The sequence below is a fragment of the Pseudomonas sp. HN8-3 genome (assembly GCF_020790195.1).
Taxonomy (GTDB): Bacteria; Pseudomonadota; Gammaproteobacteria; order Pseudomonadales; family Pseudomonadaceae; genus Aquipseudomonas; species Aquipseudomonas synxantha_A.
Map to the genome: position 1 here is coordinate 974,475 of NZ_CP086206.1, position 229,900 is coordinate 1,204,374.

204 protein-coding genes, 1 other RNA gene, 2 pseudogenes and 1 riboswitch (2 of these 208 only partly in view) are annotated in these 229,900 nt (G+C 60.4%); of the genes and pseudogenes, 112 read left to right on the plus strand and 95 right to left on the minus strand.

Annotated elements, in window-relative coordinates; all coding sequences use genetic code 11:
* The 4 genes from rng to tldD all read left to right on the plus strand — a co-directional run.
* Window positions 1–240: the 3' portion of a ribonuclease G gene (rng, locus tag LJX92_RS04295; RefSeq protein ID WP_003188562.1), read on the plus strand. It extends 1,218 nt beyond the left edge of the window; 240 of the gene's 1,458 nt are visible here — the last part of the coding sequence; its start codon lies beyond the left edge, outside the window; it ends in the stop codon at window positions 238–240.
* A gap of 78 nt (window positions 241–318) precedes the next feature.
* Window positions 319–4,134 carry a YhdP family protein gene (locus LJX92_RS04300; protein WP_103734628.1) on the plus strand — a complete coding sequence of 1,272 codons (3,816 nt, stop codon included), beginning with the start codon at window positions 319–321 and terminating at the stop codon, window positions 4,132–4,134.
* 48 nt (window positions 4,135–4,182) lie between these two features.
* Entirely contained in the window at window positions 4,183–5,031 is an 849-nt protein-coding gene (locus LJX92_RS04305) for a carbon-nitrogen hydrolase family protein (RefSeq protein WP_032877791.1), read from the plus strand.
* A gap of 16 nt (window positions 5,032–5,047) precedes the next feature.
* Window positions 5,048–6,490 carry a metalloprotease TldD gene (tldD, locus tag LJX92_RS04310; protein WP_228309345.1) on the plus strand — a complete coding sequence of 481 codons (1,443 nt, stop codon included), beginning with the start codon at window positions 5,048–5,050 and terminating at the stop codon, window positions 6,488–6,490.
* A gap of 44 nt (window positions 6,491–6,534) precedes the next feature.
* Here tldD and yjgA read toward each other — a convergent pair whose 3' ends face one another.
* Entirely contained in the window at window positions 6,535–7,056 is a 522-nt protein-coding gene (gene yjgA, locus LJX92_RS04315) for a ribosome biogenesis factor YjgA (RefSeq protein ID WP_005784816.1), read from the minus strand.
* A gap of 108 nt (window positions 7,057–7,164) precedes the next feature.
* On the opposite strand from yjgA, the gene pmbA reads away from it, so the two are divergent.
* The 6 genes and pseudogenes from pmbA to LJX92_RS04345 form a co-directional block, all read left to right on the plus strand.
* A complete protein-coding gene (gene pmbA, locus LJX92_RS04320; RefSeq protein ID WP_005784818.1) occupies window positions 7,165–8,511 on the plus strand; it encodes a metalloprotease PmbA in 1,347 nt (448 codons plus the stop codon).
* Window positions 8,512–8,658: 147 nt separating this feature from the next.
* Window positions 8,659–9,054, plus strand: coding sequence for a FagA protein (locus LJX92_RS04325; protein ID WP_228309346.1), 396 nt, complete (start codon window positions 8,659–8,661; stop codon window positions 9,052–9,054).
* The gene (locus tag LJX92_RS04330; protein ID WP_078820293.1) at window positions 9,047–10,423 is read left to right on the plus strand and encodes a class II fumarate hydratase; all 1,377 of its coding nucleotides are present in this window, start codon (window positions 9,047–9,049) and stop codon (window positions 10,421–10,423) included. The genes LJX92_RS04325 and LJX92_RS04330 overlap by 8 nt, the downstream gene beginning before the upstream one ends.
* 27 nt (window positions 10,424–10,450) lie before the next feature.
* A complete protein-coding gene (locus LJX92_RS04335; protein WP_005784824.1) occupies window positions 10,451–10,879 on the plus strand; it encodes a hypothetical protein in 429 nt (142 codons plus the stop codon).
* A 1-nt stretch (window position 10,880) separates the two neighbouring features.
* Window positions 10,881–11,492, plus strand: coding sequence for a superoxide dismutase (locus LJX92_RS04340; RefSeq protein WP_032877788.1), 612 nt, complete (start codon window positions 10,881–10,883; stop codon window positions 11,490–11,492).
* A gap of 32 nt (window positions 11,493–11,524) precedes the next feature.
* Window positions 11,525–12,415 (plus strand): annotated as a pseudogene (locus LJX92_RS04345) (ZIP family metal transporter); the annotation flags it as partial.
* A gap of 24 nt (window positions 12,416–12,439) precedes the next feature.
* Here LJX92_RS04345 and LJX92_RS04350 read toward each other — a convergent pair.
* From LJX92_RS04350 to LJX92_RS04395, 10 genes are all read right to left on the minus strand, one after another.
* The gene (locus LJX92_RS04350; protein WP_032877786.1) at window positions 12,440–12,712 is read right to left on the minus strand and encodes an HPr family phosphocarrier protein; all 273 of its coding nucleotides are present in this window, start codon (window positions 12,710–12,712) and stop codon (window positions 12,440–12,442) included.
* A gap of 16 nt (window positions 12,713–12,728) precedes the next feature.
* Window positions 12,729–13,586 (minus strand): RNase adapter RapZ, encoded by an 858-nt coding sequence (gene rapZ / locus LJX92_RS04355; RefSeq protein WP_005784834.1) that lies wholly within the window; start codon window positions 13,584–13,586, stop codon window positions 12,729–12,731.
* A gap of 2 nt (window positions 13,587–13,588) precedes the next feature.
* Window positions 13,589–14,053, minus strand: coding sequence for a PTS IIA-like nitrogen regulatory protein PtsN (ptsN, locus tag LJX92_RS04360; RefSeq protein WP_032877784.1), 465 nt, complete (start codon window positions 14,051–14,053; stop codon window positions 13,589–13,591).
* 9 nt (window positions 14,054–14,062) lie between these two features.
* Window positions 14,063–14,368: a ribosome hibernation-promoting factor, HPF/YfiA family gene (gene hpf / locus LJX92_RS04365; RefSeq protein ID WP_003171804.1), complete on the minus strand. Its 306-nt coding sequence runs from the start codon at window positions 14,366–14,368 to the stop codon at window positions 14,063–14,065.
* A gap of 75 nt (window positions 14,369–14,443) precedes the next feature.
* Complete coding sequence (locus tag LJX92_RS04370; RefSeq protein WP_005784839.1) at window positions 14,444–15,937, minus strand: RNA polymerase factor sigma-54; 1,494 nt, start codon at window positions 15,935–15,937, stop codon at window positions 14,444–14,446.
* Window positions 15,938–16,120: 183 nt separating this feature from the next.
* On the minus strand, window positions 16,121–16,846 hold the full coding sequence (lptB, locus tag LJX92_RS04375; RefSeq protein ID WP_005784841.1) for an LPS export ABC transporter ATP-binding protein: 726 nt from the start codon (window positions 16,844–16,846) through the stop codon (window positions 16,121–16,123).
* Window positions 16,846–17,379, minus strand: a complete 534-nt coding sequence (gene lptA / locus LJX92_RS04380) for a lipopolysaccharide transport periplasmic protein LptA (RefSeq protein ID WP_032877782.1) — start codon at window positions 17,377–17,379, stop codon at window positions 16,846–16,848. The genes lptB and lptA overlap by 1 nt, the downstream gene beginning before the upstream one ends.
* A complete protein-coding gene (gene lptC / locus LJX92_RS04385) occupies window positions 17,366–17,938 on the minus strand; it encodes an LPS export ABC transporter periplasmic protein LptC (protein ID WP_228309347.1) in 573 nt (190 codons plus the stop codon). Before lptC ends, lptA begins: the two co-directional genes overlap by 14 nt.
* An 8-nt stretch (window positions 17,939–17,946) precedes the next feature.
* Window positions 17,947–18,471, minus strand: coding sequence for a KdsC family phosphatase (locus tag LJX92_RS04390; RefSeq protein WP_005784847.1), 525 nt, complete (start codon window positions 18,469–18,471; stop codon window positions 17,947–17,949).
* The gene (locus tag LJX92_RS04395) at window positions 18,472–19,446 is read right to left on the minus strand and encodes a KpsF/GutQ family sugar-phosphate isomerase (RefSeq protein WP_032877777.1); all 975 of its coding nucleotides are present in this window, start codon (window positions 19,444–19,446) and stop codon (window positions 18,472–18,474) included. It lies immediately after the preceding gene.
* A gap of 298 nt (window positions 19,447–19,744) precedes the next feature.
* Between LJX92_RS04395 and LJX92_RS04400 the strand changes: the two genes are divergently transcribed.
* The 10 genes from LJX92_RS04400 to hisC all read left to right on the plus strand — a co-directional run bounded on the left by LJX92_RS04400 (window position 19,745) and on the right by hisC (window position 27,699).
* Window positions 19,745–20,554 (plus strand): ATP-binding cassette domain-containing protein, encoded by an 810-nt coding sequence (locus LJX92_RS04400; RefSeq protein ID WP_228309348.1) that lies wholly within the window; start codon window positions 19,745–19,747, stop codon window positions 20,552–20,554.
* A complete protein-coding gene (mlaE, locus tag LJX92_RS04405) occupies window positions 20,554–21,351 on the plus strand; it encodes a lipid asymmetry maintenance ABC transporter permease subunit MlaE (RefSeq protein ID WP_005784853.1) in 798 nt (265 codons plus the stop codon). Before LJX92_RS04400 ends, mlaE begins: the two co-directional genes overlap by 1 nt.
* Window positions 21,351–21,818: an outer membrane lipid asymmetry maintenance protein MlaD gene (mlaD, locus tag LJX92_RS04410; RefSeq protein WP_005784855.1), complete on the plus strand. Its 468-nt coding sequence runs from the start codon at window positions 21,351–21,353 to the stop codon at window positions 21,816–21,818. Before mlaE ends, mlaD begins: the two co-directional genes overlap by 1 nt.
* An 11-nt stretch (window positions 21,819–21,829) precedes the next feature.
* Window positions 21,830–22,477 (plus strand): MlaC/ttg2D family ABC transporter substrate-binding protein, encoded by a 648-nt coding sequence (locus LJX92_RS04415; RefSeq protein WP_032877773.1) that lies wholly within the window; start codon window positions 21,830–21,832, stop codon window positions 22,475–22,477.
* Window positions 22,474–22,779 (plus strand): STAS domain-containing protein, encoded by a 306-nt coding sequence (locus LJX92_RS04420; protein WP_005784859.1) that lies wholly within the window; start codon window positions 22,474–22,476, stop codon window positions 22,777–22,779. The genes LJX92_RS04415 and LJX92_RS04420 overlap by 4 nt, the downstream gene beginning before the upstream one ends.
* 116 nt (window positions 22,780–22,895) lie before the next feature.
* Entirely contained in the window at window positions 22,896–23,135 is a 240-nt protein-coding gene (locus LJX92_RS04425; RefSeq protein WP_003188597.1) for a BolA family protein, read from the plus strand.
* A gap of 23 nt (window positions 23,136–23,158) precedes the next feature.
* Complete coding sequence (gene murA / locus LJX92_RS04430; protein ID WP_032877771.1) at window positions 23,159–24,424, plus strand: UDP-N-acetylglucosamine 1-carboxyvinyltransferase; 1,266 nt, start codon at window positions 23,159–23,161, stop codon at window positions 24,422–24,424.
* A gap of 138 nt (window positions 24,425–24,562) precedes the next feature.
* Window positions 24,563–25,198: an ATP phosphoribosyltransferase gene (gene hisG, locus LJX92_RS04435; protein ID WP_003188599.1), complete on the plus strand. Its 636-nt coding sequence runs from the start codon at window positions 24,563–24,565 to the stop codon at window positions 25,196–25,198.
* A gap of 128 nt (window positions 25,199–25,326) precedes the next feature.
* Window positions 25,327–26,643 (plus strand): histidinol dehydrogenase, encoded by a 1,317-nt coding sequence (gene hisD / locus LJX92_RS04440; RefSeq protein ID WP_003188601.1) that lies wholly within the window; start codon window positions 25,327–25,329, stop codon window positions 26,641–26,643.
* A 3-nt stretch (window positions 26,644–26,646) separates the two neighbouring features.
* Window positions 26,647–27,699 (plus strand): histidinol-phosphate transaminase, encoded by a 1,053-nt coding sequence (gene hisC / locus LJX92_RS04445; protein WP_228309349.1) that lies wholly within the window; start codon window positions 26,647–26,649, stop codon window positions 27,697–27,699.
* Between the two features lie 130 nt (window positions 27,700–27,829).
* On the opposite strand, the gene LJX92_RS04450 is transcribed toward hisC, so the two are convergent.
* Window positions 27,830–29,104, minus strand: coding sequence for a uracil-xanthine permease family protein (locus LJX92_RS04450; protein WP_032877767.1), 1,275 nt, complete (start codon window positions 29,102–29,104; stop codon window positions 27,830–27,832).
* A gap of 2 nt (window positions 29,105–29,106) precedes the next feature.
* Window positions 29,107–29,745: a uracil phosphoribosyltransferase gene (upp, locus tag LJX92_RS04455; protein ID WP_003188608.1), complete on the minus strand. Its 639-nt coding sequence runs from the start codon at window positions 29,743–29,745 to the stop codon at window positions 29,107–29,109.
* Window positions 29,746–29,909: 164 nt separating this feature from the next.
* Between upp and LJX92_RS04460 the strand changes: the two genes are divergently transcribed.
* From LJX92_RS04460 to LJX92_RS04470, 3 genes are all read left to right on the plus strand, one after another.
* Window positions 29,910–30,467, plus strand: coding sequence for a hypoxanthine-guanine phosphoribosyltransferase (locus LJX92_RS04460; protein ID WP_005784869.1), 558 nt, complete (start codon window positions 29,910–29,912; stop codon window positions 30,465–30,467).
* Between the two features lie 3 nt (window positions 30,468–30,470).
* On the plus strand, window positions 30,471–30,938 hold the full coding sequence (locus LJX92_RS04465) for a WbuC family cupin fold metalloprotein (protein WP_032877765.1): 468 nt from the start codon (window positions 30,471–30,473) through the stop codon (window positions 30,936–30,938).
* Window positions 30,939–31,010: 72 nt separating this feature from the next.
* Entirely contained in the window at window positions 31,011–31,298 is a 288-nt protein-coding gene (locus tag LJX92_RS04470) for a PA4642 family protein (RefSeq protein WP_005784873.1), read from the plus strand.
* 53 nt (window positions 31,299–31,351) lie between these two features.
* On the opposite strand, the gene mqo is transcribed toward LJX92_RS04470, so the two are convergent.
* Window positions 31,352–32,860, minus strand: a complete 1,509-nt coding sequence (mqo, locus tag LJX92_RS04475) for a malate dehydrogenase (quinone) (RefSeq protein ID WP_005784875.1) — start codon at window positions 32,858–32,860, stop codon at window positions 31,352–31,354.
* Window positions 32,861–33,586: 726 nt separating this feature from the next.
* Window positions 33,587–33,820 carry a hypothetical protein gene (locus LJX92_RS04480; RefSeq protein WP_032877761.1) on the minus strand — a complete coding sequence of 78 codons (234 nt, stop codon included), beginning with the start codon at window positions 33,818–33,820 and terminating at the stop codon, window positions 33,587–33,589.
* Window positions 33,821–34,002: 182 nt separating this feature from the next.
* On the opposite strand from LJX92_RS04480, the gene LJX92_RS04485 reads away from it, so the two are divergent.
* A complete protein-coding gene (locus LJX92_RS04485; protein ID WP_032877759.1) occupies window positions 34,003–34,587 on the plus strand; it encodes a YajG family lipoprotein in 585 nt (194 codons plus the stop codon).
* A 59-nt stretch (window positions 34,588–34,646) separates the two neighbouring features.
* Here LJX92_RS04485 and LJX92_RS04490 read toward each other — a convergent pair whose 3' ends face one another.
* Window positions 34,647–34,856 carry a hypothetical protein gene (locus LJX92_RS04490; protein ID WP_005784881.1) on the minus strand — a complete coding sequence of 70 codons (210 nt, stop codon included), beginning with the start codon at window positions 34,854–34,856 and terminating at the stop codon, window positions 34,647–34,649.
* Window positions 34,857–35,037: 181 nt separating this feature from the next.
* Between LJX92_RS04490 and LJX92_RS04495 the strand changes: the two genes are divergently transcribed.
* A complete protein-coding gene (locus LJX92_RS04495; RefSeq protein ID WP_032877757.1) occupies window positions 35,038–35,286 on the plus strand; it encodes a hypothetical protein in 249 nt (82 codons plus the stop codon).
* Window positions 35,287–35,452: 166 nt separating this feature from the next.
* Here LJX92_RS04495 and LJX92_RS04500 read toward each other — a convergent pair whose 3' ends face one another.
* Window positions 35,453–36,616 carry a 1-acyl-sn-glycerol-3-phosphate acyltransferase gene (locus LJX92_RS04500; protein ID WP_177464492.1) on the minus strand — a complete coding sequence of 388 codons (1,164 nt, stop codon included), beginning with the start codon at window positions 36,614–36,616 and terminating at the stop codon, window positions 35,453–35,455.
* A 132-nt stretch (window positions 36,617–36,748) separates the two neighbouring features.
* Here LJX92_RS04500 and LJX92_RS04505 point away from each other — a divergent pair, with 132 nt between their 5' ends.
* The 4 genes from LJX92_RS04505 to LJX92_RS04520 all read left to right on the plus strand — a co-directional run bounded on the left by LJX92_RS04505 (window position 36,749) and on the right by LJX92_RS04520 (window position 38,809).
* Window positions 36,749–36,931 (plus strand): CPXCG motif-containing cysteine-rich protein, encoded by a 183-nt coding sequence (locus LJX92_RS04505; protein WP_032877753.1) that lies wholly within the window; start codon window positions 36,749–36,751, stop codon window positions 36,929–36,931.
* Between the two features lie 31 nt (window positions 36,932–36,962).
* Window positions 36,963–37,223: a putative signal transducing protein gene (locus tag LJX92_RS04510; protein ID WP_032877751.1), complete on the plus strand. Its 261-nt coding sequence runs from the start codon at window positions 36,963–36,965 to the stop codon at window positions 37,221–37,223.
* Between the two features lie 37 nt (window positions 37,224–37,260).
* The gene (locus LJX92_RS04515) at window positions 37,261–37,881 is read left to right on the plus strand and encodes an SOS response-associated peptidase (RefSeq protein WP_005784892.1); all 621 of its coding nucleotides are present in this window, start codon (window positions 37,261–37,263) and stop codon (window positions 37,879–37,881) included.
* Window positions 37,882–37,990: 109 nt separating this feature from the next.
* Entirely contained in the window at window positions 37,991–38,809 is an 819-nt protein-coding gene (locus tag LJX92_RS04520) for a M48 family metallopeptidase (RefSeq protein WP_005784894.1), read from the plus strand.
* A 66-nt stretch (window positions 38,810–38,875) separates the two neighbouring features.
* Here the strand turns inward: LJX92_RS04520 and LJX92_RS04525 are convergent, their stop codons facing one another.
* The 3 genes from LJX92_RS04525 to LJX92_RS04535 all read right to left on the minus strand — a co-directional run bounded on the left by LJX92_RS04525 (window position 38,876) and on the right by LJX92_RS04535 (window position 41,710).
* Entirely contained in the window at window positions 38,876–39,460 is a 585-nt protein-coding gene (locus tag LJX92_RS04525; RefSeq protein ID WP_005784895.1) for a TMEM165/GDT1 family protein, read from the minus strand.
* A gap of 88 nt (window positions 39,461–39,548) precedes the next feature.
* A riboswitch (yybP-ykoY riboswitch) is annotated at window positions 39,549–39,667 on the minus strand.
* Window positions 39,668–39,718: 51 nt separating this feature from the next.
* Window positions 39,719–40,717, minus strand: a complete 999-nt coding sequence (locus tag LJX92_RS04530; protein ID WP_228309350.1) for a class I SAM-dependent methyltransferase — start codon at window positions 40,715–40,717, stop codon at window positions 39,719–39,721.
* 30 nt (window positions 40,718–40,747) lie between these two features.
* Window positions 40,748–41,710, minus strand: a complete 963-nt coding sequence (locus LJX92_RS04535) for a 2-hydroxyacid dehydrogenase (RefSeq protein ID WP_416309132.1) — start codon at window positions 41,708–41,710, stop codon at window positions 40,748–40,750.
* Between the two features lie 87 nt (window positions 41,711–41,797).
* Here LJX92_RS04535 and LJX92_RS04540 point away from each other — a divergent pair, with 87 nt between their 5' ends.
* The 5 genes from LJX92_RS04540 (at window position 41,798) to LJX92_RS04560 (ending at window position 50,878) form a co-directional block, all read left to right on the plus strand.
* Window positions 41,798–42,430: a LysE family translocator gene (locus LJX92_RS04540; RefSeq protein WP_078820303.1), complete on the plus strand. Its 633-nt coding sequence runs from the start codon at window positions 41,798–41,800 to the stop codon at window positions 42,428–42,430.
* Between the two features lie 183 nt (window positions 42,431–42,613).
* Window positions 42,614–44,296 (plus strand): fatty acid--CoA ligase, encoded by a 1,683-nt coding sequence (locus tag LJX92_RS04545; RefSeq protein ID WP_005784903.1) that lies wholly within the window; start codon window positions 42,614–42,616, stop codon window positions 44,294–44,296.
* 332 nt (window positions 44,297–44,628) lie between these two features.
* Window positions 44,629–46,488, plus strand: coding sequence for a DUF1302 domain-containing protein (locus LJX92_RS04550; protein WP_032877744.1), 1,860 nt, complete (start codon window positions 44,629–44,631; stop codon window positions 46,486–46,488).
* 42 nt (window positions 46,489–46,530) lie between these two features.
* Entirely contained in the window at window positions 46,531–47,895 is a 1,365-nt protein-coding gene (locus tag LJX92_RS04555; RefSeq protein WP_005784906.1) for a DUF1329 domain-containing protein, read from the plus strand.
* Between the two features lie 250 nt (window positions 47,896–48,145).
* On the plus strand, window positions 48,146–50,878 hold the full coding sequence (locus LJX92_RS04560; protein ID WP_228309351.1) for a LuxR C-terminal-related transcriptional regulator: 2,733 nt from the start codon (window positions 48,146–48,148) through the stop codon (window positions 50,876–50,878).
* 12 nt (window positions 50,879–50,890) lie between these two features.
* On the opposite strand, the gene LJX92_RS04565 is transcribed toward LJX92_RS04560, so the two are convergent.
* From LJX92_RS04565 to LJX92_RS04580, 4 genes are read right to left on the minus strand one after another with little or no spacing between them, the layout of a single operon-like run.
* Window positions 50,891–51,448, minus strand: coding sequence for a PqiC family protein (locus tag LJX92_RS04565; protein ID WP_032877738.1), 558 nt, complete (start codon window positions 51,446–51,448; stop codon window positions 50,891–50,893).
* Between the two features lie 14 nt (window positions 51,449–51,462).
* Window positions 51,463–53,112, minus strand: a complete 1,650-nt coding sequence (locus tag LJX92_RS04570) for an intermembrane transport protein PqiB (RefSeq protein WP_032877736.1) — start codon at window positions 53,110–53,112, stop codon at window positions 51,463–51,465.
* Window positions 53,093–53,737 carry a paraquat-inducible protein A gene (locus LJX92_RS04575; protein WP_032877734.1) on the minus strand — a complete coding sequence of 215 codons (645 nt, stop codon included), beginning with the start codon at window positions 53,735–53,737 and terminating at the stop codon, window positions 53,093–53,095. The genes LJX92_RS04570 and LJX92_RS04575 overlap by 20 nt, the downstream gene beginning before the upstream one ends.
* Window positions 53,734–54,324 carry a paraquat-inducible protein A gene (locus LJX92_RS04580; RefSeq protein ID WP_005784917.1) on the minus strand — a complete coding sequence of 197 codons (591 nt, stop codon included), beginning with the start codon at window positions 54,322–54,324 and terminating at the stop codon, window positions 53,734–53,736. Before LJX92_RS04580 ends, LJX92_RS04575 begins: the two co-directional genes overlap by 4 nt.
* A gap of 149 nt (window positions 54,325–54,473) precedes the next feature.
* Between LJX92_RS04580 and LJX92_RS04585 the strand changes: the two genes are divergently transcribed.
* A complete protein-coding gene (locus tag LJX92_RS04585) occupies window positions 54,474–55,118 on the plus strand; it encodes an MBL fold metallo-hydrolase (protein ID WP_032877732.1) in 645 nt (214 codons plus the stop codon).
* 177 nt (window positions 55,119–55,295) lie between these two features.
* Entirely contained in the window at window positions 55,296–56,075 is a 780-nt protein-coding gene (locus LJX92_RS04590) for an OmpA family protein (protein ID WP_228309352.1), read from the plus strand.
* A 335-nt stretch (window positions 56,076–56,410) separates the two neighbouring features.
* On the opposite strand, the gene LJX92_RS04595 is transcribed toward LJX92_RS04590, so the two are convergent.
* The 4 genes from LJX92_RS04595 to LJX92_RS04610 form a co-directional block, all read right to left on the minus strand.
* Window positions 56,411–56,992, minus strand: coding sequence for a BON domain-containing protein (locus tag LJX92_RS04595; RefSeq protein ID WP_005784922.1), 582 nt, complete (start codon window positions 56,990–56,992; stop codon window positions 56,411–56,413).
* Complete coding sequence (locus tag LJX92_RS04600; RefSeq protein WP_007904374.1) at window positions 56,989–57,582, minus strand: phosphoheptose isomerase; 594 nt, start codon at window positions 57,580–57,582, stop codon at window positions 56,989–56,991. The genes LJX92_RS04595 and LJX92_RS04600 overlap by 4 nt, the downstream gene beginning before the upstream one ends.
* Before the next feature lie 93 nt (window positions 57,583–57,675).
* Window positions 57,676–58,047 (minus strand): YraN family protein, encoded by a 372-nt coding sequence (locus LJX92_RS04605; RefSeq protein WP_005784926.1) that lies wholly within the window; start codon window positions 58,045–58,047, stop codon window positions 57,676–57,678.
* Window positions 58,047–59,858, minus strand: coding sequence for a penicillin-binding protein activator (locus LJX92_RS04610; RefSeq protein WP_078820309.1), 1,812 nt, complete (start codon window positions 59,856–59,858; stop codon window positions 58,047–58,049). The genes LJX92_RS04605 and LJX92_RS04610 overlap by 1 nt, the downstream gene beginning before the upstream one ends.
* A 176-nt stretch (window positions 59,859–60,034) precedes the next feature.
* On the opposite strand from LJX92_RS04610, the gene rsmI reads away from it, so the two are divergent.
* The 18 genes from rsmI to lpxC all read left to right on the plus strand — a co-directional run bounded on the left by rsmI (window position 60,035) and on the right by lpxC (window position 79,567).
* Window positions 60,035–60,940: a 16S rRNA (cytidine(1402)-2'-O)-methyltransferase gene (rsmI, locus tag LJX92_RS04615; protein WP_164699512.1), complete on the plus strand. Its 906-nt coding sequence runs from the start codon at window positions 60,035–60,037 to the stop codon at window positions 60,938–60,940.
* Between the two features lie 95 nt (window positions 60,941–61,035).
* An RNA gene (gene rnpB, locus LJX92_RS04620) (RNase P RNA component class A) lies at window positions 61,036–61,389 on the plus strand.
* A gap of 355 nt (window positions 61,390–61,744) precedes the next feature.
* Window positions 61,745–62,200 (plus strand): division/cell wall cluster transcriptional repressor MraZ, encoded by a 456-nt coding sequence (gene mraZ, locus LJX92_RS04625; protein ID WP_003171868.1) that lies wholly within the window; start codon window positions 61,745–61,747, stop codon window positions 62,198–62,200.
* Window positions 62,197–63,144, plus strand: coding sequence for a 16S rRNA (cytosine(1402)-N(4))-methyltransferase RsmH (rsmH, locus tag LJX92_RS04630; protein WP_005784932.1), 948 nt, complete (start codon window positions 62,197–62,199; stop codon window positions 63,142–63,144). Before mraZ ends, rsmH begins: the two co-directional genes overlap by 4 nt.
* A complete protein-coding gene (gene ftsL / locus LJX92_RS04635; protein WP_003188663.1) occupies window positions 63,141–63,434 on the plus strand; it encodes a cell division protein FtsL in 294 nt (97 codons plus the stop codon). The genes rsmH and ftsL overlap by 4 nt, the downstream gene beginning before the upstream one ends.
* Complete coding sequence (locus tag LJX92_RS04640; RefSeq protein ID WP_164699553.1) at window positions 63,434–65,176, plus strand: peptidoglycan D,D-transpeptidase FtsI family protein; 1,743 nt, start codon at window positions 63,434–63,436, stop codon at window positions 65,174–65,176. Before ftsL ends, LJX92_RS04640 begins: the two co-directional genes overlap by 1 nt.
* On the plus strand, window positions 65,176–66,639 hold the full coding sequence (locus LJX92_RS04645; protein ID WP_005784935.1) for a UDP-N-acetylmuramoyl-L-alanyl-D-glutamate--2,6-diaminopimelate ligase: 1,464 nt from the start codon (window positions 65,176–65,178) through the stop codon (window positions 66,637–66,639). The genes LJX92_RS04640 and LJX92_RS04645 overlap by 1 nt, the downstream gene beginning before the upstream one ends.
* Complete coding sequence (locus tag LJX92_RS04650) at window positions 66,632–68,002, plus strand: UDP-N-acetylmuramoyl-tripeptide--D-alanyl-D-alanine ligase (protein WP_228309353.1); 1,371 nt, start codon at window positions 66,632–66,634, stop codon at window positions 68,000–68,002. Before LJX92_RS04645 ends, LJX92_RS04650 begins: the two co-directional genes overlap by 8 nt.
* Window positions 68,002–69,084 carry a phospho-N-acetylmuramoyl-pentapeptide-transferase gene (mraY, locus tag LJX92_RS04655; protein ID WP_005784939.1) on the plus strand — a complete coding sequence of 361 codons (1,083 nt, stop codon included), beginning with the start codon at window positions 68,002–68,004 and terminating at the stop codon, window positions 69,082–69,084. Before LJX92_RS04650 ends, mraY begins: the two co-directional genes overlap by 1 nt.
* Window positions 69,085–69,090: 6 nt before the next feature.
* Window positions 69,091–70,437 (plus strand): UDP-N-acetylmuramoyl-L-alanine--D-glutamate ligase, encoded by a 1,347-nt coding sequence (gene murD / locus LJX92_RS04660; RefSeq protein ID WP_032877724.1) that lies wholly within the window; start codon window positions 69,091–69,093, stop codon window positions 70,435–70,437.
* Entirely contained in the window at window positions 70,434–71,657 is a 1,224-nt protein-coding gene (gene ftsW / locus LJX92_RS04665; protein WP_005784942.1) for a putative lipid II flippase FtsW, read from the plus strand. Before murD ends, ftsW begins: the two co-directional genes overlap by 4 nt.
* Window positions 71,647–72,717, plus strand: a complete 1,071-nt coding sequence (gene murG / locus LJX92_RS04670; RefSeq protein WP_228309354.1) for an undecaprenyldiphospho-muramoylpentapeptide beta-N-acetylglucosaminyltransferase — start codon at window positions 71,647–71,649, stop codon at window positions 72,715–72,717. The genes ftsW and murG overlap by 11 nt, the downstream gene beginning before the upstream one ends.
* The gene (gene murC, locus LJX92_RS04675; RefSeq protein WP_005784945.1) at window positions 72,710–74,158 is read left to right on the plus strand and encodes a UDP-N-acetylmuramate--L-alanine ligase; all 1,449 of its coding nucleotides are present in this window, start codon (window positions 72,710–72,712) and stop codon (window positions 74,156–74,158) included. The genes murG and murC overlap by 8 nt, the downstream gene beginning before the upstream one ends.
* The gene (locus tag LJX92_RS04680; RefSeq protein ID WP_228309355.1) at window positions 74,155–75,111 is read left to right on the plus strand and encodes a D-alanine--D-alanine ligase; all 957 of its coding nucleotides are present in this window, start codon (window positions 74,155–74,157) and stop codon (window positions 75,109–75,111) included. The genes murC and LJX92_RS04680 overlap by 4 nt, the downstream gene beginning before the upstream one ends.
* Before the next feature lie 3 nt (window positions 75,112–75,114).
* Window positions 75,115–75,984, plus strand: coding sequence for a cell division protein FtsQ/DivIB (locus LJX92_RS04685; protein ID WP_032803262.1), 870 nt, complete (start codon window positions 75,115–75,117; stop codon window positions 75,982–75,984).
* A 15-nt stretch (window positions 75,985–75,999) separates the two neighbouring features.
* Window positions 76,000–77,262 (plus strand): cell division protein FtsA, encoded by a 1,263-nt coding sequence (gene ftsA / locus LJX92_RS04690; protein WP_003188682.1) that lies wholly within the window; start codon window positions 76,000–76,002, stop codon window positions 77,260–77,262.
* A gap of 75 nt (window positions 77,263–77,337) precedes the next feature.
* Window positions 77,338–78,543 carry a cell division protein FtsZ gene (gene ftsZ / locus LJX92_RS04695; protein ID WP_005784951.1) on the plus strand — a complete coding sequence of 402 codons (1,206 nt, stop codon included), beginning with the start codon at window positions 77,338–77,340 and terminating at the stop codon, window positions 78,541–78,543.
* A gap of 112 nt (window positions 78,544–78,655) precedes the next feature.
* A complete protein-coding gene (lpxC, locus tag LJX92_RS04700) occupies window positions 78,656–79,567 on the plus strand; it encodes a UDP-3-O-acyl-N-acetylglucosamine deacetylase (protein WP_003171886.1) in 912 nt (303 codons plus the stop codon).
* A gap of 62 nt (window positions 79,568–79,629) precedes the next feature.
* Here the strand turns inward: lpxC and LJX92_RS04705 are convergent, their stop codons facing one another.
* The 6 genes from LJX92_RS04705 to LJX92_RS04730 all read right to left on the minus strand — a co-directional run bounded on the left by LJX92_RS04705 (window position 79,630) and on the right by LJX92_RS04730 (window position 89,222).
* Window positions 79,630–81,114, minus strand: a complete 1,485-nt coding sequence (locus LJX92_RS04705) for a sensor domain-containing diguanylate cyclase (protein WP_103734617.1) — start codon at window positions 81,112–81,114, stop codon at window positions 79,630–79,632.
* A gap of 105 nt (window positions 81,115–81,219) precedes the next feature.
* Window positions 81,220–82,542, minus strand: coding sequence for an OprD family porin (locus LJX92_RS04710; protein ID WP_032877718.1), 1,323 nt, complete (start codon window positions 82,540–82,542; stop codon window positions 81,220–81,222).
* Window positions 82,543–82,924: 382 nt separating this feature from the next.
* The gene (locus tag LJX92_RS04715) at window positions 82,925–84,289 is read right to left on the minus strand and encodes a heavy metal sensor histidine kinase (protein ID WP_148853472.1); all 1,365 of its coding nucleotides are present in this window, start codon (window positions 84,287–84,289) and stop codon (window positions 82,925–82,927) included.
* Window positions 84,279–84,956, minus strand: coding sequence for a heavy metal response regulator transcription factor (locus LJX92_RS04720; RefSeq protein ID WP_005784958.1), 678 nt, complete (start codon window positions 84,954–84,956; stop codon window positions 84,279–84,281). Before LJX92_RS04720 ends, LJX92_RS04715 begins: the two co-directional genes overlap by 11 nt.
* A gap of 7 nt (window positions 84,957–84,963) precedes the next feature.
* Window positions 84,964–88,059: a multidrug efflux RND transporter permease subunit gene (locus tag LJX92_RS04725; RefSeq protein ID WP_228309356.1), complete on the minus strand. Its 3,096-nt coding sequence runs from the start codon at window positions 88,057–88,059 to the stop codon at window positions 84,964–84,966.
* A complete protein-coding gene (locus LJX92_RS04730) occupies window positions 88,056–89,222 on the minus strand; it encodes an efflux RND transporter periplasmic adaptor subunit (protein WP_228309357.1) in 1,167 nt (388 codons plus the stop codon). Before LJX92_RS04730 ends, LJX92_RS04725 begins: the two co-directional genes overlap by 4 nt.
* 193 nt (window positions 89,223–89,415) lie before the next feature.
* Here LJX92_RS04730 and LJX92_RS04735 point away from each other — a divergent pair, with 193 nt between their 5' ends.
* Complete coding sequence (locus LJX92_RS04735; protein WP_005784964.1) at window positions 89,416–89,649, plus strand: hypothetical protein; 234 nt, start codon at window positions 89,416–89,418, stop codon at window positions 89,647–89,649.
* A gap of 162 nt (window positions 89,650–89,811) precedes the next feature.
* Entirely contained in the window at window positions 89,812–90,594 is a 783-nt protein-coding gene (locus LJX92_RS04740; RefSeq protein WP_078820316.1) for a transporter substrate-binding domain-containing protein, read from the plus strand.
* A gap of 51 nt (window positions 90,595–90,645) precedes the next feature.
* Here the strand turns inward: LJX92_RS04740 and LJX92_RS04745 are convergent, their stop codons facing one another.
* The 4 genes from LJX92_RS04745 to LJX92_RS04760 form a co-directional block, all read right to left on the minus strand.
* Complete coding sequence (locus LJX92_RS04745; RefSeq protein ID WP_103734610.1) at window positions 90,646–91,389, minus strand: YkgJ family cysteine cluster protein; 744 nt, start codon at window positions 91,387–91,389, stop codon at window positions 90,646–90,648.
* Between the two features lie 108 nt (window positions 91,390–91,497).
* The gene (locus LJX92_RS04750) at window positions 91,498–91,980 is read right to left on the minus strand and encodes a GNAT family N-acetyltransferase (RefSeq protein ID WP_032877712.1); all 483 of its coding nucleotides are present in this window, start codon (window positions 91,978–91,980) and stop codon (window positions 91,498–91,500) included.
* Between the two features lie 3 nt (window positions 91,981–91,983).
* Window positions 91,984–92,886 carry a chemotaxis protein CheV gene (locus LJX92_RS04755; RefSeq protein WP_005784972.1) on the minus strand — a complete coding sequence of 301 codons (903 nt, stop codon included), beginning with the start codon at window positions 92,884–92,886 and terminating at the stop codon, window positions 91,984–91,986.
* A gap of 198 nt (window positions 92,887–93,084) precedes the next feature.
* Window positions 93,085–94,059 (minus strand): 2-hydroxyacid dehydrogenase, encoded by a 975-nt coding sequence (locus LJX92_RS04760; protein ID WP_228309358.1) that lies wholly within the window; start codon window positions 94,057–94,059, stop codon window positions 93,085–93,087.
* Between the two features lie 211 nt (window positions 94,060–94,270).
* Here LJX92_RS04760 and LJX92_RS04765 point away from each other — a divergent pair, with 211 nt between their 5' ends.
* Window positions 94,271–94,663 carry a hypothetical protein gene (locus LJX92_RS04765; protein ID WP_103734608.1) on the plus strand — a complete coding sequence of 131 codons (393 nt, stop codon included), beginning with the start codon at window positions 94,271–94,273 and terminating at the stop codon, window positions 94,661–94,663.
* Window positions 94,664–94,719: 56 nt separating this feature from the next.
* On the opposite strand, the gene LJX92_RS04770 is transcribed toward LJX92_RS04765, so the two are convergent.
* The gene (locus LJX92_RS04770) at window positions 94,720–95,688 is read right to left on the minus strand and encodes a LysR family transcriptional regulator (RefSeq protein WP_032877708.1); all 969 of its coding nucleotides are present in this window, start codon (window positions 95,686–95,688) and stop codon (window positions 94,720–94,722) included.
* Window positions 95,689–95,869: 181 nt separating this feature from the next.
* On the opposite strand from LJX92_RS04770, the gene LJX92_RS04775 reads away from it, so the two are divergent.
* From LJX92_RS04775 to LJX92_RS04790, 4 genes are read left to right on the plus strand one after another with little or no spacing between them, the layout of a single operon-like run.
* On the plus strand, window positions 95,870–97,381 hold the full coding sequence (locus LJX92_RS04775) for an efflux transporter outer membrane subunit (protein ID WP_228309359.1): 1,512 nt from the start codon (window positions 95,870–95,872) through the stop codon (window positions 97,379–97,381).
* Between the two features lie 10 nt (window positions 97,382–97,391).
* Complete coding sequence (locus LJX92_RS04780) at window positions 97,392–99,569, plus strand: FUSC family protein (protein ID WP_032877705.1); 2,178 nt, start codon at window positions 97,392–97,394, stop codon at window positions 99,567–99,569.
* The gene (locus LJX92_RS04785; RefSeq protein ID WP_046070983.1) at window positions 99,559–99,759 is read left to right on the plus strand and encodes a DUF1656 domain-containing protein; all 201 of its coding nucleotides are present in this window, start codon (window positions 99,559–99,561) and stop codon (window positions 99,757–99,759) included. Before LJX92_RS04780 ends, LJX92_RS04785 begins: the two co-directional genes overlap by 11 nt.
* Before the next feature lie 10 nt (window positions 99,760–99,769).
* Window positions 99,770–100,630, plus strand: a complete 861-nt coding sequence (locus LJX92_RS04790) for an HlyD family secretion protein (RefSeq protein ID WP_032877703.1) — start codon at window positions 99,770–99,772, stop codon at window positions 100,628–100,630.
* A gap of 509 nt (window positions 100,631–101,139) precedes the next feature.
* On the opposite strand, the gene LJX92_RS04795 is transcribed toward LJX92_RS04790, so the two are convergent.
* Both LJX92_RS04795 and LJX92_RS04800 read right to left on the minus strand, forming a co-directional pair.
* On the minus strand, window positions 101,140–101,541 hold the full coding sequence (locus LJX92_RS04795) for a nuclear transport factor 2 family protein (protein WP_103733347.1): 402 nt from the start codon (window positions 101,539–101,541) through the stop codon (window positions 101,140–101,142).
* A complete protein-coding gene (locus LJX92_RS04800) occupies window positions 101,534–102,721 on the minus strand; it encodes an MFS transporter (RefSeq protein ID WP_228309360.1) in 1,188 nt (395 codons plus the stop codon). Before LJX92_RS04800 ends, LJX92_RS04795 begins: the two co-directional genes overlap by 8 nt.
* Window positions 102,722–102,832: 111 nt before the next feature.
* Between LJX92_RS04800 and LJX92_RS04805 the strand changes: the two genes are divergently transcribed.
* Window positions 102,833–103,690, plus strand: coding sequence for a LysR family transcriptional regulator (locus LJX92_RS04805; RefSeq protein WP_032877699.1), 858 nt, complete (start codon window positions 102,833–102,835; stop codon window positions 103,688–103,690).
* Here the strand turns inward: LJX92_RS04805 and LJX92_RS04810 are convergent.
* From LJX92_RS04810 to LJX92_RS04820, 3 genes are all read right to left on the minus strand, one after another.
* Entirely contained in the window at window positions 103,687–104,499 is an 813-nt protein-coding gene (locus tag LJX92_RS04810; RefSeq protein WP_032877698.1) for an SDR family oxidoreductase, read from the minus strand. The two genes, LJX92_RS04805 and LJX92_RS04810, sit on opposite strands and share 4 nt — an antisense overlap.
* A 14-nt stretch (window positions 104,500–104,513) precedes the next feature.
* Window positions 104,514–104,978, minus strand: a complete 465-nt coding sequence (locus LJX92_RS04815) for a hypothetical protein (protein ID WP_005784995.1) — start codon at window positions 104,976–104,978, stop codon at window positions 104,514–104,516.
* Between the two features lie 167 nt (window positions 104,979–105,145).
* Window positions 105,146–105,358 carry a DUF3077 domain-containing protein gene (locus tag LJX92_RS04820; RefSeq protein WP_228309892.1) on the minus strand — a complete coding sequence of 71 codons (213 nt, stop codon included), beginning with the start codon at window positions 105,356–105,358 and terminating at the stop codon, window positions 105,146–105,148.
* A gap of 193 nt (window positions 105,359–105,551) precedes the next feature.
* On the opposite strand from LJX92_RS04820, the gene LJX92_RS04825 reads away from it, so the two are divergent.
* Window positions 105,552–109,280: a dermonecrotic toxin domain-containing protein gene (locus LJX92_RS04825; RefSeq protein ID WP_228309361.1), complete on the plus strand. Its 3,729-nt coding sequence runs from the start codon at window positions 105,552–105,554 to the stop codon at window positions 109,278–109,280.
* A 140-nt stretch (window positions 109,281–109,420) separates the two neighbouring features.
* Here LJX92_RS04825 and LJX92_RS04830 read toward each other — a convergent pair whose 3' ends face one another.
* The 13 genes from LJX92_RS04830 to yaaA all read right to left on the minus strand — a co-directional run bounded on the left by LJX92_RS04830 (window position 109,421) and on the right by yaaA (window position 127,514).
* Entirely contained in the window at window positions 109,421–110,872 is a 1,452-nt protein-coding gene (locus tag LJX92_RS04830; RefSeq protein ID WP_032877695.1) for a mannose-1-phosphate guanylyltransferase/mannose-6-phosphate isomerase, read from the minus strand.
* 187 nt (window positions 110,873–111,059) lie between these two features.
* A complete protein-coding gene (locus tag LJX92_RS04835; protein WP_005785001.1) occupies window positions 111,060–111,716 on the minus strand; it encodes an alginate O-acetyltransferase AlgF in 657 nt (218 codons plus the stop codon).
* Between the two features lie 16 nt (window positions 111,717–111,732).
* The gene (locus LJX92_RS04840) at window positions 111,733–112,905 is read right to left on the minus strand and encodes an alginate O-acetyltransferase (RefSeq protein ID WP_032877694.1); all 1,173 of its coding nucleotides are present in this window, start codon (window positions 112,903–112,905) and stop codon (window positions 111,733–111,735) included.
* An 11-nt stretch (window positions 112,906–112,916) separates the two neighbouring features.
* Window positions 112,917–114,449: an MBOAT family O-acyltransferase gene (locus tag LJX92_RS04845; protein ID WP_032877692.1), complete on the minus strand. Its 1,533-nt coding sequence runs from the start codon at window positions 114,447–114,449 to the stop codon at window positions 112,917–112,919.
* Window positions 114,450–114,677: 228 nt separating this feature from the next.
* Complete coding sequence (locus LJX92_RS04850) at window positions 114,678–115,787, minus strand: mannuronate-specific alginate lyase (protein WP_005785006.1); 1,110 nt, start codon at window positions 115,785–115,787, stop codon at window positions 114,678–114,680.
* An 8-nt stretch (window positions 115,788–115,795) separates the two neighbouring features.
* Entirely contained in the window at window positions 115,796–117,244 is a 1,449-nt protein-coding gene (locus LJX92_RS04855) for an alginate O-acetyltransferase (RefSeq protein ID WP_228309362.1), read from the minus strand.
* A gap of 11 nt (window positions 117,245–117,255) precedes the next feature.
* Window positions 117,256–118,824: a mannuronan 5-epimerase AlgG gene (gene algG, locus LJX92_RS04860; RefSeq protein ID WP_005785009.1), complete on the minus strand. Its 1,569-nt coding sequence runs from the start codon at window positions 118,822–118,824 to the stop codon at window positions 117,256–117,258.
* Window positions 118,824–120,311, minus strand: coding sequence for an alginate export family protein (locus tag LJX92_RS04865; RefSeq protein ID WP_032877688.1), 1,488 nt, complete (start codon window positions 120,309–120,311; stop codon window positions 118,824–118,826). The genes algG and LJX92_RS04865 overlap by 1 nt, the downstream gene beginning before the upstream one ends.
* Window positions 120,308–121,729 carry an alginate biosynthesis TPR repeat lipoprotein AlgK gene (gene algK, locus LJX92_RS04870; RefSeq protein WP_216092225.1) on the minus strand — a complete coding sequence of 474 codons (1,422 nt, stop codon included), beginning with the start codon at window positions 121,727–121,729 and terminating at the stop codon, window positions 120,308–120,310. The genes LJX92_RS04865 and algK overlap by 4 nt, the downstream gene beginning before the upstream one ends.
* Window positions 121,730–121,839: 110 nt before the next feature.
* Window positions 121,840–123,006 carry an alginate biosynthesis protein Alg44 gene (locus tag LJX92_RS04875; RefSeq protein ID WP_005785015.1) on the minus strand — a complete coding sequence of 389 codons (1,167 nt, stop codon included), beginning with the start codon at window positions 123,004–123,006 and terminating at the stop codon, window positions 121,840–121,842.
* A gap of 37 nt (window positions 123,007–123,043) precedes the next feature.
* Window positions 123,044–124,525, minus strand: coding sequence for a mannuronan synthase (gene alg8 / locus LJX92_RS04880; protein ID WP_164699511.1), 1,482 nt, complete (start codon window positions 124,523–124,525; stop codon window positions 123,044–123,046).
* 81 nt (window positions 124,526–124,606) lie between these two features.
* A complete protein-coding gene (locus LJX92_RS04885; RefSeq protein ID WP_014717010.1) occupies window positions 124,607–125,923 on the minus strand; it encodes a nucleotide sugar dehydrogenase in 1,317 nt (438 codons plus the stop codon).
* Window positions 125,924–126,734: 811 nt separating this feature from the next.
* A complete protein-coding gene (yaaA, locus tag LJX92_RS04890; RefSeq protein ID WP_032877684.1) occupies window positions 126,735–127,514 on the minus strand; it encodes a peroxide stress protein YaaA in 780 nt (259 codons plus the stop codon).
* A 120-nt stretch (window positions 127,515–127,634) separates the two neighbouring features.
* Here yaaA and LJX92_RS04895 point away from each other — a divergent pair, with 120 nt between their 5' ends.
* The 8 genes from LJX92_RS04895 to LJX92_RS04930 all read left to right on the plus strand — a co-directional run bounded on the left by LJX92_RS04895 (window position 127,635) and on the right by LJX92_RS04930 (window position 142,722).
* Window positions 127,635–128,759, plus strand: coding sequence for a polysaccharide deacetylase family protein (locus LJX92_RS04895; RefSeq protein ID WP_078820329.1), 1,125 nt, complete (start codon window positions 127,635–127,637; stop codon window positions 128,757–128,759).
* 340 nt (window positions 128,760–129,099) lie between these two features.
* The gene (locus tag LJX92_RS04900; RefSeq protein ID WP_032877681.1) at window positions 129,100–130,494 is read left to right on the plus strand and encodes a PhoH family protein; all 1,395 of its coding nucleotides are present in this window, start codon (window positions 129,100–129,102) and stop codon (window positions 130,492–130,494) included.
* Between the two features lie 299 nt (window positions 130,495–130,793).
* Window positions 130,794–134,522, plus strand: coding sequence for an autotransporter domain-containing protein (locus LJX92_RS04905; protein ID WP_228309363.1), 3,729 nt, complete (start codon window positions 130,794–130,796; stop codon window positions 134,520–134,522).
* A 124-nt stretch (window positions 134,523–134,646) separates the two neighbouring features.
* On the plus strand, window positions 134,647–135,120 hold the full coding sequence (moaC, locus tag LJX92_RS04910; RefSeq protein ID WP_032877677.1) for a cyclic pyranopterin monophosphate synthase MoaC: 474 nt from the start codon (window positions 134,647–134,649) through the stop codon (window positions 135,118–135,120).
* Window positions 135,117–135,359 (plus strand): molybdopterin converting factor subunit 1, encoded by a 243-nt coding sequence (gene moaD / locus LJX92_RS04915; RefSeq protein ID WP_032877676.1) that lies wholly within the window; start codon window positions 135,117–135,119, stop codon window positions 135,357–135,359. The genes moaC and moaD overlap by 4 nt, the downstream gene beginning before the upstream one ends.
* Window positions 135,360–135,361: 2 nt before the next feature.
* On the plus strand, window positions 135,362–135,814 hold the full coding sequence (gene moaE / locus LJX92_RS04920) for a molybdopterin synthase catalytic subunit MoaE (RefSeq protein WP_228309364.1): 453 nt from the start codon (window positions 135,362–135,364) through the stop codon (window positions 135,812–135,814).
* A gap of 129 nt (window positions 135,815–135,943) precedes the next feature.
* Window positions 135,944–137,959: a hypothetical protein gene (locus LJX92_RS04925; RefSeq protein ID WP_228309365.1), complete on the plus strand. Its 2,016-nt coding sequence runs from the start codon at window positions 135,944–135,946 to the stop codon at window positions 137,957–137,959.
* Between the two features lie 35 nt (window positions 137,960–137,994).
* Window positions 137,995–142,722: an RHS repeat domain-containing protein gene (locus tag LJX92_RS04930; protein WP_228309366.1), complete on the plus strand. Its 4,728-nt coding sequence runs from the start codon at window positions 137,995–137,997 to the stop codon at window positions 142,720–142,722.
* Window positions 142,723–142,787: 65 nt separating this feature from the next.
* Here LJX92_RS04930 and rhlB read toward each other — a convergent pair whose 3' ends face one another.
* A complete protein-coding gene (gene rhlB / locus LJX92_RS04935; protein ID WP_103733357.1) occupies window positions 142,788–144,254 on the minus strand; it encodes an ATP-dependent RNA helicase RhlB in 1,467 nt (488 codons plus the stop codon).
* 95 nt (window positions 144,255–144,349) lie between these two features.
* Entirely contained in the window at window positions 144,350–145,006 is a 657-nt protein-coding gene (locus tag LJX92_RS04940) for an alpha/beta hydrolase (protein ID WP_228309367.1), read from the minus strand.
* A gap of 346 nt (window positions 145,007–145,352) precedes the next feature.
* Here LJX92_RS04940 and LJX92_RS04945 point away from each other — a divergent pair, with 346 nt between their 5' ends.
* The 6 genes and pseudogenes from LJX92_RS04945 to LJX92_RS04970 all read left to right on the plus strand — a co-directional run bounded on the left by LJX92_RS04945 (window position 145,353) and on the right by LJX92_RS04970 (window position 151,118).
* Window positions 145,353–146,384 carry an amino acid ABC transporter substrate-binding protein gene (locus LJX92_RS04945; protein ID WP_032877669.1) on the plus strand — a complete coding sequence of 344 codons (1,032 nt, stop codon included), beginning with the start codon at window positions 145,353–145,355 and terminating at the stop codon, window positions 146,382–146,384.
* Between the two features lie 72 nt (window positions 146,385–146,456).
* Window positions 146,457–147,638: an amino acid ABC transporter permease gene (locus LJX92_RS04950; protein ID WP_228309368.1), complete on the plus strand. Its 1,182-nt coding sequence runs from the start codon at window positions 146,457–146,459 to the stop codon at window positions 147,636–147,638.
* A 10-nt stretch (window positions 147,639–147,648) separates the two neighbouring features.
* Window positions 147,649–148,746: an amino acid ABC transporter permease gene (locus LJX92_RS04955; protein ID WP_228309369.1), complete on the plus strand. Its 1,098-nt coding sequence runs from the start codon at window positions 147,649–147,651 to the stop codon at window positions 148,744–148,746.
* An 11-nt stretch (window positions 148,747–148,757) separates the two neighbouring features.
* The gene (locus LJX92_RS04960) at window positions 148,758–149,522 is read left to right on the plus strand and encodes an amino acid ABC transporter ATP-binding protein (RefSeq protein ID WP_005785051.1); all 765 of its coding nucleotides are present in this window, start codon (window positions 148,758–148,760) and stop codon (window positions 149,520–149,522) included.
* A 185-nt stretch (window positions 149,523–149,707) separates the two neighbouring features.
* Window positions 149,708–149,863 (plus strand): annotated as a pseudogene (locus LJX92_RS04965) (GntR family transcriptional regulator); the annotation flags it as partial.
* A complete protein-coding gene (locus LJX92_RS04970; RefSeq protein ID WP_148853487.1) occupies window positions 149,853–151,118 on the plus strand; it encodes a CynX/NimT family MFS transporter in 1,266 nt (421 codons plus the stop codon). The pseudogene LJX92_RS04965 and the gene LJX92_RS04970, both read left to right, overlap by 11 nt.
* On the opposite strand, the gene LJX92_RS04975 is transcribed toward LJX92_RS04970, so the two are convergent.
* The 9 genes from LJX92_RS04975 to LJX92_RS05015 form a co-directional block, all read right to left on the minus strand.
* On the minus strand, window positions 151,115–151,759 hold the full coding sequence (locus LJX92_RS04975) for a DUF1120 domain-containing protein (protein ID WP_103733360.1): 645 nt from the start codon (window positions 151,757–151,759) through the stop codon (window positions 151,115–151,117). The genes LJX92_RS04970 and LJX92_RS04975 overlap by 4 nt on opposite strands.
* Before the next feature lie 25 nt (window positions 151,760–151,784).
* On the minus strand, window positions 151,785–152,924 hold the full coding sequence (locus tag LJX92_RS04980) for a DUF1120 domain-containing protein (protein ID WP_216090776.1): 1,140 nt from the start codon (window positions 152,922–152,924) through the stop codon (window positions 151,785–151,787).
* 11 nt (window positions 152,925–152,935) lie between these two features.
* Window positions 152,936–155,359 (minus strand): fimbria/pilus outer membrane usher protein, encoded by a 2,424-nt coding sequence (locus LJX92_RS04985; RefSeq protein WP_416309142.1) that lies wholly within the window; start codon window positions 155,357–155,359, stop codon window positions 152,936–152,938.
* 132 nt (window positions 155,360–155,491) lie between these two features.
* On the minus strand, window positions 155,492–156,196 hold the full coding sequence (locus LJX92_RS04990; RefSeq protein WP_032877660.1) for a fimbria/pilus chaperone family protein: 705 nt from the start codon (window positions 156,194–156,196) through the stop codon (window positions 155,492–155,494).
* 32 nt (window positions 156,197–156,228) lie between these two features.
* Complete coding sequence (locus LJX92_RS04995) at window positions 156,229–156,912, minus strand: DUF1120 domain-containing protein (RefSeq protein ID WP_223017612.1); 684 nt, start codon at window positions 156,910–156,912, stop codon at window positions 156,229–156,231.
* 3 nt (window positions 156,913–156,915) lie between these two features.
* Entirely contained in the window at window positions 156,916–157,536 is a 621-nt protein-coding gene (locus LJX92_RS05000) for a DUF1120 domain-containing protein (RefSeq protein WP_032877658.1), read from the minus strand.
* Between the two features lie 15 nt (window positions 157,537–157,551).
* Window positions 157,552–158,172 (minus strand): DUF1120 domain-containing protein, encoded by a 621-nt coding sequence (locus LJX92_RS05005; RefSeq protein WP_032877657.1) that lies wholly within the window; start codon window positions 158,170–158,172, stop codon window positions 157,552–157,554.
* Window positions 158,173–158,205: 33 nt separating this feature from the next.
* Window positions 158,206–158,823, minus strand: coding sequence for a DUF1120 domain-containing protein (locus LJX92_RS05010; RefSeq protein ID WP_032877656.1), 618 nt, complete (start codon window positions 158,821–158,823; stop codon window positions 158,206–158,208).
* A gap of 15 nt (window positions 158,824–158,838) precedes the next feature.
* Complete coding sequence (locus tag LJX92_RS05015; RefSeq protein WP_032877655.1) at window positions 158,839–159,462, minus strand: DUF1120 domain-containing protein; 624 nt, start codon at window positions 159,460–159,462, stop codon at window positions 158,839–158,841.
* 382 nt (window positions 159,463–159,844) lie between these two features.
* Here LJX92_RS05015 and LJX92_RS05020 point away from each other — a divergent pair, with 382 nt between their 5' ends.
* The 6 genes from LJX92_RS05020 to dacB all read left to right on the plus strand — a co-directional run bounded on the left by LJX92_RS05020 (window position 159,845) and on the right by dacB (window position 166,521).
* Window positions 159,845–160,663, plus strand: coding sequence for a response regulator (locus LJX92_RS05020; RefSeq protein ID WP_032877654.1), 819 nt, complete (start codon window positions 159,845–159,847; stop codon window positions 160,661–160,663).
* Window positions 160,664–160,863: 200 nt separating this feature from the next.
* Entirely contained in the window at window positions 160,864–161,499 is a 636-nt protein-coding gene (locus LJX92_RS05025; protein ID WP_032877653.1) for a response regulator transcription factor, read from the plus strand.
* 91 nt (window positions 161,500–161,590) lie between these two features.
* Entirely contained in the window at window positions 161,591–162,061 is a 471-nt protein-coding gene (locus LJX92_RS05030; protein ID WP_032877651.1) for a nuclear transport factor 2 family protein, read from the plus strand.
* Between the two features lie 37 nt (window positions 162,062–162,098).
* Window positions 162,099–162,371, plus strand: coding sequence for a GIY-YIG nuclease family protein (locus LJX92_RS05035; RefSeq protein WP_032877650.1), 273 nt, complete (start codon window positions 162,099–162,101; stop codon window positions 162,369–162,371).
* 109 nt (window positions 162,372–162,480) lie between these two features.
* Complete coding sequence (locus tag LJX92_RS05040) at window positions 162,481–164,895, plus strand: TonB-dependent siderophore receptor (protein ID WP_032877649.1); 2,415 nt, start codon at window positions 162,481–162,483, stop codon at window positions 164,893–164,895.
* Window positions 164,896–165,063: 168 nt separating this feature from the next.
* Window positions 165,064–166,521 (plus strand): D-alanyl-D-alanine carboxypeptidase/D-alanyl-D-alanine-endopeptidase, encoded by a 1,458-nt coding sequence (dacB, locus tag LJX92_RS05045; protein WP_228309371.1) that lies wholly within the window; start codon window positions 165,064–165,066, stop codon window positions 166,519–166,521.
* Between the two features lies 1 nt (window position 166,522).
* Here dacB and LJX92_RS05050 read toward each other — a convergent pair whose 3' ends face one another.
* Window positions 166,523–167,302: an IclR family transcriptional regulator gene (locus LJX92_RS05050; protein ID WP_032877646.1), complete on the minus strand. Its 780-nt coding sequence runs from the start codon at window positions 167,300–167,302 to the stop codon at window positions 166,523–166,525.
* 120 nt (window positions 167,303–167,422) lie between these two features.
* Between LJX92_RS05050 and hmgA the strand changes: the two genes are divergently transcribed.
* From hmgA to LJX92_RS05070, 4 genes are all read left to right on the plus strand, one after another.
* Window positions 167,423–168,706 (plus strand): homogentisate 1,2-dioxygenase, encoded by a 1,284-nt coding sequence (hmgA, locus tag LJX92_RS05055; protein WP_103733368.1) that lies wholly within the window; start codon window positions 167,423–167,425, stop codon window positions 168,704–168,706.
* Between the two features lie 3 nt (window positions 168,707–168,709).
* The gene (fahA, locus tag LJX92_RS05060) at window positions 168,710–169,996 is read left to right on the plus strand and encodes a fumarylacetoacetase (RefSeq protein ID WP_228309372.1); all 1,287 of its coding nucleotides are present in this window, start codon (window positions 168,710–168,712) and stop codon (window positions 169,994–169,996) included.
* A 12-nt stretch (window positions 169,997–170,008) separates the two neighbouring features.
* Window positions 170,009–170,644, plus strand: a complete 636-nt coding sequence (maiA, locus tag LJX92_RS05065; RefSeq protein WP_032877642.1) for a maleylacetoacetate isomerase — start codon at window positions 170,009–170,011, stop codon at window positions 170,642–170,644.
* 89 nt (window positions 170,645–170,733) lie between these two features.
* Entirely contained in the window at window positions 170,734–172,095 is a 1,362-nt protein-coding gene (locus LJX92_RS05070) for an MFS transporter (protein WP_103733371.1), read from the plus strand.
* 269 nt (window positions 172,096–172,364) lie between these two features.
* On the opposite strand, the gene LJX92_RS05075 is transcribed toward LJX92_RS05070, so the two are convergent.
* Window positions 172,365–173,168, minus strand: a complete 804-nt coding sequence (locus tag LJX92_RS05075) for a SirB1 family protein (protein WP_032877640.1) — start codon at window positions 173,166–173,168, stop codon at window positions 172,365–172,367.
* A 186-nt stretch (window positions 173,169–173,354) separates the two neighbouring features.
* Between LJX92_RS05075 and LJX92_RS05080 the strand changes: the two genes are divergently transcribed.
* Complete coding sequence (locus LJX92_RS05080; protein WP_005785098.1) at window positions 173,355–174,374, plus strand: Glu/Leu/Phe/Val dehydrogenase family protein; 1,020 nt, start codon at window positions 173,355–173,357, stop codon at window positions 174,372–174,374.
* 55 nt (window positions 174,375–174,429) lie between these two features.
* Here LJX92_RS05080 and LJX92_RS05085 read toward each other — a convergent pair whose 3' ends face one another.
* Entirely contained in the window at window positions 174,430–174,690 is a 261-nt protein-coding gene (locus LJX92_RS05085) for a YebG family protein (protein WP_003188807.1), read from the minus strand.
* Window positions 174,691–174,984: 294 nt separating this feature from the next.
* Here LJX92_RS05085 and LJX92_RS05090 point away from each other — a divergent pair, with 294 nt between their 5' ends.
* Window positions 174,985–175,473, plus strand: coding sequence for a phosphate-starvation-inducible protein PsiE (locus tag LJX92_RS05090; protein WP_003188808.1), 489 nt, complete (start codon window positions 174,985–174,987; stop codon window positions 175,471–175,473).
* On the opposite strand, the gene LJX92_RS05095 is transcribed toward LJX92_RS05090, so the two are convergent.
* From LJX92_RS05095 to LJX92_RS05105, 3 genes are all read right to left on the minus strand, one after another.
* A complete protein-coding gene (locus LJX92_RS05095) occupies window positions 175,470–175,787 on the minus strand; it encodes a DUF3509 domain-containing protein (protein WP_032877639.1) in 318 nt (105 codons plus the stop codon). The two genes, LJX92_RS05090 and LJX92_RS05095, sit on opposite strands and share 4 nt — an antisense overlap.
* Before the next feature lie 267 nt (window positions 175,788–176,054).
* On the minus strand, window positions 176,055–177,341 hold the full coding sequence (locus LJX92_RS05100; protein ID WP_148853394.1) for a serine/threonine transporter: 1,287 nt from the start codon (window positions 177,339–177,341) through the stop codon (window positions 176,055–176,057).
* Window positions 177,342–177,402: 61 nt separating this feature from the next.
* Complete coding sequence (locus LJX92_RS05105) at window positions 177,403–178,779, minus strand: L-serine ammonia-lyase (protein WP_032877637.1); 1,377 nt, start codon at window positions 178,777–178,779, stop codon at window positions 177,403–177,405.
* Between the two features lie 137 nt (window positions 178,780–178,916).
* On the opposite strand from LJX92_RS05105, the gene LJX92_RS05110 reads away from it, so the two are divergent.
* Window positions 178,917–179,864 (plus strand): LysR substrate-binding domain-containing protein, encoded by a 948-nt coding sequence (locus LJX92_RS05110; protein WP_005785109.1) that lies wholly within the window; start codon window positions 178,917–178,919, stop codon window positions 179,862–179,864.
* A 213-nt stretch (window positions 179,865–180,077) separates the two neighbouring features.
* Complete coding sequence (locus tag LJX92_RS05115) at window positions 180,078–180,488, plus strand: HPF/RaiA family ribosome-associated protein (RefSeq protein WP_032877636.1); 411 nt, start codon at window positions 180,078–180,080, stop codon at window positions 180,486–180,488.
* Window positions 180,489–180,542: 54 nt separating this feature from the next.
* Here LJX92_RS05115 and LJX92_RS05120 read toward each other — a convergent pair whose 3' ends face one another.
* Window positions 180,543–182,054: an MFS transporter gene (locus LJX92_RS05120; protein ID WP_148853393.1), complete on the minus strand. Its 1,512-nt coding sequence runs from the start codon at window positions 182,052–182,054 to the stop codon at window positions 180,543–180,545.
* A 106-nt stretch (window positions 182,055–182,160) separates the two neighbouring features.
* Between LJX92_RS05120 and LJX92_RS05125 the strand changes: the two genes are divergently transcribed.
* Window positions 182,161–183,033 carry a LysR family transcriptional regulator gene (locus LJX92_RS05125; protein ID WP_032877634.1) on the plus strand — a complete coding sequence of 291 codons (873 nt, stop codon included), beginning with the start codon at window positions 182,161–182,163 and terminating at the stop codon, window positions 183,031–183,033.
* 140 nt (window positions 183,034–183,173) lie between these two features.
* Here LJX92_RS05125 and fecA read toward each other — a convergent pair whose 3' ends face one another.
* From fecA to LJX92_RS05140, 3 genes are all read right to left on the minus strand, one after another.
* Window positions 183,174–185,510 (minus strand): TonB-dependent Fe(3+) dicitrate receptor FecA, encoded by a 2,337-nt coding sequence (gene fecA / locus LJX92_RS05130; protein WP_228309373.1) that lies wholly within the window; start codon window positions 185,508–185,510, stop codon window positions 183,174–183,176.
* A 90-nt stretch (window positions 185,511–185,600) separates the two neighbouring features.
* Window positions 185,601–186,542 carry a FecR domain-containing protein gene (locus LJX92_RS05135; RefSeq protein ID WP_103733378.1) on the minus strand — a complete coding sequence of 314 codons (942 nt, stop codon included), beginning with the start codon at window positions 186,540–186,542 and terminating at the stop codon, window positions 185,601–185,603.
* The gene (locus LJX92_RS05140; protein WP_228309374.1) at window positions 186,539–187,027 is read right to left on the minus strand and encodes a sigma-70 family RNA polymerase sigma factor; all 489 of its coding nucleotides are present in this window, start codon (window positions 187,025–187,027) and stop codon (window positions 186,539–186,541) included. Before LJX92_RS05140 ends, LJX92_RS05135 begins: the two co-directional genes overlap by 4 nt.
* A gap of 170 nt (window positions 187,028–187,197) precedes the next feature.
* Between LJX92_RS05140 and LJX92_RS05145 the strand changes: the two genes are divergently transcribed.
* The 6 genes from LJX92_RS05145 (at window position 187,198) to LJX92_RS05170 (ending at window position 193,347) form a co-directional block, all read left to right on the plus strand.
* On the plus strand, window positions 187,198–187,500 hold the full coding sequence (locus LJX92_RS05145) for a DUF3649 domain-containing protein (protein ID WP_032877631.1): 303 nt from the start codon (window positions 187,198–187,200) through the stop codon (window positions 187,498–187,500).
* Window positions 187,497–189,071, plus strand: a complete 1,575-nt coding sequence (locus LJX92_RS05150; RefSeq protein WP_216090787.1) for a PepSY-associated TM helix domain-containing protein — start codon at window positions 187,497–187,499, stop codon at window positions 189,069–189,071. The genes LJX92_RS05145 and LJX92_RS05150 overlap by 4 nt, the downstream gene beginning before the upstream one ends.
* Window positions 189,071–189,397 carry a DUF3325 domain-containing protein gene (locus LJX92_RS05155; RefSeq protein WP_032877629.1) on the plus strand — a complete coding sequence of 109 codons (327 nt, stop codon included), beginning with the start codon at window positions 189,071–189,073 and terminating at the stop codon, window positions 189,395–189,397. Before LJX92_RS05150 ends, LJX92_RS05155 begins: the two co-directional genes overlap by 1 nt.
* A 7-nt stretch (window positions 189,398–189,404) precedes the next feature.
* Entirely contained in the window at window positions 189,405–189,983 is a 579-nt protein-coding gene (locus tag LJX92_RS05160; protein ID WP_032877628.1) for an RNA polymerase sigma factor, read from the plus strand.
* Window positions 189,980–190,957 (plus strand): FecR family protein, encoded by a 978-nt coding sequence (locus tag LJX92_RS05165; RefSeq protein ID WP_078820358.1) that lies wholly within the window; start codon window positions 189,980–189,982, stop codon window positions 190,955–190,957. The genes LJX92_RS05160 and LJX92_RS05165 overlap by 4 nt, the downstream gene beginning before the upstream one ends.
* A gap of 149 nt (window positions 190,958–191,106) precedes the next feature.
* The gene (locus LJX92_RS05170; RefSeq protein WP_228309375.1) at window positions 191,107–193,347 is read left to right on the plus strand and encodes a TonB-dependent receptor; all 2,241 of its coding nucleotides are present in this window, start codon (window positions 191,107–191,109) and stop codon (window positions 193,345–193,347) included.
* 135 nt (window positions 193,348–193,482) lie between these two features.
* On the opposite strand, the gene LJX92_RS05175 is transcribed toward LJX92_RS05170, so the two are convergent.
* Together LJX92_RS05175 and yejK are read right to left on the minus strand one after the other, a co-directional pair.
* Complete coding sequence (locus LJX92_RS05175) at window positions 193,483–193,833, minus strand: glutaredoxin family protein (protein WP_032877625.1); 351 nt, start codon at window positions 193,831–193,833, stop codon at window positions 193,483–193,485.
* Entirely contained in the window at window positions 193,833–194,837 is a 1,005-nt protein-coding gene (yejK, locus tag LJX92_RS05180; protein ID WP_003171997.1) for a nucleoid-associated protein YejK, read from the minus strand. Before yejK ends, LJX92_RS05175 begins: the two co-directional genes overlap by 1 nt.
* A gap of 397 nt (window positions 194,838–195,234) precedes the next feature.
* On the opposite strand from yejK, the gene LJX92_RS05185 reads away from it, so the two are divergent.
* Window positions 195,235–195,516 (plus strand): HU family DNA-binding protein, encoded by a 282-nt coding sequence (locus LJX92_RS05185; RefSeq protein WP_005785131.1) that lies wholly within the window; start codon window positions 195,235–195,237, stop codon window positions 195,514–195,516.
* Between the two features lie 78 nt (window positions 195,517–195,594).
* Here LJX92_RS05185 and rlmF read toward each other — a convergent pair whose 3' ends face one another.
* The 5 genes from rlmF to LJX92_RS05210 all read right to left on the minus strand — a co-directional run bounded on the left by rlmF (window position 195,595) and on the right by LJX92_RS05210 (window position 202,231).
* Entirely contained in the window at window positions 195,595–196,614 is a 1,020-nt protein-coding gene (rlmF, locus tag LJX92_RS05190; RefSeq protein WP_005785132.1) for a 23S rRNA (adenine(1618)-N(6))-methyltransferase RlmF, read from the minus strand.
* A gap of 204 nt (window positions 196,615–196,818) precedes the next feature.
* Complete coding sequence (locus LJX92_RS05195; RefSeq protein WP_228309376.1) at window positions 196,819–199,665, minus strand: valine--tRNA ligase; 2,847 nt, start codon at window positions 199,663–199,665, stop codon at window positions 196,819–196,821.
* Window positions 199,666–199,877: 212 nt separating this feature from the next.
* Window positions 199,878–200,252 carry a hypothetical protein gene (locus LJX92_RS05200; protein WP_005785135.1) on the minus strand — a complete coding sequence of 125 codons (375 nt, stop codon included), beginning with the start codon at window positions 200,250–200,252 and terminating at the stop codon, window positions 199,878–199,880.
* An 8-nt stretch (window positions 200,253–200,260) separates the two neighbouring features.
* Complete coding sequence (locus LJX92_RS05205) at window positions 200,261–200,689, minus strand: DNA polymerase III subunit chi (protein WP_005785137.1); 429 nt, start codon at window positions 200,687–200,689, stop codon at window positions 200,261–200,263.
* 51 nt (window positions 200,690–200,740) lie between these two features.
* Window positions 200,741–202,231: a leucyl aminopeptidase gene (locus LJX92_RS05210; RefSeq protein ID WP_032877622.1), complete on the minus strand. Its 1,491-nt coding sequence runs from the start codon at window positions 202,229–202,231 to the stop codon at window positions 200,741–200,743.
* A gap of 284 nt (window positions 202,232–202,515) precedes the next feature.
* Between LJX92_RS05210 and lptF the strand changes: the two genes are divergently transcribed.
* The 10 genes from lptF (at window position 202,516) to tadA (ending at window position 213,025) form a co-directional block, all read left to right on the plus strand.
* Window positions 202,516–203,634: an LPS export ABC transporter permease LptF gene (gene lptF / locus LJX92_RS05215; protein WP_032877621.1), complete on the plus strand. Its 1,119-nt coding sequence runs from the start codon at window positions 202,516–202,518 to the stop codon at window positions 203,632–203,634.
* Entirely contained in the window at window positions 203,627–204,706 is a 1,080-nt protein-coding gene (gene lptG, locus LJX92_RS05220; protein ID WP_032877620.1) for an LPS export ABC transporter permease LptG, read from the plus strand. The genes lptF and lptG overlap by 8 nt, the downstream gene beginning before the upstream one ends.
* Window positions 204,707–204,857: 151 nt before the next feature.
* Window positions 204,858–206,657 (plus strand): translation elongation factor 4, encoded by a 1,800-nt coding sequence (gene lepA / locus LJX92_RS05225; RefSeq protein WP_032877619.1) that lies wholly within the window; start codon window positions 204,858–204,860, stop codon window positions 206,655–206,657.
* A 5-nt stretch (window positions 206,658–206,662) separates the two neighbouring features.
* Window positions 206,663–207,517, plus strand: coding sequence for a signal peptidase I (gene lepB, locus LJX92_RS05230; RefSeq protein WP_032877618.1), 855 nt, complete (start codon window positions 206,663–206,665; stop codon window positions 207,515–207,517).
* 152 nt (window positions 207,518–207,669) lie between these two features.
* A complete protein-coding gene (gene rnc / locus LJX92_RS05235) occupies window positions 207,670–208,359 on the plus strand; it encodes a ribonuclease III (protein WP_005785145.1) in 690 nt (229 codons plus the stop codon).
* The gene (gene era, locus LJX92_RS05240) at window positions 208,352–209,254 is read left to right on the plus strand and encodes a GTPase Era (RefSeq protein WP_005785147.1); all 903 of its coding nucleotides are present in this window, start codon (window positions 208,352–208,354) and stop codon (window positions 209,252–209,254) included. The genes rnc and era overlap by 8 nt, the downstream gene beginning before the upstream one ends.
* A 157-nt stretch (window positions 209,255–209,411) precedes the next feature.
* Window positions 209,412–210,101 carry a DNA repair protein RecO gene (gene recO, locus LJX92_RS05245; RefSeq protein ID WP_005785148.1) on the plus strand — a complete coding sequence of 230 codons (690 nt, stop codon included), beginning with the start codon at window positions 209,412–209,414 and terminating at the stop codon, window positions 210,099–210,101.
* Window positions 210,102–210,152: 51 nt separating this feature from the next.
* On the plus strand, window positions 210,153–210,896 hold the full coding sequence (gene pdxJ, locus LJX92_RS05250; RefSeq protein ID WP_032877617.1) for a pyridoxine 5'-phosphate synthase: 744 nt from the start codon (window positions 210,153–210,155) through the stop codon (window positions 210,894–210,896).
* A gap of 249 nt (window positions 210,897–211,145) precedes the next feature.
* Window positions 211,146–212,528, plus strand: a complete 1,383-nt coding sequence (locus tag LJX92_RS05255) for a multicopper oxidase family protein (RefSeq protein ID WP_032877616.1) — start codon at window positions 211,146–211,148, stop codon at window positions 212,526–212,528.
* The gene (gene tadA / locus LJX92_RS05260; protein WP_103733383.1) at window positions 212,528–213,025 is read left to right on the plus strand and encodes a tRNA adenosine(34) deaminase TadA; all 498 of its coding nucleotides are present in this window, start codon (window positions 212,528–212,530) and stop codon (window positions 213,023–213,025) included. Before LJX92_RS05255 ends, tadA begins: the two co-directional genes overlap by 1 nt.
* 141 nt (window positions 213,026–213,166) lie before the next feature.
* On the opposite strand, the gene cmoB is transcribed toward tadA, so the two are convergent.
* From cmoB to lon, 5 genes are all read right to left on the minus strand, one after another.
* Entirely contained in the window at window positions 213,167–214,123 is a 957-nt protein-coding gene (gene cmoB, locus LJX92_RS05265; RefSeq protein WP_032877614.1) for a tRNA 5-methoxyuridine(34)/uridine 5-oxyacetic acid(34) synthase CmoB, read from the minus strand.
* Entirely contained in the window at window positions 214,120–214,863 is a 744-nt protein-coding gene (cmoA, locus tag LJX92_RS05270; RefSeq protein ID WP_228309377.1) for a carboxy-S-adenosyl-L-methionine synthase CmoA, read from the minus strand. Before cmoA ends, cmoB begins: the two co-directional genes overlap by 4 nt.
* Window positions 214,864–214,898: 35 nt before the next feature.
* Window positions 214,899–215,555, minus strand: coding sequence for a lysoplasmalogenase (locus tag LJX92_RS05275; protein WP_078820364.1), 657 nt, complete (start codon window positions 215,553–215,555; stop codon window positions 214,899–214,901).
* Window position 215,556: 1 nt separating this feature from the next.
* Window positions 215,557–215,946, minus strand: coding sequence for a protease inhibitor I42 family protein (locus tag LJX92_RS05280; protein ID WP_078820365.1), 390 nt, complete (start codon window positions 215,944–215,946; stop codon window positions 215,557–215,559).
* Between the two features lie 200 nt (window positions 215,947–216,146).
* Window positions 216,147–218,567 (minus strand): endopeptidase La, encoded by a 2,421-nt coding sequence (lon, locus tag LJX92_RS05285; RefSeq protein WP_032877610.1) that lies wholly within the window; start codon window positions 218,565–218,567, stop codon window positions 216,147–216,149.
* A gap of 312 nt (window positions 218,568–218,879) precedes the next feature.
* Between lon and LJX92_RS05290 the strand changes: the two genes are divergently transcribed.
* Window positions 218,880–221,216: a putative bifunctional diguanylate cyclase/phosphodiesterase gene (locus LJX92_RS05290; RefSeq protein WP_228309893.1), complete on the plus strand. Its 2,337-nt coding sequence runs from the start codon at window positions 218,880–218,882 to the stop codon at window positions 221,214–221,216.
* A 35-nt stretch (window positions 221,217–221,251) separates the two neighbouring features.
* Here LJX92_RS05290 and LJX92_RS05295 read toward each other — a convergent pair whose 3' ends face one another.
* From LJX92_RS05295 to LJX92_RS05310, 4 genes are all read right to left on the minus strand, one after another.
* Complete coding sequence (locus LJX92_RS05295; protein ID WP_228309378.1) at window positions 221,252–222,676, minus strand: pyridoxal phosphate-dependent decarboxylase family protein; 1,425 nt, start codon at window positions 222,674–222,676, stop codon at window positions 221,252–221,254.
* Window positions 222,677–222,710: 34 nt separating this feature from the next.
* Complete coding sequence (locus LJX92_RS05300; RefSeq protein WP_032877604.1) at window positions 222,711–223,556, minus strand: 2OG-Fe(II) oxygenase; 846 nt, start codon at window positions 223,554–223,556, stop codon at window positions 222,711–222,713.
* Window positions 223,557–223,799: 243 nt separating this feature from the next.
* Complete coding sequence (locus tag LJX92_RS05305; protein ID WP_228309379.1) at window positions 223,800–226,217, minus strand: glucose/quinate/shikimate family membrane-bound PQQ-dependent dehydrogenase; 2,418 nt, start codon at window positions 226,215–226,217, stop codon at window positions 223,800–223,802.
* 372 nt (window positions 226,218–226,589) lie between these two features.
* Window positions 226,590–228,608, minus strand: coding sequence for a TonB-dependent receptor (locus LJX92_RS05310; protein ID WP_032877600.1), 2,019 nt, complete (start codon window positions 228,606–228,608; stop codon window positions 226,590–226,592).
* 171 nt (window positions 228,609–228,779) lie between these two features.
* Here LJX92_RS05310 and LJX92_RS05315 point away from each other — a divergent pair, with 171 nt between their 5' ends.
* Together LJX92_RS05315 and LJX92_RS05320 are read left to right on the plus strand one after the other, a co-directional pair.
* Window positions 228,780–229,013, plus strand: a complete 234-nt coding sequence (locus LJX92_RS05315) for a VF530 family DNA-binding protein (RefSeq protein ID WP_003188882.1) — start codon at window positions 228,780–228,782, stop codon at window positions 229,011–229,013.
* 4 nt (window positions 229,014–229,017) lie between these two features.
* Entirely contained in the window at window positions 229,018–229,641 is a 624-nt protein-coding gene (locus LJX92_RS05320; RefSeq protein WP_032877598.1) for a Pr6Pr family membrane protein, read from the plus strand.
* Window position 229,642: 1 nt separating this feature from the next.
* On the opposite strand, the gene LJX92_RS05325 is transcribed toward LJX92_RS05320, so the two are convergent.
* Window positions 229,643–229,900: the end of a siderophore-interacting protein gene (locus LJX92_RS05325; RefSeq protein WP_103733390.1), read on the minus strand. It continues 510 nt past the right edge of the window; only the last 258 of its 768 coding nucleotides appear in the window; the start codon falls outside the window, past its right edge; the stop codon is at window positions 229,643–229,645.

The window sequence follows — 229,900 nt, forward strand, 5'->3', positions numbered from 1 at the left end:
CGGGGTAAATTGAAAACCCCGGAAACCGTTTGCTACGAAATTTTCCGCGAAATCCTGCGTGAGGCACGTGCCTATCAGGCCGAGGGTTATAGAGTGCTTGCCAACCAGAAAGTGGTCGATCGCCTGCTGGACGAAGAGTCGGGGAACGTCGCGGAGCTGGAGAGCTTTATCGGTCGCACGATTCGCTTCCAGGTCGAAACCATGTATTCCCAGGAACAATACGACGTGGTGCTGCTCTGATCCCCAATTGCTTGCCTTATTCGAGACCGGCGGACCTTGATCTGCCGTCCGCCAACTGTTTTTTGAGGGTCGCCTGACATGGAGCGTCTGATACGCTTTTTTGCCGCTTTGACCCGCTGGGGCTTGGGCCTGTGTGCGTTGCTGCTGGTATTGGCGGCGGTGTACGTAAGCCTGGGGCGTGAATTGACCCCATTGGTCGCCGAATATCGCGCCGAAATCGAAGCCAAGGCCCAGGCTGCAGTGGATACACCGCTGCATATCGGCAGCCTTGAAGGCCGCTGGAGCGGGTTTGCTCCGGTATTGCTGGCTCACGATGTGATGGTCGGCGAGGGCAGCAGTGCCTTGCGCCTGGACCAGGTGGAAGTGGTACCGGATATGTGGGCCAGCCTGTTGGCCCGTGAAGTGCGCATCGCCCACCTTCAAGTCAGCGGCCTGCAATTGAGCGTCAAGGAAGACAAGGACGGCCGCTGGACGCTGCAAGGCTTGCCGGTTCAGGACGACCAGCCGCTGGACCCGCAACAGTTGCTGACGCGCATGCAAATGGTCAAGCGCGTGTCGGTGCTGGACAGTCAGGTTACCTTGCAGCCCTTCGATCAGGCGCCGGTGACCGTGACCTATGTAGGCCTGAGCCTGCATACCGGCATGAGCCATCAGCGTCTGGATGCACGGCTGACCTTGCCTGATGGCCAGCCGCTTGCTGTCAGCCTGCGTAGCCGTATTCGCGCCAGCCAGTGGAAGGACGCAGAGATCGACGCCTACCTGAGCCTGCCGCAAAGCGACTGGGCCAAATGGATTCCCGCCCGGCTAACCCAGCAATGGAAACTCACGCGGTTCAAAGCCGGCGGTGAGTTTTGGCTCAGTTGGGCCAAAGGCACCGTGCAAAGCGCTGCTGTTCGCCTCAACTCGCCGCAAGTGAAGGGCAGCTACGCCGACCGCAAGCCCGTGCATCTGGAGAATCTGGCGCTGACGGCCTACCTGCAACGCAGTGATAGTGGCCTTGAAGTGCTGTTCGATTCGCTGGCAATGAACATTGGCGACACCCGCTGGGAGTCGCGCATTCAATTGCAGCAAAACCTGGCGACCGATAAAGAACAGGAAGTGTGGAAATTGCAGGCCGATCGTCTTGACCTGACGCCGATCACGCCGCTGCTCAATGCCTTGGCGCCGTTGCCCGAAGGTTTCGCCAAGACCGTCGAGCATCTCAAGGCCACTGGCCTGTTGCGTAATGTGCTGGTGGATTTCCGCCCTCAGGACGCCACCGACCAGAAAGTCAGCTTTGCCGCGAACCTTGAGCGTGTCGGTTTCGACGCGTATTTCGGTGCGCCGGCCGCGCGTAATGTGTCCGGCAGCATCAGTGGCGACCTGGGCCATGGCGAACTGCGCATGGACAGCAAGGATTTTTCCCTGCATCTGTTCCCCATCTTCGCCAAGCCCTGGCAGTACATCCAGGCCAATGCACGCCTGACCTGGAAACTCGACAAACAGGGTTTCACCCTGATCGCCCCGTACATCAAGGTGCTGGGCGAAGAGGGCAAGGTCGCGGCGGACTTCCTGATTCGCCTGCATTTCGATCATAGCCAGGAAGACTACATGGACCTGCGGGTCGGCATGGTCGATGGCGATGGCCGTTTTACCCCCAAATACTTGCCGGCCGTGTTGAGCCCGGCGCTGGATGAGTGGCTGCGTACCGCGATTCTCAAAGGGGCAGTGGATGAAGGCTTTTTCCAGTACCAGGGGTCGCTGAGCCACAACGCCCTGCCGGCGTCGCGCAATATCAGCCTGTTCTTCAAGGTGCATGACGCCGAACTGGCCTTCCAGCCGGGTTGGCCCCATGTGAACAAGGTTAATGGTGAAGTGTTCGTCGAGGAAAGCGGCGTGCGCATCCTGGCGAGCAAGGGGCAGTTGCTCGACACCCGGGTCAAGGATGTGTACGTCAATATTCCTCACGCACCGGCCGGCAAGGACAGTCATCTGTTGCTCACCGGCGGGTTTTCCGGTGGCTTGGGTGATGGTCTGAAAATTCTTCAGGAAGCGCCCATCGGTACCGCGTCCACGTTCGCCGGCTGGAAAGGCGAGGGTGACCTGCAAGGTAGCCTGGACCTTGACGTTCCCCTGGCCAAGGGCACCGAGCCCAAGATCGTGGTGGACTTCAAGACCGACAAGGCACGCCTGCAATTGGCTGAACCGCCCTTGGACCTCACCCAGCTCAAGGGTGATTTTCGCTTCGATAGCGCCAAGGGCCTGAGCGGTCAGAACATCTCGGCCCAGGCATTCGAGCAACCTATCACTGCGCAGATCTTCGCCGAGGGCAAGCCGGGCAATATCAGCACTCGCGTGACTGCCAAGGGCCAGGTGGCGGTCAAGCGCCTGACGGATTGGCTGAACGTCAGTCAGCCGTTGCCGGTATCCGGCGATATTCCTTACCAGTTGCAGGTTATTCTGGACGGTGCGGACAGTCAGTTGATGGTCAACTCCAACCTCAAGGGTGTTGCGGTGGATCTACCGGCGCCGTTCGGCATGCCGGCCAGCCAGGGACGTGACAGCACCTTTCGCATGACGTTGCAGGGCGCTGAGCGACGTTACTGGTTTGATTACGGCGAGCTGGCGAATTTCACCTTTGCGGCACCGCCGGACAACTTCAATAACGGCCGTGGCGAATTGTTCCTGGGTGACGGTGACGCGCTGTTGCCCGGGGCCAAGGGCTTGCGCATTCGTGGCGTGCTGTCGGAACTGGATATCGATCCCTGGAAAAAGCTCGTGGACCGCTACGCGGGTAACGACCCAGGTGGCAATGCCAAGCAACTGCTAAGTGGCGCCGACTTCAGGGTAGGCAAGCTGACCGGATTTGGTACCCAGTTTGACCAGGTCAAGTTGCAGCTTGATCGCAAGCCGGCTGCCTGGGGCCTGCAGCTCGACAGCCAGCAAGCCAACGGCACGGTGAACCTGCCCGATGCCAAGGGCGCGCCGATTGCGATCAACCTCAAGTACGTCAAATTGCCCGCAGTGGACCCGACAGCCCAGGCCGACGAAAACGCACCGGACCCGCTGGCCGATATCGACCCCAAAAGCATCCCGGCACTGGACATCGCCATTGACCAGCTGTTCCAGGGCCCCGATCTGATAGGGGCATGGTCGCTGCGGATTCGTCCGACCGCCAAGGGCCTGGCCTTCAATAACCTGGACCTGGGCCTCAAGGGGATGCTGCTCAAGGGCGCCGGTGGCTGGGAGGGCGCGCCGGGCGCCAGCAGCAGTTGGTACAAGGGCCGCCTCGATGGCAGAAATATCGCCGATGTGCTCAAGGGCTGGGGTTTTGCGCCTACGGTGACCAGTGAGGATTTCCATCTGGACGTGGATGGCCGTTGGCCGGGCTCGCCGGCCTGGGTTGGGCCCAAGCGCTTTTCCGGCAGCCTGGATGCCGCATTCCGTAAAGGTCAGTTCGTTGAAGTGGAAGGGGGCGCCCAGGCATTGCGGGTGTTTGGCCTGCTTAACTTCAACTCCATTGGCCGGCGTTTGCGTTTGGACTTTTCCGACCTGTTTGGCAAAGGCTTGAGCTATGACCGAGTCAAGGGCTTGCTGGCTGCCAGTAATGGTGTGTTCGTGACCCGTGAGCCCATCACCATGACCGGGCCCTCGACCAATCTTGAGCTTAACGGCACCCTGGATCTGGTCGCCGATCGCGTCGACGCCAAGCTGCTGGTCACGTTGCCGGTGACCAACAACCTGCCCATCGCGGCGCTGATTGTCGGTGCGCCTGCCATTGGTGGTGCGTTGTTCCTGATCGACAAGCTGATCGGTGATCGGGTTTCGCGCTTTGCCAGTGTGCAGTACAAGGTGCAAGGCCCTTGGAAGGATCCGAAAATCACCTTCGACAAGCCATTTGAAAAGCCAAACTGAGAGCCTGTGGAGTAGCATGGCCCCATGCCCTGTCTGGAGTGTCGGCCCATGTCCTTTGCAGTAATCCAAATGGTCAGCCAGAGCGACGTGCTGGCCAACCTCGCCCAGGCACGCCGCCTGCTGGAGCAGGCGGCGGCAAACGGCGCGAAACTCGCGGTTTTGCCGGAGAACTTCGCCGCCATGGGACGCCGTGACGTGGCCGACATTGGCCGCGCCGAAGCATTCGGTGAAGGCCCGATCCTGCCATGGTTGAAACAGGCTGCCCGCGACCTCACCTTATGGATAGTGGCCGGCACGTTGCCGCTGCCGCCCAGGGACCATCCCCACGCCAAGGCCAACGCTTGCTCGCTGCTGATCAATGATCAGGGTGAAATCGTCGCTCGCTATGACAAGCTCCACTTGTTTGATGTGGACGTAGCGGATGCTCGCGGTCGCTACCGCGAATCCGACGACTATGCTTTTGGAAGCAATGTAGTGGTGGCGGATACGCCAGTGGGCCGCGTGGGGCTGACGGTGTGCTATGACTTGCGCTTTCCCGAGCTGTACAGCGAATTACGCGCTGCGGGGGCTGAATTGATTACCGCGCCCTCGGCCTTTACGGCGGTGACTGGGGCCGCCCATTGGGATGTGCTGATTCGGGCGCGGGCCATTGAAACCCAGTGCTACCTGCTGGCAGCGGCTCAAGGCGGTGTGCACCCAGGCCCACGGGAAACCTTTGGCCACGCGGCAATCATCGACCCTTGGGGGCGGGTGCTGGCGCAACAGGATCAAGGCGAAGCGGTGCTACTGGCCGAACGCGATAGCGGTGAACAAGCGTCGATACGGACGCGCATGCCGGTGGCGAACCACCGGCGCTTTTTCTCGCAGGGCGCGCAGCGGCCTGCTTCAGAACGATGAATTTAAGGCCAAACCTATGAGCGAGTTGTTGTCCTCAGTCAGTGAACACCTCCTGGCACCCGGTGGCGTGACCATCGAAAGTTTGCAAACCGTGCTGGGCGATCTCGCCGGGCCAGGCATTGACGCGGCTGACCTGTATTTCCAGGGGCAGATTTCCGAGTCCTGGGCCCTGGAAGACGGCATCGTCAAGGAAGGCAGTTTCAACCTCGACCAGGGAGTGGGCGTGCGTGCCCAGTCTGGTGAAAAAACGGGTTTTGCCTACAGCAATGCGATCACCCTGGAGGCGCTGGGCCTGGCAGCACGTGCTGCGCGCTCGATCTCCCGCGCTGGACAAAATGGCACGGTGCAGGCGTTCAGCACCCAGGACGTGGCTCAGTTGTATGCGCCGGATAACCCCCTGGAAGTGATCAGCCGTGCGGAAAAAGTCGAGCTGCTGAAACGTATCGACGCCGCTACTCGTGCCTTGGATCCCCGTATCCAGCAGGTTACCGTAAGCATGGCCGGTGTGTGGGAGCGCATCCTCGTTGCCTCCACCGACGGCGGGCTGGCGGCGGATCTACGGCCGCTGGTGCGTTTCAACGTGAGTGTGATCGTCGAGCAGAACGGTCGCCGCGAACGCGGTGGCCATGGCGGCGGCGGGCGTACCGACTACCGCTATTTCCTCACCGATGACCGTGCCATGGGTTATGCCCGTGAAGCGCTGCGCCAGGCGCTGGTCAACCTCGAAGCCATCCCTGCACCGGCGGGTACCTTGCCGGTGGTGCTGGGCTCGGGTTGGTCCGGCGTGTTGCTCCACGAAGCCGTCGGCCACGGGCTGGAAGGCGACTTCAACCGCAAGGGCAGTTCGGCCTACAGCGGGCGAATGGGCGAGATGGTTGCGTCCAAGCTGTGCACCATCGTGGACGACGGCACGCTGGCCGGGCGCCGTGGTTCGCTGAGCGTCGATGACGAAGGCACGCCGACCGAATGCACCACCCTGATCGAAAACGGCGTGCTCAAGGGCTATATGCAAGACAAGCTCAACGCTCGCCTGATGGGCGTGGCGCGCACCGGTAACGGCCGTCGTGAGTCCTACGCGCATTTGCCGATGCCACGCATGACCAATACCTACATGCTCGGTGGCGAAAGCGATCCGGCGGAAATCATCGCCTCGGTGAAACGCGGCATCTATTGCGCCAATCTGGGCGGTGGCCAGGTCGACATCACCAGCGGCAAGTTCGTGTTCTCCACCAGCGAGGCGTACCTGATCGAAGACGGCAAGATTACCGCGCCGGTCAAAGGGGCGACCTTGATTGGTAACGGGCCGGAGGCCATGAGCAAGGTGTCGATGGTCGGTAACGACCTGTCGCTGGACAGCGGCGTGGGCACATGCGGGAAGGATGGGCAGTCAGTGCCGGTAGGCGTGGGGCAGCCAACCCTGAAAATTGATGCGATCACCGTGGGTGGCACGGGGTCGTAAGGACGGAGCTTCGGGTGGCGAAGGCCGCCACCCGTGGAAGAGGATCAGCGCAGGCCGCGTTGAGTCTCGTCCAGCTCACGGATGTACTTGAAGATTTTACGGCTGGTGGCCGGCGCTTTGTTGTGCGCCTGCTCGTGCTGGGCCTGACGGATCAGGGAGCGCAATTGCTGGCGGTCCGCATCCGGGTAGTCCATCACGAATTTCTCCAGCACGGCGTCATCGCCCGCGATCAGGCGGTCACGCCAACGTTCCAGGTTATGGAAGCGTTCGTTGTACTGGCGAGTGGAGGCATCGGTTTGATCAAGCAAGGTCAGAATGGCGTCAATGTCCTGATCGCGCATCAGTTTGCCGATAAACGAGATGTGCCGTTTGCGCGCGATATTCGCGGTGTGCTTGGGCGCATCAGCCAGGGCCCGGCGCATTTCGTCGGTCAATGGCAGTTTGGCAATCAAATCTTTTTTGAGCGTTGTAAGGCGCTCGCCGAGGTCAACCAGAGCATGCAGCTCGCGTTTGACCTGGGTTTTGCTTTTCTCCCCATCGAGGGAGTCGTCGTAAGAATCAACCATGGTGGCAGTCCGCAAAGAAACGCCGCCATGATAACCAGTCGGGGGCCGCTTGTCCGGCCCGGTCGCTCGATGGCCTTAACCGAAAGCAGAATTTGAGTGGAGAAAACCATGAGTGCAGCCCAAAGCGTCGGTCCGCAAGCGTTACCGGCACTGCAGGAACAAGTCGAGCAGATCCTCGCCGAGGCCAAGCGCCAGGGGGCCAGCGCCTGTGAAGTGGCGGTGTCGCTGGAGCAGGGGCTGTCGACTTCGGTGCGCCAGCGGGAAGTGGAAACGGTCGAGTTCAACCGCGACCAGGGGTTCGGCATCACCTTGTACGCAGGCCAGCGCAAAGGCTCGGCCAGCACCTCGGCCAGCGGCCCGGAAGCGATTCGCGAGACCGTCGCCGCTGCGTTGGCGATTGCCAAGCACACCTCCGAGGATGAAAGCTCGGGGCTGGCCGACAAGGCGCTGATGGCCAGGGATGTGCAGGATTTCGACCTGTTCCACGCCTGGGACATCACCCCGGAGCAAGCCATTGAACAAGCGCTGATCTGCGAAGCGGCGGCTTTCGATACCGACCCTCGGATCAAGAATGCTGATGGCACCACGCTGAGCACTCACCAGGGCTGCCGTGTGTACGGCAACAGCCATGGTTTTATCGGCGGTTATGCGTCCACACGTCACAGCCTCAGTTGCGTGATGATCGCCGAAGCCAACGGCCAGATGCAGCGTGACTACTGGTACGACGTGAACCGCCAGGGTGATTTGTTGGCAGACCCCGTCAGCATTGGCCAACGGGCTGCACAGCGTGCCGCCAGTCGCCTGGGCGCGCGCCCGGTGCCGACGTGCGAAGTGCCGGTGCTGTTTTCTGCGGAACTGGCCGGTGGTTTGTTCGGTAGCTTCCTGGGGGCGATTTCCGGTGGCAACCTCTATCGAAAATCGTCATTCCTTGAAGGCGCAATCGGCCAAAAGCTGTTTCCTGAGTGGTTGACCATCGATGAGCGCCCGCATTTGATGCGTGCGATGGGCAGTTCGTCGTTCGACGGTGATGGCCTGGCGACCTATGCCAAGCCGTTTGTCGAAAATGGTGAGCTGGTCTCGTATGTGTTGGGTACCTATGCCGGTCGCAAGCTTGGCCTGCCGAGTACCGCCAACTCCGGTGGCGTGCATAACCTGTTCGTGACCCATGGTGACGAAGACCAGGCTGCATTGCTGCGACGCATGGGGCGTGGCTTGCTGGTGACTGAGTTGATGGGCCAGGGCCTGAATATGGTCACCGGTGATTACTCCCGGGGCGCGGCAGGTTTCTGGGTGGAAAATGGCGAAATTCAATTCGCCGTCCAGGAAGTGACGATCGCCGGCAACATGCGCGATATGTTCAAGCAAATTGTCGCTGTGGGTAATGATCTGGAGTTGCGCAGCAATATCCGCACGGGGTCTGTGCTGATCGAGCGGATGACGGTCGCCGGTAGCTAACCTCTCCGGTACTCAAGGAAAGGCGCGCCATCCCAAGGATGGCGCGCCTTTTTTATTGCCCATGTCACAGAGGTATTAATCGGGCACTCTTGTTTTGATTCTCAATATCATTTAATAATAAATATCATTACCGAATGAGTGTGGATCATGAGTTCTGTCCTGCATGAGGATCCGTATCTGGAAAGCTGGCGCTGGATGAGCCGCCAGATTCGCTGTGGCCTCGATCCCAATGAACCTCGCCTGATCGAACATTACCTCAATGAAGGTCGATACCTGGCCTGTTGCACCGCGACCCATCCGTGGACGATCGCCGAAACTTCATTCCGCCTGCTGATCGACACCGCCAGCGATATCGCGCTGCCCTGGCATTGGCGTTCGATGTGCCTGGACCAAGCGTGGCGCCCGCTGCGCGACCTGGAAAAACTCTCCCAGTGTGCCTGCCGCCTCAAGCGCTGGCAGACCTTTGCCTGGCAGTTGGCGACCTGTGAATTACTGCCTTCGATTTCCGTTTCTGACTTGGTGCAAGAATCTAATGATGAGTAATACCCGTATCGAACGCGACAGCATGGGCGAACTGCATGTGCCGCAAGACGCGTTGTATGGCGCGCAAACCCAGCGAGCGGTGAACAACTTCCCGATCAGCCATCAGCGTATGCCGGCGCAATTCATCCGCGCCCTGATCCTGGCCAAGACAGCCGCGGCCAAGGTCAACGTCGACCTCAAGCAGATCAGCGAAGGGCAGGGCAAGGCCATTGTCGATGCCGCCCAAGGCTTGCTCGAAGGTGACTACATGCAGCACTTCCCGGTGGATATCTTCCAGACCGGTTCCGGCACCAGCTCCAACATGAACGCCAATGAAGTGATTGCGACCCTTGCCAGTCGTTTGCTTGGCGAGGTGGTCAACCCTAACGATCACGTCAACTGTGGCCAAAGCAGCAACGACATTATCCCCACCACCATTCACGTCAGCGCCGCCTTGGTACTGCATGAGCAAACGCTGCCAGCCCTGCTGCACCTGGTGCAGGTGATCGAGCAGAAGGCTGAAGAGGTGCATCCGTTCATCAAGACCGGTCGTACCCACTTGATGGACGCCATGCCGGTGCGCATGAGCCAGGTGCTCCATGGCTGGGCGCAGCAGCTCAAGGCCAATATCGGGCACTTGCAGGACCTGCTTCCGGCCTTGCAGGCACTGGCCCAGGGCGGCACAGCGGTGGGCACCGGGATCAACGCGCATCCTGAATTTGCCGGGCGTTTCAGCCAGCAACTGAGCCATTTGACCGGGGTGAAGTTCACGCCCGGCAAGGACCTTTTTGCATTGATTGGCTCCCAGGACACTGCCGTCGCAGTTTCCGGCCAGTTGAAGGCCACGGCTGTATCGCTGATGAAGATTGCCAACGACCTGCGCTGGATGAACTCCGGCCCCTTGGCCGGCCTCGGTGAAATCGAGCTGGAGGGCTTGCAGCCGGGCTCGTCGATCATGCCCGGCAAAGTCAACCCTGTGATCCCGGAAGCCACGGCGATGGTCGCCGCGCAGGTCATCGGCAATGACACCGTCATCACAGTTGCGGGTCAATCGGGCAACTTCGAGCTGAACGTGATGTTGCCGATCATCGCCCAGAACCTGCTCAGCAGCCTTGAGTTGCTGGCCAACTCCAGTCGTTTGCTGGCGGACAAGGCCATTGCCAGCTTCAAGGTCAACGAAGCCAAGCTCAAAGAAGCACTGTCGCGCAACCCGATCCTGGTCACCGCCCTTAACCCGATCATTGGTTACCAGAAGGCCGCTGAAATTGCCAAGAAGGCTTACCAGCAAGGCCGCCCGGTCATCGATGTCGCCCTTGAGCACACCGACCTGCCGCGCAGCCAACTGGAAGTCCTGCTGGACCCGGAAAAGCTCACGGCTGGCGGCGTGTAATTAACCACCCTGCTTTGGAGGCTCACCATGGAGCACTGGAAACGTACGATCGAACGGGCCAATCGCTGCTTTATGGCGGGCGAGCTGGTGGATGCCCGCGAGGCCTATCTGCAAGCCCTGGCCCTGGCCCAAGTGTTGTTCGAACGCTGGGCGGATGCCGACGAAGCAGTGGCGGCCTGCGTCATTTCTCATCACAACCTGGCGGACCTGCACTTGCGCCTGAATCAACCTGAGGAAAGCGCGGAATACCTCTGCGCCATTCACCAGCGATTGTTGCAGACCATGCAGGACCCGCGCCTTAACCCGCAGTTGCGCGAGGCGGCGTTGCGCCAGAGCAGCAAGACCTACGTCGAGCTGTTGAATTTCATCAGCGATCACGGCGAGTACCCCCGCACCCACCGGTTGCTGGGCGATGCTGCGCCGCAGTCGACCTCGTCTCACTATGGAGCACATTGATATGACTTACACCCTGCCGGCCCTGCCTTACGCCTATGACGCCCTTGAGCCGCATATCGACGCGCAAACCATGGAGATTCACTACACCAAGCATCACCAGACTTACATCAATAATCTGAATGCTGCCGTGGAGGGCACGGAATTCGCCGGTTGGCCGGTGGAGAAGCTGGTGTCCAGCGTGCAGAAATTACCGGAGAAATTACGCGTTGCCGTGGTCAATCAAGGAGGCGGCCATGCAAACCATTCGTTGTTCTGGGCGGTCATGTCACCTACAGGGGGCGGTAAGCCCGAAGGCACGCTGGGCAAGGCTATCGATGAGCAATTGGGCGGTTTTGACAGTTTCAAAGAGGCATTCACCAAGGCTGCGCTGACCCGCTTCGGCAGTGGCTGGGCCTGGTTGAGTGTCACCCCGCAAAACACGCTGGTCGTGGAAAGCAGCGGCAACCAGGACAGCCCGCTGATGAGCGGCAACACGCCAATCCTCGGTCTGGACGTCTGGGAACATGCCTACTATTTGCGTTACCAGAACCGTCGCCCTGAATACATCAATGCGTTCTACAGCGTAATTAACTGGCCGGAAGTTGCTGCCCGCTACCAGGCCGCCTTGGCCTGACATTCACTCTAAAACAAGATCTAAGGGCGACTATGGGCACTGAAACACTGGCGATCAGCAGCGTGCGAATGTTCCGTTATGCGTTCGGTTCACTGCTGTTATTGGCAGGGACTGCGTTGCTGGTGGCCCATGGGCTGGCCTGGTTGGACCTTGAGCCGCGTATCCTGCGCGCGTTGCAGGGCGGCGCGATTTGCGCGCTCGGCACGGCGCTGGGCGCGGTGCCGGTCCTGGTGATACGGCGGATGCCGGTAGCGTTGAGCGACACCTTGCTGGGCTTCGGTGCAGGTGTGATGCTCGCAGCGACCGCTTTTTCCCTGGTCGTGCCGGGTATCGCCGCGGCTGAAGGCCTGGGCCTTTCGCCGTGGGGTGCGGGTGGGCTGATCAGCTTCGGCATCATGCTGGGCGCATTCGGGTTGTATCTGGTGGATCGCAAGGTCTCCGGCGCCAGCCCGGAGATGCTGGTGGGGACGCCGGATAAGCCGGTGATCCCGCCGCGCATCTGGCTGTTTGTATTCGCCATCATTGCGCACAACATTCCCGAAGGCATGGCAGTGGGCGTCTCCGCGGGAGGAGGGATGGCGGATGCTGACAGTCTCGCCATGGGCATTGCCTTGCAGGATGTACCCGAGGGCCTGGTGATCGCGCTGGTATTGGCTGGGGCGGGGATGTCGCGGATCAAGGCGTTCCTGATCGGCGCCGCATCAGGATTGGTTGAACCGGTATTTGCGGTGCTCTGCGCCTGGCTGGTGAGCCTGGCTGAGGTGTTGCTGCCGTTGGGGCTGGCGCTGGCCGCCGGTGCGATGTTGTTGGTAGTGACCCATGAAGTCATCCCCGAATCGCGTCGCAACGGTCACGAAAAGCTCGCCAGCCTGGGGTTGTGTATCGGGTTTTGCCTGATGATGGTGATGGATACGGCGTTGGGCAGAAGCCAGCTCTCGTATCGGCGGTTATTCGCCTTCATCGAATTTGTTGTTGATCAGCTCAACCAACGCCGCCATCGCTTCCTGCTCTTGCTCGCCTGCAGTGTGCAGATGAATCGTGGTGCCCTTGCCGGCTGCCAGCATCATCATCGCCATGATGCTCTTGCCATCGACCATGGACTCCGGTGTGCGCCCGGCGCGGATCTGGCAGGGAAACTTTCCGGCCACGCCGACGAACTTTGCCGACGCCCGGGCGTGCAGGCCCAGCTTGTTGATGATTTCAATTTCCAGAGCGGGCATCGCGCAGGTGTTCCTTTCAGCTTAGGTCGCGGTGGCGAACCTGGACATTCTTGAGGGTTTGTTGCAGCACCTGGCCCAGCCGCTCAGTCAGGTAAACCGAGCGGTGATGGCCACCCGTGCAGCCAATGGCAATGGTGACATACGCCCGATTGCTCGCGGCAAAACGCGGCAACCATTTAAGCAGGTAGCTGGAGATGTCCTGGAACATCTCTTCCACATCCGGCTGCGCGGCAAGGTAGTCGGCGACGGGCTGATCCAGCCCCGACTGATCGCGCAATTCCGGCTTCCAGTAAGGGTTGGGCAGGCAGCGCACATCGAACACCAGGTCGGCATCGACCGGCATGCCACGCTTGAAGCCAAACGACTCGACCAGGAACGCCGTGCCCGGCTCGGGCTGATTCAGCAGGCGCAACTTGATCGCGTCACGCAACTGGTACAGGTTCAGGCTGGTGGTGTTGATCTTCAGGTCGGCCAGATCAATGATCGGCCCCAGCAGTTTGGTCTCGTCTTCAATGGCTTCGGCCAGGGAGCGGTTGGCGCTGCTGAGCGGGTGGCGTCGACGGGTTTCGGAGAAACGCTTGAGCAGGGTTTCTTCATCGGCATCCAGGTACAGCACATCGCAATGAATGTGCTTGGCGCGCACTTCTTCGAGCAGTTCCGGGAACCGCGAGAGGTGGCTGGGCAGGTTGCGGGCGTCGATCGACACAGCGACCAGCGGCTGCGCCAGCTCGGTGTGGATAAGGGCGCGCTCCGCCAACTCCGGCAGCAGGCCGGCCGGCAGGTTGTCGATGCAATAGAAGCCGTTGTCCTCAAGCACATTGAGGGCGGTGCTTTTACCTGAGCCGGAGCGGCCGCTGACGATGATCAAACGCATGATTACTGCCCGTTTTGTTCATCCAGGACGACCTGATACAGCGCCTCGTTGCTGCTGGCACTGCGCAACTTGTCACGTACTTCCTTACGGTCGAGCATACTGGCTATCTGCCGGAGCAGTTCCAGGTGCGCATCGGTGGCGGCTTGCGGGACCAGCAGCACGAACAGCAGGTCAACCGGAGCACCGTCGATGGCGTCGAAGTCGATGGGTTTTTCCAGGTGTAGCAAGGCGCTGACCGGGGTCTGGCAGCCTTCGAGACGGCAGTGAGGAATAGCGATGCCGTTGCCAAAACCGGTGGAGCCGAGTTTTTCACGGGCAATCAGAGCCTCGAAAACATCTTGCATCTCCAGCTCAGGCACTTGGCTGCTGATCAGGTTGGCAATTTGTTCCAGGGCGCGCTTTTTACTGCCGCCCGGCACGTTCACAAGGGAACGGCCGGGGGTCAGGATGGTTTGAAGTTGGATCATGGGGGAGGGTTAACGACCTGTACCTTGCATCAGGTGCAGATTCTTTTCCTTATGCTTTATGAGTTGGCGGTCGAGCTTGTCGTAGAGCGAGTCAATCGCCGCGTACATGTCTTCGTGTTCCGCATTGGCGACGAGCTTGGCATTCGGTACGTGCAGGGTGGCCTCGATTTTCTGCTTGAGCTTATCGACCTCCATGATGACCTGCACGTTGGTGATCTTGTCAAAATGCCCCGCAAGCTTGTTCAGCTTGCTCTCGGTGTATTCACGCAGGGGCTTGGTGACTTCCAGCTGGTGTCCACTGATGTTGACTTGCATACAGCTTCTCCTTCGTTGCCAGTGCATAAAGCGGTGGGCAGGAATACCCACCACTGGAACGCTGTGGCCCGCCCGTCACATCAACCGCTTACGCTCGCTGGAAGGCGCGATCCCAAGGGACTCACGGTACTTGGCGACGGTTCGACGGGCGACCTGAATGCCTTGTGCCTCCAGTAAACCAGCGATCTTGCTGTCACTCAACGGCTTTTTCTGATTTTCCGCGGCAACCAGTTTTTTGATGATCGCGCGGATCGCCGTGGACGAGCATTCGCCGCCTTCGGAGGTGCTGACGTGGCTGGAGAAAAAGTATTTCAGCTCATAAATACCGCGCGGGGTATGCATGAATTTTTGCGTGGTTACCCGGGAAATTGTCGATTCATGCATGCCTACCGCTTCGGCGATATCGTGCAGCACCAGAGGCTTCATGGCTTCGTCCCCGTATTCCAGGAACCCGCGCTGGTGCTCGACGATCTGGGTGGCGACTTTCATCAGGGTTTCGTTGCGGCTTTGCAGGCTCTTGATGAACCATCGCGCTTCCTGCAACTGGTTGCGCATGAAGGTATTGTCGGCGCTGGTATCGGCGCGGCGCACAAAACCTGCGTATTGCGGGTTGACCCGCAGCCGTGGCACCGATTCCTGGTTCAACTCCACCAGCCAGCGCTCGTTGTCCTTGCGCACGATCACGTCGGGAACCACGTATTCGGCTTCGCTGGATTCAATCTGCGAACCGGGGCGCGGGTTGAGGCTTTGCACCAACTCGATGACCTGGCGCAAGTCGTCTTCCTTGAGCTTCATGCGGCGCATCAACTGGCTATAGTCGCGGCTACCCAGCAGATCGATGTAGTCGCTGACCAGGCGCTGGGCCTCGGCGAGCCATGGCGTCTTGGCAGGCAACTGGCGCAGTTGCAGCAACAGGCACTCGCTGAGCGTGCGGGCGCCGATGCCGGCGGGCTCGAATTGCTGGATGCGGTGCAGGACGGCTTCGATTTCGTCCAGCTCGATGTCCAGTTCCGGGTCGAAGGCTTCGAGGATCTCGTCGAGGGTTTCGTCCAGGTAACCCTGGTTATTGATGCAATCGATGAGCGTAACTGCGATCAGGCGATCAGTGTCCGACATCGGCGCCAGGTTGAGTTGCCACAGCAAGTGGCTCTGCAGGCTCTCGCCGGCCGAGGTGCGGGTGGTGAAGTCCCACTCGTCATCATCATTGCTCGGCAGGCTGCTGGCGCTGGTCTGGTAAACGTCTTCCCATGCGGTATCCACGGGAAGCTCGTTGGGAATGCGTTCGTTCCATTCGCCTTCTTCCAGGTTGTCCACCGTAGGGGCGGTTTCCTGGTAGGAGGGTTCCTGCACGTCGGGATTGGGTTTTTGCTCGATGTTGTCGGCCAGTGGGTCGGCATTGTCGAAGTCGTCGCCTTCTTCCTGGCGTTCGAGCATCGGATTGGACTCCAGGGCCTCCTGGATTTCCTGCTGCAGGTCCAGGGTCGACAATTGGAGCAGGCGGATGGCCTGTTGCAGCTGCGGTGTCATCGTCAGCTGCTGGCCCATTCTCAGGACTAGCGATGGTTTCATGGCAGGGGCTTAACACCTTATTCGCCGGCGCAATGCGCCATCCACGACAGGGCGCGTGAGCGCCAACATAAGCAAATTATATGCCTGATATCAGGGCCTTTGCCTAGAGCGCGGTAACAATAAAAAAACCAAGGTTTCTATTGACTCCTGCGCGCTCCGGCGAAAGGCGCGATACCACTCCGTCTACAGGCGGAACTCGTGACCCAGATAAACTTCCTTGACCAGTTCATTGGCCAGGATGGTCTCGGCGTCGCCTTCAGCAATCAACTGACCATCGTTGACGATATAGGCGGTTTCACAGATATCCAGCGTCTCACGGACGTTGTGGTCGGTGATCAGCACGCCAATACCCTTGGCCTTGAGGTGGTGAATGATCTGCTTGATATCGCCGACCGAAATCGGGTCAACGCCGGCAAACGGCTCATCCAGCAGGATGAACTTCGGTGCGGTGGCCAGGGCGCGGGCGATTTCCACGCGGCGGCGCTCACCACCGGACAGGCTCATGCCGAGGTTGTCGCGAATATGGTTGATGTGGAACTCCTGCAACAGGCTTTCCAGCTCTTTGCGGCGGCCGTCGCGGTCGAGTTCCTTGCGGGTCTCGAGGATCGCCATGATGTTGTCGGCTACCGACAGTTTGCGGAAGATCGACGCTTCCTGGGGCAGATAACCGATACCGGCGCGTGCACGACCGTGCATGGGCTGGTGGCTGACGTCCAGGTCGTCGATCAATACGCGACCCTGATCCGCCTGGACCAGCCCGACGATCATATAGAAGCAGGTGGTCTTGCCGGCACCGTTGGGGCCGAGCAAGCCGACGATCTGGCCGCTGTCGATCGACAGGCTGACATCACGTACCACCTGGCGGCTTTTATAGGCCTTGGCCAGATGCTGGGCTTTCAGGGTTGCCATTACTGGGCCTTCTTCTTCGGCTGGATAACCATGTCAATGCGCGGACGTGGCGCGGTGACCTTGGTGCCATTGGCGCGGCCAGCAGTGGCGACCTGCTTGACGGTGTCGTAGACGATTTTCTCGCCTTCGGTCGAGTTGCCGTCGCTGCTGATCACTTTGGCGCGGTCAGTCAGTACGATGCGGTTCTGCGGCGCGTGGTACTGGATGGTTACGCCGTAGCCTTTGATCGGGCCTGGATCGGCGGCGTTTTGCTTCTGTTCGAAATAGGCAAGGTTGCCCACCGAGGTCACGACGTCGATATCGCCGGCCGGGGTGCGGGTCAGGGTGACGGTATTGCCGGTAATCTTCATCGAACCTTGAGTGATGATTACGTCGCCCTTGTAGGTCGCGACACCTTGCTTGTCATCGAGCTGCGCATCGTCAGCCGAGATGTGGATCGGTTGCTGGCTATCGTTCGGCAGAGCCCAGGCGCTCACGCTTCCCAGTGCTGCGCCCAGACCGAGCAAAATAGGGAGGGTTTTAACGAGCCTCATACTGTCCTCTTACGTTCGATAGCAGGTGTATCCTGCTTTCTTTCAAATACGCTTTCATTCCCTTGCCAGTCGATACACCGCCAGCGCCGTCGATTCTAACGTCTTGCTCGGTCTGCGCATATTGCTTCTGTGGGAATACCGTCATGCGACTGCTGGTAATGATGGTGTCGCGGTTCTGCGCGTCTGTACGTGCGACGCGTACCGAGTCGATCAGTTCAACTTCGGTGCCGTCCGAGTTCACCTCGCCACGCTTGCTGGTCACGTGCCAGGGAAATTCGGTACCGCGATACAGATTCAGGTTCGGGTTGGTCAGCAGGCTGACATCGGCTACCTTCAAGTGCTCGACCTTGTCCGACGTCATTTCATACTGCACCTTGCCGTCTGGCAGGAACTGAATGCTGTAGGCGTTGGTGGCGTAATAGTCGATAACACCTTCGTCAACCTGCGCAACAGGCTTGTCGAGAAAGCGCTCCGGGCTGATATTCCAGTAGCCCACCGCCAGGAACAGCGCGGCAATGACCCCGAATAGCAGGAAGTTGCGAATCTTTTTGCTCAGCATATAACGCTCTATAGGTAGGCGGCGTGGGCCGCTTCAAGGCTGCCCTGGGCACGCAGGATCAACTCGCAGAACTCGCGGGCAGCACCTTCGCCGCCACGGGCGGTGGTGATGCCATGGGCGTGTTCGCGCACAAACGCCGCGGCATTCGCGACCGCCATGCCCAGGCCCACCCGGCGAATCACCGGCAGGTCGGGCAGGTCGTCACCCAGATAGGCGACTTGTTCATAGCTTAGGTTGAGTTGGCCAAGAAGCTCGTCCAGCACCACCAGTTTATCCTCGCGGCCCTGATACAGGTGAGCAATTCCGAGGTTTTGTGCGCGGCGTTCCACAACCGGCGTCTTTCGACCACTGATAATCGCCGTTTGCACACCCGCCGCCATCAACATCTTGATGCCCTGGCCATCGAGCGTATTGAATGTCTTGAATTCGCTGCCGTCTTCGAGAAAGTACAGGCGGCCGTCGGTCAGCACGCCGTCTACGTCGAAAATCGCCAGCTTGATGTTTTTACCGCGTTGCAACAGATCGCTGGTCATTTACATCACTCCTGCGCGCAGCAAGTCGCCAAGGTTAAGGGCTCCGATCGGTCGATCATCGTTATCGACGACGATCAGCGCGCCGATCCGGTGGTCTTCCATGATTTTCAGCGCTTCAGCCGCGAGCATTTCAGCGCGGGCGGTCTTGCCGTGGGGTGTCATCACCGCGTCGATGGTGGCGGTGTGAATATCAATGGTGCGGTCCAGGGTACGGCGCAGATCACCGTCGGTGAATATCCCGGCCAAGCGTCCGTCGGTCTCCAGGATTGCCGTCATGCCCAGGCCCTTGCGGGTCATTTCCATCAGCGCATCCCTGAGCAGGGTACCGCGTGGAACGCTTGGCAGTTCGGCGCCCGAATGCATGACATTTTCCACTTTCAGCAGCAAGCGACGGCCGAGGGCACCGCCTGGATGGGAAAATGCGAAGTCTTCTGCAGTAAACCCACGGGCCTCCAGCAGCGCCACCGCCAGGGCATCGCCCATGACCAGTGCGGCGGTGGTGGAGGAAGTCGGTGCCAGGTTCAACGGGCAGGCCTCATGGGCCACGTGCACGTTGAGGTTGACGTCGGCGGCCTTGGCCAGGGTCGATTCCGGGTTGCCCGTGAGGCTGATCATCTGGATGCCCAGGCGCTTGATCAACGGCAACAGGGTCACGATTTCGTTGGTGGTGCCGGAATTGGACAGCGCCAGAATCACGTCATCCTTGGTGATCATGCCCATGTCGCCGTGGCTGGCTTCGGCCGGATGCACGAAAAAAGCGGTGGTCCCGGTGCTTGCAAGGGTGGCGGCGATCTTGTTGCCGATGTGGCCGGATTTACCCATGCCGACCACGACAACGCGGCCCTTGCTGGCCAGGATCATCTCGCAGGCGCGCACGAAATCCGCGTTGATATGGGCCAGCAAGCCTTCTACGGCTTCAAGCTCTAGGCGGATAGTGCGTTGTGCGGATTGAACAAGTTCGCTGGATTGGCTCATGTCTGAAATCGTATAGCCTGACGAAAAGGCGGCGATTATAGCGGTAATGATCAATTCCCTCACGTAAGTTCGTCAGGCTTTGTGCGCGAAGTTCCAGCCAATCACCTTCGGTAACGGTTATTCCCTGTCCTAAATCTGAACGAGCGCTGTTCCGGCCTTGGGGGCGCCGCACCAGCGGTGATATAGTTCGCCGCCAGTTCGGTCCGCCCAACCCATGTGCCTAATTATTGCGCATCCGTTGCAAACCAAAGTCGCACACATGGTGTCTGAGTGAAAGGCTGCATCCCAAGGAGATTAGATGAGTGCCGATAACGCCTACGCGGTCGAGCTGAAGGGCCTTACCTTCAAGCGCGGTTCGCGCAGCATCTTCAATAACGTCGATATTCGCATTCCTCGCGGCAAGGTCACGGGCATCATGGGGCCTTCCGGTTGCGGCAAGACCACCCTGTTGCGCCTGATGGGCATGCAATTGCGCCCCAGTGCCGGCGAAGTGTGGGTCAACGGCCAGAACCTGCCGACGCTGTCGCGCAGCGATCTGTTCGATGCGCGCAAGCATATGGGCGTGCTGTTCCAGAGCGGTGCGCTGTTTACCGACCTCGATGTTTTCGAAAACGTAGCCTTCCCGCTGCGGGTGCATACCCAGCTGTCCGATGAAATGATTCGTGACATTGTGTTGCTGAAGCTGCAGGCCGTTGGCCTTCGCGGTGCCATCGACCTGATGCCGGACGAATTGTCCGGCGGTATGAAGCGCCGTGTCGCCCTGGCGCGGGCCATTGCCCTCGACCCGCAGATCCTTATGTACGACGAGCCATTCGTGGGTCAGGACCCGATCGCCATGGGTGTGCTGGTGCGCCTGATCCGCCTGCTCAATGATGCATTGGGAATCACCAGCATCGTGGTGTCTCACGATCTGGCCGAAACCGCGAGCATCGCCGACTACCTGTACGTAGTGGGTGATGGCCAGGTGCTGGGGCAGGGTACGCCTGAAGAGCTGATGAACGCCGATAACCCGCGTATCCGCCAATTCATGACCGGCGATCCCGATGGCCCGGTGCCTTTTCACTTTCCGGCAGCGGACTACCGCTCAGATCTTCTGAGGAAGCGCTGATGCGCAAGACATCTCTTATCGAAAAGGTTCGCCTTTTCGGTCGCTCGGGCATCGACATCATCGAAGTCCTGGGGCGTTCGACCATTTTCCTGTTCCACGCCTTGCTGGGCCGCGGCGGCATCGGCGGGGGCTTCGGCCTGCTGCTCAAGCAGCTGCACGCAGTGGGTGTGATGTCCCTGGTGATCATTGTGGTCTCCGGGGTGTTCATCGGCATGGTGCTGGCGCTGCAGGGCTTCAACATCCTGTCCAGCTACGGCTCGGAGCAGGCGGTAGGCCAGATGGTGGCCTTGACCCTGCTGCGTGAGCTCGGCCCGGTGGTCACTGCCTTGCTGTTCGCGGGGCGTGCAGGTTCGGCGCTGACCGCCGAAATCGGCAACATGAAGTCCACCGAGCAACTGTCCAGCCTGGAAATGATCGGTGTGGACCCGCTCAAGTACATTGTTGCCCCGCGCCTGTGGGCCGGCTTTATTTCCCTGCCATTGCTGGCGATGATTTTCAGCGTGGTGGGTATCTGGGGCGGTTCGTGGGTGGCGGTTGACTGGTTGGGCGTCTATGACGGTTCCTACTGGGCCAACATGCAAAACAGCGTGACCTTCACCGGTGACGTGCTCAACGGCATCATAAAGAGCATTGTCTTTGCCTTTGTGGTGACGTGGATTGCCGTATTCCAAGGCTATGACTGCGAGCCCACCTCAGAAGGGATCAGTCGTGCCACTACCAAGACCGTTGTGTACGCCTCGCTGGCGGTACTGGGCCTTGACTTCATTTTGACCGCCTTGATGTTTGGAGATTTCTGATGCAAAACCGCACTGTGGAGATCGGTGTCGGCCTTTTCTTGCTGGCTGGCATCCTGGCTTTACTGTTGTTGGCCCTGCGAGTCAGCGGCCTGTCGGCCAGCCCCACCGCCGATACCTATAAACTTTACGCGTATTTCGACAATATCGCCGGTTTGACGGTCAGAGCCAAAGTGACCATGGCCGGCGTTACCATCGGCAAGGTCACGGCAATCGATCTGGACCGCGACAGCTTCACCGGGCGAGTGACCATGCAGGTGGACAAGAAGGTAGATAACCTGCCGACCGACTCCACGGCATCTATCCTCACTGCGGGGCTACTGGGCGAGAAATACATCGGTGTCAGCGTGGGCGGGGAAACAGCCTTGCTCAAGGATGGCTCTACAATCCACGACACACAGTCGTCGTTGGTACTTGAAGACCTGATCGGTAAATTCCTGCTCAATACGGTCAATAAAGACGCTAAATGAGGAATCTGTTCATGATCTCTACCTTGCGACGTGGCCTGCTGGTACTGCTTGCAGCGTTGCCGCTGATGGCCAATGCGGCAGGTTCTGCGCACGATTTGGTGCAGGACACGACCAGCAGGATGCTGGCCGACCTGAAGGCCAACAAAGAGCAGTACAAGCAAGACCCTTCCAGGTTCTACGAAGCACTCAACACGATTGTTGGCCCGGTGGTCGATGCCGAAGGTATTTCCAAAAGCATCATGACGGTCAAGTATTCGCGCAAGGCAACCCCGGCGCAGATGCAGACGTTCCAGGAAAACTTCAAGCGTGGTCTGTTCCAGTTTTACGGCAACGCTCTGCTGGAATACAACAACCAGGGCATCGTCGTTGACCCTGCCAGGGAGGAGTCGGGCGACCGTGCCGAGGTCGGAATGAAAGTCTCGGGCAGCAATGGCGCGATCTATCCGGTGTCCTACACCCTGACGAAAATCAACGGTGAATGGAAGCTGCGCAACGTGGTCATCAACGGCATCAACATAGGCAAGCTGTTCCGTGACCAGTTCGCCGATGCGATGCAGCGCAATGGCAATAACCTGGACAAGACCATCAATGGTTGGGCCGGTGAAGTGGCCAAGGCCAAGGAAGAAACCGACAAAGCTGCCGGGAAGCCTGCGCAATGACCGAGGCGGCTGTTCGTATCGGCGACGCCGGCGAGCTGTTGCTCAGCGGCGTGCTCGATTACCGTACCGGGCCTGACCTGCGCAAGCAGGGCCAGGCACTGATCAAGGCCAGCAATGCGCCTGCGCTGGTGGTTGACTGTTCGGCGGTGACCAAGTCCAGCAGCGTCGGTCTGTCGTTGCTGCTGTGCTTCATGCGCGATGCCGAAGCAGCAAAAAAGCCGCTCAGTATCCGTGCCTTGCCTGAAGACATGCGCGAGATTGCCGAGGTTTCCGGCCTGACCGAGCTGTTGGCACACCCTTAATACACATTTATCAGAAAAGCCCCCCCGTCAGAGTCCTGCTATGCGGGGTTCGCAGGCGCGGGGCTTTTTTGTATGATGTGCGACCCGTGCGCACTGGGCGCCGATAGAGGTTGAGCATGCAGGCCCTAGAAGTTAAGAGCTTCCTTGAAGGAAAGCTGCCGGAAACGACTGTTGAAGTTGAAGGCGAAGGCTGCAATTTCCAGCTGAACGTGATTAGCGATGAACTGGCGGCATTGAGCCCGGTCAAGCGTCAGCAGCAGATCTATGCCCATTTGAACCCATGGATCACCGATGGCAGCATCCATGCGGTCACTATGAAATTTTTCAGCCGCGCGGCCTGGGCCGAGCGCACCTGAGCCCCCAAGGCGTCGAGATTCTTATGGATAAATTGATTATTACCGGCGGTGCCCGCCTTGATGGCGAGATCCGCATTTCCGGTGCGAAAAACTCCGCCTTGCCGATCCTGGCAGCGACCCTGCTGTGCGATGGCCCGGTGACTGTAGCCAACCTGCCGCACCTGCACGACATTACCACCATGATCGAGCTGTTCGGCCGCATGGGCATTGAGCCGGTGATCGACGAGAAGCTGGCCGTCGAAATCGACCCGCGCACCATCAAGACCCTGATCGCACCGTACGAACTGGTGAAAACCATGCGTGCGTCGATCCTGGTGCTGGGCCCGATGGTTGCTCGTTTCGGCGAAGCCGAAGTGGCCTTGCCTGGCGGTTGCGCCATTGGTTCGCGTCCGGTCGACCTGCACATCCGTGGCCTTGAGGCCATGGGCGCAGTCATCGACGTCGAAGGCGGCTACATCAAGGCCAAGGCGCCGGAAGGCGGCCTGCGTGGCGCGAACTTCTTCTTTGATACCGTCAGTGTGACCGGTACCGAAAACATCATGATGGCCGCTGCCTTGGCCAACGGCCGCAGCGTGCTGCAAAACGCTGCGCGTGAGCCGGAAGTGGTCGACCTGGCCAATTTCCTGAACGCCATGGGCGCGAAGGTTTCCGGTGCTGGCACTGACACCATCACTATTGATGGTGTAAAGCGTCTGCACACCGCCACCTACAAAGTCATGCCTGACCGCATCGAGACCGGTACCTACCTGGTTGCCGCTGCTGTGACCGGTGGCCGCGTGAAGGTCAAGGACACCGATCCGACCATCCTTGAAGCCGTCCTGGAAAAACTCAAGGAAGCCGGCGCAGAGATCACCACCGGCGAAGACTGGATCGAGCTGAACATGCACGGCAAGCGGCCAAAAGCCGTCAATGTGCGTACTGCTCCGTATCCGGCGTTCCCGACCGACATGCAAGCGCAGTTCATCTCCCTGAACGCCATTGCCGAAGGCACCGGTGCCGTGATCGAGACCATCTTCGAAAACCGCTTCATGCATGTGTATGAATTGCACCGCATGGGCGCCAAGATCCAGGTCGAAGGCAATACCGCCATCGTCACCGGCATCGACAAGCTCAAGGGCGCGCCAGTAATGGCTACCGACCTGCGTGCTTCCGCCAGCCTGGTAATCTCGGCACTGTGCGCCGAAGGCGACACCCTGATCGATCGCATCTACCACATAGACCGTGGCTACGAGTGTATCGAAGAAAAACTGCAGATGCTCGGCGCGAAGATCCGCCGCGTACCGGGCTAACCCCCACTGCCCTGTAGGGGTGAGCAAGCTCGCTCCTACACACTGGTTTGTTTCAAATCGAGGCTGTCATGGCCTCGATCTGTGTCTGGCACTGTTTGTGACCGGACAGCAATAGCCTGATGAAGGACTGACGTTCCCATGTTGACCATCGCACTGTCCAAGGGCCGCATCCTTGACGACACGTTGCCGCTTCTGGCTGAAGCGGGCATCGTGCCGACCGAGAATCCGGACAAGAGCCGCAAGCTGATCATCCCCACGACCCAGGACGACGTTCGCCTGCTGATCGTGCGGGCTACCGACGTGCCGACCTACGTTGAACATGGTGCCGCCGACCTCGGTGTCGCGGGTAAGGATGTGCTGATGGAATACGGTGGCCAGGGCTTGTATGAGCCACTGGACCTGCGTATCGCCCTGTGCAAGTTGATGACCGCTGGCCGTGTCGGTGATGTCGAGCCCAAGGGCCGCCTGCGGGTGGCGACCAAGTTCGTCAACGTCGCCAAGCGCTACTACGCCGAACAGGGCCGCCAGGTCGATATCATCAAGCTCTACGGCTCGATGGAGCTGGCACCGCTGATCGGCCTGGCCGACAAGATCATCGACGTGGTCGACACCGGCAACACCCTGCGCGCCAACGGTTTGGAGCCACAGGATTTCATCGCCGACATCAGCTCTCGCCTGATCGTCAACAAAGCTTCTATGAAGATGCAACACGCCCGTATCCAGGCGTTGATCGACACCCTGCGCAAGGCAGTGGAGTCTCGACACCGCGGTTGACTCACCCGCGTAGCCCAAAGGCTGCGCCCGTCTATCCGCCTCATAGCCAGAATTCTCAGGTGCCCAAGCGGAAACGACTGCTAGTTTAGGGCGCCTGAGTTTTTGCCAATTCTATTGAGGCCCTCGCTATGACCACGTCCACTGCAATTGCCCGACTCAACGCTGCCGACCCGGATTTCGCCCATCATCTGGATCATCTGCTGAGCTGGGAAAGCGTGTCCGACGATTCGGTCAACCAGCGGGTGCTCGACATTATCAAGGCCGTGCGCGAGCGCGGTGATGCGGCGCTGGTGGACTTCACCCGTCAGTTCGACGGCCTGGACGTCAAGTCGATGGCGGACCTGATCCTGCCCCGCGAGCGCCTTGAGCTGGCCCTGACGCGTATCACCGCGCCCCAGCGCGAAGCCCTGGAAGTCGCAGCGGCGCGGGTACGCAGCTACCACGAAAAGCAGAAGCAGGACTCCTGGAGCTACACCGAAGCCGATGGCACCGTACTGGGCCAGAAGGTCACGCCGTTGGACCGTGCCGGCCTTTACGTGCCGGGCGGTAAAGCCTCTTATCCGTCGTCCGTGTTAATGAACGCGATTCCGGCCAAAGTGGCGGGCGTCACTGAAGTGGTCATGGTGGTGCCGACCCCTCGTGGTGAAATCAACGAGCTGGTGCTGGCTGCCGCCTGCATCGCGGGTGTCGACCGCGTGTTCACCATCGGTGGCGCCCAGGCCGTCGCGGCCTTGGCCTATGGCACCGAAAGCGTGCCGAAGGTCGACAAGGTTGTTGGCCCAGGCAACATCTACGTCGCCACCGCCAAGCGCCATGTGTTCGGCCAGGTCGGCATCGACATGATCGCCGGCCCTTCGGAAATTCTGGTGGTGTGTGACGGCCAGACCGATCCGGACTGGATCGCCATGGACCTGTTCTCCCAGGCTGAGCACGACGAAGATGCCCAGGCGATCCTGGTCAGCCCCGATGCCGAGTTCCTCGACAAGGTCGCCGCCAGCATCAATAAGCTGCTGCCGACCATGGAGCGTGCCGAAATCATCGAGAAGTCGATCAATGGCCGCGGCGCCCTGATTCTGGTGCGTGATATGGAGCAAGCCATCGAAGTGGCCAACCGCATCGCGCCGGAACACCTGGAGCTGTCCGTAGCGGATCCACAGGCCTGGTTGCCGTCGATTCGTCACGCCGGTGCGATCTTCATGGGGCGTCACACCAGCGAAGCCCTGGGCGACTACTGCGCCGGGCCTAACCACGTGTTGCCGACCTCCGGCACTGCGCGTTTTTCATCGCCGCTGGGGGTGTATGACTTCCAGAAGCGTTCGTCGATTATCTTCTGCTCGCCACAAGGTGCTTCCGAGCTGGGCAAGACTGCCTCGGTGCTGGCCCGTGGTGAATCCCTCAGCGCTCACGCACGCAGCGCTGAATACCGCATCGTCAAGGGAGAGTAAGGCATGAGCAAATTCTGGAGCCCTTTCGTCAAGGACCTTGTGCCTTACGTACCCGGTGAGCAACCGAAGCTGACCAAGCTGGTCAAGCTCAACACCAACGAAAACCCATACGGCCCATCGCCCAAGGCATTGGCAGCGATGCAGGCCGAGTTGAACGACAACTTGCGCCTGTACCCGGACCCCAACAGCGACCTGCTTAAACAGGCAGTGGCCAGGTATTACGGAATCGACGCCGGGAAGGTATTCCTGGGCAACGGTTCCGATGAAGTCCTGGCGCACATCTTTCATGGCCTGTTCCAGCACGATCTGCCACTGCTGTTCCCGGATATCAGCTACAGCTTTTACCCCGTGTACTGTGGCCTCTACGGCATCAAGTACGACGCGCTGGCGTTGGACGAGCAGTTCCAGATTCGCGCATCTGACTATGCCAGGCCCAACGGCGGGATCATCTTCCCCAACCCTAACGCACCCACCGGCTGCGTACTGGCGCTGGATGCGGTGGAGCAGATCCTCAAGGCCAGCCCGGATTCGGTGGTGGTGGTCGACGAAGCCTACATCGACTTCGGTGGCGAAACCGCCATCAGCCTGGTGGACCGTTACCCGAACCTGCTGGTGACCCAGACCCTGTCCAAATCGCGCTCACTGGCCGGTTTGCGTGTGGGCCTGGCCGTGGGTCATCCGGACCTGATCGAGGCGCTGGAGCGGGTCAAGAACAGCTTCAACTCCTACCCGCTGGACAGATTGGCGATTGTTGGCGCGGCGGCGGCGTTCGAAGACCGTGAATACTTCGAGCAGACCTGCCAGATGGTGATCGACAGCCGCAACAAGGTGGTCGCGCAACTGGAAGGCAAAGGGTTTGAAGTGTTGCCCTCGGCGGCGAACTTCATCTTTGCGCGCCACCCACGGCATGACGCTGCTGGATTGGCAGCCAGGTTGCGTGAGCAGGGGGTTATCGTGCGGCACTTCAAGCAGGAGCGGATTGCCCAGTTCCTGCGGATCAGTATCGGTACGCCTGAGCAGAACCAGGCGCTGGTTGATGGCCTGGGCGAGCTCTAAGCCACACTGAAAATCAAAAAAATGTGGGAGGGGGCTTGCTCCCGATAGCGGTGGATCAGTCGATTAGATGTCGACTGGCACTCCGTCATCGGGGGCAAGCCCCCTCCCACATTCTATTTTGCGGCGTTAGTTAAAGAAGCGGCTCATCCGGCTTCTTGTTCTTCCAGCCATCATTGCCCGGCAGCAGCAGGTTCAAGCCAATCGCCACCACCGCACACAGGGCAATGCCCTTGAGGCCGAAATCGTCCGGGCCGGTGCCGGTGCCGACCAGCACACCGCCAATCCCGAATACCAGGGTTACCGACACAATCACCAGGTTGCGTGCTTCACCCAGGTCGATCCTGTGGCGAATCAGCGTGTTCATCCCCACCGCGGCAATCGAGCCGAACAGCAGGCACAGAATCCCGCCCATCACTGGCACGGGGATGCTCTGCAGCAGTGCGCCGAACTTGCCGATAAACGCCAGGCTGATGGCAAACACTGCCGCCCAGGTCATGATTTTCGGGTTGTAGTTCTTGGTCAGCATCACTGCGCCGGTCACCTCGGCGTAGGTGGTGTTCGGCGGGCCGCCAAACATGCCGGCAGCCGTAGTGGCGATACCGTCACCCAGCAAGGTGCGGTGCAGGCCGGGCTTTTTCAGGTAGTCGCGACCGGTCACGCTGCCCACCGCAATCACACCGCCGATATGTTCGATCGCCGGGGCCAGGGCCACCGGGACGATAAACAGGATCGCCTGCCAGTTGAACTCCGGCGCGGTAAAGTGGGGCAGGGCGAACCACGGCGCAGCCGCGATCTTTGCGGTGTCGACCACGCCAAAGTAGAACGACATGGCAAAGCCCACCAGCACGCCGGAGATGATCGGCACCAGGCGGAAAATGCCTTTGCCGAACACGGCCACGATCAAGGTGGTCAGCAGTGCGGGCATCGAGATCAGCATCGCCGTCTGGTAATGGATCAACTCGGCTCCGTCGCCGGACTTGCCCATGGCCATATTGGCGGCAATCGGCGCCATGGCCAGGCCGATCGAGATGATCACCGGGCCGATGACCACCGGTGGCAGCAGCCGATCGATAAAGCCGGTGCCCTTGACCTTCACGGCCAGGCCCAGGAACGTATAGACGAAACCGGCCGCCATCACCCCGCCCATGGTCGCCGCCAGGCCGAATTGGCCTTTGGCGAGGATGATCGGGGTGATAAACGCGAAGCTCGATGCCAAAAATACCGGCACCTGCCGCCCTGTCACCACCTGGAACAGCAATGTGCCCAGGCCGGCGGTGAACAGTGCGACGTTTGGATCAAGACCTGTGATCAGCGGCATCAACACCAGCGCGCCAAATGCTACGAAGAGCATCTGTGCGCCAGACAGGATCTGGCGCCAAAGCGGGTCGTTGAATTCATCCTGCATGTTCACGCGTCCTTCTGCTTGGTGCCGAAGATCTTGTCACCGGCATCGCCAAGGCCTGGGATGATGTAGCCGTGTTCATTCAAGCGCTCATCAATGGATGCGGTGTAGATCTGCACATCCGGATGGGCTTTCTCGACGGCGGCGATGCCTTCGGGCGCGGCCACCAGCACCATGGCACGGATGTCCCGGCAGCCGGCTTTTTTCAGCAGGTCGATGGTCGCGACCATGGAGCTACCGGTGGCGAGCATCGGGTCGATGATCATGGCCAGGCGCTCGTTGATTTCCGGAACGAGCTTCTCCAGGTAGGTGTGGGCCTGCAGTGTTTCTTCATTGCGGGCAACGCCCACGGCGCTGACCTTGGCGCCCGGGATCAGGCTGAGTACACCTTCGAGCATGCCGATACCGGCGCGCAGGATAGGGACGACGGTAATTTTCTTACCGGCGATTTTTTCCACTTGTACGGGACCGGCCCAACCGGGGATCTCGTAGGTTTCTAGGGGTAAATCCTTGGTGGCTTCGTAAGTCAGCAGCGCTCCGACTTCCTGAGCAAGCTCACGGAAATTCTTCGTGCTAATGTCGGCACGGCGCATAAGGCCGAGTTTGTGTCGGATCAGCGGGTGGCGGATCTCGCGAGTGGGCATGGGAAAGGCTCCGGCGGCGGGCAAAAAAACCGGCCTAGATTAATCTATCCGAGAGTGTTGTCCTATAGACATCAAGTACGTTAGTCCATAAAGGCTTGATTGGAGCGCACGAGAAGCGTACCTTCGCCCGCTTTTCTTGCCACAGCACCCCCTTGGAGAGCGCCATGTCTGCTGATCTCGAGCATATCCGTCAAATCATGCACGAGGCTGACTGCCTGTACACCGAAGCGCAGGTCGAAGCAGCAATCGCCAAGGTCGGCGAGCACATCACCCGCGAAATGGCCGACACCAACCCGGTGGTCTTTTGTGTGATGAACGGTGGCCTGATCTTCGCCGGTAAATTGCTCACCCACCTGCAATTCCCACTGGAAGCCTCTTACCTGCACGCCACCCGTTATCGCAACGAAACCAGCGGCGGCGATCTGTTCTGGAAGGCCAAGCCGGAAGTTTCGTTCATTGACCGCGATGTGCTGATCATCGATGACATCCTCGATGAAGGTCATACCCTGGGCGCGATCATCGATTTCTGCAAACATGCCGGCGCGCGCAAAGTGCATACCGCTGTGTTGATCGATAAAGACCACGACCGCAAGGCCCGCCCTGAATTGAAAGCCGATTTTGTTGGGCTGCCTTGCGTCGACCGCTATATCTTCGGGTATGGCATGGACTACAAAGGCTACTGGCGTAACGCCAATGGCATCTTTGCCGTTAAAGGAATGTAATCGATGGCCCGCTTTCTTGATCAGACCCTGTTTGCCGAATTGGCCGAGAAAGCGGCCGCCAGCCCTCGTGGCCGGTATCACCATAATTTCCATCAGATGGAAGAACCTTGCCATCGCTTGGCTGTGGCCCTGCAACCGAGCACATATGTACCGCCCCATCGTCACCTGAGTGCCGACAAGGCGGAGACCTTGCTGGTGCTTCAGGGGGCCCTGGGTCTACTGATATTCACCGAAACGGGTGAAGTGATTGCCAAGCGCGTGATGCAGGCGGGTGGTAAGTGCGCCGGTGTCGACTTGCCGCCGGGCGTATTCCATGGCCTGGTGGTGCTGGAGCCTGACACTGTGATGTTCGAATGCAAGGCCGGGCCTTATCGACCGGTGGGTGAGGGGGAGCTGGCTGATTGGGCGCCGCGAGAAGGTGATGCCGGTGTGGCTGACTACCAACGCTGGATGCTTGCCCAGTTCGATTGAGCCCCTCCCACATCCTGCGTCGCGCAGGTAGACTTCAAACCCCGTGTAAATGTCTGCAGGCTGGAGTCGGTAATGCGTAAAGATAAGAAACAGGTGATTGGCGACGAGATCGGTGACGACCAAATCAAGTTGTTCCTGGACTTCGAGCCGGTTGATGCGACTTCGCCGTCCCTGCACAAACTGATCAAGGCCTATCGCGGCCTGCGTATCGACGACTTCGAGCGTTTCCTGGGCTTTTTCCAAGAAGCAGGCCTGGACCTGGATGGCCAGGACGAGCATGGCCAGACCTTCGTTGACCTGATCAAGGACCAGCGCAACGCCGCTGAATACATCGAGCTGATCGACAAAGCACGCGGCTGATTATCCGAGCCACAAAAAAACGCCCCGAGGGGCGTTTTTTTTGCATTCAAACCTTAAGCGTAGCTTTGGGCTTCGTTGCTTTGCTCCACCAGCTCAAGGCTGATGTTGTTCTGCGTGTTGATCTTGCGATACAGCTCGGCATCCGTCTCCAGGACCTTTTCCCGCGCCGGGAAGATCTCGTGCAGCTTGCTCGCCCATTCACCGGCAGCCTTCTGCGGGAAGCAGCGTTCAATCAGCTCCAGCATGATCGATACGGTCACCGAGGCACCCGGAGACGCGCCCAGCAGCGCCGCGAGCGAACCGTCCTTGGCTGCCACCAGCTCGGTGCCAAATTGCAGCACGCCGCCTTTCTTCGGGTCTTTCTTGATGATCTGCACCCGCTGGCCGGCCACTTCCAGGCGCCAGTCTTCGGCTTTTGCCTCGGGGTAGAAGCGACGCAGGGATTCCAGGCGCTGCTCCATGGATTGGCGCACTTCGCTGACCAGGTACTTGGTCAGATCCATGTTGTCGCGGGCCACGGCCAGCATCGGGCCAATATTGCCAGCGCGAATCGACATCGGCAGGTCAAGGAACGAGCCGTGCTTGAGGAACTTGGTGGTAAAGCCTGCGTATGGCCCGAACAGCAGCGACTTCTTGCCATCCACCACGCGGGTGTCCAGGTGCGGCACGGACATGGGCGGCGAACCCACGGCAGCCTGGCTGTAGACCTTGGCCTGGTGCTGTTTGACCACTTCCGGGTTGTCGCAACGCAGCCACTGGCCACTGACCGGGAAACCGCCGAAGCCTTTGCTTTCTTCGATGCCCGAGGCTTGCAGCAGCGGCAGGGCCGCACCACCGGCGCCGAGGAACACGAACTTGGCGTCCACTTCGCGGCTGTTGCCGCTGTTGACGTCCTTGATGCTCACGGTCCAGCCGGCGCCGTTACGCTTGAGGCCGGTGACGCGCTTGCAGTATTTGACCTGGGCATCCGGCGAACTGGTCAGGTGGCTGAGCAACTGATTGGTCAGGGCGCCGAAGTTGACGTCGGTGCCGTTCATCACGCGGGTCGCGGCGATTTTTTCGTCAAGCGGGCGGCCCGGCATCATCAGCGGCATCCACTCGGCCATTTCGCTGCGGTCTTCGGTGTAGTGCATGTCCGAAAACGCGTGATGCTGGCTGAGGGTCTCAAAACGCTTCTTGAGGAAGGACACGCCTTTGTCGCCCTGCACGAAGCTCAGGTGCGGGACCGGGCTGATGAACGACTTGGACGAGCCGAAGGTGCCCTTCTTGGTCAGGTACGCCCAGAACTGTTTCGACACCTCGAACTGGGTGTTGATGTGCACGGCTTTCTTGATGTCGATGGAGCCATCGGCGGCCTGTGGCGTGTAGTTCAGCTCACACAGCCCGGCGTGGCCGGTACCGGCGTTGTTCCACGGGTTGGAACTCTCCGCGGCACCCGAATCCATCAGCTCAACGACTTCCAGCTTGAGGCCGGGGTCGAGCTCCTTGAGCAGTACGGCCAGGGTGGCACTCATGATGCCGGCCCCTACCAGAACTACGTCGACTGCTTCGTTATGCGCCATTTAACGCGTCTCCAAAATCTGCAGCACCAAATTGACGGCATGGCTGCCAGGAGTGACGGGGCGGTTCACGTGTTGCCCCAGGTTACCCATGGCCAGGATCGCCATGTCCGTTTCGCAATTCTTTGCAACTTCAGCACACGCTTCCTGCCGGGCTAATCTGCCTATGAACGCATTCATAGGCGCCTGTGGCAATTCGACTTATGGTCAAAGCGTGCGATTCGTGCAACCAATCCGTAGCGGACAGGCTCAAGCTCCGGTTTTTGAGGAAGGCTCGATCCTGTGTAATTGGGCTGCCCCAGACGCTGATGGTGCTTGTACAAACGCCAAACTATTCATTTGCTCGCCACACTCTTGTGAAGTTGTGAAAACCCGTTTTTTCACGCTCTTTTGAAGACGTGAACCTCAAAAAAGGGCTGCCCCAGCCTGGCACCTGGCCCGTAAACCTCTGCCGACATGCGGCAAAACGGGCAAACAACACAAGTGGCCGAGCGCAATGGCAGCTCTGGCAGATCCGATAAAGGCGGGGTGGTTTGCAAAGGAAACAGCAAGCACGCCAGCTTCACTTGATCTGTGTGGGCGGCTCTCTGTGGGCGATTTTGGGGTTAATGCCTGGGCATTAACGATGCTGCGGGGCCCGATCAGGAGACGTCCTTATAATCGGGGGGAGATTGTAGCGAAGAACGCCAGGGAAATGGGCGTGTTTTATGACTTTTATTCGGGTCCCGGTCAGGAGGCCAACGCTTGCCGGTGTTGTGCGCGAAAAACCTGCGGCTTGACCCTGGCGCTGGCCGGCAGAGGGCGGTGCATCCAGCCCAGATGAGTCTCGGTCACTTCTACCCAACCTTCACCGACGGGCGGCAGGCTGCATTGCTTGAATGCCTGGCAATGGCCCTGGGCGTCGAGCAGGGCGAAGTGGCGGTGACGGGCGTGTGACATGAACAGTGTCTTGAGAAGGCGCATGGCTGTGTACCTGGTGTGTTACATGCTTGAAGATTGCCAGTGTGGCATGACACTGCGGTGACCAATTTATGCGAATTTGTAATTTGCCCATGGCTTCAGCCACCGTTCAGGATTGCTGGTGAGTGGCGTGCGTGCACCGTTATACTGGCGACCTGTCTGCACCTAGTCCTGGAGAAATGAGTATGTTGCAACGCCTGTTGTTCGGTTTGATCACTGTGACCAGTTTGACCCTGGTTGGCTGCGCCAACAGCCCGCAACAACTCAGCCCGCAACCTAAAGTCACCGCGCCGTTGGCTGCGGTAGGTCATGGCCAGCCGGTGTCGGTACGTGTGGTCGACGGTCGTCCGTCGCCAACCCTGGGCTCGCGTGGCGGCCTGTATCCGGAGACTGCGCTGATTTCGGTGACCGGCCAGGATGTGCTGCCCAAGCTGCAGGCCCAGGCTGAAGCCGCTGTGCGCTTGCTGGGCTTTACACCGACCAACTCGCCAGGTGTGCCGCAACTGACCGTGACCCTGGCCGAGCTGAAGTACCAGTCGCCCAAAGAGGGGCTGTATGTGACCGAAGCCTCCATCGGTGCGACCTTCAAGTCTGACGTCAGCGCCGGTACCCGTCGCTACAGTGGCCGCTACGCCGCATCGCTGAATCAGCGCTTCGGCATGTCGCCCAACCAGGAAACCAACACCAAGCTGGTCAGCGATGTGCTCAGCGATGCACTGACCCGCCTGTTCAAGGACCCAAGCATCAGCCAGTTGCTCAGTTCGCAATAAACCGTGCACAAAAAACCGGGCTCAGTGATGAGCCCGGTTTTTTTATGCCCGTGGTTTGGTCATGCCGCCGTATCGACATAGAAGTCCAGCACACTCACGCCGGTGAGCAAATCCAGTTCCGGCAAGTCCGCATGTTGGTGGCCGCCGAGGGCGCAATACACCAGCCAGTGGCGATCCTGGACGTTGAACGCAAGGCTGCCGACCAGCGCCTCTTGCTCATCGTTTGGGGCGATCAGATACAGCCGATCCTGGTTTTGCGCGTGCAACATGACTAGCTCCTCAAGCGTCGAAGGGCAACAGAGTGGCTTGTTAAGGTGACGTTCAGGTGACGCTGTAAATTACTGGATACATTAGCCGTCAACGGAGAAGGAGCATTAAAGGCGCAGGAGCGACTATCGTTCAGGTTGGTATCTGGACTGATATCCGAATACTGATTCGCCGAGGTTTGCGATGGCGCTGCTCATCAATGCTGTTGCCCTGTTGGTTGCCTGCTCGGGCGCCTTGGTGCTGTTTATCACCCGCCTGCATGCGCAACGTGCGATGGCTGAACTCGCTATGCGTAGTGAAGAGCGTGCTATCGACCAGCCGATGCTTTTTCTGGATACGCACACCGAACGGGCGCATCGTCAGGCTTACCGTGTGGGGTTCGGCTGCCTTGGCTTGGCCCTGGCCGCCTCCTGGCTCAGCACCCATTTCTAATTCCACTGCAAAACCAAATGTGGGAGCGGGCTTGCCCGCGAAGGCGGTGTATCAGCCACTGAATCTTTAACTGAACCACCGCTATCGCAGGCGAGCCAGCTCCCACACTGGCCATGTACTGCCCGTAGAATCAGCGCCTGCCACATATCCCCTGTAGGGTCACATATTACAGGGGGATCCCGGCCTTGACTCGGTATTGATTGCGTACCGGCGTCGCATACTGCACCACCAGATAAGGCCGGTGTTCGGCCGGGCATTCGTTCAAGCGTCGCTCCCATTCTGCCTTGGCCTTGGCCAGCTCATCGGCGGGGAATACATCCGCCGCTTTAGGAACCTGCAACTGCGGATCGGCATCATCCCACTGTGCGTACGCCAGGTAATGCACCGGAAACAAGCGGTAGCCACCGAGGATCTGCCGGTCCATTTCCACTGCCAGCAGCTTGGTATCTTCGAAACGCTCGGTAATCGGCGGCGCAAAGTTCACATGTACGCGGCCCTTGTAGCCGGTGATACCCAGGGCGATGCTCACGTCGTCCTCGCCCGGTGCCTTGGTGTAGGTGCCGGTGGTGGCGCGGATATACAACTCGCGGGCCTTGGCGGCATCGCAAGGGTCGTACTCGTAGCTGATGGATACCGGCGTCAGGTTCAACGACTGGATGACCTCGGCAAACGGCTCGTCCTTGCGGCTGACGTGGAACATCTTGAGAATCGCCGATTCGGTACGGTCATCGCCATCCTTGGCCCGGCCTTCAGCCTGGGCGATCCAGATCGACTGGCAGTCGTTGCGGATCGAATGGTTGATATAGGCCGACAGCAGGTTGTAGGCCGCCATCTTCTCCTTTCGCCCGGTGATCGAACGGTGCACGATGAAGCTCTTGTTCAGGCGCATCAGGTCGCTGACAAACGGCTTTTGCAGCAGGTTGTCACCAATGGCGATGCGTGGCGTCGGCAGGCCGGCGTGATACACGGCATAGTTGACGAAGGCCGGGTCCATCACGATGTCGCGGTGGTTGGCCAGAAACAGGTAGGCGGTGCCGGATTTGAGCTGCTCGACGCCGGTGTAGGTTACGCCGTCGGTCGCCCGGTCAATCGTGTGGTCAACGTAGTATTCGACTTTGTCTTGCAGCGTCGCCACGGTGGTGACGCCGGCAAACTCACGGCGCAATTTGCGCGCGATCATCGGCTTGAGCAACCAGCCCAGGGCGCCGGCAAAGCGCGGGAAGCGAAAGTGGGTCAGGATGTCCAGAAAGGCCTTGTCACTGAACAGACGCGCCAGCACTGCCGGGACTTCGCTGTCGTTGTAAGGTCGGATGGTATCGAATTCGCCCATCATGCTCTCTTGTTAGAAACGGCTAGGGTAAGTAAAGGAAATAGCAGGGGCGGCGTGAGTAAACTGGCTCTGCCGGAAATAGCCCTGTAAATAGACCGGCGATTATACGCACAAGTCACCTTGGAGACTGCGATGCTGGAAACTGCGATGTACGATTGTCCTTATTGTGGCGAAGTGGTCGAGACAACAGTGGATTTGTCTGGCGGGGACCAGACCTATATAGAAGACTGCCAGGTGTGTTGCCGGCCGATCACGTTCAACCTGCAAGTGCATGGTGACGAGTGGATGCTCGAAACCCGCAGCGAAAATGAATGATGCGTAGCGAAAACGAATAACAGGTACGCCCATGCAGCGAATCTACGAGCCGGAAAACCTGATGGAAGGCGAGCTGTTGCAACAGATGCTGGCCAGTGAGGGCATCGAAGCGCACTTGATGGGCCGCCACTTGCTCGGTGGTACCGGCGAGTTGCCGATCTTCGGTTTGCTGGGGCTGGAGGTCGATAATGATCAGGCGGCGTACGCCCGCGAGCTGATCACGGCCTATATCGGCGCGCAACCCTTGCCCGGCGACGAACCCGACAGCTTCCCCGACGTATTGGTCTGTTAGGCTGTCGGTCGGTTTACCCCAAGAGTCGTGTTGCCCCATGTGTGGACGTTATGCCCTGTTTCGCTGGAACCCTGCCTTTGCTGCCTTGCCCGGCTTCCCCGCCGACCAGCAGGCCCAGTGGAACATTTCCCCCAATGATTCGGTGCTGATCCAGCGCCTGAGCGAAGGCCAGCTCACCCTGGCGCGTGCCCGTTGGGGGCTGACGCCGCCTTGGTTGACGGATCTTTCCCGTACTCCGGCCCATGCCCGCGCCGAAACGCTCGCCGAGCAACCGATGTTCCGCGAGGCATTCCGCCAGCGCCGCTGCCTGTTGCCAGCCAACGGTTTCTACGAATGGCGCGGTACCCAGCGCAAGCGCCCGTATTGGTTGACGCCGGGGGAGGGCTCCACCCTGTTTTTTGCTGCGATCTGGGAAGCGTATCCCGTGCAGGAGCAGGTGTGGCTGAGCACCGCCGTGGTCACCCAGGCAGCGCAAAGCCAACGTCGGCCGTTGATTCTTGATGCGGCGGGGCAAGCCGCCTGGCTCGACCCCGAGACGCCGCTGCACGTGTTGCAGGGGTTGCTGGCCGGTGAGCCCAGCGCTTTACGTGAGCGCGTGCTGGCCAATATGGTCAATGATCCCAAGCTCAATGGGCCGGAGTGCCTGACCCCGGCTTGAGCCTGCACTGTGGGATGTGTCCGAAATTCAGCGGTTAAATGTCTGATGTATCTGGCGCCAATACAAACGACCGCCTACGATACGCGCCATGTTTTCAGGGAGCGTGTTCATGAAGAAGTCATTGGCGGTAAGCGGTTTGGTTGCAGCGATGTTGCTGGCGGGTTGCCAGTCGGTCAACACGACCAGCGGCGGTGCTGTTGGGGTTGAGCGCAAGCAATACATGTTCAGCATGTTGTCGAGCCAGGAAGTCGACCAGATGTACGCCCAGTCTTACCAGCAGACCCTGGGTGAAGCCAGTGGCAAAGGCGTTCTGGACAAGACCAGCGCCAACGCCAAGCGTGTGCAGGCCATCGCCAAGCGCCTGATCGCCCAGGCGCCGACCTTTCGCGCAGATGCCGCCCAGTGGAACTGGGAAGTGAACCTGATCAAAAGCGACGAGATGAACGCCAACTGCGGGCCTGGCGGCAAGATCCTGGTGTACAGCGCGCTGATCGACAACCTCAAGCTCACCGATGACGAGTTGGCTGCGGTGATGGGCCATGAAATCGCCCACGCCCTGCGTGAGCACGGTCGTGAAGCGATGTCCAAGGCGTACGGTATTGAAATGGCCAAGCAGGGCGCTGGTGCAATATTCGGTCTCGGCCAGGACAGCCTGGCACTGGCCGATACCGTGGCCAACTATGGCATGACCTTGCCCAACAGCCGCAGCAACGAAAACGAAGCCGACCTGATCGGCCTGGAGCTTTCGGCGCGTGCCGGCTACAACCCGAACGCCGCGATCACCTTGTGGAACAAAATGGCCAAGGCTTCCGAAGGCGCGCCGCCGGAATTCATGAGTACTCACCCGGCTTCCGACAGCCGGATTGCTTCGTTGCAGGCAGCGATTCCGAAGGTAATGCCGCTGTACCAGCAGGCCAAGAAATCCTGAGGCTTGATGACGATCCAAATGTGGGAGGGGCGCACCGCCCCTCCCACAATAGATCGGGTTGCAGTCTTAGATCCAGCCGCTGCTTTGCATGGCTTTGTAGACCGCCACAATCGCCAGTACAAAGAACGCTGTGGCCGCCAATCGACGAATCAAGGTCAGCGGCAGTTTCTCCGCCGCGAAATTCCCCGCCAGAACCACCGGTACGTTGGCAATCAACATGCCCAGCGTGGTGCCGATAATCACCAGCCACAACTCCGGATACTGCGCTGCCAGCATCACCGTGGCGATCTGGGTCTTGTCACCGATTTCCGCAAGGAAGAACGCAATCAGCGTGGTCAGAAATGGCCCGAACTTGCGGGTGGTACTGGCTTCGTCATCATCGAGTTTGTCTGGCACCAGGGTCCAGAGTGCCGTGGCACAGAAGCTCGCCGCGAGGATCCAGTGCAGCACCGCATCCGAGAAGAAACTCCCGAACCAGGCGCCCACGGCACCGGCGGCCGCATGGTTGGCCAGGGTTGCGGCGACAATGCCGGCAATGATCGGCCAGGGTTTGCGAAAGCGGGCAGCAAGAATGAGCGCGAGCAGCTGCGTCTTGTCGCCGATTTCGGCCAAGGCAACGATTGCGGTAGGAACGAGTAGTGAATCCAGCATCAGGTAGTTTCCAGGGGCGGGTCGACACGGCTATGACACGTACAGCCTTCCCGCCCCGGGTAAGGTGTGCGTGTCATAGGTCTTGTCAAACCCCGGTCCGTCTGTGCGGGCTCCTGGGTCGCATACGCCATGGTCTGCTGACCAAGTATGTTGACGTATGCCGGACGAGCATGGGCTCGTGGGAGACTACTCCCCTAGGACGCTGCGGATTCTGCCTAGGCAAAATCCATTCGGCAAGCGTTCTTTTTCAAACGGCCGTCAGGGGCGCTTGGCGCGGTAGATGCGAAAACCATTGCCTTCGGCCTTGATTGCGCAGATACCCAGATGCTCTTCGATCAGCGGCTGATACTTCAGGAAGCTGTTGGCAACCAAGCGCAGTTCGCCACCTTTTGCCAGATGTTTGGCTGCTTTTCGCAGCAGATTTTCCGTGGCGAAGTAATCGGTATGCACCCCGACATGGAACGGCGGGTTGCTCAAAATCGCGTTTAGCCCCATTGGCGCGGCATCGATTCCATCCCCGGTCAGTACCTCGGCTTCCAGGCCGTTCGCCGCCAACGTCAGCCGACTGCTGGCAGCTGCGAAGGCATCCACATCCAGCATTGTCACGGTGTTATGCGGGTAGCGACGCTTGACCGCAGCCCCCAGTACCCCGGCGCCGCAACCGAAATCGAGCAGATGCCCGCTGGGCAGCTTGTCCAGGTGCTCCAGCAGCAACTCGGTGCCGCGGTCCAGGCGGCCATGGCTGAACACTCCCGGCAAGCTCACCACCTTCAGCGGGCCTTCGGCCAGTAGTACATCGAAGACCTGTGCCAGGCTCTCCAGTTCGACCGCTTGCGGGGCGTTGGCGACGGTGACTTGCCATAGCTGGCAATGCCGCGCGTTATCCAGCTTGCGCGGCTTGCCGAAGGGGGTCATCTGCTTGGCAGCGCTTTCGATACCGCCTTTTTTCTCACCCACCAGAAACAGCTCGGCGCCAGGCAGGCGAGCGGCCACGGCGTTGAGCAGGTAGTCGGTGAGGTCCTTGGACTTGGGCAGGAAGATCACCGCGGCATCGAAGGCACGCTCGGGCACATTCACCCCGAACTGGCTGCGCTCGGGAAACCGTGCATCAAGCGCGGCCTGGTCGCCGGCGTGCCAGCACCAGCCATGGGCGTTTGGCAAGCGCCCGAGCAAATCGTCGGCAGGCAAACCTGCCAGCAGCAGGTTGCCTTGAAAAAGTTCGGCCTGACGAAGCAGTACTTCACTGCGCGGATCCATGGTCTGCTCCTTGAAAAGGGGCGCAGTTTATCAACTGACGACGCGCAGCGGGGCACCGCTGAAAAAGCCTCGGGCGTTTTCCGTCAATTGGCCGACGATGCGTTGCCGCGCTTCGCGACTGCCCCAGGCATTGTGGGGCGTGACAATCAACCGAGGAATATCGCCGGCCAGCAGCGGGTTGCCATTGATCGGCGGCTCCACACTCAACACGTCGGTCGCCGCGCCGCCGAGATGACCACTGCGCAACGCGTCCGCCAAGGCCCGTTCGTTGATCAAGCCACCACGCGCGGTGTTGACGATAAACGCGCCGGGCTTGAGCAGCGCCAGTTCACGGGCGCCGATAAAGTCGCGGGTGTGTTCATTGAGCGGGCAATGCAAGGTCAGCGCATCGACCTGGGCCAGCAGTTGATCCAGTGGCATGCGGTCGGCGCGGGCAGGGCGCCCGGGAATCGCGCCGAGTACCACGCGCATGCCGAAGGCTTCGGCCAGGCGCGCCACCGCGCTGCCCAGTTCGCCATGGCCAAGCAGGCCGAGGGTTTTGCCTTCCAGTTCGACAATTGGATGGTCCAGCAGACAGAACTGCCTGGCCTGCTGCCATTTGCCGGCGGCCACATCCTGTTGGTAGTCCTTCAAGCGCGTGGCGAGGTTGAGCAGCAGCATGATCGTGTGCTGGGCCACCGACGGCGTGCCGTAACCCTGGCAGTTGCTCACGGTGATGCCGTGGGCGCGGGCGGCTTCAAGGTCGATATTGTTGGTGCCGGTGGCTGAAACCAGGATCAGCTTGAGCTCGGGGCACGCCGCCAGGGTTTGCGCGGTGAGCGGTATTTTGTTGCTGATCGCGACTTGAGCGCCCTGCAAGCGTTCCAGCACATTCTGTGGCGTAGTCTGCTCAAACAGCTGCAACTGGCTGAAGCAGTCGCGCAAACCGCTGAGGTCGAGGTCGCCCAAGTCCAGCGAAGGGTGGTCGAGGAAGACGGCGCGGCGATTGTTCATGATCAACTGTACCTTTTGCGACGAGGTTCGAAGGCGTAATCTTCCGAGCCTATCAGATGAAATAATCAGTTACTTAATGGAGTGAGCATGTACGTCGCCGAGTTTTTGACCGTAGCCTTGATTCACTTGTTGGCGGTGGCCAGCCCCGGCCCGGATTTCGCCGTGGTGGTCCGTGAGAGCGTGACCCACGGACGCCGCGCCGGCACCTGGACGGCCCTGGGCGTCGGCACGGCGATTTTCGTGCATGTGGGTTACTCGTTGCTGGGGATCGGTTTGATCGTGTCCCAGTCCATCGTGTTGTTCAATGCGCTCAAATGGGCCGCAGCGGCCTACCTGTTGTATATCGGTTTCAAGGCCTTGCGTGCGCAGCCGGCCAAGCCCGCCGCCGAGGGCGAGTTGCACCGCGAAGCGGGCGAGCGCACTCCACGCGGTGCGTTTACCGCAGGCTTTGTGACCAATGGCCTGAACCCCAAGGCGACGCTGTTCTTCCTCTCGCTGTTCACCGTGGTGATCAACCCGCATACGCCACTTGCGGTACAAGCGGGTTATGGCGTGTACCTGGCGGTGGCGACGGCGGTGTGGTTCTGCCTGGTGGCCATGTTGTTCAGCCAGCAGCGTGTACGCGCCGGCTTTGCGCGCATGGGGCATTGGTTTGATCGGACCATGGGCGCGGTGTTGATCGCCATTGGGGTTAAGTTGGCGTTTACCAGCATGAAGTAATCAATTTTCTCAAGGGTACACAGCTCAAATGTGGGAGGGGGCTTCCATAAGCTGCAGATACTGGCGCAAAGCTAGCATTTACTGAGTTCCGCAAATCATTCCTTTGGCTGATTTGGTTGAAACATAAGCCCTCTACAGTGCAGGTCTTCAAGTCAAGACCGTGCAGTCATTAAAGGGATTCGTATGTTGCAGACCCGTGTTATCCCGCCCGCCGAAGGTGCGTACCAATACCCGCTGCTGATCAAGCGCCTGTTGATGTCCGGGACTCGCTACGAGAAGACCCGGGAAATCATCTACCGCGACAAGCTGCGCTACACCTACCCGACGCTGATCGAGCGCGTTGCGCGCCTGGCCAATGTGCTGACCGAAGCCGGGGTCAAGGCTGGTGATACCGTGGCGGTGATGGATTGGGACAGCCACCGTTACCTGGAATGCATGTTCGCCATTCCGATGATCGGCGCGGTGATCCACACCATCAACGTGCGCCTGTCACCGGAACAGATTCTCTACACCATGAACCACGCTGAAGACCGCTTCGTGCTGGTCAACAGTGAGTTCGTGGGGCTCTATCAGGCGATTGCCGGGCAGCTCACCACCGTCGACAAGACCCTGTTGATTACCGATGGTGACACCCACACCGCCGAACTACCCAACCTGGTCGGTGAGTACGAAACCCTGCTGGCCGCCGCCAGCCCCCAGTACGACTTCCAGGACTTCGACGAAAACTCCGTCGCCACCACCTTCTACACCACCGGCACCACCGGTAACCCCAAAGGGGTGTATTTCACCCATCGCCAATTGGTGCTGCACACCATTGGCGTGGCGACCATCATGGGCAGCGTCGACAGCGTGCGTCTGTTGGGCACCAACGATGTGTACATGCCGATTACACCGATGTTCCACGTACACGCCTGGGGCCTGCCCTATGTGGCGACCATGCTCGGCTTGAAGCAGGTCTACCCCGGGCGCTACGACCCCGAATACCTGGTGCAGCTGTGGCGCAAGGAGAAGGTCACGTTCTCCCATTGCGTGCCGACCATCCTGCAAATGGTGCTCAACGCCAAGGCTGCCCAGGGCGTGGATTTTGGTGGGTGGAAAATCGTCATTGGTGGCAGCGCGCTCAACCGCTCGCTGTACGAAGCCGCCAAGGCCCGCGGCATTCAATTGACCGCCGCGTATGGCATGTCCGAGACCGGGCCGCTGGTGTCGTGCGCACACCTCAATGAAGAGCTGATGGCCGGCAGCGAAGACGAACGCACCACCTATCGCATCAAGGCCGGTGTGCCTGGGCCGTTGGTGGAGGCGGCAATCATGGACACCGACGGCAACTTTCTTCCCGCCGACGGCGAAACCCAGGGCGAACTGGTGCTGCGCGCGCCCTGGCTGACCGAGGGTTATTACAACGAACCGCAAAAGGGCGCCGAGCTGTGGGCCGGCGGCTGGATGCACACCGGCGACGTTGCCACACTGGACGCGTTTGGTGTGATCGATATCCGTGATCGTATCAAGGATGTGATCAAGACCGGTGGGGAATGGATCTCGTCCCTGGCCCTCGAAGACCTGGTCAGCCGCCACCCGGCGGTACGCGAGGTAGCGGTGGTGGGCATCGCCGATCCGCAATGGGGCGAGCGCCCCTTTGCCTTGCTGGTGGTGCATGAGGGCCAAGTGATTGGGGCGCGGGAGCTCAAGGAGCACCTCAAGCCTTACGTTGAACTGGGGCATTTGAGTAAGTGGGCGATTCCGAGCCAGATCGCCGTTGTTACTGAAATTCCCAAGACCAGCGTAGGTAAGCTCGACAAAAAACGTATCCGTATCGACATCATCGAATGGCAGGCCAACAACAGCACCTTCCTGTCTACGCTTTGACACCCCTCGCCGCGCCCTTTCGGGCGCGGCGCTGCTCTATCTCAAGCCTCTACTTGTGATTTGCCGAATTTCAGCCATCCTTCCCGCGTCGACCTTCGTCGGCGTGGCGAAAGGGTTGTGGCAGACAGGTTGGTGATGCAAATCACACTTTAGAGGGATCAAGCACTACCCCCCTCTGGCTATAGTCCCTTTCAGAGTTTTTCGCGGATGTTGCGCGTCGAGCCAGGGAGGCTCGGTTGCGGTTCGGCATTGGAATCGTTGTATCCCGGCCGTTACATCTGAAGAAAGGGCTCACTGCCATAACAATAAAATATGCACATGGAGTAGCGTCGATGACCCAAGTAAACCAGTTCTGGCGCCGGGCAAGACTGCCCCTGGCCGTCAGTCTCGCTTCTACGCTCGCCGGGCCTGCATTCGGCGTCAGTTTCAACATCGGTGAAATCGAAGGGAGCTTTGACTCCTCGCTTTCGGTGGGTGCGAGCTGGTCTACGGCCAAGCCCAATCGTGATCTGATCGGCGCCAACAATGGCGGCAAGGGCCTGTCCCAGACTTCCGATGACGGTCACCTGAACTTCAAGCGCGGCGAGACGTTCTCGAAGATCTTCAAGGGTATTCATGACCTGGAACTGAAGTACGGCGACACCGGCGTGTTTGTGCGCGGCAAGTACTGGTACGACTTTGAACTCAAGGACGAGAGCCGTCAGTTCAAGGACATCAGCGACAACAACCGCAAGGAAGGCGCCAAGTCTTCTGGCGGTCAGATTCTCGATGCGTTCGTCTACCACAACTACTCGATTGCCGATGCGCCGGGTTCCGTGCGTTTTGGTAAGCAGGTCGTGAGCTGGGGCGAAAGTACCTTCATCGGCGGCGGCATCAACTCCATCAACCCGATCGACGTGTCGGCGTTTCGTCGCCCGGGGGCCGAGATCAAGGAAGGCCTGATTCCGGTCAACATGTTCTACGTGTCCCAGACGCTCACCGACAACCTGTCGGCCGAAGCGTTCTATCAACTGGAATGGGACCAGACCGTCACTGATAACTGCGGCACTTTCTTCTCCCAGCCAGACGTGATCTCCGATGGTTGCAGCAATAACCTGCGGGTGTTGAACAAGCGCTCGACCATTCCCGCTGCGGCACTGCCGACCCTGGGTGCCCTGGGCGTGGACGTGAACAGCGAAGGCGTGCTGGTGCGCCGTGGGCCGGACCGTGATGCGCGTGACAGCGGCCAGTTCGGTGTGGCCATGCATTACAACTTCGAACCGCTGGACACCGAGTTCGGCGCCTACTTCATGAACTACCACAGCCGTGCGCCGATCTTTAGTGCGCAGGGTGCACCGTCTGCGGCCTACACCCGTCCACTGGGCCCGCTGGGGGCACTGCGTCCACTGATCGTGGCGGGCAGTTCGAACTACTTCGTCGAGTACCCGGAGGATATTCGTCTCTACGGCTTGAGCTTCTCCACCACGCTGCCTACCGGCACCGCCTGGAGTGGTGAATTGAGCTATCGGCCGAATGCGCCGGTGCAGTTGAGTACCACCGACATTCTGTTTGCCGGTGTCACGCCGATCCCTGGCTTTGGCAATGCTTCGGTGCTCAAGGGCTCGCCGGGCCAAGACCTGCATGGCTACAACCGCAAGGAAGTCACCCAGTTCCAGACCACCTTTACACACTTCTTCGACCAGGTGATGGGCGCCAGTCGCCTGACCACGGTCGGTGAAATCGGTGTGACCCATGTGGGTGGCCTGGAAAGCAAGTCCCAGGCTCGCTATGGTCGCGATCCGGTGTTCGGCCCAGGCACGCTGCCGGGTGGGTTCTGCAACGCGCTGAACAACTCCACCGCCAACGGCGCCGGGCTGCCCAACGCTGCCGGCCTGAACACCAACTGCAACAACGACGGCTACACCACTGCAACGTCCTGGGGCTACCGTGCCCGTGCCATCTGGGAATACCCGGACGTGTTCGCTGGCGTGAACCTCAAGCCCAACGTGGCCTGGTCCCATGACGTCAAAGGTTACTCGCCAGGTCCCGGCGGCAACTTTGAAGAGGGTCGCAAGGCGGTCAGCCTTGGCCTGGATGCCGAATACCAGAACACCTACACCGCGAGCCTGGCGTACACCAACTTCTTTGGTGGCAAGTTCAGCACCGTGGATGATCGCGACTTTGTCGCCTTGAGCTTCGGCGCCAACTTCTAAGCACACTCTTTTCAAGTGGCATGTATTCAGGAAGACCAGAGTATGAAAATAACTAAAAGTCTGTTGCACGTCGGTGTGCTTGGGCTGTCGATCCTGGCGAGCAACGTCATGGCGGCAGTCTCGGCGGATGAAGCTGCCAAGCTCGGTACTACCCTGACCCCGATGGGCGCCGAGATGGCGGGCAACGCGGCCGGCACCATCCCCAAATGGTCACCCTTGCCAACCAACGCCGGCGCCGTGGATGCCCGTGGCTTCCTGGCCAACCCATATGCCAGCGAACAACCGCAATTCACCATCACCGCGCAGAACGTCGAGCAGTACAAAGACAAACTGGCTCCAGGGCAGTACGCGATGTTCAAGCGTTACCCGGACAGCTTCAAGATGCCGGTCTACCCGACTCATCGCGGTGCCACGGTGCCGGCTGACGTGTTCGCTGCCATCAAGAAAAACGCCACCACTACCAACCTGGTGTCCGGCGGCAACGGTCTGGAAAACTTCGAGACCGCCGTGCCGTTCCCGATTCCCAAAACCGGCGTTGAAGTCATCTGGAACCACATCACCCGTTATCGCGGCGGCAGCGTAACCCGTCTGGTCACCCAGGCCACGCCGCAAACCAACGGTTCCTACAGCCTGGTGTACTTTCGCGATCAGTTTGTGTTCCGCGACAAGATGAAGGATTTCGATCCGAAAAACCCGGGCAACATCCTGTTCTACTTCAAGCAGCAAGTCACCGCGCCAGCGCGTCTGGCCGGTGGTGTACTGCTGGTGCACGAAACCCTGGACCAGGTCAAGGAACCGCGTTCGGCGTGGGTCTACAACGCCGGCCAGCGCCGTGTGCGCCGGGCCCCGCAAGTGTCCTATGACGGGCCGGGTACTGCTGCCGATGGCCTGCGCACCTCCGACAACCTCGACATGTACAACGGTGCGCCGGATCGCTACGACTGGAAGCTGGAAGGCAAGAAAGAAATCTACATCGCCTCCAACAGCTACAAGATCGACGATCCGAAGCTCAAGTACGCCGACATCATCAAGGCCGGCCACATCAACCAGGACCTGGCGCGCTATGAGCTGCGCCGCGTCTGGCACGTGGTCGCCACCTTGAAGGAAGGCCAGCGCCACATCTACGCCAAGCGTGACTTCTTCATCGACGAAGACACCTGGCAAGCGGCGGTGATCGACCACTACGACGGCCGTGGCCAACTGTGGCGCGTTGCCGAAGCCCATGCCGAGAACTACTACGACAAGCAAGTGCCGTGGTACGCCCTGGAAACCCTGTACGACCTGCAGTCCGGCCGCTACCTGGCCCTGGGCATGAAGAACGAAGAGAAACAGGCTTATGACTTCGGCTTCACCGCCACCACCAGCGACTTCACCCCAGCGGCCCTGCGCCAGGACGGTGTTCGCTAACCCACCCTAATGCACCCCTGTGGGAGGGGGCTCGCCCCGATGGCGGTCTGACAGTCGATTAAAATTCTGACTGATCCACTGCCATCGGGAGCAAGCCCCCTCCCACTTTTTGTGTGTGCTGTTTGTAGGGATATTTCTTGTCGCAGTTCTTTTTCAGCCAATTGTTGCAAAGATCTACAATCCCGCCGCTTTTACCGCTAGTCTGCGGACATCTGCAATGCCGACAACAGCCTTCTACAAGAGCCCGGCGATGACTGATCTGTCCCGAATCCAAGGGCCTGCCAGTGTGGTGATGCCAACCCTGGAAGGCCGCTTCTACAGGCCCCCATTGCCTGACGGCTACGTGCTGCGCCCGCGCCTGTGCCAACGGTTGAACGCGGGCCTGGACGGGCGATTGTTGCTGGTCTGCGCACCGGCGGGGTTCGGCAAGAGTTCGTTGGCGGTGGAGTTCTGCCAGGGCCTGCCGGCCCACTGGCAAAGTCTGTGGCTGGGCCTGAGCCCACGGGACAATGACCCCGGCCGCTTCCTGGAGCGATTGCTCGACGGCTTGCAGCACTATTTTCCGCAGTTGGGCGCCCAATCCCTGGGTTTGCTGAAAATGCGTCAGCGTCATCAACCCTTTGCCTTTGAAGAATGGCTGGATGGCCTGCTCGATGAGCTGGCGGAGCATCTGTCCACGCGCTCGCCGCTATTGCTGGTGCTGGATGACTACCACCTGGCCCAGGGCCCGGTGCTGGATCGTTGCCTGCAATTTTTCCTCAATCATTTGCCCGACGGTCTGTTGGTACTGGTCACCAGCCGGCAGCGTCCGGATTGGCACCTGGCGCGCTTGCGCTTGTCGCGGCATCTGCTGGAGCTGCATGAACAAGACCTGCGCCTGACTCACGACGAATCCCTGGCCGTGCTGGATGGGCACAGCAGCGCGTTAGGCGGAGAAGCGTTGGAAAACCTGATCCGCCGCAGCGAGGGCTGGGTCGCCGGCCTGCGCTTCTGGCTGTTGGCGGCGACCGAAGCCGGTGGCAATGAGGGGGCCTTACCCCAAAGCCTTCACGGTGGCGAAGGGCTGATTCGTGATTACCTGCTTGAAGAAGTCATCGACTGCCTGCCTGCCGACGTGCAAGCGTTCCTGTACGACACTGCTCCCCAGGAGCGTTTTTGCAGCGAGTTGTGCGACGCGGTCCGCGAAGCCCATGACAGCGCCGAAATCCTGAATTATTTGCAGGCCCATCAGGTTTTCCTGGTGCCGCTGGATGAACAGGGCCACTGGTACCGCTATCACCATTTGTTTTCCGACCTGCTGCGTACCCGCCGCGAGAAGAGCACCACATTGCCGCCTGCCAGCTTGCACTTGCGCGCCTGCCGCTGGTTCAACGCCCAGGGTTTGATCGACGAGGCAGTAGAGCAGGCGCTGCGGGCCGGCCATCTGGACGTGGCGGCGAACCTGGTCCAGAACCTGTCCGAAGAGCAACTGTTGGCAGAGCAGAATGTTGGCATGTTGCTGCGCTGGAAGATGGACTTGCCCGACAGCCTGCTGATCAGCACGCCGCGCTTGATCGTGCTCTACAGCTGGGCATTGGGGCTGGCGTGCCAATTGGACGCGGCCCAGGAGCTTTCCAGCTACCTCAGTCGCTTCCTGCCGGCACCCTCGGCGACCGCGCAAAGGTCCATGTTGGCCCAATGGCTGGCGTTGAGCGGGATCATCGCCCGTGGGCGCGGGGATCGCGAATTGACCCTGCGCTATTGCAACGAGGCACTGGAGAGCCTGCCGCAAAAGCGCTACGGCCAGCGCCTGATGTGCCTGTCGACCCTGTCCAACCTGGCAATTGTCGATGCCGACCTGTGGCGCGCCCGCGGTTTGAACCGCGAATCCCTGGAGCTGGCGCAGCGCGTCGGTAATCCGTTGTTTGAAGCCTTGGCCCATTACGACCGGGCGCGGGTGTTGCAGTCACGCGGCGAAATCCTGCGCTCCCTGGACGAAGTGCGCCAGGGCCTGGAACGCTTGCACGGCCTGGCGCCCCAGCGCCTGTATGCGGTGCGTGCGCGGTTGTCGCTCTACGAAGGTTACCTGCTGCTGGCGCGTTACCAGCCCGAAGCCGGCCTTGTGCGTTTGCGCGCCGGCCTGGCCGAAGCCCGTGCCTGCCGGGATATCAGCGTGCTGATCGGGCATTGCGTGATCGCCAACTTTGAAGGGCGGCGCGGCCAGTTTTCCAATGCCTTTGCCGAGCTGGCCGAGGCCGAGCGCTTGATGCACATCTGGGACGTACCGCCGATCTATTACCTGGCGATGATTACGTTGATCAAATGCGAGCTATGGCTGGCCCAGGGTCGTACCGAGCTGGCGGACGCCTGGCTGACCAGGCTGGGGCAGACCTACAACGGCGAGCACGCCGCTGCCGCGCCGGAGTTCCACCCACACCTGCCACAACATATCGAACTGCAACAAGCCGCGCTCGATGCCATACGCCATCAGCCCGACACCGCGTTGCAATGTCTGGAAGCATTGGCGCAACAGTCCCAGAACAGTGGGCGACAGATGATTGCCTTGATGGCGCTGACCCAGCAGGTGCAGCTTCTGTTGGCGGGCGGCCAGGAGGCCAAGGCCGGACAGGTATTGGCCCGTGCACTTGAAGCCGGCTCGGGCGGCGCGTTGCAGCCGTTCCAGCGGTTGCTGGAGGGCTACCCGGACTGGATGCGTGAGCAGTTGGGCAAAGATCCCCATGGTCTGCTGAACCAGAGCTTGCTGGCGCTGCTGCCCCAAGTCAGCGTGGTCCAGGCCCCAGCTCATCAAGAAACCCTGAGTACGCGAGAGCTGGCGGTGCTGCGACTGATTGCCCAAGGCTGTTCAAACCAGGAAATCAGCAACCAGCTGTTTATTTCCTTGCACACCGTCAAGACCCACGCCAGCCATATCAACAGCAAGCTCGGCGTGGAGCGCCGAACCCAGGCAGTGGCGCGAGCCAAGGCCATGGGCTTGCTGGTCTGAGCCCAGCGCAGTTTATGGCGCGGCAGGGCAGCCTTTGAGTGACGTGCCGATGGTTTGATTGATCAGTGCCGCGAACCGCTTGAGGTTGTTCTGATGCGCCACCACCAGATCGTCGATGCCTGGCCCCGCGGGTGACTGCAAGGTGCTGCGACAAGTCAGGGCTGGGCGGTCGCCATTGATCTGGCGCAGGCGCCAGCGCACGTCGAGCAGCGCGTACTGCCCGGGGACCGAGTCAAAGCGTTGCACTTCAAGGCGCAGGGCCACAGCGTGGCGTGGATCGCTATTGGCCAATTGATCCACCAACGCGCTCCTGAGTTCGTCAGCGAGGCTGGCGGCCCACCACTGGGTTTCAAGAATCGCCAACCCACTGTCACCCTGGCGCACCACTATCTGCGCGCGGTCGACCTGGGGCGGCACGCTGAGGCTTTCAATCCGTACACCACCGGCATCTGCGCGTGAGCTGTTGCTCGCATGTGCCGGGGTCAGGGTGTGGAAGGCGATGGGGTCACTGCGACAGGCCGCGAGCAACAGCATCGTAGTCAGCAGTGTGATCTTCAACGGCGACGTCATGGCGGCTCCAATGGTCATTTGCGGGGTGGCCCTTGCAGGTCGTTCGGCGCGGCGTTATCAGGACGACCGCGAATCAGCGACTCCGGATGCCGGCCCAGGTAATCGGACAGCTCGCGCAAGGAGCGCGACATGCGTGCCAGTTCATCCAGGGTCTGGGTCAGTTGTTCACGCTGGGGTGAGTCTTCTGCCAGGGTTGAGCTGGCCGATTGCAGGGTCTTGCTCACGTCGGCCAGTGTCGTCTGCACACCCGGCAGTGTCTTGGCGTTGAATTGCGCCAGGCCCTTGCGCAGTTCGACCAGGCTGGCGTCGAGGTTGCCGGCAATCCGCTCGACCGGCAGTTGGCTGAGCTTGTTGACGATACCTTCGAACTTCTCCTGCAGTTGTTCCAGGTTGCCCGGGATGGTGGGAATGCCCACGGGGCGCTGGTTCGGATCGAACGCCACTTTCTCGGCCTTGGGGTAGAAGTCCAGGGCGATGTACAACTGGCCGGTCAGCAGGTTACCGCTGCGGGCCTGGGCGCGCAGGCCGTTTTCAATGAAGCTGCCGATCAGGCGCACGCCGGCCGCCTCATCGTCAGGGTTGTTGTTCATGGCCTTGAGCAGCTTGGTATGGGCCGCGCCGAGCAGTTGCGGGTAGATCACGATGCCGACATTGACCGGGAAGCTGCGTTTCTTCGCATCGAAATCCAGATTGATCGACACCACCTTGCCGAACTCGACGCCGAGGAACTCAACCGGTGCGTCAACTTTCAGCCCACGCAGGGCCTGATCAAAGCGCAGGACCATGTATTGCCCTTTGCCATTGGGCGGTGCGAGGGCGCTTTGCTGGTCTTCGAACAATTCAAAGCCGCGATTTTCCTCGGCCGGCTTGTCGTTGGGGTTGTAGGGTGGGGCCTGGAAGGAGATCCCGCCCATCAGCATGGACGACACCGATTCGGTCTTCAGCGCAAAGCCATTGGCACCGACGCTCAGATCGACACCGCTGGCATTCCAGAACCGCGTGTTCTCGGTGACATACCCATCATTGGGCGCGTGTATGAAGACTTCGACGTTCACGCCCTTGCCTTCGCTGTCCAACTCATAAGCCACCACCTGGCCTACCGGGATTTTGCGGTAATAGACCGGCGAGCCGATGTCCAGGGAGCCCAGCGTCTGCGTGTGCAGGGTGAAACGCTTGCCAGGCTCGCCATAGGTGATGGGTGGCGGGTTTTCCAGGCCGGTGAAATGTTTGGCGCGGGTTTCGGACTGGCCGATATCCGCGCCGATGTAGTCGCCGGACAGCAGCGTGTCGATACCGGATACGCCGCCTGCGCCGATACGTGGGCGTACCACCCAGAATTTAGAGTCTTCGCGGGTGAAGCTTTCGGCCTGTTTGGACAGCTCGATGGTGGCGTTGACACTTTTCTGGTCACCGCTCAAGGCCACGGCGGTCACTTGGCCGATCACCACGTTGCGGTATTTGACCTCGGTCTTGTTGGCGACCAGCCCGCTGCCGGTCTTGAAGTTGAGGACGATGGTCGGCCCTTGTTGCATGACGCTGTGAATCACCAGCGAGATCCCCACCAGCACGGCGACAATCGGCACGATCCAGACCAGCGAGACACTGAAGCGACGCGTCTTGATCGCGGGTTGCCCCGCAGGGGTGTCAGCCTTGGATGCGCTCATCCGAGGTCTCCTCGTTATGTGGGTTTTCCCAGATTAGCCGGGGATCAAAACTCATGGCCGCGAGCATGGTAAATACCACCACCAAGCCAAAAAACAGAATGCCCAGGCGCGGTTCGATCGTGCCCAGGGCTTGAAACTTAACCAGCGCGGCCACCAGTGCGACCACGATGACGTCCAGCATCGACCAATAGCCGATCAGCTCGATAAACCGAAACAGCTTTGAGCGTTCCTTGCGCGCCCACTGGCTGTTGCGCTGCACGGTGATCAGCAGCAACCCCAGTGACAGGAACTTGATGCCCGGCACGGCAATGCTGGCGATGAAAATGATCAGGGCAATGTCCCAGGCGCCATGCTGCCAGAACTCCAGCACGCCGCTCATGATGGTGCTGTCTGCGCCGGACCCGAGCATGGTGGTGTTCATCACCGGCAGCAAATTGGCCGGTATGTAAAAGGCGAGGGCGGTGAGCATGTAGGCCCAGGTGCGTGTCAGCGATTGCGTTTTGCGCCGGTGCAAGGGCGCGCCGCAGCGCTCGCATTCAGTGGGCTCCAGGCGCATGTCGCAGGCCTGGCCGCAGGTATGGCACAGGCACAGGTTGAGCTCGCGGGCGGTGGGCGGTGAATTCATACGGTGTCCCACAGGTCGCGGACATCGCGCCCGGCAATGCGGATCAGCAACAGGCTGAGGGCGGCCAGGGCAAACAGGCCGGTACCGGGGATCACATCCAGCATACCCGCCAGCTTGAACACGGCAACCATGGCGCCCAGCAGGCAGACTTCCAGCATACTCCAGGGCCTGAGCGCTTCCAGCCAGCGCATGCACAGTTTGAACGCCGGCGAACGCTGGCCGGCCAAGGCAAAACTCAAAACCCAGATCAGCAAGACCAGCTGAAACACCGGCGCGATGATGATGGAGATCGCCGCCACCAACGCAATGAACGTGATCGGCCCCAGGCTCAGCGCCACCACCGAATCCCACAGCGTCGCACTGTTTTTCAAGCCCTGCAGGCTGATGCTCATCACCGGATAAAAGTTGGCAAAGGTCCACAGCACTGCTGCGGTCACCGTCAGCGCGAGGCGTTGTTGCACCGACAGGCCGTTATAGCGCTGCAGCACACCCGAGCACCGCACACACAGGGCTTTTTGATGTTTGGCGAGCGTGACCTTTTCGTACACGCAGTCGCAGTGCTCGCAGATGATCTGTTGATTCGCCATGGGTGTTGCTCCAAATGCGACGGACTGCAGCGGGGGATGGCGCTTGTGTAGCTTAGCAGTGGATACACCGCCGAATCGATCCCTTCCAGAGTGGGGGCAACCTCCACCATACTGCACTTGGAACGCGCCAGAGAGCTTGCAGGACACTCATGACTACCGAAAAACCACCACTGATTCGCGAAACCTTCCCCGTCGGCCCGTTGCAGTGCAACTGCACCATCATTGGCGACCCGATCACTAAAAAAGCCATCGTAGTCGACCCCGGCGGCAATCACGAATTGATCCTGTCGCGTCTTGATGCGTTGGGTCTGAAGGTGGTGAGCATTATCCACACTCATGCTCACCTGGATCACTTCCTGGCCTCTGGCCAATTGAAAGAAAAAACCGGAGCCACGCTGCACCTGCACAAAGATGATCAATTTCTATGGGATAACCTGGAAATGCAATGCCAGATGTTTCGCGTGCCCTATGTGCCAGTGCCGTCGCCGGATCGCTGGCTGGAACACGATGAAGAATTGGCCTGTGGATGCGGTGTTGCCTTGCACACCCCTGGGCATACGCCGGGTTCGATGAGCTTCTGGTTTGCCGATGCCAAGCTGCTGATTGCCGGTGACACCTTGTTCCGGCGCGGCGTTGGGCGCACGGATTTGTGGGGCGGCGACCAGGCGACGATCGTGCGGTCGATCAAGCAGCGCTTATACACGCTGGATGAGCGCGCGACAGTGGTGACAGGGCATGGGCCGGATACGTTGCTGGGCGATGAGATGCGAGAGAATCCTTTCGTGCGTGCGTGATGGGTTGTCGGCTCTGATACAAGTCGGTACAGACACGCAGGCACAGGCTCGAGCCAAAGACAGCTATGCTTTGAGCACGCCCCACGGAATTTTTGCCGCTTGTCGCGTTCCAAACTCGGCACAGGTCCATTGCCAATGTCCTCTGCATCACAGAATGCAAAAGTAGGAGCTCCCTTCATGTTTACTCCGCGTCGTCTGCTTGTTGTCGCTACCGCCGTAGCCCTGTTGTCTGGCTGTGCCTCACCTAATCCTTATGACGGCAGCCAGGGACAGGCCGGCAATGGTTCTGAAAGCGGTATGAGCAAGACCGCCAAGTACGGCGGCCTCGGCGCGCTGGCCGGTGCATTGGCCGGTGCGGCCATCGACCATAACAACCGTGGCAAGGGCGCGCTGATTGGCGCCGTCGTTGCGGGTGCCGGTGCTGCCGGCTATGGCTACTACGCCGACCAGCAAGAGAAAAAACTGCGTGAAAGCATGGCCAACACTGGTGTGGAAGTGCAGCGCCAGGGTGACCAGATCAAGCTGATCATGCCGGGCAACATCACCTTCGCCACCAACTCGGCCGCGATCGCCAGCAGCTTCTACCAGCCGCTCAATAACCTGGCCAACTCCCTCAAGCAATTCAACCAGAACACCATCCAGATCGTAGGCTACACCGACAGCACCGGTAGTCGCCAACTGAACATGGACCTGTCCCAGCGTCGTGCGCAGAGCGTGGCCGACTACCTGACTTCCCAGGGTGTGAGCGCTGCCAACCTGAGTGCTCGCGGTGCCGGCCCGGATAACCCGATTGCCAGCAACGCCGATGTGAATGGCCGTGCCCAGAACCGTCGTGTAGAAGTTAACCTCGGCCCGATCCCCGGCCAGCAATACGGCCAGCCTGGTCAACAGCAGCAACAACAGGCGCCGCAGCAGAACAACCAGTTCCAGGGCAACCCGTACCAGCAGTACCAGTAAACACTGGCCACTAAAAAGGGCGCCGTGCAGTCAATGCACGGCGCCCTTTTTTGTGGCTGTCGATCCAGGGGGCGTTCTCAATTAGTTTCCCCACCGCGCCGGGTCTGCTGCTGTGCAGGGCAAGGCGCGAGAAGCGTGGTTTGGTCATTCCAAATAAGCTTCGAGCAACGCAGCCCTGCACAGCAGCAGGCCCGGCCCTTCGGGTTGTGCCTTAAAGCGGGCCATGCTGCGTTGCAGGCCTTGGAAAGGGAACACCATTCCCAGCGGCCTGCGCCTTGCCTGGCCCGCTTTAAGGCGACAACGCGGTGGGGAAACTAACTGAGAACGCCCCTACATCAATCGATGTATTCGAACACCTTCACGATCTTCTGCACGCCGGACACGCCCTGTACCAGGTTCGCCGCGCGGGTCGCTTCGGCCTGGGTCAGCAGGCCCATCATGTAGACGATGCCATTATCGGTAACGATCTTGATGCGCGAGCCCGGCACCGCGCTGTCGGTGAGCATCTGCGCTTTGATCTTGGTGGTCAGCAGCGCATCGTTGCTGATGGCCAGCAGGGTGATCGGGTCCATGACCTGCAATTCGTTGTGGACCTTCTTGACTCGTTGCACGCCCGCAGCGGCTTGTTCAGCCTGGGCCTTGAGGTCGGCGCGCGGGGTTTGCCCTGCCAGCAGGACGACGCCGTTGAAGCTGGTCACCACGATGCGCGAGGCGCCGTTGCCCAGGTCTGTGGCGGCCTTGGCGACATTGACCTTGACCTTGGTTTCGATCAGCGAATCATCGATGGTGCTGCCGAAAGTACGTGTGCCACGGTCGTCCTGGATGGGGGTGTCCCGTGTAGCGGTGATTGCCGAGCTGCAGCCGCTGATGGCGAGGCACAGCGTAATGGCCAAAAGGCTGAGGCGGTTAACGGTCATTCTTCACTCCCGAACAGTTGGCTGTCGATCAGATCGCACAGGCAGTGGATCGCCAGCAGGTGGACTTCCTGAATGCGTGCAGTGACATTGGCCGGGACGCGAATCTCCACGTCCTCAGGCAGCAGTAGCGAAGCCATGCCGCCACCATCGCGACCGGTCAAGGCTACGACAATCATTTCACGATCATGTGCGGCCTGGATCGCTTGAATAATATTCGCCGAGTTGCCGCTGGTGGAAATCGCCAGCAACACATCGCCGGGCTGGCCGAGGGCGCGGATCTGCTTGGAGAAGATTTCGTTGTAGCTGTAGTCGTTGGCAATCGAAGTGATTGTCGACGAGTCGGTGGTCAAGGCAATGGCCGGCAGGCTCGGGCGCTCGCGCTCGAAGCGGTTGAGCAGCTCTGAAGAGAAATGCTGGGCATCGCCAGCCGAACCACCGTTGCCGCACGAAAGCATTTTGCCTTCGTTGAGCAAGGCGTTGACCATGACCTGACTGGCTTGCTCGATGTGCGGTGCAAGTACGTCCATCGCCTGTTGCTTGGTGTCGATGCTGGCCTGGAAAAGCTGGCGAATTCGGGATTGCATGTCCATCTGTGTGACCTTAAGTAGCGCGGCTGTTTGGCACAGGTAATGTGCAGCCCGCAATGCAAAGAGCAAAAGTGTGTGGTGAAGGTGCCGGGTGCGTCAGCTGTCGAAGGCATCTTTGAGCCAGTTCAGATCAGCAGGACCCGACGGTGTGCTTTCTATGGCGACCACATCGAAACGGCAGGGGCTGTCAGCCCAGCGATGCTCTTTTAGCAGAAAAAACTGCGCGGCGAGTATCAGTTTCTGACGCTTGCGCCCGTCGATACTGGCGAGCGCGCCACCCCATTGTGCGTGTTTTCTGTAGCGGACTTCGACGAATACTACTGTATCGCCGTCAAGCATGACCAGATCAAGCTCGCCGCGTTTACATAACCAGTTCTGCGCCAGAAGGCGCAGACCCTGTTGTTGCAGATATTTCAGCGCTTGAAGTTCGGCATCCTTGCCGCTTTGTGCGCTGGACCGCTCAGGCATCAGCGTGGGGTATCGGGCAGGCGCTGAATGGCGCCGCCGACGAACTTCGCCCATGGCATCTGGCGGTCAACGCGCTGGTTGGCGCTGATGCCCAGGTTGCCCGAGAGACCGTCGACACGGGTGTCCGGCAATGCCTTGAGTTGGCCAAGGCGCGGTGCCAGGCGGTAGGCGTCGACGCCCATCGCGTACAGGCGGCCCAGGCTGCCATTGGCTTGCGGCCATTGCGCGGCGACCTGGTTGCGCAGCGGGTCGGTGGTGTCAAGCAGCCAAGGGGTTTCGCAGAACATCACGTTGGTCATATCCAGGTACTGGTTGCGGTCGCCGCTGGCACTGAAGACATGGGACGTGGCGTAGACCGGCACATCGCCGGCGTACTGGAAGTTCAGGGTCGGCTTGATCTGCTGGGCCAGTTGCGGGGTGACCGCCAGGAAGATGAACTCGATGTCCTGGCGACGCGAAGGCTGGGCGGCAACGTCGGTGCCGACCGTGCTTTGCAGGCTCTTGGCGCGACCTTCACTTTTACGCAACTGGAACAGGTCGGCGATCTGCTGGGCCAGTGCCACTGGCTGATCGACATACTCGACGCCCATCACAGTGCCGCCATTGGCTTCCCAATCCTGGCGGAAGGCTTTGTAGACACGCTCGCCCCATTCGCCACGCGGCACCATGGCTGCGGCGCGATGCAGGCCATCGGCACGGGCGCGGCGCGACACTTCACGGGCTTCGTCTTCAGCGGCCAGGCCGAACTGGAACAGTTGCGCCGGGCCTTGGTCGGTCTCGCTGTAATTGAGTGCCAGGGTGGTGATCGGCAATTGCGGGCGTGCGCTGAGTTGTTTCACCAGTGGTTTTTCCAGCGGGCCGACCACCAGTTGCACGCCGGCAGCCTGGGCCTTGGCGTAGAAGTCATCGAGGGAGCTCAGGCGCGAGCTGTCGTAGAACTCGATGACCGGCGCCTTCTGCCCGGCCTGTTCGGCCTGGTAGTGAGCCGCCATGAAACCTTCTCGCAATGCCTTGCCGACCGAAGCCAATGGGCCTTCCTGCGGGAGCAGCACGGCGATCTTGTTCAGGGGCTGGCTGGCCAGTTCCTTGAGCCTGGTCAGCGGCGTGGGCAGTTGCACCGCTGCCGGGTGGCCAGGGTTCTGTGCGCGCCAGGTATCGATAGCAGCCTGTTGTTGCTCCAGGGTGCCGGCGCCCTTGACCGCCTGGGCCAGGGTCACCCAGCCATCGAGTGTCGGGTTGCCGGTGGCTTGCAACTGTTCGGCCGGCAGCGCGGCAATCAGCACCCAGATGGCTTCGTGGTTGCTTGCAGCGGCATCGCCGGTCAGCAGCGGCGCCATGGCAACCCGCTCGCGAGCGGCGGCCAGGGTCTGGCCGTCGGCTTCGTAAGCGCGGGCGTGCACGGTACCGGTGCGGATCTGCTGGTCTGCCGGCAGCTCCTTCAGGCTTTGCAGGCTGGGATGGTTCAGCGCCGCCAATGCCGCCTTGGGCTGGTTGCGAGTCATCGCCAGTTCTGCGGCCAGGGTGCTGGCAAATATCTGCGCGGCGGGTTTGAGGACGTCCAGGGGCACCTGCGCAAGGATCTGCGACGAGCGGCCGGCATTGTTCTGCTGATAGGCCAGGTCTGCCGCACTCAGGCGCAGCATGGCGGCCTTTTCTGGCGTGTTGGCGTTCGTTGCCTGTTCGAGCAGTTGCTCGATACTGGCATCCGGAGTCCGTGGCAGGTCGCCAAGGCTGGACGAGGGCGAGCTGGCACACGCGGCCAGCAAGGCAGCGAGGCAGAGGGCGGAGAGCAGCCGCAGGCAAGCGATCATGTAAGTGTTCCTGATACCGATCAAATTAGCGTGGAAGTGTACCCAAGCACTGGCCCAGGCGCGATGTTAGTGGCGTGAAACCGTGGATTTAGGTCGTGTAAATGTTGCGATTGGCAAAGGCTGGCTGAAACGGCATCCACCGTGATGGCATATTTTCAAGGCGTCTACGCGCTACAATGTGGCTTTTGCCAACCATCGAGGTGTGCGTTTTGACTGCTCCAGGTCCATTGAATTCCACTGCTGGCTCGCTTTTTGTGGTGGCGACGCCGATTGGCAACCTGGACGACATCAGTGCCCGGGCGCTGAAGGTGTTGCGCGAGGTTAAATTGATCGCGGCGGAAGACACGCGACACTCCCAACGGTTGATGCAGCATTTTGGAATCAGCACGCCACTGGCGGCGTGCCATGAGCACAATGAGCGTGAAGAAGGCAGCCGTTTCATCACCCGCTTGCTGGCCGGTGATGACGTGGCATTGATCTCCGATGCGGGTACGCCGTTGATTTCCGATCCGGGATACCACCTGGTCCGCCAGGCACGCGCCGCTGGTATCAATGTAGTGCCTGTTCCGGGAGCGTGCGCGCTGATTGCCGCATTATCTGCGGCAGGCTTGCCGTCGGATCGGTTTATTTTTGAAGGTTTCCTGCCGGCCAAGGCAGTCGGCCGTCGCGCACGCCTTCAGGCCCTGAAGGAAGAGCCGCGCACCCTGATCTTCTACGAAGCTCCGCACCGCATCCTTGAATGCCTGCAGGATATGGAACTGGTGTTCGGCGGCGAGCGGCTGGCATTGCTGGCGCGGGAGTTGACCAAGACCTTCGAAACCCTCAAAGGGCTGCCGCTGGAGGCGTTGCGGGCGTTTGTCGAGGGCGACAGCAATCAGCAGCGAGGCGAATGTGTGGTGCTGGTGGCGGGCTGGAGTGCGCCGGAGAATGAAGACGCCGTGGGCAGCGAAGCCATGCGCATCCTCGACTTGTTGCTCAAGGAGATGCCGCTCAAGCGTGCCGCTGCCCTTGCCGCAGAAATTACCGGGGTGCGTAAAAACGTGTTGTATCAAGTGGCGCTCGATAAACAGAAGGCTGAATAGTTCCGGGGTCGAATCTGTATTTCGTCTGAACACGATGGCACTGCCGCACTTTAATACTTGTCCTCAGACCTTCGTGCCGTTAACCTGCGCGGCGGAGAGTCGATTGGACAGTCGCTGCCCTCTATGAAAATTAGGGGGGGGAGGAAAGTCCGGGCTCCATAGGGCGAAGTGCCAGGTAATGCCTGGGAGGCGTGAGCCTACGGAAAGTGCCACAGAAAATAACCGCCTAAGCGCTTCGGTGCCGGTAAGGGTGAAAAGGTGCGGTAAGAGCGCACCGCACGACTGGCAACAGTTCGTGGCTAGGTAAACCCCACTTGGAGCAAGACCAAATAGGGTCCCAAGGCGTGGCCCGCGCTGGGACCGGGTAGGTTGCTAAAGATGTCCAGTGATGGCCATCGTAGACGAATGACTGTTCAAGACAGAACCCGGCTTACAGATCGACTCTCCACCTTTTTTCCTTGCGTTCGAATCTCGTGCGCAAACCCGGTAGTAACGCAAGAATCCCTCCCTGCCAAATCATTGGCAGATGCGTCTTCGTAATACCAAAAAAATCTTACTCTTAATAAATTACTTTAACTTTAAGTCGTAGCTCCATGAGCTATTTGCCGTTGTTGAGTCAAAAACATCGTCAAACTCTCGTTTCTCCTCCTCTTACCCTCCTAAATCTCCGTTCTGTAAGGCTTTTCCTTGAATCCGCGCCTTGACGGTGTGGTAGGCGCATTCCTATAGTGTGCGCAAGTGGCGGAAAGTGGCACAAAGTGGGTTTTTTGAACGTAAAACGCTAAAATTTGGAGAAACGCATCTGTGTTTCGCGGAGCTAACGCTATCAGTCTCGATGCAAAAGGCCGTCTCGCCATGCCGAGCCGGTATCGTGACGAGCTCATTTCGCGAAGTTCAGGGCAGTTAATCATCACGATTGACGCCGTTGACCCTTGTTTGTGTGTTTACCCCCTCGATGAGTGGGAGTTGATTGAAACCAAGTTGCGCGCGCTGCCTTCATTGCGTGAAGAAAACCGCCGCCTCCAGCGTTTGCTGATCGGCAATGCCGTTGACCTTGAACTCGATGGCAGCGGTCGTTTCCTGGTGCCGCCGCGTCTGCGCGAGTACGCCAAGCTCGACAAGCGCGCAATGCTGGTGGGCCAGCTGAACAAGTTCCAATTGTGGGACGAAGATGCCTGGGATGCTGTGTCTGCAGCTGACCTGGCTGCTATTCAACAACCGGGCGCCATGCCTGATGAACTGCGTGATTTGATCCTGTGACTATTGATAGCGGCTTTAACCACATCACCGTACTGCTTGACGAAGCCGTTGAGGCTCTCGCCGTACGCGCGGATGGCTGCTATTTGGATGGCACCTTCGGCAGGGGCGGGCACAGCCGTTTGATACTCAGCCAGCTCGGGCCCGACGGTAAGCTCCTCGGGTTCGACAAGGACCCTCAAGCGATTGCCACCGGGCAAGCGCTAGCGGCCGAAGACGGCCGCTTTGTCGTTGTGCAGCGCAGCTTTGCCGAGCTGGGTGCCGAAGTCGCCGAGCGCGGCATGGCAGGCAAGGTGGCCGGGGTTTTGCTCGACCTGGGCGTGTCTTCGCCGCAGCTCGACGACCCTGAGCGCGGCTTCAGCTTCATGAACGACGGCCCCCTGGATATGCGCATGGACCCCACCCGTGGGGTCAGCGCTGCCCAGTTCATCGCCACCGCACCGGTGGAAGAAATCGCCCGCGTATTCAAGGAATACGGCGAAGAACGCTTCGCCGGCCGGATGGCGCGTGCCGTGGTCGAGCGTCGGGAAATCCAGCCTTTCGAGCGTACCGCCGACCTGGCCGAAGTGTTGAAGGTCGCCAACCCGGCGTGGGAAAAGGGCAAGAACCCGGCAACTCGCGCGTTCCAGGGCCTGCGCATTCACGTCAACAACGAATTGGGCGATCTGGAAGCCGGCCTCGAAGCCGCTCTGGACGCTCTGGAAGTGGGCGGCCGCCTGGTGGTGATCAGTTTCCACTCCCTGGAAGACCGCATCGTCAAACTGTTCATGCGTCGTCTGGTCAAGGGCGAGTCCGACAACCTGCCGCGCAACCTGCCGGTACGTTTCGAAGCCTTTGTGCCGAAAATCAAAATCCATGGCAAAGCGCAGTTCGCTTCCGAAGCCGAACTCAAGGCCAACCCACGTTCCCGTAGCGCCGTCATGCGCGTCGCGGAGAAGCTGCGGTGAGCAAGCTTTTCGCCAAACCCCTGCCGGGCGGCAGCTTCTTTATGTTGCTGCTGTTTGTCGGCGTGCTGGTGTCCGCGATTGCGGTGTCCTACAGCGCCCACTGGAACCGTCAGTTGCTCAATACCCTGTATGGGGAGTTGAGCGTGCGTGACAAGGCGCAGGCGGAGTGGGGCCGGTTGATCCTCGAACAAAGTACCTGGACAGCCCACAGCCGTATCGAAGTGCTGGCCACCGAGCAGTTGAAGATGCACATTCCGGGCGCGGCCGAAGTTCGCATGGTGGCGCCATGATGAAGCTCGAAGGCGCACTCTACCCGTGGCGTTTCCGCCTGATGCTCGGCTTGCTGGCATTGATGGTGGGTGCCATCGTCTGGCGCATCTTCGACCTGCAGGTGGTCGACCGCGACTTCCTGATCGGCCAGGGTGACGCCCGCAGCCTGCGGCATATTCCAATTCCTGCGCACCGCGGCCTGATCACCGACCGTAATGGCGAGCCCTTGGCCGTCAGTACCCCGGTGACGACGCTGTGGGCCAACGCTAAAGAGCTGCAAGTTGCCAAGGACAAGTGGCCCGAGCTGGCCGCCGCCCTTGGTCAGGACCGCAAGGCCCTGACCGATCGCCTCGAAGCCCAGGCCAACAAGGAATTCATCTATCTGGTTCGCGGGCTCACCCCCGAGCAAGGCCAGCAGGTGCTCGACCTTAAAATCCCCGGTGTCTACGGCATCGAGGAGTTTCGTCGTTTCTACCCGGCCGGTGAAACCACCGCGCACATGGTCGGCTTTACCGATATCGATGATCATGGTCGCGAAGGCGTTGAGCTGGCGTACGACGAATGGCTGGCCGGAGTTCCGGGCAAGCGGCAGGTCATCAAGGATCGGCGCGGCAGGCTGATCAAGGATGTCCAGGTCACCAAAAACGCCAAGGCCGGCAAGCCTCTGGCGTTGTCGATCGACCTGCGCCTGCAATACCTGGCCAACCGCGAACTGCGTAACGCGATCATCGAGAACGGCGCCAAGGCCGGTAGCCTGGTGATCATGGACGTGAAGACCGGCGAGATCCTCGCCATGGTCAACCAGCCGACCTACAACCCCAACAACCGTCGCAACCTGCAGCCGGCGATGATGCGTAACCGCGCAATGATCGACGTGTTCGAGCCCGGTTCGACCATGAAAGCCATCTCCATGAGCGCTGCCCTGGAAACCGGGCGCTGGAAACCTACCGACAAGGTCGAGGTTTACCCAGGCACCTTGCAACTTGGCAAATACACCATTCGTGACGTATCCCGCAGCGAAGGTCCGGTGCTGGATCTGACAGGCATCCTGATCAATTCCAGTAACGTGGGCATGAGTAAGGTTGCCTTCGACATTGGCGGCGAAACGATCTATCACCTGGCGCAAAAAATCGGTCTGGGGCAACCCACCGGCCTCGATTTCCCGGGTGAGCGCGTGGGCAACCTGCCGAACTACCGCGAGTGGAGAAAGGCCGAGACTGCCACGCTGTCCTACGGCTACGGTCTGTCGGTCACTGCGATCCAGCTGGCCCACGCGTTTTCGGTGTTGGCCAATAACGGCCGCATGGTGCCGCTGAGCCTGATCCATGTGGACGAACCGCCGAAAGCCAACCAGGTCATTCCGGAAAAAGTCGCCAAGACCATCCAGGGCATGCTGCAACAAGTGATCGAAGCTCCACGCGGTGTATTCCGGGCTCAGGTGCCGGCTTATCACGTGGCAGGCAAGTCCGGTACTGCGCGTAAGACGTCCGTGGGCACCAAAGGCTACGCCGAAAATTCCTACCGCTCGCTGTTCGCTGGCTTCGGCCCGATGAGCGACCCGCGCTACGCCATCGTCGTGGTCATCGACGAACCGAGTAAAGCCGGCTACTTCGGTGGCCTGGTCTCGGCGCCGGTGTTCAGCAAAGTGATGTCCGGCACCCTGCGCCTGATGAACATCACGCCGGACAATCTGCCGCCGACCCAACAAGCCAACGCCGGACCACCGGCCGCCGCTGTCAAAGCCAATGGAGGGCGCGGCTGATGTCTCTGAGCCTCAACAAGATTTTTGCCCATGCCGGCCGCGATCTGCTGATTCGCGAATTGAGCCTGGACAGCCGCAACGTACGCGCCGGTGACCTGTTCCTGGCGGTGCCTGGCGGCAAGTTCGATGGTCGTGCGCATATCGCAGATGCCCTGCAACGTGGCGCGGCGGCTGTGGCCTATGAAGTGGAAGGCGCCACTGTGCTGCCGATCACCGACGTGCCGTTGATTCCAGTCAAGGGCCTGGCTGCGCAGCTCTCTGACATCGCCGGGCGTTTTTACGGCGACCCGAGCCGCCAGCTCAACCTGATCGGCGTGACCGGTACCAATGGCAAGACCAGCGTGACCCAGTTGGTCGCCCAGGCCCTTGACCTGTTGGGCCAGCACTGCGGCATCGTCGGCACCCTGGGCACTGGCTTTTATGGTGCGCTGCAAAGCGGCCTGCACACCACGCCGAACCCGATTGCCGTGCAAGCGACCCTGGCCGACCTGAAAAAGGCCGGCGCCAAGGCGGTTGCCATGGAAGTTTCCTCACATGGTCTGGATCAGGGGCGAGTGGCTGCCCTGGCCTTTGACGTTGCGGTGATGACCAACCTGTCCCGTGATCACCTCGACTACCACGGCACCATGGAGGCGTACGCCGCCGCCAAGGCCAAGCTGTTTGCCTGGAATGACCTGAAGTGCCGGGTGATCAACCTGGACGACGCATTTGGCCGTCAACTGGCTGGCGAAGAAAGCGAAGCACGCCTGATCAGTTATAGCCTGAAAGATTCCAGTGCCTACCTGTATTGCCGCGAAGCCCAGTTCAATGACGAGGGCGTACGCGCCACGTTGGTCACGCCCCAGGGCGAACACCACTTGCGCAGTACCTTGCTCGGCCGCTTCAACCTGAGCAACGTACTCGCTGCCATCGGCGCGCTGCTGGGTCTGGATTACGCCCTGGATGAAATCCTGCGCGTACTGCCCAAGCTTGAGGGCCCGGCTGGCCGTATGCAGCGCCTGGGTGGCGGCAAACAGCCGCTGGTGGTGGTCGATTACGCCCATACCCCGGATGCCCTGGAAAAAGTTCTCGAAGCCCTGCGCCCACATGCCAAGGGCAAATTGCTCTGCCTGTTCGGCTGCGGCGGTGATCGCGATCGCGGCAAGCGTCCGTTGATGGCTGAGATTGTCGAGCGTTTGGCCGACGGCGTACTCGTCACCGACGACAACCCGCGCAGTGAAGACCCAAGCCAGATTTTCGATGACATCCGTGTCGGCTTCAAAGATGCCTCCAAGGCCACCTTCGTTGCTGGTCGTGGTGCCGCCATTGCCCAACTGATTGCCAGCGCCAGCGCTGACGATGTGGTGGTGCTGGCGGGCAAGGGGCACGAGGACTACCAGGAAATCAACGGCGAGCGCCATGCCTTCTCCGATCTGGTCGAGGCTGATCACGCCTTGACTGCCTGGGAGGTCGCCCATGCTTAAAGTCATGCAGTTCAGCCAACTTACCCAGGCCCTGTCGGCCCGCGTAGTGTCGAGCGATTGCACCTTCAACGGCGTGAGTATCGACAGCCGCAACATTCAGCCTGGGCAGTTGTTTGTCGCCTTGGCAGGCCCGCGCTTCGATGGTCACGACTACCTGAACGAAGTCGCCGCCAAAGGTGCCGTCGGTGCCTTGGTACAGCGTGAAGTGCCCGACTCCACCTTGCCGCAATTGCTGGTGCCCGATACTCGCTTGGCCTTGGGTCAATTGGGTGCGCTCAACCGCGCTGCTTTTGACAAGCCGGTGGCGGCCATTACCGGCTCCAGCGGCAAGACCACGGTCAAGGAACTGCTTGCCGGTGTCCTGCGTACGCGCGGGCCGGTGCTTGCGACCCGTGGCAACCTCAACAATGATTTCGGCGCACCGCTGACCCTGCTTGAACTGGCCCCGGAGCACACGGCAGCCGTGATCGAGCTGGGGGCTTCGCGTATCGGCGAAATCGCCTACACCGTGGCGCTGACCAAGCCTCACGTGGCGATCATCAACAATGCCGGTACCGCCCATGTCGGCGAGTTCGGCGGCCCGGAAAAAATCGTCGAAGCCAAGGGTGAAATTCTTGAAGGGCTCGACGCCTCGGGCACCGCTGTGCTGAACCTGGACGACAAGGCTTTCGCGACCTGGCGTGTACGCGCCGCCGGTCGCAAGGTGCTGACGTTTGCGGTGCTCAATGCCGCGGCCGACTTCCATGCTTCAAATATCACCGTCGACGCCCGCGGTTGCCCGTCCTTCAGCTTGCATACCCCGCAAGGCAGCGAACACGTGCAGCTGAACCTGCTGGGCAACCATAACGTTGCCAACGCCCTGGCCGCCGCCGCCGCCGCCCATGCCCTGGGCGTGTCGCTGTTCGGTATCGCTACGGGCCTGGGCGCGGTGCAGCCGGTCAAGGGCCGCACTGTGGCGCAATTGGCTGCCAACGGCATGCGCGTGATTGATGACACCTACAACGCCAATCAGTCCTCGGTCTGCGCCGCCATAGATCTGCTCAAGGGTTTCGATGGCCGCAAAGTACTGGTGCTGGGCGATATCGCCGAGCTGGGCGACTGGGCCGAGCAGTCCCATCGGGAAGTAGGTGCCTACGCCAGCGGCAAGGTCGACGCGCTCTACGCGGTCGGCCCGCACATGACTCACGCCGTGAGCGCCTTCGGTCCCGGTGCGCGGCATTTTGCGACGCAAGCTGAATTGATCCAGGCGCTGACGGCGACTGAACACGACAAACACACAACCATTTTGATCAAGGGATCGCGCAGCGCGGTGATGGAAAACGTCGTCGCAGCCTTGTGTGGCTCAAGTACGGAGAAACATTAATGCTGCTGCTGCTGGCTGAGTATCTGCAACAGTTCCACAAAGGCTTCGCGGTCTTTCAGTACCTGACCCTGCGCGGGATCCTGGGTGTGCTGACCGCGCTGTCTTTGTCACTGTTTCTGGGGCCGTGGATGATCCGCACCCTGCAGAACCTGCAAATTGGTCAATCGGTTCGCAACGACGGCCCGCAGTCGCACCTGTCCAAGTCCGGTACGCCGACCATGGGCGGTGCGCTGATCCTGTCGTCCATCGGCGTCAGCACCTTGCTCTGGGCCGACCTGCATAACCGCTACGTGTGGGTGGTGCTGCTGGTGACCCTGCTGTTCGGTGCCATCGGCTGGGTGGATGACTACCGCAAAGTGATCGAGAAAAACTCCAAGGGGCTGCCAAGCCGCTGGAAGTATTTCTGGCAGTCGGTGTTCGGTCTCGCTGCGGCAGTCTTCCTGTACACCACTGCGCCAAGCGCCGTGGAAACCACCTTGATCATCCCGATGCTCAAGGATGTGAGCATTCCACTGGGTGTCGGCTTCGTGGTGCTGACCTATTTCGTGATCGTCGGCTCCAGCAACGCGGTGAACCTGACCGACGGCCTTGATGGCCTGGCGATCATGCCGACGGTGATGGTTGGCGGTGCACTCGGCATCTTCTGCTACCTGTCGGGTAACGTGAAATTCGCAGAATACCTGCTGATCCCTTACGTACCGGGCGCCGGTGAGCTGATCGTGTTCTGCGGCGCGCTGATCGGTGCCGGCCTGGGGTTCCTGTGGTTCAACACCTACCCGGCACAAGTCTTCATGGGTGACGTCGGCGCGCTGGCGCTGGGCGCTGCCCTGGGCACCATTGCGGTGATCGTTCGCCAGGAAATCGTGCTGTTCATCATGGGCGGTGTGTTCGTGATGGAAACCCTGTCGGTGGTCATCCAGGTGGCTTCCTTCAAATTGACCGGGCGTCGTGTGTTCCGCATGGCGCCGATCCACCACCACTTTGAGCTCAAGGGCTGGCCCGAGCCACGTGTGATTGTCCGTTTCTGGATCATCACCGTGATTCTGGTACTGGTCGGCCTTGCCACCCTGAAACTGAGGTAGAAACGAGTGTCCCTGATCGCTTCAGACCACTTCCGCATCGTTGTCGGCCTCGGCAAGAGCGGCATGTCCCTGGTTCGCTTCCTGGCGAACCGGGGCACGTCGTTTGCCGTGGCCGACACGCGGGAAAATCCACCGGAGCTGGTCACGCTGCGCCGTGACTACCCGCACGTGGAAGTGCGTTGTGGCGAGTTGGATGTCGAGTTTCTGTGCCGTGCCGATGAGCTCTACGTGAGCCCCGGCCTGGCGCTGGCTACACCCGCCCTGCAAGCTGCTGCAGCGCGTGGCGTCAAGTTGTCCGGCGATATCGATCTGTTTGCGCGTAACGCCAAGGCGCCGATCGTGGCCATCAGCGGTTCCAACGCGAAGAGCACCGTGACCACCCTGGTCGGCGAAATGGCGGCTGCGGCCGGCAAGCGCGTGGCCGTGGGCGGCAATCTCGGTGTGCCGGCGCTGGATTTGCTCAGCGACGACGTCGAGTTGTACGTAATGGAGTTGTCGAGCTTCCAGCTGGAAACCACCCACGATCTCGGTGCTGAAGTGGCCACCGTGCTGAACGTCAGCGAAGACCATATGGACCGCTACAGCGGCCTGCCGGCTTATCACCTGGCCAAGCACCGGATCTTCCGTGGCGCCAGGCAATTTGTAGTCAATCGCCAGGATGCCCTGAGCCGTCCGCTGATGGGCGAGGGCATGCCTTGCTGGACTTTCGGCCTGGGCAAACCCGATTTCAAAGGCTTCGGCATTCGCGAAGAGAACGGCGAGAAGTACCTGGCCTTCGAATTCCAGAACCTGATGCCGGTACGCGAGCTGAAGATCCGTGGCGCACATAACCAGTCCAATGCCCTGGCTGCACTGGCACTCGGTCATGCGGTTGGCCTGCCATTCGACGCGATGCTCGCCAGCCTGCGTACGTTCGCTGGCCTTGAGCATCGCTGCCAGTGGGTACGCGACCTCAATGGCGTGAGCTACTACAACGACTCCAAGGCCACCAACGTCGGTGCCGCCCTGGCTGCCATCGAGGGCCTGGGTGCCGATATCGACGGCAAGCTGGTGCTGATCGCGGGTGGTGATGGCAAGGGCGCCGACTTCAAGGACCTTGCAAATCCGGTCGCCGCCCATTGCCGCGCCGTGGTGCTGATGGGTCGCGATTCGGACCTGATCGCCGCCGCCCTCGGCGACGCGGTGCCGCAAGTACGCGCGACTTCGCTGGATGACGCCATTGCCCAATGCAAAGCCCTGGCCCAGCCGGGTGACGCGGTGCTGCTGTCGCCGGCCTGCGCCAGTTTCGACATGTTCAAGAATTACGAAGAGCGCGGTCAGCTGTTCGCCCGCGCCGTGGAGGCCTTGGCATGAGCCTCAACCTGAAAAACATCATCAAGCCGTACCCGTCGCCGATCATTACCGGGCGCGGCATCGACCTCGATTTCCCGATGCTCGCCGGGTGCCTCGCGCTGCTCGGCCTGGGCCTGGTGATGATCACTTCGGCATCCTCCGAAGTGGCTGCCGTGCAGTCGGGCAATACCCTTTACATGATGATCCGTCACCTGGTGTATCTGGTGATCGGCCTCGGCGCGTGCATCGTCACCATGATGATTCCTATCGCCACCTGGCAGCGTCTGGGCTGGCTGATGCTGATCGGCGCGTTCGGCTTGCTGGTGATGGTGATCGTGCCCGGCATCGGCCGCGAGGTGAACGGTTCGATGCGCTGGATCGGCTTCGGCGCGTTCAACGTGCAGCCCTCGGAGATCGCCAAAGTGTTCGTGGTGATCTACCTGGCCGGTTACCTGGTACGCCGTCAGAAAGAAGTGCGCGAAAGCTGGATGGGCTTCTTCAAACCCTTCATCGTGCTGCTGCCCATGGCCGGGCTATTGCTGATGGAACCCGACTTCGGTGCCACCGTGGTCATGATGGGGGCTGCGGCGGCCATGCTGTTCCTCGGCGGAGTCGGCCTGTTCCGCTTCACCTTGATGGTGGTATTGGCAGTCGCGGCGGTGACCATTCTGGTACAAGCGCAGCCTTACCGGATGGCGCGTCTGATTACCTTTACCGACCCCTGGTCCGATCAGTTCGGTTCCGGCTACCAGTTGACCCAGGCGCTGATTGCCTTCGGTCGCGGCGAGTGGCTGGGCGTGGGCCTGGGCAACAGCGTGCAGAAGCAGTTCTACCTGCCCGAAGCCCACACCGACTTCGTGTTCTCGGTACTGGCCGAAGAGCTGGGTGTCGTGGGTTCGCTGTGCACTGTCGGCCTGTTCGTATTCGTCTGTGTACGCGCCATGTACATCGGTCTGTGGGCCGAGAAGGCCAAGCAGTTCTTTGCCGCCTACGTTGCCTACGGGCTGGCGTTCCTGTGGATCGGCCAATTCCTGATCAACATCGGCGTGAACGTCGGCCTGTTGCCGACCAAGGGCCTGACCTTGCCGTTCCTCAGCTACGGTGGCAGTTCGTTGGTGATCTGCTGCGCCTGTCTTGGCTTGTTGCTGCGTATCGAGTGGGAGAGTCGAACCCACTTGGGCAGCGAAGAGATGGAGTTCAGCGAAAGCGACTTCGCCGAGGAGCCGACCCATGGGCGCTAACGTGTTGATCATGGCCGGCGGCACCGGGGGGCATGTGTTCCCGGCCCTGGCTTGCGCCCGTGAATTCCAGAACCGCGGCTATACCGTGCACTGGTTGGGTACGCCCCGTGGCATTGAAAACGAGGTGGTGCCCAATGCCGGTTTGCCCCTGCATTTGATCAACGTCACCGGCCTGCGTGGCAAGAGCAAGTTGTCCCTGCTCAAGGCGCCGTTCGTGTTGCTCAAGGCGGTCATGCAGGCACGCAGGATCATCCGCGAACTGAAGCCGGTGTGCGTGCTCGGTTTCGGTGGTTATGTGACCGGCCCTGGTGGCGTTGCGGCGAAGCTCGCTGGCGTACCGGTGATCGTGCACGAACAGAACGCCGTCGCCGGGACTGCCAACCGTCTGCTGGTGCCGTTGGCATCGCGGGTGTGTGAAGCCTTCCCGAAAACGTTCGCTGCCTCGGACAAGCTTCGCACCACCGGCAATCCGGTGCGTACCGAACTGTTCATGGCCATTGCGCGTGACGCCCTGGCCGGCCGCAAGGCACACCTGCTGATCCTGGGCGGAAGCCTGGGCGCCGAGCCACTGAACAAATTGCTGCCTGAGGCCGTTGCGCAACTCCCTGAGGATGTGCGCCCGGAGATCTTCCACCAGGCCGGCAAGCACCATGATGAAGTCACCGCCGCGCGTTATCGCGAGGCCGGTGTGGAGGCGAATGTACAGCCCTTCATCAAAGACATGGCCCAAGCCTATGGCTGGGCCGACCTGGTGGTCTGCCGCGCAGGTGCGCTGACCGTCAGTGAACTGGCCGCTGCCGGTCTGCCGTCGTTGCTGGTGCCTTTGCCCCATGCGATCGACGATCATCAGACCCGCAACGCCGAATATTTGGCCGGGGAGGGCGCTGCCTTCCTGCTGCCGCAAAGAACGACTGGCGCCGCCGATTTGGCCGCACGCCTGACCGAGGTTTTGATGCAACCGGAACGACTCAACAGCATGGCGAGCACCGCAAGCCGCCTGGCCAAACCTGACGCAACCCGCACCGTGGTCGATATCTGCCTGGAGGTGGCCCATGGTTGAGAATCAGAAAGCCATGCCGCAACCCGAGATGCGCCGCATCCGTCGCATTCACTTCGTCGGTATCGGTGGTGTGGGCATGTGCGGCATCGCCGAAGTACTGCTGAACCTGGGCTACCAGGTGTCCGGCTCGGACTTGAAAGAGTCGCCGGTCACCGAGCGTCTGAAGTCCTTCGGTGCGCAGATCTTTATCGGCCACCGTGCCGAGAACGCCGCCGAGGCCGACGTGCTGGTGGTGTCCAGTGCCGTGAACACGTCCAACCCGGAAGTGGCCACCGCCCTTGAACGCCGTATCCCGGTGGTGCCGCGTGCCGAGATGCTCGCCGAACTGATGCGCTATCGCCACGGCATCGCCGTCGCCGGTACCCATGGCAAGACCACCACGACGAGCCTGATCGCTTCGGTGTTCGCCGCCGGTGGCCTGGACCCGACGTTCGTCATCGGTGGCCGCCTGAATGCAGCCGGCACCAATGCCCAACTCGGCACCAGCCGCTATCTGATCGCCGAAGCCGATGAGAGCGATGCGAGCTTCCTGCACCTGCAACCGCTGGTCGCCGTCGTCACCAACATCGACGAAGACCACATGGCGACCTACGACGGTGACTTCAATAAACTGAAGAAAACCTTCGTCGACTTCCTGCACAACCTGCCGTTCTACGGTCTGGCGGTGGTGTGCCTGGACGATCCGGTGGTGCGTGAAATCCTGCCGCAGGTCAAGCGTCCGACCGTGACCTACGGCTTCAGCGAAGACGCCGATGTGCGCGCAATCAATGTACGCCAGGAAGGCATGCAAACCTTCTTCACCGTGCTGCGTCCCGACCGCGAACCGCTGGATGTCTCGGTGAACATGCCGGGCAACCACAACGTGCTGAACTCCCTGGCGACCATCTGCATCGCCACCGATGAGGGCGTCAGCGATGAAGCCATCGTCGAAGGGCTGTCGCGCTTTGCCGGTGTCGGCCGTCGCTTCCAGGTCTACGGCCAGTTGCCGGTTGAAGGCGGTGACGTGATGCTGGTGGACGACTACGGTCACCACCCGACCGAAGTTGCCGCTGTGATCAAGGCCGTGCGCGGCGGCTGGCCGGAGCGCCGCCTGGTGATGGTTTACCAGCCGCACCGCTACAGCCGTACCCGCGACCTGTACGACGATTTCGTCAATGTACTGGCTGATGCCAACGTGCTGCTGCTGATGGAGGTTTACCCGGCCGGTGAAGAACCGATCCCGGGCGCTGACAGCCGCAAGCTGTGCAACAGCATCCGCCAGCGTGGCCAACTGGACCCGATCTACATCGAGCGTGGCGTCGACCTGGCCCCTATCGTCAAGCCGTTGCTGCGCGCCGGCGACATCCTGCTGTGCCAGGGTGCCGGTGATATCGGTGGCCTTGCGCCCAAGTTGCTGGCGAGCCCGCTGTTTGCAGCCGTGGCAAAGGGGGCGTCGAAATGATCACTAACTACGGCTCCCTGTTTTCCACTGTCGCGCCTGCCGATTTCGGTCGCGTCGCTGTGCTGTTCGGCGGCAAGAGCGCTGAGCGCGAAGTGTCGCTCAAGTCCGGCAATGCCGTGCTCCAGGCGCTGCAAAGTGCCGGTGTGAACGCCTTTGGCATCGACGTCGGCGATGACTTCCTCGCCCGTCTGCAAGCCGAGAGGATCGACCGCGCCTTCATCATCCTCCATGGTCGTGGCGGTGAAGACGGCAGCATGCAAGGCCTGCTCGAATGTGCCGGCATCCCCTACACCGGTAGCGGTATCCTCGCTTCCGCGCTGGCGATGGACAAATTGCGCACCAAGCAGGTGTGGCACAGCCTGGGTATTCCGACCCCGCGTCACGCCGTGCTGTGCAGCGAAGACGATTGTATTTCTGCGGCCAAGGAACTGGGCCTGCCTTTGATCGTCAAACCAGCCCATGAAGGCTCCAGTATCGGCATGGCTAAAGTGAACTCGGCCGCCGAATTGATCGACGCATGGAAAGCGGCAAGTACCTACGATTCGCAAGTGTTGGTGGAACAGTGGATTTCCGGTCCCGAGTACACCATCGCCACCCTGCGTGGACAGGTATTGCCGCCCATCGCTTTGGGCACGCCCCACACCTTTTATGACTACGACGCCAAGTACCTGGCTTCCGATACCCAGTACCGGATCCCATGTGGCCTCGAAGCAACCAAGGAACAGCAATTGATGGACCTCACGGCGAAAGCCTGTGAGGCGTTGGGTATCGCCGGTTGGGCGCGGGCAGACGTGATGCAGGATGACCAAGGGAATTTCTGGTTCCTTGAAGTCAACACCGCACCGGGGATGACCGACCACAGCCTGGTGCCGATGGCCGCTCGCGCAGCCGGCCTGGATTTTCAGCAGTTGGTGCTGGCGATCCTGGCGGCAAGTATCGAGTCACGAGGCTAAGACATGAAAGGCGCATCGCTTCGTCATCAGCCCCCACAAGCACCGAGCCGCAAGCCGGTGCCACGGGGTGCCAGCCGCATGGTGGCCAAAGAGCCGATGTCGGCGCGCCTGCCCAAAGCCAACTTTGGTTTTATCAAGGCGCTGTTCTGGCCGGTATTGCTGGTGGTGCTGGGGTTCGGTACCTACGAAGGCGCGCAACGCCTGCTGCCGTATGCCGACCGGCCGATCACCAAGATCAGCGTGCAGGGCGACTTGAGCTACATCAGCCAGCAGGCGGTACAGCAGCGCATCGGCCCGTACCTGGCCGCGAGCTTCTTTACCATCGACCTGGCCGGTATGCGCTCGGAGCTGGAACAGATGCCGTGGATCGCACACGCCGAAGTGCGCCGTGTATGGCCCGACCAGGTCACGATCCGCCTGGAAGAACAACTGCCCGTGGCCCGTTGGGGTGATGAAGCGCTGTTGAACAACCAGGGCCAGGCGTTCACCCCGCGTGAGCTGGCCAACTATGAGCACCTGCCGCAGCTGTTCGGGCCGCAGCGGGCGCAGCAGCAAGTGATGCAGCAGTACCAGGCCTTGAGCCAGATGCTGCGGCCACTGGGCTTCTCCATTGCACGCCTGGAACTGCGTGAACGGGGCAGCTGGTTTTTGACAACCGGGGCAGGCAGTTCCGGCCCGGGCATCGAGTTGTTGCTGGGACGCGACCGCTTGGTGGAAAAGATGCGCCGCTTTATTGCCATCTATGAAAAAACCTTGAAAGAACAGATTACGAACATTGCGAGCGTCGACCTGCGTTACGCCAACGGCCTGGCCGTCGGCTGGCGTGCACCGGCCGCGCCCACGGCAGCACAACCCGCTGTCGCGAAGAATTAAGAAGAGGCAGGACCCATGGCAAACGTGCAAAGCGGCAAAATGATCGTCGGTCTCGATATCGGCACCTCCAAGGTGGTGGCGCTGGTGGGCGAGGTTGGGGAAGACGGCGCGATCGAAATCGTCGGTATTGGCACGCATCCGTCCCGGGGCCTGAAGAAGGGCGTGGTGGTGAACATCGAGTCCACCGTGCAATCGATCCAGCGCGCCATCGAAGAAGCGCAGCTGATGGCCGGTTGCCGGATTCACTCGGCGTTCGTCGGCGTGGCCGGCAACCATATCCGCAGCCTGAATTCCCATGGCATCGTGGCGATCCGCGACCGTGAAGTCAGCTCGGCCGACCTTGAGCGCGTCCTCGACGCCGCCCAGGCCGTGGCGATCCCGGCTGACCAGCGCGTGCTGCACACCCTGCCGCAGGACTACGTGATCGATAACCAGGAAGGCGTGCGCGAGCCCCTGGGCATGTCGGGCGTACGTCTGGAAGCCAAGGTCCACGTGGTGACCTGCGCCGTCAACGCCGCACAGAACATTGAAAAATGCGTGCGCCGTTGCGGCCTGGAAATCGACGACATCATTCTCGAGCAGTTGGCTTCGGCCTACTCGGTACTCACCGACGACGAAAAAGAGCTGGGCGTGTGCCTGGTGGACATCGGCGGCGGCACCACCGACATCGCGATCTTCACCGAGGGTGCGATCCGTCACACCGCGGTGATCCCGATTGCCGGCGACCAGGTCACCAACGACATCGCCATGGCGTTGCGTACACCGACCCAGTACGCCGAAGAAATCAAGATCCGCTACGCCTGCGCCCTGGCCAAACTGGCCGGTGCCGGCGAGACCATCAAGGTGCCAAGCGTGGGCGACCGTCCACCGCGCGAACTGTCGCGCCAGGCTCTGGCCGAAGTGGTCGAGCCGCGCTACGACGAACTGTTCACCCTGATCCAGGCCGAACTGCGTCGCAGCGGCTACGAAGATTTGATCCCGGCCGGCATCGTGCTGACCGGTGGCACCTCGAAAATGGAAGGCGCGGTCGAACTGGCCGAAGAGATCTTCCACATGCCTGTGCGCCTGGGCGTGCCCCATGGCGTGAAAGGCCTGGGCGACGTCGTGCGCAACCCGATTTATTCCACCGGTGTGGGCTTGCTGTTGTACGGGCTGCAAAAGCAGACCGATGGCATTTCCTTGTCGGGCCCGAGCATCCGCGACAGCTACCGCAGTGACGACGAAGCCAAAGCGCCGTTGTTCGAGCGGTTGCAGGCTTGGGTCAAAGGCAATTTCTAAAGATTTACCGCGACACCGCAGCACCCGCAGTAAGCAGTAGGCGAAAAAACTAGAGAAAACGAAAGGAGAGGGAACATGTTTGAACTCGTAGACAACATCCCCGCTAGCCCGGTTATCAAAGTAATCGGTGTCGGCGGTGGCGGCGGCAACGCTGTCAACCACATGGTCAAGAGCAACATTGAAGGCGTTGAATTCATCTGCGCCAACACTGATGCCCAGGCGCTGAAAAGCATCGGCGCGCGGACCATCCTGCAATTGGGCACAGCGGTGACCAAGGGCCTCGGCGCTGGCGCCAATCCGGAAGTCGGCCGTCAAGCCGCTCTGGAAGACCGCGAGCGTATTGCCGAAGTGCTGCAAGGCACCAACATGGTGTTCATCACCACCGGCATGGGCGGCGGTACCGGTACCGGTGCTGCTCCGATCATTGCCGAAGTAGCCAAGGAAATGGGGATTCTGACCGTTGCGGTCGTGACGCGTCCGTTCCCGTTCGAAGGCCGCAAGCGCATGCAGATCGCCGACGAAGGTATCCGTCTGCTGTCTGAAAGCGTCGACTCGTTGATCACTATCCCCAACGAGAAACTGCTGACCATCCTGGGCAAGGACGCAAGCCTGCTGTCTGCGTTCGCCAAGGCTGACGATGTACTGGCCGGTGCCGTTCGCGGTATCTCCGACATCATCAAGCGTCCGGGCATGATCAACGTCGACTTTGCCGACGTTCGTACCGTCATGAGCGAAATGGGCATGGCGATGATGGGCACTGGCTGCGCCAGCGGTCCTAACCGTGCACGCGAAGCGACCGAAGCGGCCATCCGCAACCCGTTGCTCGAAGACGTGAACCTGCAAGGTGCACGCGGCATCCTGGTGAACATCACCGCAGGTCCCGACCTGTCCCTGGGTGAGTACTCCGACGTGGGTAGCATCATCGAAGCCTTCGCGTCCGAGCACGCCATGGTCAAGGTGGGTACCGTTATCGATCCGGATATGCGTGATGAACTGCATGTAACCGTGGTTGCGACCGGCCTGGGTGCGAAAATCGAGAAGCCTGTAAAGGTCATCGACAACACCCTGCACAACAGCCAGGTCAGCCAGGCTAATCAGGCAGCGGCCGCTGCAGCACCTGCTCGCCAGGAACTGCCGTCGGTGAACTACCGTGATCTGGACCGTCCGACCGTGATGCGCAACCAGGCCCAGGCCGGTGCTGCTGCATCCCGTAGCCTGAATCCGCAAGATGATCTGGACTACCTGGACATCCCGGCATTCCTGCGTCGTCAGGCCGATTAATGGAATGTATCAGGGCTATGAAGGTGATTGGTGTTCAGCAAAGGTCTGGTCTGTTATTATCGCCAGCCTTTGTTGATACCAGTTCGCAATTTGCGCTGAAGCGGTCCAAGCCATGATTAAACAACGCACCCTGAAGAATATTATCCGTGCCACAGGTGTAGGTCTGCACTCCGGGGAGAAGGTATACCTGACCCTCAAGCCCGCACCTGTCGACACCGGCATCGTGTTTGTTCGTGCCGACCTGGACCCTGTGGTGCAGATTCCTGCTCGCGCGGAAAACGTTGGCGAAACCACGATGTCGACCACTCTGGTCAACGGTGACGTCAAAGTGGACACGGTGGAGCACTTGCTCTCTGCCATGGCTGGCCTGGGCATCGATAACGCCTACGTCGAGCTCTCCGCGTCCGAAGTCCCGATCATGGATGGCAGCGCTGGACCCTTCGTATTCTTGATTCAATCTGCCGGCCTGGAAGAACAGGACGCAGCCAAGAAGTTCATTCGCATTCTGCGGGAAGTGACAGTAGAAGACGGCGACAAGCGCGCCACCTTCGTCCCGTTCGAAGGCTTTAAAGTGAGCTTTGAGATCGATTTCGATCACCCGGTATTCCGTGACCGCACCCAAAGTGCAAGCGTGGATTTTTCCAGCACTTCGTTCGTAAAAGAAGTCAGCCGCGCCCGTACCTTTGGTTTCATGAGTGACATCGAGTACCTGCGCAAGCACAACCTCGCACTCGGCGGCAGCGTTGAAAACGCCATTGTGGTCGACGCGGATGGTGTACTGAACGAAGACGGCCTTCGCTACGAAGACGAATTCGTGAAGCACAAGATCCTCGATGCAATCGGTGACCTCTACCTGCTGGGCAATAGCCTGATAGGCGAGTTCAAAGGCTTCAAGTCGGGCCACGCCCTTAACAACCAGCTGCTGCGCAAGTTGATTGAGCAGACAGACGCTTGGGAAGTCGTGACCTTCGAAGATGCCAGCACCGCACCGATCTCTTACATGCGTCCCGTTGCGGCGGTGTAAGTAACAACTCTCTTTCTTTAGTTTTTAAAGGCTGCCTTCGGGTGGCCTTTTTTTATGGCGTTTTATATGGGAAGGGTTGCCGCATCCACAATGCGGTTACGCCCACTGTGCTTGGCCTCATACAACGCTTGGTCAGCCTTGAGCAGCAAGTCCTCAAGGGTGATACGGCTGTGCTTGTGCCAAGTACTCATGCCGATGCTCACCGTGATCGGCTGATCATCCCCGGCCACCTGCGGCAAATGCTGAACGCTCTGGCGGATACGCTCGGCGATCACCCAGGCGCCCTTGGCGTCGGTATGGGGCAGCACCGCGGCGAACTCTTCACCGCCATAACGCGCGGCCAGGTCGGCCGGGCGACGGATAGTGCTGTTGATTACCTGCGCGACTGCCCGCAACGCATCATCCCCACCCTGATGGCCGTGGCGGTCGTTGAAGGCCTTGAAGTGGTCCACGTCGATCATCAGCACAGTCAGCGGCTCGGTTGAGCGCTGCGCACGGTCCCATTCCATACGCAAACGCTCGTCCAGAGTACGACGGTTGGCCAGGCCGGTGAGGGCGTCGGTGGCTGCCAGTTCTGACAGCACTTGCTCAGCACGATGGCGACGGCGCAATTCCATGCACAGCGCCCAGGTCAGCCACAACAGACCCACGCATAACACCCCCGTCGCAAGGCTGACCAGCCACGCTGCGCGCCGCCAGGGCGCGAACACTTCATCACTGGAAAGGGCCACCGCAACGATCAATGGCAAATTGCCCACATTCGAGAAACTGTAAAGGCGTGCCTGATGGTCGACACTGGAGATGCTTTGGAAACTGCCGTCCCGTTCACGCAGCATACGTGCGACGTTGGGGCGTTGGCTCAGGTCCTTATTGATGATATCCGCTTCCAGCAAAGGCTCTTGCGCCAGCAGGATGCCTTGGTGGTTGAGCAGGTTGATCGTGCTGTTGCTGCCGATATTCAGGCTGGTGAACAGCTGGTGGAAGTACGACAGGCGCATGGACGCGACGGCGACTCCCAGGAAGCGCCCGTCCGGTGACGAAACGCGGCGGCTGAACGCGATGCGCCATTGGTCATCGCACACACAGCGGGCCATGAACGGACGGCTGATGTACAACCCCACGTCCGGATTCTGGCGGTGAACCTGAAAATAGTCCCGATCAGCGAAGTTGCCGGGCTTGATCGTGAGCAGTGACGAGTCGGCAATCACCTCGCCGGTGGGATCCAGCAACAGGACATCGCCCTTGTATGGCGCGGCGGCGGAGCGGTCGAACAGCACCAACTGACGGATACTCGCGGATACATCCTGCAGGTCAGTACGTTCGGTAGCGGTGATCAAACCCTTGAGGCCCACATCGTAGAGTTCGACATTGCGCAACACGTCGGCGTCGATCAATTGGGTGATGGTATTGGCGGTGCGCTTGGCCGTCTGCAAGGTATTGGCGTGTTCACGAATCAGCAGCGCCGTGACGACTCCCACGATCAGCAACACTGTCAGCGTGCTGCCCAGAATAAGCAGGCGCTCAGGGCGGGTAAGGCTTGGGCTCATCGGACGCACTTCTGCTTTGAGGATGCCAATAGCTTAGTAGCAACTCTGGAATAGGTCGCAGAACCCAAATGTGGGAGCAATCCCCCTCCCACATTTGGAACGTTGTCAGAAGATGTTGATGGGGTAATCCACAATCACACGGTACTCATCCACATCCCGATCCACTGCCGAGTAGCCATTGCTTCCTCGATTAGTCGCCCATTGCAGGCGCACGGCCAGGTCCTTGGCCTTGCCACCCTGCACCACATATTTCACGTCGATATCCCGTTCCCAATGCTTGGCGTCCTTGCCGTCGGCGCTGTACCAACTGCTGTAGCCACGACTGTTGGGGTCGACCTTGGTCAGGTCGGTCTTGCCGCTGATGTAGGACACGGCAGACGTCAGCCCCGGCACGCCGAGGCCGGCGAAGTCGTAGGCGTACTTGAGCTTCCAGGAGCGCTCGTTGGGGCCGTTGAAGTCCGAGTACTGCTGGGAGTTGTCCAGGTACACGCTGTCGCCCTGGGTGATGTAGTCGAACGGCGTGTTGCCGTTGACCCGCTGATAGGTGGCCGTGACGCTGTGGTTGCCCACGCCTACAGTGAAATGCAGGCTGTAGGTGTTGTTGTCGATATCACCCAGCAGCGATTGGCCGGTGTCCTGGGTGTGGTAGTAGTGCAGGCCGGGGGTCAGGCTGACCAGATCATTGAGGGCGTAGGTATATTCGAGGTCGTAGTAGTACTGGTGCCATACGTCCTTGAGTTCGGAGGCGTACAGGTTGCTGGTCAACCCGGCAATGCCGCTGAACGACACGCCGGCCCAGTCCAGGTGCTGGCTGTCGGCATTGGCCGGCAATGCACCGTAGCTGGTGCCGATGCGCCGATGGCCGCTCTGGTTGTAGAGCTTGGTAAAGCTGGCCTGGCCGCCTTCGATCATCCAGCCGTCAAAGCTGTGGTTGGTCAGGCTTACACCCCGGAACGTCTGCGGCAACATGCGCGTCATGCCGCCGGCGATCACCGGGTTGTTGAGGAACAGGTCGCCGGCTTTCAGTTCGGTATCGAAGGCACGCATTTTCAAGGTGCCGCCGGCGGTGGAAAACGAACCCGGTGCCTTGCCGTTGCCGCTGCCGTAGGGAAGGATGCTGGAGCCATCAGTGCCGCCGCCGCCGTCGAGCTTCAGGCCGAGCATGGCGTTGACGTCCAGGCCAAAGCCGACGGTGCCCTGGGTGTAGCCGGACTCGAAAGTGCCGATAAAGCCCTGGCCCCATTCCTTGCTGTCATCGGTATGGATGTCGCGACGGTCGCGGTTCATGTAGTAGTTGCGGGTGTTGACCGTGAGGTGCGAACCCTCGACGAAGCCTTCGTCGGGCGGGGCGTCCGCCGCGTGGGCAAGGGGGATGATCGTTGCTGCGATTGCGAGGAATAACGGGGTGAACGTCAGCGAGTTCTTCACCGGTGGAGCTCCTTTGGTCAATCATGAACGGCCAGTGTCGTGGGGTGTGCCCGGCCTTTTTTCACGGCAAAAAAAAGCCGCTGAAGTCAGCGGCTTTAAGACAGATTCCCAGTGTAGAGCCCTGGAAATAAGTCGAGGGAAATTCGGGTAAGCGGGTCAGCTGCCTTTGCCGTCGCGCTCATCGATGCGTCAAAGTAACGCAGGCGAGCGGTGCGATACAGAGTGTAACAAGATAATAACTATTGCCCAAATCGCAACAGTGTGGGCGATAGGATCTTCTGTGGGAGCTGGCTTGCCTGCGATGCAGACACCTCGGTATGCCAGGCGCACCGGGGTGATGCTATCGCAGGCAAGCCAGCTCCCACATTTTTGACCGAGTTGTTTAGACCGGAAGGGTGATACCAAAGGTATTGCCACCGCCTTCGCTGCGCACAAACACATCCCCGCCATGCATCAACGCAATCGCCTTGACGATCGCCAGCCCCAGCCCGTGATTGGCCCCGCTGTTGCTGCGTGATGCATCCACCCGGTAGAAACGTTCGAACAGGCGTGGCAAGTGTTCGCTGGCGATCGCCTCGCCCGGGTTGGTCACGCCGATCGCTACCTGTTGCCCCTGCACCTGGATGTGCACGTTGATAACCTGTCCGGGCGCGGTATGTTGCACGGCATTGCTCAGCAGGTTGATCAGCGCACGCCGCAGGTGGGCCTTTTCGATATGCACCCGGGCGTCGCCGTGCACCCGCACCCGCACCTGAGCGTCTTCGAGGATGAAGTCCAGATAGTCGAGGGTGGTGGCCACTTCATCGGCCAGTGAGCATTCGATCAGCTTGGTGGCTTTGCTGCCCTGGTCGGCGCTGGCGAGGAACAGCATGTCGTTGATGATCGAGCGCAGCCGTTCCAGCTCTTCCAGGTTCGATTGCAACACCTCGAAATAGTGCTCGGCCGAACGCCCGCGGGTCAGTGCGACTTGGGTCTGGCCGATCAGGTTGGTCAGCGGCGAGCGCAGTTCATGGGCCACGTCGGCGTTGAACGATTCCAGGCGCGAGTAGGCTTGTTCCACGCGGTCGAGAGTGGCATTGAACGAATTGACGAACAGGCTCAACTCCGGCGGCAGCGGTGACAATTGCAAGCGCCCCGAGAGTTTGGGCGGGGCGAGTTTGCGCGCTTCGTCGGAGAGCTTTTCCAGTGGCTTCAAGCCGATGCGCGCAACCCAGAAACCCAGCAGCGCGGCCATGACCACACCCACCATTGCCAGGCTGATCAACGCCACCAGCAAATGATGCTGGGTGGCGCGGAAGTTTTCGGTGTCGATGGCGATCATAAAGCGCAACGCCGGGCGCTGGTCCTTGGCCGCAAACTGGCTGACCAGCACCTTGAACGGATAAGCGTGGCCGGGCAGGCGCAGGTCGCGCTTGCCCGTCGGGCCCTGTGCAAAGGCGCGGATTTGCGCGTCCGGCTCGCCATATTCATAGCTCGGGTCGCTGCTGACCACCCAGAATCGAATGCGCTTGTCTTCTTCGCCCAGCAGCTTGAGCTTGGACTTTATCTTGACCCAATGCTCCGGCGTGCCGAAGCGGTTCACCGACGATTCCAGCACGCTGTAGCGCGCATCCAGTTCGGCGCCCGGCAACAACCCCAGGCCGCGATCCACCTGCTGGTACAGCGCGCCGCCGATCAACACGAAGATCAGCAGCGCCACCAGGGTAAACATGCCGCTCAGGCGCAGGGCGATGGAGTTAGCCGACACTGCGGTTCTCCAGCACATAGCCCATGCCACGAATGGTGTGCAGCAGCTTGTGTTCGAACGGCCCGTCGAGCTTGGCGCGCAGGCGCTTGATCGCCACTTCCACCACGTTGGCATCGCTGTCGAAATTGATGTCCCAGACCATCTCGGCAATCGCGGTCTTGGACAGGATTTCTCCCTGGCGACGCGCCAACACGCTGAGCAGCGAGAACTCCTTGGCGGTCAGGTCCAGGCGTACACCGTTGCGACTGGCCTTGCGGCTGATCAAGTCGATCCACAGGTCGGCGACGGTTACCTGCACCGGCTCATGGCCGCCGCTGCGGCGGGTGAGGGCTTGCAGGCGCGCCACCAGCTCAAGAAACGAAAACGGCTTGCCCAGGTAATCATCGGCGCCCTCACGCAGGCCGCGAATGCGGTCCTCCACGCGCTCGCGGGCGGTGAGCATGATCACCGGCGTCTGCTTGCGGGCGCGCAACGCCCGCAATACGCCAAAGCCGTCCAGGCCGGGGAGCATCACGTCGAGCACGATCACCGCGTACTCATTCTCCAGCGCCAGGTGCAGGCCCTCGACGCCTTCGCGTGCCACATCGACGGTGTAGCCTTGCTCTGTCAGGCCACGGTGCAGGTAGTCTGCGGTTTTCTCTTCATCTTCAATAATCAGGACGCGCATGACCGCCTCAGTGTGTGGTCGCCAGCGCCAGCGCTGGTTTGGGCCTGTGGAAAGTCCGTTCAAGGTACAAGTATATGACCGGAGTCGTGAACAGCGTCAGCGCCTGGCTCACCAGCAAGCCTCCCACCACCGCAATGCCCAGCGGTTGACGCAGTTCCGCCCCCGGGCCCGAGCCCAACATCAAGGGCACCGCGCCGAGCAGAGCGGCGAGGGTGGTCATGATGATCGGTCGGAACCGCGTGACGCAGGCTTCATAAATTGCATCCTCCGGCGTCAGCCCGCGCATGCGCTGGGCCTCCAGTGCAAAGTCGATCATCAAAATGCCGTTTTTCTTGACGATGCCGATCAGCAACACCAGGCCGATCAAGGCCATGATCGAAAAGTCCTGGCCCAGCAGCCACAGCATGATCAGCGCCCCCAGGCCCGCCGAGGGCAGGGTGGAAATGATCGTCAGCGGGTGCACGAAACTCTCGTACAGCACACCCAGGATGATGTACACCGCCACCAGCGCTGCGAGGATCAGCCACGGTTGGCTGGCCAGCGAACTCTGGAACGCCTGGGCCGCGCCCTGGAAGTTGCCGATGAGGGTGCTCGGCATACCGATGTCGCTCTTGGCCTGGTCGAGCATGATCACCGCGTCGCCCAGGGCCACGCCGGGCGCCAGGTTGAACGACAGGTTGGCGGCGGGGAACATGCCGTCATGGCTGATGGACAACGGCCCCACGCTGGGCGGCTCGACCCTGGCCAGTGCCGACAGCGGCACCATTTCGTTGGTCAGCGGCGAGCGCAGGTAAAAGTAGTTGAGGCTTTCGGCCTTGCCGCGTTGCTGGCTGCCCAGTTCGAGTATCACCTGGTACTGGTTGATCTCGGTCTGAAACTCGTTGATCTGGCGCTGGCCGAAGGCGTCGTACAGCGCCTGGTCGACATCGGTGGCGGTCAGGCCGAAGCGGGCCGCGGCCTGGCGGTCGATGTTGATGTGGGTAATGCTGCCGCCCAGTTGCAGGTCGTTGGACAGGTCACGAAACGCCGGGTTGCTGCGCAGTTTCTCGGTGAGGCGTTGGGTCCAGGTGTTGAGCGTCGGGCCGTCGTTGCTCTTGAGCACGTATTGGTACTGGGCGCGGCTGGGGCCGGAGCTCAAGTTGATGTCCTGGCCGGCGCGCAGGTACAGCACGATACCGGGCACCTTCGCCAGCTGCGGGCGCAGGCGGTCGATGAACTGGCTGGCGGACACGTCGCGATCACCGCGATCTTTCAAGGCAATCCAGAAGCGCCCGTTGGCGATGGTCTGGTTGCTGCCGGTGACGCCCACCGAGTGGGAAAACGCCTGCACCGCCGGGTCGGCCTTGACGATGTCCGCCAGGGCCTTGTGCTTGGCGACCATGTCTTTGTAGGACACATCGGCCGCCGCCTCGCTGGTGCCGAGCACGAAACCGGTGTCCTGCACCGGGAAGAAACCCTTGGGGATAAACACATAACCGACCACGGCCAGGGCCAGGGTCACCACGAAGATCGCCGCCATGCTGCGTTGGTGCGCCAGTGCCCGGCGCAGATTGCGTGCGTAGCCGGCCAGCAGGCGCTCGCTGAAGGAGGGTTTGGCGTGGGCAGGATGGCTCGGTGCGCGCATGAACAAGGCGGCCAGGGTAGGCGCCAATGTCAGCGAAACCACCACCGAAATCAGGATGGTCGAAGTGGCCGTCAGCGCGAATTCCTTGAACAACCGCCCGACCACACCGCCCATGAACAGCAGCGGAATAAACGCCGCCACCAGCGAGAAGCTGATGGACACCACGGTAAAGCCGATTTCGCCGGAGCCTTTGATCGCCGCTTCGCGCTGGCCCAGGCCGGCCTCCAGGTGCCGATGGATGTTCTCCACCACCACAATCGCATCGTCCACCACAAAGCCCACGGCGATCACGATAGCGACCAGGGTCAGGTTGTTCAGGCTGAACCCCATCACGTACATCAGGGCAAAACTGGCCACCAGCGATACACCCAGCACGGCCGACACTATCAGTGTCGCCGAGAGCTGGCGCAAAAACAGCGCCATCACCGCCACCACCAGCAGGATGGCGATCAGCAGGGTCATTTCCACTTCATGCAGGGAGGCGCGGATGGTCTTGGTGCGGTCGGTCAATACGCTGACCTGCACCGAGGCCGGCAACATGCCTTGCAGGCGCGGCAGTTCGGCCTGGATGCGGTCGACGGTTTCGACGATGTTGGCGCCGGGCTGACGCGAAATCACCAGGTTGACCCCTGGCGTATCGCCGGACCAGGCTTGCACGTAGGCGTTTTCCGAACCATTGATGACGTTGGCGATATCGCGCAGTTGCACCGGTGCGCCGTCTTTGTAGGAAACGATTAACTGGCCGTAGTCTTCGGGGTGAAACAGCTGGTCGTTGGTCGACAGAGTCGAGACGCTGTTCTCGCCATAGATCGCGCCCTTGGCCAAGTTGAGGCTCGACTGCTGAATGGCCAGGCGTATGTCGGCGAGGGTCAGCCCGATGGCCGCGAGTTTGTCGGGGGAGGCCTGCACGCGAATCGCCGGGCGTTGCTGGCCGGTGATGTTGATCTGGCCGACGCCGTCGATCTGGCTGATCTGGCGCGCCAGCAGGGTTTCCACATAATCACTCAGCTCGGTGCTGGGCATGCTGCCTGAACTGACGCTGAGGATCAGTACCGGGCTGTCCGCCGGGTTGACCTTTCTCCAGGTCGGCAAGTTCGGCATATCGCTGGGCAGCTTGCCGGAGGCGGTGTTGATCGCGGCCTGGACTTCCTGGGCGGCGGTGTCGATGCTTTTTTCCAGAGTGAACTGCAACGTCAAAAGGCTTGAGCCCAAGGCGCTGCTGGAGGTCATCTGGGTCACGCCGGGGATGGCACTGAATTGCACTTCCAGGGGCGTGGCCACTGATGAGGCCATGGTGTCCGGGCTGGCACCGGGCAGTTGCGCGGTGACCTGGATCGTCGGAAATTCCGCTTCCGGCAACGGGGCGATGGACAGGCGTGGGAAGGCGATGACCCCCAGCAGTACCAAGGCAAACGTCAACAACAGGGTGGCGACCGGGTGATCAACGCACCAGGCCGAGGGCGAAAGGCTGCCGCTCATGGTTGCACCGTGGCGTCAGCGGTCTGGATCACCTGTGGTGGCTCCTTGAGTACTTCCACCTGGGCGCCGGCCTTGAGCCGCGACTGACCGTCGCTGACCAGCACGTCCCCAGCCTGCACGCCTTTGATGATGTTGATCTCGCTGTCCTGATAGGCAACCTGTACCGGCACCACTTCTGCTTTATCACCGTTCACCCGGTACACGAAGTGCGAGTCCAGCCCACGCTGTACTACGGTCGGTGGTACCACTAGAACATGCTTGTCGAGGGCCGTCTGGATCTTGATGGTCACCAGTTGCCCCGGCCACAGCTTTTGCGCAGGGTTGTTGAACTCGGCCTTGGCCCGCAGGGTGCCAGTGGTGGAGCTGATCTGGTTGTCGATCAGGCTCAGGTGGCCTTCGCCGAGCAGGTGGCCGGTGTCGCCGTCGGTATTGGCGCCCAGGTAGGCGTCGACGCTGGCCGGGGTTGGCGCCGCGATCAGACCCTGCAGGGTCGGCAGCATCTGCTGCGGCAGGGAGAACTCAACGGCGATCGGGTCGAGCTGGGTGACGGAGAACAACCCCTGGGTGTCGCTCATGCGCAGGAAATTACCTTCATCCACACTGCGAATGCCCACGCGACCACTGACGGGGGAGCGAATCTGGGTGTAGGAAAGTTGTACCTGAGCAGCATCAATCGCAGCCTGATTGCCTTGCACGGTGGCCCTGAGCTGGTTCACCAATGCCTGCTGCTGGTCATAGGTCTGCTTTGATACGCCGTCGTCAATGCTCAGTGCCTTGTAGCGTTTGAGGTTGACCAGTGCCACTTGCAACTGCGCCTGGCTTTCACCCAGTTGCGCCTTGGCCTGGTCGAGGCTGGCGCGGATCGAGCGGTCATCGAGGGTCGCCAGCAGGTCACCGGCCTTCACCGACTGACCTTCTTTGACCAGCAATCGGGTGAGGATGCCGTCGATCTGCGGGCGAATCACCACATTGTGCAACGACAGCACCGAGCCGATGCCGCTGACAAACCGCGGAACATCTTGTTGCGTCACGCTCACCACCCGCACGGGAATGGCGGTAGGCGCCGCCAGCCGTGCTTTGACCGGCCGGGTCAATGCCCAGGCTGCGACAGCTAGTATCAGGAGGGCTCCCACTATCAGGGCCATGTTTCGTTTGATCTGCATAGGAGGGCGCCGGCGCAAACTGCACGTTGGAGTTTGGAAAGCTGCTTTATAGCGCTGTTTCACCGTCAGCACGGTGACGGCAAACTGACAGCCGTGACAGTTAGGCTGTGTGAGCCTGTCGCTTGAAGTTACTGCTGGCAGCCTCGGCCCCGTATACTCGCGTTTTTACACCTATAGCTGTGCCGGAGCCCCTATGACTTCCCCCACCCAACCCCCTGTTGAAGCGGCCGACCTCGTTGATTCGGCCACCGCCGACAGTGCTGAAAAAGCCGAGATCCCGGCGTTCAAGTTCCCCTTCAAGCCGGGTGAGCTGGCAGGCGCCAAAAACGCCAGCCAGCCCTGGTACAAAGGCGGCGCCAAGAACGGCCATACCAAGACCCCAGGCATGGCACCCCCAGGCACGCGCCGTTCGATGGGTAAACGTTAAGGCTAAATCGAAGCTCGCGTTATAGGCTGTTGCCTACGTCGCCTGTCGATATTTCTACTTGTAGGTCCGCGGTCGATTCTTGAAAGCTTGCACAGCGTTTGCTTCGTCTCGATGACGCTCCATCGGGACGAGTGAGTAAGCTTTCCGGAAAAGGACGTTCCCGTGGCCCTGATACACCTCTGTGCAGTGCTTGCCTTCTTGCTCTCGACGACTGCCGTTGCGGGCGACGTTCAACCGCGGCGCGAGATTCGTTTCGCCGTGGCCGCGCATTTTCCCCCCTTTCAGAGCCGCAACCCGCAAGGGCAATTGGTGGGGCTGAACATCGAACTGGGCAATGCCTTGTGCGAACAACTCAACGTGCGCTGTATCTGGGTTGACCAAGTCGTCATGGAAAATTTTCCGGCCCTCGAAGCCCGGCAGTTCGACGCGATCATGGGTATGGCGCCGACATGTCGGCGCCGACAACGGGTGAGTTTTACCGATGACCTCTACCCGATCACCACCCGCCTGGTGGGTCGTAAAGGCTCAGGCTTGATCCCTGGCCGGCGCTCGCTCAAGGGCAAGCGCGTGGGGGTGTTGGTCAGGAGTAATCGTGAAGCCTTTGCGCTCTCGCAGTGGGCACCGGCGGGGGTGATCATCAGAAGTTTCTGGCTCAACGATCAACTGATTCAGAGCCTGGTGTCGGGTGATATCGATGCGACCTTGCAAGGTGCCGTGGAGATCCGTGAGGCGCTGCTCGACACCGCCGACGGCCTGGACTTCGGTTTCCTGGGGCCTGTGGTGTCATCGGGCCTGCTGGGCAACAGCGTGGCTATCGCGGTACGCAAACCTGATACCGCGCTGCGCAATGAGCTGAACCATGCGCTTGAACAGCTGATGCAAAACGGCGAATACCAACGCATCCTCCAGCCCTATGGTCTGGATGTAGCGCCTGCCACTCCATGATCGCGATAGATCTCAATGCGGGAGCAGACTCAGTCAAATCCCCGTCGGCGGTCAGGCAGCCCGCAACGAGATAAACGCATAGTTGGCCGGCACTTCGGTGGCAATCTGCGCCCCGGCGTCCAGCAGTTGTTCGGCGATGTCCATACCGGATACATGGAACACCCATTCATTGGCCATGCTCGGCTGGACCACTGCCTGCTCGACAGCTTGGGCAAACGCCTGCATATCCGGCAGGTAGGCGGTAAAGCCGTCGCCCTTGAGTGCTGTGGTACGAATGCCGAGCAACGCACACACCGCTTCCTTGGTTTGTACATCATCACGGTCGGCCTGGCGCGAGCGGCCGATCAGTTCAGCCAGTTCCTTGTCCATTAACTCGCCACCGACGATCAAAGCCGGGCCCTGTTCCCAGGATTCTGGCGGGCAATCCTTGGCACTCGGGTTCAGCGGGATATGCGGGTTGATCTCCATCGGGTAGATCCGGCACACCAGTGGGCGTCGTTCATAGATGCGGCAAAGGTTGTCTTCGTCAAGATTCCGGCAGCGTCCGGCGTTATAGGCGGCAAAGGTGATTGCCACAAACGCCTCGGTAGTGCCGCTGGGCACCATCACCGATCGGCGCTCGGCGTGTTCACGTTGTTGCAGGGGCAGGCCCAGGCCGTTGCCGAGGAAACCCTCGACCAGGACGATGACGTTACCGCCGTCCGCCGCCCAGCTACGGGCTTCTGCGAGGGTCAGGGGGACGTGATGGTCGCTGCAGCATTTGCCGCAACCTACGCAAGAAAACTGAGTGTTCATGGCGGATCTGTCACCAGGCTAGGTCAGAGGGCACGCTTGAGGGGTGACGGGTTTTTTACCTCTATCGACCGCTCGGCACTCTGGAAGCAAGTTATGCGCCAGGGGTTGTCAGCCCTTGGGCACAGTGTCGCGCAGGACAAATCTCATATCGGCACTTTCATACAGTTGCCGGGCACGCAGGTTGCTTTCCAGCACCTTGAGGTCGACATAAGGTTCGCCGCGCTGCTTGAACACCTGAAAGCTGTGCAGCAACAAGGCGCGCCCCAGCCCCTGGCCCTGGGCGCAAGGATGTATCGCAAGGTTCTTGATGAAGGCGCTGGTCCAGCACTGGGCGACACCGAGAATGCCGTCGGCGTTAATGGCGACCAGGCACAACGTCGGGTCGCACTCGGCATCGGTCACGAACTGTCGGCGCCATTCATCCAGGCTGGCGACACGGCCTCCGCCCTGGTCTTGAGTCATGCGCAACACGGCATGGATCGCCGGGGCCAATTCATCCCGGTAATGATCCAGCCGCGTATTCGCTGGCCACTGCGGGGCGGGCAGGCTGCCCGTGAGGTCGCGACGCAGCAGCTGGAAATACTCGGCCACTGCTTACAGGCCCTTTTGTGCCACGGTTTGCGCGGCGATGACCAGGTACTTGGTCAGCTCCGGGGAGGAGAACTTGGTGAGCACCGCATCGGCACCGGCCAGGCGGGCTTTCTCGCTGTTCATCGCGCTGTCCAGGGAAGTGTGCAACAGCACGTATAGGTCCTTGAAATCCGGGGTTTCGCGCAGGGTGCGGGTAAGGGCGTAGCCGTCCATCTCGGACATCTCGATATCCGACACCACCACATTGATCTGCTCGCCCGTGCCTTGCAGTTCCAGCAACACATCGATGGCTTCCTTGGCGCTGCGCGCGGTGTGGCAGGTCAGGCCAAGGTTACGCAGGGTGTGTACCGACTGCTGCAAGGCCACTTGGCTGTCGTCCACCACCAGGATGCGGGCGTTGCCGAGCACTTCGGCTTCTTCCATGGTCAGGTCGGTCGGCGCCGTTTCAATCGGTGCCGGGGCGATGCCGTGGATGACTTTCTCGATATCCAGCACCTGTACCAGGCCACCTTCCACTTGGGTTACCCCAGTGATAAATGCACGGTTGCCCCCGGAGCCGTAGGGTGGCGGGCGGATGTCGGTGGTCAGGCAATGCACGATCTTGCTCACTGCCTGCACATGCAAACCCTGCTTGGAACGGCTGACGTCGGTGACGATCAGGCAGCCGCCGTCCGGGTCTTGCAAGGGCATTTCACCGAGGGCGCGGCTCAAGTCGATCACCGACAGCGAGGTGCCGCGCAAGGTGGCAATGCCTTTGACGTGCGGGTGGGACTCCGGCAGCTTGGTCAGCGGCGGGCAGGGAATGATTTCACTGACTTTCAACAGGTTGATGGCCATCAGCTTGCCGCTGCGCAGGGTAAAGAGCAGAAGCGAAAGTGAGTCTGCGCGGGCTTTGGTGGTGGACATAAAAACCTTCTGTGGATCAGGGATGACGATCATCTATGGAAGGTTATCGACTCGGCTGGCCTGGGCTTTAACCGGATTTTGTGTCGGGCACTGCTAATGTGGGAGGGGGCTTGCTCCCGATATCGGCGTGTCAGTCAGCAGATGTACAACTGATCCACCGCCATCGGGAGCAAGCCCCCTCCCACATTGGGTTATGTATCAGCCCTTCCAGACCTGCGGGTTCACCAGGTCCTGCGGGCGCTGGCCCAGCAGTGCGCTGCGCAGGTTATCCAAAGCACGATTGGCCATGGCTTCGCGGGTTTCACCGGTGGCCGAACCGACGTGCGGCAGGGTCACGGCATTGCTCAACTGGAACAGCGGCGATTCGGCCAGCGGTTCCTTTTCATACACATCCAGCCCGGCACCGCGAATTTTCTGGGTTTGCAGGGCTTCGACCAGCGCCGGTTCATCCACCACCGGCCCACGGGAAATATTGATCAGGATCGCGCTGGACTTCATCAGGCCTAATTCGCGCGTGCTGATCAGGTGACGGGTCTTGTCGCTCAATGGCACCACCAGGCAGACAAAATCCGCCTCGGCCAGCAACTGGTCCAGGCTACGGAACTGCGCGCCCAGTTCTTGCTCCAGCGCGGTCTTGCGGCTGTTGCCGCTGTACAGGATCGGCATGTTGAAACCCAGGCGCCCACGCCGGGCCACGGCCGCGCCGATATTGCCCAGGCCGACGATGCCCAGGGTCTTGCCGTGTACATCGCAGCCAAACAACGGCGCGCCGACGCTGGCTTTCCACTGACCGGCCTTGGTCCAGGCGTCCAGCTCGGCCACCCGGCGTGCGCTGCTCATCAGCAACGCAAAGGCCAGGTCGGCAGTGCTTTCGGTGAGTACATCAGGGGTGTTGGTCAGCATGATGCCGCGCTCGTTGAAGTACGGCACGTCGTAGTTGTCGTAGCCCACCGATACACTGGACACCACTTCAAGCTTGCTCGCGCCTTCAAGCTGTTCGCGGCCCAGCTTGCGGCCCACGCCGATCAAGCCGTGGGCATGGGGCAGGGCGTCGTTGAACTGCGCGTTGATATCACCCAGTTTGGGGTTGGGCACGATCACCTCGAAATCCTGTTGCAGGCGTTCGATCATCGGTGGGGTGATGCGGCTGAAGGCCAGGACAGTCTTTTTCATGGCAGGCGGGCTCGTCGACTACGGAAGAATGCCAAGCACGCTAACATTCCCGATAAGAATTTTGCAGGGTTTTGATCGGTCCTGCTTCTCTTCCATTGGTTTTAATACCTGTCAACTGTGAAAACTACGAGCTGTTCGGCCAATACGTGAGCGCCTATTCTCGTTTTTCAAGGCAGGGGTTGATGCCTTTGTTAAACAGGAGATCACTCTTATGAATATCGACGATGAGATAAAGCGAATCAGGGATTTTTTAGCCGCTGGTAAAACACGCAACGAGCCTGACGAGGCTTTGCCGCAGGCTCCCACAATCGAATTGATCGTCAATGGCGAGTTGTTCGTTGACCATGTACCTGGGACGGGGCTGAAGGTTGGGGTGGATTACGACACTATGCTGGAGGGTCAGGAGTTCGTTTTATATTTGTTCAGCAATACGCCTTCGGATGGCGACTATAACGAGACCGTTCCAGTGATAGAGGTGAAACCTTACGTTGTTACCGTACCCAAGGAAAAGATTGAAAAGTTGCATAAAAACGAGCTTGGTCTTTGTCTTTACTTCATCGATGGCAAAGAAACCTCTGAGTGGACGACCTTCACCGTCAGATGATGCGTCCTATCAAGGCATACGGTGACCTGTTCAAAACCAGTCACCGCATGCCTGGCTCAATTACTCAAGCGAGCACCACCTAAACCACCGCTCAATTCATACGCCACCAGCTCCGCCTGGTGCGCCGCCAGAATTTCCGGCAACGAACCACGCAGGTACTCCACCCAGGTCTTGATCTTCGCATCCAGGTATTGGCGCGAAGGGTAGATGGCGTACAGGTTCAGTTCCTGGGAGCGGTAGGTCGGCATCACCCGCACCAGTGTGCCGTTGCGCAGCCCTTCGATGGCGGCATACACCGGCAGCAGGCCTACGCCCATGCCGCTGGTAATTGCGGTTTTCATCGCGTCGGCCGAGTTGACCAGGAACGGCGAGCTGTTGATCGCCACGCTTTCCTGACCTTCAGGCCCGTTGAAGGTCCATTTGTCCAGTTGGATCACCGGGCTGACCAGGCGCAGGCACGCATGGTTGAGCAAATCCTGCGGCCGCTGTGCACAGCCCTTGGCCTTGACGTATTCCGGGGAAGCACAGGCAATGCTGTAGGTGATGCCCAGGCGCTGGGACACGAAACCCGAGTCCGGCAGTTCACTGGCCAGCACGATGGACACGTCGTAGCCCTCGTCGAGCAGGTCCGGTACGCGGTTGGCCAGGGTCAGGTCGAAGGTCACGTCGGGGTGGGTGCGGCGGTAACGGGCAATCGCGTCGATGACGAAATGCTGGCCGATCCCGGTCATGGTGTGCACTTTCAACTGCCCGGCAGGGCGGGCGTGGGCGTCGCTGGCCTCGGCCTCGGCTTCTTCGACGTAGGCGAGGATCTGCTCGCAACGCAGCAAATAACGTTTACCGGCCTCGGTCAGCGCGATACGCCGGGTGGTGCGGTTGAGTAAGCGGGTTTGCAGGTGGGCCTCAAGGTTGGAGACCGCGCGCGAGACATTGGCCGTGGTGGTGTCCAGTTGCACGGCGGCGGCGGTGAAGCTGCCGGCTTCGGCCACGCAACTGAAAGCGCGCATGTTTTGCAAAGTGTCCATGGAGTGTTCTCAAGGGAGATGACAAATTGTGACAGAAAGTTACGCCGACCAGTGATCCCTACCAACGGATTATCGCCTGAACGGTAACAAAGATTCACAGGAATGCCAGCTTATCGTCCTCCATGCCGCCGCCTAGAATTGCGCCACCTCTTGCGCAACACCTCTCAGGAATTCGCTTGCCGTGCCGCGTCGCATCAGCAGAGAGCTGAAGACTCTCAGTGTTTGGGCCTTATCGTTAGCCATCAGCGGTTGCATCGGAACCGGAGGAATTGCCCCCCAAGGCCAGGCCCTCAACGCCAATACCCTGGCCACCGATGAAGCCATTCAAGACGCCTCCCAGGACGCCCATTGGCCCACCGCCCAATGGTGGCAAGCCTACGGCGACCCGCAGCTCAACCGTTGGGTCGAACTCGCCACCCAGAACAGTCCCAGCCTGGCCGTGGCCGCCGCACGCGTGCGGCAAGCGCGGGCGCTGGCCGGGGTTGCGGAGTCGGCCGAGTCGTTGCAGATCAATAGCGATACCACCCTCAAGCGCCACAACTGGCCGAAAGATCAGTTCTACGGCCCCGGCGAATTGAGCGGCGCCAACACCTGGGACAACAACTCGTCCCTGGGCCTGAGTTACGCCCTCGACCTGTGGGGGCGGGAAAGCAACAGCACCGAACGTGCGGTCGACCTGGCGCACATGAGCGCTGCCGAAGCACGTCAGGCCCAGCTCGAACTGCAGAACAACGTGGTGCGCGCCTATATCCAGTTGTCGTTGCATTACGCCAACCGCGATATCGCCGCGGCCACCCTGGCCCAGCAACAGCAGATTCTCGACCTGGCCAACAAGCGCCTTAACGCCGGGATCGGCACCCACTTCGACGTCAGCCAGGCCGAAACCCCGCTGCCGGAAACCCATCGCCAACTGGATGCCCTGGACGAGGAAATCGCCCTGAGCCGTAACCAGTTGGCGGCGCTGGCCGGTAAAGGCCCGGGCGAGGGTGCGCAGTTGCAACGCCCGACCCTGGCCCTCGCCGCGCCATTGAAGTTGCCCTCAAGCCTGCCTGCGCAACTGCTCGGCCAACGCCCGGATGTGGTCGCCAGCCGCTGGCAGGTGGCGGCCCAGGCCCGTGGCATCGATGTGGCCCACGCCGGTTTCTACCCCAACGTCGACCTGGTCGGCAGCCTCGGCTACATGGCCACGGGCGGCGGTATGCTGGAGTTCCTGGCTGGCAAGAAATTCAACTACAACGTCGGTCCGGCGATCACCTTGCCGATCTTTGATGGCGGCCGCCTGCGTGCTCAATTGGGCGAAGCCAGTGCCGGCTATGACATCGCGGTCGCCCAGTACAACCAAACGCTGGTCAATGCGCTCAAGGGCATCAGCGACCAGTTGATCCGCCGCGAGTCCATGGACAAGCAGTCGGCTTTCGCCGCGCAGTCGGTGGCCTCGGCGCAGAAGACCTATGACATCGCCATGATCGCCTACCAGCGTGGCCTCACCGACTACCTCAATGTGCTCAACGCCCAGACCCTGCTGTTCCGTCAGCAACAGGTCGAGCAACAGGTGCAGGCGGCGCGCCTGAGTGCCCATGCCGAACTGGTAACGGCATTGGGCGGCGGCCTTGGTGCCGGCAACGATGTGCCCCAGGATGCCAAGACCCTTCCAAGCAAGACCCCGGCGGCACTTGCCGTGTTCGACCACTGAGTAGGATTCGATGACTTCCTTGCCTGCACCGCTGCGCTGGTTGCATTCCCTTGAGTGGCGCCGTGGCTTTTTCGACTGGGCACGCAGCGACGGCGTGACCTGGGTGTATATCTTCAAGGTACTGGTCGCCGCGTTCCTCACGCTGTGGCTGGCGATGCGCCTGGAACTGCCGCAACCGCGCACCGCGATGATCACCGTGTTTATCGTGATGCAGCCCCAGAGCGGCCAAGTGTTCGCCAAGAGTTTCTACCGTTTCCTCGGAACCTTGGCGGGCTCGGCGGTGATGGTGCTGTTGATCGCCTTGTTTGCACAGAACACCGAACTGTTCCTCGGCGCGCTGGCGATCTGGGTGGGCATTTGTACCGCTGGCGCTACGCGCAACCGCAACTTCCGCGCCTATGGGTTTGTGCTTGCCGGCTACACCGCCGCGATGGTCGGCCTGCCGGCGCTGGCTCACCCGGACGGCGCCTTTATGGCAGCGGTGTGGCGGGTGCTGGAAATCTCTCTGGGGATTCTGTGCTCGACAGTGGTCAGCGCCGCCATCCTGCCGCAGACCTCCAGCGCCGCCATGCGCAACGCGCTGTACCAGCGCTTTGGCGTGTTCGCGCTGTTCGTCACCGACGGCCTGCGCGGGCGCAGCCAACGCGAAGGGTTCGAGGCCAGTAACGTGCGCTTTATCGCCGAAGCCGTGGGCCTGGAAGGGCTGCGCAGCGTCACCGTGTTCGAAGACCCGCACATGCGCCGACGCAACGGGCGGCTCAGTCGCCTCAACAGCGAATTCATGAGCATCACCACGCGCTTCAACGCCTTGCACCAGTTGCTTGAACGCTTGCGTGCCGATGAGGCCGATCATGTGGTCGCAGCGATCAAACCCGGCCTGCAAGACCTGGCCGAAGTGCTCGACAGCTTCTCCGGTCGCGCCCTCACCAGTCCGGATGCCACGCGCCTGGTTAATCAACTGAGCGCCTACAAGGACGACCTGCCCGCCAAGGTGCGCAGCCTGCGGGCGAGCTTCCAGGACGGTAACCCGACCGAAGCCGAGCAGTTGGACTTTCATACCGCCTACGAGCTGCTGTACCGCTTCGTCGACGACCTGCACAACTACGCGCAAACCCACGCGTCCCTGGCTGACCACCGCCATGCGCGGGAAGACTGGCACGAAGCCTATACACCAAAAACCAACTGGCTGGCCTGCGCCGCCGCCGGGGTGCGGGCCTCGTTTATCCTGATCGTGCTGGGCAGTTACTGGGTAGCCACCGCCTGGCCCAGCGGCGCAACCATGACCTTGATCGCGGCGGCCACGGTGGGCCTCTCCGCTGCCACACCCAACCCCAAGCGCATGGCGTTCCAGATGGCCTGCGGCACCTTGATCGGCGCCTTGGTCGGCTTTGTCGAAATGTTCTTCGTGTTCCCCTGGATCGACGGCTTCCCGCTGCTGTGCGTGATGCTCGCACCGGTGATCATCTTCGGTGCTTTCCTTTCCTCCCGCCCGCAGTACGCCGGTGTCGGCGTGGGCCTGTTGATTTTCTTCAGCACCGGCTCGGTGCCGGACAACCTCACGGTCTACAACCCCTACACCTTTATCAACGACTACATCGCCATGGTCATCGGCATGTTGGTGTGCGCGGCGGCGGGGGCGATCATCCTGCCACCCAACAGCCGCTGGCTGTGGCGCCGCCTGGAGCAGGACCTGCGTGAGCAAGTGGTGTATGCGATCAGCGGCAAGCTCAAGGGCCTGGCGTCGAGTTTTGAAAGCCGTACCCGCGACCTGCTGCACCAGGCTTATGGCCTCGCGGCCGGCCAGCCGCAGGTGCAACGCGACCTGCTGCGCTGGATGTTCGTGGTGCTGGAGGTCGGCCACGCAATCATCGAGTTGCGCAAGGAGCAGGCGATCCTGCCGGTGCATCCGGCCTATGCCGAGTCCCAGCCGTGGCGCCAGGCAATCCGCGTGATGGGCCGTTCGCTGGTGCGCTTGTTCCTGCAACCCAGCGCCAGCAACCTGGAGCGCGGCTTGATCGCCGTCGACCATGCGATCAGCCGCGTGCAGGCCACCGACGAACCTTTCGCCCCGCACTTCGATACCTCGGCCCTGCGCCGGGTGAAGAGCTACCTGCACTTTATCCGCACTTCGCTGCTCGACCCGCAATCCCCACTGGCGGCCCTAAAAGGAGCCTCGAATGCCTCGTGAAATCGCATTTCATGGCATCTATATGCCGACCATGACCCTGATGTTCCTGATCGCCGCGGTGTTGGCCTGGGCGATTGATCGCTTCCTGGCCGGGTTCGACCTGTATCGGTTTTTCTGGCACCCGGCGTTGCTGCGCCTGAGCCTGTTCGCTTGCCTGTTCGGCGCCCTGGCGCTGAGCGTCTACCGTTGAGAATGCCCCGATGAAAAAGTTTTTCAGCCTGCTCGCGACCTTGCTGGTTCTGGCCTTGGCGATCTGGATTGGCCGCACGTTGTGGGTGCACTACATGCAAACGCCATGGACCCGCGACGGCCGCGTACGCGCCGACATCATCAACGTCGCGGCTGACGTGACCGGCGAGGTGGTGGACGTGCCGGTACGCGATAACCAGTTGGTAAAAAAAGGCGACCTGCTGATGCAGATCGACCCCGAGCACTACCGCATTGCCGTCAAGCAAGCTCAATCGCTGGTGGCCTCACGCAAGGCTACCTGGGAGATGCGCAAGCTCAACGCCCACCGCCGCGCTGACCTCGACGCCCTGGTAATCTCCAGGGAAAACCGCGACGACGCCAGTAATATCGCTGACTCGGCCCTGGCCGATTACCAGCACGCCCTGGCGCAACTGGAGGCCGCTGAACTCAACTTGAAACGTACCCGTGTGCTGGCGGCAGTGGATGGCTACGTCACCAACCTCAACGTGCATCGCGGCGACTATGCGCGTATCGGTGAAGCGAAGATGGCTGTGGTGGATATGAATTCGTTCTGGGTCTATGGCTTCTTTGAAGAAACCAAGCTGCCCCACGTCAACGTCGGTGATAAAGCCGATATGCAATTGATGAGTGGCGAGACACTCAAGGGTCACGTGGAAAGCATCTCCCGTGGCATCTACGACCGCGACAACCCCGAGAGCCGTGAGCTGATTGCCGATGTGAACCCGACGTTCAACTGGGTAAGGTTGGCGCAGCGTGTGCCGGTGCGGATTCACATTGATGAAGTGCCGGAGGGCGTGCTGTTGGCGGCCGGGATTACCTGCACTGTGATCGTCAACCCAACACAAAACTAAACTGTGGGAGGGGCATGAGTATCTACACAACTTTTCGGTATACCGCGGGCCCCTGTGGGAGGGGGCTTGCCCCCGATGGCGGCCTGACAGCCGACCAGGATGTTGGATCAGACCGAGTACATATCCGTTATTTAGGTAACGGCCACTATTGGTTCCGCTTTTACAGCGGGTCACTTTTGGAAAAGAGCCCCAAAAGTAACCAAAAGGGCTCTTGCCCCACCACTCGGCACCTCGCTTAGGCTCGGTGTGCCCGTAATCCGCCATGGATTTGGGGGGCCGCCGCCACGCGCCATCCATGGCGCGGGGCGGCTAAACCGGCATCCCTGCCGGTTTACCCCCCAAATCCCTGTCGAATTCCGGCCAGCGTGGTTTAACGGGGCGCCTAAGATCAAAAGCAGATCAAGAGCAAGAGCGGCTCGCTTCGCATCGTGGTTACCATTGGCGACTACAAAGTTGTGTAGATACCTATGCTCATCGGGGGCAAGCCCTCTCCCACATTCAGGCCCGCGTTAAGCTTTGATAAACGTCTCATGCAAGTGCCGCCAAAGCAGCGCACCACTGGCCTGCTTCTCGAACACCACCGTGGCGCGGCGATCTGTCTGGGTGCCACTGTCATCCACCTGATGCTCGCGATACGTCACCGTGGCTCCCCGCGCATGACGATCAATCCCGGTCATTTCGCTCAAGGTGATTTTCAACCCCGGCCGCATCCCTCCCAGGCGCGTGAACAATGCATTAACCCCGGCCCTGTTGACCCGCGTACCGGTGGCCGGCGCGACCATGCTGAACTCCGGTGAGAAGCGTGCCAGCAGGTTTTCCAGCGTGCCCTCAGGCGCAACCCCGGCAAACCATTGTTCGATCTCGACGTGAGTCTGGATCACTTCCTCAAAAAAATCGCTGTAGTCAATCATGCTTGGGCTCGCTGCAAGGGTGAAGCAGCGTGCGTATCCTGGAGGCATCCAGGCGCAACACTGCGAAAAGCGGCAACAGGGTCAGAGCTGCCGCTATCGTGAAGGTTATGGCGAAGGAATCCAAGGTCGACAGTACTGCACTGAGCAAGGCGGCGCCGACGCAGAAGCTCACTTGCCGGTTCATGTTCCACAACGCGCTGGCGTGGCCCATGCGCTCGGCGGGAATATCCAGAAAGGCCAGGGTTTGCGCGGTGCTGCTGCACAAGCTGCCGCCCAGGCCCATCAAGACGTAGGCCGCAATGATCAGCGCCGGCTCGTTGAGCAATAGGATGCCGCCGCATTGCAGCGCCATGCCGGCCAGTAACAAGGGTTTGGGGCCGCAGCGATTGAAGAGTTTTTTGCTCAAGTAAATCGCCACTGCCGAGGCCAGTGCCCACGGCAACATGAGCACGCCGGTCTGGGTGGCGTCATACCCCAGGTCACGCACGTAGAGGATGGCGATCAGGCTGGTGCCGATAAATATCCCCGGAATACACAGGTAAACCAGCATTGCCACACGCAGCATCGGGCTGGCGGCTTGTTTGAACATACTGCCCAGGTCCAGGGGCGGGCGTACGGTGGAAGGCACATCGGGTTTTATCCACAGCAGCGCCAGCAGCAGGGTCACCAGCGCCAGAGGCAGGTTGGCGTAGAAAATCCAGCGCCAGGACAGGCTGTCGACAATTACCCCACCCAGCGCCGGAGACAATGCCGGTACCAGCAATGCCACCGACATGACCCGCGCCGTCAACTGGCTGCGCTCGGCCGCGGGAAAGTGTCGGTAAGCCATGGCTTGCCCCACCGGAATCAACAAGCCGCCGCCGAGCCCCTGCACAGCGCGCCAGCCAATCAACGCGTCGATGGAGCCGGCCTGGCCGACCATCACCGATGCCCCGGCAAACAGCAGCAGGCTGGTGGCGATCAGGGTGCGCTCGCCCATGAGCGCCGCCAGCCACACACTCAAGGGAATGATCACCGTCAGCCCGAGCATGTAGGCATTGCTGATCCACGCCAGTTGCGTGACCGAGGCGTGCAGTTCGCGGGCGATGTCCGGGTAGGCGACGGTGGCGACAAACATGTTCACCAGGTCCAGGGCAAAACCCAGTAGAAAGATCCAGGCAATTTTCGAGCGGTAGGTCATGAACGCGATCCTGCGAATGAAGCGCGCAGGGTAGGCGGCAAGCAGGGTTTGGGATACGTCGGTTTGCCTGTTAGTTTGTCAAAAATATTTTGACAAACGGAGGGCGTGGCCATGGTCAGCCTGGATCGATTCGACACCTTCAAGGCCGTGGTCGAGGCCGGCTCGCTCACGGCCGCCGCGGATCTGCTCGGCCAGACCCGCGCCGTGGTCAGCTTCAACCTCAAGCGCCTGGAGGCGGAGCTGGGCGTCACCCTGCTGACCCGCAACACTCGCCAGCTGGCGCTCACCGATGCCGGCGAACGTTTCTACCTGCGCTGCACACGAATGCTCGAAGAGGCGCGCCTGGCGGTGGAAGAGGCCCGTTCCGAACATGCGCAGCTCAAAGGCACGCTGCGCATCACCACCACCGTCGAGTATGCCCTGGCCGTGGTCGCCCCGGCGGTGGAAGCGTTTCGCCGCCTGCACCCGGACCTGAATATCCACTTATCCACATCCTCCACCCACGCCGATTTGATCTCCGAGCGTTTTGACGTGGCTATTCGCCTGGGGCGCTTGCTGGACTCCAATCATCGAGCGGTGCGGTTGTCGACGTTTGAAGTGTTCGCCGTCGCTGCGCCAGCGTTTGCGGGCGTTCAGACCCTGGAGGAGTTGGAGCAGGTGCCCAGGCTGGGCCATGGCCGCTTGACGGAGTTGAGCGTGACCGACCCTGCCGGCGATGGGCATCAATACCGCGCAGGTCCGGCCGCCTTGGTGGCCGACAGTGCGGCGGTGCTCCAGGCGTTTGCGGTGCGTGGCCACGGTGTGGCGATCTTGCCACAGTGGCTTGTGCAGGAGGATTTGGAGGCGGGACGGCTGGTGCGTGTATTGGCGGACTATCGCTTCGCGCCCCAAGGGGTCTACGCGATGTATCCGGATACCCGGCATTTACCGCTTAAGGTGCGGGCGTTTATTGATTTTATGAAGGGTTAGAGTTTACCGCCCAACCCAAAGCGCTTCTTCAACACCTTCTCCAGCAACCCCTTGGGCAACAGCGCCGCCATCAATGGCAACGCCCGGCTGCCATTGCCCGACCTTAGCAGACGCGGTGGCTGCGCTTGCTGCACGGCCTTGAGCACATCCGCCGCAAATTCAGTGGCTGGGGTTGGCTTGTCCTGGGAGGCCTGGCTGCGCGCCCGAATGCCTTCGCGCAACGGCCACCAGGGCGATGTTTCGTTGATCAACAATTCGGCCTGGGCCCCGGCATTCTTCGCAAAATGGGTATTGATCGCACCGGGCTGCACTTCCATCACCCGCACGCCAAACGGTGCCAGTTCCATGCGCAGGGCATCGCTCAAGGCATGGACAGCGGCTTTGGATGCGCAGTAGGCGCCGGCGAACGGCGTCACCAATACCCCGGAAACGCTGCCGATATTCACCACCAGTCCTTTGCTGCGGCGCAACGCGGGGAACAGTGCCTGGGTGACGCCAACGATGGAAAACACATTGGTTTCGAATTGGCGTCGCATCGCCTCGGTGCCGCCATCGAGCAACGGGCCCATGGCGCCGTAGCCCGCGTTGTTGACCAGCACATTCAGTTCGCCCATTTGTTCGGCCAAGCGTTGCAAGGCGGCGCTGTCATTGACGTCCAACTGCACGGCATTGAAGCCAGCGGTAGCGAGGGCGGCGACGTCATCTGGCTGGCGGGCGCTGGCCCACACGTTGAAGCCTGCGGCTTTGAACGCGTCGGCGAGGGCGCGGCCGATGCCGCTGGAGCAACCGGTGATCAGTACGTTGGGCATGCATCATTCCTTTGTCAGTCCGAGAAACTGCCTTGCAGGTGCTCGGCGCGAAATTCCAGGGTTTGCGGGCGATAGCCGGGGCGCAGTGGCGGTGTGGGCAGGCAATCGTCCCAGGTGGCCCCGGCCTGCAACTCGCCGGGGCCTCGATAGCGTGGGGCGGCGTAGACGTTGTCGGCCAGGTTGACCGTGTCGCCCGGCGCGTAGGCGGCCACGCGCCAGCGCAGTTCGGTCAACGGCACGTCGTTGCCGTTGTTGAGGGTCAATTTCAGTGGGCGGTCGGCCGGGCAGTCCTGCGGGGCATAGCTGATGCGCAACTCAAGGCGTGCCAGTTGCGCGGCTTCGCGGTTGTCCAGCCACACCACCCAGACGGCGACGAAACCCAGGCCGACGGCAGCCGCCAGCGAAACCGGCAGCGCCTTCGCCGGGTAGCGCAGCAGCAGGATCAGCCAGGTGATGATCAGGAGAACGCCGAAGAACATGGAGACCACCTCGAATGGGGAACGAGCATCCTAACTTAAGCGTAGGTGGGATTGGTTAACTTGAGTGCTGTGGTGGCCGTGCGGGCCTCATCGGGAGCAAGCCCCCTCCCACCTTTGATTTGTGAACACATTCAAATGTGGGAGGGGGCTTGCTCCCGATGACTTACTTACTGAGCAGCAGCGTCCACCTGCAAACCTTCGATGTGGGCCTCGATCAAGGCCAAGCCGGTTTCGGCTAATTGCAAGCTGGCCCAATTCAGGTAGCTCTGGTGTTCGGTGTATAGGTCCTGAGCAGCCAGGGTGAGGACTCGAGTGGTGCCCAGTACATGACTGGCATGTTCCAGCGCATGTTCGAGGGGAAGGGGCTGTACGCCAGGCAGGTGTTTTTCACTTCAATCAATAGGACCGTACAGTGCCCTGGTACTTGGTCTTGCATTTTCAGCAGAGCTCACAGCGTTCTGCTACTTGAGCTTACATTCGGGACAGGAACCGGAGCGCATTGAACGTCCACTTATCTGACGACCTACAGGGAGGTAGCGGCGACGTTCAACTCTTCTATGTAAGGTTTATTCCATGTTTGCAGCGACCGAAAACTCGACCCACCTTTCCCCCCCACAAAGCGTTGTTGCCCCAAACGCATTGGCCACCCAAACCGATATTGCCGTTGAAACATCTGCGCAACCCCCTGTTCACCTGCCACCGGTATTGACCTACGCGCCGGACGGTATTCCTCTTCCCACCTCGGCCGGCATACCCCCGGTCGGGGTGGAATACCCACGGCTCATGCAGCAATTCAAGGTTACCAATCAGGAGGCGTTTGTCACCCAACACGCCCTTCAGTCCCGCGACATGCAGCGTTTGCACGGTGAGCAACCGAGCTTCCAGGACTTCCTGCGCCAGCAAGTGGACCAAATGTTTCCGTACATGTCGACCCTGAAGCCACAAGACCTGGTCTTCAAGCGCTGGGTCGAGCAGGACGATGGCTCTATCAAAACACTGTCGTCCGAGCCGGTGCTGGACGCCTTGAACAGGAAGGTTGCGACCTTGCTGGCCAATCCTGGCCAGCAGCCCGTCGTTGACGATGTTGAACAGTCCGGCATTTTTACCCCGGACACGGACACTAGCCCGGGCACCCTCGTCACGCCACAGTTGACACTGGATACGATTGCCCAGCGCATGGTCACGCAGTTTCCGATGGCCCTTCAAACCTTCTGGACAACCCCCCGCCCGACGTTGAAAGACCATCAGGTTCTGCAGGCCCCTCAAGACCAGTTGTTGACCTTGCACAAGCAACAACTGTCGACGCTGGCGGCATTGCGCGTGAGCGATGGAACACTGAGCGCGGCGAGCAAGCGGTTGATCGACGCAGCACTGCAATACCCCACGCTGGCTGAACGGGAAGCTGTCTTCCCCAATGGCGCACGCCCTGGTGTCTACCCGCTTACCGTTGATGACGGTAGCGAGCGGGGAGCCTTGATGGCGGGCTGCTTCCTAATCACCAGCACCGACGGTTCCGGGGCCACGCCCCCCGTCTGGACCAAAGGCCGGACCTTGGCACTCGATGAGACTAATGGGCCGGTCGTGCTGTACACCCCGGGTGAGGGGTTCGAGCAGTTTGCGACGCCAGCCCTGGCGCGCCAGGCGATTGCAGCGCGCCTTGATGAGGGGGGCGCCGACGCGGACCTACTGTTGCAAACACTGCCGTTGTCGTTACAAAACAAGTCGGAACCGCCTTCTGGCGACGATGTGATGTTGAGCGCCGAACCCTTGACGGGGGATGTGCTGGCCGAGGGCATCCCCTGGATGCTCAAGCGTCAGCAGGAGGAAGTCGTTGCGAATCTCGCCCGGGTATCGACAGAGCCGGGAGCACTCAAGCGCATGGATGATGCCGCTGACTGGTCGTACCTGCTCAGTGGCGAAAACGCCATGGCGGCGCGAGATGAACAACTGGCTGACAAGCTGGCCCCCGAGTGGCTGAAAAACCTGAGCCCGGCCCAGGAAGCGTTGTTTGATTACCTGGAACACTCCGAGGACCGCAGTGCAAATGCGCTGGCGTCATCGCTGGCAACTCTTCCTTCTCTGGGTAGCTTTTCCCGCGATCGGATGAACGAAGCGATCAAACGGCAGTTCCCCGCTGCGCAGGTCGATGCGGACAAGCTGATGGTGCGGGTGAAAACCAGGTCCAATCCTCACTCTGGCGGGCAAAGCAGCAGTCATACGCTCACCGTCAAGCAGCACCGCGTATCGCTGACTGATCTGGCGCTGAAAAACCCCAGTGAGTTTCCAGCCGTCCAGCACGGCCATTTCAGCCGGTCCACCTTCGAACTGCCGCTGACCGATACTCACGGCAACCCTCTGCTGGGCGACGATGGCAAGCAGGTCATCCTGGATACCGAGCAGCTCAAAGCGTTGGTCAACACTGCCGATGTGGGAGGCGCCTATACTGAGCTGCTTAAACAGGAGTTGGCCACGGATGCCGAGTCGGGTGCTGCCGGCGACGTCCGCAAAGCGTGGAAAATCCACCTGAGCGACATGCTGGATAAAGAGGCTTTTCTCGCAGCACTCAACCCCAATACCTACAACATAGACGCTACCCAAGACACCAGTACCAAACGAGGAGCGCAGTGGGTCGCGGCTGTTCTTGACTACCCGGACCCGGCTGACCGGCCTCTGGTGGATGGGAAAAAAATTGTCACCAGTGCCCTTATTCAGCGTGGGTTGCCGGTTCAGGGCGCGATGGTGATTGGCAATGACACAGACGCCTCGCTTGTACTGTGCACGCCGAATGCGCCCGACGGCGTGTGTTTTCGCGAATTGGCGGATGTGAATGCGCTGAACGCGTTGATGGAGAAAAAGGAGTGGAGGCTCTACACCGCGAGCAGAGCGTCGCCGGTCGATAAAAACGACGTGGTTAAAGCTGGCGAGGCGATCAAGGAGCGCGCATTCGATCCGACGAAGAGCCCATTGCGCACGCTGGATGCGCTCGTCACTGCATTCAAATTGACGAGCGCTCCGGTGACACTCAAACCCTTCGATGGCAATTTTCAGGATGAGCTGTACAAGCAGAAAGTGAAGTTGCTCATCGATCACGCGGACCACCAAAGCGTCAGCAGCGCAGAGGTTGCGTATCAATCGAGAATCAACAAGGTTCAGTTCGGCATTGAGGTGGCCTCCATCTTCCTCGACTTGTTGCCAGTGCTCGGAAAAGGCATCTCCATGGGGGTTCGCTTAGGAAAGGCTGGCGTGACGGCCTTGCGCGCCAATGCTCGAATCTTGCCGCGGCTGCTCAAAAGTCCGAGCGCGATGCGTGCGGTCTACTCGGATTTCACGATGGCCGCCTCTGGTATTCCCAATGTGAATGCCGTGCCGTTGCGGCCGGTGTTCAAAAGCCCGGTGGTGCCGCCAGCCCCTCCAGTCATCGCCAGAGCACCAACGGCCGGCACGAGTCCAAACCTTGATCTGAGCGCCTTCTCCGTGTCGGAAGATGTCATCAAAGGCCGCATTTTGAGGCCGGACGGTACCTATAACGTGGGCGATAATTTTTACGTGCGCTATACCGACAGTACCGGGGTCAACAAGGTGTATCAGATTGATTCGGCCTTCCACGCACGTGACGGGCGGGTCGCTATCGTGGATCCTCAGGCGCCATTGACGACGTCGAAGCTCTATAGGGTTCAAGCATTTCTGGGGTCTGCGGGTAACGGTGAGTGGCGATTGAGCCGATTGCCGGGCGGGGTTCCCACTGCTACGGGGACATCCCGGCCGAACAAGCGTCCGTTGGACCAAGGCAGCTTTTCAGGCAACGTCGACACGAATAACGCGACAAGTGCTCAACCGGCCAATAAGCAACCTAGAGTGGAGGGCGTCCCTGACGGTTTAAAGGCGCTGCTTGATCCACCGGTAAAAGGTCAGAATGTTTTTTATCACTACACCGGGAAAAATCCTCATCACGAAATCATGGGTGAGAAAGCCCTGACTTCTTCAGCGTCAGATTTTGATGGTCAACGTCTGCCCCAAGGTAAAGGCAGGCATTACTTTACGGACTTGGCGCCAGGAGATATGCCGACCAAAAAGATTTCCGAAACCATCTTTGGGAAGCGTAAATATCAAAATGCGTTGGATAAAATGTCGCACTACTATGAAATCAATACGTCGGGGTTGAACGTTATCCAAAGCTCTCATAACCCACATATTTTTTATGTGGAGACGAAGTTTGCAATTCCTTTGCAGTACCCAGCTGGTCCTGACCGTGTAATGGTCAATCGCGTTATTTCTCATGGGAAAACGCCAATTAAAATATAAGCCCATGGCGTTGGCCGGTATTGGGTAAGGGCCCATGATGGCTTTAAATTGACCACAAAGGCCCAAACAAAAAGCCCCCACCCAACCCACTGCGGATAGGGGACGCAATGGGTTGGGTGAGGGCTTCTTGTACGACTGTTTTATTGCGCGATAGTTTTCACCGAAACACCTCGTTCAACCGGTGTCGAGCGCCCGTAGATATCTTCGAACCGCTCGATATCGTCCTCACCCAGATAGCTGCCCGATTGCACTTCGATGATCTCCAACGGGATCTTGCCCGGGTTGCGCAGGCGGTGCACCGAGGCGATCGGGATATAGGTGGACTGGTTCTCGCAGAGCAGGAACACGTTGTCGTCACAGGTGACTTCGGCGGTGCCGCTGACCACGATCCAGTGTTCGGCGCGGTGGTGGTGCATTTGCAGCGACAGGCACGCGCCCGGCTTGACCGAGATGTGCTTGACCTGGAAGCGGCCGCCCATGTCCACCGAGTCGTAGGAGCCCCACGGACGGTAGACTTCGCAGTGGTTCTGGGTTTCGCTGCGGCCTTGCTCGTTGAGCGTGTTGACCATCTGCTTGACGCCCTGGACCTTGTCCTTGTGGGCAATCATCATCGCGTCCTTGGTTTCCACCACCACGATGTTGTCCAGGCCGATCACCGATACCAGTTTGCCGTTGCCATGCACCATGCAGTTGCGGCTGTCCTGGATCACCACGTCGCCTTTGCTCACGTTGCCGTTGGCGTCTTTATCATTGACCGCCCACAGCGAGGCCCAGCAACCCACGTCGCTCCAGCCGGCGCTCAATGGCACCACGCAGGCACGCTGGGTTTTTTCCATCACTGCGTAGTCGATGGAATTGTCCGGGCAGCAGGCGAAGGTGGCATCGTCGAAGGTCACGGTGTCATGGGTCTGCTCACTGCGCTCCAGGGTCAGTACGCAGGTGTCGTAGATGTCCGGATCGTGCTTTTTCAGCTCTTCGAGGAAGCGGCTGGCGCGGAACAGGAACATACCGCTGTTCCAGAAGTAACCACCGCTTTTGACGAACTCGATGGCGCGCTTTTCATCGGGCTTTTCCACGAACTGCTGCACGCGGCTCACGCCTTCGGGCAACAGCGAGTCGTTGGTGGACTTGATGTAGCCATAGCCGGTTTCCGGACGGGTCGCCGGTACGCCGAACAGCACCATCTCGCCACGCTCGGCCGCCACGGTGGCCAGGGCCAGGGCACGTTGCAGGGCTTTCTGGTCGTCGATCACGTGGTCGGCAGGCAGCACCAGCATCAGCTCGTCACGGCCTTCGTTGACCAGCATCATCGCGGTCAGGGCCACGGCCGGTGCGGTGTTGCGCCCAAAGGGCTCCATCAGGATGCGTTGGCATTCAAGCTTACGTGCGCTCAGTTGCTCGTTGACGATGAAGCGGTGGTCCTTGTTGCAGACCACGATCGGGGAGTCCATGCCTTCGAACACCAGGCGCTCCAGGGTTTGCTGGAACAGCGTGTGTTCGCCGGTCAGGGCCAGGAACTGCTTGGGGAACTGTTTACGCGAAAGCGGCCAAAGACGTGAGCCGCTACCACCGGAAAGGATTACTGGGATCATGGGTGTTTCTCCTTGAATCAGTTTGGGTCAGAGCTACGAAGGTTTGTCGTTTCACTCTTGTTTTTGTCTCGGTCCTGAGTTGAAAACCGGTCAGTGTGGGAGCTGGCTTGCCCGCGATGGCGCCTACAAGACCGCCATCGCAGGAAAGCCAGCTCCCACAAGGGGACGTGTCAACTCAGGGAAATAATCAGCGGGTCGACACCGGGCGTTTCACCCAGACTGGCGACAGGCTCGAACCCGAGCCGGTGACATACAGCACCGCTGCCTCACCGCGCTCCAGGGCCACCGGCTTCACATCGCCGACTTTCTTGTCACCGTCATACAACGCCAGGCTCACCTTCACCGGGTTGATCTCGCGCTCACCACGGCCCTTGGCGGCCACCGACTTGACCACATCGGTCTTGCCGTCGGCAGTTTTCAGGCTCAGGGCCTTGTCGCTGAGGTTCTGCACGCGTACCAGGGATTTCTGCTTGTTCTTGAATGGCGGTTCTTCGATCAATTGCGGCTGGCCGCTGCCGCTGTTGACCAGGGTGTAGTAGTGGTCGGCGGCGAGTTTGACCGGTACGGTCTGGCTGCCGACCTTGGCGCTGTAGTCACCGCCCGGCATGAAGCTGAAGTCGCTGCTGGCCAACGGTGCAACGTCGCTGAGGTTGGTGGCGCCGACGGTGGCGCTGACTTCCTGGTTGCTGGCGTTGTAGATGCGCACGAAGCTGGAGCCCTTCGGCGCGGTTGGGCCGTAGAGGGCGGCGTCACCACCGGCAAAGGCGGACATTGATACGAAGCTCAGGCCGGCAGCGATAGCCAGGGTCTTGGCGAGACGACGAGGAGTAGTAGTGAAAGTCATGTGAGTTACCTCTCTTTCAGTTTTGCGCCCGGTCGGGCGTCTCGGATTTAGATGTATTGATTGCCATGTTCTGTTGGCGCGAACCGGCTTGTTTAAGCTGCGCAACCCACGCTGGGTCGGCGTCACCGATTTCGTTATTCACGGGCAGATAGCGTTCGGGGAACTCCCAGATCAGCAGCTGGGGCGGGTTGTTCTTGAAATCGTCACTTTTGAGGTAGCTGAGCATCGGCAGGATCGGGCCGTGGCCGTCTTCGGCGTAGCTGACCACGTCGCTGTGCAAGGCTTGCTTGAGCGCGCCCACGAAGTTCCAGTTGGGGTTGGCGCTGTAGCTGGTGCCCACCAGGGCCACCGGGGTTTCGCTGTCGCTGAACAGCGCGTCATCACCTTTTTCTTCGGCCAGGTGCGTGACGCGTTTTTCCAGCGGCTCTTTAGGCGGCATCAGGTTTTCGAACAGCGGGTCCAGGGGCAGGAACAGACGCAGGTCGCCTTTGTGTGGCTCGATCTTTTCGGCCTCGGTGACAAAACGCTGCGGCTCGCCACTCAGCGGGGTCTTGTCGGCAATCGCCTTGGCCAGTTGCTTGGCGGCGATTTCCGCACCGTCCGGGGTCCAGTGAGTGTCGGTACGCAGAAACACCTGCTTGCCACCCAGCTTGGCCTGTTGCAGCGGGCCGAGCAGGTCGGGAGCCGGGATGTTGTCGGCGGCGACCCGGGCGTGGAAGTCCTGGTACAAGTTGGCGTGGATGCTCGCCGGCTTCACCTCACCCAGGTGTTCCGGGTACAGGCGCACCTTGGCCGGCACAATCGCCATCACCAGTTGGATGCCTTGGGCCTTGAGTTTCTGGCGCACGCCTTCGACCAGTGCGTAATTGCCTTCAAGGTTCTGGTCTTCGTTGACGGCGGGATTGAACTCCTCGTCGCTGTACAGCCAGTGGTCGCGGCCCAGCACTACGCCAGGGCGACCTTCATTGAACAGCTTGTAGTCCAGCGCAGCCCACAGGTTGGTGCCCAGGCGCTTGATCGGGAACTCCTCGTCATAGTGAGTCTCGACGGCTTTGGTCCAGCGACCGTTAAGCACCGTGGCATCAGCGTTGGTGCTGAAGCCAAAGAAGCTGCGCAGTGACCACGCCCCCAGTGCCAGCAGCAGCACCAGGAACAGGCCGATATAGAGGACGCGTAATGAACGGGTCATGGTCGGCTCCCTCAGAATTGGAAGTAAAGGAACGGCGAGAAACTCTGCGCCGACAGTTTCAGGATCGACGCCACGAACAGCAGCAGCACCGCAGCGCGCATGGCGTAGCGTGGCCAGTCAGCGGTCCAGTAGGCCGGTTGCACAGCGGCGTCACGGCCCACGCTGAAACCGGGCTCGTGAATGCTGCCTGGGTTGTCGCCCGGTACCGCCTTGATTAGGCTCGGATCGGCCGGCTTGGTCTTGTCGGCTGGGCGGTTGGTGTAGAAATCGCGCAGGCCGAAGAACGCCAGGGTTGCGTAGGCCACGACCAACGTTGCCACTTGCAGGCCGGTAAGGTTGGCGCGGTTGAGTTCCGACAGCGACCATTCGCTGAAGCTGAACATCGCACCGTACATGCGGCCTGCGACGTGCAGGTTTTCGGCGCGGAAGATCACCCAGCCCATCACCACCAGCAGGAAGGTGAAGGCCCAGCGCAACACGTTGAAGCTGCGCGGCGCAGTATTGAGGCCGATGGCTTTTTCAATCGCCAGCCACATGCCGTGCCAGGCGCCCCACACGATGTAGGTGATGTTGGCGCCGTGCCACAGGCCACCGAGCAGCATGGTCAGGAACAGATTGCGGTAGGTGGTCAGCGTGCCTTTGCGGTTGCCGCCCAGGGTGATGTACAGGTAATCACGCAGCCAGGTAGAGAGGCTGATGTGCCAGCGCCGCCAGAACTCGGTGATCGACTGGCTGATGTATGGCTGCTTGAAGTTTTCCATGAAGCGGAAACCCATCATCAAGCCCAGGCCGATGGCCATGTCGCTGTAGCCGGAGAAATCGAAGTACAGCTGCGCGGTGTAGGCCAGCGCGCCGAGCCAGGCGTCACCGGTGGTGGGATTTTGCAGGGCGAAGCAATGGTCGGCCACCACCGCCAGGGTGTCGGCAATAAATACCTTCTTGATGAAACCCTGCATGAACCGCGTGCAACCCTCGGAGAACTTGTCGAGGGTGTGGGTGCGGTTGTTGAACTGGTCGGCCAGGTCGCGAAAACGCAGCACGGGGCCGGCGATCAGGTGCGGGAAGATTGCCACGAACGCCGCGAAGTCGATCAGATTGCGGGTCGCCGGGGTATCGCCACGGTACACGTCGATGATGTAGCTGATGGACTCGAAGATGTAGAACGAGATCCCGATCGGCAACAGCACGTGGGTGAGAATGAACGGCTCCAGGCCCGCTGACTTCATCATTACATTGATGCTGTCGACGCCGAAGTTGGCGTACTTGAAGTAGCCGAGGATGCACAGGTCGACCGCCACGCCGAGCAGCAGCCAGCGCTGCGCCGGCTTGGTGCGCACGCCGGCGGCACCGACCTTGAGGCCGATCCAGTAATTCCACAGCGTGACGGCGGCGAACAGCGCCAGGAAGTCCACTCGCCACCAGGCGTAGAACACGTAGCTGGCAATCAGCAGCAGCAGATTGCGATAGCGTTGCCCGCTCAAGTAGTACAAGCCGAGAAAGATCGGCAAGAACAGAAACAGGAACACATTGGACGAGAAAACCATCCCGATCTCTCCATGTTTAACCAACAGTCAAGGGCCAGAGCCCCCCCAAACCCCCCCACGATTTCGGAGGAGGTTGTATTGCAATTTCACTGAAGGAACCGGGTTAACGGTGGGAGCTGGCTTGCCTGCGATGGCGGTGTATCAGTCGACATCAATGTTGAATGTCAGACCCCTATCGCAGGCAAGCCAGCTCCCACAGTTGGACCGAGTCCAACCGGGAGCTATGTATCAGCTGCCTTTGTTGCCTTTTTCGTGCGCCGGGTCGTACACCTTGGTCAGGTCGCCACCCAGGCGGAACGTCTTGAAGGGTTGCATCCCGTGCTTGCGCTCGATCACATCCGGCGCGCAGGTGTATAGGGTGCAGAAGGGTTCAAGCCAGGCGAATTTCATGTCCTGCTTCAAGTCCTTCATGTCCTGCTCTTTACCGTTCTTCTGCTCGAAGATGTCCGGATCTTTCACCCCGGCCAGCACCTTGTCGCCCAGGCGTTTGAGCGCGCTGTTGTTTTCCTGGCGCAGGTCCACACCGTTGACCAGGGCAAAACTGGCGATCATCGACAGCGGCGGCAGGGCGTAGTTGTGGTACGACAAGGCGCGTTGCTGACGCTTCAATTCGTTCGGCAAGAAGCCCTGGTCATCGACCTGGTTCACACCGACCTTGTATTCCTTGACGGCCCAATCGAACAGGTCGCGACGGTTGGTGGCGATGGAGGTTGCCATCACCGACCAGGCGGCCCAGTAGGAGTGGTTGTTGGTTTTTTCCAGCGGCAGGTTGTCCCAGTCGCTCACCACCTGATCGGCCAGCTTGTTGAACCAGGCTTCGATCTGCTGGGATTCCTGCTGGTGGTTGGCCAGCGGGTGCGACTCGGAGAACTTCAGGCGCACATAGGCCGAGGCCATGCTGCCCAGTGCCCATTTGCGCATGGACTTGCCGGTGTGGTTGAAGTCCTTGGACATCAGTGCGTCGGCCTTGGCCCACGAGACCAGCCAGTTCAGGGTGCATTCGAGCTGCTGCGGGCGACCGTCGCGCATGAACTGCATCACCCGTTTGCTGGTGTCTTTTTCCAGCTTGGTGATGTCGGCGGTGCTATCGCGGAAGGCTTTTTCCGACTGCACGTTCAGCGTGGAGCGCGCCTTGTCCGAACCTTCGTACTTGCTGCGAAACTGCAACGGCCCGGTGTAGGGCGTCGGCATGGTGTCGCAGTTTTCCTTGAAGTCGCCGGTCTTGAACGCTTCGATCGGTGCGAAATAGCCCTGGGGCGGGCGCAGCGGCGCGGCGGCGTTGGCTGCCCCGGCGAAGATCGCCAGGCCCAGTAACGATGGAATCAATAGCTTCTGCATAAGTAACCTCATTGCCCAGTTGAAGCGGTCTGCTGACCACCGCTTGGGAATACGTTGCGTGTGCAAATTTTCGCTTCGACCTTCTGCGCGGCAGCACCCTTTTCCGGGCCCTGTACTTCCACGGCCAGCAAGTTCTGCGAGGCCCAGTCTTCATCGGTGCGCAGTTCAAAGGCGAAACGCCCGTCTGTATCGGATGTCTCGGGTTTCTCGATCTTGATGTCCTCGTGGCGACCGTTCATGTACCAGAGGGTGGCTTGCAAGGTTTTTACCGATGGATCGGCGAAGCGGATATCGACCTGATGGTTGGCGTTGCGCAGGTCTTTGTTCGCGCTGTTGACCATCAGTTCGTTCTTGCCGGGCTTGAGGGTGGTGCTGGCGGACATCTGTGCAGGCTTGCCTTCGCAACCGTTATCCAGCAGCGCCATCATCTGGCGGTAGATGGTTTCCTGGTCAAGACGGTACAGCGGCGAGAATTCCCAGATCAGGATCTTCGGTGGGGTCTTCTGGAACTCGTCGCTGCCCAGGTACTGCAACATCGAGCCTTCCAGGCCACCGCCGGGGAAGGCGACGTTGAGGATGTCGGCACCGATTTCTTCTTCGAGGAAACCGGCGAAGTTGTAGTTCTTGCCGCTGTGGCTGGTGCCCACCAGGGTGATCTGCGGGTTGCCCGAATCACTGAACAGGTCACCGTCACCGGCTTCGCCCTTGGGCTCGGTGGTGAACTGGTCCATGTACTGGATCGCATAGCTGGTGCCGCACAGTTGCCCGGCCATGTTATGCAGGGTGCCGGTCTTGCCCATGCGGCCCGAGCGCTTGGTCTCGAATTCGCGCTTGGGAATCTCGGCGTACTCCGGCATCTGCTTGACCTTGGCGGCGACGATCTTCGCCGTGCGCTGGGCGCCGTAGGGGGTCCAGTGCTGGTCGCCGCGGAAGTAGAAGTCGTGAGCCGGCAGCTCGTCCGGCAACTGCTCGTTGGTCAGCGGTGACAGGTCCGGCACCACGTAGCCCATCTTGGCGAAACGCCCGAGCATGGTCTTGTAGTTGGTGAGGGCCTTGTCGAAATCGTACTTGGCCTTTTCCTCGGGGTTGAGCTTGTTGCGGTTCACCAGGCCACGGGTTGGCTGGTAGACCACGACCAGTTCCACGCCCTTGGCCTTGAACGCATCGTGCAACTGTTGCATGCGTTTGTAGCCGGCCGGGGTGGTGTCGAATTCGGTGCGCAGGTCTTCCTGGGTACGGAACAACCAATCGCCCTGGGCTTGTACCAGGGTGGTGAAGTTCTGCTGGTAGCGCGTGGTGTAGTTCTTCGCGTCATGGGCGGCCGGGCACAGGCTGCAGCACGGTTCGGCGGTGAAGGTCGGTGCTTTCACTTCATCGGCGCGCACGCCCTGGCTGGCTGCCAGCAGGCCGAGGGTCAGACCCGAGAGGCTCAACAGCTTGATCATGTGTGGGTGCATAAGGGTCATCCTCAGTCCTGCAATTCGGTCTGGCGTTCGACGGGGTCGATCAGCACGGCTTTCTGCTGGCGCACCAGCAGGTCGAGAATTTCTTCCTGGCGATCGCCCAGAATGCCGGAGAAGCTGATACCGCTGGATTTGGTCGGCGCCAGCATCGACACGCGATACAACTCGATACTCAACGGCGAATCGATGGACAGCGGCCCGCTGCCGTTACCCGCCAGCTCACCACCCACCACGATCAGCGAGACCTTGGCATCGAACGGGTCGAGGGCGATGTCGCGGTCGGTGTCGGTCAAGTCCTTGATGTGGCCGTACACGCCGGTCAGGCCGTTGGCCATCGAGGTGTTTTCGTAGAGCTTGATGTTCACGCTGTTACGCACGCGGATACCGTGGCGACGGTTGCTGATCACCTTGTTGCCCCACAGCAGGTTGTCACCGCTCTCATAGAGGGTGATGCCGTCGGTGTGGTTGCGGTAGATCTCGTTGTCGGCGATCAGGTTGTTGACGCTGTTACGGTCGATCACCAGGCCCGAAAGCTTGTTGTCGTAGCTTCGGTTATTGAAGATGAAGCTGTCGTTCACTTCACGGGAAATGATGATGCCGTGCTTCTTCTTGGTGCCGTACACAGTGTTGTCGGCGATGATCAGGCCATGGGAACGGTCGTGGGGGTCAATGCCGTAGACGATGTTGTCTTTGTAGGTATTGCCCTTGATCACAAAGCCCGTGGTCTCGTAGCAGTAGAAGCCGTACCACATGTCCGAGAACTCGGAATCGATGATCCAACCGGTCGGCTCAGGACGCTTGAGCACCTTGGCCATGTTCGGCGTGTACTGGGAAATACTCACCCCGTAGGACTTACTGTTGGCGTAGCCGAAGCTGGCCATCTTGGTCTTGGAGATATAGGTCTCAGTGCCGCCCCAGGCCAGCAGGAACGGGCGGAATTCCTTGGGCGACTTGAACAGGGCAGGGCCGTTGGTTTTTTCATCCCAGCCGGTGACCTTGGTGTCACGTACGAACAACTGGCCGTCGTTGATCAAAAACGAGCCGGCTTGCTGGGACAGGCGCAATTCCTGGGTGTTCTTGTCGATATCGAGGATGCCTTTGCGGCCCACCACAATCGGCAACTTGGCCAGGAACACTCCCGGCGAAGTCTCGCTGAAGTACTGCTTGGGCACCTTGCCCAGCAGGTCCTTGAGGTTCATGTAGCCGTCGTCGACAAAGATCGCCTGAGGAATGCCATGCTGGCGCACCACCCACTCGGCCATCTTGTTATCGCCACCGATAAAGTCCTTGAGCGCGTCTTCCTGCATCATGCGGCGGATGCTGATCTTGCCCGCCTTGGTCTTGATGATCTTCTTTTCCATGGCCGCGGCGGTGTAGCCCGACAGATCGGGCAGCGCCGGCTTGGCCATTTCCAGCGGCGCGGTGGGCGGGCTGGAAATGGTGTAGGTCTTGGCCTGTTGCAGTTCCTTGGCGATGATCGGCGCCTTGGCCGCCGTATCGGCAAACGCTGTGGCGCTGGCCATCAGCATTGCCGCGACGAGTAGGCTTTGAGCATTCATGGCGCAGGCTCCCATCAGAATTTCCAGACCACGTCGACAAACGCGCGGTGCATGTAGGAGTCGACCTGGCTGCCATAGGCGTCGCCCGGCTTGAACACGCCGGCACGCAAGCGCACCAGGGCCGATGGCTCGTCGATCGACTGGCTCAGCGCGGCGGGCAGCAAGCCTTTCTTGAAGTACTTGGTGACCACCAGGTCCATCTCCTGGCCGAGGTCCTTCTTGCCATCTTCCAGCGGCAGGGAGGTGCTGGAGAGGATCGCGCCGGTGACGTCATCGGTGTTGTTCTGCACCGCATCGATACCGTTGCTGCCCACCGGCTTGTTGCCGTCCACGCGCCAGAACTTGTGGTACACCAGGCTGGCGTCGTAGTCCTCGCGCAGCTGCCAGGAACCGAACAGGCTCATGGACTGCATGTTGTTCATCTCGCCGCGAAACGCTTCACCGAAGCGGTGTACGCGGGACTGGGTGCCGGTCCAGTTCGAACGGTTGCTTTGCAGGCCGTTCTGTTCGTATTCGGCGCTGGCACGGGAATAGGCCGCACCCACTTGCCACTGCGGGTCAAGGCGCAGGCGCACACCGATGTCGGTGGCCCAGCCGCTGAGGTCATCGCTGCGCTTGGCGCTGGTGGGGCGCGTGCCGTCGGCGTTCAAGGCGTTGACCTTGTCGCGGTCCCCGCGCATACCGGTGATGCTGGCCCAGTAGTTGACGGTGTTGGTATTGCGCCAGTTATAAGCATCGCTGTTGGCTTCGATGCCGAGCCAGGTCAGGTCGCCGTTTTCGCGCTTGTCCAACGGGTCACTGGCCACACCCGGTTCGGCGTAATCGAGCTTGCCGTCGTCATGAGTGTGGTGGCCGCGCAGGCCGATCCACTGGCCCGGCGTCCACTGGTAGGCGGCGTCGGCGTAGAAGTGCTGGCGGTCTTTGTCGACCGGCGAGAGTTCCTTGAGGTCGGTGCGGTATTCGCTGAAACGTTCGGCGGCGCCGACATTGGCCTTGAGCAAGGTGGTATCGAAGGTCCAGTTCAGCGCTTCGATGTTGGTGTCGCGCCATTGGCCGTCGTCATTGCGCAGGCGCTGGCGACCGAACTTGAGGATCTCGCCGGGGTAGGGCGTGAAGCCGCTGTAGCCGACCCAGAACTCGCGCAGGGCCAGGTAGTTTTTCTTGGCCTTGCGGTCGTCGTTGCTCGATTGTTCGGTGGTGTCATCGGCCGACTGTTGCAGGGTGTCGGTCTCGATGATGTCGCTGGACACGACCGCCTGGCCCATGGCATAGGCGCTCCACGCGCCGCTTTCGCCGTAGATCCAGGGGCGCAGGTCAAGGCCGATACCGTTGACGTCGCCGCCTTTCTGGGTGCCCAGGTCGCGGTCGTCTTCGGACTGCGCGGTGGCTTTGACTTCCAGGCCGAAGTTCTTGGCTTCGGTCAGCGCGGCCAGGGTCGGGCACGACCACAGCAGGGCGAAGGACAGGCCGATACCGGCCTTGACAAATGGGTTGAGCTTCATAGGGATTCCTCGCCGTCTTCTTCTTGCAGGGCGTGCAGTTGCAGCGTGCTTTGGGCCAGGGTGCCGCGGGCGGCCAGTTCCTGTTGCACCAGGCGTTGGCCCTCGGCGCGTTGCTCAGGGGTCAACGGCGCTTCGAGCTGGGTGGCCAGGTCATTGGCCTCTGGCGTGTCCTGGGCCTTGGCCAACTGGCTGAAGACATAGGCGTTCAATGGGTCGGGCTTGGTGCCCTTGCCTTGGGAAAACAGTTGGGCAATGGCAAAGTCGGCGCTGTTCTGGCCGTTGCGCGCAGCGGTCAGCAAGTGGTCCAGGGCCTTTTGCGGGTAGACCTTGCCCAGGTAGCCACGGCGGTAGATCTGGCCGAGGTAGTAATCGGCGGCCACTTCACGGCCCACGGCTTTTTCGAAATGCGCCTCGGCGGCCTTGGCGTCGGCTGGCACCCACTTGCCTTCGTAGTAGAGCTTGCCCAGCAGCAATTCGGCGCGCGGCTGGTCGGCGGCGCGGCCGTTGTCCAGGTACTTCATCATCTGCTCGACATCGCCCAGTTCGGGGAAGTCGTAGAGCAGCTGCGCCAGGCTGACCCAGGACGCCGGGTAGCCGGGGGCGATTTTTTCAAGCAATGCCTGAGCGGTTTTTTCGTCCGGCGTGCCGAGGCTGGCATCACCGAGTACGCGGGCGACGCTGTCGACGCGCTGGGCGGTGACTGTGCCACGGCTGTAGCCGGCTTCCATTTGCTTGAGCAGTTCGGCCTGTTGTTCTGGCTGGGCTTTTTTCTGGTAGACCGTGGCCAGCTCGACATAGCAGATATCGGTGGTGTTCAACGCGGCCTTGCAGATGCGCTCGATATCATCCAGGTGCTGGTCGTAAGTGTCTTGGGTGCGATACAGCAGCACCTGGGCCAGGCCGGCTTCCGGGTAACCGGCCGCTTGCCATTTGCTGATCTGCTGCTGGGCATTCACGTTGGGGAAGCTGTGCGGGTATTGCAGGTACAGCATCGCCAGCGGGATCAAGGTATTGCCTTCGCCATTGGCAAAGGCTTTTTTCAGCAGGCTTTCGGCTTCATGGTGCTCGGCCTCAGTGGCGCCAGGCTTGGCCGCCAGCAGGCGACCCAGGCGTGCCTGGGCACGCGGCGAGGTGTCTGCCGCTGCACGGTAAGTGGCTTCGGCCTGCTTGATTTGCGCCGGATCGCGGGTGCCTACCTGGATATCGGCCAGGCCCACCTGGGCCTCGCTGTAGCCCAGGTCTGCCAGTTGCTGGTAATTCTGCTGCGCGGTGACGGTGTCGCCGCGCTTGAGCGCTTCATTGGCCAGGCGTTGGTCGGGCAGGCCGGCGCAACCGGCCAGGCTCACGGCCAGTGCCAGCGCGCAGTACGCAGAGGCCAAGTGAAATCTGCTCTGCGTGGGAGCTGGCTTGCCTGCGATGGCATCGCTGCGGCGCAACTGATGCACCGAGTCGCCTGCATCGCGGGCAAGCCCGGCTCCCACAGAGGTCAGCGGTGTTGTTGGAATAGGGTTCACAGGCATGTCCTCGCTTACAGACCGTGAGCCATGGCTTTGTCGATCAGCCAGTTCAGCGATGGGCCACGGTCACTGGTGACTTCCACCGGGCGACCGGCATAGGTGCTGTCCAGCGGTGCGTCGGGCTTGATCTGCACACGGATGTCAGAGGACAGGTCGGCGCTGTTCAGGCTGGTGCTGCTGACGATGGTGCCGGTGCGAACCTGTTCTTCGTCGGCGACCTGGAAGCTCACCGGCGTACCTGGACGCACATCGCCAAACTGGCGGTAGGTGAAGCGGGCTTCGACGTTAGCCTGGCTGCCACGCGGCACCAGTTGGAAGATCACATCGCCCTTGCTGGCGTACTGGCCGTCGGCGACCAGTTGCTGGGCGACCACGCAATCGCATGGCGAGGTGAGGGTGCCGGTCATTTGCTTGCCGAACAGCTCTTCAACCTTGGCCGGTTGCAGTTGGTCTTCGTCCAGGTGGCCCTTGAGTACGTCGAGCATACTGGTGCTGAACGTCGCCAGTGGCGCGCCCTTGGCCGCTACCGAGTCACCTTTGAGCAGGCTCTGCACGGTGCCGTCACGCGGCATGGTCACGTTCATGCCCGGTACGCTCACAAGGCCGGCCTGGGCGTGGCTGACGAAGTACATGCCGTACAGCGATTTGAAGACAAAACCGAAGGCGGCCAGGCCAACCAGGAAAATCGCCAGGCTGAACGTCACCGCACGCAGGCGACCGAACGCGGTCATGCCACTGCCGCCGTCCTTGACCTTGCGCGCCTTGGTGAAGTTGTCGCGTTGCAGCGTCGCCAGCACGTCGCCCATGGTCACAATGTCGCCGGACAAGTGCGAGGTGATCAGGTGGCGCAGGGTGGAAATATCCTGGGCATCGAGGTTCTGGAACTGGCAGCCGGTGCGGCCGGTCTGGCGGTCGTAGGAGCGGATTTGCAGCTCCACGTCCATGGCCAGGCCGAGGTTGTCGATCACGAACTGCAGGCGGCCCTTGTGCACTTGGCCGACGGTGAGCGGCTGGGTGGCGGTAAAGGCCAGGCCACCGGCGGACAGGTCGATCACGCGTGCTTCAGTTGGCGTGCGGTCGCTGTTGAAGAAGCGCAGCTTGGCCGGGATTTTGACCCGGGCGTGCTGGCGCTGGGCTTCGGATTCGTGGACAACGTTGGCGTTTACTTGGCTGTTCATAGTATTCGATTTCCTAGTTAATTCAGGCTTGGCAGGGTCAGACCATCATCAGCAACACGGCAACGAAGATGCTGCCGGCGGAGAAGGTCATGGTCCGAGACGACCAGGTGTTGAACCAACGTTGAAAGCTGGCCAAATCGCGGGTCAGTTTGGTGTCCTGGCGGGTCCAGGACTGTTGATCAAGGCGGAAGAACACGTAGATCTTCACCAACGCGCCCATGATCTGGTTGTAATAGAGAATCAGCGGGTAGGCCGGGCCGATCTTGTGGCCCGAGCACGACAGCAACAGGGTCAGGATCAGGCGGGTGATACCGATCCACAGCAGGTACGCGAGGATGAACGCGCCGCCATACTTGAACGTGGCGATCATCGCCACGGTCAGGCCGAGCAGGGAGGTCCACATCGACACGCGCTGGTCGAACAGCACCACGCTGGTGAACAGGCCGAGGCGACGCACGCCCAGCCCGAGGGCACGGGAGTTCTGGCGCAGGTTGTTGCCGTACCAGCGGAACATCAGTTTGCGGCTGGCTTTGATAAAGCTCTTTTCCGGCGGGTGTTCCACGGTGTTGATCGCGGCGTCCGGTACGTAGAAGGTGTCGTAGCCCAGGCGCATCAGGCTGAACCAGCTGGACTTGTCATCGCCGGTGAGGAACTTGAAGCGCCCCAGGCGCCAGTGTTGCAGCGAGTCGCTTTCCACGTCGGCGATAAAGCCCGGGTCAGTCACTACGCTGGCGCGGAACACCGACATGCGCCCGGTCATGGTCAGCACGCGCTTGGACAGAGCCATGGAGCACATGTTGATGTGGCGCTGGGCGAAGCGCAGCTTGTGCCACTCGCTCATGATGTAGCCGCCGCGCACTTCGCAGAATTCGTTGGTGGTCAGGCCACCGACATTGCCGAACAGCTGGAACCAGGGGACGGTCTTGCGGACCACGCCTTCGGCGAGCACGGTGTCGCCATCGATCACAGCTACCACGGCACGGTCATCCGGCAGGTGGCGCGAGATGGCGCGAAAACCGAAGGCCAAACCGTCACGCTTGCCGGTACCGGCGATGCGCACGAAGTCGAGCTTGACGTGAGCCGGCGGGTTCATCTTTTCCCAGAGGCTTTTCACCAGCAGCTCATCGGACATTTCCACCAGCGAGCAGACCACGGTGGTCGGGAAGCCGCATTCGATGGCTTCGCGAATCACCGAGCTGTACACCTGGGCGGTGGTCAGCGCATCGATACGAAAACTGGTGACCATCAGGAACACGTGGGACGGGTCGGCGGCCTTGCCCAGCTTGCGCACTTTGCGGCGCAGGTGCGGGTACACCACGTAGAGAAACAGCATGCCGCGAAAGAAATGCGTCGCACCCATCGAGTAGCGCCAGATACCCACGGCGCCAATCAGGAAAATAAAATTCTTCGATTGCGAATCGAAAGTACTCGCCGGCAACAGCAGGGCGAGACCCATCAACAGGCTGAGGAATAACAGCCAGCCGGCCGATTGCAGAAATACATGTTTTAACTTGGACATAAGCGTCATCCGGAAGGGGAGGAGGCTTCAGGCTGCAAGTGCTGGGGTAAGCCACTGGCAGCCTGAAACTTGCCGTTGCTGTTACCAGCAAATACCTTCAGTACGGCCACTCACGCTGGTGGCCTTGGACATGAAGCCCACCAGGTCGACCACTTGCTTGCCTTCCGGAGCGTTATGCGCCAGGGCACGGAACTTCTCGTCACGGTTACCGAGGATGATCACGTCGGAGTTGTTGATCACATCATCGAAATCCGAGTTGAGCAGGGACGACACGTGCGGGATCTTGCCTTCGATGTAGTCCTTGTTCGCGCCGTGCACACGGGCGTACTCGACGTTGCTGTCGTAGATGCTCAGGTCGTAGCCCTTGCCGATCAGCATTTCCGCCAGTTCTACCAATGGGCTTTCACGCAGGTCATCGGTACCGGCCTTGAAGCTCAGGCCCAGCAGGGCGACTTTGCGCTTGTCGTGGCTGGAAACGATGTCGAAGGCGTTCTGTACCTGGGACTCGTTGCTGCGCATCAGCGAGTTGAGCAGTGGTGCTTCCACGTCCAGGGAACCGGCGCGGTAGGTCAGGGCACGCACGTCTTTTGGCAGGCACGAACCGCCGAAAGCGAAGCCTGGGCGCATATAGTACTGGGACAGGTTGAGGGTCTTGTCCTGGCAGACCACTTCCATCACTTCACGACCATCGACGCCGACGGCCTTGGCGATGTTGCCGATCTCGTTGGCGAAGGTGACCTTGGTGGCGTGCCACACGTTGCAGGTGTACTTGATCATTTCGGCGACGGCGATGTCCTTGCGGATGATCGGCGCGTCGAGTTCTTCGTACAGCGATTGCAGGACATCGCCGGAAGCTTTATCGAACTCGCCGATGACGGTCATCGGTGGCAGGTCGTAGTCGGCAATGGCGGTGGACTCACGCAGGAATTCCGGGTTGACCGCAACGCCGAAGTCGACGCCGGCTTTCTTGCCGGAGCAGTCTTCGAGGATTGGAATCACTACGTTGGCGACAGTGCCCGGGAGGACGGTACTGCGCACCACGATGGTGTGGCGGGTGGTCTTGTCACGCAGGACAAAACCGATCTCGCGGCATACCGACTCGATGTAGTTCAGTTCCAGGTCGCCGTTCTTCTTGCTGGGCGTGCCGACGCAAATCATCGACAGGTCGGTATCGCGAATCGCCTCGGCGAAGTTGGTAGTGCCACGCAGTCGGCCGGTCTGGATACCCTGGCTCAACAGCTCGCCCAGACCCGGCTCGACAATCGGCGATTTACCCGCATTGATCAGGTCGATCTTTTCCTTGGAGATGTCTACGCCGACCACTTCGTGGCCACGGGCAGACAGGCAACCGGCACACACGGCGCCAACGTAACCCAAACCAAATATGCTGATGCGCATCGCAATTACCTCTTTGTTTAATTCATGCCATTAAATGGCCGGAGTTCATGTTTGCAAGCGTCACTGATGCCGCGAAAGTTAGGCGAATAGACGCCGACTTACCGCGTGCAGGCATGTTGAATAACGAGTGACTAACTATTGCACTCAAGTTGTGCGCAACGAGGCCTTATTATTGGGGCTTGCCCTGAAATGCAGCCGTGCTTCCTTGGAGGAAGGCTCCGGCGCCGGTGCGGCAAGGTTTTGATGAAGGCAAAATGCCTTTTTTATCAATGCCTTGTGTGTGTACACGGGCTCATTTAGGTCAGCGCTGCCTTGGCCTGCGGGGGATAGCAATGCGTACTTATCGCCACCCTTAACTCGATCAGTTGATGTTATGACCATAGAACCAAAGTGTTTTATGACAACTTGGCTACTTCCGTTGGTCGTTATGTAAGTCATCTCTTACGTAAGCAGAGAATTTCGTTACCGGTGGTATGAGCGGTGCATCAGGACGAAGTTCCTGGCCGCTCATCCTGTTTCCGGAAATTTCTTGAAATATTAGAAAAGATGGCACTGGCACTATAGTGATAGCACTTGCTATTTAGGCCAGTAGTTATGGGGAGTTGGTACGCGTAGATAGTTTTGTGCCACTACTGATTAAAAAAAGTGGTGCCACTACGAAAAAAACCGACGAGTGTCGAGTGAATAAATCGTTAGGGTTATGTATGGATGTTTTTCTGGCGCCAAATAAATGACGATTTATGGTTTGGAATACAAAAAAAATGTGGGAGGGGGCTTGCTCCCACATTTGATCCGCAGTGTCTGTGCAGCCTTACTCCGGTGCGTGATCGCGCAAAAACACCAGGTTATCCGGCTTGGACTGCTCCGCATTGAAGCGATAGCCCTGCACATCGAACTGCTTGAGCTTGGCCGGATCGTTGATGCGTTCTTCAATCACAAAGCGGCTCATCATGCCCCGGGCCTTTTTCGCGTAGAAGCTGATGATCTTGTACTGGCCGTTCTTCAGGTCCTTGAACTCGGTGTTGATGATCCGCGCGTTCAGGGCCGTGCGCTTGACCGCCGAGAAGTACTCATTGGACGCCAGGTTGAGCAGCACATCGTCGCCTTGTGCGGCCAGGGCCTCATTCAACCATTCGCTGATGCGGGTGCCCCAGAACGCGTAAAGGTCCTTGCCCCGGGCGTTGGCCAGCTTGGTGCCCATCTCCAGGCGATACGGCATCATCAGGTCCAGCGGGCGCAGCAGGCCGTACAGGCCTGAGAGCATACGCAGGTGGTCCTGGGCATAGCTGAAATCGGCATCGCTGAAGGTCTCGGCGTTCAGGCCGGTATACACGTCGCCCTTGAAAGCCAGCAGCGCCTGCTTGGCGTTGGCCGAGGTGAAGGCGGGCGTCCAACTGCCGAAGCGGGCGGCGTTGAGGCCACCGATCTTGTCGGAGACGTGCATCAACTCGCTGATTTGCGCCGGACTCAGTTCGCGCAGCTGTTCTATAAGCTCCTGGGAATGGTCCAGGTATTGCGGTTGAGTAAAGCGCGCAGTGACCGGCTTGGACTCGAAATCGAGGGTTTTGGCGGGGGAAATCACCATCAGCATGAAGTTGGCTCCTGGAATCGTGGGCGAGATTCTAGGGGTTGGGGCGTTTGGACTCCACCTATGATGGCGATAGATGCGATCCGCTATGATGGGCGGTAACTCTGGAAAGGAAGACCCCGTGTGCGATTAGCGCTTTTATTGTCGGCTTGCCTGCTGTGCGTCACCGCCCAAGCGGCGCCGGTGGATGTCGCCAGCCTAGACCGTAGCACCTGGCCGGAAAAACTCAGCAGCCCGGCGCTGTTCGATGTGGCTTCGCGGGCAGAAATCCTGATGTTTGCCCACGGCCTGCTTGCCAGCGAAGCCTTGGACGAAAGCGCGCTCAAGCAACGCCTGGGGCTGAAGATCATCAACCTGGCGGCCATCGACGACCTGCGCCGCCAGCTCTGGCAACGGCTGTTGGAGAACTACAGCTTCGCCCAGCAAAGCTGCGAGGAAGATGCTTCGTTCTGCTACCTGGTGGAAAACATGGACGACCTGCGCGAGCAGGCCGGCAAGTTCGAGGTCAGTGACAACTCGTTCTATATAGGCTGGGCCGCACCCAGCCGGCACTTTCATGAGCGCTATCTGGATGAGCTGCTGCGCAAGGCTGCGCTGTTCCCGCAGATCAGCAGCGAAGTGGCGCGTTTCGGCGACCATGAGCGCAATGGCGACGAGCTCAACGATCGCATGTTCCTGCTGACCTTCGACGGCGGCCCGGCGTTGGTGGGCGGTAATACCGACTGGCTCACCGACTACCTGCGCAAGCAGAAGATGAACGCCACGTTCTTCGCCCTCGGCAGCAGTTTGCAAAGCCGTGTGGAGCGCAGTTCTGTCGCGGATGTGCAGGCGCTGTACCAAGGGCAGTGCGTAGGTATCCAGGGTTGGCAATACCGTTCCCATAGCCATTGGGTCGACTGGCAAAGCTCCATCACCCGCAGTGCCGCGCTGGTACAGAACCTGATGCCGGAAAACTATGTGCCGCTGTTCCGACCGCCTTATGGGCAGCGTCGTGCGGACAGCCAGGGGTTCTTCCAGCAGCAGGGTTTGCAGGTGGCGTTGTGGGACATCGATTCCCAGGACGATCCGGGCAAACTCAAGGCCGAGGAATCGGCGCAGCGGGTGCTGACGCTGATGCTGCTGTGGCGCAAAGGCGTAATTGCGTTTCACGACACCCAGGACAAGGCGCGGGTGGCAATACCGATAGTGTTGCAGGCAACGGCGCAGAGTGGTTTGGGTTGGCAGGAGTGTCGCGAGGCATTTCGCTGAAAATCCCCGGCCCCGTTGGGGATGAGGCATTTCTGGGGTGATTTGCTGCGACATTTCGATGCAGGCAGACTTCCGACTTTAACGGGGTGGCTGGCACTCGGCTAGTGCTATTCGTCATCCTGAAAAATAAACTTCAAAAAAGCGTCAAAGTGCTTTTTCCTGTCATGGGTTTTGCGGTATTACGAAGTCAGACCGCCGAACCCTGCAACACAGGTGGCGTCTTCCAAGACTCCTCATGTGGGCACTGCACTTGACGTCACTCAGGTGTGGTCGGTGGTCGAATCGAGGCGCAGCACCGCCCAGGTATTGCGTCGACTGGCTCCCACAAAGGTGACCGAGTATGGATGATCATGGACGTACCCCTTCTTCCGACCAGCCAATCCTTTACGTGCTTGATACCAACGTATTGATCCACGATCCAAACGCACTGCTTAACTTCGAAGAACACCACGTCGCCATCCCGATGATCGTGCTTGAGGAGCTCGACAAACTCAAAAGCGGCCACCACAGCGTCGCCGCCGAATGCCGCCAGGCCATCCGTCTGATCGACAAGACCCTGGGCGAAGCCTCGCCCGAGGACGTTGAGGTCGGTGTGCCGATCCAGCGTGGCAAAAGCGGGCCCAAGGGCTTGCTGTCGATCCTGATGAGCAAGCGCAGCGAGCCCAACAGCCTGCTGCCGGAAAACCTGAACGACAACAAAATCATCAACCAATTGATCGACCTGCACGCTCGCGACAAGGACCTGCGCGTAGTGCTGGTGACCAAAGACATCAATATGCGCCTCAAGGCACGAGCGTGTGGGATCGCTGCCGAGGACTACAGCACCGACCAGCTAGTCGACGACGTGTCGATGCTGTCGCGGGGTTATCACATGATGACCGGTTCGTTCTGGGACCGTGTCAGCAAGGTCGAGACCCGTCAGGACCATGGCCGCACCTGGCACCAAGTACAGCTGATCGACAACCTGCCGGCCGTGCATATCAATGAATTCATCGTCGACGAACAAGGCTTCGTGGGCTGGATCAAAGAGATCCAGGTCGACAAGCTGCTGATTCTCGACCTGCATCAGGAACCCCTGTTGCACCAGGAAGCCTGGGGCCTGAAACCGCGTGATATCTACCAAAGCCTGGCGCTGTACGCGCTGCTCGACCCGGACATCCACTTGGTCAACCTGACCGGCGCCGCAGGCTCGGGCAAAACCATCCTCGCCCTGGCCGCTGCCATCGAACAGACCATGGTGACCAAGCGCTACCGCCGCATCATCGCCACGCGCAGCGTGCAGGGCCTGGACCAGGAAATCGGCTTTTTGCCCGGCACCGAAGCGGAAAAAATGGAGCCGTGGCTGGGGGCGATCACCGACAACCTCGAAGCCTTGCACATGGATGACGAAAACACCCATGGCAGCGTCGATTACATCCTCAGCAAAGTGCCGTTGCAGTTCAAATCCCTCAACTACATCCGAGGTCGCAGCTTCCAGCAGAGCCTGATCCTGATCGATGAATGCCAGAACCTTACCCCGCACCAGATGAAAACCATCATCACCCGTGCCGGCGCCGGTTCCAAAGTGGTGTGCCTGGGCAACCTGGCACAGATCGACACCCCTTACCTGTCCGCGACCAGCTCCGGGCTGACCTACCTGACGGAACGTTTCAAAGACTTCCCCAACGGCGTGCATATCGCGCTGCAAGGGGTGCCTCGTTCGATTCTGGCTGAATACGCCGAGTCCCACCTGTAACTAACAAGTGGCTAAATGCCACGAACCGCCCCGGATGTTTCACGAAATCCGGGGTTTTTGTTGTGTGCGACATTTGCCTGCGATAACGCGCCCTGGGTGCTTGTGGTTTTTGTAATTATTTTGTTACATTTTTTCTCGCGGTAGAAATAATAAAAACACTCCACAACCCGTCGGAGCGCCACCTCCTTGATTCGACGAACCTTTTGAAGACCTATCTAGGGTTTTCACCGTGACCCTGCCTATTACAAAAGCCCGAAATATCGCTCATTGACGACGCACATATCCAAAGGGAAAGGAAAATGGACGTAGCAGGTAATGGCTTCACTTTGTCGCAACGCAAGCACGCCACTCGTTTAAAGCAGATACCCCTGACACCTATCGCGCTCGGTCTGGCCCTCTGGCTGGGCCAGGGCTCATTGGCCTGGGCGGACGACAATCCCTACACCTCCCAGGTACTGGAGTCGGCATTTCGCAAAGCCGTCGCCTCGTTCGGCCCCGACACTGAGGTGTACAAGAACCTGCGGTTTGCCTACGCGGATATCGTCGACCTGGCGGCCAAGGACTTCGCCGCCCAGTCCGGCAAGTTCGATTCGGCCCTCAAGCAAAACTACGAGCTGCAACCGGAAAACCTCACCATCGGCGCCATGCTCGGCGATACCCGGCGACCGCTGGACTACACCTCGCGCCTGGATTACTACCGCAGCCGGCTGTTCAGCAACAATGGTCGCTACACCACCAATATTCTCGATTTCTCCAAGGCCATCATCGCCAACCTGCCGGCCGCCAAGCCCTATACCTACGTAGAGCCGGGTGTGAGCAGCAATCTCACTGGGCAACTGAACGCCGGGCAATCCTGGGCTGGCGCAACCCGTGACTGGAGCGCCAACGCGCAAACCTGGAAAACCCCGGAAGCCCAGGTCAACTCCGGCCTGGACCGCACCAACGCGTATTACGCCTATGCCCTGGGCATCACCGGCAAGGGTGTGAATGTCGGCGTGCTCGACTCGGGCATCCTTACCCGGCACTTCGAGTTTCAGGGCAAGAATGCCCTGGGCCAGGACCGGGTACAGGCGGTGACATCCACTGGCGAGTACTACGCCACCCATCCGCGTTACCGTCTTGAAGTGCCCAGCGGCGAGTTCAAGCAGGGTGAGCATTTCAATATCTCCGGGGAATATGACCCGGCGTTCAACGATGGCCACGGGACGGAAATGTCCGGTGTGCTCGGCGCCAATCGCAACGGCACCGGTATGCACGGCATTGCCTTCGATGCGAATATCTTTGTCGCCAACACCGGCGGCAGCGACAACGATCGGTACCAAGGCTCCAACGACCTCGACTACAACGCGTTCATGGCCAGCTACAACGCCCTGGCGGCGAAGAACGTGTCGATCGTCAACCAGAGCTGGGGGCAAAGCTCGCGCGATGACGTGGAGAACCACTTTGGCAATGTCGGCGACAGCGCCGCGCAAAACCTGCGTGACATGACCGCCGCCTATCGCCCGTTCTGGGACAAGGCCCACGCCGGGCACAAAACCTGGATGGACGCCATGGCCGACGCGGCCCGCCAGAACACCTTTATCCAGATCATCTCGGCGGGCAACGACAGCCACGGTGCCAACCCGGACACCAACGCCAACCTGCCATTTTTCAAGCCGGATATCGAAGGCAAGTTCCTCGCGATCACCGGCTATGACGAGACCAGCGCCCAGGTCTACAACCGCTGCGGCACCTCGAAGTGGTGGTGTGTAATGGGCGTATCGGGCATCCCGTCTGCCGGGCCTGAGGGCGAAATCATCCCGAATGCCAATGGTACCTCCGCGGCGGCGCCGAGCGTTTCCGGAGCCTTGGCCTTGGTGATCCAGCGCTTTCCCTACATGACCGCCAGTCAGGCGCGGGATGTGTTGCTCACCACCTCCAGCCTGCAGGCGCCGGACGGTGCGGACACGCCCGTGGGCGAGCTGACGGGAGGGCGCACCTACGACAACCTGCAACCGGTGCATGATGCCGCGCCGGGAACGCCGCAAGTGCCGGGTGTGGTCAGCGGATGGGGTTTGCCCAATCTGCAAAAAGCGATGCAAGGGCCGGGGCAGTTCCTTGGCGCCGTGGCGGTGGCCTTGCCTACCGGTACCCGCGATATCTGGGCCAACCCGATTTCCGATGAAGCCATTCGTGCCCGCCGTGTGGAAGATGCTGCCGAGCAGGCCACCTGGGCGGCGACCAAGCAGCAGAAGGGCTGGCTCAATGGCCTGCCCACCAATGCCTCGGCCGATGATCAGTTCGAATACGAGATCGGCCATGCCCGGGAACAGGCGACGCTCACTCGTGGCCAGGACTTGCTCACCGGCGCCACTTACGTCGGTAGCCTGGTCAAGTCCGGTGACGGCGAGTTGGCGCTGGAAGGCCAGAACACCTATTCAGGCAGCACCTGGGTGCGCGGTGGCAAATTGTCGGTGGACGGTGCGTTGACCTCTGCCGTGACGGTGGATGGCAGTGCCGTGGGCACGCGTAATGCGGACAACGGCGTAGTGACCACAGTGGGCGGCACCCTGGCCGGCACCGGCACGGTGGGCGCCTTGACCGTCAACAATGGCGGGCGCGTGGCACCAGGGCATTCGATTGGCACGCTGCGTACCGGCGACGTGACCTTCAACCCTGGCTCGGTGTATGCCGTCGAAGTCGGTACCAGTGGCCGCAGCGACCAAATCCAGAGCAGCGGGGTTGCAACCCTCAATGGCGGTGTGGTGACCGTGTCTTTAGAGAACAGCCCCAACCTGCTGTCCGCCACTGAGGCGCGTAGCTTGTTGGGCCAGCAGTTCAACATTCTCAGCGCCAGCCAGGGTATCAATGGCCAGTTTGCGGCGTTCGCACCCAACTACCTGTTCATCGGCACGCAACTCGCTTACCAACCGAACCAACTGACCCTGGCGATAGCGCGCAACCAGACCACCTTCGCCAGCGTCGCGCAAACCCGCAACGAACGGGCTGTAGCGACAGCGGCGGAGAAGCTGGGCGCCGGCAACCCGGTTTACGAAAGCCTGTTGGCTTCCGACTCCGCTGCCCAGGCTCGGGATGCATTCAAGCAATTGTCGGGGCAGCTGCATTCTGATGTTGCGGCGGCGCAAATGGCCGACAGTCGATACCTTCGCGAAGCGGTCAATGCTCGTCTGCAACAGGCCCAGGCACTGGATTCCAGCGCGCAGATCGATAGCCGTGACAACGGCGGCTGGGTGCAGCTGCTCGGTGGGCGCAATAACGTCAGCGGTGACAACAACGCCAGTGGCTACTCTTCGTCCACCAGTGGGGTGTTGCTGGGGCTGGATACCGAGGTCAGCGACGGCTGGCGCGTGGGGGCGGCGACCGGTTATACCCAGAGCCACCTCAATGGCCAGTCGGCTTCGGCGGACAGCGACAACTATCACCTGTCGGTGTATGGCGGTAAGCGCTTCGAGGCGATCGCCTTACGCCTGGGCGGCGCTACCACCTGGCACCGTCTGGATACTTCGCGGCGGGTTGCTTACGCCAACCAGTCGGACTATGCCAAGGCCGATTACAATGCGCGCACCGACCAAGTGTTTGCCGAGATCGGCTACACCCAATGGAACCCATTCGAACCCTTCGCCAACCTCACGTACCTGAACTACCAGAGCGATTCGTTCAAGGAAAAAGGCGGCGCCGCTGCTTTGCACGCCAGCAAGCAAAGCCAGGACGCGACGCTATCTACGGTGGGCCTGCGTGCGCATACGCAGTTGCCGCTCAGCTCCACCTCGGCAGTGACGTTGCGCGGTGAGCTGGGTTGGGAGCATCAGTTCGGTGCTACCGATCGCGAAGCCTCGCTGAAGTTTGCCGGCAGCGACACTGCTTTTGCCGTTAATAGCGTGCCCGTCGCCCGGGACGGCGCGGTGATCAAGGCCAGTGCGGAAATGGCCTTGACCAAAGACACCCTGGTGTCGCTGAACTACAGCGGCTTGCTGTCCAGTCGCGGTAACAACAACGGGATCAACGCCGGGTTTACCTTCCGTTTCTAACCCGGCAGCGGTGTCCTGTGGCGAGGGAGCTTGCTCCCGCGCCACAGTCATCTATGGAATAAACAGCCCTGCGCAAATTTGACCCACAGGTTTACAATCGCTGCTCCTGATCAGGAGTATTGCTGTGCTGACTCATCTCGATTCCCAAGGTCGTGCCCATATGGTCGACGTCACCGACAAAGCCGTGACGTTCCGTGAGGCCGTGGCCGAAGCTCGGGTGCGCATGTTGCCCGAAACCCTGACAATGATTGTCGACGGCGCCCACCCCAAGGGCGACGTATTTGCGGTGGCCCGCATTGCCGGGATCCAGGCGGCGAAAAAAACCAGTGACTTGATCCCCCTGTGCCACCCGCTGATGCTCACCGGGGTCAAGGTCGAACTGCGCGCCGATGGCGTGGATGCCGTGCATATCCTGGCGCGCTGCAAACTCTCAGGCCAGACCGGCGTGGAGATGGAGGCATTGACTGCCGCCAGCGTCGCGGCACTGACGATCTACGACATGTGCAAGGCCGTGGACCGTGGCATGACCATCGAAAGCATTCGCCTGCTGGAAAAGCTTGGCGGTAAAAGCGGGCATTTCAAGGCGGACCCGGTATGAGCATCAACGTATTGTTTTTTGCCCGTTACGCCGAAGCGGTAGGCTTTGACTCTCTGGAGATGGAGGGTGATTTCGCTACCGTCGATGCTGTGCGCCTGGCGCTGGCCGCTGACCCGGAGTTTGCAGTGCTCAACGAGAGCAGCCTGATGTGCGCACGCAATGAAGAACTGTGCGGCCTTGATGAACCGGTGCAAGCGGGTGACGAAGTCGCATTTTTCCCGCCCGTAACCGGAGGCTGAGCATGACCATTCGTGTGCAGGTCGAAGCCTTTGATCCGGGCGCCGAAGTCAACGCCATGCACGCGGCCAATGTGGGCGTAGGCGCGGTGGTGAGTTTTGTCGGTTATGTGCGTGACTTCAATGACGGGCGCGAGGTGTCGGGGATGTTTCTTGAACACTACCCCGGCATGACCGAAAAAGCCCTGACCAAGATCGTCTTGGAAGCCGAGCAGCGTTGGCCGTTGCTCAAGTTGGAGGTGCTGCATCGCATCGGCACGCTGGAGCCGGGAGAGCCGATTGTGTTTGTCGCTGTGGCCAGTGCGCATCGGCAGGCGGCCTTTGATGCGTGTGCGTTTGTGATGGATTACCTGAAGACGCGGGCGCCGTTTTGGAAGAAGGAAAATACCCCGGACGGCCCGCGTTGGGTGGAAGGGCGGCACAGTGATCATGCGGCGGCGGATCGCTGGAAGCCATAGCTTATACAGGGCTGCTAACCGATAGCGATATTAAAAATGGATCTATCGAACTGTCAGATCTGACAGTTGTTTCGCCTCCCCTCTGCAGGTTCTGATGGTATCAGGGCTAACTTAATGAAGGGGTGGGACATGGTCGCGCAACCAAGCAAGTGCCGTTTGTCGAGGTTCAGCATCAGTCGTCCTGCCAATACGGAGGCGGCGAATGGGCTCTATGCCAACGGACGCCATCAGTGTGAAGTCCTCATTGACGTTATTAAAGAAGTCAGTGGCGCTGGCGACGAGTGGGTCCGTGTGCACTTAACTGATGAGGAGCGCGCCAGTGTCACCCTTGTTGAATGGTCAGAACATGGCAATCAAACGCTCGCTCCCGGGTGGAGCTGCGATGTAGAAAAAAATCAATTCACTCTTGGACTTTGGCGGGACAAATCACAGCAGCAGGAACCGATCAACGACTTGGTAGAGCGTGTTGAGCGTTCCTCAGAAGCTCCTATCAAGCGCTACTTGCGTTGCGACCCGGGCGCACCCATCGGGCCAGCAGTATTTATGGCGTGTGTGACGATTGAAAGTTGTATTTACACAACTTACAGCTTCAGAGATGAAGCTGCTCTTGAGTCTTTTGTCACCCTTAGCCCGGTCCGTCCCATGAGCTGGGATGCAGACGATATGGATCTCTATGTAGATTATCTTGCCTACTCCAGTGCACCGCCTTATCGCACGTCGGTGGATGTTTACTACTGGACACCTCCAGGCGGCTTGTGGGTGGTAAAAAACATGGGCTTTGATAGTCCGCTGAGTTTGCCTGGGGAGGGTAAGGATTTTCAGAGCGTTTTATCGTGGCATTCACCTCTTGATAACACTTCTTCAAGTAGGGTGGGAACATTTATAAATAAGGACGAGTTGGACTCGACACTTCATCTGCATGAGATTTATGCAGGGCTTCCTGCGCCATCGCCAAACCCCTTGATACCGTTTAACAAAAGACCGACTGTGCTGCGTGCGATCAGGTTGAAGTCTGCGCTGGTGCCTGCGAGTCGCGACACCAAGAGTTTTTGGCGGGTATTGGATAACTATGGCAATGAGCAAAAGTTTTTAGTGAAACAGATAGATTCAATGAACCTGCCTGGCGTTCCATTTTTTAAATTGACCGGTGAGATCGTTCGGACGCTGAGGGTCACTCATTTTAAAATCATGTTGCCCGGTGGCGGGACTTTTACCGATGAGCTGTATGCCAATAGTCGTCATCAATGCAAGGTGGTTGTTGAGGTTGCTATTGAACAGCGACAAACCGATGGGCATTGGCTGCCTGTCAGGCTTTCGGAAGCGGAGCGTAATGGCTTGACCGTTACGCTCTACTCGCCAAATGTCAATGAGCCGCTTCCAGAAGGTTGGAGCTGTGATAAGGAGAAAAACGTTTACGATACGGGTCTCTGGCGTACACGTATCGATGAGGTAAGGCCGGATCAAAAACCAGAGGCCGTGGCCGGGCACGCTCAGCGACAAGTCGAGATCGTAGATCGCTATTTACGTGTGGATCCGAGTGTGCCCATCGACGAGCGCAGATTCATGGCGTCTATCGAGATAAGTGGTGTGACTTACACGACTAACTACAGTGATGGTGATGTTGCATTTGACTCGTATGTGGTTGTTCGCCCGGTACGGCTTTATCAGTTGCGCGTAGAGAATCTGACTAGATACCATGATAAGGATGCCTATCATGATGAATATTACGATGTTGATGTTTACTACTGGTCTCCACCAGCAGGATTGCACTTTCTTGTGAACAAAGGCCTCGATGCGCCATTGTCAGTTATTAAGGAAGGTCTGAATTTTCAGACATCATATTTTAATAAGATGGGGGCTGGGTATTATTATAAAGGTGGGGTAGTGATCAATAAAGATATTATTGGTCCGGTGGTTGTGCTCGATGATATTGTTCTAGGTGCGCCTCATGGGAATGAAAAAGTTATTTGGTTTAATATGCGGCCTACCATAATGCGTGCTGTTGTAGCTCGCGTGACGGCGCCATCACCAGGGTCTGGTGATACGGAAAGTCAATGGCGCCTTTTGGATAATTATGGCTGTGAGCATGTTTTTAGATTACGGAAGTTTTGGGACGGGCTTGAACTTGAATTGGTGGACGGTTAGTTGAATGATATTCATGTTTGGTGATGAGGTTTTGTATGGATATTTATTCTCAGGCGTTCAATTTTGATACCCGTTTTGGCGCTGGAGTAGACCCACGCACCGGCCAATACTTTTGTCGAATTCAGTTGGCCACCTTATACCCGCAAGGCCCGCTGGAGGTCAGTAGAACGATCGCGCTGTCATTCTCCATGATGAACATCGAGTCGGGTGTTTATGGGACTGGCTGGCGGATCAGCAATACCGAGTTTGATAGCGCTCGTTCTATGCTCACGCTGCTTACCGGCGAGCAATTCAAAACCCAGAGCCTGCCCTCTGCGGGCGGAACACTGGTGATCAAGGATCGCAAGCTTGCCGACCTGGTGGTCCAGCGGCCCGATGCCACGACGCTTCATGTGATTTACAAGGACGGTACCGTCGAGATATTGAAGCGTACGGGCAGCACCACGCCCTATCGTATTGATGCTATCCAGTTTGAAAACGGTGAGCGTCTGAAATGGGAGTACGCGCCGGGTGGTTCTCTTGAGCGTATTCTGGATCATGATCAGCAAGTGCTGCTGTTGTTGACCTATTCCAATGGGCGCTTGGTACGCAGTGATACGCGAGTCGACGGAGGACGTTATGCGCGTATCACCTTCACCCAATCGAACGCTCGGCTGACCGGTTTTAGCGCCCCTTATGACAGTCGCGAATCGCCTCCCAGTGCAAGCTATATATTGGAGTGGCAAGCCTTTCGTAACGGCATGATTGCTATCAAGCGCGTGCGCTCACCGATGGGTGGTGACGAGTTGATCAACTACGCCGAAAACGGCCATCAGTATGCCAATGGTCAATACATCCCTCGCGTCACCAGTTGGGTCCATACACCCGCTGCCGGTCAGCCCGGCATGTCACGTACCTATAGTTACAGCCCAAGCAGGAATTTCACTGGCTATCCCTTTTCAGGCGGTTTTCGTGAGGGCGAAGACAACCTGTACCTGATAGGCAGTAAGTATGACTATTGGACGGAAGAGACCCGCATCGATAACACAACCCATGAGGCACCGCTGAGCGTTACGCGTACCACCTACAACAAATTCCACCTGCTGGCCGAGGAACAGGTCCTGCGCGAAGGCACCCTGACTACCAGGACCATTGAATATAACGTGAGCCCAGGGCTCTTCCCGGACCAGCCTCCCAACCTCCAGCTGCCAAAAATTCTCACCACGTGTTACGCGTTGGTGGCGGGTGGTGCGGAACGGGTGGTCAAGCTCGAGAGTGAGACTGACGACTACGGTAACGAGCTAAGCCGTACTGAGGCCTCCGGGGTTCGCATTGAATACAGCTATTACCCGATCAAAGGCGAGGCGGGTAAATGCCCGGCCGACCCTCATGATTTGTTTCAGCGTTACGTCAAGCAAGAGCGCCTTATCCCCGCGGAAGGCACGCCTGCCGCCCGACTCACCGAGTACACCCATACCCGTGTGCCACATATGGGTAGCAGCTACTTTGTCGTGCAGGAGTCGGTCACTCAGGCTGGTGTATTCAGCACACAGCAAACCTACTACGACACGCCAGCCGAGCTGGTTGGCCGGTTGAAAAGCACCACGTCTACCATTGATGGCCTGCAATTAGTCAGCAATTACGATTACACCGTCACCGGCGACACGCTGAGCGAAACTCGCCGGCTATTGGGGCGTGAGGGCCACTGGCTGGAGTCAGTGCGCACGCACTCTCTGGTCGACAGGCGCTTACTGTTGATGAGCCGGGACGGAGGGGCAACGCTGGTCACCGCGTACGATGTCGCAGGACGATTGACGGCGCAGACAGCCTCGCCAGGTGAGCCGCAGGAGGCCAGCCGTTGTTTTGTTTATCACTATGCAGCGTCAGGGAAACGCGCTCATTTGGTGATGACTGATGCGCAAGGCCGCAGTACCGTCACTTACTTCGACGGGGCAGGACGGCCAGTTGCCGAGGCATTGTTACTGGAGAATGGCGCAAAGGAGCAGCCCCTCGGGACCTGGCGCTACGATGCCCTTGGGCAAACGGTGGAACGGACTCATATTGATTATCTGCCGGATGGCGAGCGTGTATTGACCACCGGCTACGCTTATAACGCGTGGGGCAACGCCTGCCGTGTAAGCCGTGCCGATGGCAGCGTGGCGATCGATGAATATGACCCAAGGCTGCACCTGCGTGTAACGGGGGGCGAGGGCGGCGAGCTCCTGGAAACCTATCTGAATGCTCATCATCAGCCGTTTCTGGTAAACCGGGTGGACGCCCTGGGGCAGGTCACTGAAGTGGAGTCATCCCTCTATGACGGCCTGGGGCGCTGCCTGTCACGGGTGGACGTGGACAAGCATCGCACCGTTTACACCTATGACCTGTTCGACCGCGTGTTGACCACCCTCCACACGCCCTCGGATGGCAGCCCTGCGCGGCTGCGCACGGTGGCCTATGCGCATGGAACCAGCGAGTCGCTGCCCAGTTCAATCAGTATCGATGACAAGCAGGTGGGATCGCGCACCTACGACAGCCTGGGGCGTTTGACTGCTCAGTCCAGGGGCACGGCACCCGCCACCACTTGGCACTATGAGACAAACTGGACCGAACCTGTCGCCGTGGTCTCGGGCAGTGGGCACCGTCAGCAATGGACCTACGACAAGCAGTTGAGCACACCAGGCACGGTCAAAATGGCGGGGCACACGGATAGGCAGTACCGGCATGATCCGGTCAGTGGTCAGCCGACCTATTCAGAAAGCGGCGCGCTCAAACATGAGTTATTCCATGATGTGAACGGCTACCCGGAAAAAGAGATACAGACGGTCCTCGGTAGGCCGCAGACCACGCAGTATGGTTATTCAATCGGCGGGCGTATGTTGCAACACACCACGGATGATGGGCAGCGTAGCGACTTTGAATATGACTCCCTGGGCAGGGTTTTCACGATGACTGCTGGGACGGTAGTCATTGAACAGCGCTATGACATGTTTGCGCGACCAGATGTACTGACCACTCGCTACGCCGATACTGAGGTGGTCACACAGGTGAGTTACGACACCTTGGGGCGGGAGGCGCAGCGGCGCTTTTTGCACAATGGCGTGCTGCTACACGTCATGAGCAGCACTTATCATCCCAACAGCCTGCTGGCCAGTCGCATTGTGCGTGACGCAGCCTCTGAATTGGTGATGGGGGAGACCTTTACCTATGACGCCTTCCTGCGGCTCAAGGATTATGGCTGCGAGGGGCGTGAACATCCCCGGGATTGGCTGGGGCGCGACATCGTTGGGCAGCAATTCAGCTTCGACAGCCTGGATAACATCACAGGCGTCGTGACGACTTTCGCTGACGGCACGCAGGACATCAGCGAGCGGTTTTTCACCGACGCAGATCCCACGCGCCTGACCCGTGTGACCCACTCCAACCCTTTGCAGGATGATGCCCTGACCTATGATGCGGCGGGTAACTTGACCGGGGGGCCAGCAGGGCGAACGTACACCTATAACGGCTATGACCAGTTGACCTGCGTGCAGGAAGGTTCCCAGCAGTGCAGCTACCAGTACGATGCCGAGTCTCGACAAGTCGTGGCGACACGTGACAATGAATCACCGGTGGCCATGGTCTATGCGGCGGATCATCTGGATAGGTTGGTGCAGGGCAGTAGAAAACTGCGTTACTTCAATGTTGGGGGCCAAGTGCAGGCGCGTACCGGTGGCGTCGAGGGGCCGCAGCTGCATCTGAATGACGGTGCCGGTACCGTGCGCGGCGTGGTGGCGCCTGGGCAAGCGCCTGTACAGCGTCATTACGCTCCGTATGGCGAGGGCCAGGTTGTGCCGCAGGACGGCAATGTGCGATCGATGGCGGATCTGCAACTGCCGGCGTTTAACGGCGAGCGTCTGGATGCGGCGGTCGGCCTTTACCATTTGGGCGCGCGTGCCTATGACCCGCGCTTGATGGTATTTCTTTCGGCTGATCCATTGGCGCCTTTTGATGAGGGTGGGATTAACAGCTACGCCTACTGCGCTGGTAACCCGATCAACCTCATCGACCCGAGTGGGCTTTTTCCAAAGTGGCTGGCTTGGGTGCTGACCGGGGTTGCGCTGGCCTTATCGGTGGTGGCGTTCAAGGTTGCAGTGGTCGGGATGGCGGCGGCGCTCGCTAAAGGGGGGGTAAAGGCGGCAAATATTCTGGGCGTCATCGCTACGGGCTCTAGCTCGGTAGGCGGCACGCTGGGGATTACAGGGCTGAGTATCGAGGCCGTCGACAAGCAAATGGGGTGGGATCGTTCGCAGCACATCAAGAACCTTGGATGGGCGTCTTTCGGGTTCTCCAGTGTTGGCGTTGTTGCCAGTGTCGGCCTTTCTGTCACATTGGGGGCTAAAGCTTTTGCAGCCGCAGCGGGCAGGTCATCTGAAAAGACCATTGGATTCTTCTCCAGCCCCCTCGGCAGCGGGCTCGTTGCGGCAGGCAAAAACGCGACGGGGTTGTCTTACTCGCTCGCTGTCCCCGCCAAGATAACCACTGCCAGTCAACTTTTCGGCGGTGCCCGCTCGGTACTCAGATGGACTAACTTCGGTCGTGGCTTGGATGCGCGAATCAAGAGCCTGCAAGCTCAGCCATCGGCCGACGACGAGCAGTCACAGCGCCAGCAGCAGCCACAGCCGCGCCCCATAAGCCTGGGGCTGGCAGACATGCCGGGGAGCAGTTTTCAGTTCTATGGGGAATTTCGAAAAGAGACTATGCGTGTTCGTCAGCCTGTCTGGAGTGACCTGGGCGATAGTGACTGATCAGGACAAGACAGTGGGCGCATAAAAAATGCCAGTCAGGCTCGATGACTGGCATTGGTTCAACCTTACGGCCGTTTGCGTTCTACAGCTCGCAGCAAGTGCGTCGGCGGTGTCTCACAGCTGATCTTGCGCCCCAGCAGCGTCTCGATTGACGGCAACTGATACGAGTCATCCTCCCCGGCAAAGCTGATCGACACACCCGCCGCGCCCGCGCGCCCGGTACGCCCGATGCGGTGCACATAGTCGTCCGGCACTTCCGGCAAGGTGAAGTTGATCACGTGGCTGATGCCGTCGATATGAATACCGCGACCGGCTACATCGGTAGCCACCAACACGCGGATCTTGCCTTCGCGGAAGCCTTCCAGGGTCTTGATGCGCTTGTGCTGCGGCACGTCGCCCGACAGTTGCGCAGCATTGACGCCGTCGCGCACAAGGCGTTCTTCGATGCGGCGCACTTCGTCCTTGCGGTTGGCAAAGACCATCACGCGTTCCCAGCCATTGTCGTTGACCAGGTTGTAGAGCAGCTTGTACTTGTCGGCACCGGCCACGGCGTAGATGTGTTGCTCGACGTTTTCGCTGGCGACGTTCAGCGCCTCGATCTCGACGATGGACGGGTCGGTGGTCCACTGCTTGGCGAGGTTCATCACGTCTTCGGTGAAGGTTGCGGAGAACAGCAGGGTCTGGCGCTCGGTTTTCGGCGGAGTCTGGCGAATGATCTGGCGCACTTGCGGGATAAAGCCCATGTCGAGCATCCGGTCGGCTTCGTCCAGCACCATTACTTCGACCATATCCAGGTGTACGTCGCCGCGCTGGTTGAAGTCCAGCAGGCGGCCCGGGGTGGCAACCAAAATGTCGCAGTGGCGGGCTTCGAGGTGCTTGAGCTGTTTGTCGAAATCCATGCCACCGACGAACGTCATCACGTTGAGGCCGGTGTACTTGGTCAGGTCGGCGGCGTCCTTGGCGATCTGCACCACCAGCTCCCGGGTCGGGGCGATGATCAGCGCGCGCGGTTCACCCATGTAGCGCTCTTTGGGCGGCGGCGTTTGCAGCAGCTGGGTGATGATCGAGATCAGGAATGCGGCGGTCTTGCCGGTACCGGTCTGGGCGCGGCCGATGGCGTCTTTGCCCGCCAGGGTGAAGCCCAGCACCTGCGCCTGGATCGGCGTGCAGTACGGGAAGCCCAGGTCCTGGATGGCGTGCATCAGTTCTGGGGCCAGCTTGAAGTCGTGGAAGCGGGTTTTGCCTTCCTGGGGTTCGACGACGAAGTCTTCGAGTTTCCACGGGGTCACCGGCGGCTTGGGCGCGCGTTCGCGACGAGGTTTGGCCGCAGGTGCTGGGGCGGCCTCGGCAGGCGTTACCTGTTCAGGCGGCGTCACCGTGGGTTTTTTCGGTGAGGCGGCAGGCGCGGTCCGGCCAGGCTGTGGACCGTCATTGCGGTTGCCGGGCTTCGGGGCAGGAGCACTGGGAACAGGCGCGAGCGGCTCAGCCTCGCTTTTGCCGAACATCTTCTTGAGTGCTTTGAGCACGGTCATCTCATTAATTGGTTAAGGAATGTACGCCGGCCAGTGTAATGCAAGAATCGGGCGCGGCGTAGTGCGTCTGTCATACGGCTACATAAACGCGGGTTTCAGCGCAGGCGCTCAGCCAGCCAGGTGCCGATATCGCGTATCTCTTCGGGTAACACTTCGTGGCCCATTGGGTATTCCTGCCATGTCACGGTGACACCACGGCTCTTTAAATGCTCGTAGGCGCTACGACCCATGGCGTTCTGCACCACTTCATCGTACTGGCCGTGCAGGCAGAGGGCGGGAGTGCGTTGCTGGCTGGCGGACAACTCCAGCTCATCGTCAAAGGTCGGTGCATACGTGGAGAGGGCAATTACGCCACCCAATGGACCTTCCCAGTGTTTGAACGCCGTGTGGAAAACCACTGCGCCACCCTGGGAGAAACCCGCGAGAAAAATTCGCGAAGCGTCTATTCCGGTTCTCTTTTGTGCCTCGATCAAATCCGTGACCATGTTGGCCGAGGTTTCCAGTTCTTCCAGGCTGATCGAACGTGCCGGGCTCATGGCCTTGATGTCGTACCAGCTCGGCATCTCATAACCGCCGTTGATGGTCACCGGGCGCATCGGCGCCTGGGGCAAAACGAAGCGGGTGGTCAGCAAGCTTTCCTGCAGCGCCTCGGCCACCGGCAGGAAGTCGTAGCGATCGGCACCCAGGCCATGCAACCAGATAACGCAGGCGTCTGCGGGCTTGGCGGGCTGAAGAATCAAGGGGTCGGTCATGTCTGCTCCATATATGTGCGCACGCTTGGATTGGGGGCGTCGGGACGGTGCGCGACAGGTTGATCTGTTAAGAGAATGTCGCAAGGTTGAATCTTTTACCACTGAACAGGACGGGCAGCGACTCGGCCAGCACTCTGGTACGCGCCTTGCTATGTGTAGGTGGATGTCAGAACTCTCCCAGGGCGGTAACACTATCAGTGACTGCCGCCGGTGGGAAAGCAACTGGAATTACCGCAAAAACCTCATGCTGCTTGACCCCAAAAAAAGCTAACACGGGTCGATATCGCCTCATAAGGGTGCGCTGAGGTTGGAGCTTGGACACAACAAGAGCAACTGGAGGTATGTAATGAAGGTATTGAAGTCCACCCTGGCCATCGTCACAGCGGCGGCTGTACTGGGTGTCAGTGGTTTAGCCCAGGCGGGTGCCACCCTGGATGCCGTGCAGAAAAAAGGCTTTGTGCAATGCGGCGTAAGTGACGGCTTGCCGGGTTTCTCGGTGCCGGATGCCAGCGGCAAGATCCTCGGGATTGACGCTGACTACTGCCGTGCCGTGGCCGCTGCGGTTTTTGGTGACGCCACCAAGGTCAAGTTCAGCCAGTTGAACGCCAAGGAGCGTTTCACCGCGCTGCAATCGGGCGAAGTCGACATCCTGTCGCGCAACACCACCATGACCAGTTCCCGCGATGCGGGCATGGGCCTGAAATTCCCGGGCTTCATCACCTACTACGACGGCATCGGCTTTCTGGTCAACAACAAGCTCGGCGTGAAAAGTGCCAAGGAACTGGACGGTGCAACCATCTGCATCCAGGCGGGTACTACCACTGAGCTGAACGTTTCCGACTACTTCCGCGCCAACAACCTCAAGTACACCCCGATCACCTTCGACACGTCTGATGAAAGCGCCAAGTCGCTGGAGTCCGGGCGTTGCGACGTGCTGACTTCCGACAAGTCGCAACTGTTCGCCCAGCGCAGCAAGCTGGCGGCGCCGAAAGACTATGTGGTGCTGCCGGAAACCATTTCCAAGGAGCCACTGGGTCCGGTGGTGCGTAACGGTGACGACGAGTGGCTGGCTATCGTGCGCTGGGTGGGCTACGCCATGCTCAACGCCGAAGAGGCCGGTGTGACGTCGAAGAACGTTGAAGCTGAGGCCAAGTCCACCAAGAACCCCGACGTTGCGCGTCTGCTCGGTGCCGACGGCGAATACGGCAAAGACCTGAAAGTGAAGAAGGATTGGGTCGTACAGATCGTCAAGCAAGTGGGTAACTACGGCGAAATGTTCGAGCGCAACCTGGGCAAGAGCACCCCGCTGGAAATCGACCGTGGCCTGAACGCGCTGTGGAACAACGGCGGTATCCAGTACGCACCTCCTGTGCGCTGATCGCTGATGGTTCTATCACCCGGTGGGCCAACCGCCGGGTGATGTTCTGTTCCATTCCTTGCGGGGCATTCCATGCAAAATCTCATCGGCGCACCCAAGCAGAAGCTCAGCTTCAGCGATCCCAAAGTGCGCGCGTGGCTCTTCCAGATCATCACCATTGTGGCGGTGGTCTCGCTGGGCTGGTACCTGTTTCACAACACCCAGACCAACCTGCAACACCGGGGCATCACCTCCGGCTTCGACTTTCTTGAGCGCAGTGCCGGCTTTGGCATCGCGCAGCATTTGATCGACTACACCGAATCGGACAGCTACGCCCGGGTGTTTGTGATCGGCTTGCTCAATACCTTGCTGGTGACGGTCATTGGTGTGGTGCTGGCAACCCTGCTCGGTTTCATCATCGGCGTGGCGCGCCTGTCGCCCAACTGGATGATCAACAAGCTGGCGACGGTCTATGTGGAAGTTTTCCGCAACATTCCGCCGCTGCTGCAGATTCTGTTCTGGTATTTCGCGGTGTTCCTGACCATGCCGGGGCCGCGCAACAGCCATAACTTTGGTGACATGTTCTTCGTCAGCAGCCGCGGCCTGAACATGCCGGCGGCGCTGGCGGCCGATGGGTTCTGGCCGTTTGTCGCCAGCGTGGTGGTCGCTATCGTGGCTATCGTGCTGATGACCCGCTGGGCCAACAAGCGCTTTGAAGCGACAGGCGTACCGTTCCATAAATTCTGGACGGGCCTGGCGCTATTGATTGTGATCCCGACGTTGTGCGGGTTGATCTTCGGCGCACCGCTGCATTGGGAAATGCCCAGGCTTGCCGGCTTCAACTTCGTCGGCGGCTGGGTACTGATTCCGGAACTGCTGGCATTGACCCTGGCACTGACCGTGTACACGGCGGCCTTCATTGCGGAGATCGTGCGTTCGGGCATCAAGTCCGTCAGCCATGGCCAGACTGAAGCGGCACGCTCGCTGGGCCTGCGCCCGGGGCCTACGCTACGCAAGGTCATCATCCCGCAAGCCTTGCGCGTGATCATTCCCCCGTTGACCAGCCAATACCTGAACCTGGCGAAAAACTCCTCGTTGGCCGCTGGTATCGGTTATCCGGAAATGGTTTCGCTGTTTGCCGGCACGGTGCTCAATCAGACCGGCCAGGCCATCGAAGTCATTGCCATCACCATGAGCGTGTACCTGGCGATCAGCATCAGCATTTCCCTGCTGATGAACTGGTACAACAAGCGCATTGCGCTGATCGAGCGGTGAGGAAACGCCCATGACTACGCATACGTTCAAACCTGATATGCCACCCCCGGACAAAGTCTTCGGGCCGGTGGCCTGGATGCGCGCCAATCTGTTCTCAAGCTGGCTTAACACGCTGCTGACTTTGCTGGCGATCTACCTGGTGTACCTGGTGGTGCCGCCGATCCTGCATTGGGCGATTCTGGACGCCAACTGGGTCGGCACCACGCGCGCCGATTGCACCAAAGAGGGCGCCTGCTGGGTGTTCATCCAGCAGCGCTTCGGACAGTTCATGTATGGCTATTACCCCGTCGACCTGCGCTGGCGCGTGGACATGACGGTATGGCTGGCCATCGTTGGCGTGGCGCCGTTGTTCATCTCGCGTTTTCCACGCAAGGCGATCTACGGCCTGGGCTTTTTGCTGCTGTACCCGATCATTGCCTACTGCTTGCTGCATGGCGGCGTGTTCGGGCTGAGCAACGTGGCGACCAGCCAATGGGGCGGCTTGATGCTGACCCTGGTGATCGCCACGGTGGGCATCGCCGGCGCCTTGCCGTTGGGCATTGTACTGGCGTTGGGACGGCGTTCGAACATGCCGGCGATTCGGGTGGTTTGCGTGACCTTCATCGAGTTCTGGCGTGGCGTGCCGTTGATCACGGTGCTGTTCATGTCATCGGTGATGTTGCCGTTGTTTCTGCCCGAGGGCATGAACTTCGACAAGCTGTTGCGTGCCCTGATCGGCGTGATTCTGTTTCAGTCGGCCTATGTGGCTGAAGTGGTGCGCGGTGGCTTGCAGGCGATCCCCAAGGGGCAATACGAAGCGGCTGCGGCGATGGGCCTGGGTTACTGGCGCAGCATGGGCCTGGTGATCTTGCCGCAAGCCTTGAAGATGGTGATACCGGGCATCGTCAATACGTTCATCGCACTGTTCAAGGACACCAGCCTTGTGATCATCATTGGCCTGTTCGACCTGCTCAACAGCGTCAAGCAAGCCGCCGCCGACCCCAAATGGCTGGGCATGGCCACTGAAGGCTACGTGTTTGCCGCCCTGGTTTTCTGGATTTTCTGTTTTGGTATGTCGCGCTATTCCATGCATCTGGAACGCAAGCTCGACACCGGCCACAAGCGTTAGGAGTTGTTTTAATGAGCCAAGCAATCAAACAGCCGGTGAGCCCTGAAGGCATTATTCAGATGCAGGGCGTCAACAAGTGGTACGGCCAGTTCCACGTGTTGAAAGACATCAATCTCAACGTCAAGCAGGGCGAGCGTATTGTGCTGTGCGGGCCGTCGGGCTCGGGCAAGTCCACCACCATTCGCTGCCTCAACCGCCTGGAAGAGCACCAGCAAGGCCGCATCGTGGTCGATGGCGTGGAGTTGACCAACGACCTCAAGCAGATCGAAGCGATCCGCCGTGAAGTGGGCATGGTGTTCCAGCACTTCAATCTGTTCCCACACCTGACCATCCTGCAAAACTGCACGCTGGCGCCGATGTGGGTGCGCAAGATGCCCAAGCGCAAGGCAGAGGAAATTGCCATGCACTACCTTGAACGTGTACGCATTCCAGAGCAGGCCCACAAGTTTCCGGGGCAACTGTCCGGCGGCCAGCAACAGCGTGTGGCCATCGCCCGTGCCTTGTGCATGAAACCGAAAATCATGCTGTTCGACGAGCCGACCTCGGCACTCGACCCGGAAATGGTGAAAGAGGTTCTGGACACCATGATTGGCCTGGCCGAAGACGGCATGACCATGTTGTGCGTGACTCACGAAATGGGCTTTGCGCGCACCGTGGCCAACCGCGTGATCTTCATGGACAAGGGCGAGATTGTGGAGCAGGCGGCGCCGAATGACTTCTTCGACAACCCGCAGAATGACCGGACCAAGTTGTTCTTGAGCCAGATACTGCATTGATCAATGGTTGAACACATAAACCCGGCCTGGTGCCGGGGTTATTGTTTTTCGGCTAGCAAGCCTTGAGCGCCTCTGGCTTCGTGTTGACGATATGAGTGAAACCGCGCAAATACCTTGGCATAGCCACTCTGCTGCTTCTTTTGCTACCCAGGCACTCTGGTGCGTTGCCTTTGCAGGCAACTGCGAATAGCCTCGTCGGCGCCCAGTTACGTCAGGCCCTGAACATCTCACCGCATCGCCAGGCTGTATTCGACCTGCATATCGCCTTGCTCGACGCGGTAGAAAATCAAGACCCCGAACGTGCCAAATCCCTCTGCCGGCAGTTGATCAATGAACCTTGAAGCCAAACGTACGACTGAACTCGAAGAACTGTTGATCGACGCCGAAGCCGATGACGAGGCCGTTCAGCAGGCCCATCCGCGGGTGGTTCGCCCGTGGCTCCTGCTGCTGGGCCTGGTACTGGTGGCGTTGAACCTGCGGCCGGCGCTGTCGAGCATGTCGCCACTGCTGGCTGAAGTCTCCAGCAGCCTTGGGTTATCTGCGGCGAAGGCCGGGTTGCTGACCACTTTGCCGGTCTTGTGCCTGGGCCTGTTCGCGCCCACTGCGCCGATCCTGGCCAGACGTTTTGGCGCCGAGCGCGTGGTGCTGGGCATTCTGCTGACCCTGGCCGCGGGGATTATCCTGCGCAGTTCGTTCGGTGAAGTGGGGCTGTTCGCCGGCAGCCTGATTGCCGGTGCGAGTATCGGCATCATTGGCGTGTTGCTGCCGGGCATCGTCAAGCGCGATTTTGCCAGGCAGGCGGGCGCCATGACCGGCGTCTACACCATGGCGTTGTGTCTAGGGGCTGCGTTGGCTGCGGGAGCCACGGTACCCCTGAGCCAATATTTCGCAGACAGCTGGGCCATCGGTCTGGGTTTTTGGGTTATTCCGGCGTTGCTGGCGGCCTTGTTCTGGTTGCCACAAGTGGGGCAAAAGCACGGTGCCCATCAGGTGGCTTACCGGGTCAGAGGCTTGCTGCGTGACCCGCTCGCCTGGCAGGTGACTTTGTACATGGGCCTGCAATCGTCCCTGGCCTACATTGTGTTTGGCTGGTTGCCGTCAATCCTGATCGGACGTGGCCTGAGTGCTACCGAAGCCGGGTTGGCGCTCTCAGGCTCCATCATCGTGCAACTGCTCAGTTCCCTGGCCGCACCGTGGTTGGCCACCCGAGGCAAGGACCAGCGCCTGGCGATTGTGGTGGTGATGCTGCTGACCCTCGGTGGCCTGTTCGGTTGCCTGTATGCGCCGCTGGACGGTTTATGGGGCTGGGCGATTCTGCTCGGTCTGGGGCAGGGCGGCACCTTCAGCCTGGCGCTGACTTTGATCGTGCTGCGCTCGCGTGACGCTCACGTCGCCGCCAACCTGTCGAGCATGGCCCAGGGTATCGGTTACACCCTGGCGTCAATGGGCCCGTTTGCGGTTGGCCTGGTGCATGACTGGACTGGCGGCTGGGCGGCTATCGGCTGGATCTTCGCGGTGATCGGCCTGGGCGCGATTGTCGCGGGTCTGGGCGCCGGTCGTGCGCGCTACGTACAGGTCACCAGCGAGAAGCTCTAGAGGTAAACCACTTCCAGAGTGGCCGAACCATCGAGCGGGGTTTCCACGCTCAGGTCCAGGTTTTGTCGAGCATTGATCACCGTCTGCACGGTGACGGTGCTCAGCATTAAACCGATGGCCGCGGGCCCGCTGACACTGCCCTCCACATCGGTAAAGCCCAGGTAGCTCCTGGAGCCTATGTCGATGGGGTTGAGGTTGGACGTGCGCCACGCCAGTCCCCCGGTAGTGGACTCGGTGCCGTAGATCTGCGCAATGTTGCCGGCCTGGGTCTGTCGTGGGTCGAAGGTCATGGAGTAGACCCCCAGGCGATTGCCGCTGATATCGAACCCCAGGCCGTAGTAAATCTCGCTGTCGACCATGGCCGAGCCGTCGCGGTTGTCGCGCATGCGCAGGGCAAAGCGAACCGTGCCCGTGCAGGCGATGCCGACGGTCAGGGTCTTGACGGGCAGGCGCGTGGCGGTCGCCAGGTGCAAGTCCTGTTGGGCAATCTTGCCGTAGTCAATCAGGGCGCCGCCGGGGAACTGCGGCAAGCAGGCGGAGGGAGTGATCAAGCCTTTGACACTCAGGTCCACCGCCGAGGCGGCTAGCACAGAGGGCGTGCTGGTCAACAGCAACAGACTGGTAAAGAGGCGGGTTTTCACGGGACGAGTTCCTCACAGTGACGGGTCAGGGGTAGACGATTTCGATAGTGCCGGAACCATTGATATGCACCACCTCGCGAAGATCCAGGCTTTGCATGGGGGCAAGGTAAGACTTGAGACGCATCGTGCCGGTCAGGGTCTGGATGGCCACCGGGCCGGTGGTGACGCCCGTCGTGTCGGTAAACCCCAGCAGGCTGTTGGCGGCCATGGGGATTTGCCGCGCGGTGGAACTGCTCCACGCCACGCCGTTGCTGGTGGAGTCGGTGCGGTACAGCGCGGGCAAGGTGTCGGCGCTGAATTCGGCCGGGTCGATAGTCAGGTAAAATCGCCCGATTTTGTTGCGACTGGCATCCAGGTCCAATCCATAAGCGGTTTCATCGGTACCGCCCGTGGCCGAACCGTCGCGGTTGTCTTTCATGCGCAGAGCAAAGCGGATCGGCGCATCGCAGGTCACACTCAGGCGCAGTGTGCGAATGGGCAGCGGTGTTTCAGTGGTGGTATTTAGGTCTTTGGCATACAGGGTGCCGTAGTCCACTACGCCCTGGTCGGATAATGTCGGCAGGCAGGCGATGGGCGCAAAGTGCGCGCGCACGGTCAGTTCCCGGTAGCGTCCGTTTTGTGCGCTGTACAACATCCCGGAAACTTCCCAGGTGGTGTTGTCGCGCACTTGAGTGGCAGCGGGGTCGGCCCAGGCGCGCAGCGTCAGTTGCAACGACAGGGTGTTGCCCCTGAGCACCGCACCGTGTGCGACCGGCGCGATGCCATGGCCGGAACGCCATTCCAGCACCGCGCCATTGGCCACGGGCGCCTGGCCCGCAGCAGGTAGCAGCCCCAACTCTACGGCGCGACCATCGAGCACGGCGTTGCCGGCTTCGATGGCATAGCTGCCATGCGGGGTAAATTGCAGGCGCTGCGGGCTAGCGGCCAGTGCGCGATAGAACAGGCTCAAATCTTGCGCTTGCGGACAGTTGATGGTCACGCTCAGGCGCCGCTCGCCAAGCAAGCGCTCCAGCGCACTGTCGCTTTGTGCCAGGCGGCTCATCAAGCCGAAATCGATCAGGGATTCGCTGACATTCAGTTGGCATTCTTCCAAGGCGTGGGCGGTGCCGGCCCCGCCGATCAATAACCACAGGCACAGTTGGCGCATACATGTTGCGAAGGGCATGACGGGGATCCTCAAGGCGCGTGGCAACGCGCGGGAGCAGTTTCGAAGTACACCGTGGGGTCGGCTTTTTCCGGCAGGGAGTAACGCAATTCGCATCGACCGCCATCGGGTGTGGTTATCCACAGCGTCGATTGGTCCAGCACGTTGGGTAGAAACACCTGGCTGGCGTCCTGCACCAAGGTGACGAACTCGCCGCTGGCGCTGCTGACTGAGGCTCCGGCAGGCAGAGGTGTACCCTGGTCGGTGCTGACGGTGAGCAATATGCGACGGGTCAAGCTGATGCCAAATTCGACTCGGTCAACGGCGCCGCGTCCGGCCGAGATCATCGCCAGGCCATTGTTGATGTCGGCATTGCGCGGCAGTGAACGTGTCTGCACTTCCACTGGGCTGCGCCCGTAGGCGGCGACTTGCGGCACCACGGCCTGGCCTTGCCAGTCGGTCCACACCGCGCCGCTGGGGGTACTTAGCTTGATGCCACTCATATCGCCGACCGACACCAGGGCAAAGGTGTCGCGCACCGGGTAGGGTGAAAAAGTCACGCCGTCGCCATGTATCACCACACCGCCGCGAGCGCCGCCTTGATAACTGGAGCGTTCGGCATCAGCGCGGCTGTAGCTGAAATCGAGCTGGCTGTAACGCGGCAGTACCGAGACGCCCAGCGTGGTTTCCACTTGATGGTCGCTGCTGTCGTGTTCGGCGCTGACGCGATAGCTGAGTTGGTCGTCGATCTGTTCGGTGAGGCCCAGGCCGGTGCGGTTCTCACCGCCGGAATTGCGCACCCAGCTACGTAGCCGGCGACTTTCGCCCAACGGCACGCTGATATTGAGGTACACCGCGTTGTCCTGTTGCTGGCTACCGCCCATTTGCCACTCGGCACTGGCCGACAGTGACACAGCGCCGATGCTCGTGCCCCAAGAGGCCAGCGCACGGCTGCTGCTGTCGCCAGCGAAGTTGGCCGAGCGCGCAACCCCGGCGCTGAACGCACCCAGCAGCGGATGCGACCAGCCCAGGTTGAGGCTTTGTTGGTCGCGATAACGGGCGTCGCGGTTGCTGTCATCACGCTCATACGTGCTTTCTTCAAGTTCGCGATAGCCGATGCTGCGCCAGGAATTGGCGGCGCTGATCGACCACTGCTCGCCCAGGCGCTGGGACCAGGAAAGGTCGGTCTGTACGCCCGAAACCTTTTCCCACGCCTGGGTGTTGGACAGCTGTGTGGACAGTTGGATCTGGCTGTCCACCCACGGCAACCAGCCCAGGCTGGCGCCCACCGAGCGGTATTCGCTGGCTGCCAGTACACCAGTGCCCAGGGTCAACTGCGGGTGCAGCGCACCGGTCCAGCCGCCACTGACCACCCACGGATCCTCGCCTTTGGCGTCGCCCACATTCCGCACCCGGCCCGCGGCCACGGAGTAACCCGGTGCTGGCAACCCAAGGCCGAGCATGGCCGCCGGTACGGTGAAGCGCCGCTCACCCCCGGCGCTTTCCTTGACCGTGACCTCGACGTCCGAGCGCGTATTCAAGCGACGTACATCGGGCAGGGTAAAGGGGCCAGCGGGCACGACGGTGGAGTGAATCAACGCACCGTTCTGTCGTACCTCCACCTGGGCAGGGCTGTTGGCAATGCCCTGGATCAGCGCACCCTGGCCCTGTTCTTGAAGGGCTTGCTCGGTAAGCACCTGCACCCCGGTAATCTGCGCGCCGGACAGTACCGGGTTATACAGGTTGATTTGCCCAGCCTGCAGCACCGCCTGGTGGCTGGCGAAGGTGCGCTGGGCATAGGCTTGCAAGTGGGTGCTGCGTGACAGGCCATCCTGCCAGGTCTGTACTTGGCGACTGCGCACGATCCAATCGCCGGCATTGAACCCCACCTCGGTGTTGGCCGAGCCAAAGCGGCTGGTGTCATCGCCGAAGCGGTTGTAGAAACCACTGAGGTCGTAGTTGAGCAGCCCGGCAAACCCGCCGGTTTCGTACCCCGAGATATCCTGCTGTATGGGGCGCAGCGCCTCGGTGGGTACCACCAGTGACACCGTCAGCGTCGCCGGGTCCGGTTCAACCAGGGTTTGCGGATATTGCGCAAGAAAATCGTGACAACCTGCCGTTTCATTCGGGATCACCAGGTTGGCGGCGTCCAGCAATTCGCGGTCGAAGCACGGGTTGCCTTGCTGATCGAAGGTCACATCCAGCCGGCCGCGTCGCTGACCATTGACCCGCAGATTGACCGTGTGTTGCCCGGTGGCGAAGCGCGGTGCTGCCAGCAGCAGGCTGGCCAGCTGTGGATCAATGCCGCGTTGATGCAAGGTCTGGGCGTCGAAGCTGGAGGCGCTGGAGTTTTCGGCCCATGCCTTGGCGGGCATCAGCGCGCACAGCAGCAACACCAGCGGCAAGGTCGAGTTGGCAGGGATGTCGGGCACGGCTTCGCCGTCACGGTAACTCAATACTGTTTTCACGCAAGGTACTCGAGTAGTGAACGCGCGGGCCCCGTGTGCCCAGGCGTTCTGGTGACGGTCAATGAGCCGTCACTTCGTTATTCAGGCGGCGGTCAGGGGTGCGACGCCTGCGGTTTTCAGTCAGAGGGTGATCGGTGCGTCGTAGGCTTTCACCGCAAAGCCGTACACAGTGGCCGGCTGCAACCTGACCGTGTTGGCCTGCCCGCCGCTGGCCGGCACGCTCAAGGCTTCGCCGGGCAGCACGTAAGTGCGCGGCAGCATCGCCCTGCCGTTGCCGGGCAACAGCAGCAGTTCCTGCGCCAGGCGCACTACATAGGGCGTGTCGTTACGTACTTGCAACTGGCCGTCGCGCAAGGTCCAGGTCAGGTCGGTCCAAGGCGTGCGGTTGGGGGCAAGGCCTCTGGGATGCACGATCACCGGCAAGTTCTGGCGCACGGTCACGCCCACGCGGGCATGCCCGGCGGCGGTCGCGGCACGGCCTTGGGGCATGCCTTCGAACACTGCGCGTTTAAGCCGTTGGGTGAGCAACGGCTTCCGGTTTTGCAGGATGAAGCGCACCAACTGGGATTTAGACGCCTCGACCCGTGACAGCGGCGGTGTCACCACCAGCAGCGGCTCGGTGTCTTCCGGAATATCCTGCAAGGTCACATGCAGCAGCGCGAGTTGGCTGTCGGTGTTGGTCACCGACACTGCCGCTTCGCCTTCGGCTTCGAACACGATCACCACGGAGGTGTCCGGTACCATCCCGTCGGCTTTGACTTGATTGCCGAGTATCAGCAGCAGGGCGATAAGGCCGACAGCGGTGTTTGAGAATGTCGTCGTCATGACGGGTTTTCCATTAGGCCAAAAGGTATCGGTCAGAGGTAACGCAAATCCAGGACGATGGAGCCGTCGAGGGGGACTTCCTGGTCCAGCGTCAGGTACTGCGAAAAATTGATGGCGGTGACCACCTGAAGCTCCGCGGTCAGTTGGCTGATGAAGTCCGGTTGACGGTCGCCCAGCAGTGCAAAGGCCATATAGGATCTTGGATAGGCGTTGGGGTCCGGTGACCAGGTTTCCCCGTTGTTGGTGGAGGCCAATACCTGCATGGGCTGCGCATCGCCCACTACGTTGCGATAGGACAACGCTACGGAGCCGAGACGCTCCTCGGGGGCGTGGATGTTTCTGCCCAGTCCGTAGAAAAAGTCGGGGGCCAGCGAGGAGTCGGCGCGATTGTCGATGCCTACCAAGGCAAACAGCATGGGCCTGGCGCAGAGCACATGCAGTTCGAGTAGCTGGCTGGGCAGCACGGTGAACTCGTCTACGTTGAGGCTATGTGCGGGGATCTTGTCATGCTCGATGATGCCGTCATTCATCAGCTCGATGTGGCAGGCATCCGGTGTCACCCGGCCGGTCACCGTGAGGTCGACGGTCGAGGCTGCGTGGGTATCGGTCATCGCGGCCAGGCCAAGCACGATGGCCACGTTTCGCCCCCATGCCGTGAGCACGCGCAACGCCAGGCGCAGCCCATGCCTGCCGGCGTTCGAGGGGTGGGCGGCCATGGGTTACAGGTACTTCACTTCAAGGGTGGCGGAGCCGTCGATGGTCACCTCATTGCTGAGGTCCATGCCGGCAGTGCTCATGATGAAGGTCTGCACTTGCAGATCGACCAGCAGGTCTTTGACAGGTAGCGGCTGGCTGTCGTCATCCATTGCGGCGATCGACATGTACAGGCCCGGATCCCAGAACTTTTCTTTGAACCAGGTATTACCTTGGTCGGACGATGCAATGGGTTGCACCACTACACCATCCTCGGCCAGTGGATTGGCAAGCGTGAGGCTGTATCCCCCCAGCTTCTGGGTGTCATTGATAAAGCCCAGGCCGTAACTCGAAGAGATACCTGAGGATGCACGGTTATCGATCGAGTGCAGGGCGAATTGGATCGGCGCATCGCAATTGACGGCCAGGATCAGGGTATGGTTGCCAATGACTGTCGGGTTGTCAGGTTTCAGATCTTTAGCGGAAATCTTGCCATGGTCGATCACACCTCCACCGGACAGGCTGGGTATACAGGCGCTGGGCACGATCAGCCCCTTGACGGTCAGGTCGACGCTGGAGGCAGCGAAGGCAGTGGCTGAGTTGAGCAGAAGTACGCTGGCGGCCAGCGTGGTCAATCGAATATTCATCGGGTCTCCTTATCCTTAGAGGTAATTGACTTGCACGGTGGCGTGACCGTCGATAGGCACATCGTCGGTCAGTGTCAGGTTGCTGGCGGGCGCGATGTGAGTGATCAGGCGGATCTCGGCCTCCAGCTTCTGGATCGCAATCGGTACCACGCCGTCGTTGTTGGCGACCGCTGTCAGCACGGTGTGGCTGAGCATCACGGAGGGCATCCAGGTTGCGCCGCCATCCCTTGAGACGATGGTGCGTACCGGCACGTCGTCGGCCACCGGCTGGTAGAGGCCAAGCCCGGCATCACCGACTTTTTCATCGTTGGGGGTCATGCCCAGGCCGTGCCAGCTGAAGTGGCTGGCGGTGGTGCCGGCGCGGTTGTCGATGGTGTTCAGGGTAAAAAACGTCGGCCCTTCGCAATGCACGCTCAAGAGCATGGTTTCTCGGGGCAGGTCGGTGTAGGTGTCGCTATTGAGATCCTTGACCGACACCTTGCCGAAGTCGACATTGCCACCGCCGGAGACCTCTGGCGCGCAGGCGCTTGGCGTGATGATGCCTTTGACGGTGAGGTCCAGGCTGCTGGCGGCCAGTGTGAGAGGCGAGATGGTCAACAATAGGACGGCCAGGGGCGTGGCTCTTAAGTAAGTCATCGTTTGAACCTTCCTTAGTACGAAGATGATGGGTTACAGGTACAGAACTTCAAAAGTTGCGGAGCCGTCCAGCGCCACTTCGTTGGCCAGGCTCAAGCCGTTGGCGGGTGCAATGGCAGTGCGCACGGTGATGTCCATGAGCGCGTTCTGCACGGGGTGCGGGGCCCAGCCGGAATCGGCACGGCTGCCCAGGGCCACCAACATATCGTCTTGCAGCGGGTCCTCCGGATAGAGCGGCGCCCAGGGGCGCTGTTCGTACTGGTAGAGCAAGGTCGAAGGTGTTTCGGCGACGGGGTTACTGAACATCAGTTGGTACCCGCCGAGCTTTTCTGTGCCGTTGGCTACACCCAGGCCGTAGGCGCCAAACGTTGAGGAGCCGGCTCGGTTGTCGATGGGCTTGATGGCAAACAGCGTCGCCGCCTCGCAATTCACGCTCAGTTGTAATGTCTGGTCCTCAAGCCAGGTATGGCTGTCGAGGTTCAGATCTTTTGCTGCGACTTTTCCATAGTCCACAGCCCCTGGCAGGTTCGGGGTGCAGGCACTCGGTGTGATCAAGCCCTTGACGGTCAGGTCCACGGAGCTGGCAGCGAAAGCGGATGACGTCATGGTGAGCAACAGCGCGCCGCTCAACAGGGGCAGGCGGGGCTTCATCTGGGAAACGTCCATTTACAGGTACTTCACTTCAAAGGTCGCGGAGCCGTCGATTGCCACTTCGCTAGTCAAGGTCAGGTTTCTTGCAGGTGCAATCAAGGTGTGCAGCGTCATATCCATGAGCGCGTCTTTGATCGGGTGGGGGGCCCAACCGTTCTCACCGCGGCTGCCCAGCGCCACCAGATCGTTGGGGGCAATGGCCTCATCCGTAAGGAGGTCTGTCCATCGGCCCTCGGAGTTGTACATTGCAATCAGGGTGGATGGTGTTTCAGTGACGGGGTTGCTGAACGTCAACTGATACAGGCCGAGCTTCTGGGTTTCGTTGATCAAGCCCAGGCCAAAGGCGAAGCCGGACGCGGCGGAACCGGCTCGATTGTCGACGGGATGGATTGCAAACAGCGTCGCCGCGTCGCAATTGACGCTCAGTTGCAGGGTCTTTTTCTCAAGCGGCGTATAGCTGTCTTGATTCAGATCTTTTGCGGCGATTTTTCCAAGATCGACGTCACCCGGCAGGTTGGGTGTGCAGGCGCTGGGCGTGATCAACCCTTTGACAGTCAGGTCGACGCTGCTGGCGGCGAAAGCGGATGACGTTATAGCGAGCAGCAGGGCACTGCTCAGTAGGGATACAGAGGTCTTCATTTCAAATTGTTCCATTACAAGCTGGCAGATTGAGGCACGCCAGGGCAACGCCCGGTCGTGTGTGGGCGGGTGGTTGCCTGGAGGCGATCTCGATTTTTTTGCGCTTGCCGGGGAGTGGCAAGTCGTCCCTCTTTGGGGTGGGCACAATCTAGCGAGGGGGGCGCGCGGGGGAAATACAACTAATACGACATTGGCGGGGGGGGCGAAGGACGTGCCGGGAGAGGGGGGCGGTGGTGCTTTTCGTAGTTGTTGTATCGACTCGGTCAGGCTCAAAAGATTATAGATATCCCCTGAATGGGTATTTGCTACATGAGAGGTCTCGAGGGCTATTGCACCAGTGCCGGAGATTACTGCCGGATCAATAGTCACGATAGAGGTACTGATGGGTTCGCTGGTAGGTTCAACAGCAGGAGCGAACCGCAAATTGAAGCCGCAAGGTGCCCCCCCGCTTCATTGGCAGCAGTTGAGCGTGCTGGTGGTGGAAGACCATTCAGCCTACCGCCTGTTGCTGGGTTGTTTGCTGCAGAAACTGGGGTTGGGATACGAATTGGCCGACGATGGGTACGTCGGGCTGGCGGCCTTTGCCAGCCGGCCCTTCGACTTGGTGATCAGTGATTGCCAGATGCCGTTCATGGACGGCTACAGCATGGCTCGCGCTATTCGCCAGCATGAGTGCGACAACGGGCAGAGGCGAGTGCCGATCATTGCCTTGACCGCCAACCTGCAAAACGACAGCCCCCAGCGTTGCCGCGACGCCGGCATGGATGCCTGGCTGCTCAAGCCATTGACCCTTGAACAGCTGCACGCCGTTTTGGCACGCTGGCTGCCGGGCGTGGATGACGCGTATGTCGTCCAGAAGGCTGTTGCGCCGCTCGCCGGCTGGCCAACCCGTGCCACGTTGGTCGCCATGTTTGGCAGCGAGCGTATCGTCGATCAATTGTTGGAAACCCTGTTGTTCGAGGCCTGGGAAGACCACCGCGTGTTGCGCCATGCCTGCTTGACGTTGAACTCGTCACTGACGGCTGAGCGCCTCCATCGATTGGTGGGCAGCCTGGTGTTTTTGGGCGGTACTGGCCTTGAAGCCAGCGCCGTGAAGCTGATCGAACAGGTCCAGTCCCAGGGTGTTGCTGCGCACAAGGTGCAATTGGAGTTTTTCCTGGCACGCTTGTTCGTCTATCTCGAGTACCTCTCTGAAGTCTGAGAGGTAGTGTTGGCGCAGAGCGTTTTGCAATCCGTTGATCTTGTCTTTGCTGTAGGTATTTTCTTATTGTTTTGTAGGCAAAAAAGTGTGAGCTACTGAACATTGAGCGTGACTGCCAGCAGCACTTTGTTAGCGGTTGTTGATGAGCGCCAGCGGGGGTATTTTGCGCGGATTCAGTTTGCCATCATTCGTGGGAATCTATGCTTCGAGTAATTATTGCTGACGATCACCCTATTGTGCGTATCGGGCAGAAAGTCGTGATTGAGGCGCATGGCCGGTGCAAAGTGGTCGCGGAAGCCGACGGCCCCGATCAGTTGCTCGAACTGTTGAGGACAACCCCGTGTGACGTGCTCGTCACAGACTTTGCCATGCCAGGCGGCCAGCAGGCCGACGGCTACGGGCTGTTGAGCCTGTTGCACCGCCAATATCCGCAGTTGCCGGTGATTCTGGTGACCATGTTCGCCAGCGTCGCCACCCTGCGTGCTTCCTTCGCCCATGGTGCCAAGGCCGTGGTGGCCAAAAGTGCTTCGGCCAAGGAGCTGCCCCAGGCGATCAAGGCTGTGTGTGCCGGCCAGACGTTCGCCAGTGAATCCCTGCGGATGCAAATGGTAGAGGCGGGTACGGGCGATCAGTCCCAGGTGCCGCAATTGTCCTGCAAGGAGCGCGAGGTGGTGCGCATGTTGGCCAGCGGCATGACCGTCAGCCAGATTGCGGCACAGGTCAACCGCAGTATCTCTACCATCAGTAAGCAGAAAAGCACGGCTATGCAGCGGCTGAGTATCTCAACCGATGTAGACCTGTTCGCCTACGCTCGCAGCACTGGGATGGTGCCGTAGGCTCCTGCATTTGCCTGGCGAATGTCAGTAGCCAGCGCGGTGTGGGCAGCCTATCGTGCGCTTATTCTTTCGAAACCTGCGGAGCCTGCCCATGAGTGATGCCCATAACGCCCTGATCACCGCGTTCTACAGTGCCTTCCAGCGCCTGGATGCCGAAGCCATGGCCGCCTGCTACACCGAAGACGTGGTGTTCAGCGACCCGGCCTTCGGCGAGTTGCGCGGGCGCGACGCGGGGGATATGTGGCGAATGCTCACCACGCGGGCAAAGGATTTCTCCCTGACCTTCGACCACGTGCGCAGTGATGACAGCACAGGCAGCGCGCACTGGGTGGCGACGTACCTGTTCAGTGCCACGGGCAATACGGTGGTTAACGACATCGGTGCGCGCTTTGTGTTTCGCGACGGCAAGATCTGCGAGCACCACGATCACTTCGACCTGTGGCGATGGTCGCGCCAGGCGCTGGGCTTGAAAGGGCTGCTGTTGGGCTGGTCGCCGGCGCTGAAAAATGCGGTGAGGGCCCAGGCGCTTAAAGGCTTGAAGGCATTCCAGGCCGGTCGTTGATAAGATTGGCGCTCCTCTGGTTTGCCGAAATTGCCCTGTGACTGATCCTGTAGAACCCAAACCCTGGTTCGTCTACCTGGTGCGTGCCGCCAATGGCTCGTTGTATTGCGGCATCAGCAATGACCCGGTGCGCCGCTTTGCCTGCCACCAAAGCGGCAAGGGCGCGCGGTTTTTCTTGTCCAGCCCGGCGGTGGCGTTGGTGTACACCGAACAATGCGCGAGCAAGGGTGAGGCGTTGCGCCAGGAGCGGCTGATCAAGAAGCTGAAGAAGAGTGCCAAGGAGTGTCTCGCGACGAGTGGCAAGCAATGATCGAAATTATTTACTGATTCATGTGAGGTAAATCCCCGGCCCATCCGTGTAGTGCATGAAACTGCGATCTATTCGCATTAACAGCGTTTTCTACACGGGTTCTCACAGCATGAAGTCAACGGCGGGTGGTTGGGTAAAACAGTGGCTGGGAGCCTCGGTCTTGGCGGTGTCAGGGCTGGCTTTGCTGCCTTTGAGCGTTGCGCGTGCGCAGGAGCAGCAAAGCGCCCAGTTCAATTTTGCCCTGGCAGCCAAACCACTGCCCCAGGCCCTGAGCGAGTTCAGCCGTGTCACAGGCATCAGTGTGATCTACACCGATGAAGCGCCTTATGGCCTCAATGCCCCGGCGCTCAGTGGGCAGATGAGCGCGACCCAGGCCCTGCAACGTCTGCTGAGCAATACAGGTTTCACCTTCCGCCAGATCGACGCCCGCACCCTGGCCCTGGAGCCGCTGCCCAGCGACGGCGCGGTCAACCTTGGCGCCACCACCATCAGCGCGGCCAACCCGACGCAGGACAGCACCAGCTATCAGCCGCCGCCCACCAGTTCGGTGATGCGCTCCCATGGGTTGCTGCTGGAAACCCCGCAAACCGTCAACGTGGTGCCGGCCCAGGTGCTGCGCGACCAGCAACCGCGCAACCTGGATGACGCCCTGGGCAATATCAGCGGCATCACCCAGTCCAACACCCTCGGCAGTACTCAGGACGCGGTGATGTTGCGTGGTTTTGGCGACAACCGTAACGGCTCGATCATGAAGGACGGTATGCCGGTGGTGCAGGGCCGTGCCATGAACGCTACCGCCGAGCGTATTGAAGTGCTCAAGGGCCCATCCTCGCTGTTGTATGGCATCCAGGACCCGGGCGGCGTGGTCAATATCGTCAGCAAAAAGCCTGAGCTGATGCAGTCCACCTCCCTGACCGCGCGCGGCTCGACCTTCGGCAGCGGCAAGAACGGCAGTGGTGGCAACCTCGACACCACCGGCCCCCTCGGCGACAGCGGCCTGGCTTATCGCCTGATTGTCGATCATGAAGACGAAGATTACTGGCGTAACTACGGCACCCATCGCGAGACCCTGGTGGCGCCGTCCCTGGCCTGGTACGGCGATACCACCCAAGTGGTGCTGGCCTATGAACACCGCGAATTTCTCGCGCCGTTCGACCGTGGCACCGCCATCGATCCCAAGACCAACCACCCGCTGAACATCCCCGCCACCCGGCGTCTGGATGAACCGTTCAACAACATGGAAGGTCGCTCCGATCTGTACCGCCTGACCGTCGATCATGATCTGAACGACGACTGGAAAGCTCACTTCGGCTACAGCTGGAATCGCGAAACCTATGACGCCAGCCAGGTGCGCGTGGTCAAGGTCAACACCAACGGCACCCTGACCCGTAACATGGACGGTACCCAGGGCGCGTTGACCACCGACCGCTTCGCCACCGCCAGCCTCGAAGGCAGGGTCGATGTTGCAGGTATGCAGCACGATCTGGTGTTCGGCCTGGACGATGAGTACCGCAAGATCTACCGTGCCGACCTGATCCGCCAGGCGCCGCGGGGCACCTTCGATTACAACAACCCGGTATACGGCAATGAAGTCGCCGGTTCCAAAGTCAGCGCGCCGGACAGCAACCAGACCGATCTGCTGCGCAGCGATTCGCTGTTCTTCCAGGATGCCATCCACCTCAACGATCAATGGATCCTGGTCGGCGGTGCGCGCTACCAGATGTACGATCAATACGCCGGCAAAGGCGTGCCGTTCACCGCCAACACCGACGGCAATGGCCAGAAGTGGGTACCACGGGCCGGGCTGGTGTATCGCTACACTGATCAATTGTCGTTCTACGGCAGTTATACCGAGTCGTTCAAACCCAACTCCACCATCGCGCCGCTGGCCAATAAAACCGTGTTGAGTGGCAGTTTGCAGCCGGAAGAATCCAAAGCCTGGGAGCTGGGTACCAAGTTCGACCTGCCGGGGCGCATCACCGCCAGTGCCGCGCTGTTCACGATCGATAAACGCAACGTGTTGGTGCAGGTAGGCGAGGGCCTGACCTCGGAGTACAGCGTGGCCGGCAAGGTGCGCTCTCGCGGTCTGGAGCTGGATGCCAGCGGCCAGCTGACGGATAAATGGAGCCTGATTGGCAGCTATGCCTACACCGATGCCGAGGTTACCGAAGACCCTAAGCTCAAAGGCAATCGCCTGCAGAATGTGGCAAAAAGCACCGGCTCGTTGTCGGCGGTGTATGACTTCGGCAGTGTCCTGGGCGGCGATCAACTGCGTGTCGGCGCCGGGGCGCGTTATGTCGGCGAGCGGGCAGGGGACGCGGCCAACAGTTTCGAACTGCCCAGCTACACCGTGGCCGATGTGTTCGCCAGCTATGACACCCGGCTTGAAGGGCAGAAGGTCAAGTTCCAGCTCAATGTGAAGAACCTGTTCGATCGTACTTACTACACCTCATCGGTGAATACGCAGTTTGTGTCCATGGGCGATGCGCGGCAGGTGTCGGTATCCAGCACCTTGACCTTCTGATTCATTTATCTGTGGGAGCTGGCTTGCCTGCGATGGCATCGACTGGGTTTGCCTGATACACCGAGTTGTCTGCATCGCAGGCAAGCCAGCTCCCACAGGAAAGCGGTCGCCACATTGATAGCGAGCTGTTAGCGTTGCCGCCATTGCATGCTTATGGAAAACGCAACGATGCACTTTGTAAAATGGTTACGCACCGGCACCCTGCTGGTCGGTTTGAGTTTTTTACTGGGCGGCTGCGCCAGCGTCTCCCAAACTTCCACGCCGGCAACCCTGGATAAACTGTTGAGCGATCCGGCGCTGCAAGGCGCTACGGTCTCGCTGATGGTACGTGACGCCCGCACGGGCTCCACGCTGTATCAGCAAAACCCGCGCACCCGGTTGGTGCCCGCGTCCAACCTCAAGCTGTTGACCACAGCCGCGGCCATGGACGTGCTGGGGCCGCAATACCGCTTCGCCACCCAACTGCTGAGCAATGGCATACGCCAGGGCGACCGTTTGACCGGCAACCTGTACCTGCGTGGCCTCGGCGACCCGACCGTTCAGTTTGCCGATTACCAGGCCCTGGCCGCGCAGTTGGCCAGCCAGGGCGTGCGCCAGGTGCAGGGCGACCTGGTGTTCGATGACACCTGGTTCGACGCTGAGCGGCTGGGTGTCGACTGGTCTCACGATGACGAAACCACCTACTACGGCGCGCAGATTTCAGCGCTGACCGTGTCGCCTAATTCGGATTTCGATGCAGGCAGCGTACTGGTCACCGCGAAGGCTGCGCTGCGGGCCGGCTCGCCGGTAAGTGTCGAGATTTTTCCGCCCACCGATTACCTGCAACTGAGCAACCGCGCCATCAGTGGGCCAGGCAACAGCTATGGGATCAACCGTCGCCATGGCACCAACCTGTTGCAGCTCAGCGGTGCAGTGGCGCCGGGGCGGCAGAGCCAGCAATTGGTCAGCGTCTGGGAGCCGACGCAACTGGTCGCGAATCTATTCGAACAAGCCTTGGCGCAACAGGGCATCACCGTATTGGGGCGTCGAGTGATGGGTGGGGCAAGCCCGGCTGCAGTGACGGTGCTGGCCGAGCATCAATCGGCGCCGTTACAGGCGTTGATCACGCCGTTGCTCAAGCTCTCGAACAACAACATGTCCGAAGCCTTGCTCAAGGCTATGGGGCGCCAGACCGCCAATAGCGGCACGGCAGCGGCGGGCGCCGTGGCCGTGGCTGGGTTTCTCAAGCGCCAGGGGCTGGACACCACCACGTTCAGTCAGGTCGACGGCTCCGGCCTCTCGCGGCGCAATCTGGTGTCGTCGCAAACCCTCACCGACCTGCTACTGGCCGCCAGCAAACAGCCGTGGTTCGACACCTGGTACAACGCGCTGCCGATTGCCGGCAACACCGACCGCATGACCGGCGGCAGCCTGCGCTACCGTCTGCGCGACACGCAGGCGCAGAACAACCTGCACGCCAAGACCGGCTCCATGGGCGGCGTGTCGTCATTGAGTGGTTACATCACCGACGCCGGCGGGCGCAAGCTGGTGTTCGCGATGCTGACCAACAACTACGTGGTGGCCGGCGCGCAGGTCAAGGCGCTGGAGGACCGCGTGGCAGTGGCGCTGTCGCGCAACGACGATTGATTCAGGGCTGATAGCCCATACGCCAACTCACGGCCCGGGTCGCCGCCAGCAGGTGCTGCGCCGCCGGGCCATCTTCATCGGCATGGAACAGTGAGGTCGGGCCGACCACGGTCATCACTGCCGCCACTTGCCCGACCGCATTGAACACCGGCGCCGACAACGCATCCACGCCGGGCATCAGCAGGCCATGCACAAAGTGCAGGCCACGGCTGCGGATTTGTTCGCACACGCTGGCATAGGCCTGATCGTCTGCCAAGGTATGAGCGGTGCCGGCTTGAACCTCGCGTTCGCGCAGTTCCACGGTTTCCCGCGACGGCAGGTAAGCGCTGAACACCAGCCCGGTGGACGAACTGAGCAGCGGCAGCACTGAGCCCAACTGCGTCACCACGGTAACGGCACGCACTGCCGGCTCGATCTGTACCACGGTCGCGCCCTGGTTGCCCCACACCGCCAGAAAGCAGGTCTCATTCAATTCATCGCGCAGCTCGGCCAGGGGCATGGCGCCGACTTTCAACACATCCATGCTGCCCAGCGCCGCCAGCCCCACGCGCAACGCCTCCCGGCCCAGGCCGTAATGGTTGGTGGCGGTGTTCTGCTCGGCAAATCCGGAGGCAATCAGCGCCTGCAAATAGCGGTGGACCTTGCTCGCCGGCATCTGCACATGTTCGGCCAGACGTGACAGCGAGGTGGCCGGGGACAATTCGGCCAGAGCCTTGAGAATATCGGTGCCGACTTCCGCCGAACGGACTTTCTGTTTACCGGTGTCGCGGGGCTTTTCCATGGAAGGGCGAGAATCCGAAAGATGAATGGGCGTCTTTATAGCTTGACGGTCAACAGTGATCAAATTACGTTATGCGTAACTGGATTACGATAAATACAACTGACCCCCAGAGGATGATCCATGACCCTCGAATACCTTTCGGGTTTCGGCAACGAATTCGCCAGCGAAGCCTTGCCTGGCGCATTGCCCGTCGGCCAGAACTCGCCGCAGAAGGCCCCCTACGGGCTGTATACCGAACTGTTTTCCGGCACGGCCTTCACCATGTCGCGCAGCGAAGCCCGGCGCACCTGGCTGTACCGCATCCAGCCGTCGGCCAATCACCCGGCGTTCATCAAGCTTGCGCAGCAATTGGCCGGTGGACCCTTGGGCGCAGTGACGCCCAATCGTCTGCGCTGGAACCCGCTGGATATTCCGAGTGAGCCGACGGACTTTATCGATGGACTGGTCGGCATGGTGGCCAACTCGGGGTCGGAAAAACCTTCGGGCATCAGCATCTACACCTACCGCGCCAATCGTTCCATGGAGCGCGTGTTCTTCAATGCCGACGGTGAACTGCTGATTGTGCCGGAGCAGGGCCGCCTGCGCATCGCCACCGAACTGGGCGCGTTGGACGTCGAGCCGCTGGAAATTGTCGTGCTGCCCCGTGGCCTCAAATTCCGTATCGAACTGCTGGATGCACACGCACGCGGTTATGTTGCCGAGAACCACGGCGCCCCGCTGCGCCTGCCCGACCTGGGCCCCATCGGCAGTAATGGCCTGGCCAACCCGCGTGACTTCCTCACGCCAGTGGCCCGCTACGAAGACCTCAAGCAACCGACCACGCTGGTACAGAAATTCCTTGGTGAACTGTGGGCCTGCGAGTTGGACCATTCACCACTCAACGTGGTCGCCTGGCACGGCAACAACGTACCGTACAAATACGACCTGCGTCGTTTCAACACTATCGGCACGGTGAGTTTCGATCATCCGGATCCGTCGATCTTCACCGTGCTGACCTCACCTACCAGCGTGCATGGCCTGGCCAACCTCGACTTCGTGATCTTCCCGCCGCGCTGGATGGTGGCCGAGAATACCTTCCGTCCGCCATGGTTCCATCGCAACCTGATGAACGAATACATGGGCCTGATCCAGGGCGCCTACGATGCCAAGGCCGAAGGCTTCCTGCCCGGCGGCGCGTCGCTGCACAGCTGCATGAGCGCCCATGGCCCGGATGGCGAGACCTGCACCAAGGCCATAAATGCGGACCTGGCGCCGCACAAGATCGATAACACCATGGCCTTCATGTTCGAGACCAGCCAAGTGCTGCGCCCGACCCAGTTCGCTCTAGAGTGCCCGCAGCTGCAACCTGCTTACGACGCGTGCTGGGCCTCACTGCCCGCCACCTTCAACCCGAATCGGAGATAACCCATGACGCAACCAACGCAGACCCGCAGCTGGGTGGCCTCGGCCAACGGTCACGCGGATTTCCCCCTGCAGAACCTGCCCCTGGGCGTGTTCAGTATCAACGGCTCGGCCCCGCGCTGTGGCGTGGCGATCGGCGATATGGTCCTCGACCTGCACGCCGCGCTGGATGAATTTGACGGTGCTGCCCGGCGTGCCGTTGAGGCAACAGCGGGTGGCCAATTGAACGTTTTTTTTGAACTTGGCCGTGGGCCACGCGTGGCGTTACGCGAGCGCCTGCTGGAGCTGCTGGCCGAAGGCAGCCAGCTGCAACAGCGCGAAGCGCAGGTGCTGCACCACGCCGCCGATTGCCAGATGCACTTGCCGGCGAAGATCAATGACTACACCGACTTCTACGTCGGCATCGAGCACGCGCAGAACGTCGGCAAACTGTTTCGCCCGGATAACCCCCTGTTGCCCAACTACAAGTACGTGCCGATTGGTTACCACGGCCGTGCGTCGACCATTCGCCCGTCGGGCACGCAGGTCCGGCGCCCCAAAGGCCAGACACTGCCGGCCGGCCAGTCCGAACCGACGTTCGGCCCCTGCGCACGCCTGGACTACGAACTGGAGCTGGGCATCTGGATCGGCCAGGGCAATGCCATGGGCGAAGCGATTGCCATCGGCGATGCGGCCGAGCATATCGCCGGTTTCTGCCTGCTCAATGACTGGTCGGCGCGAGATATCCAGGCCTGGGAATACCAGCCGCTGGGCCCGTTCCTGTCGAAAAGCTTTATCACCAGTATTTCGCCATGGGTGGTGACCGCCGAAGCGCTGGAGCCCTTTCGCAAAGCGCAACCGGCGCGGCCCGAGGGCGACCCGCAACCGCTGCCGTATCTGCTGGATAAACGTGATCAGAACGCGGGCGCCTTTGATATCGAGCTGGAAGTGCTGCTCACCACCGCCTCAATGCGCGAGCAGAACCTGCCCGCCTATCGCCTGACCTTGAGCAATACCGAGCATATGTACTGGACAGTGGCGCAAATGGTTGCGCACCACAGCGTCAACGGTTGCCAGTTACAGGCCGGCGACCTGTTTGGTTCAGGCACCTTGTCCGGGCCGCAGCCGGGGCAGTTCGGCAGCCTGTTGGAAATTACCGAAGGCGGCAAGAAGCCGATTGAATTGGCCTCGGGCGAGGTACGTAAATTCCTTGAAGACGGCGACGAAATCATCCTGCGTGGCCGTTGCCGCCGCGAAGGTTTTGCCAGCATCGGCTTCGGTGAATGCCGCGGTACTGTGGTTGCGGCACGTTAAGAGGGCAGGGTCATGGAACTCTATACTTACTACCGTTCCACCGCGTCGTATCGGGTACGTATTGCCCTGGCGCTCAAGGGCCTGGATTTCACCGCGCTGCCAGTCAACCTGCTGGTCCCGGCAGGCGGCGCCAATCACCAGCCCGAGTACCTGGCGATCAACCCTCAAGGACGTGTACCGGCGTTGCGTACTGATCAAGGGGAGACGTTGATCCAGTCACAGGCGATCATCGAATACCTGGAGGAGCGTTATCCACAGGTGCCACTGCTCTCCAGCGATCCGGCAGCCCGTGCCCATGAACGGGCGGTAGCGTCGATCATCGCCTGCGATATCCACCCGCTGCACAACTCCAGCACGCAGAACCTGTTGCGTCAGTGGGGGCACGATGAAGCGCAGTTGCTTGAATGGATCGCCCATTGGGTCAGCCAGGGGCTGGGTGCGGTGGAGCAGTTGATTGGAGATAAGGGCTTCTGCTTTGGCGAGCAGCCAGGCATGGCGGATGCATTTCTGATTCCACAGCTGTATGCGGCCGAACGTTTCAAGGTGCCGCTGGTGGCTTACCCGCGCATTGGGCGAGTGGCAGCGTTGGCGGCGCAGCATCCGGCCTTCGTACAGGCCCACCCCGCCAATCAACCTGACACACCGTAGAACCCTGTGGGAGGGAGCAAGTCGAATCGTCGCACCGCCCCTCCCACATTTGATCGTGCCAACCTAATAAAAAATAAAGGTACCTTGCGATGCACAATCAGATTGCCAGCTTTCGCGCGGCACTCGACGCCCGTCCGGTGTCGCGCTACCAGTGGTTGATTCTCGTGTTGCTGGCATTACTGCTGGTCACCGATGGCTACGACGCCCAGGTGCTGGGCTATGTAGTGCCGGCGCTGGCTCAGGATTGGGGCCTGGAAAAAGCTGCGTTCGGGCCGGTGTTCAGCGCCAACCTGCTCGGGTTGACCCTCGGCTCGCTGCTGGTGACACCGCTGGCGGATCGTTTCGGCGTGCGGCGCATCCTGTTGGCCTGTGTGCTGATCTACGCCAGCCTCACCGTACTGATGGTGTTTGCCAATTCCCTCACCACACTGATGGCGGCGCGGTTTATCTGCGGCATCGGCATGGGGGGCGCAATGCCCAGTGCCATGGCATTGATGTCTGAATATTCGCCGCCGCGCATGCGCACCTTGATGGTGACCCTGGCGGCCTGCGGCTTTTCGTTCGGCGGTGCGGCAGGTGGCTTTGTGGCGGCCGGGTTTATCGACAGCTTTGGTTGGCAGGCGGTGTTCCTGGCTGGTGGGGTAACGCCGTTGCTGCTGTTCCCGTTCCTGGTGTGGCTGTTGCCCGAATCCTTGCCACGCCTGTTGCGCGATGCCCCGCCGTATCTGCGTTTGCGCAAAGTCACGGCGCGGATGCTGCCCGACTGGCAACCGCCGCCCGCGACCGAAGCTGAAAACCTGCAGGAACAAGGCAGCAAACTGACGGTGGTGGAGCTGTTTCGCAACGGCTACGCGCGCCCGACGCTGCTGATCTGGGCGACTTTTTTTGTCAGCCTGATTTTGCTGTATTTCATGATCAGCTGGTTGCCATCGCTGTTGCTCGAAAGCGGCCTGGCGCTGAACGAAGCCAACCTGGTCACGTCCATGTTCCTGTTTGCCGGCACCTTGGGCGCCATCCTCATGGCCTGGTTTGCCGACCGTCTGAAAAGCAAAGTGCGGTTGCTGTCCGGGGTGCTGGCGGCGGCTGCGTTGTGCACCATCCTGCTGGGCTTGAACCACGACAATCCACGTTACCTGGTGGCCTGCGTGTTCGCCGCCGGGTTCTGCATCATCGGCGGGCAACTGACCCTCAATGCCTTTGCGAGCAATTTCTACCCGGCGCAGGTGCGCGCCACCGGCACAGGCTGGGCGTTGGGGGTAGGGCGTTTTGGATCAATCCTGGGGCCGCTGTTCGGCAGTATGTTGCTGGCGATGCATATACCGGTGGAGCAGATTTTCTTCTTCTGTGCGATTCCGGCGGTGATTGCGGCGCTTTTGATTATTCAGGTGCGGGCGCCGGGCTCCACTACGCTAAAAACGCCAGTGCCTGGCGATATTCTCAATCGCACCTAGGGGGCGTTCTCAATTAGTTTCCCCGTCGCGCCGGGTCTGCTGTTGTGCAGGGCAAGGCGCGAGAAGCGTGGTTTGGTCATTCCAAATAAGCTTCGAGCAACGCAGCCCTGCACAACAGCAGGCCCGGCCCTTCGGGTTGTGCCTTAAAGCGGGCCAGCCTGCGTTGCAGGCCTTGGAAAGGGAACAACCATTCCCTGCGGCCTGCGCCTTGCCTGGCCCGCTTTAAGGCGACAACGCGGCGGGGAAACTAATTGAGAACGCCCCCTAGGTCAATGCACCACTGAATTGGGCGGCAGGTGCCCCAGCCGCTCGGTCAGGCGCAGGCGCTGGATTGGGTCTTCGCTGAGCATCAACGCATGTTCCAGGTCAAAGCGCTCGGCGCTCGGGCAATCCAGTCGCTGGTACAGGCTGGCGCGGGCAAGGTAGTCGGCGGCGCTGGCATTGCCCAGTTCCAGTACGCGCTCGGCGTCCACCAGGGCAGCCAGGGGATCGTCGTTGGCGAGGTGCAGTTGGCGCAGGTTACGTGACAGCCGCTGCAGGATCGCCCTAGGCTCGGCGGTGTGCAGGTGGTCGGCGTGCAAGTTGAGTTTTGGCCCGTATTGCCGGTGCAGCAGTTCGCGACAGTCGTTGGGGTACAGGCGTCGACCGCCGCACGGGTCCAGCAGGTGGTCGGCACCGGGTACGCGTAGCAGGAAGTGGCCGGGGAAATTTACCCCGACCATGGGGATATCCAGGCGCCGTGCCATTTCCAGTGCGATCAGGCCCATGGCCAAGGGTTGCCCGCGTTTTCGCAGCAGCACTTTGTCCAGCAGCGCGGCGGCGGGGCGCAACGGGGTGTGATCATCCTGGGCAAACCCCAGGTCATTCAGGCGCCGCAGCAGCGGCTGGCCGAGTTCATCGGCCGGCAACAGGGGCATGCCCAGGCTGACCTGCTGTTGCAGTACGCGCAGCTCTTGCAGGATCAGCAACGGCTGTACGCTGGCATCGTGTTCGGCAGCCATCCACAGCGCGGCTTCAAACAGCGCAGGGGGTGAACGGTCCAGGCAGGCGAAAAAGGCTGTGCGGGGATTCATCGCGTTCTCCGGCGGATGCCCCGTTTTAGCCTTGCCAGGAAATTTCGTCCAGTCTCTTGAAAAATATCCTGCGTGCTTATGTCCTGGATCTTACGAAACAGCGCGGCTTATTCCAGTGCAATCCAGCAGTTTTCTGCCGCGAGCCTATACTTTGCCCACAACCAAAAGTGATTCGGGAGCTCATTGATGTTTGCGCTCATGCACAGCACCCGCCTTGAATCGCTGCACCTGAGCGTCGACCCGGTGACCGGGCTGAAAGCGATCATCGCCATCCACAACAGTCGCCTGGGGCCTGCCTTGGGCGGCTGTCGCTACCTGGCTTACCCCAACGATGACAGTGCCGTGGCCGATGCCGCGCGCCTGGCCCAAGGCATGAGCTACAAGGCTGCCTTGGCCGGGCTGGCGGTGGGCGGCGGCACGGCGGTCATCATCCGCCCTGTGCACGTGGAGAGCCGCGCCGCGCTATTCGAGGCGTTTGGCCGCTGTATCGAAAAACTCGATGGCCGTTTCATTACCTCGATCGACAGCGGCACCTCGGTCGCCGACATGGATTGCATCGCCCAACACACCCGCTTCGTCACCAGCACCACCGCCGCCGGCGACCCTGCGCCCCATGCCGCCATGGGTGTATTTACCGGCATCCGCACCACCGCCATGGCGCGCCTGGGCAGCGACAACCTTGAGGGCCTGCGCGTAGCGGTGCAGGGCCTGGGCAACGTCGGTTATGCCCTGGCCGAGCAACTGCACGCCGCGGGTGCAGAACTGCTGGTCAGCGACATCGACCACGGCAAGGTGCAACTGGCCATGGAACAACTGGGCGCCCACCCGATTGCCAACGACGCCTTGCTCAGCACCCCCTGCGACATCCTCGCGCCCTGCGGCGTCGGCGCCGTATTCAACCGTAACAGCGTCGGCCAGTTGCGGTGCGCTGCCGTGGCAGGTTCGGCCAGCGCACAATTGACCAACCTGGACATCGCCGACCAGTTGGAAGGCCGCGGCATCCTCTACGCCCCAGACTACGTGATCAACTCCGGCGGCCTGATCTACGTCGCCCTCAAACACGCCGGCACCGACCTGCCCGGCATCACCGCGCACCTGTCGAACATTGGCACGCGCCTGACCGAAATCTTCGCCCACGCCCAAGCCGAAAAGCGCTCCCCTGCAAGGGTCGCCGATGAGCTGGCCGAACGCTTGCTGTACAAATAGGCCGGGCATTAAAAAGGCCCTGAATCCATGATTCAGGGCCTGTTCAATTCGGGCTTTACTCTGCCGCCGGGTTCAACAGCTCGGACAGCGCGTCCGGTTGGCTCTTGAACGCCTTGGCAAATACATCGCGGTTCTTCGCCATGTAGATCCCGGCTTCTTCCACCTGCTGCTCGCTCAACGACGGCACGGCTTTTTGCAACACCTCTGCCAGCAACTCAGCGAGTTCAAGCATCTTGTCATGACGGTCAGCTTCGGCTTTATCCATGAACAAACGCTCCAGATCTCGGCTGCTGCGGTATACCACTTCGACGGCCATTCACCACCTCACATGCCTTCACGATAGTTGTCTTTTGCGACTACTGTATTTATATACAGCGAAAAGGATAAGCCAAACGTTGGGGTTTGGATAGTAGGTTTTTAATGTAGTTGGGAAATGGGGGCGCTGCGCACCCCAGCGGGAGCAAGCTCCCTCGCCACAAGGATTGATTAAGTGCCTAATGTCAGCCCGCCACCATCTCACTATCCTGCCTATGGCCTTGTTTCTGCATACAGAACAACCGTCACGTCCAACCCGCATTATCCGGTCGAACCGACCTAAGGAAGCATCATCGTGAAAATCAACTGGGCCGAAAGGCTGCGCCAGCAAGTCCACGGGCTGGCCGAGTCCCTGGGCAATCTGTTTGTCGAGTCGTTTCACTACCTGGCGTTGTTTGCCATTGGTGCGGTGACCGCCTGGGCAGCGGTGATGGAGTTTTTGGGGATGCTGGAAAATGGGCACATCAAGATCGATGACATCTTGCTGCTGTTCATCTACCTGGAACTGGGCGCGATGGTCGGGATTTACTTCAAGACCAACCATATGCCGGTACGCTTCCTGATTTATGTGGCAATCACCGCGCTCACGCGTTTGCTGATCTCCAACGTGTCGCACCACAACCCGCCGGATGTAGGCATCATCTACCTGTGCGGCGGAATTCTGTTGTTGGCGTTCGCGATCCTGGTGGTGCGCTATGCGTCGTCGGCGTTCCCTTCGGTGAAGGTCGAGAGCCCGCGCCGCAAGGGCGAAGCGAGCCTTGAGACCGAGAAGGGCGAGCTTTAAAGCCCCACGCTGAAGGGCAGGGTACGGGCGGGCGGTCGCTGCAGGAGTTTGTGGCTGTCGCCGTCCGTCATCAGCTCCAGGATTTCCACGGCGCTATGACCCTGTTCGATGGCGATGCCGAACTGGATGCTTTGCACCAGGCGCTTGAGGCGCTGCGGGTCGTTGCGCTGTTCGGCGCTGATCATGCGCTTGGCCACCACGCCGGTCTCGTCCGAGAGGGTGAGCATGATGCTGCCGTCCAACCGTTGGATGCTCAGATTGACGCGGTATTGGGGGGTGAAGGTGTCGGTGATGATCTGAAAAGGATTGTCCATGGTGCGTTACCGCCTGATAAGAACATGCAGTCATTGACGGCCGGTGTCAGGATTAGTTCGCATTGCCTGACCATCGGCCAAATTCCGTTTTCCTCAATAGCTCTACAGCAAGGGCCGTGCCGTACAGGCGCTGGAAGCTCAATGTGGGAGGGGGCTTGCCCCCGATAGCAGTCTTTGAGCCGAGTATTTATTGGCTGATACACCGCTATCGGGGGCAAGCCCCCTCCCACATTTGATCTGCGTTGTGCTTGAGGTCGGTGAGCTATTTCAGGGCATCACGGAAAAAACGATCGCAGACAGCGCAATCAGCCCGATGACCACCACAAACACATTCGATACCTGTCCCGAATACTGGCGCAAAGATGGCACGCGGCGAATCGCGTACATCGGCATCAGGAACAGCAGACACGCGATAATCGGTCCGCCCATGGTTTCGATCATGCCGAGGATGCTTGGGTTGAAGGTGGCCACGGCCCAGCAGGTCAGCACCATGAACAGCGCGGTGGAGCGTTCCAGCCATTTCGCCGACATCGAGCGGTTGCGCCCGCGCAGGGATTTGACGATCAAGCCCTGGAAGCCTTCGCTGGCGCCGATGTAGTGGCCCAGGAACGATTTGGTAATCGCCACCAGCGCGATCAGCGGCGCGGCGTAGGCGATTACTGGGGTCTGGAAGTGGTTGGCCAGGTACGACAGGATCGAGATGTTCTGCGCCTTGGCGGCGGCCAGGTCAGCAGGTGACAGCGCCAGTACGCAGCTGAAGCAGAAGAACATCACGGTCAGCACCATCATGGCGTGGGCGGTGGCGAGGATGCCGCTGCTTTTGCGCTCGGCCTGGGCGCCGTAGACGCGCTTCTGGTCCACGGCGAAAGCGGAGATGATCGGTGAGTGGTTGAACGAGAACACCATCACCGGGATCGCCAGCCACAGCGTCTTGAAGAACAGCGGCAGCGGCATGCCTTCGCTGGCGGAGGCGAAGAACGCGCCATTCCAGTTGGGGATCAGGCTGACAGCCAGCAGCAACAGCGCAGCAACGAAAGGGTACACCAGCACACTCATGGCCTTGACGATCACACCCTGGCCACAACGCACGATGGCCATCAGGCCGAGGATCAGCACCAGGGACAAGATCGCACGGGGCGGTGGGGTCATGTGCAGTTGGTGCTCCATGAAACTGCCCAGGGTGTTGGTCAGCGCGACGCTGTACACCAGCAGGATCGGGAAGATCGCAAAGAAGTAGAGCAGGGTGATCAGCTTGCCGGCGCCGACACCAAAGTGTTCCTCGACCACTTCGGTGATGTCGCCGGATTTGCCCGACAACACAAAGCGCGTCAGCCCACGGTGGGCGAAGAAAGTCATCGGAAAAGCCAGCAGCGCCAGCACGATCAGCGGCCAGAACCCGCCGACGCCGGCGTTGATCGGCAGGAACAGGGTACCGGCGCCGATGGCGGTGCCGTAGAGGCCGAGCATCCAGGTGGTGTCGTGTTTGGTCCAGCCGGTGGTAACGGTGTTGTCCAGAGCGGGATTTTCGGCAGCAGGTGTACGTACATCAGTCATCGGTATTGCCTCGTTATTATTTTTGCGCGGGCTCACGTTGGGGCGGGTAGCAGTGCTCCGATCAGCACTCCACCCAGCTGACCGCCAGGCCGCCCCGTGAAGTTTCTTTGTATTTGTCATGCATATCGGCGCCGGTATCGCGCATGGTGCGGATTACCCGGTCGAGGGAAATGAAGTGCTTGCCGTCACCGCGCAGGGCCATTTGCGTGGCGTTGATCGCCTTGACCGCGGCAATGGCATTACGCTCGATGCACGGCACCTGCACCAGGCCGCCGACCGGGTCGCAGGTCAGGCCGAGGTTATGTTCCAGGCCGATTTCGGCGGCGTTTTCCAGTTGCTCGGGGGTGGCGCCGAGAATATCGGCCAGGCCGGCAGCGGCCATGGCGCAGGCCGAGCCCACTTCGCCCTGGCAGCCGACTTCGGCGCCGGAGATCGAGGCGTTTTTCTTGCAGAGGATGCCGACGGCGGCGGCGGCCAGGAAGAAATTGACCACATCATCGTCAGACGCGTCGGCGTTGAATTTCATGTAGTAATGCAGCACCGCCGGGATGATGCCGGCCGCGCCATTTGTCGGGGCAGTGACCATGCGCCCGCCGGCGGCGTTTTCTTCGTTGACGGCGAGGGCGAACAGGTTGACCCATTCCATCGCCGACAAGGTTGAAGTGATCACATTGGGTTTGCCGATTTCCAGCAGGCTGCGGTGCAGTTTCGCCGCCCTGCGCGGTACGTCCAGGCCGCCGGGCAGGATGCCTTCATCGCGCAGGCCCTGTTCCACGCATTCGCGCATCACCGACCAGATGTGCAGCAGGCCACTACGGATCTCTTCGTCGCTGCGCCACGCACGTTCGTTGGCCATCATCAGTTCGGAAACCCGCAAGCCATGCTTGTTGCACAACGCCAGCAGTTCCACGGCACTGGAAAAGTCGTAGGGCAATTGCACGTCGCTGGTCGGCGCAATGCCCGAGGCGGCCTCCGCGGCTTCGATGATGAAACCACCGCCTACCGAGTAATAGGTCTGCTCGCTCAGCAGGCCGCTGTCGCCATAGGCGTGCAGGGACATGGCGTTGGGGTGGTAAGGCAGGCTTTCATCCAGCAGCAGCAGGTCGGTGTGCCAGTTGAAAGCGATTGCCTGGGAGCCGGCCAATAGCAATTGACCCGACTCGCGCAGTTGCTGGATACGCGCATTGATCGAGGTGGGGTCGACGCGGTCCGGCCATTCGCCCATCAAGCCCATCACACAGGCGCGATCAGTGGCATGGCCTACGCCGGTGGCGGACAGCGAGCCGTACAGACGCACTTCAACGCGGCGGGTTTGGCTGAGCAAATGCTGATCGGTCAGGGCCTGGGCGAACGTCGCGGCAGCGCGCATCGGGCCGACGGTATGGGAGCTGGAGGGGCCAATGCCCACCTTGAATAGATCGAAAACACTGATAGCCATGCTAAAGCCTTACAAGCAATGGAGTAGAAATCGCTGCCATGTTTTGTAGAGCAGGCGGAATTGGCGCGATACTGAGCCTCTGGATCGGCACTGACCAACGAATTATCCTAAGACACCCTTTAGCAGGACTAAACGCTATGACCCGCCCCCTTCACGGCCAGACCTATGTGTGGCTGCATGTGTTTTCTTGCGCTGCACGGCATCTGTCGTTCACCCGCTGCGCCGAAGAACTGCACATCACACCGGGGGCGGTGAGCCAGCAGATTCGCCAGTTGGAGGAGCGCCTGGGCTTTCGGCTGTTTCATCGGCGCGCCCGTGGCGTTGAACTCAGCGCCGAGGGGCAGCGCCTGGCGGCGGTGGTCGGCGAGGCTTATGGCAGCATTGATGCGGAATTGCAGCGCTTGGATGCCGGGATGATCAGCGGCACCCTGCGCCTGCGCTCGATCCCCTCGTTTCTCGGCAAATGGCTGACCCCGCGCCTGCCACGTTTGCAGCAGCGCTTTCCCGACATCCAACTGCGCATGGTCGCCGAAGACAGCAGCATCGCCCTGCATGAAGGCGACTTCGACCTGGCCATCGACCTCAACGATGGCAGCTACCCCGGCTTGTTATCCACAGCCCTGCTGGACGAGCAGATATTCCCGGTGTGCGCCCCCAGCCTTCTACGTGGACGGCCGCCGTTGCATGGCCCGGCCGATCTGGCGCATTTTCCGCTGCTGCACGACATCACTGCCTGGCGTGGGAGTTATGAATATGCCGAGTGGGAGTTCTACCTGAATGCCATCGGCCACCACGGTGCCGACGTGCGGCGCGGGCATACCTTCAACCGCAACCACCTGACCATCGAAGCCGCCATTGCCGGCATGGGGGTAGCGATTGCGCGGCGCACGTTGCTCAATGATGAACTGGAGCGCGGCACCCTGATTGTGCCGTTTGGCCTGGCCGTGCCCAACCATAAGCGCTATGTGCTGCTGTATGCGCCAGGTGCATTGAGCCACCCCGGCGTGCGCGCGGTGCACGACTGGCTGGTGGAGGAAGCAGGGATTTTTCGCGGTTTGCACCCGTTGGGAGAGGGGCAATTGTGAGGAAAACAGAACGTAAGAAGTTGTAACTAACTCCCCACCCTACCAGCGTTTTTGCCCGTCGTCAGGGTTAATTTGTAATGTAGGATTTATCTTTGCAAAGGGGTTGAATTGTTTTAGCAGGTGCTCAATTGTGTAATCAGGAGGTCATGGTTTCACCACCCTGGTGTTGCAGTTTGTGACCTCTGGCGAGCTAGCTGAAATAAGGGAAGAACTATGCAAATCCAAGTCAATAGCGATAACCATATTGAAAGCAGCATCCGACTGGAGGAGTGGGTACGTACTACCATTGAGAGCACGCTCGAACGTTACGAAGAAGACCTGACCCGCGTTGAGGTCTACCTGCGGGATGAGAACGGCGACAAGCCCGGTCCCCACGATTTAAGTTGCCGCCTGGAAGCACGGCCAAAGGGCCATCAACCGGTTTCCGTGTGCCATAAAGCCGATACGCTGGAACAAGCGATCGATGGCGCCGCCACCAAGTTGGACCATGCGTTGGAACACCTGTTTGGCAAACTGCAAGGCAAGCCCCGCGCTGCCGCGAAAACCCAGCCAATCAACAAAGTGAATGAAGACGCGCTTGAAGAGGAATTCCTGGAAAACGAAAACGCTGCAATCAACGGCTGACCGTTTTTTAAACCCCCACTGAAAACGGGCCTGCATATGCAGGCCCGTTTTCGTTCAACACCGTCGCTGGAAGAAATACCGGCTCAGAGCGGCCAGTCCGCAAGCGCCCAAGCCCGCAAACAGCATGGCCCAGCCAGCGCCGCTACGCAGGGCCGTCTGTGCCTCCAGGCTTGTGAGGCCAGGCGCGTTCAGCTTGCCCGCCGCAATATGCTGGCTGAGGGTTGCCCAATCCGCCGCCGTGCTGGTCGGCAATACATTGGCCAGGTGATGGCTGATTCCGAGCAACAGCACCAGCCCCATCAATGCGATGTTGAGCGCCAGGGTGATCAGCCGTGCGCTGAAGTCGATGCCCGAGGCCATGCCTGCGCGGTCAGTCGAGACGGCGCCGGTAGTGGTATTGGTGGTCGGCGAATTGGTCAGCGCCAGCCCAATGCCGGCGATCGCGCAACTGAGCAGCACCAGTGCTGTGCTGGGCTGTTCGGCGTAGTTAACGGCGGCCATGCCCAAAAAACCTGCGCCCATCGTCCCCAGGCCCAGGGGGATGATGCGTTCGGCGCCAAAGCGCAGGGCCAGGCGTTCGGCCAATGGCGGTACCAACAAAGTGGGCAAGGTATACGCGAGCAGTGCGGCGCCGGTGGTCAGCGTGTCGTAACCCAGGCCCGCCTGGAAATACAGTGGCAAGTAGATCATGAACGGCCAGAAGCTGAAGTTCATGCCGATTGAGCCCATCAAGGCGCCGTTGAAACGTTGGATGCGGAACACCGAGAAGTCGAACATCGGATGGGCGCTGCGCCGCTCGATCAAGATAAACAGCAGCAGTCCGAAGACCGACAGGCCGGCCCAGCCGAGCATCGCCGGGGTGCCGAAGCCGTTCTCGCTGCCCTGGGTGATGAAGTAGACCAGCGCAAACACCGCCAGCGTCATGGTCAACATGCCGGCAATGTCGAGGCGATGGCTGGCCGGGTCACGGGATTCCTGCACGCTGATGTGCAGCAGCGCCAAGGTAAACAGGGTCAGTGGTACATGCACCAGGAAAACCCAGCGCCAGTCCGCCACGGCCAGTATCACTGCCCCGATCATCGGCCCGAAACCCAGGCCCACGCCGGCAATTACGCCCCATATCGCGAAGGCTCGCGCCCGCGCCGCCGGTTCGCGGAACTGGTGGGACAAGATGGCAAACTGGCAAATCATCATCGCGCCGGCGCCAATGCCCTGGATGAATCGCGCCACGATCAGTGTCGGCGCATCGTTGGCCAGGCCACACGCCAGCGAGGCCAGGGCGAACACCCACAGACACAGCACCAGCACGCGCCGCCTACCGAAACGATCCGCCAGCGTGCCTGCCGCCATCAGCACGCTGGTGCAGGCCAGGGTGTAGGCATTCATGATCCATTGGGCGTCTTGAAAGCCGGTACCCAATTCCTGTTCCAGCGTCGGCAGGATCACCGGCACGCTGGAGATTTCCAGGCCGAACATGAGGGCCACCAGGCAAACGGCGGTGAGGGCCAGGGCATTTCTGGCGGTGCTCGGCGGGTTGAGGGCCGATGCAGCTGCGGCGGACGGCATGACGAGTTCCTTTCAAATAGGGGAGGGCTCTATTCTCTCGGGAACCGGATTCGTTATTCGTGATAAGTTTTCCATTGATATGGGAATCAAAGGCGACAATTGACGCATGGCTACCCCGCGTTTTGATGGCGTTGAGCTGTTTTTGCAAATCGTCGAGAGCGGCAACCTGACCGACGCCGCCGAGCGCCTGAACCTTACACGCTCGGCCGTCGGTAAAGGCTTGGCGCGTCTGGAGGCGCGGCTGGGCACGTGCCTGTTGCAGCGCTCCACGCGCCGCCAGCGGTTGACCGAGGATGGGCAGGCGTACTACGAACATTGCCTGCGCGCATTGGCCGAACTGGAAGCGGCCGAATCGGTGCTCGAAAGTGGTCGGCAACAACCACGGGGACGGCTGAGGGTCAGTGTGCCGCTGGCGTTCGGGCACCACTATGCGGCACCGGCCTTGTGGGGCTTGATGGAGAGTTACCCTGAACTTGAAATCGAGATTTGCTTCTCCGACCGCATGATCGATTTGGCGCAAGAAGGCTTCGACATGGCCGTACGCATCGGTCCGTTGCCGGACACCGACCGCCTGAGTGCCCGTCGCCTGGGCCAGCAGGCCATGGGGCTGGCAGCCTCGCCGGCGTATCTGCAGCGCAAGGGCGCCATTGAACGTATCGAAGACCTGGCCGCTCATCGCGGCATTGCGTATCGCAGCAACACCACGCATCGCTCGCGTCTGGCTTCGCCCCTGATAGTGGACGACCTCCAGGCGCTAGCCGATGCCGCCATCGCGGGCGTGGGCCTGGCCTGGTTGCCGAGTTGGTTGATTGCTCACTATGCGCTGCGGGGGCAATTGGAAGCGGTGCTGCCCAGCTATCGCGAACAGCCTGCGCCGATCCATGTGGTCTGGCCGACGGCGGTGCATATGCCGGCCAAGACGCGGTGTGCCATCGATGCGTTGGTGGCGGCCACGCCCAGTTGCCTGGCGGGCAGTTGAAGTCGGTTAGGTCCAATGTGGGAGGGGGCTTGCTCCCGATGGCGGTGTATCAGTGGCAAATGTACCGACTGACACACCGCCATCGGGAGCAAGCCCCCTCCCACATTTGGATTTGTTACGGTCTGCAGATTGAAGGCAGGTCAGAACGCAATGGACGTCTGCACGTACACCGTACGCGGCTCACCCACATACTTGCCCTTGTTGTTGTCGTCAAACGAGCGGGTGTAGTACTGCTTGTTGAAGATGTTCTTCACCCCCACCGCCACATTCAAATCCGACAATTGCGGGCCGAAGTCATAGGCCGCGCGGCTGCTGAACAGCATGTAGCCGGGGATGCGCCCATTGGCACCGTCGGCGCTTTCGGCCTGGGTGTTGGCATTGTCGGCGAATTGGCTGCTCTGGTAGCTGCTGTCCACATTCAGCTTCCACGGGCCTTCGGTGTAACCCACGCCGAGGGTGCCTTTGTGCTTGGACGAGAAGGGCACGCGGTTGCCTTTGTTCGGGCCGTCTTCGCGAATGGTCGCGTCGACATAGGCATAAGTGGCATACACATCGAAACCCGCCAGCGCCGGGCTCAGGCCGTCGAGCGCATAGTTGATGCTCGACTCGATGCCCTGGTGACGGGTTTCACCGCGGGCGATCACCGTGTCGTTGGTCTGGTTGCTGTCGTACTGGTTGTCGAAGTTGATCAGGAACGCGCCGATTTCTGCGCGCAGGCTGCCATTGTCGTATCGCGTGCCGAGTTCCCAGGTGCGGGCTTTTTCCGGTTTTACTTCGCCGCTGTTCACGCGGTTGGGCATCTGGCTGTACTGCACGCTGCCGAACGAGCCTTCGGTGTTGGCGTAGAGGTTCCAGTCGTCGGTGAGGTGGTAGAGCACGTTCAGTGCCGGCAGTGCGGTGTTGTAGTCGCCCTTGTATTTGACGTTACTCAGGTTGTTGGTCTGCTGGGACTCGATCATCTCGTAGCGGATGCCTGGGGTGATGGTCCACTTGCCGATATCAATGCGGTCGTCGATAAAGAACGCGTTGGCTTCAGTGCCGCCACGGGTGTCGCGGTCGTTGCGACTGTTGGTGGTGGGGATTTGCTGGTTCGCGGCAATCGGCGTGCGGTAGCGCAACTCGTGACCCGCTTCATTGATATAGCGATAGCCGACACCCACTTCATGGCTGGTCGGGCCAAGGTCGAAGCCCTGGGCGAAGCGGGTTTCCAGGCCGCGTACCCAGTATTCGCGTGGCGACAGCGACAGGAAGCTGCCCTGGTCCAGGTAACCGCTGCGCAGGGTCTTGGTGAAGAAACTGTTGACCGTGAATTCGCGGCGATCCTGCTCGTAGCGATAGCCGACGTTGAACATCGTACGGCGGCCCCAGAATTTGTCGTACGGGCGGGTGGACTGATACGGGTCGGCCTTGTAATCCTTGACGTTCAAGCCTCCGGGCATGTCGGCCTGGCCTTCGTAGTACTGCGCCATGGCGTTGAAGCTGTTGGCGTCGTCCAGTTGGTATTTGCCCTTGAGGATCAGGTCGTCGATGCGCGTGTTGCTGTTTTCGCGCCAGTCGCCACCCCGGGTGCCGGAGTACAGGATCGCGCCGCCCAAGCCGTTGTCAGCAGTGCCGCCGGCCAGCAGGTTGCCAGTGGTCTTGAAGCCGTCGTGGCTGGAAGACGGGCTGGTCTCGGTCTGCAAGCCGCCCTTGACCGTGGGCGCCTGCGGGATGGCGCGGGTCACGAAGTTGACGATGCCGCCGACGTTTTGCGGGCCATAACGCACCGCACCGCCGCCACGTACCACGTCTACCGCGTCCATGTTGCCCATGCTGATCGGCGCAAAGGACAACTGCGGCTGGCCATAGGGCGCGAAGGGCACCGGGATGCCATCCATCAGCACCGTGGAGCGCGATGCCAGGCGCGGGTTGAGCCCGCGAATGCCGAAGTTCAGCGCCATGTCATGGCTGCCGGTGCCGTTGTTTTCCGGGGCGTTGACGCCGGGAATGCGGTTTAGCACGTCGCGGGCTTGGGTTGCACCTTGGCGTTCGAACTCCTCGCGGCGGATCACATCACGGGCGCCGGGGTGTTCGAACACGTTGGTTTGCGTCGCGTCACCGAGCCAGTCGCCGACCACGTTGGAGGTTTGCAGTTCGAGGGTGGCGGGGGCGCCAGCCGGTTGCAGGCTGAAGGCGTTGTCGCCCTCGGCCCGGGCTTGCAGGCCGGTGCCCTCCAGCAGTTTGCTCAGGCCCTCGGCCGCGCTGTAATTGCCCGACAGGCCAGGGCTTTGCATACCGGCCGTCACGTGGGAACCGAATGACACCAGCACACCGGCTTGGCGGCCAAATTGATTCAGGGCCGCTTCCAGGGTGGTCGGCGCGATGTGGTACGCCTTGGCGTCGGCGGCCATCACCGCAGGCAGCACGGTCAGGCTGAGGCTGGCGCCCAGTAGGAGTTGGCGCAAGGTGCGGGCAAGAAGCGTCGGTTGCTGGGGCATGAAGGTGGTCCTGAGAAGGAAGGATCAAGGTGGCTTTCCTTCTCTGTCACGCCAGGTGCGGAAAACAGCTCACACAAATGCAAAATAAATTCAGGCTCGGGCCTGCACGGTCACCCAATAGCGGGTAAAGCGCCGAACTTTCACCGGCAGGCTGATTTCCAGCAGGTCCAGGATGCGTTCGCTGTTATCCAGCGGGTAGCTGCCGGACAGCAAAAGGTTTGCCACCTGCGGGTCACAATTGAGCTGGCCGCGACGATAACGCCCCAGTTCATTCAAGAAGTCTTCAAGGCGCATGTGTGCAGCCACCAACATACCGTCGGCCCAGGCGCCGCTGTTGGCGTCGGTGGCGCGTGGGGTGTCCCAGCCTTTGCGGGTGAAATTGACCTGGCGTGCGGCATCGACGCTCAGCGGCAAGCCGCTGTAGTTGTTGGGCATCACTTCGACCTGGCCGGCCAGCACCGCCAATTGGGTGTGGTCGTTGAACTGGCGCACATTCAGGCGCGCCGCCTGGCTGCTGAGCAGGCCCTGGCCGGTCAGCACGCGCAACGGCGTATCACCGGCACGGGAGGTGAGCAGGATTTCCCCTTCGAGCAGGCGTACCAGGCGCTGCCGACCGTCGAAATGTACATCCACCGCGCTGCCGGTGTTGAGCTGCAACTGGCTGCCGTCGGCCAATTGCACCGTACGGCGCTGGCCAACCGGGCTGCGATAGTCGGCGCTCAGCGGCGGCAGAATATGTTGCTGACGCAGGCTCCAGGCCGCTGCCGAGCCAGCGCCCAGGATCAACAGCAACTTCAGCGCCTGGCGTCGGCTGCTGGAGCGCGGTGCATTCAACGCAGCGTGCGCCAGGGGCGAGGGCATCCCGCGCAAGCGCTGATTGACCTGCTGAATCTGCTCCCACGCACGCTGGTGCTCGCTGTGGGCGTTCAGCCATTGTTGCCAGGCCGCTTGCTGGCGAGGGTTGAGCGCGCCTTGCTGCATTTCCAGCAGCCAGTGCACGGCTTGTTCGGCGACTTGGCTGGACACGTTCATAGGGCGAAGTAGCAGCGCATGGCGGCTTTGGTCAGGTGGCGTTTGACCGTGGCGATGGAAATACCCAGTTCTGCGCTGATTTGCGCGTAGGTCAGGCCGTCGAGCTGGGCCAGCAGGAACGCACGTTTAACCAGCCTGGGCAGGCCGTCGAGCAGTTGGTCCAGCTCCAGCAGGGTTTGCAGAATGATTGCGCGGTCTTCTTCCGATGGCGCCACCTGCTCGGGCATTTGCGCCAAGGCATCGAGGTAGGCGCGCTCCAGGTCCTGGCGGCGATAGAAGTTGCACAGCACGCGCTTGGCCACGGTGGTGAGGAAGGCGCGGGGCTCGATCAGTGTCGGGGTACCCCGTGCGCTGAGCACGCGAATAAAGGTGTCCTGGGCCAAGTCGGCCGCGTTTTCCGGGCAGCCGAGCTTGCGTCGCAACCAGCCGGTGAGCCAGTGGTGATGGTCGTTATACAAAACTTCGACGGTGTTGGACGGCTGCAACGCGATCACTCCACAAGCATTGACACGCTTTAGAGAACAAGAATTGTTCGCATTGTAGGGCGGGTAACGAGCTTCGGCAATCGGCCAGGGCAGGCGAATCATCCGTTCTCTTTTGCTTATGAGAATATTTATCATTAATATTGCGCGTTGATGAACTTGGCGCCTGCCGCATGAAAAGCAAAACCGCATTGCCCATTTCCTATCGCCTCGCCGTCACCTCGCGCGTGCTGGCGGCTGTGATCGGTGGTTACTTGATGGCCTCCCTGGCCGCCATCTGCCTGGCGCTCTGGTTGCCCACTTCCCGCGCCGATGCGGTGGTCACCGGCATGATGAGTTCGTTTGTGTTCTACCTGCTGGCGGTGCTCTGGTGTTTTGCTTGCCGCACGGCCTGGCGCGCCTGGGCCGGGGTGATGGTGCCAAGTGCGCTGTTCGCCACGTTGGCCGGCGTTGGTTTCTGGGTGGCGCGCACATGAAAGAGGGCTTTCGCCAGGCCATGGCCTGGCTGCATACCTGGGCCGGATTGATCTTCGGCTGGCTGCTGTTTGCGATTTTCCTGACCGGCACCCTGGCCTATTTCAAAGACGAAATTACCCACTGGATGCAGCCCGAAGTGCAGGCCCATCCCCTGGACGACGGGCGTAGCCTTGCCGTAGCCCAGAATTACCTGCAACAACAGGCGCCCACGGCCGCACGCTGGTTCATTACCTTGCCTACCCATCGTGATCCCGGCCTGTCCGTGATGTGGCAAGACAAGGTCGAGCCCGGCAAGCGCGGCACCTTCATCCAGAAAACCCTCGACCCGGTCAGCGGCCAACCCGTCCAGGCCCGCGACAGCAAGGGCGGCGAGTTCTTCTATCGGTTCCACTTCCAGCTGCAAATGCCTTACCCGTGGGGCCGCTGGCTGTCGACCATCGCCGCCATGGTGATGTTGGTCGCGCTGATCACCGGCATCATCACCCACAAGAAAATCTTCAAGGACTTCTTCACTTTCCGTCCGCGCAAAGGTCAGCGCTCCTGGCTCGACGGGCACAACGCGGTGGGCGTGCTGGTGCTGCCGTTTCACCTGATGATCACCTACAGCAGCCTGGTGATTTTCATGAACATGGTCATGCCCGCGCCCATCATGGCGTCCTATGGCGACGACAGCCGGGCGTTCTTCGATGAGTTGTTCCCCGCTACCAACAATGCGCCGGCCCTCGGCCAGCCCGGTCAGTTGCTGCCGTTACTGCCGATGTACCAGCAGGCGCGCGAGCAGTGGGCGGGCGGCCATGTGGGGCGGCTGGCGGTCAATAACCCTGGCGATGTCAACGCCTCGGTGAATGTGTTCCGCGCCGGCTCCGACAGCGTGGTGCACGCCTTTGGCAATACCCTGTCGTTCAACGGCACCACTGGCGAGCTGTTGCGGGCCAGTGGCGAGCCGTCTTTGCCTGCGGTGATTGGTGGCAGTTTCTATGGTTTGCACATGGGCCATTTTGCCGGTCCCGTGTTGCGTTGGTTGTACTTTATCTGCGGCCTGGCGGGCACCGCGATGATTGGCACGGGGCTGGTGATCTGGCTCGGCAAGCGCCAGCTCAAGCATGCCAAAGCTTCGGTGATGCCGTTTGAACTGCGGTTGGTGGAAGTGTTGAACATTGCCAGCATGTCCGGGCTGATGATCGCCATCGCTGCGTTTTTCTGGGCCAACCGACTGTTGCCGGTGAGTTTCGCCGAGCGTTCCGACTGGGAAGTACAAGCCTTCTTTACCGCCTGGGGCCTGAGCCTGCTGCACGCCATGTTGCGTCGCGGTCGCCAGGGTTGGGTCGAGCAACTGAGCTTCGGCGCGTTGCTGTTTGCGGCGGTCCCACTGCTTAACGCCAGCACCACCTCGCAGCATTTGGGCGTTTCTCTGGTCAATGGCGACTGGGCGATGGCCGGCTTCGATCTGACCTGCCTGGCCAGTGGTGCGTTTCTCGCCTGGGCGGCCTGGAAGATGCACCATCGCACCGCGCCGCAACTCAAGGCCGAACGTGCACGTGGCCTGACGCTCAAGCAGGAGGCCAGCTGATGCTGCTCGCGCTGCTGATGTGCTACGCCGGGTTTACTGCGCTATGCCTGTCCACAGACCGTCACCACGGCGAGCTGCTGCACAGCAAACCCACGCCCACTCGGCGCCTGGGGCTGCGCGTGGGCGGTTGGTTGCTGCTGATTGTCGCGATCTGGCCCGCGGTGCTTGCCGCCGGTTGGAGCCAGGGCCTGGTGCAGTGGTGCGCGGTGTTGATGCTCAGCGCCTTGCTGCTGGTGTTGCTGCTGCCTTATCGCCCAAGGCTGGCCTTGATCCTGGCGGGCCTGAGCCTGCTGGCCAGCCCTGTTACGGCATTCGCCCTGTCCTGAGCCTGCCATGATGATCAGTCCACCGCCGGAACCCCAGGACAGCCCGCACACAGATGCGGCCGGTGGGCGTGCGCATTTCCTGCAGGTATTTTTGTCCCAGCGCTCGCAGATGGAGGCACTGGTCAGCCGCCGCGTCGGTTGCCGCGCCACCGCGGCCGACCTGGTGCAGGATTTGTTCCTGCGTTTCTGGCGCCGCCCCCTGGTGCAGGTCGAAGAGCTCAGTACCTACTTGCTGCGCTGCGCGGGCAATATCGCCATTGACCATTTGCGCACTGAAGGCGCCCGAGTGCGCAGCAATGAAGGCTGGTTGCCGGAGCAACAAGATAACCAGCGGTGCGAACCCCAGGCGGCGCTGGAGGCCGGCAATGATCTGCGCCATGTCGAAGCCGCCTTGCGCAGCTTGCCCGAGCGCACCCGGCAGATTTTCCTGCTCAACCGCATCCACGGTCGCAAATACGCGGAGATCGCCAAGGCCATGGGGCTGTCCCAAAGCGCCGTGGAAAAACATATGATGCGCGCCCTCGAAGCCTGCAAGGCCAGCCTTCGCGAACCGCCGCCTCCACGCACGCCAGGGAAAGCACCGTGAACGTTACGCCCACACCCGCCCAGGAACAGGCCGCGCTGGCCTGGCTGAGCCTGTTGCATGACCAGCCCAGCAGCGGCGACCAGGCTACTTTCAGCCGCTGGCTGCGCGCTGATCCCGCGCATGTCGAGGCCTACGCCCAGGCCCAGGTGCTGTGGGAGTTGAGCGAAGTGCCGGCACGCCAGCTGGCTGATGAGGATGCGCTGGCCTTGCAGGGCTACCTCAATAAGATCAACACCTCCAAGCATTCACGTGGGGTGCGTTGGTCCGGCGCCCTGGCGATGGCCGCAAGCCTGCTGTTGATGGTGGCGATGGGCGCCGGTTGGCAGCCGTCGCGCTGGGTTGATGAGTTAGGTGCCGATTACGTGACGGCGGCGGGGGAGGTGAAGACCTTTACCCTGGCAGATCAATCCCAGGTCACCCTCGATGCCGACAGCGCGATTGCCGTGGATTTCAGCCATGGCGAGCGGCATATCCAACTGCGTCGCGGTGCGGGATTTTTCAGTGTGACCCACACGGGCCAGCCTTTCGTGGTGGAGGCAGGCGGTGGTGAAGCGCGGGTGCTGGGCACCCAGTTTGAAGTGCGCCTGCAACCTGCCGGGGCAGAGGTCACGGTGTTATCCGGACGGGTTGGCGTGACGCCATCCAAACAGGGCCTGCAACAGGTACTGGCTGCAGGTCAGCAAGTGGCCTATGCCGACGGCGTAGCCGACACCCTGCACGCTGTCGACAGCCAGTCCCGCCTGGCCTGGCGTGACGGCTGGCTCAATTACTACAAGGCGCCGCTGGCGGATGTGGTCAAGGACCTGAGCCGTTATTACCCGGGCCGCATCGTGTTGCTTAACGATGAGATGGGCGCCAGGCGCGTCAGCGGCAGCTTTCCAAGCAAGGATCCGCAGGCGGTGTTGAATGCGCTGCAAGCGGTGCTCGGCTTTGAACAACACTCGCTGCTGGGGCGCATGATCGTGTTGCGCTAGGCGCGCTTCACCAAACCTTCATCGCAATCGCCAAAACCTGTCACCAAACGGTTACACGTGCCGTGGATCATCCCTGGGTTCCTGAACAAGTGGTCAGGAAGAGCACCTCTGCCCCATACAACACAACAATGTCAGTAAGGGATCTACACGTGAACTACAACACTCTTTATGCCCTGCTTATGGCATCGGGCCTGGGCGGCTTTGCGCCGCTGGTTCTGGCCGATGACACACAGGATGTGGGGTCGGTGAACGTTACCGGCAAGCAGACCCTGGGCAACGGCCATATGATCCGCGAAGAAAGTGCCAAGGCGCGTTCCACGGTCACCAAAGAAGCCATGGATGAAATGTCGGGCACCGCCAACGCCATCGACAAGCTCAAGTACACCCCGGGCATCAACGTTTCCAGTGATGACGCCAGCGGCACCAGCGGCACCACCTTCACCATGCGCGGCATGAGTTCGGACCAGGTCGGGGTTTCGGTCGACGGCGTGCCGATCAACGACTCGGGCAACTACAGCGTGTATTCCAACCAGCTGGGTGACCCGGAAAACCTCGCCGAAGTGTTCGCCACCCAAGGCTCTTCCGAGGCAGACGGCCCGCACATTGGCTCCAGCGGCGGCAACATCGGCATGATCACTGTCCGGCCGACCAAGGATGCCGGGGTATTCGCCAAGCAGATCGTAGGTGCCAACGCCCTGCGCAAGACGTTTGTGCGGGCTAATACCGGCGATTTTGGCGGCCTGAAAACCTGGGTCTCGGCGTCGCACCTGGAAGGCGACAAGTGGCGCGGCAAGGGCACTCTGCGCAGCGACAAGATCGAGTGGAGCAGCTTGTTCGAAGATGACAACGGCAATTCCACACTGGCCACGGTCAAGTACAACAAACAGGAAAACTACAACTACAACAGCCTGAGCAAATCACAGTTTGACACGCAGGGGCGGCGCAAGGACTACGCCGAAAGCCCGGTGTACAAGGCAGGTCTGTTGTCTGCGTCCTACAAGCTCAACCGCAACCCCTTCGAAAGCGTAAACGCCACGCTGACCCAGCGCTGGCAATTGCAAGACAACCTGTCGCTGACAGTCACGCCGTACTACTACTGGTCCAACGGCGGCAGCTTCAGCGGCCAGACCGCCTCCAACCTGGGGCCAAAGTCTGACAAGGCCGGCAACTACGACCTGAGTAACCTGCAATCGGCCAACTATTATCGCCCTTCATGGACCGAGACCTGGCGCCCGGGCGTCACGGCCAAAATGAAGTGGGACATCAACGAAGCGCACAGTCTGGACTACGGCTACTGGTATGAACGCGCACGCCAGCGCCAGACCCAGCCATTTATCGGGATCAACGGCGAGGGCGCACCCGATGATGTGTGGGGCGATTACAACAGCGGCGGGCAGGTGGTCGACAAGAATGGCGCCACTGTACAAGGCCGCCACTATTACACCGTTACCCCGGCGCAGAAACTCTGGGTACAGGACAACTGGCAAGCCACGCCGGACCTGAGTTTTGTCGCGGGCCTGGCCTACCAATACGTCGAGCGCGACGGCAACAATCTCGGCAGCCTCTACGACAAAGCGGAAAAACGTAACACCCGTTACCATCAGTTCCTGCCCAACTTCAGCGCCAAGTACCAGGTCGATGAAAGCAACCAGGCGTTCTACAACGTCACTCGCAATATGCGCACGCCTCCCAACTACGTGCTGTACAACAAGGGCGACTCCGTCAGCCTCAAGTCCGAATTGAGCTGGAACCAGGAACTGGGCTGGCGCTACACCGAAGACGACATGGCGCTGAGTGCGACCTTGTTCTATATCAGTTTCAAGGATCGCCAGGTGTCGACCACCGACGCCAGCGGTGACTACATGGTGCTTAACGTCGGCAGCGTCGATAACAAGGGCCTGGAGCTGGAGTGGAGTGGCTTGTTGCCGCACAACTTCAACTACTACGCGTCGTACACCTACACCCAGTCCGAGCAGAAGGACGACCTGCTCAGTAAGAATGTGCTGCTGCCAACGTCGGGCAAGCAACTGGCCAACGTGCCGGAAAACATGTTCAACCTGGTGCTCGGGTACGACGACTCGCGGTTTTACGGCAACGTCGCGGGCAAGTATGTCGGCAGCTTCTATGGTGATTTGACCAACAAGGAGAAGATCGAAGGCCGTACGGTGTTTGACCTCAATGCCGGTATTTACTTGCCGGTGGACAAGAGGGTCATCAAGTCGGCGACCCTGCGCCTATCGATGCTCAACGTCTTCGACAAGGAATACTTGAGTTCGGCGCGTACCGTGGCGTTCAACTCGGCGCCGGTCAACGGGTTGGGGGCGAGTACGGCGTATTACAACGTGGGTGAAGAGCGCACGGCGATGGTGTCGCTGGAGGCCAACTTCTAAGACCACCACAAACCAAATGTGGGAGGGGGCTTGCTCCCGATAGCGGTGAATCAGTCATCATTTTCATTGATTGGCACACTGCTATCGGGAGCAAGCCCCCTCCCACATTTGATCCACGGTGTTTCAGGAATCAGGTTACTTCAGCGCCGCCATGATCGCATCCGGGTTGTAGTCGCGAATCAAAGTCCCGTTCACATCCACAAACGGAATCCCACCCCCGCCCAGTGCTTCATACGCCTTGCGCGCCTGGGCATCCTTCTCGATATCGACGGCCTGGTACGGGATACCCTTCTGGTCCAGAAAACGCCGGATCTGCTTGCAGTACCCACACCACTCGGTGGCATAGAGCACCACACGCGCCGAGGCGCGTACCTGCTCCGGCACCACCTGGGACGGGTTGAACACCCGCTCGATCTTGCCCCAGTTCTGGATCGCGACTACCACCAGCAACACCAGCAGGACTTTCTTTAAAACCCCGCCCAGCATCAATTACGGCGCTTGAGCTGATCGGTCAGTTGGGTCGGCAGGCCCTTGATGATCAAGGTGCCGGCGGCTTCGTCGTATTCGATCTTGTCGCCCAGCAGGTGCGCTTCAAAGCTGATGGACAAGCCCTCGGCGCGCCCGGTGAAGCGGCGGAACTGGTTGAGAGTGCGTTTGTCGGCCGGAATCTCCGGCGACAGGCCGTAATCCTTGTTGCGGATATGGTCGTAGAACGCTTTTGGCCGATCTTCATCGATCAGGCCGGAGAGTTCTTCCAGGCCCATGGGTTCGCCGAGCTTGGCCTGGCTGCTGGCGTAGTCCACCAGGGTCTTGGTCTTTTCGCGGGCGGATTCGTCAGGCAGGTCTTCGCTTTCAACGAAGTCACTGAACGCCTTGAGCAGGGTGCGGGTTTCGCCCGGGCCGTCGACGCCTTCCTGGCAACCGATAAAGTCGCGGAAATACTCCGAGACCTTTTTGCCGTTCTTGCCCTTGATAAAGGAGATGTATTGCTTGGACTGCTTGTTGTTCTGCCACTCGGAGACGTTGATGCGCGCCGCCAGGTGCAACTGGCCCAGGTCCAGGTGGCGCGAGGGCGTCACGTCCAGCTCGTCGGTGACTGCCACGCCTTCGCTGTGGTGCAGCAGGGCGATGGCCAGGTAGTCGGTCATGCCTTGTTGGTAATGGGCAAACAGCACATGGCCGCCGGTGGAGAGGTTGGACTCCTCCATCAGCTTCTGCAGGTGTTCCACCGCAGTGCGGCTGAAGGTGGTGAAGTCCTGGCCACCGTCAAAGTATTCCTTCAACCAGCCGCTGAACGGATGCGCGCCGGACTCGGCATGGAAGAAACCCCAGGCCTTGCCTTGTTTGGCGTTGTAGCTCTCGTTGAGGTCGGCAAGCATGTTCTCGATGGCGGCCGACTCGGACAGTTCGGAGTCGCGGGCATGGAGCACTGCGGGGGTGCCGTCGGGTTTTTTGTCGATCAGGTGGACGATGCAATGACGGATCGGCATAGGCTTCTCGGCTGGTTGAAGGGGGAGGGGGCGGCCTCCCCGAAAAGTCGCCCAGTGTACCGCACCCATTGGCCGTGACGTGCCCCGAAGGGCATTTTGGATGCCCTCCGACTGCCCATATGCCTTTTTTTCACGGTTTAGAGCGATAAAGCTGACCAAATGGGTATGTTGAGGCGGATATTTCCCCGTCTCTGTGCTAGTTTTGCCCCGTCTTACGCCAAGTCTCGGCGTTAAGCGTGCATTCAGCATTTGTCAGGTCGAACCAATCCCCGTTTCAAGCATCTATAACCCCGATCTCCGTGGTTATAGCCGGGGATGCCAGGCCATGACGGTCGGGCTCGACGGCTGACACTGCACTCTGCAATCCATATGAATTTGATAGGGAAGGAACACCACAATGGCTTTGACTAAAGACCAACTGATCGCTGATATCGCTGAAGCTATCGACGCGCCAAAAACTACCGCGCGCGCTGCTCTGGACCAACTGGGCCAGATCGTTGCTGATCAGCTGGAAAATGGCGGCGAAATCACTCTGCCAGGCATTGGCAAGCTGAAAGTAACCGAGCGTCCTGCCCGTACTGGCCGTAACCCTTCGACTGGTGCTGCCATCGAAATCGCTGCCAAGAAAGTTATCAAGCTGGTTGTGGCTAAAGGCCTGACCGACGCTGTTAACAAGTAAGACGCAGTAAAAAAAACCGTGCTCCGGAGTGATCCGGGCACGGTTTTTTGTTGCCTGCGGTTTTATTGTGATGAAAGGTTAGTCGCGCACCCAGCGCTGGCGCCAGATCTGCTGCTCATTCTTGGTCTGGAACGTCCAGGCCACAAACCGGCTTTGCTTCTGCCCCTGAGACATCTCTACCACCTGGCTTTCCAGCACGCCGGCTTTTTTCAGCGCGGTTTCGATCGCAGGCAAGTTGGACGCTTTTGACACCAGGGTGCTGAACCACAACACCTTGTGGGCAAAATGCGCGCTCTCGGCGATCAACTGCGTCACAAAGCGTGCTTCGCCGCCTTCACACCACAGCTCGGCCGATTGGCCGCCGAAGTTGAGAACCGGCAACTTGCGTTTCGGATCGGCCTTGCCCAGGGCGCGCCACTTGCGCTCGCTGCCCTTGGTGGCTTCATCCATGGATGCATGGAACGGCGGGTTGCACATGGTCAGGTCAAAGCGTTCGCCCGGCTCCAGCAAACCCAGCAGGATCTGCTTGGGGTTGGGCTGCTGTCGCAGCTGGATAACCTTGCTCAGGTCGTTGGACTGCACGATGGCCTTGGCGGCGCTCACGGCGATAGGGTCGACCTCCGAGCCCAGGAAGTTCCAGCGGTACTCCATGTAGCCAATCAGCGGGTAGACGCAGTTGGCGCCCATGCCGATATCCAGCACCTTGACGATCGAGCCACGCGGGATCTTGCCGTCGTTGACGCTGGCCAGCAGGTCGGCGAGGAAATGCACATAGTCGGCACGCCCCGGTACCGGGGGGCACAGGTAATCGGCCGGGATGTCCCAATGCTGGATGCCATAGAACGACTTGAGCAACGCCCGGTTGAACACCCGCACCGCGTCCGGGCTGGCGAAGTCGATGCTTTCCTTGCCGTAGGGGTTGATGATCACGAATTTCGCCAGTTCTGGCGTGGTCTTGATCAGCGCCGGGAAGTCGTAACGGCCCGTGTGGCGGTTGCGCGGGTGCAGGGTGGCCTCTTTGCGCGGTACCACGGGCTTGGCCGGGGTAGCGGATTTAGGCTTCTTGCGCGAAGGTTTAGGCGTAGTGGGGGCGGTCATGATGATTCTGGTGTTGGCTCAAAGTGGCGGCCATTGTCACACATCCTGAGCTCAACCCGGTCAAATGTGGGAGGGGGCTTGCTCCCGATAGCGGTGTGACAGTCAAAAATATTGAGACTGATACACCGCTATCGGGAGCAAGCCCCCTCCCACAGAGGCAAAAAAAAGAGACCCGAAGGTCTCTTTCTTTACGCGACTCAAGCCTTACAGGCTGGAAATCCGCGCATGTTGCTCGGCCAGTTTGCCCAAAGCCTGTTCAGCTTCGGCCAACTTGGCGCGTTCTTTCTCGATCACCTCCGCCGGCGCCTTGTCGACGAATGCCGCGTTGGACAGCTTACCGCCCACGCGTTGCACTTCGCCTTGCAGGCGGGCGATTTCCTTGTCGAGACGGGCCAGTTCGGCGCCCTTGTCGATCAGGCCGGCCATTGGCACCAGCACTTCCATGTCGCCCACCAATGCAGTGGCGGACAGCGGCGCTTCGGCATCGGCAGCCAATACGGTGATCGACTCCAGCTTGGCCAGCTTCTTGAGCAACGCGTCGTTCTCGCTGAGACGGCGCTGATCTTCGGCACTGGCGTTCTTGACGAACACGGCCAATGGCTTGCCCGGTCCGATGTTCATCTCGGCGCGGATGTTGCGAGTGCCGAGCATCAGGGTCTTGAGCCATTCGATATCGCTTTCGGCGGCCTCATCGATGCGCGCTTCATTGGCCACTGGCCAAGGTTGCAGCATGATGGTCTTGCCTTCGATACCGGCCAGCGGCGCCAGGCGCTGCCAGATTTCTTCGGTGATGAACGGCATGAACGGATGCGCCAGGCGCAATGCCACTTCCAGTACGCGCACCAGGGTGCGGCGAGTACCGCGCTGGCGTTCGACCGGGGCGTTTTCGTCCCACAGCACCGGCTTGGACAGTTCCAGGTACCAGTCGCAGTATTGGTTCCAGATGAACTCGTACAGCGCCTGTGCAGCCAGGTCGAAACGGAACTGGTCGAGCTGGCGGGTCACTTCGGCTTCGGTGCGCTGCAACTGCGAGATGATCCAGCGATCAGCCAGGCTCAACTCATAGGCTTCGCCGTTCTGGCCGCAGTCTCCGCCTTTATCCAGCACGTAGCGCGCGGCGTTCCAGATCTTGTTGCAGAAGTTGCGATAGCCTTCGACGCGGCCCATGTCGAACTTGATGTCGCGACCGGTAGAGGCCAGCGAGCAGAAGGTGAAGCGCAGGGCGTCGGTGCCGTAGCTGGCGATGCCGTCGGCGAATTCGTCGCGGGTCTGCTTCTCGATCTTTTTCGCCAGTTTTGGCTGCATCAGGCCCGAGGTGCGTTTCTGTACCAGGGTTTCCAGGTCGATGCCGTCGATGATGTCCAGCGGGTCCAGGACGTTGCCCTTGGACTTGGACATCTTCTGGCCCTGGCCGTCGCGTACCAGGCCGTGTACGTACACGGTCTTGAACGGTACCTGCGGGGTGCCGTCTTCGTTTTTCACCAAATGCATGGTGAGCATGATCATCCGGGCAACCCAGAAGAAAATGATATCGAAGCCGGTGACCAGCACGTCGGTGGAGTGGAATTTCTTCAGGAATTCGGTCTGCTGCGGCCAGCCCAGGGTGGAGAACGTCCACAGGCCCGAGCTGAACCAGGTGTCCAGTACGTCGTTGTCCTGTTGCAGCGCGATGTCGGCGCCGAGGTTGTGCTTGGCACGCACTTCGGCTTCGTCGCGGCCTACATAGACCTTGCCCGACTCGTCATACCAGGCCGGAATACGATGGCCCCACCACAGCTGACGGCTGATGCACCAATCCTGGATGTCGCGCATCCACGAGAAGTACATGTTTTCGTACTGTTTAGGCACGAACTGGATGCGGCCATCTTCCACGGCGGCGATGGCAGGCTCTGCCAGCGGCTTGGTGGACACGTACCATTGGTCGGTCAGCCACGGTTCGATCACGGTGCCGGAGCGATCGCCCTTCGGCACTTTCAGGCCGTGGTCGTCGACGCTGACCAGCAAGCCGGCGGCGTCGAAGGCGGCAACGATCTGCTTGCGTGCTTCAAAACGGTCCAGACCGGCATATTCGGCCGGAATCTTGCCGTCAATGCTGTCGTTCAACGAGCCGTCCAGGTTGAATACCTGGCAGGCCGGCAATACGGCGGCATTCTTGTCGAAGATGTTCAGCAGCGGCAGGTTGTGACGTTTGCCGACTTCATAGTCGTTGAAATCGTGGGCCGGGGTGATTTTCACGCAGCCGGTGCCGAATTCAGGATCGCAATAGTCGTCCGCAATGATCGGGATGCGGCGGCCAACCAGTGGCAGTTCGACGAACTTGCCGATCAGCGCCTGGTAGCGCTCGTCGTTCGGGTTAACGGCGACGGCGGCATCGCCGAGCATAGTTTCCGGACGAGTGGTGGCGACGATCAGGTAGTCGTTGCCTTCAGCGGTCTTGGCGCCGTCGGCCAGCGGGTACTTGAGGTTCCACAGGAAGCCTTTCTCGTCGTGGTTTTCCACTTCGAGGTCGGAAATGGCCGTGTGCAACTTGGTGTCCCAGTTGACCAGGCGCTTGCCGCGGTAGATCAGGCCGTCTTCGTGCAGGCGCACGAAGGCTTCCTTCACGGCTTCCGACAGGCCGTCGTCCATGGTGAAGCGCTCGCGGCTCCAATCCACGGAGGAGCCCAGGCGACGGATCTGACGGCTGATATTGCCGCCGGACTGATCTTTCCATTCCCAGACTTTCTCCAGGAATTTCTCGCGGCCCAGGTCGTGACGGTTCTGGCCGGTGGCTTCCAGTTGGCGTTCCACCAGCATCTGCGTGGCGATACCAGCGTGGTCGGTGCCCGGCTGCCACAGGGTGTCGCGACCCTGCATACGGCGGAAACGGATCAACGCATCCATGATCGCATTGTTGAAGCCATGGCCCATGTGCAGGCTGCCAGTGACGTTCGGTGGCGGGATCATGATGGTGTACGAGTCGCCCGCACCTTGTGGGGCGAAATAGTTCTCGGACTCCCAGGTGTTGTACCAGGAAGTTTCGATAGCGTGGGGCTGGTAGGTCTTATCCATGCGCGGCGGGACCCTAGTTGGCATTTATTCAGGAAAGCCGACAAGTATAACGGGGGAGGACGAGGAGGGCGAGTTGAAGACGGACTTAAGGCTGATGCAAAACTAATGTGGGAGGGGGCTTGCTCCCGATTGCTGAGTGTCAGCCACCGAATCATCGGCTGATACAACGCTATCGGGAGCAAGCCCCCTCCCACAGGAAATATCAGTGTCGTTTAGGACTGGTACTGGCTGAGCAACCGCTCCATCCGCGCATCCATCCGACGCTTGATCTCGGCTTCAATATGCGGCGCAAAGTCGTCAATCACATCCTGCATGATCAATTGCGCGGCGGCGCGCAGTTCATTGTCCAGGTGCAGGAGCAGGGCATCGGGGGCTTTTTCTGCGGCGGGAGCGGGTTCTGCAACCACAGGTTCCGGCGCGGCAGGCTTGCCGCTGACCATGTCGAACAGCAGCGGGATCTGTACCTCGCCATCGGCCGTTTCGGTCAGCAGCGGCGGTTGCAGGTTGTCATCACCCAGCAACTGACGGATCGACTCCAGGTCGTCCAGCAGGTGGTCGTCTTTTTTCAGCGGGTTGGGAGTGTCCATCGTGTGCTCTAAAGTCGTTGTAGCCGGTGATCCTGCAGAGAATAGCCCTGTTCGCGATAGAAACGGAAACTCTCCCGCGCGGCCTGACGAATAGCCGGGTCTTCCACCACCACTTCCGCCACGCGGGCGAAAGCCTTGGCAAAGGCCGGTACTTTCAGGTCCAGGTTGACCAGCAGGTCATGGTGATCGCCGCAACTGTCGCCCACACCCAGGACTACCAGGCTTTCAGGTTCGGATTCGGCGGGGCCGTGGGGCACGAAGCTTTCGCCCTTGAAGCGCCACAGGCGGGCATCCAGCTCATCGCGTTGGGCGGCATCGCTGCAATGCAGGTAGATGCGGTGGCCCATGCGCCAGGCTTTTTCGGTGAGCTTGCAGGCAAAGTCCAGGCGCGCGAGGGGATCGGCGCTGGGCAATATATAGAAGTCGACTTGGGTCATTGCGGTTCCTGAGACCGGGGCGGCGGGATGGTCGCCCCGGCATCTTCAGTTTCAGGCCTTGGCGCGATCCAGCAGGTATTGGGTCAACAGTGGCACCGGACGGCCGGTTGCGCCCTTGTCCTTGCCGCCGCTGGTCCAGGCGGTGCCGGCGATGTCCAGGTGGGCCCAGTTGAAGTTCTTGGCAAAGCGCGACAGGAAGCAGGCCGCCGTAATGGTGCCGGCTTTCGGGCCACCGATGTTGGCGATGTCGGCGAACGGACTGTCCAGTTGTTCCTGGTACTCATCGAACAGCGGCAGTTGCCAGGCGCGGTCGTCGGCAGCCTTGCCGGCGCTGAGCAGTTGCTCGATCAGTTCGTCGTTGTTGCCCAGCAGTCCCGAAGTGTGGGAGCCCAAGGCAACGATGCACGCGCCGGTCAGGGTGGCGATGTCGATCACGGCCTGGGGCTTGAAGCGCTCGGCGTAGGTCAGGGCGTCGCACAGCACCAGGCGGCCTTCGGCGTCGGTGTTGAGGATTTCCACGGTCTGGCCGCTCATGGTCGTGACGATATCGCCCGGGCGGGCCGCGCCGCCGCTCGGCATGTTCTCGGCACAGGCCAGGATGCACACCAGGTTGATCGGCAGCTTGAGTTCCAGCACGGCACGCAGGGTACCGAACACGCTGGCCGCGCCGCCCATGTCGTATTTCATCTCATCCATGCCCGCGCCCGGCTTGAGGCTGATGCCGCCGGTGTCGAAGGTGATGCCTTTACCCACCAGGGCGTAGGGCTTCTCGGATTTCTTGCCGCCGTTGTATTGCATCACGATCAGGCGTGGCGGCTGGTCGCTGCCCTGGCCTACGGCATAGAACGAGCCCATGCCCAGGTCCTTGATCTTCTTTTCATCCAGCACTTCAACCTTCAAGCCCTTGAACTCTTTGCCCAATGCTTTGGCCTGTTCGCCCAGGAATGTCGGGTGGCAGATGTTCGGCGGCAGGTTGCCCAGGTCGCGGGTGAACGACATGCCGTTGGCGATGGCCTGGGCGTGGGTCACGGCGCGCTGAACTTCAGCCTGGGCAGCCTTGATGGTCAGCAGGGTGATTTTCTTCAGGGCGCGGGGTTCGGCCTTCTGGCTCTTGAACTGGTCGAAAATATAGCCGCCGTCCAGCAGCGACTCGGCCAGCAGGCGGGTCTTGCCGTAGCTGTCACGGCCCTTGATCACGATTTCGTCGAGGGCCAGTGCCGCATCGCTGCCGCCCAGGCCCTTGAGGGTGGTAAGGATGCCGCTGATGATCTTGCGCAATGGACGGTCGCCCAGTTCGGCGTCCTTGCCCACGCCTACCAGCAATACGCGCTCGGCCTTGAGGTTGGGCAGGCTCTGCAGCAGCAGGCTCTGGCCGACTTTGCCGGCCAGGTCGCCGCGCTTGAGGATCGCGCTGATCGCGCCGCCGCTCAGTTCGTCCAGTTGCTTGGCGGCGACGCCGAGTGTGCGGCCTTCGCCGACAGCGACCACGAGGGTGGCGGTTTTCAACGTTTCGGGGCTAACGCTTTTTACAACCAATTCCATGTTCGGGTCCCTTATCAAGGTCTGTGAGCCTGGAGTTTGTACTCAGGCTTGAAGCTCGGCAGCTTGGTAAACCGCCAGCGGACAAAGGCCGCAGTTTGAACCTCGCCGGCGGAGCCTGACAACCCTTGGCGCACGCTTTGTGCGTGCGCATGAGTAAGCTCCGTGACAGGCGCGGTCAATCACAGGATAATGCGCCATCTTTTTAGCCGATCCGTGATAAACGGGTCGTCTCGGTATGCTTGCTTGTTTGGCCGCCTTAGCCTGACAACCCTGGAGTGTCTGGTTTGATCGTCTTCCGTTATCTGTCCCGCGAAGTCCTGTTGACCCTGAGTGCCGTGAGTGCGGTGTTGCTGGTCATCATCATGAGTGGTCGTTTCGTCAAGTTCCTGGCTCAAGCCGCCGCAGGCGCCCTGGATCCGGGGTCGTTGTTCTTGATCATGGGCTACCGGATGCCCGGGATGCTGCAGCTGATCCTGCCCCTTGGCCTGTTTCTCGGCATATTGCTGGCCTATGGCCGCTTGTACCTTGAGAGTGAAATGACCGTGCTGTCGGCCACCGGCATGAGCCAGCAACGTTTGCTGGCCATGACCATGGTGCCGGCCGCCGGCGTTGCCCTGGTGGTGGCCTGGTTGAGCATGAGCCTGGCGCCCCAGGGCGCCATGCAGTTCCAGCTGCTGTTGAACAAGCAGGATGCGATGACCGAGTTCGATACCCTCGAGCCCGGGCGCTTCCAGGCGCTCAGTGACGGTTCGCGGGTCACCTATACCGAAACCATGACCGATGACCGCTCCAACCTCGGTGGCGTGTTCATTTCCCAGAAAAACCTCGGCCAGAACCAGAAAGACCGTGGCATTACTATTCTGGTGGCCGATAGCGGGCGCCAGGAAATACGCCCCGACGGCAACCGCTACCTGATCCTGGAAAATGGCTACCGCTACGACGGCAGCCCTGGTCTGGCGGACTACCGGGCGATCAAGTACGACACTTATGGCGTCATGCTGCCCAAGCCTGAGATCAGCGGCGAGGTCACCGACCGCGACGCACTGCCGACTGCATCGCTGTTCGGCAGCCAGGAACTGCGCTCCATTGCCGAGCTGCAATGGCGTTTGTCCTTGCCGCTGCTGGTGTTTATCGTAACCTTGATGGCCGTGCCGCTGTCGCGCGTCAACCCGCGCCAGGGGCGTTTCCTCAAGCTGCTGCCGGCGATCCTGCTGTACATGGCCTACCTGACCATCCTGATTTCCGCCCGTGGCTCCCTCGAGAAAGGCAAGTTGCCGCCAGCCCTTGGCCTGTGGTGGGTGCACGGGGTTTTCCTGTTGATCGGCCTGGGGCTGCTCTATTGGGAACCTATCCGTTTGAAAATGAAGAGCCGTCGTGGCCTGAAGGAGTTGGCCCGTGGCTAAGCTTGATCGCTACATTGGCAGCAGCGTACTGATCGCCATCCTGGCGGTACTGGGCATCATTCTTGGCCTGGCCTTGCTGTTCGCCTTCATTGATGAAGTGGGCAACGTCACCGACACCTACACGGTCACGGATGTACTGAGCTACGTGGCACTGACTGCGCCGCGCCGCCTCTACGACATGATGCCGATGGCGGCGCTGATCGGTTGCCTGATCGGCCTGGGCACCCTGGCCAGCAACAGCGAGCTGACCATCATGCGCGCCGCCGGCGTTTCCATTGGTCGTATCGTCTGGGCGGTGATGAAGCCGATGCTGCTGCTGATGGCGTGCAGCGTGCTGATCGGTGAATACGTCGCGCCCCCGGCCGAAGCCACCGCCCAGGCCAATCGCGCCCTGGCCCAGGGCTCGGGCGATGCGCAAAGCGCCAAGCACGGCCTGTGGCACCGCCAGGGTGATGAGTTCATCCACATCAACGCCGTGCAGCCAGGCGGCCTGTTGATCGGTGTCACGCGCTATACCTTCGATAAAGAGCGGCACATGCTGTCCTCCAGCTTCGCCAAGCGCGCACAATACAATGCCGAGCAATGGCAACTGAGCGACGTCACCACCACCTACTTCCGCAATGTGGGCCAGGGCACCAAGGCCAGCACTGAAGTGGTCAATGCACCGACCGAGCAGTGGGATATCGCCCTGAAGCCGGAACTGCTCAACACCGTGGTGATGGTCCCCGAAGCGCTGCCGATCTCGGGGTTGTGGAGCTACATCCATTACCTCAAGGACCAGGGCCTGAACAACGGCCGCTACTGGCTGGCGTTCTGGGTGAAAGTCCTGCAGCCGGTGGTAACCGCCGCGTTGGTGTTGATGGCGATCTCCTTCATCTTCGGGCCGTTGCGCTCCGTAACCCTTGGCCAGCGGGTATTTACCGGCGTGCTGGTGGGCTTTACCTTCCGCATCGCCCAGGATCTGCTCGGGCCGTCGAGCCTGGTGTTCGGTTTCTCGCCGCTGTTTGCGGTGCTGGTGCCGACGGCCATCTGCGCCGTGGCCGGGTTCTGGCTACTGCGTCGGGCCGGTTGAAGCTGCGCTTATGCACAAAAAATGCCCCGCTCTCGTGAGTGGGGCATTTTTGTTCTGGTCAGCAAAGATGACGTCTGGCCTGAGCATCAGGTACAATTCCCGGCTATTTTTCAGCGGGCAATCTGCCTGCAGCCTTTTTGAGTGTTGATCCGTGAGTGATTTGAGTCATATCCGCAATTTCTCCATCATCGCCCACATTGACCATGGCAAGTCGACGCTGGCCGATCGATTCATCCAGATGTGCGGCGGCCTTGCCGAGCGTGAAATGGAAGCCCAGGTACTGGACTCCATGGACCTCGAACGCGAACGCGGGATCACCATCAAGGCCCACAGCGTTACTCTGTATTACAAGGCCAAAGACGGCATCACCTACCAGCTGAACTTCATTGACACCCCGGGCCACGTCGACTTCACCTATGAAGTCAGCCGTTCGCTTGCGGCCTGTGAAGGTGCCTTACTGGTAGTCGACGCCGGCCAGGGCGTCGAGGCGCAGTCGGTTGCCAACTGCTACACCGCGATCGAGCAGGGCCTGGAAGTCATGCCCGTGCTCAACAAGATCGACCTGCCCCAGGCCGAGCCTGAGCGTGTCAAGGAAGAGATCGAGAAGATCATCGGCATCGACGCCACCGACGCCGTCACCTGCAGCGCCAAGACCGGCCTGGGTGTTGACGAAGTACTCGAGCGTCTGGTGCACACCATTCCCGCGCCGACCGGCAACTACGAAGATCCGCTGCAAGCGTTGATCATCGACTCCTGGTTCGACAACTACCTGGGCGTTGTCTCCCTGGTCCGCGTGCGCCATGGCCGTGTGAAGAAGGGCGACAAGATCCTGGTCAAGTCCACCGGCAAGATCCACCTGGTGGACAGCGTCGGTGTATTCAACCCCAAGCACACCGCCACCACTGATCTGAAAGCCGGTGAAGTAGGCTTCATCATCGCCGGTATCAAGGACATCCACGGTGCACCGGTGGGTGACACCCTGACCCTGAGCTCCACGCCCGACGTCGACGTACTGCCCGGCTTCAAGCGTATCCAGCCACAGGTCTACGCCGGCCTGTTCCCGGTCAGCTCCGACGACTTCGAGGATTTTCGCGAAGCGCTGCAAAAGCTGACCCTCAACGACTCGTCGTTGCAGTACACCCCGGAAAGCTCCGACGCCCTGGGCTTCGGCTTCCGCTGCGGGTTTCTGGGCATGCTGCACATGGAAATCATCCAGGAGCGTCTTGAGCGCGAGTACGACCTGGACCTGATCACCACGGCGCCGACCGTTATTTTCGAGCTGTTGCTCAAAACCGGTGAAACGATTTACGTCGACAACCCGTCCAAGCTTCCGGATCTGTCGGCCATCGAAGACATGCGTGAGCCAATCGTGCGGGCCAATATCCTGGTCCCGCAGGAGCACCTGGGCAACGTCATCACCCTGTGTATCGAGAAGCGTGGCGTACAGCGCGACATGCTGTTCCTCGGTACCCAGGTGCAAGTGACCTACGATATGCCGATGAACGAAGTGGTCCTGGACTTCTTCGACCGTCTCAAATCCACCAGTCGCGGCTATGCTTCGCTGGATTACCATTTCGATCGTTACCAATCGGCTAATCTGGTGAAACTGGATGTGCTGATCAACGGCGACAAGGTAGATGCCCTGGCACTGATCGTGCACAAGGACAACGCGCACTACAAAGGTCGCCAACTGACCGAGAAGATGAAAGAACTGATTCCGCGCCAGATGTTCGACGTTGCGATCCAGGCCGCCATTGGCGGGCAGATCATTGCACGGACTTCCGTCAAGGCTCTCAGAAAGAACGTACTGGCCAAATGCTACGGCGGTGACGTAAGCCGTAAGCGCAAGCTGCTTGAGAAGCAAAAGGCCGGTAAAAAACGCATGAAGCAAGTAGGTAACGTGGAAGTTCCACAAGAAGCCTTCCTTGCGGTGCTCAGGTTGGATAGTTAGGTCCTATGTCACTAAATTTCCCGCTGTTGCTGGTTATCGCCGTCGCCGTTTGCGGCCTCCTGGCGTTGCTCGATCTGGTGTTCTTCGCCCCGCGTCGGCGGTCGGCCATTGCTTCCTATCAGGGCAGCGTCAGCCAGCCCGATGCGGTGGTGATCGAGAAGCTGAACAAAGAGCCCTTGCTGGTTGAATACGGCAAGTCGTTCTTCCCGGTGTTGTTCATCGTGCTGGTGCTGCGTTCGTTCCTGGTGGAGCCGTTCCAGATCCCTTCTGGGTCGATGAAGCCGACCCTGGACGTGGGCGACTTTATCCTGGTGAACAAGTTTTCCTACGGGATCCGCTTGCCGGTGATCGACAAGAAAGTCATCGAGGTCGGTGACCCGCAGCGCGGCGATGTGATGGTATTCCGCTACCCGAGCGACCCTAACGTCAACTACATCAAGCGTGTAGTCGGCCTGCCGGGCGACGTGGTGCGCTACACCAGCGACAAGCGCCTGTTCATCAACGGTGAATCGGTGGCCGAGAAGCTGCTGGGCGCCGAGCCGAACACCCTGGGCAGCGCCGAGCTGTACCAGGAAAAACTCGGTGCGGTAGAGCACGAGATCCGCAAGGAAATGAGCCGCTACCGCGCAATGCCTGATGGCCAGTGGAAAGTACCCGCCGGGCACTACTTCATGATGGGCGACAACCGCGACAACTCCAATGACAGCCGTTACTGGGATGACCCCAATATTCCCAAGGACCTGCTGGGCATGGTGCCCGACGAGAACATCGTCGGCAAAGCCTTCGCGGTCTGGATGAGTTGGCCGGAACCCAAGCTCAGCCACCTGCCGAACTTCTCGCGGGTCGGGCTGATCAAGTAATACAGGCGGCGCTGTGAACACAGCGCCGAATGCTTTTCTGGGGTTTGGACAATTAACCGTCCGGCCCCATGCAGCACCAACCAGGATGTGAATTTGAACACTGCGTCAATCGTCGATGGCCGCCGGTGCCACCAACTAGATATGGATAAACCGTGACCGTTTCTCTAAGTCGTCTCGAGCGCCAGCTCGGCTACACCTTCAAGGACCCCGAATTGATGGTCCTTGCCCTCACACACCGCAGCTTTGCAGGGCGCAATAACGAGCGCCTGGAGTTCCTCGGTGATGCCATCCTCAATTTTGCCGCCGGTGAGGCGCTGTTCGAGCGTTTTCCTCAAGCGCGCGAAGGCCAGCTTTCGCGCCTGCGGGCGCGCCTTGTGAAAGGCGAGACCCTGGCCGTGCTGGCCCGAGGTTTCGGCCTGGGCGAGTACCTGCGGTTGGGGTCCGGTGAGTTGAAAAGCGGCGGTTTCCGTCGCGAATCGATTCTGGCCGATGCCCTGGAAGCCTTGATCGGCGCGATCTACCTCGATGCAGGGATGGAGACGGCCAAGGAGCGCGTGGTCGCCTGGCTGGCTTCTGAAATCGAAAGCCTGACACTGGTCGACACCAACAAAGATCCCAAGACCCGCCTGCAGGAATACCTGCAGTCCCGCGGTTGCGAACTGCCACGCTACGAAGTGGTGGATATCCAGGGTGAGCCCCATTGCCGCGTGTTCTTCGTGGAGTGTGAAATCACCTTATTGAACGAAAAAAGCCGAGGTCAGGGTGTGAGCCGTCGCATTGCCGAACAGGTAGCGGCCGCTGCAGCACTGATTGCCCTGGGCGTGGAGAATGGCCATGACTGATTCAACCGCAACACGCTGTGGCTATGTTGCCATCGTCGGCCGCCCGAACGTGGGCAAGTCCACGCTGCTCAACCACATCCTCGGCCAGAAGCTCGCGATCACTTCGCGCAAGCCCCAGACCACTCGCCACAACATGCTGGGCATCAAGACCGAAGGCAACGTGCAAGCGGTGTATGTCGATACCCCGGGCATGCACAAAGGCGGTGAGAAAGCCCTGAACCGCTACATGAACAAGACCGCTTCGGCGGCGTTGAAAGACGTCGACGTGGTGATCTTCGTGGTCGACCGCACCAAGTGGACCGACGAAGACCAGATGGTTCTCGAGCGTGTGCAGTACGTCACCGGCCCCTTGATCGTCGCGTTGAACAAGACCGACCGCATCGAAGACAAAGCCGAGCTGATGCCGCACCTGACCTGGTTGCAGGAACAACTGCCGAACGCCCAGATCATGCCGATCTCGGCCCAGCACGGCCACAACCTCGAAGCCCTGGAGCGCGTGATCGCCGGTTACCTGCCGGAAAACGAGCATTTCTTCCCGGAAGACCAGATCACCGACCGCAGCAGCCGCTTCCTCGCCGCCGAGCTGGTACGCGAGAAAATCATGCGCCAGATGGGTGCCGAGCTGCCGTACCAGATCACCGTCGAGATCGAAGAGTTCAAGCAGCAGGGCAAGACCTTGCATATCCATGCGCTGATCCTCGTCGAGCGTGACGGCCAGAAGAAAATCATCATTGGCGACAAAGGCGAGCGCATCAAGCGCATCGGCACCGAAGCGCGCAAGGACATGGAGCTGCTGTTCGACTCCAAGATCATGCTTAACCTGTGGGTGAAGGTTAAGGGTGGCTGGTCAGATGATGAGCGTGCGTTGCGCTCACTGGGCTACGGCGACCTTTAAGAACACCGCAGGTCTGAAAAAATGTGGGAGGGGGCTTGCTCCCGATAGCGGAGGGTCAGTCACTTATTTGTTTAACTGACCCACCGCCATCGGGAGCAAGCCCCCTCCCACATTAGGTTGTGTGGTTTTCAAAATTGCATTCCAGCAGTGAGTTCCCATGTCTCAATCCCCACCTCCCAGCCAACTCGCCTACGTGCTGCACAGCCGCGCCTATCGCGAGACCAGCGCGCTGGTGGACTTCCTCACGCCTCAAGGCCGCCTGCGTGCGGTGCTGCGCAGCGCACGGGGCAAGGCAGGTACCTTGGCGCGGCCCTTCGTGGCCCTGGATGTGGAGTTTCGCGGTAAGGGCGAGTTGAAAAACGTCGGCCGCCTGGAAAGCGTCGGCACCTCTGCCTGGCTTAACGGCGATGCACTGTTCAGCGGCCTTTACCTCAATGAACTGCTGATCCGGCTGTTACCCGCCGAAGACCCGCACCCGGCAGTCTTCGATCACTACGCCGCGACGCTGCTGGCCCTGGCTGAAGGGCGCCCCCTGGAACCGCTGCTGCGCGCCTTCGAATGGCGCTTGCTCGACGACCTGGGCTATGGCTTTGAATTGCACAACGACCTGCACGGCGATCCCGTCGCCGCCGACGGCATGTACCGCCTGCAAGTGGATGCGGGCCTTGAGCGCGTGTACCTGTTGCAGCCGGGGCTGTTCCAGGGCAGCGAACTGCTGGCCATGAGCGACGCGGACTGGAGCGCGCCGGGCGCCTTGTCCGCCGCCAAGCGCCTGATGCGCCAGGCCCTTGCCGTGCACCTGGGCGGGCGACCGCTGGTCAGTCGCGAGTTGTTTCGAAAGCCCTGACATCCCCGTGTATGCTGTGCACCGATTCTTTCCCTTTTCAGGAGCGCTTCCGTGACCACCAGCAATCGCATTCTTCTTGGCGTCAACATCGACCACGTCGCCACCCTGCGCCAGGCCCGGGGCACCCGTTACCCTGACCCGGTCAAGGCCGCGCTGGACGCCGAAGAAGCGGGCGCCGACGGCATTACCGTGCACCTGCGCGAAGACCGCCGCCACATCCAGGAGCGCGATGTGCTGCTGCTCAAGGACGTGCTGCAAACGCGCATGAACTTCGAAATGGGCGTCACCGAAGAAATGATGGCGTTTGCCGAGCGCATTCGCCCGGCGCATATCTGCCTGGTGCCCGAAACCCGCCAGGAGCTGACCACCGAGGGCGGCCTCGACGTCGCCGGCCAGGAAGCGCGGATCAAGGCCGCGGTGGAGCGCCTGTCGAAGATCGGCAGTGAAGTCTCGTTGTTCATTGACGCCGACGAACGCCAGATCGAAGCCTCGCGCCGGGTCGGTGCCCCGGCCATCGAATTGCACACTGGCCGTTACGCCGACGCCACCACCCCGACCGAAGTGGCCGACGAGCTGCAACGCATCATCGACGGCGTGAACTGCGGGCTCAACGAAGGCTTGATCGTCAATGCCGGCCATGGCTTGCACTACCACAACGTCGAAGCTGTGGCGGCGATCAAGGGCATCAACGAGCTGAACATCGGCCATGCACTGGTGGCCCATGCGCTGTTCGTCGGTTTCAAGGGTGCGGTTGCCGAGATGAAAGCCTTGATTCTGGCGGCTGCCAGGACCTGAGCAAACACAATATAAGCCACAATGAAGTTCACAATGTGGGAGGGGGCTTGTTCCCGATAGCAGTGTGTCAGTCAGCATGTTTTTAGCTGACCCACCGCCATCGGGAGCAAGCCCCCTCCCACATGTTGATCTTTATCGACATCCACAATTGCGCCATGCGGCAATGCGAAGCCTTACTGTTTAGGCGACGCAGGTGTATCGTATCTGCCCTTTGCGGGCCTTGGCCTGCGGCAGATACGTGAGGTTGCTGTGTCCCAATCGTTTTCCCGTCGACAGATCCTCGGTGGCCTTGCCGGCCTGGCAGTCGTCGGTGTGGGCGCCGGTGGCGCCTATCGTTACTGGCTGGGCAAGGTCGCCGATGCCAACGCAGGAAGCGACTACCAACTGATTGCCGCGCCCCTGGACGTGGAACTGGTACCGGGGCACAAGACCCAAGCCTGGGCATTCGGCCCTTCGGCGCCTGGCACCGAGTTGCGCGTGCGCCAGGGCGAATGGCTGCGGGTACGTTTCATCAATCACCTGCCGGTCGCCACTACCATCCACTGGCACGGCATCCGCCTGCCGCTGGAAATGGACGGTGTCCCCTACGTTTCGCAATTGCCGGTGCTGCCTGGGGAATATTTCGACTACCAATTTCGCGTGCCCGATGCCGGCAGCTACTGGTATCACCCCCACGTAAGCAGCAGCGAAGAACTTGGCCGTGGCCTGGTCGGCCCATTGATTGTGGAAGAGCGCGAACCCACCGGTTTCAAATACGAACGTACCTTGAGCCTGAAGAACTGGCACATCGACGAAGAAGGTGCGTTTGTCGAGTTCAGTATCCCCCGTGAAGCGGCGCGGGGCGGCACTGCAGGGCGCCTCTCCACCATCAACGGCGTGCCCCAGGCGGTCATCGACCTGCCCGCTGGGCAAATCACTCGCGTGCGCTTGCTCAACCTCGACAACACCCTGACCTATCGCCTCAACATCCCCGGCGTCGAAGCGCAGATCTACGCGTTGGACGGCAACCCCATCGAGCCGCGCCCGCTGGGCAAGGAATACTGGCTGGGCCCAGGGATGCGCATCTGTCTGGCAATCAAGGCCCCGCCGGCGGGTGAAGAATTGTCGATCCGCAACGGCCCGGTGCGCCTGGGCACCTTCCGTTCGGTGGCCAACACCGATGCGCCTACCCAGTGGCCACCGGCATTGCCGGCCAACCCGGTTGCCGAGCCGGACCTGGCCAATGCCGAGAAACTCAACTTCAATTTCGAATGGGTCGGTTCGGTGTCGGTCAATGTCGAAAACGGTAAGCCACCCAGCCTGTGGCAGATCAACGGCCAGGCCTGGGACATCACCGACAAGACCTGTGCCGACCGCCCGATTGCCAGGCTTGAAAAGGGCAAGAGCTACATCTTTGAATTGAAGAACATGACCCAGTACCAGCACCCGATCCACCTGCATGGCATGAGCTTCAAGGTGATTGCGTCGAACCGCCACAAGGTCATCCCGTATTTCACCGACACCTACCTGCTGGGCAAGAACGAACGCGCCCGTGTGGCGCTGGTGGCGGATAACCCGGGAGTGTGGATGTTCCATTGCCACGTGATCGACCATATGGAAACCGGCCTGATGGCCGCTATCGAGGTGGCGTGATGCGCCAGATTCGCCCCGGCGCGATTATCGACCGCAGCCGCGACCAGGACTTTATGCGCGAAGCCCTCGCCCTGGCCGCCCAAGGCGCCGCACTGGGCGAAGTGCCGGTGGGCGCGGTGCTGGTGCAGGATGGTGCAATCATCGGCCGCGGCTTCAATTGCCCGATCAGCGGCAACGACCCCAGCGCCCATGCCGAAATGGTCGCGATCCGCGCCGCTGCGCAAGCCATCAGCAACTATCGCCTGGTGGGCAGCACGCTGTATGTGACCCTGGAACCGTGCAGCATGTGCGCCGGGTTGATCGTGCATTCACGCATCGCAAGGGTGGTGTATGGCGCACTGGAGCCCAAGGCCGGGATTGTGCAGAGCCAGGGGCAGTTTTTTACCCAGGGCTTTCTCAACCATAAGGTACTGTTTGAAGGCGGCGTGCTGGCCGAGGAGTGCGGCACGGTGTTGAGCGAGTTCTTCAAGGCTCGCCGAGCTAAACCACCACTCTAAAGAACACTGAGAACAAAAAATGTGGGAGGGGGCTTGCTCCCGATAGCGGTGTATCAGCCATAAATGTGGTGGCTGACACTCTGCTATCGGGAGCAAGCCCCCTCCCACATTTGGCCCTGTGTTTCTTCAGGGAGATCGGGGTTACTTTTTGGCGATGATCACCGCCCGCATCGGCGCCGGCAGCCCTTCGATGGTCTTGCTGTGATCTTCGGGATCGAGAAAGTCGCTCAAGGACTGATACTTCATCCACTCTGTTCCACGCTGTTCCTCAACCGTGGTCACGCTCACATCCACGCACCGCACCTCACTGAAGCCTGCACGGCGCAGCCACAACATCAACGCCGGCACCGAGGGCAGGAACCACACGTTACGCATCTGTGCATAACGGTCTTCCGGCACCAGCACCTGCTGCTGATCGCCTTCCACCACCAGGGTTTCCAGGACCAGCTCGCCGCCCTTGACCAGGGTGTCTTTGAGCGCCAGCAAGTGCTCGATCGGCGAGCGGCGATGGTAGAACACGCCCATGGAGAACACCGTGTCGAAGCCTTCCAGGTTCGCTGGCAAGTCTTCGAACGGGAACGGCAGGTGCCAGGCTTTGGGCTCAGACAGGTAACGCTGCACTGCCTGGAACTGGCAGAAGAACAGCCAGTTGGGGTCCACGCCAATCACACTGTCGGCGCCCGCGCCGAGCATTCGCCACATGTAGTAACCGTTGCCGCAGCCCACATCGAGGATGCGTTTGCCCTTCAAGTTCAAGTGCGGCGCAACCCGCGACCACTTCCAGTCCGAACGCCATTCGGTGTCCACATGCACGCCGAACAGGTGGAACGGGCCTTTGCGCCATGGGCTCAGCCCCATCAGTGCCGAGTGCATCCGGGCGCGGGTTTCGTCGTCGCAATCGGTGTCCAGCACCAGGCCGTTCAACAGGTCGACTTCGCTGGGCTGGATCTTCGGCAGTGCGTCCAAAGCACTCTGCCAGCGCTCCAGGTCGCCATGACCTTTTTCCATCTTGCTGTCGAGCTGCGCTTGCAGGCCCTGGGCCCAAACGGCCAAAGGAGTGCCGACCAGATGGCGGGCGAGGGGGGATAAATCAATCATGGCAAGGCAATCAACGAGGCAAAGTTAAGACACTGGAACCACGGCACGACTTTCGAGAACCCGGCCGCCAGCAGGCGTTCGCGGTGTTCTTCGAGGCTGTCGGGTTTCATGACGTTTTCGATGGCGCTGCGCTTCTGGGCGATTTCCAGTTCGCTGTAGCCGTTGGCGCGTTTGAACGCGATATGCAGGTCGGTCAGCAGTGCGTGTTCTTCAATATCGTTAAAGCGCAGCTTTTCCGAGAGGATCAACGCCCCGCCCGGCAGCAGCGATTGGCGGATACGCCCGAGCAACGCCAAACGTTCGTCAGGGGCGATAAATTGCAGGGTGAAGTTCAGCGCTACCACCGATGCAGGCTCAAATTGCAACGCGAGAATATCGCCCTCGATCACCTCGACCGGCAGCAACTCCTGGAACATCGAGTCCTGGCCGTTGAGGTATTCGCGGCAACGTTCGACCATCGCCGCCGAGTTGTCCACCGCGATCACCCGGCAGCCATCGGTGCGCACATGGCGACGCAGGGCTTGGGTCACGGCACCCAGGGACGAGCCCAGGTCATACAGCACGCTACCCGGCTGGGCAAATTGCGCGGCCAGCACGCCGAGGTTCTCGACGATGGTCGGGTAGCCCGGTACCGAGCGTTTGATCATGTCCGGGAACACCCGCACCACATCCTCGTTAAAGGCGAAGTCCGGCACCTGGGGCAGGGGCTGGGCGAATAGGCGATCGGGTTCTTTGCTCACGGTTGTTCCGGCGACGAGGGGGAAAGGCCGGCATTTTAGCCAAGTTGGTCGTCGGATGCGCGGGTTGTCTGATGGAAAGCTGAGGCGGTGATGCCCCATTGCCCGAGCCAATAAGTAGCGATCAACAAATAGGGCGCCGCATCGAAGGCCAATACAAACCGGTTGATACCGATCAACGTATCGGAAAACACAAACGACACCGCACCCGCTGCCGCCAGCAGTGCCGAGCGTTGCGGTACCGCGCTGCCCAATCTTGCCAATGCACGCCAGAGCATGGCGCTGATCACCAGCGCGTAAACCACCACCGGTATCAGCAACTCGCCTAAACCGTGGGAGATCAGGATGCCCAGCAGGATCGCCCCGACAGCCAGGGCCAGCATCAGCGGTACTATTGCCAGACGCCGACAGTCGCTGAAATAGGCTTTGAGGTAAGCCAGATGCGCACACAGAAATGCGCCCAGGCCAAAGATAAACAGGTCACCCGGCCAGGCGAGCAATACGTCGCCCACCACGGAAAAAATCAACCCCAGGCTGATCCAGCGTCGATAGTCGGTAGGCGGTGCGTCATGCAGCCAACCCAGCAGCGCCAGAACCGGCAGTGGCTTGACCAGCAGGCACAGCAGCGTCGCGTGAGTCGCCAGGCCGTAGATAAAGGTACCGGCGCCCATCAAGGCAAGGATCAGCCAAGGCATATCAGTTCACCGTAATGGCGCAGTCAAAGGTTTCGACAGGTTCGGCTTCCGGTTCCCAGGGTTGCTGGGAGGTCAGGCGCAAACGGCCTTGCCCTGGGGCGAATGCCTGGAAGCGCCAGGTCGATTGACCACCGCCGCCGATCACACCGGATTCGGTGCTGCTATAGACCTCGGGGCTTAATGCGCGCAGAACACCGCCAGCGGAATCCTGGATGGCCCAGCGGTAGCCGGTGGTGGGATTGCTGGGCAAGGTGAGGATCAGGTTTTGATTGGTTTTAAGCTGGAGCGGGCAGGCGCTCTGGTTGTCCACGGTGACGTTTTGCTTCGGTGCACTGGCGCACGCGGCCAACAGGGCAAGGCTCAAGGGGAGAAGCAGGCGGGCAGCGGTCATGGAGGCTCCGTTTATACACGACGAAGGGCGAGCATAACCGAAGATGAGGCAGGGTGTGACAAGCAGGGTATGTGTCGCGGCCACTCACGCCATCGGGGGCAAGCCCCCTCCCACATTTGACCGCGTTGTCATTCACGACGCCGGTTCCCTGTGGGAGGGGGCTTGCCCCCGATGAGGCCGGTTCAGGCGCTAGAGCTCTATCAGAACAGCACCTTCGCCACATCCGCAAAGCGCTTGGCGAAGTGCACTGTCATGCCTTCCTTCAGGTACTCCGGCAACTCTTCAAAGCTGCCACGGTTGGGCTCCGGCAGGATCAGCTCGTGGATCTTCTGGCGCCGCGCTGCAATTACCTTTTCACGCACCCCGCCAATCGGCAGTACATGCCCGGTCAAGGTCAGTTCGCCGGTCATGGCCACGCCTTTCTTTGGCGGCTGGTTGCGTGCCAGCGACAGCAGCGCACTGGCCATGGTCACACCCGCACTCGGGCCGTCTTTCGGCGTGGCGCCTTCCGGCACGTGCAAGTGAACGAAGGCTTCGTCGAAGAACTTCGGATCACCGCCAAACGACTTCAGGTTCGAGCTGATGTAGCTGTAGGCGATTTCGGCGGATTCCTTCATCACTTCACCCAACTGCCCGGTGAGCTTGAAGCCGCGATTGAGCGTGTGGATACGCGTTGCTTCAATCGGCAATGTGGCGCCGCCCATGCTGGTCCAGGCCAGGCCGGTGATCACGCCGGTGCCGGACAGTACCTGCTCGTTACGGAATACCGGCATCCCCAGGGAGCTTTCCAGGTCCTTGTTGCCGATCTTGATCACGCTGTCGGGCTCATCCAGCAGCTTGACCACCGCCTTGCGCACCAGTTTGCCCAGTTGCTTCTCCAGCTGACGCACCCCGGCTTCCCGCGCATAACCGTCGATCAACGCGCGCAGCGCGCCGTCGCTGATGGTCAGGCTGTTTTTCGCGACGCCGGCTTTTTCCAACTGTTTGGGCCACAGGTGGCGCTTGGCGATGGCGACTTTTTCTTCGGTGATATAGCCCGACAGGCGAATCACTTCCATGCGGTCCAGCAACGGGCCCGGAATCGAGTCCAGGGTGTTGGCGGTGCACACGAACAGCACTTTGGACAGGTCCAGGCGCAGGTCCAGGTAGTGGTCGAGGAATTCGACGTTCTGCTCCGGGTCCAGGGTTTCCAGCAACGCCGATGCCGGATCGCCCTGGAAGCTCTGGCCCATCTTGTCGATCTCGTCGAGCATGATCACCGGGTTCATGACTTCCACGTCTTTCAGTGCCTGCACCAGCTTGCCGGGCAGGGCGCCGATGTAGGTGCGGCGATGGCCCTTGATCTCGGCCTCATCGCGCATACCGCCGACGCTGAAACGGTAGAACGGTCGGCCCAGGGACTCGGCAATGGATTTGCCCACGCTGGTCTTGCCCACGCCCGGCGGGCCTACCAGCAGCACGATGGAGCCGGCGACTTCGCCTTTATAGGCGCCCACCGCGAGGAATTCGAGGATGCGACTCTTGATGTCATCCAGGCCCGCATGGTGTTTGTCCAGCACCTTGCGCGCGTGTTTGAGGTCGAGCTTATCTGCGCCGTACACGCCCCACGGCACCGAGGTAGCCCAGTCCAGGTAGTTGCGCGTGACGGCGTATTCCGGCGAGCCGGTCTCCAGGATCGACAGTTTGTTCAATTCTTCATCAATGCGTTTTTTCGCCTGGGCCGGCAGCACCTTGCCTTCCAGGCGCTGCTCGAACTGCTCGACGTCCGCACTGCGGTCGTCCTTGGTCAGGCCCAGCTCCTGCTGGATGACCTTGAGCTGTTCCTTGAGGAAGAATTCGCGCTGGTGCTCGCCGATCTTTCGGTTCACTTCGGCAGACAGTTCTTTTTGCAGCCGCGCCACTTCGACCTCTTTGCGCAGCATCGGCAGCACTTTTTCCATGCGCTTGAGCATGGGTACGCAGTCCAGCACTTCCTGCAGCTCATTACCTGTCGCCGAGGTGAGGGCGGCGGCGAAGTCGGTGAGCGGCGACGGGTCGTTGGGGCTGAAGCGGTTGAGGTAGTTCTTCAACTCTTCGCTGTACAGCGGGTTGAGCGGCAGCAGTTCCTTGATCGCATTGATCAACGCCATGCCGTAGGCCTTGACCTCGTCGGTGGGCTCGCTGGGCTGATGCGGGTATTCGACCTCCACCAGGTACGGTGGGCGATGGTGCTTGAGCCAGGTTTTGATGCGCACACGGGTCAGCCCCTGGGCCACGAATTGCAGCTTGCCGTTCTCGCGGCTGGCGTGGTGCACCTTGACCAGGGTGCCGTACAGCGGCAGGGCCGAGGTGTCGAAGTGCCGCGGATCTTCAGGCGGCGTGTCCATGAAAAACAGGGCAAGGGAGTGGTGGTCGGATTTGCTCACCAGCTCCAGGGTCTCGGCCCACGGCTCTTCATTGACGATCACCGGCAGCACTTGCGCCGGGAAAAACGGCCGGTTGTGGATCGGGATGATATAGACCTTGTCCGGCAGGTTCTGCCCAGGAAGCGCCAGGCCGGTGTTGGACGAGGAGGTTTCTGCGTTTTCGGGGTCGGCGTAATCGTTGAGGTCGTAATCAGGGACGTCTTGCTGGTCGCTCATGGGGCACCTGCATAAGGGAGTATGCAGGTTAGATGGGGCGGGGGAGCGGTGGTTTCAATGGTGGGGGTGAGATAGCAACATATTGCATGAAATTACCAAAATGATGCTGCCCCAGTGCTTTAGTCAATAATATGACGCTAGCGGTGCCGTATTTATTGGGTTTACTTATGCCTTGTCCAAGCTAATCTAGCCTAAACAAAATTCTCTTTAAGGATGGACGTTTTTTTGACGCCAGCTCAGCAACCGGCAGGGATGCATATGAGAGACGCAACGCACCGCACAGAACGCCGAGCGCGGCCGGCGGGTGCGGCATTGCAGTGGCGTCACACCTTTCAAACCCGGATTGCCGGAGTACTGGCGCTGTTGTTGCTGGTGGTCGTGGCGGCCACGTATTTCGCCGTCAAGGCCGCTACTACCCGCGCCGTGGAGAACCAGGCCCAGGTGCAGTTGGACACTGGGCGGCAGGTGTTCGAGCGCTTGTTGGACCTGCGCGGCCGCCGCCTGCAATATGGGTTGGACTGGCTCACCATCGATGGCCCGTTCAAGCAGGCCGTGGCCGGTGGCGCAACTGTGCCGATCCTGGAGGCCTTGGGACGCCACGGTACGGGGGTCAATTCCAGCGAAGTGTTCGTGTTGGGCCTGGATGACAGGGTCATGGTCAGTACCTTGCTGGCGATGACGCAAGGGGAGGCGTTCCCTTATGCCAATGCATTGCGCAGCGCGCGCCGCAGCGGCCAGCAAATGTTGATCGTCGCCATGGCTGGGCGCCCCTACTTGCTGGTGCAGAAGGAAGTCCTTGAACCCGCGCCCATCGCCCGAGTGATCATGGGCTTTCCCATGGATACGCAATTTGCCCATGAGTTGCGCTCCATGAGCAACCTTGAGGTGTCGTTTCTCAGCGTACAAGGCGGCCATGTCGGCCAGCTCTTCACGACCCAGCCGGGCAGTTTGCGCCCGAGCGTTATCGACCTGCTGCTGGGTACGTCAATCGATCCGCAGGCGCGGGTCCAAGGGTTCCATGGCCAGCGCGTGCTCAGCCAGGTGTTGCCCTTGGCCAATAGCGGCGAAGGCGATGAAGTGCGCGTGTTGCTGCAAAGCCCGCTGGACCACGCCCTGGAATCCTTCGCACCGCTGGACCGGCAGTTTCTGGTGATTGCCGTGGCGGTGCTGTTGGTCTCGCTGGGGGCGGCGTTATTTCTTGCGCGGCGTGTATCACGCCCGCTCAATGCATTGGTGCGGGCCGCTGAGCGGATCGGCGCCGGTGACTACCACACGCCGGTGCGGGTGCGCAGCCACGATGAGTTCGGCCTCTTGGCCCGCGCTTTCAATGCCATGCAAAGCGGCATCGCCGTGCGCGAACGACAGTTGGCCCATAACGCTTTGCATGATGCGCTCACCGGCCTGCCCAATCGCGCCCTGGCCATGGAGCGTCTGGGCAGTGCGATCAGTGCGCGGCGGCCGGTGGTGTTGCTGTACCTGGGGATTGAAAACTATCGGGTCATCAACGAAGGCTTCGGCCCCCAGGGTGTGGAAGAAATGTTGTGCGAAGCCAGCCGCTGCCTGTCCATGAGCCTGCTGGCCAGCGACACCGCCGCGCGCATTGCCGGCAGTGAGTTTCTGCTGTTGCTGGAAAACACCGAAATCGACTCCGCCGTCGCCCGTGCCGACCGCGTGTACGGGCTGCTGACCGAACCCCAGCGCATCGGTAACGATGAAGTGCGTCATGAAGTGAGCATCGGTATTGCCGCGTATCCCGCAGACGGTCAGCAGGTCGAGGAACTGATCAACCGCGCCGCCATCGCTCGGCATGACGCGGCCACCATGCCGGGGCATTTGCAGATCTACCAGCCTGATCGCGACCTCGCTCACCAACGCCAGATTACCCTGATCCGCGATCTGCGCCGGGCGGTGGTCGAAGGCGAGTTGTTCCTGTGCTATCAGCCCAAGCTTGACCTCAAGCACGGCCATGTGGGCCAGGCGGAAGCCTTGTTGCGTTGGCAACACCCGACCCTTGGGCAAGTGTCGCCCACAGAATTCATTCCCCTGGCCGAACGCACCGGCAGCATGGGGCCCCTGACCTTATGGGTGATTGAAGAGGCCATCCGCCAGATTGCCGAATGGGCGCTGCGTGGCCTGGTGATTCAACTGTCGGTGAATATCTCGGTGAACGACCTGGTCGATGACGACTTGGCCATTCGCGTCACTGCGCTATTGATCCAATACAAGGTGAGCGCCGAGCATTTGCTTTTCGAAATCACCGAAAGCGCCATCATGCACAATCCACAGCAAGCCCTCAGCGTGCTGGAACAACTGCGCGGCTGCGGCATCAGCCTGTCGGTGGACGACTTCGGTACCGGTTACTCATCACTGGCGCAGTTGCAGCGCCTGCCGGTACAGGAGTTGAAGATCGACCAGTCGTTCATACGCAACCTCGACAGCACCAGCGGCGACGGCGTGATCGTGCGCTCCACCATCGAGATGAGCCACAACCTGGGCCTCAAGGTCGTGGCCGAGGGGGTGGAGTTCGAGCACAGCCTCACCCTGCTCAAGCACTGGCAGTGCGACACGGCCCAGGGCTACCTGATCAGCCGGCCACTGAATGCCATGGCGTTCGAGCGCTGGATGCGCCGTGCGCGGGTGTCTGTTTAGACACAGCAGACGAGCATTAAACCGTGGCGAGGGAGCTACTTTGGCAGCGTTTCAGCGACCAGGCTTTGCAGCCGCGTCCATAACCGTTCGACATGCTGGCGCTCGGTGCCCAATGCACCGATGGACACCCGCACCATCCAGCGCTCTCCGAGGAGGGCGGGGGTGACATAGGCATGACCGGACTGGTTGAGTTTTTCTGCCCAGGCCCGCGTGTGCTGATCCAGCGCCTCACCGTTCAGCCCTGGCGGTTCATGGCGAATACACAGGGTTTGCAGGGCTGGCGCGGCCACCAGTTTCCATTGCGCGCTGCTTTCGATCTGTTCAGCCAGCCAGCGTGCATTGGCCAGGTCGCGCCTCAGCCGCGCCTGTAAGCCGCTGACGCCTTGTTCGCGTATCAGAAACCACAGCTTCAGGGCGCGGAAGCGGCTGCCCAATGAAATCCGCCAGTCGCGGTAGTTTCTGACTTGGCCGTCGGCACTGGACTGCAAGTAGCTCGGGTTGGTGGTCATGATGCGAATCAAATGCTCGGGGTCGCGCACGAAGTACACCGAGCAATCGAAGGCCGCGCCCAGCCATTTGTGCGGGTTGAGCACCAGGGAGTCGGCTTTTTCGATGCCCTGCCACAGTGCCCGGCATTCCGGCAGGATCATCGCAGCGCCGGCCATGGCCGAGTCCACATGCAGCCACACACCGTGGCGTTGTGTCAGGTCGCCAATCGCATCCAGAGGGTCGATCGCCATGGCGGCTGTGGTCCCGGTGGTAGCAATTACTACGCAGGGGCGATTGCCGGCGGCCAGGTCCTGTTCGATGGCGTGCGCCAATGCCTGGGGCGACATTGCATTGTGTTGGTCGGTGGCGATGGTGCGGATATGGTTCTGGCCGAATCCGGCCAGGATCGCCGCCTTGTTGACCGAGCTATGGGCGTGGGCTGAGGTGTAGACGATCAGGGGGGCGCCGCTGTTTTGCAGGCCGTCATGCATCAGCGCGTAATCGGAGCTGCGCTCCCTGGCGCTGATGAGGGCCACCAGGGTGGAGGTGGACGCGGAGTCCTGGATCACGCCGCTCCAGGCGCTGCTCAGGCCGAGCATGTCGCGCAGCCAATCGGTGGTCACTTCTTCGATTTCGGTGAGGGCCGGGCTGGATTGCCAGGACAAGCCCACCACACCCAGGCCAGTGCTCAGGCAATCGCCCAGCACCGAAGACAGCTCCACGTTGGAAGGGAAGAAGCCGAAAAAACTCGGATGCTGCCAATGCAGCAGCCCGGGCATGATCAGCTTTTCGACATCGCCCATGATCTGTTCGAACGGTTCGGCGCTGTCAGGCGGGCTCGCTGGCAGGGCGGCCTTGATTTCGCCGGGCACCGTGGTGGGCTGCACGCCGCGTTGCTCGATGTTTTCTCGATAGTCTGCGATCAGGTCGATCATGGCGTAGCCATGGCGACGGAATTCTTCGGGGGTCATAAAAAGATGTCCATTTGCAAGAGGGTTAAAAGTATCAGCACCAGAAATAAAACGGTTTGCCAGCGGTATAGCCGATAAACGACTGCATGCTGATACGTTTGCCCGATTCGAATCCGCAAATGGCATGGGGACGGCGAGTATTGATGATCACCAATTCGTTCTTGCGCGGCTGGATACGCAACGGCTTTTGCAAGCGCTCCTCGGGTAGCTGGGCACCTTCGAAACGCTTGACCTCGGCATAGGCAAAGGCCTCGGTATCCCAGATGATCAACTCTCCGCCTGATGGCGGCGTTTCCAGATAAATATTGGCGCTGAATTGGTGTTCCAGTTCCGCGATCGACAGGGGCAGGCAATCAACATGGGGAACCGTTTCCGAGAGGTGCGCCGTCTCGGGAAACATGGCGCGGATGATCCCACAGAACATCGGTTGGCCCTGGAATGCAGCGGCTTGTGCGCCTTGCGGCCAAATGCTCTGGAACTGCTCCATCAAGTCTTGAATGGGCGGTTGTTGCGGGGCGCAAATACGGTCGATCAGGCTGCGCATATGGGCAGCGTCAGCGTAATACTTGCGTTGGGCATCACTGCCCGCAACCTTGCCATAGGTGGAATTGAACGGCGTGCCCCAGCGATGCACGCCATAGAAGTGCTGTACGACGTGCCCGCCCTCGTAGGTTTCGTGGCTGTACTGTTCCAGCGTGGCGGTTTCGCTGATGCTCTGAATCAGCCGTGCGCTGGTTTTTTCGTTGGCGAAGTCGGGCACTCGAATGGCAAGCACTTGCCCGCTGATCAGCTTTCTTAAACTTGGACTGTCGAGTTGTTCCAGTTCCAGGATTTTTGTCGAGATACAAAGGTTTGGTTGTACAGCGCTATGGTCCGTCATAGTGAAAAGCTCCATTTAAAATTTCATCCGTGCGCCTAGGTATTGCGTAAGCGGTGCGCGAGCTAAAGCAATCTCGAGCGGGAGGCTAAATCATTTTTGCGCAGTTAAAACCTGTCAACCATGACAGGTTTGGATAGATATTTGCCATACCCGCTAGCATCCTGTGGCTGATGTACAGGACACGGATATAAAAAAAGGCGGCTACTGTGAGGTAGCCGCCTTTGCTTTTATCGCCGGTGCTGCTTAATCCGGCAGTTTGAACGCCATCACATAGTCACCCTGCTTGGTGCCCAGGGAGCCGTGACCGCCGGCCATGACCAGCACGTATTGCTTGCCGTCCTTGCCGGTGTAGGTCATCGGGGTGGTTTGCGCGCCTGCTGGCAGGCGGCCTTCCCACAGTTGCTTGCCGTTTTTCACGTCATAGGCACGCAGGTACTGGTCCAGGGTGCCGCTGAGGAACGCGACGCCACCGGCGGTGGTGAACGTACCGCCCAGGCTAGGCACGCCCATGGTCAGCGGGATCGGGACCGGCGAGCTGTCACGCACGGTGCCGTTCTTGTGCATCCAGATGGTCTGGTGGTTGGTCAGGTCGACCGCTGCCACATAGCCCCACGCTGGCGCCTGGCACGGCAGGCCCATCGGCGACAGCAGTGCCTCAAGGATCACACCGTACGGTGCGCCTTTGTTCGGCTGTACGCCTTCGGTTTCGCTGACGCGCGGGCCTTGCTTGGCGATGTCGGCGGCCGGGATCAGTTTCGATTTGAACGCCATGTAGCTTGGGTTCACGAACGCGATCTGACGCACCGGGTCAACCGAGATGCCGCCCCAGTCGAACACGCCGAAGTTGCCTGGGTACACGATCGAGCCTTGCAGCGACGGCGGGGTGAATGGGCCGTCGTAGCGCATCGACTTGAAGTCGATCCGGCAGATCAGTTGGTCGAACGGCGTCACGCCCCACATGTCACGCTCCTTGAGGGGCGGCGGCATGAAGTTCAGGTCGGACTTGGGTTGGGTCGGGGAGGTGCGATCACCAGCCACTGCGCCTTGCGGTACAGGGATTTCGTTGATCGGAACCACTGGCTGACCGTTGCTGCGATCCAGCACGTAGATGCTGCCTTGCTTGGTCGATGCCATCACCGCTTGCTTGACGCCGTCAGCAGTCTTGATGTCGATCAGCGAAGGCTGGCCGCCCACGTCCATGTCCCACAGGTCATGGTGGGTGAACTGGAAGGTCCACTTCACGTGGCCGGTGTCGATGTCCAGAGCGGTCAGGCCCGCTGCGTATTTCTCGGAATCATCGGTACGGTCGCCGCCGTACTGGTCGGGCATCTGGTTGCCCATCGGCAGGTACAACATGCCGAGTTTTTCATCCACGGCGAACATGGACCACATGTTCGGCGAGTTGCGGGTGTAGGTCTTGCCCTCGGCCAACGGGGTGGTGTCGTCCGGGTTGCCGCTGTCCCAGTTCCACACCAGCTTGCCGGTGTGCACGTCGAACGCGCGGATCACACCGCTAGGCTCGTCGATGGAAACGTTATCGGTCACATGACCGCCGATCACCACCAGGTTCTTGGTCACGGCCGGTGGCGAAGTGGAGTAGTAGCCGCCTGGGGCGAAGCTGCCGATGTTGGCGCGCAGGTCGACTTGGCCTTTGTCACCGAAGTCTTCGCACATCTTGCCGGTGTCGGCGTTCAGGGCGATCAGACGGGTGTCGGCAGTCGGCACGAAGATGCGTTTCGGGCAGGCAGACGGTGCCGCAGCCGGGCTAGCGCTGCCAGTCGGGCTCTGTTCGGAAGCGTAGGCGGCGTCATCGTGATACGACACGCCACGGCAGGTCATGTGCGCCCAACCCTTGAAGTTCTCGGCGCCCTGGCTGCTGATCTTCGGATCGAAGCGCCAGATTTCCTTGCCGGTGTCCGGGTCCAGCGCGATCACCTGGCTGTGCGGCGTGCACACGTAGAGCATGCCGTTGACTTTCAGCGGGGTGTTTTCCGCGGTGGTTTCACCCGGATCGTTCGGCCCCGGGATATCGCCGGTGCGATAGGTCCACGCCGGCACCAGTTTGTGGGCGTTTTCCGGAGTGATCTGTGCCAGTGGCGAGTAACGGTCGCCGAAGGCCGAACGGCCATAGGAGTTCCAGTCGCCATCGGCTTGGGAGGGTGCGGCGTTGGCCATGCCGGGTACCGCGTCGCGGTCCAGTTGGCCGGTCTTGACCATTTCACCTGGGTTGGTGAACTGGCTGGCCAGGGCGGTTGCGCCCGCCAGCACCACGGCCACGCTCAGCGCGCCAGTGCCCAGCGGCGCGGCTTGGCCACGCAGCAATGGCCGGCGAAACCACGGCAGCAGCATGACGATGCCCAGGGCGAACAGCAGGGCCAGGCGCGGCACCAGCTGCCACCAGTCCAGGCCCACTTCCCACAGGGCCCACACGGTGCTGGCGAACAACACCAGTGCATACAGGCCCAGCGCAGCGCGGCGGGTAGCCAGCAGCAACACGCCGGTCAGGGCAATGCCGATACCGGCCAGCAGGTAGTACAGCGACCCGCCAAGCATACTCAGCTTGACGCCGCCGGCCAGCAAGGCCAGCCCCATGATCAGCAGCAAGACCCCCAGCAGCCTGGGCAACAGGCGGCTTGGGCTTGAGGCACCATCAGTGCTCATAGTGTGTTTCTCCGTTACGTTGGAATTATGTAACCCCGTGCTTCACTCACTGTAGATGACGATTCGGCTCGGGCTTGGTTCATCGTTATTTTTGGTTTTTTCTGTGGATAACTCGGTTATCCACAGGCGGGCAATAAACCCCCCGGCGCTGGTCGATTCAAGACAGCGCTGTCTTTATGCAGGAAGAGATTCGGCAAATGGGGCGACCGGGAGGTGAAGCGTTTCAGATTGTTGCGAAGGATAATGCGGCGGGGCGTTTTGAGAAAGGGTGAATCGCAAGATGCATCATTTCAGTTTTGGTAACAGTGACAGATAGTCGCTGGCTAATAATGTGGGAGGGGGCTTGCTCCCACAAAGGGTTTTCGGTGTTGGTCAGAAGGTGGTGCGGATGCCGAACTGCACACTGCGCCCCGGTGCCGGTGCGATGTCGCGCAGGATCGAGCTGGCGTAGCGCACGGTCTGGTTGGTCAGGTTTTCACCGTTGACGAACGCCAGCCACTGGCTGCCACCGACGTTGAAGCGATACCCCGCGCTTGCTCCCAAAGTGGTGTAGCCATCGGTGCCGCTCTCGTTATCCGGCACGCGCCCTTGGCCCGCAGCATGTTCCACATCGATACGTGCCTGCCAGCGATCCAGTTCCCACAGCAAGCCGCTGTTCAAACGCAGGGGCGCAATGCGCGGCAAGGCTTCGCCGCTGTCCAGGTTGGTGGCGCGGGTGTAGTCGCCCGACAGTTCCAGAGCGAACTTGCCGTAGGCGCCTTCGCCGAGCTTCCAGTGATCCTGGGCTTCGAAACCGGCGAAACGCGCACGTACGCCGGAGTAGCCGTACTCGGGAATACCACCAGCATCCTCTTCACCCTCGTCGTTCAAAGTGCGGCCAGTGCCGAGCAAACCGATGTAGTTGGAGAAGCGGCTGTAGAACACGCCAAAGCTGCCCTTATGGGTGCCATTGTCAAAACGCAGGGCCAGGTCGCTGGACACGGCCTTTTCTTTCGACAGGTTGGCGTCGCCCAATTCATAGGTGCCGGTGGCGACGTGGGCACCGTTGGCATACAGCTCGTAGAAGGTCGGGGCGCGCTCGGTGTAGCCCAGCGTCGCGGCCACCGACCAGATTGGCGTAAGCGTGTAGACCGCACCCGACGACAGGCTGCCTGCGGTGAAGTCGTTGGATTTATCCGCAGTGGCAAAGCGCGCATTGCCCTTGCCATCCGGGTCGACGTTGGTGTGCTCAAGGCGCGCACCCAGGCTGAGTTTCAAGCGCTCGGTGGCTTGCATCTCTTCCAGAATAAACAGGGCGCCAGCGTTGGTATCGGTCTGCGGTACGAACGCTTCCTCACCCAGGGCCGAAAATTCATTGCGGGTCACTTGGGCGCCGACCACGCCGTCGAACGGGCCGATGGGCTGGTGACGCGCCTCCACTCGGGCTTCATAGCCTTTGTTCTTGAAGGTGGTGCCGGTTTCGCCGCCTTCAATTTCGCGGTGCTGATACTCGGTGTAGCCCGCGTCGATCTTCACCGAGGTAAACGGGCCCTGCAGGTTGCGGATTTCGGAGGCAAAGGCGTAATGATCCTGCTTCATGCGGATGCGTACATCCTGCTCGGCGGGGGAGCCATAATTACTGTCGTAGTTGCTGTAGGACAGGCCCGCGTAACCATCATCCCAGGTGTAGGAACCACCCACCGCACCGCCGTCCTGACGCCCGTTGCTGTTACCCAGGCGGCCGTTTTTGCCGGGGCCGTTTTCGCTCTCCGGCGCGTGGCGGCTGCGCGCATAACCGGGGATTTTCAGGTCGTTGAATTCCCGCGCATTGGCGTCCAGGTGCAAGGCGAATGTGCCGTTGCCGGCCTCCAGCTTGCCCGCGCTGCTGCGGGTGGTGTCGGCGCCGCCGTAGCGCAGTTCCCCCGCACCGTGGATGCCTTCGATGGCCTCGGTGGGGATGCGGTTGTCGAAGGTGTTGACCACGCCACCGATGGCACTGCCGCCGTACAGCAGTGCTGCGGGGCCGCGCACGATTTCGATACGGTCGACATTGATCGGGTCCAGCGGCACCGCGTGGTCATAGGACAGCGACGACGCATCCAGCGCCCCCACGCCGTTGCGCAGGATGCGAATACGGTCGCCATCCTGGCCGCGAATGATCGGGCGGCTGGCGCCTGGGCCGAAATACGACGATGACACCCCGGGCTGCTTGTTCAGGGTTTCGCCGAGGCTGCCTTTTTGTTGCAGGGTCAGCTCATCACCTTCCAGCACAGTGGTGGGCGAGGCCAATTGTTCGCTACCCAGCGGGTTGCCAGTAACGACTTGGGGGGGCAGTTCCAGGGCATAGGCTTGTGAGCTGATCAACAAGGCGGCGGCGAGAGGGGACAAGCGCCAGAGAGAAGGCAGGGACATCGGATATTCCTAGGCAAAACGTCTGATAGATATAGTTACAATATAACATCTCTTTTTTCGTCTGGAAGGGGAACTTTTCCTGGCGGGCTATATTCAATGCGATGCTTCCACCTACACGCCTCGTCGGCTAAGGTGCGCGGCTGTGTTTCCTCTTTTTGCAAAAGGCCCGGCATGACCGCGACAAGCAACGACCCGCTCCACGGCGTGACCCTGCAACACGTGCTCACCACCCTGGTGGAGCATTACGAATGGAGCGGCTTGGCCGAACGTATTGATATCCGCTGCTTCAAGAGCGACCCGAGCATCAAGTCGAGCCTGACCTTCCTGCGCAAGACGCCTTGGGCGCGGGAAAAAGTCGAAGGGTTGTACGTCAAGCTGATGCGCACCAAACGCCCGCTGGACTGAACCCATGAAGCGTTTTGTCGCGACGGCGGCGCTTGCCGGCTGGGTGGGATTGGCGATCCAGCAGTACCTGATCCTTTATTCACGCTGGTCCATTGAAGCCAGTCTGCTGGGTGGGCTGGTGAGTTTTTTCAGTTTCTTCACCGTGTTGACCAACACCCTGGTGGTGGTGGTGTTGAGCTATGCCTGGGTCAACCGGGAGTCAGCCGGCAAACGGTTTTTCCTGGCACCTCACATCAGCAGTGGAGTCGCCGTGAGCATTGTGGTGGTAAGCCTGGCCTACAACCTGCTGCTGCGGCATTTGTGGAGCCCTGAAGGCTTTCAATTTATCGCCGATGAATTGCTGCACGACGTGATGCCGTTGCTGTTTCTGATTTATTGGTGGCGCTGTGTGCCCAAGGGTTTTTTGCGCCTCAAGCACATCGGCGCCTGGGTGATTTACCCATTGATGTACTTCGCGTATGTGCTGATGCGTGGGCATTTGCTTGGGCAATATCAGTACCCGTTCATCGATGTGGACCGCCTCGGTTATCCACAAGTGTTTGTGAATGCCGGGGGGATTCTTGCGGGGTTTGTGGCGATAGCGTTGGTGATGGTGGGGCTGGATAAATTCATCAAGCCCCGGCCCTGACTCACTCTTGCGGGCTGCCGTCGGCGCGCCAGTAACCCACGGCCTTGAGGTATTCCTCATTGACTTTGTGGGTGTCCAGCAACACCCGCCGTACTTGGCGCGACAACCTGGTTTCGGTCGCCACGAAGCTGTACAGCGTGCCGTCGGGCAGCGTCAGGTTTTGCACCACCTCAAGCAGGTCATCGTGGCCACGCAGCGCCCAGATCACCTCCACATCGGCCGCACTTTGCAGCGTCTGTTGCTCCGCCGCATCGGCGAT

Excerpts from the sequence above, each read along its gene's own strand:
- LJX92_RS04300 (WP_103734628.1), top strand. The coding sequence starts at position 319 with ATGGAGCGTCTGATACGCTTTTTTGCCGCTTTGACCCGCTGGGGCTTG.
- LJX92_RS04305 (WP_032877791.1), top strand. The coding sequence starts at position 4,183 with ATGTCCTTTGCAGTAATCCAAATGGTCAGCCAGAGCGACGTGCTGGCC.
- tldD (WP_228309345.1), top strand. The coding sequence starts at position 5,048 with ATGAGCGAGTTGTTGTCCTCAGTCAGTGAACACCTCCTGGCACCCGGT.
- yjgA (WP_005784816.1), bottom strand. The coding sequence starts at position 7,056 with ATGGTTGATTCTTACGACGACTCCCTCGATGGGGAGAAAAGCAAAACC.
- pmbA (WP_005784818.1), top strand. The coding sequence starts at position 7,165 with ATGAGTGCAGCCCAAAGCGTCGGTCCGCAAGCGTTACCGGCACTGCAG.
- LJX92_RS04325 (WP_228309346.1), top strand. The coding sequence starts at position 8,659 with ATGAGTTCTGTCCTGCATGAGGATCCGTATCTGGAAAGCTGGCGCTGG.
- LJX92_RS04330 (WP_078820293.1), top strand. The coding sequence starts at position 9,047 with ATGAGTAATACCCGTATCGAACGCGACAGCATGGGCGAACTGCATGTG.
- LJX92_RS04335 (WP_005784824.1), top strand. The coding sequence starts at position 10,451 with ATGGAGCACTGGAAACGTACGATCGAACGGGCCAATCGCTGCTTTATG.
- LJX92_RS04340 (WP_032877788.1), top strand. The coding sequence starts at position 10,881 with ATGACTTACACCCTGCCGGCCCTGCCTTACGCCTATGACGCCCTTGAG.
- LJX92_RS04350 (WP_032877786.1), bottom strand. The coding sequence starts at position 12,712 with ATGCCCGCTCTGGAAATTGAAATCATCAACAAGCTGGGCCTGCACGCC.
- rapZ (WP_005784834.1), bottom strand. The coding sequence starts at position 13,586 with ATGCGTTTGATCATCGTCAGCGGCCGCTCCGGCTCAGGTAAAAGCACC.
- ptsN (WP_032877784.1), bottom strand. The coding sequence starts at position 14,053 with ATGATCCAACTTCAAACCATCCTGACCCCCGGCCGTTCCCTTGTGAAC.
- hpf (WP_003171804.1), bottom strand. The coding sequence starts at position 14,368 with ATGCAAGTCAACATCAGTGGACACCAGCTGGAAGTCACCAAGCCCCTG.
- LJX92_RS04370 (WP_005784839.1), bottom strand. The coding sequence starts at position 15,937 with ATGAAACCATCGCTAGTCCTGAGAATGGGCCAGCAGCTGACGATGACA.
- lptB (WP_005784841.1), bottom strand. The coding sequence starts at position 16,846 with ATGGCAACCCTGAAAGCCCAGCATCTGGCCAAGGCCTATAAAAGCCGC.
- lptA (WP_032877782.1), bottom strand. The coding sequence starts at position 17,379 with ATGAGGCTCGTTAAAACCCTCCCTATTTTGCTCGGTCTGGGCGCAGCA.
- lptC (WP_228309347.1), bottom strand. The coding sequence starts at position 17,938 with ATGCTGAGCAAAAAGATTCGCAACTTCCTGCTATTCGGGGTCATTGCC.
- LJX92_RS04390 (WP_005784847.1), bottom strand. The coding sequence starts at position 18,471 with ATGACCAGCGATCTGTTGCAACGCGGTAAAAACATCAAGCTGGCGATT.
- LJX92_RS04395 (WP_032877777.1), bottom strand. The coding sequence starts at position 19,446 with ATGAGCCAATCCAGCGAACTTGTTCAATCCGCACAACGCACTATCCGC.
- LJX92_RS04400 (WP_228309348.1), top strand. The coding sequence starts at position 19,745 with ATGAGTGCCGATAACGCCTACGCGGTCGAGCTGAAGGGCCTTACCTTC.
- mlaE (WP_005784853.1), top strand. The coding sequence starts at position 20,554 with ATGCGCAAGACATCTCTTATCGAAAAGGTTCGCCTTTTCGGTCGCTCG.
- mlaD (WP_005784855.1), top strand. The coding sequence starts at position 21,351 with ATGCAAAACCGCACTGTGGAGATCGGTGTCGGCCTTTTCTTGCTGGCT.
- LJX92_RS04415 (WP_032877773.1), top strand. The coding sequence starts at position 21,830 with ATGATCTCTACCTTGCGACGTGGCCTGCTGGTACTGCTTGCAGCGTTG.
- LJX92_RS04420 (WP_005784859.1), top strand. The coding sequence starts at position 22,474 with ATGACCGAGGCGGCTGTTCGTATCGGCGACGCCGGCGAGCTGTTGCTC.
- LJX92_RS04425 (WP_003188597.1), top strand. The coding sequence starts at position 22,896 with ATGCAGGCCCTAGAAGTTAAGAGCTTCCTTGAAGGAAAGCTGCCGGAA.
- murA (WP_032877771.1), top strand. The coding sequence starts at position 23,159 with ATGGATAAATTGATTATTACCGGCGGTGCCCGCCTTGATGGCGAGATC.
- hisG (WP_003188599.1), top strand. The coding sequence starts at position 24,563 with ATGTTGACCATCGCACTGTCCAAGGGCCGCATCCTTGACGACACGTTG.
- hisD (WP_003188601.1), top strand. The coding sequence starts at position 25,327 with ATGACCACGTCCACTGCAATTGCCCGACTCAACGCTGCCGACCCGGAT.
- hisC (WP_228309349.1), top strand. The coding sequence starts at position 26,647 with ATGAGCAAATTCTGGAGCCCTTTCGTCAAGGACCTTGTGCCTTACGTA.
- LJX92_RS04450 (WP_032877767.1), bottom strand. The coding sequence starts at position 29,104 with ATGCAGGATGAATTCAACGACCCGCTTTGGCGCCAGATCCTGTCTGGC.
- upp (WP_003188608.1), bottom strand. The coding sequence starts at position 29,745 with ATGCCCACTCGCGAGATCCGCCACCCGCTGATCCGACACAAACTCGGC.
- LJX92_RS04460 (WP_005784869.1), top strand. The coding sequence starts at position 29,910 with ATGTCTGCTGATCTCGAGCATATCCGTCAAATCATGCACGAGGCTGAC.
- LJX92_RS04465 (WP_032877765.1), top strand. The coding sequence starts at position 30,471 with ATGGCCCGCTTTCTTGATCAGACCCTGTTTGCCGAATTGGCCGAGAAA.
- LJX92_RS04470 (WP_005784873.1), top strand. The coding sequence starts at position 31,011 with ATGCGTAAAGATAAGAAACAGGTGATTGGCGACGAGATCGGTGACGAC.
- mqo (WP_005784875.1), bottom strand. The coding sequence starts at position 32,860 with ATGGCGCATAACGAAGCAGTCGACGTAGTTCTGGTAGGGGCCGGCATC.
- LJX92_RS04480 (WP_032877761.1), bottom strand. The coding sequence starts at position 33,820 with ATGCGCCTTCTCAAGACACTGTTCATGTCACACGCCCGTCACCGCCAC.
- LJX92_RS04485 (WP_032877759.1), top strand. The coding sequence starts at position 34,003 with ATGTTGCAACGCCTGTTGTTCGGTTTGATCACTGTGACCAGTTTGACC.
- LJX92_RS04490 (WP_005784881.1), bottom strand. The coding sequence starts at position 34,856 with ATGTTGCACGCGCAAAACCAGGATCGGCTGTATCTGATCGCCCCAAAC.
- LJX92_RS04495 (WP_032877757.1), top strand. The coding sequence starts at position 35,038 with ATGGCGCTGCTCATCAATGCTGTTGCCCTGTTGGTTGCCTGCTCGGGC.
- LJX92_RS04500 (WP_177464492.1), bottom strand. The coding sequence starts at position 36,616 with ATGGGCGAATTCGATACCATCCGACCTTACAACGACAGCGAAGTCCCG.
- LJX92_RS04505 (WP_032877753.1), top strand. The coding sequence starts at position 36,749 with ATGCTGGAAACTGCGATGTACGATTGTCCTTATTGTGGCGAAGTGGTC.
- LJX92_RS04510 (WP_032877751.1), top strand. The coding sequence starts at position 36,963 with ATGCAGCGAATCTACGAGCCGGAAAACCTGATGGAAGGCGAGCTGTTG.
- LJX92_RS04515 (WP_005784892.1), top strand. The coding sequence starts at position 37,261 with ATGTGTGGACGTTATGCCCTGTTTCGCTGGAACCCTGCCTTTGCTGCC.
- LJX92_RS04520 (WP_005784894.1), top strand. The coding sequence starts at position 37,991 with ATGAAGAAGTCATTGGCGGTAAGCGGTTTGGTTGCAGCGATGTTGCTG.
- LJX92_RS04525 (WP_005784895.1), bottom strand. The coding sequence starts at position 39,460 with ATGCTGGATTCACTACTCGTTCCTACCGCAATCGTTGCCTTGGCCGAA.
- LJX92_RS04530 (WP_228309350.1), bottom strand. The coding sequence starts at position 40,717 with ATGGATCCGCGCAGTGAAGTACTGCTTCGTCAGGCCGAACTTTTTCAA.
- LJX92_RS04535 (WP_416309132.1), bottom strand. The coding sequence starts at position 41,710 with ATGAACAATCGCCGCGCCGTCTTCCTCGACCACCCTTCGCTGGACTTG.
- LJX92_RS04540 (WP_078820303.1), top strand. The coding sequence starts at position 41,798 with ATGTACGTCGCCGAGTTTTTGACCGTAGCCTTGATTCACTTGTTGGCG.
- LJX92_RS04545 (WP_005784903.1), top strand. The coding sequence starts at position 42,614 with ATGTTGCAGACCCGTGTTATCCCGCCCGCCGAAGGTGCGTACCAATAC.
- LJX92_RS04550 (WP_032877744.1), top strand. The coding sequence starts at position 44,629 with ATGACCCAAGTAAACCAGTTCTGGCGCCGGGCAAGACTGCCCCTGGCC.
- LJX92_RS04555 (WP_005784906.1), top strand. The coding sequence starts at position 46,531 with ATGAAAATAACTAAAAGTCTGTTGCACGTCGGTGTGCTTGGGCTGTCG.
- LJX92_RS04560 (WP_228309351.1), top strand. The coding sequence starts at position 48,146 with ATGACTGATCTGTCCCGAATCCAAGGGCCTGCCAGTGTGGTGATGCCA.
- LJX92_RS04565 (WP_032877738.1), bottom strand. The coding sequence starts at position 51,448 with ATGACGTCGCCGTTGAAGATCACACTGCTGACTACGATGCTGTTGCTC.
- LJX92_RS04570 (WP_032877736.1), bottom strand. The coding sequence starts at position 53,112 with ATGAGCGCATCCAAGGCTGACACCCCTGCGGGGCAACCCGCGATCAAG.
- LJX92_RS04575 (WP_032877734.1), bottom strand. The coding sequence starts at position 53,737 with ATGAATTCACCGCCCACCGCCCGCGAGCTCAACCTGTGCCTGTGCCAT.
- LJX92_RS04580 (WP_005784917.1), bottom strand. The coding sequence starts at position 54,324 with ATGGCGAATCAACAGATCATCTGCGAGCACTGCGACTGCGTGTACGAA.
- LJX92_RS04585 (WP_032877732.1), top strand. The coding sequence starts at position 54,474 with ATGACTACCGAAAAACCACCACTGATTCGCGAAACCTTCCCCGTCGGC.
- LJX92_RS04590 (WP_228309352.1), top strand. The coding sequence starts at position 55,296 with ATGTTTACTCCGCGTCGTCTGCTTGTTGTCGCTACCGCCGTAGCCCTG.
- LJX92_RS04595 (WP_005784922.1), bottom strand. The coding sequence starts at position 56,992 with ATGACCGTTAACCGCCTCAGCCTTTTGGCCATTACGCTGTGCCTCGCC.
- LJX92_RS04600 (WP_007904374.1), bottom strand. The coding sequence starts at position 57,582 with ATGGACATGCAATCCCGAATTCGCCAGCTTTTCCAGGCCAGCATCGAC.
- LJX92_RS04605 (WP_005784926.1), bottom strand. The coding sequence starts at position 58,047 with ATGCCTGAGCGGTCCAGCGCACAAAGCGGCAAGGATGCCGAACTTCAA.
- LJX92_RS04610 (WP_078820309.1), bottom strand. The coding sequence starts at position 59,858 with ATGATCGCTTGCCTGCGGCTGCTCTCCGCCCTCTGCCTCGCTGCCTTG.
- rsmI (WP_164699512.1), top strand. The coding sequence starts at position 60,035 with ATGTGGCTTTTGCCAACCATCGAGGTGTGCGTTTTGACTGCTCCAGGT.
- LJX92_RS04640 (WP_164699553.1), top strand. The coding sequence starts at position 63,434 with ATGAAGCTCGAAGGCGCACTCTACCCGTGGCGTTTCCGCCTGATGCTC.
- LJX92_RS04645 (WP_005784935.1), top strand. The coding sequence starts at position 65,176 with ATGTCTCTGAGCCTCAACAAGATTTTTGCCCATGCCGGCCGCGATCTG.
- LJX92_RS04650 (WP_228309353.1), top strand. The coding sequence starts at position 66,632 with ATGCTTAAAGTCATGCAGTTCAGCCAACTTACCCAGGCCCTGTCGGCC.
- mraY (WP_005784939.1), top strand. The coding sequence starts at position 68,002 with ATGCTGCTGCTGCTGGCTGAGTATCTGCAACAGTTCCACAAAGGCTTC.
- ftsW (WP_005784942.1), top strand. The coding sequence starts at position 70,434 with ATGAGCCTCAACCTGAAAAACATCATCAAGCCGTACCCGTCGCCGATC.
- murG (WP_228309354.1), top strand. The coding sequence starts at position 71,647 with ATGGGCGCTAACGTGTTGATCATGGCCGGCGGCACCGGGGGGCATGTG.
- murC (WP_005784945.1), top strand. The coding sequence starts at position 72,710 with ATGGTTGAGAATCAGAAAGCCATGCCGCAACCCGAGATGCGCCGCATC.
- LJX92_RS04680 (WP_228309355.1), top strand. The coding sequence starts at position 74,155 with ATGATCACTAACTACGGCTCCCTGTTTTCCACTGTCGCGCCTGCCGAT.
- LJX92_RS04685 (WP_032803262.1), top strand. The coding sequence starts at position 75,115 with ATGAAAGGCGCATCGCTTCGTCATCAGCCCCCACAAGCACCGAGCCGC.
- ftsA (WP_003188682.1), top strand. The coding sequence starts at position 76,000 with ATGGCAAACGTGCAAAGCGGCAAAATGATCGTCGGTCTCGATATCGGC.
- ftsZ (WP_005784951.1), top strand. The coding sequence starts at position 77,338 with ATGTTTGAACTCGTAGACAACATCCCCGCTAGCCCGGTTATCAAAGTA.
- lpxC (WP_003171886.1), top strand. The coding sequence starts at position 78,656 with ATGATTAAACAACGCACCCTGAAGAATATTATCCGTGCCACAGGTGTA.
- LJX92_RS04705 (WP_103734617.1), bottom strand. The coding sequence starts at position 81,114 with ATGAGCCCAAGCCTTACCCGCCCTGAGCGCCTGCTTATTCTGGGCAGC.
- LJX92_RS04720 (WP_005784958.1), bottom strand. The coding sequence starts at position 84,956 with ATGCGCGTCCTGATTATTGAAGATGAAGAGAAAACCGCAGACTACCTG.
- LJX92_RS04725 (WP_228309356.1), bottom strand. The coding sequence starts at position 88,059 with ATGAGCGGCAGCCTTTCGCCCTCGGCCTGGTGCGTTGATCACCCGGTC.
- LJX92_RS04730 (WP_228309357.1), bottom strand. The coding sequence starts at position 89,222 with ATGCAGATCAAACGAAACATGGCCCTGATAGTGGGAGCCCTCCTGATA.
- LJX92_RS04735 (WP_005784964.1), top strand. The coding sequence starts at position 89,416 with ATGACTTCCCCCACCCAACCCCCTGTTGAAGCGGCCGACCTCGTTGAT.
- LJX92_RS04745 (WP_103734610.1), bottom strand. The coding sequence starts at position 91,389 with ATGAACACTCAGTTTTCTTGCGTAGGTTGCGGCAAATGCTGCAGCGAC.
- LJX92_RS04755 (WP_005784972.1), bottom strand. The coding sequence starts at position 92,886 with ATGTCCACCACCAAAGCCCGCGCAGACTCACTTTCGCTTCTGCTCTTT.
- LJX92_RS04760 (WP_228309358.1), bottom strand. The coding sequence starts at position 94,059 with ATGAAAAAGACTGTCCTGGCCTTCAGCCGCATCACCCCACCGATGATC.
- LJX92_RS04765 (WP_103734608.1), top strand. The coding sequence starts at position 94,271 with ATGAATATCGACGATGAGATAAAGCGAATCAGGGATTTTTTAGCCGCT.
- LJX92_RS04770 (WP_032877708.1), bottom strand. The coding sequence starts at position 95,688 with ATGGACACTTTGCAAAACATGCGCGCTTTCAGTTGCGTGGCCGAAGCC.
- LJX92_RS04780 (WP_032877705.1), top strand. The coding sequence starts at position 97,392 with ATGACTTCCTTGCCTGCACCGCTGCGCTGGTTGCATTCCCTTGAGTGG.
- LJX92_RS04785 (WP_046070983.1), top strand. The coding sequence starts at position 99,559 with ATGCCTCGTGAAATCGCATTTCATGGCATCTATATGCCGACCATGACC.
- LJX92_RS04790 (WP_032877703.1), top strand. The coding sequence starts at position 99,770 with ATGAAAAAGTTTTTCAGCCTGCTCGCGACCTTGCTGGTTCTGGCCTTG.
- LJX92_RS04795 (WP_103733347.1), bottom strand. The coding sequence starts at position 101,541 with ATGATTGACTACAGCGATTTTTTTGAGGAAGTGATCCAGACTCACGTC.
- LJX92_RS04800 (WP_228309360.1), bottom strand. The coding sequence starts at position 102,721 with ATGACCTACCGCTCGAAAATTGCCTGGATCTTTCTACTGGGTTTTGCC.
- LJX92_RS04805 (WP_032877699.1), top strand. The coding sequence starts at position 102,833 with ATGGTCAGCCTGGATCGATTCGACACCTTCAAGGCCGTGGTCGAGGCC.
- LJX92_RS04810 (WP_032877698.1), bottom strand. The coding sequence starts at position 104,499 with ATGCCCAACGTACTGATCACCGGTTGCTCCAGCGGCATCGGCCGCGCC.
- LJX92_RS04815 (WP_005784995.1), bottom strand. The coding sequence starts at position 104,978 with ATGTTCTTCGGCGTTCTCCTGATCATCACCTGGCTGATCCTGCTGCTG.
- LJX92_RS04825 (WP_228309361.1), top strand. The coding sequence starts at position 105,552 with ATGTTTGCAGCGACCGAAAACTCGACCCACCTTTCCCCCCCACAAAGC.
- LJX92_RS04830 (WP_032877695.1), bottom strand. The coding sequence starts at position 110,872 with ATGATCCCAGTAATCCTTTCCGGTGGTAGCGGCTCACGTCTTTGGCCG.
- LJX92_RS04835 (WP_005785001.1), bottom strand. The coding sequence starts at position 111,716 with ATGACTTTCACTACTACTCCTCGTCGTCTCGCCAAGACCCTGGCTATC.
- LJX92_RS04840 (WP_032877694.1), bottom strand. The coding sequence starts at position 112,905 with ATGACCCGTTCATTACGCGTCCTCTATATCGGCCTGTTCCTGGTGCTG.
- LJX92_RS04845 (WP_032877692.1), bottom strand. The coding sequence starts at position 114,449 with ATGGTTTTCTCGTCCAATGTGTTCCTGTTTCTGTTCTTGCCGATCTTT.
- LJX92_RS04850 (WP_005785006.1), bottom strand. The coding sequence starts at position 115,787 with ATGCAGAAGCTATTGATTCCATCGTTACTGGGCCTGGCGATCTTCGCC.
- LJX92_RS04855 (WP_228309362.1), bottom strand. The coding sequence starts at position 117,244 with ATGCACCCACACATGATCAAGCTGTTGAGCCTCTCGGGTCTGACCCTC.
- algG (WP_005785009.1), bottom strand. The coding sequence starts at position 118,824 with ATGGGAGCCTGCGCCATGAATGCTCAAAGCCTACTCGTCGCGGCAATG.
- LJX92_RS04865 (WP_032877688.1), bottom strand. The coding sequence starts at position 120,311 with ATGAAGCTCAACCCATTTGTCAAGGCCGGTATCGGCCTGTCCTTCGCC.
- LJX92_RS04875 (WP_005785015.1), bottom strand. The coding sequence starts at position 123,006 with ATGAACAGCCAAGTAAACGCCAACGTTGTCCACGAATCCGAAGCCCAG.
- alg8 (WP_164699511.1), bottom strand. The coding sequence starts at position 124,525 with ATGTCCAAGTTAAAACATGTATTTCTGCAATCGGCCGGCTGGCTGTTA.
- LJX92_RS04885 (WP_014717010.1), bottom strand. The coding sequence starts at position 125,923 with ATGCGCATCAGCATATTTGGTTTGGGTTACGTTGGCGCCGTGTGTGCC.
- yaaA (WP_032877684.1), bottom strand. The coding sequence starts at position 127,514 with ATGCTGATGGTGATTTCCCCCGCCAAAACCCTCGATTTCGAGTCCAAG.
- LJX92_RS04900 (WP_032877681.1), top strand. The coding sequence starts at position 129,100 with ATGGATGATCATGGACGTACCCCTTCTTCCGACCAGCCAATCCTTTAC.
- LJX92_RS04905 (WP_228309363.1), top strand. The coding sequence starts at position 130,794 with ATGGACGTAGCAGGTAATGGCTTCACTTTGTCGCAACGCAAGCACGCC.
- moaD (WP_032877676.1), top strand. The coding sequence starts at position 135,117 with ATGAGCATCAACGTATTGTTTTTTGCCCGTTACGCCGAAGCGGTAGGC.
- moaE (WP_228309364.1), top strand. The coding sequence starts at position 135,362 with ATGACCATTCGTGTGCAGGTCGAAGCCTTTGATCCGGGCGCCGAAGTC.
- LJX92_RS04925 (WP_228309365.1), top strand. The coding sequence starts at position 135,944 with ATGGTCGCGCAACCAAGCAAGTGCCGTTTGTCGAGGTTCAGCATCAGT.
- LJX92_RS04930 (WP_228309366.1), top strand. The coding sequence starts at position 137,995 with ATGGATATTTATTCTCAGGCGTTCAATTTTGATACCCGTTTTGGCGCT.
- rhlB (WP_103733357.1), bottom strand. The coding sequence starts at position 144,254 with ATGACCGTGCTCAAAGCACTCAAGAAGATGTTCGGCAAAAGCGAGGCT.
- LJX92_RS04940 (WP_228309367.1), bottom strand. The coding sequence starts at position 145,006 with ATGACCGACCCCTTGATTCTTCAGCCCGCCAAGCCCGCAGACGCCTGC.
- LJX92_RS04945 (WP_032877669.1), top strand. The coding sequence starts at position 145,353 with ATGAAGGTATTGAAGTCCACCCTGGCCATCGTCACAGCGGCGGCTGTA.
- LJX92_RS04950 (WP_228309368.1), top strand. The coding sequence starts at position 146,457 with ATGCAAAATCTCATCGGCGCACCCAAGCAGAAGCTCAGCTTCAGCGAT.
- LJX92_RS04955 (WP_228309369.1), top strand. The coding sequence starts at position 147,649 with ATGACTACGCATACGTTCAAACCTGATATGCCACCCCCGGACAAAGTC.
- LJX92_RS04960 (WP_005785051.1), top strand. The coding sequence starts at position 148,758 with ATGAGCCAAGCAATCAAACAGCCGGTGAGCCCTGAAGGCATTATTCAG.
- LJX92_RS04970 (WP_148853487.1), top strand. The coding sequence starts at position 149,853 with ATGAACCTTGAAGCCAAACGTACGACTGAACTCGAAGAACTGTTGATC.
- LJX92_RS04980 (WP_216090776.1), bottom strand. The coding sequence starts at position 152,924 with ATGCCCTTCGCAACATGTATGCGCCAACTGTGCCTGTGGTTATTGATC.
- LJX92_RS04990 (WP_032877660.1), bottom strand. The coding sequence starts at position 156,196 with ATGACGACGACATTCTCAAACACCGCTGTCGGCCTTATCGCCCTGCTG.
- LJX92_RS04995 (WP_223017612.1), bottom strand. The coding sequence starts at position 156,912 with ATGGCCGCCCACCCCTCGAACGCCGGCAGGCATGGGCTGCGCCTGGCG.
- LJX92_RS05000 (WP_032877658.1), bottom strand. The coding sequence starts at position 157,536 with ATGAATATTCGATTGACCACGCTGGCCGCCAGCGTACTTCTGCTCAAC.
- LJX92_RS05005 (WP_032877657.1), bottom strand. The coding sequence starts at position 158,172 with ATGACTTACTTAAGAGCCACGCCCCTGGCCGTCCTATTGTTGACCATC.
- LJX92_RS05010 (WP_032877656.1), bottom strand. The coding sequence starts at position 158,823 with ATGAAGCCCCGCCTGCCCCTGTTGAGCGGCGCGCTGTTGCTCACCATG.
- LJX92_RS05015 (WP_032877655.1), bottom strand. The coding sequence starts at position 159,462 with ATGAAGACCTCTGTATCCCTACTGAGCAGTGCCCTGCTGCTCGCTATA.
- LJX92_RS05020 (WP_032877654.1), top strand. The coding sequence starts at position 159,845 with ATGGGTTCGCTGGTAGGTTCAACAGCAGGAGCGAACCGCAAATTGAAG.
- LJX92_RS05025 (WP_032877653.1), top strand. The coding sequence starts at position 160,864 with ATGCTTCGAGTAATTATTGCTGACGATCACCCTATTGTGCGTATCGGG.
- LJX92_RS05030 (WP_032877651.1), top strand. The coding sequence starts at position 161,591 with ATGAGTGATGCCCATAACGCCCTGATCACCGCGTTCTACAGTGCCTTC.
- LJX92_RS05040 (WP_032877649.1), top strand. The coding sequence starts at position 162,481 with ATGAAGTCAACGGCGGGTGGTTGGGTAAAACAGTGGCTGGGAGCCTCG.
- dacB (WP_228309371.1), top strand. The coding sequence starts at position 165,064 with ATGCACTTTGTAAAATGGTTACGCACCGGCACCCTGCTGGTCGGTTTG.
- LJX92_RS05050 (WP_032877646.1), bottom strand. The coding sequence starts at position 167,302 with ATGGAAAAGCCCCGCGACACCGGTAAACAGAAAGTCCGTTCGGCGGAA.
- hmgA (WP_103733368.1), top strand. The coding sequence starts at position 167,423 with ATGACCCTCGAATACCTTTCGGGTTTCGGCAACGAATTCGCCAGCGAA.
- fahA (WP_228309372.1), top strand. The coding sequence starts at position 168,710 with ATGACGCAACCAACGCAGACCCGCAGCTGGGTGGCCTCGGCCAACGGT.
- maiA (WP_032877642.1), top strand. The coding sequence starts at position 170,009 with ATGGAACTCTATACTTACTACCGTTCCACCGCGTCGTATCGGGTACGT.
- LJX92_RS05070 (WP_103733371.1), top strand. The coding sequence starts at position 170,734 with ATGCACAATCAGATTGCCAGCTTTCGCGCGGCACTCGACGCCCGTCCG.
- LJX92_RS05075 (WP_032877640.1), bottom strand. The coding sequence starts at position 173,168 with ATGAATCCCCGCACAGCCTTTTTCGCCTGCCTGGACCGTTCACCCCCT.
- LJX92_RS05080 (WP_005785098.1), top strand. The coding sequence starts at position 173,355 with ATGTTTGCGCTCATGCACAGCACCCGCCTTGAATCGCTGCACCTGAGC.
- LJX92_RS05085 (WP_003188807.1), bottom strand. The coding sequence starts at position 174,690 with ATGGCCGTCGAAGTGGTATACCGCAGCAGCCGAGATCTGGAGCGTTTG.
- LJX92_RS05095 (WP_032877639.1), bottom strand. The coding sequence starts at position 175,787 with ATGGACAATCCTTTTCAGATCATCACCGACACCTTCACCCCCCAATAC.
- LJX92_RS05100 (WP_148853394.1), bottom strand. The coding sequence starts at position 177,341 with ATGACTGATGTACGTACACCTGCTGCCGAAAATCCCGCTCTGGACAAC.
- LJX92_RS05105 (WP_032877637.1), bottom strand. The coding sequence starts at position 178,779 with ATGGCTATCAGTGTTTTCGATCTATTCAAGGTGGGCATTGGCCCCTCC.
- LJX92_RS05110 (WP_005785109.1), top strand. The coding sequence starts at position 178,917 with ATGACCCGCCCCCTTCACGGCCAGACCTATGTGTGGCTGCATGTGTTT.
- LJX92_RS05115 (WP_032877636.1), top strand. The coding sequence starts at position 180,078 with ATGCAAATCCAAGTCAATAGCGATAACCATATTGAAAGCAGCATCCGA.
- LJX92_RS05120 (WP_148853393.1), bottom strand. The coding sequence starts at position 182,054 with ATGCCGTCCGCCGCAGCTGCATCGGCCCTCAACCCGCCGAGCACCGCC.
- LJX92_RS05125 (WP_032877634.1), top strand. The coding sequence starts at position 182,161 with ATGGCTACCCCGCGTTTTGATGGCGTTGAGCTGTTTTTGCAAATCGTC.
- fecA (WP_228309373.1), bottom strand. The coding sequence starts at position 185,510 with ATGCCCCAGCAACCGACGCTTCTTGCCCGCACCTTGCGCCAACTCCTA.
- LJX92_RS05135 (WP_103733378.1), bottom strand. The coding sequence starts at position 186,542 with ATGAACGTGTCCAGCCAAGTCGCCGAACAAGCCGTGCACTGGCTGCTG.
- LJX92_RS05145 (WP_032877631.1), top strand. The coding sequence starts at position 187,198 with ATGAAAAGCAAAACCGCATTGCCCATTTCCTATCGCCTCGCCGTCACC.
- LJX92_RS05150 (WP_216090787.1), top strand. The coding sequence starts at position 187,497 with ATGAAAGAGGGCTTTCGCCAGGCCATGGCCTGGCTGCATACCTGGGCC.
- LJX92_RS05155 (WP_032877629.1), top strand. The coding sequence starts at position 189,071 with ATGCTGCTCGCGCTGCTGATGTGCTACGCCGGGTTTACTGCGCTATGC.
- LJX92_RS05160 (WP_032877628.1), top strand. The coding sequence starts at position 189,405 with ATGATGATCAGTCCACCGCCGGAACCCCAGGACAGCCCGCACACAGAT.
- LJX92_RS05175 (WP_032877625.1), bottom strand. The coding sequence starts at position 193,833 with ATGCTGGGCGGGGTTTTAAAGAAAGTCCTGCTGGTGTTGCTGGTGGTA.
- yejK (WP_003171997.1), bottom strand. The coding sequence starts at position 194,837 with ATGCCGATCCGTCATTGCATCGTCCACCTGATCGACAAAAAACCCGAC.
- LJX92_RS05185 (WP_005785131.1), top strand. The coding sequence starts at position 195,235 with ATGGCTTTGACTAAAGACCAACTGATCGCTGATATCGCTGAAGCTATC.
- rlmF (WP_005785132.1), bottom strand. The coding sequence starts at position 196,614 with ATGACCGCCCCCACTACGCCTAAACCTTCGCGCAAGAAGCCTAAATCC.
- LJX92_RS05195 (WP_228309376.1), bottom strand. The coding sequence starts at position 199,665 with ATGGATAAGACCTACCAGCCCCACGCTATCGAAACTTCCTGGTACAAC.
- LJX92_RS05200 (WP_005785135.1), bottom strand. The coding sequence starts at position 200,252 with ATGGACACTCCCAACCCGCTGAAAAAAGACGACCACCTGCTGGACGAC.
- LJX92_RS05205 (WP_005785137.1), bottom strand. The coding sequence starts at position 200,689 with ATGACCCAAGTCGACTTCTATATATTGCCCAGCGCCGATCCCCTCGCG.
- LJX92_RS05210 (WP_032877622.1), bottom strand. The coding sequence starts at position 202,231 with ATGGAATTGGTTGTAAAAAGCGTTAGCCCCGAAACGTTGAAAACCGCC.
- lepB (WP_032877618.1), top strand. The coding sequence starts at position 206,663 with ATGTCACTAAATTTCCCGCTGTTGCTGGTTATCGCCGTCGCCGTTTGC.
- era (WP_005785147.1), top strand. The coding sequence starts at position 208,352 with ATGACTGATTCAACCGCAACACGCTGTGGCTATGTTGCCATCGTCGGC.
- recO (WP_005785148.1), top strand. The coding sequence starts at position 209,412 with ATGTCTCAATCCCCACCTCCCAGCCAACTCGCCTACGTGCTGCACAGC.
- tadA (WP_103733383.1), top strand. The coding sequence starts at position 212,528 with ATGCGCCAGATTCGCCCCGGCGCGATTATCGACCGCAGCCGCGACCAG.
- cmoB (WP_032877614.1), bottom strand. The coding sequence starts at position 214,123 with ATGATTGATTTATCCCCCCTCGCCCGCCATCTGGTCGGCACTCCTTTG.
- LJX92_RS05275 (WP_078820364.1), bottom strand. The coding sequence starts at position 215,555 with ATGCCTTGGCTGATCCTTGCCTTGATGGGCGCCGGTACCTTTATCTAC.
- LJX92_RS05280 (WP_078820365.1), bottom strand. The coding sequence starts at position 215,946 with ATGACCGCTGCCCGCCTGCTTCTCCCCTTGAGCCTTGCCCTGTTGGCC.
- lon (WP_032877610.1), bottom strand. The coding sequence starts at position 218,567 with ATGAGCGACCAGCAAGACGTCCCTGATTACGACCTCAACGATTACGCC.
- LJX92_RS05295 (WP_228309378.1), bottom strand. The coding sequence starts at position 222,676 with ATGACCCCCGAAGAATTCCGTCGCCATGGCTACGCCATGATCGACCTG.
- LJX92_RS05300 (WP_032877604.1), bottom strand. The coding sequence starts at position 223,556 with ATGACGGACCATAGCGCTGTACAACCAAACCTTTGTATCTCGACAAAA.
- LJX92_RS05305 (WP_228309379.1), bottom strand. The coding sequence starts at position 226,217 with ATGAGCACTGATGGTGCCTCAAGCCCAAGCCGCCTGTTGCCCAGGCTG.
- LJX92_RS05310 (WP_032877600.1), bottom strand. The coding sequence starts at position 228,608 with ATGTCCCTGCCTTCTCTCTGGCGCTTGTCCCCTCTCGCCGCCGCCTTG.
- LJX92_RS05315 (WP_003188882.1), top strand. The coding sequence starts at position 228,780 with ATGACCGCGACAAGCAACGACCCGCTCCACGGCGTGACCCTGCAACAC.
- LJX92_RS05320 (WP_032877598.1), top strand. The coding sequence starts at position 229,018 with ATGAAGCGTTTTGTCGCGACGGCGGCGCTTGCCGGCTGGGTGGGATTG.